203 protein-coding genes, 1 tRNA gene and 3 riboswitches (2 of these 207 only partly in view) are annotated in these 230,686 nt (G+C 66.5%); of the genes, 119 read left to right on the plus strand and 85 right to left on the minus strand.

The window, feature by feature from the left end:
• On the plus strand, positions 1-324 hold the 3' portion of the coding sequence (locus L5G32_RS09225) for a DUF1801 domain-containing protein (RefSeq protein ID WP_237010744.1). It extends 18 nt beyond the left edge of the window; 324 of the gene's 342 nt are visible here — the last part of the coding sequence; its start codon lies off the left edge, out of view; its stop codon occupies positions 322-324.
• A 102-nt stretch (positions 325-426) separates the two neighbouring features.
• Here the strand turns inward: L5G32_RS09225 and epsC are convergent, their stop codons facing one another.
• From epsC to L5G32_RS09255, 6 genes are all read right to left on the minus strand, one after another.
• Positions 427-1,005 (minus strand): serine O-acetyltransferase EpsC, encoded by a 579-nt coding sequence (epsC, locus tag L5G32_RS09230; RefSeq protein ID WP_237010745.1) that lies wholly within the window; start codon positions 1,003-1,005, stop codon positions 427-429.
• The gene (gene cysK, locus L5G32_RS09235; RefSeq protein ID WP_237010746.1) at positions 1,005-1,943 is read right to left on the minus strand and encodes a cysteine synthase A; all 939 of its coding nucleotides are present in this window, start codon (positions 1,941-1,943) and stop codon (positions 1,005-1,007) included. The genes epsC and cysK overlap by 1 nt, the downstream gene beginning before the upstream one ends.
• Positions 1,944-2,363: 420 nt before the next feature.
• On the minus strand, positions 2,364-2,960 hold the full coding sequence (locus tag L5G32_RS09240; protein ID WP_237010747.1) for an energy-coupling factor transporter transmembrane component T family protein: 597 nt from the start codon (positions 2,958-2,960) through the stop codon (positions 2,364-2,366).
• Positions 2,961-3,096: 136 nt separating this feature from the next.
• On the minus strand, positions 3,097-3,783 hold the full coding sequence (locus L5G32_RS09245; RefSeq protein WP_237010748.1) for an energy-coupling factor ABC transporter ATP-binding protein: 687 nt from the start codon (positions 3,781-3,783) through the stop codon (positions 3,097-3,099).
• Positions 3,776-4,387 carry a biotin transporter BioY gene (locus L5G32_RS09250; RefSeq protein WP_237010749.1) on the minus strand — a complete coding sequence of 204 codons (612 nt, stop codon included), beginning with the start codon at positions 4,385-4,387 and terminating at the stop codon, positions 3,776-3,778. Before L5G32_RS09250 ends, L5G32_RS09245 begins: the two co-directional genes overlap by 8 nt.
• Before the next feature lie 87 nt (positions 4,388-4,474).
• Positions 4,475-4,963: a hypothetical protein gene (locus L5G32_RS09255; RefSeq protein WP_237010750.1), complete on the minus strand. Its 489-nt coding sequence runs from the start codon at positions 4,961-4,963 to the stop codon at positions 4,475-4,477.
• Positions 4,964-5,172: 209 nt separating this feature from the next.
• On the opposite strand from L5G32_RS09255, the gene L5G32_RS09260 reads away from it, so the two are divergent.
• Positions 5,173-5,322: a hypothetical protein gene (locus tag L5G32_RS09260; RefSeq protein WP_237010751.1), complete on the plus strand. Its 150-nt coding sequence runs from the start codon at positions 5,173-5,175 to the stop codon at positions 5,320-5,322.
• A gap of 94 nt (positions 5,323-5,416) precedes the next feature.
• On the opposite strand, the gene L5G32_RS09265 is transcribed toward L5G32_RS09260, so the two are convergent.
• Positions 5,417-5,983, minus strand: coding sequence for a hypothetical protein (locus L5G32_RS09265; protein ID WP_237010752.1), 567 nt, complete (start codon positions 5,981-5,983; stop codon positions 5,417-5,419).
• A 193-nt stretch (positions 5,984-6,176) separates the two neighbouring features.
• Here L5G32_RS09265 and L5G32_RS09270 point away from each other — a divergent pair, with 193 nt between their 5' ends.
• The 4 genes from L5G32_RS09270 to L5G32_RS09285 all read left to right on the plus strand — a co-directional run bounded on the left by L5G32_RS09270 (position 6,177) and on the right by L5G32_RS09285 (position 12,065).
• Positions 6,177-7,376, plus strand: coding sequence for a YecA/YgfB family protein (locus L5G32_RS09270; protein ID WP_237010753.1), 1,200 nt, complete (start codon positions 6,177-6,179; stop codon positions 7,374-7,376).
• 146 nt (positions 7,377-7,522) lie between these two features.
• Positions 7,523-8,980 (plus strand): serine/threonine-protein kinase, encoded by a 1,458-nt coding sequence (locus L5G32_RS09275; RefSeq protein WP_237010754.1) that lies wholly within the window; start codon positions 7,523-7,525, stop codon positions 8,978-8,980.
• A gap of 648 nt (positions 8,981-9,628) precedes the next feature.
• Complete coding sequence (locus L5G32_RS09280; RefSeq protein ID WP_237010755.1) at positions 9,629-10,909, plus strand: hypothetical protein; 1,281 nt, start codon at positions 9,629-9,631, stop codon at positions 10,907-10,909.
• 664 nt (positions 10,910-11,573) lie between these two features.
• Positions 11,574-12,065 (plus strand): peptide-methionine (S)-S-oxide reductase, encoded by a 492-nt coding sequence (locus tag L5G32_RS09285; protein ID WP_237010756.1) that lies wholly within the window; start codon positions 11,574-11,576, stop codon positions 12,063-12,065.
• 221 nt (positions 12,066-12,286) lie between these two features.
• Here the strand turns inward: L5G32_RS09285 and L5G32_RS09290 are convergent, their stop codons facing one another.
• A complete protein-coding gene (locus L5G32_RS09290; protein ID WP_237010757.1) occupies positions 12,287-12,589 on the minus strand; it encodes a hypothetical protein in 303 nt (100 codons plus the stop codon).
• 444 nt (positions 12,590-13,033) lie between these two features.
• On the opposite strand from L5G32_RS09290, the gene L5G32_RS09295 reads away from it, so the two are divergent.
• Positions 13,034-13,552 (plus strand): hypothetical protein, encoded by a 519-nt coding sequence (locus tag L5G32_RS09295; RefSeq protein ID WP_237010758.1) that lies wholly within the window; start codon positions 13,034-13,036, stop codon positions 13,550-13,552.
• Positions 13,553-13,798: 246 nt separating this feature from the next.
• Here L5G32_RS09295 and L5G32_RS09300 read toward each other — a convergent pair whose 3' ends face one another.
• Both L5G32_RS09300 and L5G32_RS09305 read right to left on the minus strand, forming a co-directional pair.
• Positions 13,799-14,656: an HNH endonuclease gene (locus tag L5G32_RS09300; RefSeq protein ID WP_237010759.1), complete on the minus strand. Its 858-nt coding sequence runs from the start codon at positions 14,654-14,656 to the stop codon at positions 13,799-13,801.
• Between the two features lie 107 nt (positions 14,657-14,763).
• Positions 14,764-16,635, minus strand: coding sequence for a DNA/RNA helicase domain-containing protein (locus L5G32_RS09305; protein ID WP_372491667.1), 1,872 nt, complete (start codon positions 16,633-16,635; stop codon positions 14,764-14,766).
• A gap of 182 nt (positions 16,636-16,817) precedes the next feature.
• Here L5G32_RS09305 and L5G32_RS09310 point away from each other — a divergent pair, with 182 nt between their 5' ends.
• The 4 genes from L5G32_RS09310 to guaA all read left to right on the plus strand — a co-directional run bounded on the left by L5G32_RS09310 (position 16,818) and on the right by guaA (position 20,106).
• Entirely contained in the window at positions 16,818-17,624 is an 807-nt protein-coding gene (locus L5G32_RS09310; protein ID WP_237010760.1) for a ScoMcrA-related endonuclease, read from the plus strand.
• Between the two features lie 268 nt (positions 17,625-17,892).
• Entirely contained in the window at positions 17,893-18,147 is a 255-nt protein-coding gene (locus tag L5G32_RS09315; RefSeq protein ID WP_372491668.1) for a toxin HicA, read from the plus strand.
• A gap of 33 nt (positions 18,148-18,180) precedes the next feature.
• Positions 18,181-18,468: a type II toxin-antitoxin system HicB family antitoxin gene (locus L5G32_RS09320; RefSeq protein WP_237010762.1), complete on the plus strand. Its 288-nt coding sequence runs from the start codon at positions 18,181-18,183 to the stop codon at positions 18,466-18,468.
• A 57-nt stretch (positions 18,469-18,525) separates the two neighbouring features.
• Positions 18,526-20,106, plus strand: coding sequence for a glutamine-hydrolyzing GMP synthase (gene guaA, locus L5G32_RS09325; RefSeq protein WP_237010763.1), 1,581 nt, complete (start codon positions 18,526-18,528; stop codon positions 20,104-20,106).
• Positions 20,107-20,176: 70 nt separating this feature from the next.
• Here guaA and L5G32_RS09330 read toward each other — a convergent pair whose 3' ends face one another.
• The 7 genes from L5G32_RS09330 to L5G32_RS09360 form a co-directional block, all read right to left on the minus strand.
• Complete coding sequence (locus L5G32_RS09330; protein ID WP_237010764.1) at positions 20,177-20,608, minus strand: hypothetical protein; 432 nt, start codon at positions 20,606-20,608, stop codon at positions 20,177-20,179.
• A gap of 108 nt (positions 20,609-20,716) precedes the next feature.
• A complete protein-coding gene (locus L5G32_RS09335) occupies positions 20,717-21,838 on the minus strand; it encodes a 5-methylcytosine restriction system specificity protein McrC (protein ID WP_237010765.1) in 1,122 nt (373 codons plus the stop codon).
• A gap of 1 nt (position 21,839) precedes the next feature.
• Positions 21,840-23,627, minus strand: a complete 1,788-nt coding sequence (locus L5G32_RS09340) for an McrB family protein (RefSeq protein ID WP_237010766.1) — start codon at positions 23,625-23,627, stop codon at positions 21,840-21,842.
• 248 nt (positions 23,628-23,875) lie between these two features.
• A complete protein-coding gene (locus tag L5G32_RS09345) occupies positions 23,876-24,352 on the minus strand; it encodes a hypothetical protein (RefSeq protein ID WP_237010767.1) in 477 nt (158 codons plus the stop codon).
• A gap of 305 nt (positions 24,353-24,657) precedes the next feature.
• A complete protein-coding gene (locus tag L5G32_RS09350) occupies positions 24,658-25,050 on the minus strand; it encodes a hypothetical protein (RefSeq protein WP_237010768.1) in 393 nt (130 codons plus the stop codon).
• Between the two features lie 323 nt (positions 25,051-25,373).
• Complete coding sequence (locus L5G32_RS09355) at positions 25,374-25,580, minus strand: hypothetical protein (RefSeq protein WP_237010769.1); 207 nt, start codon at positions 25,578-25,580, stop codon at positions 25,374-25,376.
• Positions 25,577-26,836: a PspC domain-containing protein gene (locus L5G32_RS09360; RefSeq protein ID WP_237010770.1), complete on the minus strand. Its 1,260-nt coding sequence runs from the start codon at positions 26,834-26,836 to the stop codon at positions 25,577-25,579. Before L5G32_RS09360 ends, L5G32_RS09355 begins: the two co-directional genes overlap by 4 nt.
• 99 nt (positions 26,837-26,935) lie before the next feature.
• Between L5G32_RS09360 and L5G32_RS09365 the strand changes: the two genes are divergently transcribed.
• From L5G32_RS09365 to L5G32_RS19375, 7 genes are all read left to right on the plus strand, one after another.
• Positions 26,936-28,198: an ATP-binding protein gene (locus tag L5G32_RS09365; protein ID WP_237010771.1), complete on the plus strand. Its 1,263-nt coding sequence runs from the start codon at positions 26,936-26,938 to the stop codon at positions 28,196-28,198.
• Positions 28,195-28,854, plus strand: a complete 660-nt coding sequence (locus L5G32_RS09370; protein ID WP_237010772.1) for a response regulator — start codon at positions 28,195-28,197, stop codon at positions 28,852-28,854. Before L5G32_RS09365 ends, L5G32_RS09370 begins: the two co-directional genes overlap by 4 nt.
• Before the next feature lie 384 nt (positions 28,855-29,238).
• Positions 29,239-30,150: an NAD(P)-dependent oxidoreductase gene (locus tag L5G32_RS09375; RefSeq protein WP_237010935.1), complete on the plus strand. Its 912-nt coding sequence runs from the start codon at positions 29,239-29,241 to the stop codon at positions 30,148-30,150.
• Entirely contained in the window at positions 30,147-31,187 is a 1,041-nt protein-coding gene (vanA, locus tag L5G32_RS09380; RefSeq protein ID WP_237010773.1) for a D-alanine--(R)-lactate ligase, read from the plus strand. Before L5G32_RS09375 ends, vanA begins: the two co-directional genes overlap by 4 nt.
• Complete coding sequence (vanX, locus tag L5G32_RS09385; RefSeq protein ID WP_237010774.1) at positions 31,184-31,792, plus strand: D-Ala-D-Ala dipeptidase VanX; 609 nt, start codon at positions 31,184-31,186, stop codon at positions 31,790-31,792. The genes vanA and vanX overlap by 4 nt, the downstream gene beginning before the upstream one ends.
• Before the next feature lie 58 nt (positions 31,793-31,850).
• Positions 31,851-32,435: a hypothetical protein gene (locus L5G32_RS09390; RefSeq protein WP_237010775.1), complete on the plus strand. Its 585-nt coding sequence runs from the start codon at positions 31,851-31,853 to the stop codon at positions 32,433-32,435.
• Positions 32,384-33,559: a UDP-N-acetylglucosamine--N-acetylmuramyl-(pentapeptide) pyrophosphoryl-undecaprenol N-acetylglucosamine transferase gene (locus tag L5G32_RS19375; protein ID WP_372491679.1), complete on the plus strand. Its 1,176-nt coding sequence runs from the start codon at positions 32,384-32,386 to the stop codon at positions 33,557-33,559. Before L5G32_RS09390 ends, L5G32_RS19375 begins: the two co-directional genes overlap by 52 nt.
• A gap of 28 nt (positions 33,560-33,587) precedes the next feature.
• Here L5G32_RS19375 and L5G32_RS09400 read toward each other — a convergent pair whose 3' ends face one another.
• The 3 genes from L5G32_RS09400 to L5G32_RS09410 all read right to left on the minus strand — a co-directional run bounded on the left by L5G32_RS09400 (position 33,588) and on the right by L5G32_RS09410 (position 36,739).
• Positions 33,588-34,706 carry a sensor histidine kinase gene (locus tag L5G32_RS09400; RefSeq protein WP_308192027.1) on the minus strand — a complete coding sequence of 373 codons (1,119 nt, stop codon included), beginning with the start codon at positions 34,704-34,706 and terminating at the stop codon, positions 33,588-33,590.
• Positions 34,684-35,376, minus strand: coding sequence for a response regulator transcription factor (locus L5G32_RS09405; RefSeq protein ID WP_237010937.1), 693 nt, complete (start codon positions 35,374-35,376; stop codon positions 34,684-34,686). Before L5G32_RS09405 ends, L5G32_RS09400 begins: the two co-directional genes overlap by 23 nt.
• 91 nt (positions 35,377-35,467) lie before the next feature.
• The gene (locus L5G32_RS09410) at positions 35,468-36,739 is read right to left on the minus strand and encodes a serine/threonine-protein kinase (RefSeq protein WP_237010777.1); all 1,272 of its coding nucleotides are present in this window, start codon (positions 36,737-36,739) and stop codon (positions 35,468-35,470) included.
• Positions 36,740-36,809: 70 nt separating this feature from the next.
• On the opposite strand from L5G32_RS09410, the gene L5G32_RS09415 reads away from it, so the two are divergent.
• Positions 36,810-37,715 (plus strand): radical SAM family protein, encoded by a 906-nt coding sequence (locus L5G32_RS09415; protein ID WP_237010778.1) that lies wholly within the window; start codon positions 36,810-36,812, stop codon positions 37,713-37,715.
• Here L5G32_RS09415 and L5G32_RS09420 read toward each other — a convergent pair.
• Positions 37,702-38,190 carry a hypothetical protein gene (locus L5G32_RS09420; RefSeq protein WP_237010779.1) on the minus strand — a complete coding sequence of 163 codons (489 nt, stop codon included), beginning with the start codon at positions 38,188-38,190 and terminating at the stop codon, positions 37,702-37,704. The two genes, L5G32_RS09415 and L5G32_RS09420, sit on opposite strands and share 14 nt — an antisense overlap.
• Positions 38,191-38,383: 193 nt before the next feature.
• Between L5G32_RS09420 and imuA' the strand changes: the two genes are divergently transcribed.
• Positions 38,384-39,064 carry a DnaE2-dependent mutagenesis accessory factor ImuA' gene (gene imuA' / locus L5G32_RS09425; RefSeq protein ID WP_237010780.1) on the plus strand — a complete coding sequence of 227 codons (681 nt, stop codon included), beginning with the start codon at positions 38,384-38,386 and terminating at the stop codon, positions 39,062-39,064.
• Between the two features lie 35 nt (positions 39,065-39,099).
• The gene (locus L5G32_RS09430) at positions 39,100-40,650 is read left to right on the plus strand and encodes a DNA polymerase Y family protein (protein ID WP_237010938.1); all 1,551 of its coding nucleotides are present in this window, start codon (positions 39,100-39,102) and stop codon (positions 40,648-40,650) included.
• Between the two features lie 591 nt (positions 40,651-41,241).
• Here the strand turns inward: L5G32_RS09430 and L5G32_RS09435 are convergent.
• Both L5G32_RS09435 and L5G32_RS09440 read right to left on the minus strand, forming a co-directional pair.
• Positions 41,242-43,164 (minus strand): SDR family oxidoreductase, encoded by a 1,923-nt coding sequence (locus tag L5G32_RS09435; RefSeq protein ID WP_237010781.1) that lies wholly within the window; start codon positions 43,162-43,164, stop codon positions 41,242-41,244.
• A gap of 68 nt (positions 43,165-43,232) precedes the next feature.
• A complete protein-coding gene (locus tag L5G32_RS09440; protein ID WP_237010782.1) occupies positions 43,233-43,976 on the minus strand; it encodes a hypothetical protein in 744 nt (247 codons plus the stop codon).
• Positions 43,977-44,130: 154 nt separating this feature from the next.
• Here L5G32_RS09440 and def point away from each other — a divergent pair, with 154 nt between their 5' ends.
• Both def and L5G32_RS09450 read left to right on the plus strand, forming a co-directional pair.
• Positions 44,131-44,697 (plus strand): peptide deformylase, encoded by a 567-nt coding sequence (def, locus tag L5G32_RS09445; protein WP_237010783.1) that lies wholly within the window; start codon positions 44,131-44,133, stop codon positions 44,695-44,697.
• A 51-nt stretch (positions 44,698-44,748) separates the two neighbouring features.
• Positions 44,749-48,033, plus strand: coding sequence for an error-prone DNA polymerase (locus tag L5G32_RS09450; protein WP_237010784.1), 3,285 nt, complete (start codon positions 44,749-44,751; stop codon positions 48,031-48,033).
• Positions 48,034-48,139: 106 nt separating this feature from the next.
• Here the strand turns inward: L5G32_RS09450 and L5G32_RS09455 are convergent, their stop codons facing one another.
• Positions 48,140-49,261, minus strand: a complete 1,122-nt coding sequence (locus tag L5G32_RS09455) for a citrate/2-methylcitrate synthase (protein ID WP_237010785.1) — start codon at positions 49,259-49,261, stop codon at positions 48,140-48,142.
• A 54-nt stretch (positions 49,262-49,315) separates the two neighbouring features.
• Between L5G32_RS09455 and L5G32_RS09460 the strand changes: the two genes are divergently transcribed.
• A complete protein-coding gene (locus tag L5G32_RS09460) occupies positions 49,316-50,380 on the plus strand; it encodes a citrate synthase (protein WP_237010786.1) in 1,065 nt (354 codons plus the stop codon).
• 144 nt (positions 50,381-50,524) lie between these two features.
• Here the strand turns inward: L5G32_RS09460 and L5G32_RS09465 are convergent, their stop codons facing one another.
• Positions 50,525-50,989: a tRNA (cytidine(34)-2'-O)-methyltransferase gene (locus tag L5G32_RS09465; protein WP_237010787.1), complete on the minus strand. Its 465-nt coding sequence runs from the start codon at positions 50,987-50,989 to the stop codon at positions 50,525-50,527.
• Positions 50,990-51,356: 367 nt separating this feature from the next.
• Here L5G32_RS09465 and L5G32_RS09470 point away from each other — a divergent pair, with 367 nt between their 5' ends.
• From L5G32_RS09470 to L5G32_RS09485, 4 genes are all read left to right on the plus strand, one after another.
• The gene (locus L5G32_RS09470; protein ID WP_237010788.1) at positions 51,357-51,506 is read left to right on the plus strand and encodes a hypothetical protein; all 150 of its coding nucleotides are present in this window, start codon (positions 51,357-51,359) and stop codon (positions 51,504-51,506) included.
• A gap of 37 nt (positions 51,507-51,543) precedes the next feature.
• Entirely contained in the window at positions 51,544-52,407 is an 864-nt protein-coding gene (locus L5G32_RS09475) for a bifunctional methylenetetrahydrofolate dehydrogenase/methenyltetrahydrofolate cyclohydrolase (RefSeq protein WP_237010789.1), read from the plus strand.
• On the plus strand, positions 52,407-52,718 hold the full coding sequence (locus L5G32_RS09480; protein WP_237010790.1) for a DUF3017 domain-containing protein: 312 nt from the start codon (positions 52,407-52,409) through the stop codon (positions 52,716-52,718). Before L5G32_RS09475 ends, L5G32_RS09480 begins: the two co-directional genes overlap by 1 nt.
• Positions 52,719-52,978: 260 nt before the next feature.
• Entirely contained in the window at positions 52,979-53,353 is a 375-nt protein-coding gene (locus tag L5G32_RS09485; RefSeq protein ID WP_237010791.1) for a nuclear transport factor 2 family protein, read from the plus strand.
• A gap of 10 nt (positions 53,354-53,363) precedes the next feature.
• Here the strand turns inward: L5G32_RS09485 and metX are convergent, their stop codons facing one another.
• The 4 genes from metX to L5G32_RS09505 all read right to left on the minus strand — a co-directional run bounded on the left by metX (position 53,364) and on the right by L5G32_RS09505 (position 58,068).
• Entirely contained in the window at positions 53,364-54,518 is a 1,155-nt protein-coding gene (gene metX, locus L5G32_RS09490; protein ID WP_237010792.1) for a homoserine O-acetyltransferase MetX, read from the minus strand.
• Between the two features lie 25 nt (positions 54,519-54,543).
• Complete coding sequence (locus L5G32_RS09495; protein WP_237010793.1) at positions 54,544-55,845, minus strand: bifunctional o-acetylhomoserine/o-acetylserine sulfhydrylase; 1,302 nt, start codon at positions 55,843-55,845, stop codon at positions 54,544-54,546.
• A 63-nt stretch (positions 55,846-55,908) separates the two neighbouring features.
• Positions 55,909-56,029: riboswitch (SAM riboswitch) on the minus strand.
• 186 nt (positions 56,030-56,215) lie between these two features.
• Positions 56,216-56,347, minus strand: a complete 132-nt coding sequence (locus L5G32_RS09500) for a putative transporter small subunit (protein WP_237010794.1) — start codon at positions 56,345-56,347, stop codon at positions 56,216-56,218.
• On the minus strand, positions 56,344-58,068 hold the full coding sequence (locus L5G32_RS09505) for a sodium:solute symporter family protein (RefSeq protein WP_237010795.1): 1,725 nt from the start codon (positions 58,066-58,068) through the stop codon (positions 56,344-56,346). Before L5G32_RS09505 ends, L5G32_RS09500 begins: the two co-directional genes overlap by 4 nt.
• Positions 58,069-58,509: 441 nt before the next feature.
• Here L5G32_RS09505 and L5G32_RS09510 point away from each other — a divergent pair, with 441 nt between their 5' ends.
• From L5G32_RS09510 to L5G32_RS09525, 4 genes are read left to right on the plus strand one after another with little or no spacing between them, the layout of a single operon-like run.
• The gene (locus tag L5G32_RS09510; protein WP_372491669.1) at positions 58,510-59,760 is read left to right on the plus strand and encodes an MFS transporter; all 1,251 of its coding nucleotides are present in this window, start codon (positions 58,510-58,512) and stop codon (positions 59,758-59,760) included.
• An 11-nt stretch (positions 59,761-59,771) separates the two neighbouring features.
• Positions 59,772-60,617: an exodeoxyribonuclease III gene (locus L5G32_RS09515; RefSeq protein WP_237010796.1), complete on the plus strand. Its 846-nt coding sequence runs from the start codon at positions 59,772-59,774 to the stop codon at positions 60,615-60,617.
• A 43-nt stretch (positions 60,618-60,660) separates the two neighbouring features.
• Positions 60,661-61,686, plus strand: a complete 1,026-nt coding sequence (trpS, locus tag L5G32_RS09520) for a tryptophan--tRNA ligase (protein WP_237010797.1) — start codon at positions 60,661-60,663, stop codon at positions 61,684-61,686.
• 52 nt (positions 61,687-61,738) lie between these two features.
• Complete coding sequence (locus tag L5G32_RS09525; RefSeq protein WP_237010798.1) at positions 61,739-62,791, plus strand: YhjD/YihY/BrkB family envelope integrity protein; 1,053 nt, start codon at positions 61,739-61,741, stop codon at positions 62,789-62,791.
• Between the two features lie 15 nt (positions 62,792-62,806).
• On the opposite strand, the gene L5G32_RS09530 is transcribed toward L5G32_RS09525, so the two are convergent.
• From L5G32_RS09530 to sdhC, 5 genes are all read right to left on the minus strand, one after another.
• Positions 62,807-64,048, minus strand: coding sequence for a D-alanyl-D-alanine carboxypeptidase (locus L5G32_RS09530; RefSeq protein ID WP_237010799.1), 1,242 nt, complete (start codon positions 64,046-64,048; stop codon positions 62,807-62,809).
• 196 nt (positions 64,049-64,244) lie between these two features.
• Entirely contained in the window at positions 64,245-65,027 is a 783-nt protein-coding gene (locus L5G32_RS09535) for a succinate dehydrogenase iron-sulfur subunit (protein ID WP_237010800.1), read from the minus strand.
• Entirely contained in the window at positions 65,027-66,781 is a 1,755-nt protein-coding gene (gene sdhA / locus L5G32_RS09540) for a succinate dehydrogenase flavoprotein subunit (protein ID WP_237010940.1), read from the minus strand. The genes L5G32_RS09535 and sdhA overlap by 1 nt, the downstream gene beginning before the upstream one ends.
• Before the next feature lie 18 nt (positions 66,782-66,799).
• Positions 66,800-67,228, minus strand: a complete 429-nt coding sequence (locus L5G32_RS09545; RefSeq protein ID WP_237010801.1) for a succinate dehydrogenase hydrophobic membrane anchor subunit — start codon at positions 67,226-67,228, stop codon at positions 66,800-66,802.
• A gap of 15 nt (positions 67,229-67,243) precedes the next feature.
• On the minus strand, positions 67,244-67,651 hold the full coding sequence (gene sdhC, locus L5G32_RS09550; RefSeq protein ID WP_237010802.1) for a succinate dehydrogenase, cytochrome b556 subunit: 408 nt from the start codon (positions 67,649-67,651) through the stop codon (positions 67,244-67,246).
• Positions 67,652-67,851: 200 nt separating this feature from the next.
• On the opposite strand from sdhC, the gene L5G32_RS09555 reads away from it, so the two are divergent.
• A complete protein-coding gene (locus tag L5G32_RS09555; protein WP_308192028.1) occupies positions 67,852-68,283 on the plus strand; it encodes a cytidine deaminase in 432 nt (143 codons plus the stop codon).
• Complete coding sequence (locus tag L5G32_RS09560) at positions 68,283-69,551, plus strand: thymidine phosphorylase (RefSeq protein ID WP_237010942.1); 1,269 nt, start codon at positions 68,283-68,285, stop codon at positions 69,549-69,551. The genes L5G32_RS09555 and L5G32_RS09560 overlap by 1 nt, the downstream gene beginning before the upstream one ends.
• A 201-nt stretch (positions 69,552-69,752) precedes the next feature.
• Here L5G32_RS09560 and L5G32_RS09565 read toward each other — a convergent pair whose 3' ends face one another.
• Positions 69,753-70,754, minus strand: coding sequence for a glycerophosphodiester phosphodiesterase (locus tag L5G32_RS09565; RefSeq protein ID WP_237010803.1), 1,002 nt, complete (start codon positions 70,752-70,754; stop codon positions 69,753-69,755).
• Positions 70,755-71,053: 299 nt separating this feature from the next.
• Between L5G32_RS09565 and L5G32_RS09570 the strand changes: the two genes are divergently transcribed.
• The gene (locus L5G32_RS09570; RefSeq protein ID WP_237010804.1) at positions 71,054-72,136 is read left to right on the plus strand and encodes an adenosine deaminase; all 1,083 of its coding nucleotides are present in this window, start codon (positions 71,054-71,056) and stop codon (positions 72,134-72,136) included.
• A 67-nt stretch (positions 72,137-72,203) separates the two neighbouring features.
• Here L5G32_RS09570 and L5G32_RS09575 read toward each other — a convergent pair whose 3' ends face one another.
• Complete coding sequence (locus L5G32_RS09575) at positions 72,204-73,469, minus strand: SatS C-terminal domain-containing protein (RefSeq protein WP_237010805.1); 1,266 nt, start codon at positions 73,467-73,469, stop codon at positions 72,204-72,206.
• Between the two features lie 108 nt (positions 73,470-73,577).
• Positions 73,578-73,865 (minus strand): hypothetical protein, encoded by a 288-nt coding sequence (locus L5G32_RS09580; protein WP_237010806.1) that lies wholly within the window; start codon positions 73,863-73,865, stop codon positions 73,578-73,580.
• Between the two features lie 137 nt (positions 73,866-74,002).
• On the opposite strand from L5G32_RS09580, the gene L5G32_RS09585 reads away from it, so the two are divergent.
• The 7 genes from L5G32_RS09585 to L5G32_RS09615 all read left to right on the plus strand — a co-directional run bounded on the left by L5G32_RS09585 (position 74,003) and on the right by L5G32_RS09615 (position 79,791).
• Positions 74,003-74,560, plus strand: a complete 558-nt coding sequence (locus L5G32_RS09585; RefSeq protein ID WP_237010807.1) for a sigma-70 family RNA polymerase sigma factor — start codon at positions 74,003-74,005, stop codon at positions 74,558-74,560.
• Positions 74,561-74,563: 3 nt separating this feature from the next.
• A complete protein-coding gene (locus L5G32_RS09590) occupies positions 74,564-75,271 on the plus strand; it encodes an anti-sigma factor (RefSeq protein WP_237010808.1) in 708 nt (235 codons plus the stop codon).
• A 109-nt stretch (positions 75,272-75,380) separates the two neighbouring features.
• A complete protein-coding gene (locus L5G32_RS09595) occupies positions 75,381-77,129 on the plus strand; it encodes a cytochrome c biogenesis protein DipZ (protein WP_237010809.1) in 1,749 nt (582 codons plus the stop codon).
• 77 nt (positions 77,130-77,206) lie between these two features.
• A complete protein-coding gene (locus tag L5G32_RS09600; protein WP_237010810.1) occupies positions 77,207-77,506 on the plus strand; it encodes a type VII secretion target in 300 nt (99 codons plus the stop codon).
• Entirely contained in the window at positions 77,503-78,444 is a 942-nt protein-coding gene (locus tag L5G32_RS09605; RefSeq protein WP_237010811.1) for a C40 family peptidase, read from the plus strand. Before L5G32_RS09600 ends, L5G32_RS09605 begins: the two co-directional genes overlap by 4 nt.
• A 53-nt stretch (positions 78,445-78,497) precedes the next feature.
• On the plus strand, positions 78,498-79,139 hold the full coding sequence (upp, locus tag L5G32_RS09610) for a uracil phosphoribosyltransferase (RefSeq protein WP_237010812.1): 642 nt from the start codon (positions 78,498-78,500) through the stop codon (positions 79,137-79,139).
• Between the two features lie 4 nt (positions 79,140-79,143).
• Entirely contained in the window at positions 79,144-79,791 is a 648-nt protein-coding gene (locus L5G32_RS09615; RefSeq protein ID WP_237010813.1) for a YoaK family protein, read from the plus strand.
• Here L5G32_RS09615 and L5G32_RS09620 read toward each other — a convergent pair.
• The 3 genes from L5G32_RS09620 to L5G32_RS09630 are packed head-to-tail and all read right to left on the minus strand — an operon-like array spanning position 79,773 to position 82,791.
• Positions 79,773-80,384 (minus strand): hypothetical protein, encoded by a 612-nt coding sequence (locus L5G32_RS09620; RefSeq protein ID WP_237010814.1) that lies wholly within the window; start codon positions 80,382-80,384, stop codon positions 79,773-79,775. The genes L5G32_RS09615 and L5G32_RS09620 overlap by 19 nt on opposite strands.
• Positions 80,381-81,976 carry a phospho-sugar mutase gene (locus tag L5G32_RS09625; protein WP_237010815.1) on the minus strand — a complete coding sequence of 532 codons (1,596 nt, stop codon included), beginning with the start codon at positions 81,974-81,976 and terminating at the stop codon, positions 80,381-80,383. Before L5G32_RS09625 ends, L5G32_RS09620 begins: the two co-directional genes overlap by 4 nt.
• The gene (locus tag L5G32_RS09630) at positions 81,976-82,791 is read right to left on the minus strand and encodes a purine-nucleoside phosphorylase (RefSeq protein ID WP_237010816.1); all 816 of its coding nucleotides are present in this window, start codon (positions 82,789-82,791) and stop codon (positions 81,976-81,978) included. The genes L5G32_RS09625 and L5G32_RS09630 overlap by 1 nt, the downstream gene beginning before the upstream one ends.
• A 29-nt stretch (positions 82,792-82,820) precedes the next feature.
• Between L5G32_RS09630 and L5G32_RS09635 the strand changes: the two genes are divergently transcribed.
• Together L5G32_RS09635 and L5G32_RS09640 are read left to right on the plus strand one after the other, a co-directional pair.
• The gene (locus L5G32_RS09635) at positions 82,821-83,516 is read left to right on the plus strand and encodes an enoyl-CoA hydratase/isomerase family protein (protein WP_237010817.1); all 696 of its coding nucleotides are present in this window, start codon (positions 82,821-82,823) and stop codon (positions 83,514-83,516) included.
• Positions 83,516-84,679: an amidohydrolase gene (locus L5G32_RS09640; protein ID WP_237010818.1), complete on the plus strand. Its 1,164-nt coding sequence runs from the start codon at positions 83,516-83,518 to the stop codon at positions 84,677-84,679. Before L5G32_RS09635 ends, L5G32_RS09640 begins: the two co-directional genes overlap by 1 nt.
• A gap of 33 nt (positions 84,680-84,712) precedes the next feature.
• Here the strand turns inward: L5G32_RS09640 and L5G32_RS09645 are convergent, their stop codons facing one another.
• On the minus strand, positions 84,713-85,201 hold the full coding sequence (locus tag L5G32_RS09645; RefSeq protein WP_237010819.1) for a gamma-glutamylcyclotransferase family protein: 489 nt from the start codon (positions 85,199-85,201) through the stop codon (positions 84,713-84,715).
• A 99-nt stretch (positions 85,202-85,300) separates the two neighbouring features.
• Here L5G32_RS09645 and L5G32_RS09650 point away from each other — a divergent pair, with 99 nt between their 5' ends.
• Together L5G32_RS09650 and L5G32_RS09655 are read left to right on the plus strand one after the other, a co-directional pair.
• Positions 85,301-86,704 carry an NAD(P)H-quinone dehydrogenase gene (locus tag L5G32_RS09650; protein WP_237010820.1) on the plus strand — a complete coding sequence of 468 codons (1,404 nt, stop codon included), beginning with the start codon at positions 85,301-85,303 and terminating at the stop codon, positions 86,702-86,704.
• Positions 86,705-86,713: 9 nt separating this feature from the next.
• Entirely contained in the window at positions 86,714-88,129 is a 1,416-nt protein-coding gene (locus L5G32_RS09655; protein WP_237010821.1) for an MFS transporter, read from the plus strand.
• A gap of 58 nt (positions 88,130-88,187) precedes the next feature.
• Here the strand turns inward: L5G32_RS09655 and L5G32_RS09660 are convergent, their stop codons facing one another.
• From L5G32_RS09660 to glpK, 4 genes are all read right to left on the minus strand, one after another.
• Entirely contained in the window at positions 88,188-89,123 is a 936-nt protein-coding gene (locus L5G32_RS09660) for a type IV toxin-antitoxin system AbiEi family antitoxin domain-containing protein (RefSeq protein WP_237010822.1), read from the minus strand.
• A gap of 132 nt (positions 89,124-89,255) precedes the next feature.
• Complete coding sequence (locus L5G32_RS09665) at positions 89,256-89,741, minus strand: SRPBCC family protein (protein ID WP_237010823.1); 486 nt, start codon at positions 89,739-89,741, stop codon at positions 89,256-89,258.
• A gap of 49 nt (positions 89,742-89,790) precedes the next feature.
• A complete protein-coding gene (locus tag L5G32_RS09670; protein WP_237010824.1) occupies positions 89,791-90,132 on the minus strand; it encodes an ArsR/SmtB family transcription factor in 342 nt (113 codons plus the stop codon).
• Between the two features lie 74 nt (positions 90,133-90,206).
• The gene (gene glpK / locus L5G32_RS09675; protein WP_308192029.1) at positions 90,207-91,715 is read right to left on the minus strand and encodes a glycerol kinase GlpK; all 1,509 of its coding nucleotides are present in this window, start codon (positions 91,713-91,715) and stop codon (positions 90,207-90,209) included.
• Between the two features lie 66 nt (positions 91,716-91,781).
• Between glpK and L5G32_RS09680 the strand changes: the two genes are divergently transcribed.
• The gene (locus L5G32_RS09680; RefSeq protein ID WP_237010825.1) at positions 91,782-93,524 is read left to right on the plus strand and encodes a glycerol-3-phosphate dehydrogenase/oxidase; all 1,743 of its coding nucleotides are present in this window, start codon (positions 91,782-91,784) and stop codon (positions 93,522-93,524) included.
• A 69-nt stretch (positions 93,525-93,593) separates the two neighbouring features.
• On the opposite strand, the gene L5G32_RS09685 is transcribed toward L5G32_RS09680, so the two are convergent.
• On the minus strand, positions 93,594-98,258 hold the full coding sequence (locus L5G32_RS09685; RefSeq protein ID WP_372491670.1) for an ATP-dependent helicase: 4,665 nt from the start codon (positions 98,256-98,258) through the stop codon (positions 93,594-93,596).
• Positions 98,259-98,297: 39 nt separating this feature from the next.
• Positions 98,298-98,418, plus strand: a riboswitch (cobalamin riboswitch).
• Between the two features lie 39 nt (positions 98,419-98,457).
• Between L5G32_RS09685 and L5G32_RS09690 the strand changes: the two genes are divergently transcribed.
• From L5G32_RS09690 to L5G32_RS09705, 4 genes are all read left to right on the plus strand, one after another.
• Positions 98,458-98,685 carry a CbtB domain-containing protein gene (locus tag L5G32_RS09690; protein WP_237010826.1) on the plus strand — a complete coding sequence of 76 codons (228 nt, stop codon included), beginning with the start codon at positions 98,458-98,460 and terminating at the stop codon, positions 98,683-98,685.
• A 24-nt stretch (positions 98,686-98,709) separates the two neighbouring features.
• A complete protein-coding gene (locus L5G32_RS09695; protein ID WP_237010827.1) occupies positions 98,710-99,525 on the plus strand; it encodes a CbtA family protein in 816 nt (271 codons plus the stop codon).
• Between the two features lie 110 nt (positions 99,526-99,635).
• The gene (locus L5G32_RS09700) at positions 99,636-100,049 is read left to right on the plus strand and encodes a histidine phosphatase family protein (protein WP_308192030.1); all 414 of its coding nucleotides are present in this window, start codon (positions 99,636-99,638) and stop codon (positions 100,047-100,049) included.
• Entirely contained in the window at positions 100,036-100,797 is a 762-nt protein-coding gene (locus tag L5G32_RS09705) for an 8-oxoguanine DNA glycosylase OGG fold protein (RefSeq protein ID WP_237010828.1), read from the plus strand. Before L5G32_RS09700 ends, L5G32_RS09705 begins: the two co-directional genes overlap by 14 nt.
• Before the next feature lie 19 nt (positions 100,798-100,816).
• Here L5G32_RS09705 and L5G32_RS09710 read toward each other — a convergent pair whose 3' ends face one another.
• Entirely contained in the window at positions 100,817-102,028 is a 1,212-nt protein-coding gene (locus L5G32_RS09710) for a serine hydrolase domain-containing protein (protein WP_237010829.1), read from the minus strand.
• A 64-nt stretch (positions 102,029-102,092) separates the two neighbouring features.
• Between L5G32_RS09710 and L5G32_RS09715 the strand changes: the two genes are divergently transcribed.
• On the plus strand, positions 102,093-103,316 hold the full coding sequence (locus tag L5G32_RS09715) for an acyl-CoA dehydrogenase family protein (RefSeq protein WP_237010830.1): 1,224 nt from the start codon (positions 102,093-102,095) through the stop codon (positions 103,314-103,316).
• 170 nt (positions 103,317-103,486) lie between these two features.
• On the opposite strand, the gene L5G32_RS09720 is transcribed toward L5G32_RS09715, so the two are convergent.
• Complete coding sequence (locus tag L5G32_RS09720; protein WP_237010831.1) at positions 103,487-105,007, minus strand: flavin-containing monooxygenase; 1,521 nt, start codon at positions 105,005-105,007, stop codon at positions 103,487-103,489.
• 132 nt (positions 105,008-105,139) lie between these two features.
• Between L5G32_RS09720 and L5G32_RS09725 the strand changes: the two genes are divergently transcribed.
• Entirely contained in the window at positions 105,140-106,354 is a 1,215-nt protein-coding gene (locus L5G32_RS09725) for a PucR family transcriptional regulator (RefSeq protein ID WP_237010832.1), read from the plus strand.
• Between the two features lie 51 nt (positions 106,355-106,405).
• Here L5G32_RS09725 and L5G32_RS09730 read toward each other — a convergent pair whose 3' ends face one another.
• Positions 106,406-107,803 carry a short-chain fatty acyl-CoA regulator family protein gene (locus L5G32_RS09730; protein ID WP_237010833.1) on the minus strand — a complete coding sequence of 466 codons (1,398 nt, stop codon included), beginning with the start codon at positions 107,801-107,803 and terminating at the stop codon, positions 106,406-106,408.
• 119 nt (positions 107,804-107,922) lie between these two features.
• Here L5G32_RS09730 and prpD point away from each other — a divergent pair, with 119 nt between their 5' ends.
• From prpD to L5G32_RS09750, 4 genes are read left to right on the plus strand one after another with little or no spacing between them, the layout of a single operon-like run.
• Positions 107,923-109,425, plus strand: coding sequence for a 2-methylcitrate dehydratase PrpD (prpD, locus tag L5G32_RS09735; protein WP_237010834.1), 1,503 nt, complete (start codon positions 107,923-107,925; stop codon positions 109,423-109,425).
• On the plus strand, positions 109,425-110,348 hold the full coding sequence (prpB, locus tag L5G32_RS09740) for a methylisocitrate lyase (protein WP_237010835.1): 924 nt from the start codon (positions 109,425-109,427) through the stop codon (positions 110,346-110,348). Before prpD ends, prpB begins: the two co-directional genes overlap by 1 nt.
• A gap of 3 nt (positions 110,349-110,351) precedes the next feature.
• On the plus strand, positions 110,352-111,476 hold the full coding sequence (locus L5G32_RS09745; RefSeq protein WP_237010836.1) for a bifunctional 2-methylcitrate synthase/citrate synthase: 1,125 nt from the start codon (positions 110,352-110,354) through the stop codon (positions 111,474-111,476).
• A 59-nt stretch (positions 111,477-111,535) separates the two neighbouring features.
• On the plus strand, positions 111,536-114,925 hold the full coding sequence (locus L5G32_RS09750) for a pyruvate carboxylase (protein ID WP_237010837.1): 3,390 nt from the start codon (positions 111,536-111,538) through the stop codon (positions 114,923-114,925).
• A 111-nt stretch (positions 114,926-115,036) separates the two neighbouring features.
• Here the strand turns inward: L5G32_RS09750 and metE are convergent, their stop codons facing one another.
• The 3 genes from metE to L5G32_RS09765 form a co-directional block, all read right to left on the minus strand.
• The gene (gene metE, locus L5G32_RS09755) at positions 115,037-117,316 is read right to left on the minus strand and encodes a 5-methyltetrahydropteroyltriglutamate--homocysteine S-methyltransferase (protein WP_237010838.1); all 2,280 of its coding nucleotides are present in this window, start codon (positions 117,314-117,316) and stop codon (positions 115,037-115,039) included.
• A 134-nt stretch (positions 117,317-117,450) separates the two neighbouring features.
• Positions 117,451-117,667, minus strand: a riboswitch (cobalamin riboswitch).
• A gap of 42 nt (positions 117,668-117,709) precedes the next feature.
• Complete coding sequence (gene putP, locus L5G32_RS09760; protein WP_237010839.1) at positions 117,710-119,248, minus strand: sodium/proline symporter PutP; 1,539 nt, start codon at positions 119,246-119,248, stop codon at positions 117,710-117,712.
• Between the two features lie 228 nt (positions 119,249-119,476).
• Positions 119,477-123,013, minus strand: a complete 3,537-nt coding sequence (locus L5G32_RS09765) for a proline dehydrogenase family protein (protein WP_237010840.1) — start codon at positions 123,011-123,013, stop codon at positions 119,477-119,479.
• Between the two features lie 104 nt (positions 123,014-123,117).
• Between L5G32_RS09765 and L5G32_RS09770 the strand changes: the two genes are divergently transcribed.
• Complete coding sequence (locus L5G32_RS09770; protein ID WP_237010841.1) at positions 123,118-124,734, plus strand: PucR family transcriptional regulator; 1,617 nt, start codon at positions 123,118-123,120, stop codon at positions 124,732-124,734.
• A gap of 378 nt (positions 124,735-125,112) precedes the next feature.
• Positions 125,113-126,030 carry a mechanosensitive ion channel family protein gene (locus L5G32_RS09775; RefSeq protein ID WP_237010842.1) on the plus strand — a complete coding sequence of 306 codons (918 nt, stop codon included), beginning with the start codon at positions 125,113-125,115 and terminating at the stop codon, positions 126,028-126,030.
• Positions 126,031-126,068: 38 nt separating this feature from the next.
• Here the strand turns inward: L5G32_RS09775 and L5G32_RS09780 are convergent, their stop codons facing one another.
• The 6 genes from L5G32_RS09780 to L5G32_RS09805 all read right to left on the minus strand — a co-directional run bounded on the left by L5G32_RS09780 (position 126,069) and on the right by L5G32_RS09805 (position 136,893).
• Positions 126,069-131,519: an ATP-binding protein gene (locus L5G32_RS09780; protein WP_237010843.1), complete on the minus strand. Its 5,451-nt coding sequence runs from the start codon at positions 131,517-131,519 to the stop codon at positions 126,069-126,071.
• A gap of 208 nt (positions 131,520-131,727) precedes the next feature.
• Positions 131,728-132,090: a hypothetical protein gene (locus L5G32_RS09785; protein WP_237010844.1), complete on the minus strand. Its 363-nt coding sequence runs from the start codon at positions 132,088-132,090 to the stop codon at positions 131,728-131,730.
• Between the two features lie 25 nt (positions 132,091-132,115).
• Positions 132,116-133,903, minus strand: coding sequence for an acetyl/propionyl/methylcrotonyl-CoA carboxylase subunit alpha (locus L5G32_RS09790; RefSeq protein WP_237010845.1), 1,788 nt, complete (start codon positions 133,901-133,903; stop codon positions 132,116-132,118).
• A 246-nt stretch (positions 133,904-134,149) separates the two neighbouring features.
• Positions 134,150-135,541 carry a condensation domain-containing protein gene (locus L5G32_RS09795; RefSeq protein ID WP_237010846.1) on the minus strand — a complete coding sequence of 464 codons (1,392 nt, stop codon included), beginning with the start codon at positions 135,539-135,541 and terminating at the stop codon, positions 134,150-134,152.
• Positions 135,542-135,547: 6 nt separating this feature from the next.
• Entirely contained in the window at positions 135,548-135,982 is a 435-nt protein-coding gene (locus tag L5G32_RS09800) for a SufE family protein (protein WP_237010847.1), read from the minus strand.
• 14 nt (positions 135,983-135,996) lie between these two features.
• Positions 135,997-136,893, minus strand: a complete 897-nt coding sequence (locus L5G32_RS09805; RefSeq protein ID WP_237010848.1) for a sulfurtransferase — start codon at positions 136,891-136,893, stop codon at positions 135,997-135,999.
• Positions 136,894-137,012: 119 nt separating this feature from the next.
• Here L5G32_RS09805 and L5G32_RS09810 point away from each other — a divergent pair, with 119 nt between their 5' ends.
• Positions 137,013-137,924: a neutral zinc metallopeptidase gene (locus L5G32_RS09810; protein ID WP_237010849.1), complete on the plus strand. Its 912-nt coding sequence runs from the start codon at positions 137,013-137,015 to the stop codon at positions 137,922-137,924.
• 210 nt (positions 137,925-138,134) lie between these two features.
• Here L5G32_RS09810 and L5G32_RS09815 read toward each other — a convergent pair whose 3' ends face one another.
• From L5G32_RS09815 to L5G32_RS09825, 3 genes are read right to left on the minus strand one after another with little or no spacing between them, the layout of a single operon-like run.
• Positions 138,135-138,803 carry a Maf family protein gene (locus tag L5G32_RS09815; protein WP_237010946.1) on the minus strand — a complete coding sequence of 223 codons (669 nt, stop codon included), beginning with the start codon at positions 138,801-138,803 and terminating at the stop codon, positions 138,135-138,137.
• Positions 138,803-139,033, minus strand: coding sequence for an acyl-CoA carboxylase subunit epsilon (locus L5G32_RS09820; protein ID WP_237010850.1), 231 nt, complete (start codon positions 139,031-139,033; stop codon positions 138,803-138,805). Before L5G32_RS09820 ends, L5G32_RS09815 begins: the two co-directional genes overlap by 1 nt.
• A 14-nt stretch (positions 139,034-139,047) precedes the next feature.
• Positions 139,048-140,673 carry an acyl-CoA carboxylase subunit beta gene (locus tag L5G32_RS09825; RefSeq protein WP_237010851.1) on the minus strand — a complete coding sequence of 542 codons (1,626 nt, stop codon included), beginning with the start codon at positions 140,671-140,673 and terminating at the stop codon, positions 139,048-139,050.
• 113 nt (positions 140,674-140,786) lie between these two features.
• Here L5G32_RS09825 and L5G32_RS09830 point away from each other — a divergent pair, with 113 nt between their 5' ends.
• Positions 140,787-141,596, plus strand: coding sequence for a biotin--[acetyl-CoA-carboxylase] ligase (locus L5G32_RS09830; protein WP_237010852.1), 810 nt, complete (start codon positions 140,787-140,789; stop codon positions 141,594-141,596).
• 8 nt (positions 141,597-141,604) lie between these two features.
• Here L5G32_RS09830 and L5G32_RS09835 read toward each other — a convergent pair whose 3' ends face one another.
• Positions 141,605-142,228, minus strand: a complete 624-nt coding sequence (locus L5G32_RS09835; RefSeq protein WP_237010853.1) for a DUF6069 family protein — start codon at positions 142,226-142,228, stop codon at positions 141,605-141,607.
• A 151-nt stretch (positions 142,229-142,379) separates the two neighbouring features.
• Between L5G32_RS09835 and L5G32_RS09840 the strand changes: the two genes are divergently transcribed.
• Genes L5G32_RS09840 through L5G32_RS09850 form a run of 3 tightly spaced genes read left to right on the plus strand, consistent with a single transcriptional unit; the run spans position 142,380 to position 144,952 of the window.
• On the plus strand, positions 142,380-142,928 hold the full coding sequence (locus L5G32_RS09840; protein ID WP_237010854.1) for a PH domain-containing protein: 549 nt from the start codon (positions 142,380-142,382) through the stop codon (positions 142,926-142,928).
• Complete coding sequence (locus L5G32_RS09845; protein WP_237010855.1) at positions 142,925-143,617, plus strand: response regulator transcription factor; 693 nt, start codon at positions 142,925-142,927, stop codon at positions 143,615-143,617. Before L5G32_RS09840 ends, L5G32_RS09845 begins: the two co-directional genes overlap by 4 nt.
• A 9-nt stretch (positions 143,618-143,626) precedes the next feature.
• Positions 143,627-144,952 (plus strand): HAMP domain-containing sensor histidine kinase, encoded by a 1,326-nt coding sequence (locus tag L5G32_RS09850; protein WP_372491671.1) that lies wholly within the window; start codon positions 143,627-143,629, stop codon positions 144,950-144,952.
• Here L5G32_RS09850 and L5G32_RS09855 read toward each other — a convergent pair.
• The gene (locus tag L5G32_RS09855) at positions 144,924-145,457 is read right to left on the minus strand and encodes a GtrA family protein (RefSeq protein WP_265738895.1); all 534 of its coding nucleotides are present in this window, start codon (positions 145,455-145,457) and stop codon (positions 144,924-144,926) included. The genes L5G32_RS09850 and L5G32_RS09855 overlap by 29 nt on opposite strands.
• Before the next feature lie 209 nt (positions 145,458-145,666).
• Between L5G32_RS09855 and L5G32_RS09860 the strand changes: the two genes are divergently transcribed.
• The gene (locus L5G32_RS09860) at positions 145,667-146,863 is read left to right on the plus strand and encodes a 5-(carboxyamino)imidazole ribonucleotide synthase (protein WP_237010858.1); all 1,197 of its coding nucleotides are present in this window, start codon (positions 145,667-145,669) and stop codon (positions 146,861-146,863) included.
• Positions 146,864-146,888: 25 nt separating this feature from the next.
• A complete protein-coding gene (gene purE, locus L5G32_RS09865; protein ID WP_237010859.1) occupies positions 146,889-147,401 on the plus strand; it encodes a 5-(carboxyamino)imidazole ribonucleotide mutase in 513 nt (170 codons plus the stop codon).
• Between the two features lie 262 nt (positions 147,402-147,663).
• Here the strand turns inward: purE and L5G32_RS09870 are convergent, their stop codons facing one another.
• From L5G32_RS09870 to L5G32_RS09880, 3 genes are read right to left on the minus strand one after another with little or no spacing between them, the layout of a single operon-like run.
• Entirely contained in the window at positions 147,664-148,677 is a 1,014-nt protein-coding gene (locus tag L5G32_RS09870) for a nitronate monooxygenase (protein WP_237010860.1), read from the minus strand.
• An 8-nt stretch (positions 148,678-148,685) separates the two neighbouring features.
• Positions 148,686-149,411 carry a GNAT family N-acetyltransferase gene (locus L5G32_RS09875; protein WP_237010861.1) on the minus strand — a complete coding sequence of 242 codons (726 nt, stop codon included), beginning with the start codon at positions 149,409-149,411 and terminating at the stop codon, positions 148,686-148,688.
• Positions 149,408-150,238, minus strand: coding sequence for a dienelactone hydrolase family protein (locus L5G32_RS09880; protein ID WP_372491672.1), 831 nt, complete (start codon positions 150,236-150,238; stop codon positions 149,408-149,410). The genes L5G32_RS09875 and L5G32_RS09880 overlap by 4 nt, the downstream gene beginning before the upstream one ends.
• Positions 150,239-150,279: 41 nt before the next feature.
• On the opposite strand from L5G32_RS09880, the gene L5G32_RS09885 reads away from it, so the two are divergent.
• On the plus strand, positions 150,280-150,990 hold the full coding sequence (locus L5G32_RS09885) for a TetR/AcrR family transcriptional regulator (RefSeq protein ID WP_237010863.1): 711 nt from the start codon (positions 150,280-150,282) through the stop codon (positions 150,988-150,990).
• Positions 150,991-151,060: 70 nt separating this feature from the next.
• Positions 151,061-152,230: an acyl-CoA dehydrogenase gene (locus tag L5G32_RS09890; RefSeq protein ID WP_237010864.1), complete on the plus strand. Its 1,170-nt coding sequence runs from the start codon at positions 151,061-151,063 to the stop codon at positions 152,228-152,230.
• 18 nt (positions 152,231-152,248) lie between these two features.
• On the opposite strand, the gene L5G32_RS09895 is transcribed toward L5G32_RS09890, so the two are convergent.
• Together L5G32_RS09895 and L5G32_RS09900 are read right to left on the minus strand one after the other, a co-directional pair.
• On the minus strand, positions 152,249-152,956 hold the full coding sequence (locus tag L5G32_RS09895) for a TIGR03089 family protein (protein WP_237010865.1): 708 nt from the start codon (positions 152,954-152,956) through the stop codon (positions 152,249-152,251).
• A 23-nt stretch (positions 152,957-152,979) separates the two neighbouring features.
• Complete coding sequence (locus tag L5G32_RS09900; protein ID WP_237010866.1) at positions 152,980-154,731, minus strand: LCP family protein; 1,752 nt, start codon at positions 154,729-154,731, stop codon at positions 152,980-152,982.
• A 136-nt stretch (positions 154,732-154,867) separates the two neighbouring features.
• On the opposite strand from L5G32_RS09900, the gene rfbD reads away from it, so the two are divergent.
• Genes rfbD through manB form a run of 3 tightly spaced genes read left to right on the plus strand, consistent with a single transcriptional unit; the run spans position 154,868 to position 157,786 of the window.
• Positions 154,868-155,797, plus strand: coding sequence for a dTDP-4-dehydrorhamnose reductase (gene rfbD / locus L5G32_RS09905; protein WP_237010947.1), 930 nt, complete (start codon positions 154,868-154,870; stop codon positions 155,795-155,797).
• 9 nt (positions 155,798-155,806) lie between these two features.
• Complete coding sequence (locus L5G32_RS09910) at positions 155,807-156,688, plus strand: glycosyltransferase family 2 protein (protein ID WP_237010867.1); 882 nt, start codon at positions 155,807-155,809, stop codon at positions 156,686-156,688.
• Positions 156,689-156,697: 9 nt separating this feature from the next.
• Positions 156,698-157,786 (plus strand): mannose-1-phosphate guanylyltransferase, encoded by a 1,089-nt coding sequence (gene manB, locus L5G32_RS09915; RefSeq protein WP_237010868.1) that lies wholly within the window; start codon positions 156,698-156,700, stop codon positions 157,784-157,786.
• Between the two features lie 30 nt (positions 157,787-157,816).
• On the opposite strand, the gene L5G32_RS09920 is transcribed toward manB, so the two are convergent.
• Positions 157,817-158,698 (minus strand): LppP/LprE family lipoprotein, encoded by an 882-nt coding sequence (locus tag L5G32_RS09920; protein ID WP_237010869.1) that lies wholly within the window; start codon positions 158,696-158,698, stop codon positions 157,817-157,819.
• Between the two features lie 141 nt (positions 158,699-158,839).
• Positions 158,840-159,490 (minus strand): O-methyltransferase, encoded by a 651-nt coding sequence (locus L5G32_RS09925; protein ID WP_237010870.1) that lies wholly within the window; start codon positions 159,488-159,490, stop codon positions 158,840-158,842.
• Positions 159,491-159,643: 153 nt separating this feature from the next.
• Here L5G32_RS09925 and sigE point away from each other — a divergent pair, with 153 nt between their 5' ends.
• The 4 genes from sigE (at position 159,644) to tatB (ending at position 162,674) form a co-directional block, all read left to right on the plus strand.
• Positions 159,644-160,360: an RNA polymerase sigma factor SigE gene (sigE, locus tag L5G32_RS09930; protein ID WP_372491674.1), complete on the plus strand. Its 717-nt coding sequence runs from the start codon at positions 159,644-159,646 to the stop codon at positions 160,358-160,360.
• Positions 160,361-160,472: 112 nt separating this feature from the next.
• Positions 160,473-160,790: a zf-HC2 domain-containing protein gene (locus L5G32_RS09935; protein ID WP_237010872.1), complete on the plus strand. Its 318-nt coding sequence runs from the start codon at positions 160,473-160,475 to the stop codon at positions 160,788-160,790.
• A 3-nt stretch (positions 160,791-160,793) separates the two neighbouring features.
• Complete coding sequence (locus L5G32_RS09940; RefSeq protein WP_237010873.1) at positions 160,794-162,209, plus strand: S1C family serine protease; 1,416 nt, start codon at positions 160,794-160,796, stop codon at positions 162,207-162,209.
• Between the two features lie 21 nt (positions 162,210-162,230).
• Complete coding sequence (gene tatB, locus L5G32_RS09945; RefSeq protein WP_237010874.1) at positions 162,231-162,674, plus strand: Sec-independent protein translocase protein TatB; 444 nt, start codon at positions 162,231-162,233, stop codon at positions 162,672-162,674.
• An 88-nt stretch (positions 162,675-162,762) separates the two neighbouring features.
• Here tatB and L5G32_RS19455 read toward each other — a convergent pair whose 3' ends face one another.
• The 6 genes from L5G32_RS19455 to L5G32_RS09970 all read right to left on the minus strand — a co-directional run bounded on the left by L5G32_RS19455 (position 162,763) and on the right by L5G32_RS09970 (position 168,062).
• On the minus strand, positions 162,763-163,383 hold the full coding sequence (locus L5G32_RS19455) for a DUF3558 family protein (RefSeq protein ID WP_372491675.1): 621 nt from the start codon (positions 163,381-163,383) through the stop codon (positions 162,763-162,765).
• Positions 163,380-163,700 (minus strand): hypothetical protein, encoded by a 321-nt coding sequence (locus L5G32_RS09950; RefSeq protein WP_237010875.1) that lies wholly within the window; start codon positions 163,698-163,700, stop codon positions 163,380-163,382. The genes L5G32_RS19455 and L5G32_RS09950 overlap by 4 nt, the downstream gene beginning before the upstream one ends.
• Before the next feature lie 146 nt (positions 163,701-163,846).
• Complete coding sequence (locus L5G32_RS09955) at positions 163,847-164,983, minus strand: Mrp/NBP35 family ATP-binding protein (protein ID WP_237010876.1); 1,137 nt, start codon at positions 164,981-164,983, stop codon at positions 163,847-163,849.
• Positions 164,984-165,064: 81 nt separating this feature from the next.
• Entirely contained in the window at positions 165,065-166,159 is a 1,095-nt protein-coding gene (locus tag L5G32_RS09960; RefSeq protein ID WP_237010877.1) for a lytic transglycosylase domain-containing protein, read from the minus strand.
• 98 nt (positions 166,160-166,257) lie between these two features.
• Entirely contained in the window at positions 166,258-166,785 is a 528-nt protein-coding gene (locus L5G32_RS09965) for a DUF1003 domain-containing protein (protein ID WP_237010878.1), read from the minus strand.
• Positions 166,782-168,062 carry a magnesium transporter MgtE N-terminal domain-containing protein gene (locus tag L5G32_RS09970; RefSeq protein WP_237010879.1) on the minus strand — a complete coding sequence of 427 codons (1,281 nt, stop codon included), beginning with the start codon at positions 168,060-168,062 and terminating at the stop codon, positions 166,782-166,784. The genes L5G32_RS09965 and L5G32_RS09970 overlap by 4 nt, the downstream gene beginning before the upstream one ends.
• A gap of 66 nt (positions 168,063-168,128) precedes the next feature.
• On the opposite strand from L5G32_RS09970, the gene L5G32_RS09975 reads away from it, so the two are divergent.
• The 6 genes from L5G32_RS09975 to L5G32_RS10000 all read left to right on the plus strand — a co-directional run bounded on the left by L5G32_RS09975 (position 168,129) and on the right by L5G32_RS10000 (position 174,310).
• Positions 168,129-168,608: a YflT domain-containing protein gene (locus L5G32_RS09975; RefSeq protein ID WP_237010880.1), complete on the plus strand. Its 480-nt coding sequence runs from the start codon at positions 168,129-168,131 to the stop codon at positions 168,606-168,608.
• Between the two features lie 117 nt (positions 168,609-168,725).
• The gene (locus tag L5G32_RS09980; RefSeq protein WP_237010881.1) at positions 168,726-170,204 is read left to right on the plus strand and encodes an extracellular solute-binding protein; all 1,479 of its coding nucleotides are present in this window, start codon (positions 168,726-168,728) and stop codon (positions 170,202-170,204) included.
• Entirely contained in the window at positions 170,201-171,637 is a 1,437-nt protein-coding gene (locus tag L5G32_RS19380; protein ID WP_308192031.1) for a carbohydrate ABC transporter permease, read from the plus strand. Before L5G32_RS09980 ends, L5G32_RS19380 begins: the two co-directional genes overlap by 4 nt.
• A gap of 7 nt (positions 171,638-171,644) precedes the next feature.
• Positions 171,645-172,475, plus strand: coding sequence for a carbohydrate ABC transporter permease (locus L5G32_RS09990; protein WP_237010882.1), 831 nt, complete (start codon positions 171,645-171,647; stop codon positions 172,473-172,475).
• Positions 172,476-172,478: 3 nt separating this feature from the next.
• The gene (locus L5G32_RS09995) at positions 172,479-173,648 is read left to right on the plus strand and encodes an ABC transporter ATP-binding protein (RefSeq protein WP_237010883.1); all 1,170 of its coding nucleotides are present in this window, start codon (positions 172,479-172,481) and stop codon (positions 173,646-173,648) included.
• Between the two features lie 71 nt (positions 173,649-173,719).
• The gene (locus L5G32_RS10000; protein WP_237010884.1) at positions 173,720-174,310 is read left to right on the plus strand and encodes a suppressor of fused domain protein; all 591 of its coding nucleotides are present in this window, start codon (positions 173,720-173,722) and stop codon (positions 174,308-174,310) included.
• Positions 174,311-174,402: 92 nt separating this feature from the next.
• On the opposite strand, the gene L5G32_RS10005 is transcribed toward L5G32_RS10000, so the two are convergent.
• Complete coding sequence (locus tag L5G32_RS10005) at positions 174,403-175,533, minus strand: magnesium and cobalt transport protein CorA (protein ID WP_237010885.1); 1,131 nt, start codon at positions 175,531-175,533, stop codon at positions 174,403-174,405.
• 116 nt (positions 175,534-175,649) lie between these two features.
• On the opposite strand from L5G32_RS10005, the gene L5G32_RS10010 reads away from it, so the two are divergent.
• Positions 175,650-176,528, plus strand: a complete 879-nt coding sequence (locus tag L5G32_RS10010) for a glycine betaine ABC transporter substrate-binding protein (RefSeq protein WP_237010949.1) — start codon at positions 175,650-175,652, stop codon at positions 176,526-176,528.
• Positions 176,529-176,557: 29 nt separating this feature from the next.
• Here the strand turns inward: L5G32_RS10010 and L5G32_RS10015 are convergent, their stop codons facing one another.
• A complete protein-coding gene (locus tag L5G32_RS10015) occupies positions 176,558-177,391 on the minus strand; it encodes an SDR family NAD(P)-dependent oxidoreductase (RefSeq protein WP_237010886.1) in 834 nt (277 codons plus the stop codon).
• 45 nt (positions 177,392-177,436) lie between these two features.
• The gene (locus L5G32_RS10020) at positions 177,437-178,951 is read right to left on the minus strand and encodes a flavin-containing monooxygenase (RefSeq protein ID WP_237010887.1); all 1,515 of its coding nucleotides are present in this window, start codon (positions 178,949-178,951) and stop codon (positions 177,437-177,439) included.
• Between the two features lie 78 nt (positions 178,952-179,029).
• Between L5G32_RS10020 and L5G32_RS10025 the strand changes: the two genes are divergently transcribed.
• Positions 179,030-179,647 (plus strand): TetR/AcrR family transcriptional regulator, encoded by a 618-nt coding sequence (locus tag L5G32_RS10025; protein WP_237010888.1) that lies wholly within the window; start codon positions 179,030-179,032, stop codon positions 179,645-179,647.
• A gap of 257 nt (positions 179,648-179,904) precedes the next feature.
• Here the strand turns inward: L5G32_RS10025 and L5G32_RS10030 are convergent, their stop codons facing one another.
• From L5G32_RS10030 to L5G32_RS10040, 3 genes are all read right to left on the minus strand, one after another.
• A complete protein-coding gene (locus tag L5G32_RS10030; RefSeq protein WP_237010889.1) occupies positions 179,905-183,693 on the minus strand; it encodes a multifunctional oxoglutarate decarboxylase/oxoglutarate dehydrogenase thiamine pyrophosphate-binding subunit/dihydrolipoyllysine-residue succinyltransferase subunit in 3,789 nt (1,262 codons plus the stop codon).
• A gap of 146 nt (positions 183,694-183,839) precedes the next feature.
• Complete coding sequence (locus L5G32_RS10035; protein ID WP_372491680.1) at positions 183,840-187,643, minus strand: ABC transporter ATP-binding protein; 3,804 nt, start codon at positions 187,641-187,643, stop codon at positions 183,840-183,842.
• Complete coding sequence (locus L5G32_RS10040; RefSeq protein WP_237010890.1) at positions 187,610-188,413, minus strand: hypothetical protein; 804 nt, start codon at positions 188,411-188,413, stop codon at positions 187,610-187,612. The genes L5G32_RS10035 and L5G32_RS10040 overlap by 34 nt, the downstream gene beginning before the upstream one ends.
• Positions 188,414-188,618: 205 nt before the next feature.
• Between L5G32_RS10040 and L5G32_RS10045 the strand changes: the two genes are divergently transcribed.
• The 8 genes from L5G32_RS10045 to L5G32_RS10080 all read left to right on the plus strand — a co-directional run bounded on the left by L5G32_RS10045 (position 188,619) and on the right by L5G32_RS10080 (position 198,086).
• Entirely contained in the window at positions 188,619-190,082 is a 1,464-nt protein-coding gene (locus L5G32_RS10045; protein ID WP_237010891.1) for an MFS transporter, read from the plus strand.
• Positions 190,083-190,209: 127 nt separating this feature from the next.
• A complete protein-coding gene (locus L5G32_RS10050) occupies positions 190,210-191,502 on the plus strand; it encodes a metallophosphoesterase family protein (protein WP_237010892.1) in 1,293 nt (430 codons plus the stop codon).
• Positions 191,499-194,096, plus strand: coding sequence for an AAA family ATPase (locus L5G32_RS10055; protein WP_237010893.1), 2,598 nt, complete (start codon positions 191,499-191,501; stop codon positions 194,094-194,096). Before L5G32_RS10050 ends, L5G32_RS10055 begins: the two co-directional genes overlap by 4 nt.
• A 67-nt stretch (positions 194,097-194,163) precedes the next feature.
• Positions 194,164-194,236: transfer RNA gene (locus L5G32_RS10060), tRNA-Arg, on the plus strand.
• 355 nt (positions 194,237-194,591) lie between these two features.
• Positions 194,592-195,632 carry an NAD(P)/FAD-dependent oxidoreductase gene (locus L5G32_RS10065; protein WP_237010894.1) on the plus strand — a complete coding sequence of 347 codons (1,041 nt, stop codon included), beginning with the start codon at positions 194,592-194,594 and terminating at the stop codon, positions 195,630-195,632.
• Entirely contained in the window at positions 195,629-196,504 is an 876-nt protein-coding gene (locus L5G32_RS10070; protein WP_237010895.1) for an RNA polymerase sigma-70 factor, read from the plus strand. The genes L5G32_RS10065 and L5G32_RS10070 overlap by 4 nt, the downstream gene beginning before the upstream one ends.
• A 34-nt stretch (positions 196,505-196,538) precedes the next feature.
• Positions 196,539-197,369, plus strand: coding sequence for a shikimate 5-dehydrogenase (locus L5G32_RS10075; protein ID WP_237010896.1), 831 nt, complete (start codon positions 196,539-196,541; stop codon positions 197,367-197,369).
• An 18-nt stretch (positions 197,370-197,387) separates the two neighbouring features.
• Positions 197,388-198,086, plus strand: coding sequence for a haloacid dehalogenase type II (locus L5G32_RS10080; protein WP_237010897.1), 699 nt, complete (start codon positions 197,388-197,390; stop codon positions 198,084-198,086).
• A 21-nt stretch (positions 198,087-198,107) separates the two neighbouring features.
• On the opposite strand, the gene L5G32_RS10085 is transcribed toward L5G32_RS10080, so the two are convergent.
• A complete protein-coding gene (locus tag L5G32_RS10085; protein ID WP_237010898.1) occupies positions 198,108-198,962 on the minus strand; it encodes a ribokinase in 855 nt (284 codons plus the stop codon).
• Between the two features lie 65 nt (positions 198,963-199,027).
• Between L5G32_RS10085 and argS the strand changes: the two genes are divergently transcribed.
• The 6 genes from argS (at position 199,028) to rho (ending at position 207,771) form a co-directional block, all read left to right on the plus strand.
• The gene (gene argS, locus L5G32_RS10090) at positions 199,028-200,680 is read left to right on the plus strand and encodes an arginine--tRNA ligase (RefSeq protein WP_237010899.1); all 1,653 of its coding nucleotides are present in this window, start codon (positions 199,028-199,030) and stop codon (positions 200,678-200,680) included.
• Positions 200,677-202,098 (plus strand): diaminopimelate decarboxylase, encoded by a 1,422-nt coding sequence (gene lysA / locus L5G32_RS10095; RefSeq protein ID WP_237010900.1) that lies wholly within the window; start codon positions 200,677-200,679, stop codon positions 202,096-202,098. The genes argS and lysA overlap by 4 nt, the downstream gene beginning before the upstream one ends.
• Positions 202,098-203,408 carry a homoserine dehydrogenase gene (locus L5G32_RS10100; RefSeq protein ID WP_237010901.1) on the plus strand — a complete coding sequence of 437 codons (1,311 nt, stop codon included), beginning with the start codon at positions 202,098-202,100 and terminating at the stop codon, positions 203,406-203,408. Before lysA ends, L5G32_RS10100 begins: the two co-directional genes overlap by 1 nt.
• Positions 203,401-204,486 (plus strand): threonine synthase, encoded by a 1,086-nt coding sequence (gene thrC, locus L5G32_RS10105; protein ID WP_237010902.1) that lies wholly within the window; start codon positions 203,401-203,403, stop codon positions 204,484-204,486. Before L5G32_RS10100 ends, thrC begins: the two co-directional genes overlap by 8 nt.
• 5 nt (positions 204,487-204,491) lie before the next feature.
• The gene (gene thrB, locus L5G32_RS10110; RefSeq protein ID WP_237010903.1) at positions 204,492-205,454 is read left to right on the plus strand and encodes a homoserine kinase; all 963 of its coding nucleotides are present in this window, start codon (positions 204,492-204,494) and stop codon (positions 205,452-205,454) included.
• A gap of 247 nt (positions 205,455-205,701) precedes the next feature.
• Positions 205,702-207,771, plus strand: a complete 2,070-nt coding sequence (gene rho, locus L5G32_RS10115; protein ID WP_443669356.1) for a transcription termination factor Rho — start codon at positions 205,702-205,704, stop codon at positions 207,769-207,771.
• Between the two features lie 117 nt (positions 207,772-207,888).
• Here rho and L5G32_RS10120 read toward each other — a convergent pair whose 3' ends face one another.
• Positions 207,889-209,070 carry a diflavin oxidoreductase gene (locus L5G32_RS10120; RefSeq protein ID WP_237010904.1) on the minus strand — a complete coding sequence of 394 codons (1,182 nt, stop codon included), beginning with the start codon at positions 209,068-209,070 and terminating at the stop codon, positions 207,889-207,891.
• 167 nt (positions 209,071-209,237) lie between these two features.
• On the opposite strand from L5G32_RS10120, the gene rpmE reads away from it, so the two are divergent.
• The 16 genes from rpmE (at position 209,238) to L5G32_RS10200 (ending at position 223,161) form a co-directional block, all read left to right on the plus strand.
• The gene (gene rpmE / locus L5G32_RS10125; RefSeq protein WP_237010905.1) at positions 209,238-209,450 is read left to right on the plus strand and encodes a 50S ribosomal protein L31; all 213 of its coding nucleotides are present in this window, start codon (positions 209,238-209,240) and stop codon (positions 209,448-209,450) included.
• 127 nt (positions 209,451-209,577) lie between these two features.
• Positions 209,578-210,651, plus strand: a complete 1,074-nt coding sequence (gene prfA, locus L5G32_RS10130) for a peptide chain release factor 1 (protein ID WP_237010906.1) — start codon at positions 209,578-209,580, stop codon at positions 210,649-210,651.
• Entirely contained in the window at positions 210,648-211,592 is a 945-nt protein-coding gene (gene prmC, locus L5G32_RS10135) for a peptide chain release factor N(5)-glutamine methyltransferase (RefSeq protein WP_237010907.1), read from the plus strand. Before prfA ends, prmC begins: the two co-directional genes overlap by 4 nt.
• Entirely contained in the window at positions 211,589-212,248 is a 660-nt protein-coding gene (locus L5G32_RS10140) for an L-threonylcarbamoyladenylate synthase (RefSeq protein ID WP_237010908.1), read from the plus strand. The genes prmC and L5G32_RS10140 overlap by 4 nt, the downstream gene beginning before the upstream one ends.
• Positions 212,245-213,468, plus strand: coding sequence for a serine hydroxymethyltransferase (glyA, locus tag L5G32_RS10145; protein WP_237010909.1), 1,224 nt, complete (start codon positions 212,245-212,247; stop codon positions 213,466-213,468). Before L5G32_RS10140 ends, glyA begins: the two co-directional genes overlap by 4 nt.
• Positions 213,465-214,625: a glycosyltransferase family 4 protein gene (locus L5G32_RS10150; RefSeq protein ID WP_237010910.1), complete on the plus strand. Its 1,161-nt coding sequence runs from the start codon at positions 213,465-213,467 to the stop codon at positions 214,623-214,625. Before glyA ends, L5G32_RS10150 begins: the two co-directional genes overlap by 4 nt.
• A 49-nt stretch (positions 214,626-214,674) precedes the next feature.
• Complete coding sequence (locus L5G32_RS10155) at positions 214,675-215,199, plus strand: Cg1360 family ATP-synthase-associated protein (protein ID WP_237010911.1); 525 nt, start codon at positions 214,675-214,677, stop codon at positions 215,197-215,199.
• Between the two features lie 302 nt (positions 215,200-215,501).
• Entirely contained in the window at positions 215,502-216,242 is a 741-nt protein-coding gene (gene atpB / locus L5G32_RS10160; RefSeq protein WP_237010912.1) for a F0F1 ATP synthase subunit A, read from the plus strand.
• 101 nt (positions 216,243-216,343) lie between these two features.
• Positions 216,344-216,589 (plus strand): ATP synthase F0 subunit C, encoded by a 246-nt coding sequence (locus L5G32_RS10165; protein WP_183370826.1) that lies wholly within the window; start codon positions 216,344-216,346, stop codon positions 216,587-216,589.
• Between the two features lie 16 nt (positions 216,590-216,605).
• Entirely contained in the window at positions 216,606-217,169 is a 564-nt protein-coding gene (locus L5G32_RS10170; protein WP_237010913.1) for a F0F1 ATP synthase subunit B, read from the plus strand.
• A 100-nt stretch (positions 217,170-217,269) separates the two neighbouring features.
• Positions 217,270-218,091 (plus strand): F0F1 ATP synthase subunit delta, encoded by an 822-nt coding sequence (locus L5G32_RS10175; RefSeq protein WP_237010914.1) that lies wholly within the window; start codon positions 217,270-217,272, stop codon positions 218,089-218,091.
• Positions 218,092-218,145: 54 nt separating this feature from the next.
• On the plus strand, positions 218,146-219,780 hold the full coding sequence (gene atpA / locus L5G32_RS10180) for a F0F1 ATP synthase subunit alpha (RefSeq protein WP_237010915.1): 1,635 nt from the start codon (positions 218,146-218,148) through the stop codon (positions 219,778-219,780).
• A 2-nt stretch (positions 219,781-219,782) separates the two neighbouring features.
• Positions 219,783-220,739: a F0F1 ATP synthase subunit gamma gene (locus L5G32_RS10185; RefSeq protein WP_237010916.1), complete on the plus strand. Its 957-nt coding sequence runs from the start codon at positions 219,783-219,785 to the stop codon at positions 220,737-220,739.
• A gap of 35 nt (positions 220,740-220,774) precedes the next feature.
• A complete protein-coding gene (gene atpD, locus L5G32_RS10190; protein ID WP_237010917.1) occupies positions 220,775-222,223 on the plus strand; it encodes a F0F1 ATP synthase subunit beta in 1,449 nt (482 codons plus the stop codon).
• 9 nt (positions 222,224-222,232) lie between these two features.
• The gene (locus L5G32_RS10195) at positions 222,233-222,610 is read left to right on the plus strand and encodes a F0F1 ATP synthase subunit epsilon (protein ID WP_237010918.1); all 378 of its coding nucleotides are present in this window, start codon (positions 222,233-222,235) and stop codon (positions 222,608-222,610) included.
• 104 nt (positions 222,611-222,714) lie between these two features.
• Positions 222,715-223,161 (plus strand): DUF2550 domain-containing protein, encoded by a 447-nt coding sequence (locus L5G32_RS10200; RefSeq protein ID WP_237010919.1) that lies wholly within the window; start codon positions 222,715-222,717, stop codon positions 223,159-223,161.
• A gap of 54 nt (positions 223,162-223,215) precedes the next feature.
• On the opposite strand, the gene L5G32_RS10205 is transcribed toward L5G32_RS10200, so the two are convergent.
• The gene (locus tag L5G32_RS10205; RefSeq protein WP_237010920.1) at positions 223,216-223,806 is read right to left on the minus strand and encodes a cob(I)yrinic acid a,c-diamide adenosyltransferase; all 591 of its coding nucleotides are present in this window, start codon (positions 223,804-223,806) and stop codon (positions 223,216-223,218) included.
• 52 nt (positions 223,807-223,858) lie between these two features.
• Between L5G32_RS10205 and murA the strand changes: the two genes are divergently transcribed.
• The 6 genes from murA to L5G32_RS10235 all read left to right on the plus strand — a co-directional run.
• Positions 223,859-225,115 carry a UDP-N-acetylglucosamine 1-carboxyvinyltransferase gene (gene murA, locus L5G32_RS10210; protein ID WP_237010921.1) on the plus strand — a complete coding sequence of 419 codons (1,257 nt, stop codon included), beginning with the start codon at positions 223,859-223,861 and terminating at the stop codon, positions 225,113-225,115.
• 184 nt (positions 225,116-225,299) lie between these two features.
• Entirely contained in the window at positions 225,300-226,571 is a 1,272-nt protein-coding gene (gene mdo, locus L5G32_RS10215; RefSeq protein ID WP_237010922.1) for an NDMA-dependent methanol dehydrogenase, read from the plus strand.
• Positions 226,572-226,660: 89 nt separating this feature from the next.
• The gene (locus tag L5G32_RS10220) at positions 226,661-227,644 is read left to right on the plus strand and encodes a MadB family AAA-type ATPase (protein WP_237010923.1); all 984 of its coding nucleotides are present in this window, start codon (positions 226,661-226,663) and stop codon (positions 227,642-227,644) included.
• Positions 227,645-227,650: 6 nt separating this feature from the next.
• Positions 227,651-229,177 carry a MadC family VWA domain-containing protein gene (madC, locus tag L5G32_RS10225; RefSeq protein WP_237020029.1) on the plus strand — a complete coding sequence of 509 codons (1,527 nt, stop codon included), beginning with the start codon at positions 227,651-227,653 and terminating at the stop codon, positions 229,175-229,177.
• A 40-nt stretch (positions 229,178-229,217) separates the two neighbouring features.
• Positions 229,218-230,399, plus strand: coding sequence for an iron-containing alcohol dehydrogenase (locus L5G32_RS10230; RefSeq protein ID WP_237010925.1), 1,182 nt, complete (start codon positions 229,218-229,220; stop codon positions 230,397-230,399).
• 2 nt (positions 230,400-230,401) lie between these two features.
• A protein-coding gene (locus L5G32_RS10235; protein ID WP_237010926.1) for a MadS family sensor histidine kinase crosses the window boundary here: on the plus strand, positions 230,402-230,686 show its start. Its footprint extends 1,026 nt past the window's final position; only the first 285 of its 1,311 coding nucleotides appear in the window; its start codon is at positions 230,402-230,404; its stop codon lies beyond the right edge, outside the window.

A 230,686-nucleotide genomic window follows, 5' to 3' on the forward strand; every position in this document is an offset into this window, starting at 1 on the left:
TCGGCGCGAGTCGAGCACATTAGAGGACTGATCGTGTCGGCTGAGCCGGAGATGGTCGAAGAGAGCAAGTGGCGTAAGCCGTCGAATCCCGATGGGGTGCCGACGTTCTCGCTCGACGGCCTCGTCTGCACGCTCGAGACCTACAAGGACAAGGTCAAGGTGACGTTCGCCAAGGGCGCGTCACTGCCCGACCCGGCGAAGGTCTTCAACGCGAGTCTCACGGCCCGTACGCGCCGTGCCGTGGACGTGAAGGAGAACGACGTCCTCGACGACGACGCGTTCATGAACTTGATCCGCGCCGCGGTCGCGGTGAACCGGGAGTAGTCGACACAACTCTCACGTATGCGGCCGCTGAGGCCGTGATTCGGCATCGAATGGCTGGATACGTGAGAGTTGTGACGTTGTGACCAGGCCTCGCCGTTGGCCTCAGATATACAGCGCCGGATCCGCGTACGGGTCCGTCGTCGACGCTCCGGGCTTGGACGTGGCGGCCAGTCCGACCGCGACGTGCCCTGGTTCGACGTCGCGCACGACGACGGCATTCGCGCCGACCTTCGCGTCGTCGCCGAGGACGATCGGCCCGAGGACTTTCGCGCCTGCGCCGATGAGGACGCGGTCGCCGACGGTGGGGTGGCGCTTGCCTTTGCTCATGCTGACTCCGCCCAGGGTGGAGCCGTGGAACATGACGACGTCTTCGCCGATCACAGTGGTCTCGCCGATGACGACGCCCATCCCGTGGTCGATGAACATGCGACGGCCGATCTGCGCACCGGGGTGGATCTCGACGCCGGTGAGGAACCGCGAGAACTGCGACAGGAGCCGGGCGGGCAAGCGGAGAACGCCGCCGGCCTCCCACATGCGGTGCGACACCCGGTGCACCCAGAGGGCGTGAACACCGGGGTAGGCGAGCGCGATCTCGATGATCGATCGCGCCGCAGGATCCCGCTCCTGAGCGACCTGCAGGTCTTCACGCAGGTCGCTCAGGAGGCGGGACAGGGCGGACATCAGTCGACCAGGCCTTCGAAGAGCGCGGTGGACAGGTAGCGCTCGCCGAAGTCGGGGAGCACGACGACGATCGTCTTGCCTGCGAACTCGGGGCGCTTGGCCACCTGGACGGCTGCCGACAGTGCTGCACCGGACGAGATGCCGACGAGCAGGCCTTCTTCAGTGGCTGCGCGGCGCGCCCACGTGAGCGACTCGTCGATGTTGATGTCGATGACCTCGTCGTAGACGTCGCGGTCGAGGACGTCGGGCACGAAGTTGGCGCCGAGTCCCTGGATCTTGTGGGGGCCGGGCTTGCCGCCGTTGAGGATCGCCGACTCTTCGGGCTCGACGGCGAAGATCTTCACCTCGGGCTTGCGCTCCTTGAGGACCTGGCCGATGCCGGTGACGGTGCCGCCGGTGCCGATGCCCGCGACGACGGCGTCGACGTTGCCGTCGGTGTCGTTCCAGATCTCTTCGGCGGTGGTCTTGCGGTGGATCTCGGCGTTGGCCGGGTTCGCGAACTGGCGGGCCAGGACGGCGCCGGGGCGCTCGGCGGCGACCTGCTCGGCGGCTTTCACAGCGCCGGCCATGCCGTCGGCGGGGGCGGTCAGGATGAGCTCGGCGCCGAACGCGCGGAGCAGTGCGCGACGCTCCTTGGACATCGACTCGGGCATCGTCAGGACGACGTTGTAGCCGCGGGCTGCGCCGACCATTGCGAGCGCGATGCCGGTGTTGCCGCTGGTGGCCTCGACGACGGTGCCGCCTGCAGGGAGTTCACCGGAGGCTTCGGCGGCGTCGATGATGGCGACACCGATGCGGTCCTTCACCGAGTTGGTGGGGTTGTAGTACTCGAGCTTGGCGAGAACGGTGGCTTCTGCGCCGTCGGTGATCCGGTTGAGGCGGACCAGCGGGGTCCGTCCGATCAGCGCGGTTGCATCGTCGAAAACGTTGGCAGACATGGGAACTCCTATGTTGCTGGAATGTGGTGAAGAGGCCGCGAGACGATTCTCGCGAGAGTTGGGGGAGGGCTCATGAGCGCCGGGCGTGCCGTGCCGACGAGTCGACGCGGCACCGTTGCGGCCGGGCGCTCTATCGACAGTGATCGGTGAGCAGATGAACCGTGTGTGCGAACAGAGCGAGGGACAGGTGACGACTGATGTCCACCACGTCCTCCTCTACATCCTCGGTCCGTCGGCTGATGAAACAGCCGCTGTCTATCTTAATCCCATCGGAGACTCCGCGTTCCCCGCCGCCCCACCCGCTTCTTTTCGCCGGTCGAGCTCTCCGCATGCTGGTCGAGCGGAGTCGAGACCCGAGACCCCTACCGCCACGCTCAACGAGCAAACCCTCGAAGCTATTCCCGCCGAGCGGAGCCGCCGTCAATCCAACCCGCGCGCCGCCAGTGTCTCGGCGAAGCCGTCTGCGGTGTCGAGCGTCGCGAGGATGGCGGGCGCGAACAGCACGCGAGGTCCCGGCCGTAACCCGCGTGCGCGACGCGCCTCGTCGACCTGGTTGAACACTTCGGCGATCAGCGGGATGCTCCGGATGGTCAGCGCGAAGGTCATGGCGATGAGGTCGGTGCGGACGCCGAGTCGGGCGAGCGGGGAGAGCGCTGTGTTGAGTGCGGACAGCATGTCGGCGGTCCGGGTGGTCAGCGTGACGACGGCGGCGAGGCAGACCGATGCCAGCAGGATCGAGCAGACGACGACGGCGTTGCGCCAGTCGGACAGGATCCATTGCAGGACGAACAGTGCGACGAGGATCCACACGACCCCGCGGATCTGCGCCCACACCAGCTTGACCGGCACCCACGCGATCGCGAACGCGACGATCGCCGATCCGACCGCGATCCCTGCCGCCATCGGGGTCCGCACAACGAATGTCATCGTGATGATCGACGCCGCGAGCAACACGAACTTCAGTCCGGCTGGCAGTCGGTGAAGCAGTGAGCTCCCCGGTACGTACACGCCGATCACGAGACTCTGTCCCTATCCAGCAGCCGACGCCCCGCTAGCTGACTGCCCTGTAGCTGGTTGAGTAAGCGGGGGAGCGAAGCGGAGGAGCGCATCGAAACCCCTCGCACGGCACAGCGCTCCACAGCCACTCGAACACTCACGCCATCGCCCGCCGATAGAACTCCAACGCCGCGCTCGGTTCGTCATCGGCGACGACCCGCCCGTCGTCCATGACGAGTACGCGGTCGAAATCGCTCAGGAAATCCAAGTCGTGCGACAGCACGACCAACTGCTCGTCCAACGCGGCGAACGTCTCGCGGAGCATCAGCGAGTTCCGTAGATCCAGCATGGTCGTCGGTTCGTCGGCGACGAGAATCGACGGTCCGAGCACCATCACCGACGCCAACGCGAGTAACTGCTTCTGCCCGCCGGACAGTTGGTGCGCGGGTTGGTCGGCGTGGCCGTCGAGCCCGAACTCCGACAGCACCGACAGCGCCCGCGTCTTCCGCTCGGCCTTGTCTTTGATGGTCCGGGACAGCGACAGTTCGATGTCCTCGGCGACGGTCGGCATGATGATCTGCCGGTCGGGGTCGCTGAAGATGAAACCGACGTCGCGTCGCACGGCGCGCTTGTTCTTGCGGACGTCGAGCCCGTTGACGGTCACCGTCCCGCGGTCGGGGAGGATCAGCCCGTTGATCATGCGGGCCAACGTCGACTTTCCCGATCCGTTGGCTCCGACCACTCCGATGCGTCGTTGGGTCAGGTCCAGCGAGATGCCGTGCAGGACGGCGCGGTCGCCGAAGCTGTGGGCGACGTCGTCGAAGACGATCGACGTCTCAGGCATGTCTGCGGCGGCCGAGGGGAGTGATGAGTCCGGGTCGGCCGCGGTGGACGGGGGCCGCGATGAGTGCGGCGACGACGGCCTTGGCGATGTCGCCGGCGACGAACGGTCCGTTGGTGGCGAGGGCGGCGCCGAGTGACATGTCGGCTTTGATCATCAGGCCGACGGTGCCGCACGCGTACAGCACGGCCATGCCGCCGATGAGGTTGATGACGATGCCGAGCACGATGTTGTACTTGGGCATCATCGTCGCGGTGAGCACGCCGATCACGATGACGGCGGGCAGGAATCCGACGAAGAATCCGGCGGTCGGCGCGTTCAGCGACACGAGTCCGGTGCGCCCGCCCGACAGGATCGGCAGGCCGGCGATCGCCAGCACCATGAAGATGACGACGGCGAGCGTGCCCTTCTTCGGCCCGAGGACCGCACCGGCCAGCATGACGCCCAAGCTCTGCAGCGTGATGGGGACTCCCGCGGACAGGTTGATCGCGGGGGTGAGTCCGAGGACCGCGATGAGCGCCGCGAACACGGCGCCCTGCACGAGGTCGGCGAGCGAGAGCGCCCACGGGCGGGCAGCGGGCGCTGTGCCCTTGGCGAGGTTGGTCACCTGGTCATCGTATTTCGTCGGGAGCGTGGTGTGTCCACCGGGCCTGTACGACGTACAGGGGTGAGGCAGAACAAGCTGACCGAGCGACTACGTCTCGATCGCGGCCGCCACGGCGCGAGCGCGCGTGATGATCGCGTCCACGTCGGCATCGTCGAACGTGTACAGCGGGTCGAGGACTAATGGCGGCAACCCGACCGACGCCGCCGCGTCGCCGAGTGCTCCGCGGATGTAGCCGAGTGCGACCTCCATTGCCCACCCGCGGAGCATGCCTGCGAGTTCAGCATCGGTCGGCGGATGTTGCCGCGTGAAGTCGAAGCGGACCTCTACATCCTGAACGGTCGTGAGTTGGTCGTCGTTCACGTGCGCGGCGACGCGGAGGCTCACGACGTGCATGTCAGGTGTGGCTTCAACGAGGACCCGAGCGGCCAAGCGTGAAGCGTGCCCCACCTCGTCTGATTCGCTCGAGACTTCCACGAGAAAGGGTGCGTCGGAGTTGTCGATGTCGGACCACTTACGGAGGACCGCTCGTTGATGCCATCGCATTGACGTCTGCGACAGCGTGTCTTTCAGCTTCATTGCGCGATGCGGGTCGACGTCTGCCCCCAGACGTCGGTGTCCGAATATGCGGTCTGAACTGATCTGATTGGACTGTCGGACGGTCGATGAACGGTGGAGTCGAACGATACGAAATGGTGGTAGCGGATGCCGGCCGACGCGGCGTAACGACGGATTGTCGATAGCTTGGGGTCGTTCCCAGGCTGTTCGAACTGGCTCACCGCAGTCTTATGTCGTCCCCACGCGGCAGCGAGGTCTGCCTGTGTCAGCCCGGATGCCGCACGATGTGCGACGAGGCCCTCGAGGAATTTGGCATCCTGTGCGGCGAGATGGCTCGCAAGATCCTCTGCGGCATCGAGGTCGGCCTCGTCTACGAGTGACATTGCATCGTCGAAACTGGACATGATGTCGAGCTTAACCTCTACCTACCTTCGGTTGGTAGTCAATTGGTCAGGCGAATGAGGATTCACACATTCAAGGAGACATCCGGCGATGTATTGCGGTGATGTCCGCGTCGTAGGCGGTGATGTAAGCGCTTGCGGAGCGGTCCGCTTCGGCGATGTGGGTGTTCTGGATTGCGGCCCAGTCGTCGGAGGCTGACTGGTCGGGTTTGAACGCGGCGAACGACCAGACGAGCGAGCCAGGCCAGACCCTAGGGGCCGCGAAGTATGCCCGATGGTGCAGTCGCCAGACATCGCAGCCTTGTCTCGGCTGACGTAGTTCGCCGATCGATTGGGTCGTCCGACGCTCGCCGACAGGGAAGGACCATTCGTTTCCTCGTGCAACTCGGTTGTCCGGACCTTCGATGTGGTCGGCGCGGGCCTTTTCTACTAGTCGAAGGAGATCGGCCTTCGCTGAATGGAGTGCGCGGAGTCGGGCCCGGATCTGCGGCTCGGTCAGGGGCGGAGCGTCAGGGTCATCGAGGTACTCCCACATGTCCCGGACATACGACCCGCAAGAATCGACCCACTCGGGTGTCTCATGGTGCTCGGTACTGCCGCCGACCGCGGCGCGCCACGCACTCGTGTCGCCTTCGCTCATTGAACCCTCCTGGCCGAACCAAGTGGTGCGGTTGTCGGTCCGAGTCCGGCTGCGCACGTTTGCTGGATTTGGGGGGACTGTACGTGTCGGTACCGACAAATCCGTCCACACCACCGACTGTCGCGTCGGGTGAAGCCGGGTCCCCGTGCTCCGAGCTCCCACCGTCACCCCATCACCTTGGTACGGTCTCGGAATGTCTGATGAACAGGACGTCGAGTACGAGTCGCGCGGTGCGAATGCACTCTTCGAGGTGGCGCAAGCACCGATCGAGGAGCACGTCGACATGGTGAACGCGGTACTCGCCGAGGACGACACGACATTCGACGATCTGCTCTCGGTGGACGCCTTCACTGTCGTGCTGGAGCAGATGTACTTCCTGGCGAATGTCACGCCGGAGGGCGGCGACGTCGCGATACCCGACTGGAGCGGCGCCGCTGTTCAGGTCCGGTCGGCGGCGAAGGCAGTCAGTCGGGCTGTGCCGCGGACTCGTGTGGTCACGGTGCCGATCGCCGCGTTGGCGACGATTGCGACCGGCGACTTGGACGAGGCGGACAGCCTCCTGCAGGACGCGGTGCGTCGTGATGACTCGATGGTGGCAGTCCGTCCGCTCGCACTGCTTACGGCGGTGCGCGGCGACTACGAAATGGCGCGGTCGTTCCTGGCGGACCTGCCGGACCCGCAGCAGGATCCGCTGTTCATGATGCTGACGTGGGCGACCGCCGAATCGGGTCCGGAGCCGGGCCGCAACGAGCCGTGCTGGTGTGGGTCGGGCCGCAAGTACAAGGTGTGTCACCGCGGTCAGAAGCTGATCTCCCCGTCGCTGAAGAACTGGATTCTGCTCCTTGTAGTTACGGAGTTCCTGGAGCTCACGCCGTTCGCTCTGGTCATCGAGGGCCTCGAATCGATTCGCGAGGACGTCCTCGGCGAGGAGGCGATGGACGGCCTCGATCGCGTCACCGGTGTCGACCTCGCGTTGTTCGAGGGCGGTGGGATAGCCAGGTTCATCAACATGACACATCAGGTCCTTCCGGTCGAGGACGCGCTCCTGTTGGAGGCGTGGCAGGGCTCGGGCAGGTCGGTGTTCGAGGTCGAATCGGTGACCGCGGGCGCAGGCATGTCGGTGCGCGACATCCGGACCGATGAACGGTTCGACGTCCTCGAAGAGAACATCTCGCTCACCGCGCACGTGGGCATGTTCGTGTGCACGCGGGTGGTCTCGGCGGGCGATGTGTACGTCATGCACGGCGGTATCGAAGAAATCGAGCCGAGCAAGCGGGTGGCCGTCATCGACGAGATCGACGGCGACGCCGATCCGTTCGTACTCGTCGACATGCTGAACGAGCCGTACTCGTTGACGGGTGGCCTGGACTTAGATCTCGACGGAAGCCGCTGAGTGGAGTCGTGACGAGGTCACGTCAGGAAATGGAAACGCGGCGTTCAGCAGTGGTGGGCGCTCGTCAGCGAGACGTCGCACGCCGACCGTGTCGTACCTTCAGCCGACGCGCCAGGTGGGCGTGATCGACGTGGCAAACTGACGCGGTGGAGTTCACGGAGATCGCCGGATATCGCGTCATTCGCCAGCTCGGCGCCGGTGGCATGGGACAGGTGTTCCTGGTGGAGCATCCGCGACTGCCGCGCCAGGACGCGTTGAAGCTGCTCGACGCCGGGGTATCGCGCAGCGAGGACTTCAAGGCTCGGTTCCAGCGCGAGGCGGACATGCTCGCGCAGCTCAGCCATCCGAACATCGTCAGCCTGTACGACCGCGGCGAGATCGACGGCCGACTGTGGATCACGATGGAGTACGTCGCGGGCACCGACGCCGCGCAACTCCTCGAAGACCACGGACCGCTCGATCGGGAGCTGGCTCTCAGCCTGGCCAGCGGAGCGGGTGCCGCGCTCGACTACGCGTGGCGCAAACGTCAGGTGACGCATTGCGACGTGAAGCCCGCCAACATTCTGGTCGGAGTCGACGGTGCAGACGATCAGACCCATATCGAGTCGGTGAAGTTGGCCGATTTCGGCATCGCGAAGGCAGCGGGTGAGGCGACGTCTCTGACCTCGACGGGGATGACCGTCGGGACGATGCAATATGTCTCGCCCGAGGCGATCGAGGGGCACGACCTGGATAACCGAGCCGACATCTATTCGCTCGGTTGCACGGCGTTCCACCTCCTCACCGGACGTCCGCCGTATGCGGGGACATCGGTCACCGCGCTCCTGTCGGCTCACCTCAGCCACGAGCCGCCGCGAGTCAGCGACGTGCTGCCGGACATGTCGACGGCCGTCGACGCAGTGTTCGCGACGGTGCTGGCGAAGAACCCCGCTGATCGCTACGGTTCGTGCGGGGAGTTCGTGCAGGCGTTGGGCGACGCTCTCGGCAACCGCGTCGACCCGGCGTTCGCGCAGACAATGACCGCGCCGTCGCAGCGGATGCCCGCGGCGTCTGGCATTCCGCTGGCGATGGACGGGGTGATCGTCGATCCGTCGAAGAAGCGACGTCGGACGACTGCCGCCATAGTGGCCGCGGCTGCCGCTGTTCTCGTCGCAGGCGCGGCGGCCCTTGGCGTACTCGTCGCCACGAGCGATGACGGCGGTCCCGGAACAGACCCCGCGACAGCGGTCGCGGAGTCGACGAGGACGGTGCCGACCTCGACATCGTCGACGCGGACATCGACGCCTGACCCGACGGAGGCGGATGTCGTAGTCCCAGAGACGACGTGGACCCCGGAGGAGACCGTGCCGACCACCACGGTCGAGGTTGTGCCGTACGAGGGCATGCCTTGCGGGCCTGACGAATTCGGAAGTACGTCTGCTGACGGGACCTTGGCGTGCAGTGGCATGGATGGGGCGTGGCGAGACACGACCCATCAGAGTCGGGATGCGGTGCAGTTGGGTACGTCGTGCTCTGAGCCTGGAGCACGTGGCCGGGTGATTGCGTCCGACCAGCTCGCCACGTGCAGTGCAGATTCTTCAGGCGGCTATTCATGGCAGCCATGAATCCTGTGGCGGTCACGGCGCAGTTCACGCTCTGACGATGCCAGTTCTCACCCAACCTGTGTGGCGGAGTACTCGAGTGCGAAGTTGTCGGGGTCGCTGAACGAGATCCATTCGTCGAGTTCGCCTTTCCCGAGGACTCGTACGACCTGCCCGTCGACCCAGTGACGAGGTACGGCGATCGATTCAGGGTGCGGTGGTCGGGCGAACGTCGACGCAACATGCTTCATCCGGCGTTGCTCTGGATAATCGTTGAAGCAGATTGTGCATTCCGGCCGCGCTAAGCGGGCACTGTTTGGTGAATGGGTCAGTAGTCAGATTTAGGCGGAAATACCGGGTGCTCCGCATCGCGAAAGAGGAAGGGTCGGATTCACCGGGCAGGTCGTTCCTCGATCGCATTAGCGGGACGGGCGATTCATGATTCCACCTGCCGTTGACAGAGGTCGGCACAGTCCTGGTTCAGCACAATGGCTTGATTAAGCCAGCCAACACGTGCGTCGCGCTCCTCTCGTAGTTGCTTCAACTTTGCCCAACGGAGAATGTCGTAGCTGACCGTTAGCCTTCTGCTAACGGATGACAGTCCGTCTTTTGATCGCCCCGGTCGTCACGGCGGGGGCTCGACGTCTGGGAGTGAAAATGTGTAGAGCGCAGATGGTTCTTGTGGCCCTGGCGGTTGGGGCGCTCGGGTTATTCGGCCGCAGAGCGTCGGTTCAGCCCCCCGCACCAGTAAGGCAGCCGACCGACGATGCGATTGCCCTGGCCAGCGATGCAAGGCGCCACCTGATTGAGCGTGCTAAGTCGCGACTGATCACTCAACTCGTTTTCCTGCCGTTCTTCGTGGTGTGTATCGGCTTTCTTGCCTGGTTGTTTGGACACCCGGGGCAGAGGGTCTCGCCCGTCACTCCTCAGAGGTGGATGCCGGACGTTCAACGTCAACTCGATGGAGCGATATCGCCTGAAATGTCGCGAAATTGGGCCATCGCGGCCTTGGCTCTGTCGGCGACACTGTGTGTGGCCCTTGCTTCGAGAAGCCATGCGAGCTCGACGATTCTCGGTCAAGCGGCAGCGGGGCTATGGCGTCAGTATGTGGACGGAATGACCCTTCTGCTGTCCTGCTCGACTGCGACCGTCGCTGCAGCGGGATGGCTGAGCGTTTCAGACAGATCAGATATTGGAACGATGACGTTAACCACATTAGCCACGATCGCGATAGTCGGCTTGTCTAGCATGCCCACTGACGACTCAAACCCAGTGTGGCGGTGGGGCCAAATTGCGGGACTTCAAGCGGACAAGGCGAAACTCACAAGCCGGCGGTCAACGCTCGTTGAAAAGGGTGTTCCCACGGTGAGAGCCGGGAGTAGGTTGTCTCTGGTAGGTAACTACTTCTCCCGAACGTTCGTAATCGCTGGCGGCGTGGTGACCGCGACTGCCATTTGCGTGCCGCTGGTGCGGTCTGCCGAGGGGCTGCCGACTATCGATGCTTCTAGCTGGAGTCTGTTCGTGCCTGTGATTCTCGTGCCACTCTATACTGCGTATATGGGATACGGTGCGATCACTTTGTGGTCGACTTACCGTGTGAAGCGTTGGCGATTGTATTTCTGTGGCGGGGTGGCGCTTCCCATGATTTTCTGGGGCTCGGTATCGGTGGGCACTGTCGTTGCGGCGGGTGTCGAGCGCGGGATTGTCTTTGGCGCGTTCTTGGCGTTGTACCTAGTGGGCGTGCCCGCGGTTCTGGCCGTGCTGCTGCGGTTGTCTCGGGCGTCTTTACGCCGGACGAGTTGGATCTACCGCTTTGCGCGCTGGTTAGCCTTGCCGATCTGGTCGCGGGTACATCAGAGGTTGGACCGACGGGATCGGCTGATCGAGGCTGACATTGCGCTTTCGTATGAAGCTCGCTGGCACATCAGCCCAGATGAAATCGGTTTGGCGTAGCCAAGATCGGGGATGCTTTCGAGAGGCTGTGGAGCTGTCATGCTGGGTTGTGTACCTATCCGTGGTCACCAGCTTGAATCGCCCCGGGAGCAACGTCTACGGCAGCAAGGCGTCGGCCCGCGATGTCGCCGGGAATGCCGATCGTGAGGACCGCGTCGAGAGCGAACGGATGTCCTCGCTGAGCGGTGTTGTACGGAGCCCACGCGTCTTGCACCGTCTCCAAGACGTCCGAGCATTTGTGTTGCAACCGCGAGCAGTCGCGGGCGGCCGTTCGCTCTCGAAATTCTCTGTCAGCAACGGATTCACCTTCTGGGGGAGACATCGAAGCGTCTGATCATCCTGTTCGGTGCGACCGGATACACGGATCGCTCGCGATCTCAGATGACGCGGAGATTGCCCTCGTCGGACGCAGCTGCTCGTGTGCTGTCGGAGATCGTGCTGGACGTGCCGGGGTCGGGCTGGGCTTGAATCCCGTGAGGCAGATCTTTGCGACACGAGACAGCACGACGGCCAGCGAACGTGGCCATCGGCGGCCTTGGGAGCAGAAGAGTTGGTCCGCCTCGGCGAGGAGATCAGATTCGCTCGGGTTTGACTGAGTTCTGAAACTGCGGACGTCAGTTGGGCCACGCCGTGATTCTCGGCGCTCCCCGATACCATCGGCCCCATGGATGTCGACGGCAGCAGCGAGGAGATCTATTTCGCGGGCGGCTGCCTCTGGGGAGTCCAAGCGTTCATCGCGACGCTGTCGGGAGTGACTTTCACCGAGGCGGGGCGAGCCAACGGCACTAGCGAGTCAACCGACAGCGAATACGACGGGTATGCCGAGTGTGTGCGCACGCGGTTCGATCCGACTGTGGTGAGCGTCGAGCAGCTGATGGCGTACTTCTTCGAGATCATCGATCCGTACAGCGTGAATAGGCAGGGCCCGGACATCGGTCAGAAGTATCGCACCGGCGTGTACTCCGTCAGCCCGTCCCACCTCGATCAGGCACGAGCGTTCATCGCTGCGCGAGACGACGCAGATCGGGTCGCGGTGGAGGTGGTTCCACTCGCCAATTATGTGCGAAGTGCAGAGGAGCATCAGGATCGGCTCGCGCGTTTTCCCGACGACTCCTGCCACCTCGGCACGGAAGTACTGACTAAGTACATCGGCTGATCCCGGGCAAAGCGAACTAGGACCGCGATAAGAACCTCTTCCCCGTTTGAGCAGGGGACGGCGCTGAACGGATAGCGTCGCACTGACCGACGAGCTAGACGGGCTGGCGAACAGGCCGGGTACGGCGTCGGACGAGGCGGGGGAGCGCGTCGCCTAGTGGTTCGGCGAAACGCGGTTGGGCACGCCCGTTTCGGGGCGTTTCGCCACCATAAATCGGCCACTTAGCCACCGTAGGTAGTTTCGATGACCTGCGTGACTTCCGCCGTGATGACGGCGTCGCTGGAAGCGGTTCTGACAGAGAGACTCTCGTCGATCGTCGCCCGCATGCCCGTCATTGTGAAACGGTCAAGAATGGGCTCTTCGCCGCCCTGAATCTCGTACAGCACTTTGAATGATCGACCCTCCAGCGTTGCGGACATGCCGTCGAAAGTAGGAGAAAGCGAGATCGTCACGAGGCACCCCGCCGAACCGAAGCACTTCTTTTCCTCAGTCAGAACCGAGAGCGTGAAGTCTGAAGCGGTCACGGGCATCGCGTAGGGCGTTGTTTCTGTCGTCTCCGCTGTCGTTGTTTCGTCGGCCTCTGCAGCTGGTTTAGGGTCCGCGACCCTCTGTGACCCGAAACCGTATCCGACAGGCACCTCGCGGAATTGCCTATTTCTCACACTGAAGGATGAGGACCTCGCTCAGACGCTCGGGATGCTTAAGTGTTGGTCGGACGGCTGGGTAGAGCCTGTCGTCGCGACACCAGAGCCGAGGCACATTGCGGCGCAACAGTTGCTCGCTGCCGTGCTACAGACACGCCGTCTGCCGCTCGCTGGCTGGCAGAACCAGTGGGGCACGCTGAACCTCTTCGGGGACGACGGACCCCGGATCGTGGAACACCTCCTCTCGGAGGGTTTTCTCGATCAGGACGGGGGAGCGCCTTCATCGGACTTGAGGCCGAGAAGCACTTCGGCCGGCGGCACTTCATGGAATTGCTGGCGGTCTTTACGGCAGCCCCGGAGTTCACCGTGCTCGCAGGACGGAACGAGGTCGGTAAGATCGACGTCGGGCTACTCACCGACGACGTCGAAGGCCCGCGGGTCCTGCTGCTCGGCGGACGGTCGTGGATGGTGACGCACATCGATTGGAAGCGGCGGCACGCATTCGTAGAGTCGACGGACATTGCGGGTATCGCACGGTGGCAGTCGATCCCCGACGGCGTCTCGTTCGAGATCGCCAGGGGGGCGCGTGATGTGTTGCTTGGCGCCGTTCCCGAAGGTGTGACGTTGACGAAGCGTGCAGCAGAAGCGATTGCGGCGTATCGCGCGCAACGTAGCCCCGATGTGGTTGCTGACGCGCTGGTCGTGCGACGTGATGACAAGGGAGATTGGCACTGGTGGACCTGGGCGGGAGCGAAGGCCAACCGGACCCTTGGCTGCGTGGCTGCCCGAGCTGGTGCCGCCGCGACAACGGATCGGTGCGGAATCGATCCGGCTTCACCGTGACCTGACGCGTGACGAGATTCGGTCGGCGATCAAGGCGGTGTTGGAGAGTGACAGGCGACCCGCGCCGACCGTGGACTCTCGCGCGGTGAAGGGACTCAAATTCTCCGCAGCGCTACCGGTGGAATTGGCGCAGCGGACGTTGGCGGTGCGTGGGATGGATAGGGTGCATGCCGAGGAAGTGTTGGGGGAGAAGCGGTCGTATCGGCTGGATGGGTGACAATGACTACCCGCACGTCCTCGCTGCATTTACTCCGGTTGCGGCCCGCGAGTAGCAGATGAGAACCAAGCGCAGTCATCATGGTGCGCTTTGAGATTGGCTTGTGCTGGCCAGTCCTGACGGGCGGAAGGCAGACTAAGAGCGTGGCTATCGTACTGGTCGTACTCGGTACCCCGCATCGGTTCGCTTACCCGGACCAAAATTTGGGAACTATCTGTTGAGAACTCGAGCGTGATGAGGTGCAGATCGAAAAGTGTATGGAGATCCGACCGCATCAGGATTCCGTTGTTTGTCTGGTGAGAGTGCTCGCCTCGGTACGGCTGAATGTGAGCTGCCTCGAGGATTTCGGTCACCGATGAGCCGGTGATTGCGCATTTGTTTCTGTAGGCGACGAGTAGCTTTTGCCGGAACTGTGGTTGACCCTGCCTTCGGTGGATTAAGGCGGTGACCTTCTTTCGAGTGTCGGGGTAGCCATCTCCATCCCCTCCGGGCGGCAGCGTACTGCCATTGAAGAGGTCCCGTAAGAACTGCTCGCTGCCGCTAGGGACCGACACCTGGCCGTTGCTCGGGAGTTCTCTGACTCCGGTAGCGGCCGCCATCTTGCCCCAGCGGATATCGGTACGGAGATCGTCGCTGACGAGTTCGAACGAGAACCGGCGCTTGTATGGCCGATCGTTCCACGGCGCTTCCGGCATCGTTTCCTCGATCGGCACCGCGTCCTGGGTGACGCGAGTCCATCCGACAAAGCTTTGGCCGCTCTGCCAAAAGAATACGTCGTCACCCGCTCGGATATCCTTTGCGTTCGTGATGTCCCAGAACTCGCGTTCAACCGCGTAATCCCAATGGTCCGGGTAGTCACGGCTGATCGTTACGATCCATGCAGTCACTTGCAGGCATGCCTTTTCCAGGTTCGCTCCGGGTGGAGGCATGTCCTGGGCGGAAGCCTGTCGGGCCGTGCTCGTTTGTCGGTGTTCTATTTAGTTGTGGTCGGGTGTTAGGTAGTACCGTCCACCAGCCGATGCAACGCATCCCGCGTCTCTTCGTCCGTTGAGTACAAGACGGTCCCGACCATGCCGCGCGTGAGCAGCACTTTGTAGACATGGCGGACGAGTCGAGTGAAACGAAGATCGGAGACCTTCGTCGAACTGCGGAAATCGGGGTCACGGTTTGCGCCGCGATCGATGACGAACCAGCCGTCCCTCCATAGGAGGTCGGGGCCGAGTATCACGCCGTTCCAGTCGTACTCGAAGCCTTGAGCCGTGTAGATGCAGCCGACTTGGCCGAAGCCACCGTCCTGTGTTGCCCACAGCGCGGATGGGGGAGCCTCGCCGATGCGTCGGTCTCCCTTGGCGTTCCACGGGCGGGCCCAGTCGCCGATCTCGACGTCGGCGACGAGTTCGCCGTCTCGAGGGTCTGACCATGGCCAGCAGAAGCCGGCGGTCATGCGTGCGGAACAGCCGTCGTCCATCTTCTCCAGGAGGCGCCGTTCGAGGTCCCATGGAGTGTCGGCCACTTCCACGGCGAACTCGGGGATGGGCTTCCACGCGGTCGGCTCCTTCTCGGACAGCCCGAGGAGCCTCTGTACCCAGTCGAGATACTCGGCGCTGCCACCGCAGCGAAACTGAGCGTCGAGTGGAATATGTACGGTCTCGAGACCAAGGGACTTCGCGTACGACGTGATCTGTTCGAGCGAACCCATCTCGCCGGGGCGAACCACCTGGTGCTCGTCTAGAAGGAACACCGGTACGCGGGCAGCCGAGATCAGCTCGTCGACCTGTGGTCGGTCCGTACGCAGTGCCGCCTTGGTGTATCGATCAACCGAGGTCTCGCGGACGCGATGTGCCTCATCCATGATGAGGACGTCCAGATCGTTTGCGTCGGCCGTCATGAACTGGTTGAAGTACTTGAACATCTTCTGCACGCGGGGTGCGCGGTGTCCTGCGACTTTGCGGAGCGTCTGCGTGAAAGACCGGGAACCGGTCGCGTGGAGGACTGTCCTGCCTTGACGGGCGAGTTCTCCGAGCAGTTCCAGCGCGATAACACTCTTCCCGCTGCCGGGGCCTCCGCTGACGATGATGACGCGCTTGGAGTTCGACTTCTTCGCTTGGTCGACCTGATGCATCACCAGATCGACAGCGAGCTGCTGATTGCCGAGCAGGTGGAACTGCGAGCGGTTCTTCACCTCTTCGGCAGCGACCTTGAGTAGTTGGCGAGACGGCGCCGCAGCTGAGTTGAGGAGTAGGTCCGCCGACGCCTTTCCCCGCTTCTCGGCGAGCCGCGATCGCAGGAACTCGTGGAACTTGCCCCGATCCGCGGCTGTGAAGACACGGCCCATCGTCGTGGCGGGCACCGCCTTCAGGTCCTCGACGAGGCTCGGGTCGTTGGCGTTGTGGAGGTAGGCGGCCCCAGCCAGCGCATCCGGCTGATCTTGCAGAACGCGCGCGAAGTCCGCGATGTATTCGCAGTAGCCACGGACCTGCAGGATCGGATTGAGCTTCGGGCCGCCGGGCATGCCGGGAACGTCGACCAGTTCAGCACTGTCCTCGAACGAATACGCGGCGGTCCACTGCTTCAACTCAATGACGACGTACGACGGCTCACCGGTCTTCGGGTGAATGCCTGCCAGGACGACGTCGGCGCGTTTCGAGGTGAGCGGCATGTGGTACTCGATCAACATCTCGACATCGCCGAGTCCGGCCTCGCGTAGGTCGGCGGCTAGCGCGGGGAGACTGCGACGCCAGGAGTTCTGTTCCGACTCTCCGGCACGGTGCCCCGTCGTGAACAACATTTGGCTCAGTAACTGCTCCACCAACGAATCGGGCTGACTCATCCGCGGGTCGGCGGCAGTCGTACGAAGCAGCGTCACTCTCAGTCCCCAAGGCAGCACGAAACGATTCGTGCGGGTGGGGACATGTCATGGTGCGCGAGGCGTAGAAGTCCGTCGGGCCGCAGGTGTCAGGTTAGCGGATAGCGCAGCGAGTGTTGTGGTGTGGCACACGGAGTCTGGAAGTGGCCTATCGGGGCGGTCGCCGGAGCTACTCTTGCTTCGTGGCCCTGACTGACCTGACAGTGGATGCGGTCAACTCGGCCATGGACGAGTTCGATGACGCTGGCGGAGATGCGTTCCTGTCGAGGCACGGGTACCAGCCGGCCAAGCAGTACTTCGTTGTGCGTGACGAACGGCAGTACGATTCGAAAGCGATCGTCGGCGTCGCGCATGGATACCTTCCCGGTCGGCAAGCGTTGAAGGCGTCAGAGTTCAGTGGCGGCGAGAAGACGGTCGTCAGAGTGCTTGAGTCGCTCGGGTTCGAGGTTCGCAGACACGAGGTCGATCGACCGCGCGACGAGTCCGGTTCGCCGGTGAAACACATGCGAGATCATGACGCCCCGGCTCACCCGATTACGGAACCACGCGTCGAGCGGATCCCGGTGGAATCGCAGATCACCGGGACGTTCGTTTACGACGTCGACCGGACGGTTGAGGCTGCGCGAGCCGAGGCGGAACTTCAGTCGAGCCTCCACCGCTACCTGACTTCGATCGGACACGTCGTCTGTCGACATCTCATCCACACACCCGACGGCTACCGCCTCCTGACAGACATCTACGACGAGACGGCCGACGTTCTTGTCGAGGTGAAGAGTGATGTCAGCAGGCAAACGTTGCGGTCAGCGCTCGGACAGATCCTCGACTATCAGCGGTACGTGTCGCCAGCGGCCAGTGCGCTGCTCGTGCCAGAATCGCCGTCTCGGGAAATGCTTGATCTTTTCCGCAGCAACTCGATCGACGTCATCTGGCCTCAGGAAGGCGCGTTCTCTACGGCGTCGATCGCTGGAGGCTTGTTCACGAAGATGTAGGCGAGACGCGATCGCAGCGGCGGTAGATACAGTCGCCGGATCGATCACCTCGGTCGAGTTCACGTTCGTGGCGTTCAACGACGAGCTCGCGGAGGCGTTGGGAACGTACGCGTGACTTGAGACCCAGGTGTGGCCGCTCGCCAGCGCTCAAAAGGTTTACCCGCGGGGAGTCGTCGACCTCCGATTCTTGCCGTAGCGCCTCGCGACTGCAGGTCCGCCCTCGAGTTTGAGGAGCCCTCGCGCATGATGTCAAAAGTGGTACTATTCGATGGTGGGCAAGCACGGCAGGATCGTTCAGGCGATGCGGAACAACCCTGCCGGGATACGGTTCGATGACTTGAAGAAGGTCTGTGACGGACTCTTCGGCGCGCCGCGGAATAGAGGAACGAGTCACTTCGTCTACAGAATGCCGTGGGCAGGCGATCCGCGTGTGCTCATCCAACGAGGAAAGGACGGCAAAGCGAAGGCGTACCAAGTGCGCCAGGTGCTTGCCGCGATCGACAGACTTGAAGGCGGTGAATAGCAAGTGTGGAAGGCAGAACAATATAGCTATCGCGTGGTCTGGTCCGAAGAAGACCAGGAGCACGTCGGGCTCGTCGACGAGTTCCCGAGTTTGTCCTGGTTGGCGGCGAACCAGGTCGAAGCGCTGACAGGAGTCGGCGAGGTCGTTGCCGAAGCGCTCGACGACCTGGGGGACGACGCTCCCATTCCGCTGTCGCAACGCAAGTACTCGGGAAAGTTCCTTGTCCGAACGACGCCTCGTGTGCACCGGCGACTTGCCGAACAAGCCGCACGCACAGGTAAGTCGTTGAACGCCGTCGCGAACGAACTCCTCGACGTGTGATCGACGCTGCTCAACCAGCGTCGATACCACTCCCACGCGACCGATAGACTGCACACCGTGACGAACTCATCCCCGGAGCATCCGCGTCCTGTCCTCGTCGTCGACTTCGGAGCCCAGTACGCCCAGCTCATCGCTCGGCGCGTACGAGAGGCTCGTATCTACTCAGAGGTCGTCGCGCACGATGCGACCCTCGAGGAGATCACCGCGAAGAATCCGGCGGCACTGATCCTGTCGGGTGGCCCGGCGTCGGTGTACGCCGACGGTGCGCCGACCATCGACGAGAAGCTGTTCGACCTGGGAATTCCGATGTTCGGCATCTGCTACGGCTTCCAGAAGATGACCACCGCGCTCGGTGGTGTCGTCGCCAACACCGGTGGACGCGAGTTCGGCCGCACGACGCTGACTGTGTCGGGCGACGGCCGACTCCACCGCGGACTCCCGGATACGCAGCCGGTGTGGATGAGCCACAACGACGCCGTGCAGAGCGCACCCGAAGGATTCGACGTGACCGCGTCGACGCCGGGCGCACCGGTTGCAGCCTTCGAGTGCATCGAGCGTCGGATGGCCGGCGTCCAGTACCACCCCGAGGTGATGCACAGCCCGCACGGCCAGGAAGTGCTCACCCGCTTCCTGTACGACGTCGCGGGCCTGAAGCCGACGTGGACCGCGGCCAACATTGCGGAGGCGTTGATCAACGATGTGCGCGAGCAGGTCGGCGACGGCCTCGCCATCTGTGGACTGTCCGGTGGCGTCGACTCCGCTGTCGCAGGTGCGCTCGTGCAGCAGGCGATCGGGGATCGCCTCACGTGTGTGTTCGTCGACCATGGTCTGCTGCGCGCCGGTGAGCGCGAGCAGGTGCAGAACGACTTCGTCGCGGCTACGGGCGCCCGCCTGGTGACCGTCGATGCTGAGGAGACCTTCCTTGGACACCTCGACGGTGTGTCCGACCCGGAGGAGAAGCGCAAGATCATCGGTCGTGAGTTCATCCGGTCGTTCGAGGGCGCGGTGTCCGAAGTCCTCGGCGGCCAGGCCGCAGAGGGCAAGAAGGTCGACTACCTCGTCCAGGGAACGCTGTACCCGGACGTCGTCGAATCTGGGGGCGGCAGCGGCACCGCGAACATCAAGAGCCACCACAACGTCGGAGGACTGCCCGAAGACCTCGAGTTCAAACTCGTCGAGCCGCTCCGTCTCCTGTTCAAGGACGAGGTGCGCGCCGTGGGACGTGAGCTGGGACTGCCCGAGGAGATGGTCGCCCGCCAGCCGTTCCCGGGGCCGGGCCTGGCCATCCGCATCGTCGGTGAAGTCACCAAGGATCGCCTCGACCTTCTGCGCACCGCCGATCTGATCGCGCGTGAGGAACTCACGGCGGCCGGTCTCGACGGCCAGATCTGGCAGTGCCCGGTGGTGCTGCTCGCGGACGTCCGCAGTGTCGGCGTGCAAGGCGACGGCCGAACGTACGGCCACCCGATCGTGTTGCGGCCGGTGTCGAGCGAGGACGCGATGACCGCCGACTGGACTCGTATTCCCTACGAGGTGCTCGAGACGATCTCGACTCGCATCACCAACGAGGTTCCTGACGTGAACCGCGTCGTGCTCGACGTGACGAGCAAGCCGCCGGGGACGATCGAGTGGGAGTGAGACTTCCGTAGAGCTGTGTTGGGCCCTCGCACTTTGGTGCGGGGGTCTGACTGCACTGCGCCGACCGGCTCTACAGTGTCGAGGACTGATCCGATGGGTACAGGTCGGGCCAGAGGTTGAGGAGTGCATCGACCCTGCGCGCATAGTCATACCTTGTTCGGTATCCAACGGGCGGGCCTGAACCGACTGAGGCGAGAGCCTCTACGACGTCTTGATAGACGATGTCTGTCGATGCAACAGTGCCCAACGTGTAGTAATAGACGCGCGGCGGTGAGTCGGAATGATCAGGGAAGACGTGCAGGATTCGCCCGGGCGGGTAGACCGCTGCATGGGGGCGCGGCTTCTTCGCAGATTGTGCGCACTCGACCAAGATCACGTGGTCTTGCTCATGAAGGCGAATGCCGTCGCCGTCTTCCCAGAACATATCGATGTACTCGTTGCCCATTTCCGCGGCGGGGTGCGCGCTGACCTCGTTTTGATCGGCTAGCTGTTCGGCGATCAACTTCGCCTCCTCGGAGACGTTTCGCGCGCGTGGTCGCACGCCGTGTCAGTATCGCTGAGCAGGACCGCCTCTTTGCTTCGGGGAGCGGCCTTGGCTGATGCATTAAGGTCACAGACGTTTCAGGTCTTCGTGAGGAGTCGGCGTTGCCGAGGGATGCCAGTCGGCAATTGCTTCGAGCAGTGCGGAGCGGACAGAACTCGGGGGAGCAGACAGGTCGACTTGTCTAACACGTAGCGGGAATCCAGCGAGTTCGACATCGAGGTCACGGCCGCGTGATCCGTCGACGAGTGCCCCCAACAGGAGCGCGCGGACAGTTTCCGACGAACCCGCGGCGTAAACGGACGCGTATGCGTGGATCTGTCGAACATAGTCAGGTTTCAAGATTACCTTTCCGTACGTCGTGGTGAAGATCGGCCCAAACTTGCACTCGACGATTGTCTGGTAGCTGTCGGTTCGGATCACGACGTCCGTGTTCAGACGCGGCAGAAACGCGATGTCCTCGGGACTTCCCGTTGCCGGCCATGCTTTGCTCTCGGCTGCGACGGTGCAGCCCTGGCCGCCGACGTGGATACGGTAGAAGCTGCGGACGGCGGCTTCGAAGAGTCTCCGGAGAGCAGCCTCGTTCCGAACGACGGCAGGCAAGGAGACGTTCCCGGGCGCATGCTCCGGCGCACACATCTCCCGCACGAGCCGGCTCAGTCGGATCAACGTTCGATCGACCGAATCGAAGTGCCCGTACTGTTCCCGTGACAAGTCTGTCAGTAAGGGATCTGCTGGCGTGACGCCCGCACGTTCCAGCATCTGGGCGGTAGTCAGGCAGCGACGGCGAACAGTGGTGGAGACAGCCTGGTGCGCGGCGCGGCGCAGAGTGACGAGCATGAACCGGTACCGAGGAAGGTCGAGGGTCTGCTCACTGAATCGACACATCACGCGGCCCGACTCCATCAGCCGGTGACGCGCTGTTCCGAGGTGGTCGATCCGGCCTCGCACTCGCGTGAGCGTGTCCACCCGAGTGCGGTAGTCGACCGCGAGCATCGAGCGAACGCGCGAATCGACCTGACCGGCGAGAGTGTCTGCGAGAGCGTCGAGCAGATCATTGTCCCGCTCGCCGCTCTGCAATGACTCCTTGTCGTCGCCGGTGAGTACGTCAAGAAGGTCCGATGCGTAGAGCAGTAGGAACCAGACGCTGCGGACGTCTATGTGAGTGGATCCTTCACCCGCGGTGAACATCTCAGAGTTCCGTCAGCAGATCGTCAACGACGCTGCTGACGGACTCCGGATCCTCATGCCAGTACTCGCGCAGCTGCGGCTCGACCGACGACCGCACGACGGCGGTGAACCAAGAAGCGAGCTCGGTCGCCTCTAATCCGGGAGTGAAGTATGCGTGGCCGATCCGGAACGAGGGGCCTAAGCGTGGATCCGCCGCAATCCGATCGTTCATCGCCATGATGAGAGTCCCAAGGTCGTCGACGCGTTGGGGGTCGACGCCACGGAATCGCGCGCGTAGACAGGCTCTCCACGCCTCGTTGAACTGCGGTTCGAGCTCGAAGAACGCGAACCGTCGTCGCAGTGCGAAGTCGACGAGGGCAAGTGAGCGGTCGGCAGTGTTCATGGTGCCGATCACATAGAGGTTCTCTGGAAGGAAGAACGCAAGCTCGTTCTCGCGCATATACGTCAGCTCGAGCGCGTCAGCTTCAGTTCGCTTGCTGCGCTCCAACAGCGTGAGCATCTCGCCGAGCGCCTGCGCGGGATTCCCGCGGTTGAACTCCTCGATGACGATCACATGGGGGATGTCAGGATAGTTTCGTGCTCGCTCGGCGTGTTGGAGCAATGGCCCGTCCACGAGTGTGAGTACTCCATCGCCACCGGGCCGCCACCCGCGAACGAAGTCCTCGTACGCAGTCCCGGGGTGGAACTGGACCGCGCGGACGGCGTCATCGACCCGGCTGCCGATGAGTGCATATGCCAGGCGGCGCGCGAGCCATGTCTTTCCAGTGCCCGGAGCGCCCTGCAGGACGATGTTTCGCGTCTCATCCCAGCGCTTGATGATCGCGTGCAGTTCCGCGACATCGTGGAAGGCTCCGTCATTGATGATCGATTCGACGGTATACCCACGATCGACGATCAACTCGGATTCCCTATCCTCGGACGGGAGATCGCTGTCGGTGTCGTCCGGCGTTTCATCCGGTTGCCAGTATGACTTGAGCGGCTTCGTGTAAAACGACGGGGTGTCGCCGGGTTCAAGTGAAAGCCACGAACGGAGCGCCGCCAGGTCGAGATCGTCGTCACCTGACCGTGGGCGTCCTGTGACTTCCGGGAAGAAGGCGTTGACTATGGCTTCCTTGTGCTGGCTTGCGACGATCGACATAAAGTAGTTGGGATGGCCGAGGTAGGTAAGGCATTCGCGCATCGATGGCTCGGAACCTCCCGGCGCAGCCTTAACCATCGAGCGCCACTGGAGAGGTTCTCGAAACGCAGCGTCAATCTCCTCCGTGGTGAAACTCCGGACGTACCGGGCGAATTCAATGGCGACTGACAGTTGCTGGAATCGACGAATTGCGAATGCGACTCCACCGTAGAAGACCGGGTTGTCGAACGCGGCTAGTATCTCGTCAGGAATCTCGTAGTCGATGCCGTGCAGAACGGCGTCGATGTTTGCGATCTTCGTAGCCTTGCGGAACTGCATAGTCGGCAGCATCTGCAGTAGGTAGATCTCCGCAAACAGCACTCGTGCGTCGTCGCTCACCTCAGCCAATTGCTTATCTAGCTTGTCAGAGAACGAGCCACCAGTGACATCTGGTTGATTTACGAAACTCTTGATCAGCGTGGCGATGTTTTCGTCCGTCCACGCGTCGCGATCGGTCAGTACCGATCCGCCGTGCCGCAGGGGGTTCAGCATCATCGCCGCAGCCACGCGCAGAGGCTCTTCACTCGGACGGAAGTCGCATTGCAACGGCTCACGCTCGATCGCCCCGCTCGTAGGCCACAGAACAGAGCCGGGGGTCTGAAAATCAGTCATTCGCGTCCTCAACTGGGAATGGGTGCCGGTGGTAGTCGGAAGGGTATCGGAGGCGAGGTGACGGGGCTCGACCTTGTTCGCCATGCGGGACGCACCGGGGCGATCGACTTGTCCGGCTCGCGGATTAAGCGGTCTGCCGGGGCACTTCGAACGAGAGCGACGACGATGCAGGATTTCGATGCACGCCGCTTTGCTCCGACGTTCACTCAGTCGCGATGGGTCTCCACTTCGACCACCAGAAGGCCGAATCACCACACGTTCAGCACGGTCCGCTCGACGAGGTGCGGGCGGGCGGTGGTGAGCGTGAACTCGACCGGACCTGATCCAGTGCGGGGAGACGCCGACACCAGGTCTTGGGCGACCGGCGGAATGAGGGTGCCGGAGACGCGACCCGCCACCACACCCGACGACCCGCTGCGCAGATTGCGCCAGCGGACGATCGTGTGCACTCGACACGGCATGCCCGCGCGGTCGGAGATGCCGAAGAAGTTGCCGCCCACGCTGACTCGCACGATTCCACGGTTGTTCTTGGGTGGCAGGTTTGGACCGGGGTAGAGGACACGTGCGGATGTGAACTGGGCGAACACTTGACCTGCACACGCTGGACCATATGCGACAGTCGGTGAGCGCAGTTCGGCGTAGCGAGGGGCGTCGGCATGCGCAGGCGCCGCGAGCATGGTGGCCGCTGCGCCAGCGACTACTGCCGCGGCGATCCCGGTTCGCATCCTTAGGTTTGAGCCTCTTGTCATCTTTGCTCCCTGGTCTCAGGTTGTCGATGACTGTCGGTGACGGACGCACCATCAGCCTGATTCCAGCGTAAGCGCGGTGTCGTCGGACGTAGACCGAATTGCGGAGATCGAGGGTCTCGACTTCGCTCGACCAGCGGGGAGTCTCGACTTCGCTCGGCCGGCGAGTGGTCTCGACTCCGCTCGACCAGCGGAGGGGGCTCGGGTTCGCACGGCCAGCGAGGAGTCTCGAGTTGACTCGACCAGCGAGGGGTGGGCGCGCTCGACCAACATGGGTGAGAGTGCTAGTTGCCGCGTTCTCGGATGATGCGGTCGTAGTCGCGCTTACCGGTGATCTTCAGCAGCGGGATGTCGGTGATCTGGTCGAAGGTGAGGACCGCTTCGGGGCGCGAGAGGCGTTCGACGTCGTCCTTCGGCGGTTCGGGGATGATGATGGCGGCGTCGAGGAAGTCCCAACCGTCAATCGAGTCGTGGACCCAGCGTCGTTCGCTCTCCTCGAGTTGATGGTCCTGGGAGATGAACCAGTTTGCGATCAGGCGACGCTGACCGGGGAGCAGCGTCCAGATCTTCTGGCGATCGATCCGCGCGTGCGCCGTCGGACGCATCACGCCGATCCACTCGAGGTCGCCCGCCTGATTGAAGAACTGCCAGAAGCGCCACTTGTCTACGTCCACCATGGTGGGGAGCGTAGTTGGGGGTGGTGACAGTTTTGGGTCGATGCTGGGTTGGTGGGATTTCGATGCGCTCGTTCGCTTCGCTCTCTCGCTTACTCAATCAGCTACGAGGGGAGTGGGGAGAGGTTTCGCGCTGTCGGCGGTGGGCGGGTCTCGACTCCGCTCGACCAACGTGGGGATGAGGTTCGTTGTTTGTGCGGTGGGGGTCTCGACTCCGCTCGACCAACAACAAAACGGGCTCGAGCAACGAGAGAGTGCGGGTCTCGACTTCGCTCGACCAACAGCGAAGGGGCTCGACCAACGACAGGGGGTCGACCGGCGGCGGCCTACCGCCGCCGAATGCCGCTCGCGACCAGACCGACACCGACGACCAGGCCGATGACGAGGATCGTCCAGGGGATGGCGCCGGAGTCGGTGACGTCGGGGCCGCCGGCGAGGCCCCAACCGGCGACCATCAGGGCGAGGACGCCGAGGAGGGCGAGGAACGGATTGCGGCGTCCTTCGGGAGCTTCGGTGCTCTGCTGTTCGGTCATTTGCTCGTCTCCACATTGCCCATCGCGGTGTGCGCGTCGATCGTCAGGGTCGGGGTCTTCGCGTCGGGGTTGACGACGCCGTCGGCGCAGTTCACTTCGCCGACGCCTGCAGTGCAGTTCATTCGGACTCGAAGGTCGTCGGGCAGCAGGATCTTGATCTCGCCGACGCCTTGACGGATGTCGATCGTACGGTCGCGGTCGAGGTCGCCGACGTCGCGGAGATCCAGAGTCGATGAACCGACCGTCAACTGGTATTTGTCGCGCAGATCGCTGGCGGTCGGCGGATGCCACGTCCGGTCGCCGACACCGCCTTGCGGGAAGGCGTTGCCGACTCCGGCGAGACCGGTCGTCGTGATTGCGACCGCCGCAGCGATCACAGCGATCCACGCGAGGCCTGAGCCGCCGCGGCGTCGGACGAATGCCGACACGATCAGTCCGATACCGAGGACCGCAAGAACCAGCGAGGCGATCCTGCCCGGCGTGAACCAGTCGATCCCGGCGGCGTTCGCGGCAGCACCGGCAGCACCCGTGATCACGGCCAGGCCGAGGAAGATCGGCGTCACCGGTGATCGCGGAACACGGGGTGCGGGAGGCTGCGGAGGAACGGTCGGCTCCGGGAGATCCCACGCGAACCTGGCCGTGCCCAACGGATCCCAACTCGGCGGCTCATCGGTCGGACGGTCGACAGGAACTGTCGCAACTCCGTCCGTGGCACCCTCAGCGGGTACCTGCGTCTTGGTCATCGACACGCCCTCGAACACGGGAGCCGGAGTCGCGACGTGTGCTTCGACTAACTGGTCGGCCGACGTTCCGGCAGGCGCCTGCGGAGTCCGCTGATACAGCAGCCACCACCCGGCGGCCATCAGCAGTCCGCCGAGCAATCCGCTCGACCCCCAGAAGTTCTGCGACCCGACGACGGACACCGCGACGACCACGAGGATCGCCAACGGAATCCACCGCGCGTATCCGCCCGGCCCGCGATGGCGCATCCGCCGACTACCGCAACCTTTGGTCCGGCCGTCGGCCGTCGCCTGCGAGGTCCGCTCGTCCTCGGCAGGAAACGCGATGGCTGCCGCGATGTACGCGATGACCCCGCTTCCGCCGAACAGTGCGGCGACCACGAACGCGACCTTCACCAGCGTCGGGTCGACGCGGTAGCGGTCGCCGATACCGACGCACACACCGGCGATGGTGTTGCCAGACCGGCGGCGCACCGGCCGGGTGTTCCACAGGTTCTGGAGAGTCGAAGCGTTCATGCCAATCATCTTGTCGGCTCGGCGCCTGGAGTGAATCGGGCTAAACCCTGAGATGTTCCCTGATGTGCGGACCCGCCTGGTCGTGACACTATCGAATCAATGAGATCAACGACGCGCACCGGGACTGAGCCGCGGCTGCATCGACGCAGCGGCGGCAAGGTGATCGCCGGTGTGTGCGGCGGCGTCGCCGACCATCTCGGCGTCGACGTGTTCCGGGTCCGCGTGGTCTTCGTCGTCCTCGCCGCACTCGCGGGCGCGGGCGTCCTCGCGTACGCGCTCCTCTGGTTCTTCTGCCCGGCGGGCGACGACACGGTGCACGCCGAACCCCGCGAACGACGGCAGGCGTATGGCCTGGTGGTCATCGGCGTCATCGCGCTGGCCGTCAACGGGATGGTCGCGACGAGTGCGCCCGCGCAGTCGATGCTCGCGATCCTGTTCGTCCTCGGCGGTGCGTCGCTCGTCTGGCGCGAAGCCGACGTCACCGGGATCTCGTCGTCCCAGTCCCGCCTGATCACCTGGGTGCGCGTCGTGTTCGGCGCGCTGTTCGTGATCGCAGGTCTCGTCCTCGTGGTCGTCTCGCCGGACACGCCGCTCGCCGGCATGAACCCAATCCTGTTGGCCGTTCTCGTGACTGTGGTCGGCAGCGTCCTGCTGACCGTGCCCGTCTGGATGCGGATGCTGCGGGCTCTCAACGAAGAACGCGCCGCCCGCATCCGCACCGACGAACGCGAAGAGATCGCCTCTCACCTGCACGACTCGGTCCTCCAGACGCTCGCCCTCATCCAGAAGCAGGCCGACCGGCCCGACACCGTCGCCCGACTTGCCCGCAGCCAGGAACGGGAACTGCGGCAGTGGCTGTTCAGCGACAGAGCTCGCCCCAACGAATCGCTCGCCGCCGCGATCAGCGCTGTGGCCGTCGAGGTGGAAGACACGTACGGTCCAGAGGTCGAGACGGTGACCGTCGGCGACGTGACCGTCGACGAACTGCGCGACCCGGCCCGAGCACGGGCATGGGGCGCGCTCGTCGCCGCCGCGCGCGAAGCACTCGTCAACGCGGCGAAACACTCTGGCGCCGACAAGATCGACGTGTACTGCGAAGTGGCCGACAACGAAGTGGAAGTGTTCGTGCGCGACCGCGGCGTCGGCTTCGACCTCGACACCGTCGACCCCGACCGACAGGGCATCACCCGGTCGATCCGCGGCCGCATGGAACGCGCAGGCGGGACGGCCCATGTCACGTCGACGCCGGGACGCGGCACCAACGTCGGCCTCACCCTGCCGCGGACGCCGGAGATCGCCGCCGATCCCGAGAAGTCGCGCCCCGACAAGTCCCACGCTGAGAACGATCAGGAGATCGCATGACCACGTACCGCCTGTTTCTCGTCGACGACCACGGAGTGTTCCGCTCCGGGGTGCGCGCCGAACTCGCAGGCGAGGACGGGCTGGACGTGGTCGGCGACGCGGGGACCGTCAGCGAGGCGATTGCGCAGATCACCCAGACCCGGCCCGACGTCGTACTGCTCGACGTCCACATGCCCGGCGGGGGAGGCGTCGCCGTGCTGCGCGGCGTCACCGACGCCCTCGGATCCGACGCGCCGGTGTTCCTGGCGCTGTCGGTGTCGGACGCGGCCACCGACGTCATCGCCACCATCCGCGCAGGCGCACGCGGCTATGTCACCAAGACCATCGACGGCAGCGAACTGGCCGACGCCGTGCGACGCGTCGCCGAGGGCGACGCCGTGTTCAGCCCGCGACTGGCCGGATTCGTCCTCGACTCGTTCACCGGGAAGTCGGCGGTGCCCGAACCGCATCTGGACCCCGAACTCGACTCGCTCACCAAACGCGAACTCGAAGTGCTCCGGCTGTTGGCCCGCGGATATACGTACCGCGAGATCGCGGAAGAACTCTTCATCTCGGTGAAGACCGTGGAGACGCATGCCTCGAACGTGCTGCGCAAGACCCAGCAGTCGAACCGGAACGCGTTGACCCGGTGGGCGGTTAATCGGCAGTTGGGGTGAGTTATGGTGCGGCTGGGAGGGTTTCGACTCGCAAGCTCGCTCAACCAACTACAAAAGAGGACTCGCTCAACTGACTGCGAAAGAGACCGCTGGCCGCAAAAAAATACGGGCCGCCGGCTGCTGGAAATTGGCACACGTAGGGCACCTCTACAGGTGAAATACCGAGGTTAGCCCCACTGCTCGGGAACATATCGTCGGTATATCGAGAATCGCATACGTCCTGGCAACGTCGCGTTGTCTTGACTAGTCCACATGGTTTCAACCGAACTGAGTCCCACCTCCCGGGCGGACATTGCGAGAGTCCACGACCGACCGTTGGCCACGTCGAGTAATCGGCCTCCTTCAACGGAGATCGCGGCCTTCGGGTGCGGCGACGACGAAGCGATGTTGTTCCGGACGGTTGGCAATCGTCTCGGAGTGTCGCTGACCGTCACTGCCGCGGCCGTCGATGAGACGAATGCCGAACTGGCTCGTGGTAGCCGCTGCATCAGCGTGAGTCATAGAAATCAGATCACCCACTCCATGCTGCATGCACTCAGCGGAGTCGGCGTGGAGTACATCTCCACCAGGAGCGTCGGCTACGACCATATCGACCTCGATTACGCGAGGGCCGTCGGCATCTCCGTCGGCAATGTCGCGTATTCACCGAATGGCGTCGCCGACTACACCGTGATGTTGATGCTGATGGCCGTCCGCCATACGAAGTCCACTATCCGCCGTACCGACTCGCACGATTACCGACTGGGTGTGAACAGGGGCAAGGAACTACGGGACTTGACGGTCGGTGTGGTCGGGACCGGAAGGATCGGGACCGCGGTGGTCGACCGGTTGCGCGGGTTCGGGTGCCGCATTCTCACCCATGACCAACGGGCCGAGTCTTCCGATGCGACTCTCGACGAACTAATAGATCAGAGTGACATCGTCACGCTCCACACCCCGCTCACTGCTGGCACCCATCACTTGCTCGATCACGAGCGTATCGGGCGAATGAAACCGGGATCCTTCGTGGTCAACACAGGTCGAGGGGCGCTGCTCGACACCGAAGCGCTCATCGTCGCGCTAGAAGACGGACGGTTAGCCGGTGCAGCGCTGGACGTCCTCGAAGGCGAGGAAGGAGTCTTCTACTCAGATTCCAGCAGCACGATCGTCGAGAACCATCTACTGGCGCACCTACAGCGCCTGCCGAATGTGTTGATCACTCCACATTCGGCCTATTACACAGACCACGCGCTGAACGACATCGTCGAAAACAGCATCGTCAACTGCCTGAACTTTGAAATCGGGAGAACAGCATGAACAGATTACGAGTCGCCGTCATCTTCGGAGGCGCTTCCGAAGAACATCAGATCTCAGTCAAATCGGCGATAGAGGTCGCGAAGAACCTCGACACCGACAAGTACGAACCGTTCTGGGTCGGCATCACCACCAGCGGAGAATGGAAGCTGTGCGCCGCCCCTGCCCAGGGTTGGGACAATCAGAGCACCCGTGCCGCCGTGTTGTCGCCCGACACCGGCGTCCACGGACTCCTGGTCCAGTCCAACGAGGGCTACGAACGCGTCCGCCTCGATGTGGTCTTGCCCATGCTGCACGGAAAGCACGGCGAGGATGGCGCTATCCAAGGGCTGTTGGAGCTCGCTGGTATCCCATACGTCGGCTGCGGCGTCCAAGGATCGGCAGTCTGTATGGACAAGTCCCTGGCCTACACGGTCGCCAAGCACTCCGGAATCGCCACGCCAGAATTCTCAATCCTCTCCGATGGCGAGGAGGTCGATCCCGGACGGCTTCGTTATCCCGTATTCGTGAAGCCGGCCCGTTCGGGATCGTCGTTCGGCGTCAGCAAGGTCACCGGAGTAGACGAGCTGCCGAGCGCGTTGAGCGAAGCACGCCTGTACGACTCGAAGGTCCTGATCGAGGAGGCGGTGCCCGGTAGCGAGGTCGGCTGCGCAGTCCTTGGAGAGAGGTTCGGCCTGATCACGGGAGAAGTGGACCGGGTCGAAATGTCGCACGGATTCTTTCGCATTCACCAGGAGGATGCGCCCGAGGAGGGGTCAGAGAATGCGACGTTCATCGTTCCGGCCGATATATCGGAGAAATCACGAGACCTCGTCCAGGCGACGGCAAAGACCATCTACCGTGCTCTCGGCTGCAAAGGGATCGCACGCGTCGACATGTTCCTCACCGAGGACGGCGACGTGGTCCTCAACGAAGTCAACACCATGCCTGGCATGACTTCCTACAGCCGTTACCCGCGGATGATGGCCGCCTCAGGGCTGTCGCTGAGCGATGTGATCGACCGACTCATCGCAATGACAATGTATGGGAAGAAGCGATGAATGCGGACTTCGTCTACGTCGACTCCGTCGTGCCGGCCGTTCGGTGGGACGCGAAGTATGCGACCTGGGACAATTTCACCGGAAAACCCGTCGACGGGTACTTCACGAATCGCATAGTAGGCACTCGGGCGTTGTGCACGGCTCTGGAGAAAGCACGTGACAGGGCGGCCTCTTTCGGGTTCGGTTTGCTTCTCTGGGACGGATATCGTCCGCAGCGCGCCGTCGACTGTTTCCTCCGCTGGTCGGCACTACCCGAGGATGGTCGAACAAAACGACGGCATTACCCCAACATCGACCGGACCGAGATGGTCAAACACGGGTACGTTGCCGAGAAATCCGGCCACAGCCGGGGATGTTCGGTCGACTTGACGCTTTACCACCTTGCCACCGATGAGCTCGCCCCGATGGGCGGCGGTCACGATCTGATGGATCCCATTTCGCATCTTCACGCTCCAGGCATCACACGTACCGAGGCCCGAAACCGTGAATACCTCAGTTCCATCATGACCGATTCCGGGTTCGCCCCATACGACTCCGAATGGTGGCACTACACACTAAGAGACGAGCCATATCCCGATGTCCACTTCGACTTCCCTATCATCTGACCCGGGGCTCCATTGTGTTTCGCAATGGGGGCACCTGAGAAACAACGACTCGGTCGTCATGCGCCGTACCGACCCGTCCAAACTGGAAGTCTTTCTGGGCGGCCCTGACCCGTCGAGACGCCACGACTGGGCCGCAGACGGATATCGCTCAAGCGAAGAGTATCTATTCTGGTCCCGAAAAGTCTGCGGTCTGGCATGTCTGCAGTCGCTGCTCCACAGTTGGACAGACATCCGCAGGACGATGGGCGACCTTCTCGCGCAAGCGTACGACTGGGGCTGCTACACAGTGGATTCGTCCGGCACAGTTCACGGGCTCATATACCGGCCATTCATGTCCTGGGTCAGCTCCGAGTTCGGATTCGACTGTGAGTTGGTCGAGCACACGCCGATCCAGAAATCAGGGCGAAGCCTCGAGTCTGGGCAGGTCATGATCGCCTCGGTGTCTCCTGAGATTCGTGACCCAGACACCCCGGCGCCGCAACGTGGCGGGCACCTCGTGCTGGTGTATGCGGTCGACGATGGTGCAGTACGGTTCCACAACCCGTCTGGATACTCGCACAATTCGGACTCAGTATCGCTGTCCGCCAACGTATTCGAGCGCTTTCACGCAGACCGGGGCATCGTGATCGGGGGCGTTTCGTGATCCGAGAAGCTGCCCTCCGCATCGTCGTCGCCGGTGGTCATTCGGCAGGTCATATCGAGCCTGCGATGAACCTCGCCGACGCAGTGCGGAGACTGGCGCCTACGGCTGAGATCACCGCGCTCGGCACCGTCCGCGGACTAGATACCACGCTCATTCCCGCCCGCGGCTACCAGCTCGAACTGATCCCGCCGGTACCTTTCTCGCGCAAACTCGACATAAACCTGTTTCAGACACCGACCAGGCTTCTCGACTCGATCCGAGTCGCCGGCGCGGTACTCGATCAGTCGGGCGCGGAGATCGTCGTCGGTTTCGGCGGCTATGTTGCACTGCCCGCGTATGTGGCCGCCCGGCGACGCCGTTTGCCGATCGTAGTCCACGAGGCGAACGCCCGACCTGGGCTGGCCAACCGGGTAGCAGCTCGGATGACGAGTCATGTTTTTACCGCCACCTCACGTGTCCGCCTGCCCCACGCCATCCCGCTCGGCATCCCGATGCGACCCTCGATCACCGGACTCGACAGACGCGCACTGCGCAGTGCGGCCCGGCGCCGGTTCGGGCTGCGAGGTGATGGGGTCGTCCTACTGGTCACCGGCGGTTCCCAAGGTGCGGGGACGATCAACGCCGCGGTCTCCGGTGCTGTCGCAGCATTACGAGCGGCCGACATACAGGTCCTCCACATCACCGGGTCTCGGCACACCGTCCAGATACCCGCTGGACGGCCGTCCGATCCTCCATATGTAGTAGTCGACTACATGGACGAGATGCGGTACGCCTATGCCGCGGCAGACTTCACCGTCTGCCGCTCCGGAGCGATGACATGCGCGGAACTGTCCGCTGTCGGAATGCCCGCAACGTACGTCCCGCTGCCCCAGCGCGGAGGTGAACAAGCGTTGAACGCCGAGCCGATCGTTGCTGGCGGCGGGGCACTGCTCGTCGATGACAGTGAGTTTGACCCGGCGTGGATTGAGACCAACCTCATCCCGGTGCTCACTAACCCCGAACAGATCGCCGCGATGTCAGCACATGCATCCGCAACGGGCGCACCCGATGCCGACACGGCCCTCGCCCGGTACGTGCTCGCCACAGTCACGCGAGAGAGACGTCATCGTCGGAGGGCCCTGTAGCCAGCGCTCACGGGCCGCGACCCCGTGGCTAGGAGCTTGATCGGGCGGTGGCAGGTAGCCGTACTGTGCTGCACAGCCCGCCATCGGCATGCGGCCTGAGGGAGAGGTCTCCATCGTGGGCTTGGGCGATCCGGTTAGCGATCGCGAGCCCGAGACCGGCACCCACATGGTCGCCGCCGACGCGCTCAGTGCCGCGCTGGAACGGTTCGATGAGCGTGGAGATCACGCTGGGGTCGAGTTCGATGCCGGTGTTCTCGAAAGTGAGCTGTGCGGTGACACAGTCAGTGGCGGTGCCGATGTGGATACGGCCGTCGTCGCACAGATTGTGGACGATCGCGTTGTGTAGAAGGTTCGTCGCCAATTGCAGGAGCAGGGTATGGGACCCGTGACAGGGTGTCGGATTCAAATCTGTCTCTATGGCGACGCCGTGCTTTTCTGCGAGCGGAAGCAACGTCTCGATGGCTTCGTCGGCGATAAGCGCCAGATCGACCTGGTGACGGTCAAAAGTTCTCTGGTCAACACGACTGAGCAAGAGGAGCGCCTCGGTGAGTTCGATAGCTCGAGTGTTGACCATGCGAAGCCGTTGATCGAGCTGACTGTCCTCGCGATCGGGATCGTTCAGCGCGACGTCGAGAAGGGTCTGCGTGATCGCAAGCGGGGTGCGCAGTTCATGGGAGGCGTTGGCCGCGAACCTCTGTTGCTCGGCATCCCGGATCTCGAGCTGCGCGAGCATAGCGTCGAACGCATCAGCGAGCTCCCGGAACTCGTCCTTGCGTCCCTCCATCTCGATTCGAAACGACAGCGACCCGCCTTGGGCCTTCCGTGCGGCATTCGAGATTCGGGTCAGCGGCGCAAGCATCCGCCCGGCAAGAATCCAACCGCCCACAAGACCGAACACCAGGAGGAATCCGATCACAATGATCGCTGCGGGGACGAACACCACTGGGCCGAAATTGCTTGGGTCGAATACTCGACCGAAGTCAGCGAGAGCAGGGAACCGGAACGCTGTAGATCGACCTCTCAGCAGGAACACCCAGACCGCGGCGAGCAGCAATACGCCTGCGAGTACGAGGAAGCTTGCATAGCTGAGTGTGAGCTTGAGGCGGACGCTCAGTCCCGGTGCCCTAGCCACCGCCGTCTCCGGCACTGGGGGCTGCGGCAGCGTCGATACGGTATCCCACGCCCGGCACCGTGGCGATCACCCACGGTTCGCCCAGCCTCCGCCTCAACGCCGATACCGTTATGCGCACGGCATTCGTGAACGGGTCAGCGTTCTCGTCCCATGCCCGCTCTAGTAACTCCTCGGCGCTGATCACCCCGCCTTCAGCCTCTACGAGAACCTCTAGCACCGCGAACTGTTTTCGGGTGAGTGCCACGTACCGCCCACCTCGGTAAACCTCTCGGCGAAACGGATCTAACCGTAGGTCGGCGATCTCACTCACCGGTGGTCGGCTGTGGACGCGCCTTCGGCCGAGCGCACGTAGCCTGAGAACGAGTTCTTTGAGATCGAACGGTTTCGTGAGGTAGTCGTCCGCGCCGAGTTCAAATCCGGACGCCTTGTCGTCGAGTCGATCGGCCGCGGTCAGCATGAGAATCGGCATGCCGCTGCCCGACGCGATTATGTGTCGAGCAACTGTGTCGCCGGATGGCCCCGGGATATCACGATCGAGAACAGCGATGTCGTATGCGTTTACGTCTAACAACTCCAGGGCAGTGTCGCCGTTACCGGCGATATCGGCTGCGATCGCCTCCAGTCTCAGCCCATCGCGGATAGCCTCGGCCATGTAGAGCTCGTCCTCGACAACTAGTACACGCATGATCTGCATGCTACGAGTTCACGTATATCGGCGATGTATTGAAAACTGTAGTCTGCGGTTGAAATCGTGCGATCTGGCAATCGCGAAGTCGCTACACAGTCATCACGATGATGACGGCGATGATCGCCGTCAGCAGGACGAGCAGGGCGAAGATCGCGACGGCGAGGCCGATGTTGCTGCTCTGCTGAGGCGGCTGCTGGTAGTAGGTGGGGTAGGGGTTCGGCCCGGAGCGTGTGGGGTCGTACGCGGGCGATGGCGTGTACGGGTCTCGACTTCGCTCGACCGGCGGTTGGGAGTAGCCGTAGTAGGGGTCTCGACTCCGCTCGACCAGCGACGGGGGCCGCGCGACCATCGAGGGGGAGTACGGGTCGTAACCGGTCCCCGTCGGGGCGACGCGCGTGGGCGGATGCGAGTTCGTCCCCGGGTTCGACGGGATGATGGTCTCGCGGGCAGGCACCGCCCGCTGCGGCTTGGTCGAGATGAGGCCGGTCAGCACCTTTTCTGTGGTGCCGAGCGTTCCCGCCGCGTACTGGACGAGTAGATCACGAGCCTCCGACATCGTCGGTCGGGCGGCGGGAGCCGGCTCGAGTAGGTGCAGCATCACCGGTTCGAGCGCGCCTGCGCGCGTCGGCGGATCGATCTGTGCGTTCGCCGCACGGTGCAGCGTCGCGATGTAGTTGTCGGTGTCGCCGTACGGAGGGCGACCCTCCACCATCGTGTACAGCGTCGCGCCGAGTGAGTACACGTCGGCAGGCTCGCCCGGCTCGTCGCCGCGCGCCACCTCGGGCGCGAAGTACGCGGGCGTGCCGGTGACGATGCCGGTCTGGGTCAGCGAGACGTCGTCCTTGGCGCGCGAGATACCGAAGTCGGTGATCTTCACCAGCCCCACGTTGCGGCCGGTGTTGGCGATCAGGATGTTGGCCGGTTTGATGTCGCGGTGGATGATGCCCGACGCGTGCGCCTCGGCGATCGCGTCGGCCACCTGCGCAGCGATCTGAGCGGCCTCGATCGGCGCGATCGTATGGTTGTCGCGCAGCACGTCGGCCACGCTGTGCGACGGCAGGTACTCCATCACCAGCCACGGATCCTCGCCGTCGAGGGCGACGTCGTGCATGCCGATCGCGTTGCGGTGCGACAGACGGGCGGCGAGTCGGCCCTCGCGCATCGCGCGCTGACGGTTGGTGAGCGACTCCTCGTCGGACATGCCCGCCGTCGACAGGACCTGTTTGACGGCGACGTCACGGTCGAGCAGGGTGTCGCGGGCGAGCCAGACGGCTCCCATGCCGCCACGCCCGATCTGGCGGACCAGGCGATAGCGGCCTGCGACGAGATACGAGGGGGCAGGCGCGGCCGATCCGGTCATGTCGCGAGTGTAAGCCATGCGTACGACGCGACCTTGACGCAGCTATCGCACATGTGTTCGGATAATCGGCATGAGTGGGTTGCCGGGGCTGGTCGCGGACGACCTCGTGCGGACCCTGCGGATCCCCGAGGCCCCACGACTCACGGTGCACGAGATGCTGGCGCCGACCATGCTGCGATCGGTGACCAGCGATCGGCGGCATCCGTATGAGTTCTCGGTGGATCCGATGGTGCGCGACGGTGGTGACGTTCGGGTGATGCTGAACGCGGCCGCCGTCCTGCGAAAAGAGGTACGACGGCGGTCGTGGCACCAGTCGACGGTCGCGATCGGAGCGTCCGGCACCGACCCGTACGGGTTCTTCGAAGACCGATATCGGTTGATGCCCGGCGTCATCTCCACGCTCGCCGAATCACAGACACCGTTCGCGTTGCATACGGGATCCGAGCTCGTCCTGCGCGATCTGTCGCTGCTGCGCGTGGTGCGCCACGCGGTCCCGACCACCGTGATCGTCACGGTGCCGGCGATGGACGTCGACCTGTGTCGGCGGGCGGATCCGCAGGGGTCGTCGCCCGCGAAGCGGATCGAGACCGTTCGAAAGCTCGCCGACGCGGGTCTCGTGCCGCACGTGCAGATCGCGCCGCTGCTGCCGCTGCTGACCGATGCCACGTCACAGTTGGACGACCTACTCGGCGAGCTCGCGGACGCTGGCGCCGATCGGGTGTCGGTGTCGGTGCTACAACTGTCCGACGACGGTTACCTCGAATGGATCGCCGAGGAGCATCCGGCGCTGCTGCGTCGCTACCGGTCGCTGTACGGGCGCGGATCGTTCGTGCCCGCCGACTACGCGGTCAGGCTCCGTGAACGGATGAAGCCGCTCGTGCAGGAACACGGCCTGGTTCGGCCTTCCGGAGATGAGCCCGCCGCGGCTGTGGCGCCGATCGAACCCGTCGAAGACCCGGAGCTCACTCTGTTCTGAGGCGGGACGAGTAAGCGCAGAGCGCTGCCGTCAACAGCATGACCAGCGTGAGTGGAATGAGAATCACCTTGCTGGGGGCGGCGAAGTCGGCGAGGTTCGGTGCGCCGAGCTTGGTCTCGAGGTCGCCGTAGAACCAGTTCGGCCAGATCATCACGGCCACCGGGACGATGGCGCCGATGGTGGTGGCGACGGCGGCGATGACGTTCGCCAGTCGCGACAACGGGGCAGCCGACGGTGCAGGCATCAGTGAGATCAGGGCCGCGAGTATCGCGACGACGCACGCCGCCACGATCAACCAGCCGCGTCCCTCGGGTGCGACGTCGAGGTCGGCGATCGCGGAGTCGCCGATGCCCAATCCGTTCCACGACAGGTCCAGGCCTGCCGACTTCAGGTTCATCCAGGGGAGTGCGGTGAGGGCGATCGCGGTCGCGGCGGAGACGATCGTCGCGAACGGAAACAGGCGGGACGGCTGCATGAGTGCCGACTGTAGTGGAGCGATCTGGCCCGTGGGCTGCAGCGTTGACGATTGTCAGAGGCGAGACCTAGACTATCGAACAATAGTTCGAATGCCGAGGATTGGGGAAACGATGGCTCGGTCAGGGATCGTCAAAGCAGGTCAGCGCGATGTTTCAAGGGAGGTAGACGAGCTTCGGCGGCGGCTCGCAGGTATGTCGGGGGACGCGGTTTCCGAGACGTCGGTGCTTCCCGTTCCGGAGTCGATGACGCCGTTGTTTCCGCGCGGCGGACTCTCTCGGGGGACGGTGGTCGCCTCTGCCGGAGCCACCACGGTGCCGATGGCGATCATCGCCGAGACGACCCGAGCGGGAGCGACGGTCGCCCTCGTCGGACTGCCGCGGTTGAACCTGGCCGCAGCTAAAGACATGGGGGCCGATCTGAGTCGGGTCGCGGTGGTGACTGAGCCCGGCGTCGACCCGCTCGAAGTGGCCGGCGTGCTGCTCGACGGGATCGACCTCGTGGTGCTCGGGCCGGAACTCGGGAACGGACGCATGCGCGGCCCGGTGACGCCGTCTCGCGCGCGGGTGCTGGCGGGGCGGGCTCGCAAGCAGTCGTCGACGCTGCTGGTCCTGGGCGACTGGCCGGGTGCCGCCGTCCGCATCTCCAGTGAGGTGACCGATTACCGGCACGTTCCCGCACGACGCAGCGGGTACGGGCGGATCGGCGGGTTCGGGGTGGACGTGCAGGTGTCCGCGTCCGGTGCGCGGTCGTCGACCGGTCGGTTCGACCTTGTGACACCCGGCATGGGGGAGAAGCAGGACGTCCTGCAGTTGGTGGCTGTCGACGCCCAGGTTCAGGCGCCGGCTCGTCCGAAGCTGGCGGTAGCGAATTGAGTGGGGACGGGCGCGGGGCCCAGTCGCGCCGTGTCATGGCGGTGTGGTGCCCCGACTGGCCTGCGGTCGCGGCGGCGACGGCGGTCGGACTCTCCGCGGTCGACTCGATCGCGGTCCTGGACGCGGGCAAGGTGCAGGCGTGTTCGCGAGCAGCGCGAGCGGTCGGCGTCCGACGCGGCATGCGGAAACGGCAGGCGCAGTCGCTGTGCCCGGACCTGACGGTGGCCGACGCCGACCCGGCACGTGACGGACGCCTGTTCGACCCGGTGGTGACTGCGGTGACCGAAGTGGTCCCGCTGACCGAAGTGCTGCGGCCCGGTCTGCTCGTGGTGACCGCCGACCGTGCCTCGCGCTACTTCGGGGGCGAGGACGCACTCGCCGAGCAGATCGTCGACGCGGTGGCCGCGACCGGTGTGACCGCGTCGGTCGGGACCGCCGACGAACTGTTCACTGCCGTGCTCGCCGCACGGTCCGGGCAGATCGTGCCGCCCGGGACTGACGCCGCCTATCTGGCGACGCGGCCGATCTCCGACCTGACCGTCGAAGCGGCGCTGTCGGTGCCCGAACGCGCCGACCTTGTGGATCTGCTGTGGCGGTTGGGTATTCGGACGCTCGGATCGTTCGCCGAGTTGTCGGCCGCCGACGTCGCCTCCCGATTCACTGCCGACGCGATCAGCGCGCACCGGCTGGCAGCCGGGTTGCCCGGACGACGTCCCAGTCGCGCGCCGATCCCCGTCGCGCTCGAAGTGGAGCACACCTGCGACCCTCCGATCGACCGGATCGACGCCGCCGCATTCCTCGGACGACGCCTCGCTGACGACCTGCATCATCGTCTGACGGCGGCGTCGCTGGCGTGCACCAGGCTGACCGTGCATGCGATCACCGAACGCGGACAACGGCATTCACGGACCTGGCGATGCGCGGAGCCGCTCACCCCGGAGGCGACTGCCGCCCGGGTGCGATGGCAGTTGGAAGGCTGGCTGACCGGCACCGCGGGTGGAGCAGGCGCGCCCGACTCGCCGATCGCCCGTCTACTCCTCGAACCCGTCGAGGTAGTGGACCCCGGCACCCTTCAGTACACGTTCGTCGGGGCCGGGCTGCCCGCAGCCGTCGGCGACGGACTCGGCGACCGTGCACGACGCGCACTGGTCCGCGTGCAAGGTCTGCTCGGCGGAGAATCGGTGCGCGTCCCTGTTCACAGTGGTGGCCGCGGCCCCGCCGAACAGGTCGCGCTGGTGGCGCTCGGCGACGAACTCGTCGCACCGCGCGACCCGGACGCCGCGTGGCCTGACCGGCTGGCTCGGCCGTCTCCCGCTCTGTTGTCGCACACTGATGCCGAAGTCCTCGACGCGCAAGGGCGGCTCGTCTCCGTGACCCCGCGCGGAGCGTTCACCGCCGAACCCACCGATGTGCGGATCGGGCGGAGTCTCCACCGTCTGCGGTGGTGGGCCGGCCCGTGGCCCTTCGGCTCCTCGCCCCAACCTCTCGCAGTCTCCGCGAGAGCCCAAGTGCTGCTCGAGGATTCCCGCGCCCTCCTCCTCTGCTACCGCGAGTCCGCCTGGACCGTGGAGGGCGTGTACGAGTAGGCCCTATTTAGCTGGTCGAGCGAAGTCGAGACCCCGCTGATCGAGCTTCCCGCTGTTGATCGAGCTTTCCCGTTGTTGATCGAGCGGAGTCGAGATCCCTTGCGTACGTAGCGGTGGCGCTCGACCAACGCCAGAACGGCCCGGCAGGGTCTTGAAAACGTTGGCTTCGACGGCGATAATGGAAGGCAGTCCCGTACCGTTCATGACTTAGCGATCTCCACGACACCCTTCGGGGATGTCTCACCTAGGAGATTTGTCTGCTCGGTGCGGGACACCTTTCTATTCTGTGGATGGCGAGTCGTTCCCCTACTGACCGATCTTCCCCCCACGTTGATCGAGCGGAGTCGAGATCCCCTGCGCACGTTGCGGTCTCGACTCCGCTCGACCAGCGGGAGTCTCGACAGCGGGGGTCTCGACTCCGCTCGACCGGCAGGGGTCTCGACTTCGCTCGACCAGCAGAAATGTGCTCGACCAGCGAGGGTCTCGACTTCGCTCGACCAGCGGAAAGGCGCTCGACCAGCGGGGTCTCGACTTCGCTCGACCAACAGAAAGGCGCTCGACCAGCGGGGAGGCTCGACCGGCGAGCGGGCGCTAGTTCTTCTGTCCGAGGGCGGCGCTCGACTCGCCGACCATGAGGAACTCCTGGTGCATGATGCGGGTGGTCAGGCGGGGGAGGAGGTTGTGGCCTGCGTCGACGAGATCGCCGAGGAAGGTGTTGGCGCGCTTCGGGCGGTCGACGATGGCGTGAAGGACGCGGGTCGCAGCTTTGTCGACACTCCAGACGCCGTGCTGGGACTCGTAGGCGTCGGTCGGAGCGATCATCCGAGTCCGCGTCAACGGGAGTCGGACAGTGCTGAAGGTGATGTGGTCCGACAGCGTCTCCGCCGCCGTCGCTGCGCTGAACGCTTCGAGTGCTGCTTTCGACGCGCTGTACGCGCCGAACCGCGGACCGCGACTCTGAACCGCGATCGACGACACGTTCACCACATGGCCTGTCTGGCGCGCGACCATGTGCGGCAGCAGCGCGAGCGTCATGTAGACCGCCCCGAAATAGTTGACGGCCATCGTCCGCTGATAGTCGTGCGAACGGTTCACCGAGTTCAACGTCGACCGGCGGATCGAGCGGCCGGCATTGTTGACCAGCACGTCGACGTAGCCGTGTTCGGCGATGATCGACTTGACGACCGTCTGCACCGCAGCCTCATCGGTGATGTCGGCCTGATACGCGTAGGCGCGGCCCAAGGGGAAGCCGTCTTCCGGAGTGTCGGCCTCCAGTTCGGCGACGGCCTCCGCGAGTCGGTCGACGTCGCGGGCCACCAGGAAGACGTTCCCGCCGCGCATGACGCACATGCTGGCCGTCGCCCGGCCGATGCCTGCTGAGGAGCCGGTGATCAGGATGTTCTTGCCGACCAGCGGGCCGCGTGCATCCGCGCGACGGAACCGCGCCGGATCGAGATGGTCGTACCAGTAGCGCCACAGGCGCGGGCCGTAGTCGTTCAGGTCGGGCAGTTCGACGCCGAGGCCACGCAGTGTCGTCACGGACTCGTCGCTGCGGAAGTCGACGGGCAACGAGACGAGGTCGGCCATCACCGGCGGAATGCCCATTTGACCGACCACCAGATCGCGTGCGGCGCGCAGTGGGCCCCGGGAGCCGGCGGCGAGGAACGGTCGGACCAGTGCGTTCGGCACCACGTCGAAACCGCGCGGCGCGTCGAACGCCGGAGCCAGCGCGTTCACCATGTCGGTGATGGTGTGCGGCGTCGGGTCGGCCAGGTGGAACACCAGACCGGAGTCGGCGGGTCGGTGGTCGACGAGTGCGACGATCGCGTCGGCGACGTAGTCGACCGGCACCAGTTCGATCCGTCCGAGGTCGGGCATCGGCACCTTCATGAACGACGGCAGCTTGCCGAGCGACGCGAGTTGCCCGAAGAAGTAGTAGGGGCCGTCGATCTTGTCCATCTCGCCGGTCCGCGAATCGCCGACCACTGCGGTCGGACGGTAGACGCGCCACCTCAGGTCAGGGGTGTCGCGGACGACCTTCTCGGCCTCGAACTTGGTCCGGTGATACGGGGTCGGGAAACACTGTCCCTTGTCGAAATCGGCTTCGGTGAAGGCACCGTCGTAGTCGCCAGCCACCGCGATCGACGAGATGTGGTGCAGCATGGCGTCGAGGTCGACGGCCAGAGCAGCGACCCGGCGCGTGCCCTCGACGTTCGCCGCCTCCTGCGACGCGGCGTCGGCCGCCATGTCGTAGATCGCGGCGAGGTGGATGACGTGGTCGATGTCGCCGAGATCGCTGAGGTCACGGATGTCGAGTCCGTCGACCGTGAGATCGCCCGGCACGGTGACCACGCGGTCGCCGCCGGGGATCGTTTCGAGCAGGCGTGCGAAGGACGGCACCGAGCCGGGCCGCACCAGGGTGGTGATGCGAGCGTCGGCGTCTGCGTCGAGCAGTCGCTGAAGGACGCGACGGCCGATGAAGCCGCTCGCCCCTGTCACGAGATATCCGGTCACTGAAACAGGTTCTCACATTTGTCTCGTGTGTGGATGGACGGAAGCGTCGGGCGAGGCGGTCGGAGAAGTCAGGGGCGACGTCGAAGAACGTCGTGAACTCGACTCTGCTCCATCGCCCAGTCTCGAAGGTCGAAACTGATGCTGTTGAGAAGTGGCATCAATACACGGTCGTGGACATGCTCGATGTCGACGTAGAGCAGTGAATCCATATGCGAAACACGATTTCTCAGACGTCGGAGGTCGCGGACCTTGTTACCGGTGTTGAACCCTCGGGGGTCGTTTTTCATGTTGGGAAACCCAGCGTGCAGCGACTCTCGCCAGAGTCTGCGGCGAGCCGCGAGGTTGTCCTGGTCTTGAACGGGTCTGCCCTGAGGGTCGAGCCGGTCGGATCGGAACCTTTCGGGGAGAAGTTGGCCCCAGGTGCCGAACATGATGTGCGCGACGAGGTCATCGTGGTTGATCGTCACACCGTGTCGGGGGTGATGAACCGGACGTGTCTTGCGTGACTCGTCTGCAGCCTTGTACAGATTGCGGCGTGTTGTATTGAACGCGTCCATGAGGTCGGGAAGTTCGTCGAGCTTCTCAATCCACTTGGTGGTTCCGGCTATGTCGTTTGCGTAGCTACGAAGCTTGGTGTCGATGGCGTGGCGAATCGAGACTTCCGCAATTCCGAGGAGTGCACTGAGCGATGACGCTACGTCGACGTTCCACACGTAGAGATTGAGAACCTCGGTGTCGTCCGAGCAGTGTCGGCGGTAATGAGCGAGCCGTGCGTCATGCAGATGCGCGAGCACCTTCGAGGGGTCGGTCATAGTGAATTAATCTGGCATAAATACCAAGCTGTGGTAGCGTTCTTGTCAGATGCAGCTTCGGCTGTTCTTGAAGAAGCCTCGACCTCTGTGGTCGGGGCTTCCTTGTTTGTGTGATCCCTTGACGTCCGACCTGCCGCGGTGAAGCGTGAAGGCCATGCCTGTCGCTGAACTACTACGTCTCGGAACTGCCCGCACGATCGTCCGGTGGGGCGACCCCGTCCTTCATCGGCGGGCCAGGCCGGTGACCGACTTCGGCGACGCGTTCCAACAGCTTCTGGCCGACATGTTCGCGACCAACCAGGCCGCGTCGGGCGCGGGTCTTGCGGCGCAGCAAATCGGCGTCGACCTGGCCGCCTTCATCTACGACTGCACCGACGAGACCGGGCGACGCCGCACCGGCGTCGTCTGCAATCCCGAGTGCGAGCTGCCCGAGGGGGACGAGCGGCGCCTCGTCTCGTACGACGAAGGATGTCTGTCGCTACCCGGCGCGTTCGTCGACGTCGACCGCCCGGATGTCGCGACGTGCCGCGGATTCGACCAGTACGGCGACCCGGTCACGCTGACCGGAGGCGGCACCTTCGGTCGATGCCTGCAGCACGAGACCGACCACCTGAACGGGATGGTCTTCGGCGACCGGTTGTCGTCGCGCAAACGCAAGCAGTTGTACCGACGGTTCGAGGAGACGGCCGCCGAGTACCCGGTGGGGTGGCCTGCGGAGTAGCCGCCGACTCCGACTGTTCCGATACTCGAACGTACGTTCTATACTTGTGGGATGGGTTGGAGTAACGGTCCGCCGACCTGGTCGGAGATGGAGAGAGTGCTCTCGGGGCGGGCCCCGGGGGCGGACGACCGACGCGGCGAGACGTTTCCGCCCACGTTCAACGGGTCGGTTCCCGGCGACGGCGGGGACTCGCCCGCGTGGTCGCGCAAGCGCGGCGAATACGTGGCCGCCGACATCGCGCACGGGACGTCGACCGTCGACTACGCGGAACTGCACGCGCACAGTGCGTACAGCTTTCTCGACGGCGCGTCGATGCCCGAGGCCATGGTCGAGGAGGCGCAGCGGCTCGGGCTGACAGCGCTGTCGTTGACCGATCACGACGGCTTCTACGGAGTCGTCCGCTTCGCCGAAGCCGCCCGCGAATTCGGCATGCCGACCGTGTTCGGCGCCGAACTGTCGCTGCAGCGTGACGCGCCGCGTGCCGGAGCCGTCGATCCGCCCGGCGACCACCTGCTGATCCTCGCGCGCGGCGACGAAGGCTATCGCCGACTGTCGCGGGTCATCGCCGACGCGCACATGACCGGCGGCGAGAAAGGGCTCTTGCGATACGACGCCGACGCGATCACCGCCGCGGCCTCGGGCGGGCACTGGCAGATCCTCACCGGCTGCCGCAAAGGCTCAGTGCGCCGTGGACTCGCACGCGCCGGACGCGTCGGCGCACGCGACGCGCTCGGCGACCTCGTCGAGCGGTGCGGAGCGTCGAACGTGGCAGTCGAACTGACGGCGACGGGCGTCTCCGACGACGACGAACGCAACGCGATCCTGGCCGACCTGGCCACTGAGATGAGACTGTCGACGGTCGCGACGACGGGCGCCCACTTCGCCGGGCCGTCGAACCGCAAGCTCGCGACCGCGGTGGCCGCCGTCCGCGCGCGCACCGACATCACGACCATCGACGGTTGGCTGCCCGGCGTCGGCGGAGCGCATCTGCGCAGCGGAGACGAGATGGCCAGGCTGCTGCCCGCGCACCTCGACGCCATCGACAACGCCGTCCAGTTGGCCGCCGACTGCGCGTTCTCCCTCGGGCTGATTGCGCCGAACCTGCCGCCGTTCGACGTCCCCGACGGCCACACCGAAGCCAGTTGGCTGCGACATCTCACCGAGAAGGGGGCGGTGCGCCGCTACGGGACGCGAGCCGAACGACCCGACGCGTACCGGCAGCTCGACCACGAACTCGCGATCATCGAGACGCTCACGTTCCCCGGGTATTTCCTCGTCGTCCACGACATCGTCTCGTTCTGCAAGAACAACGACATCCTGTGCCAGGGGCGGGGGAGTTCGGCGAACTCCGCGGTCTGCTTCGCACTCGGCATCACCAACGTCGACCCGGTCGGCAACCACCTCCTGTTCGAGCGGTTCCTCTCGCCCGAGCGCGACGGCCCGCCCGACATTGACGTCGACATCGAATCCGACCGCCGCGAAGAGGTGATCCAGTACGTGTACTCACGGCACGGTCGCTCGCACAGCGCCCAGGTCGCCAACGTCATCACCTATCGGGGCCGCTCCGCCGTCCGCGACATGGCGCGCGCTCTCGGATACGCGCCTGGCCAGCAGGACGCGTGGAGCAAGATCCCCGACTCCGCACCCGACGACGTCCGCGATCTCGCATCGCAGATCTCCTCCATGCCAAGACATCTCGGGATCCATTCCGGGGGAATGGTGATCTGCGACCGACCGATCGCCGACGTGTGTCCCACCGAGTGGGCGCGCATGCCGGGCCGCAGCGTCCTGCAGTGGGACAAGGACGACTGCGCCGCCGTCGGCCTCGTCAAATTCGACCTCCTCGGCCTCGGCATGCTGTCGGCATTGCACTACGCGATCGACCTCGTCCGCGAGCACAAGGGGATCGACGTCGACCTCGCGACGCTCGACCTGACCGAGGAAGCCGTCTACGACATGCTGTGCCGCGCGGACTCGGTCGGTGTGTTCCAGGTGGAGTCGCGCGCCCAGATGGCGACACTGCCGCGGTTGAAGCCGCGGAATTTCTACGACCTCGTCGTCGAAGTCGCACTCATCAGACCGGGACCGATCCAGGGCGGATCGGTGCACCCGTACATCCGCCGCCGCGACGGCAAAGAACCGGTGACCGTCGACCATCCGTCGATGCACAAGTCGCTCGACCGGACGCTCGGCATCCCGCTGTTCCAGGAGCAGATGATGCAGGTGGCGGTCGACGTCGCCGGCTTCGATGCCTCCGAAGCCGACCAGTTGCGGCGCGCGATGGGATCCAAACGGTCGCCGGAGCGGATGGAACGGCTGCGCAGACGCTTCTACGACGGGATGCGCCAGACGCACGGGATCGAGGGGGCGGTGGCCGACCGCATCTACGAGAAGATGGCCGCGTTCGCCAATTTCGGTTTCCCCGAAAGTCATTCGCAGAGTTTCGCGTCGATCGTCTTCTACTCGTCGTGGTTCAAGCTGCACCATCCGGCGGTCTTCTGCGCGGCACTGCTGCGCGCGCAGCCGATGGGCTTCTACTCGCCGCAGAGCCTCGTCGCCGATGCGCGACGGCACTGCGTCCAAGTGCATCGGCCGGACGTGAACCTCTCGAGGCGGTACGCGTGGCTGGAGAACGACGGACTCGACGTGCGGATTGGGTTGGCGGCGGTCCGCGGACTGTCGGACGACGCCGCGCAGCGCATCGTCGACGCGCGAGAGTCGGGTCAGTTCACGTCGGTCGCCGACCTGTCGCGTCGGACAGAACTGACGGTGCCGCAGTTGGAGTCGTTGGCGACGGCCGGCGCCTTCGAATGCTTCGGGCTGGATCGTCGTGCTGCGCTGTGGGAGGCGGGTGCCGCCGCCGGGCTGCGAGACGACCAACTCGACGTGACCTCACCGCGCGACGCACCGACACTGCCCGGCATGTCGGAGGTGGAATTGACTGCGGTGGACGCGATCTCGACCGGGATATCGCCGCGCGCCTACCCGACGCAGTACTTGCGGCCTCGCCTGAACGCGATGGGAGTGATACCCGCCGACGGGTTGCTCGCCGTCCCCGACGGCACCCGTGTACTGGTCGGGGGAGCGGTCACGCACCGGCAACGACCGGCCACGGCGTCCGGCGTGACGTTCGTGAACCTCGAAGACGAGACCGGGATGGTCAATGTGGTGTGTTCGGTAGGCCTCTGGTCTCGGTACCGGACGCTCGCCCAGACTTCGTCCGCCCTCCTGATCCGCGGCAAGGTGCAGAACGCCGAAGGCGCGGTGACCGTCGTCGCCGACCGACTGAGCAAGCTCGATCTGAAAGTCGGGTCGCGGTCGCGGGATTGGTGTTGAGGTCTCGACCGGCAAAAGGGTCTCGACTCCGCTCGACCGGCGTGAGGGGTCTCGACTTCGCTCGACCAGCAGAAATAGGATCGACCAGCGGAAATGAGAGTCGAGATCACACGCGCCGCGGTTCGGGGCCGACATAGCGGGCGACGGGCCGGATGATCTTGCCTTCGGCGGCCTGCTCGAGGATGTTGGCCGTCCAGCCGACGACGCGGGCGACGCCGAAGGTAGGCGTGAACATCTCGGGCGGCAGCCCGACCTCGTGCATCAGGACGCCGGCATAGAACTCGACGTTCGCGTACAGCTTTCGACCGGGCTTCAGTTCATTGATCGCCGCCTCGATCTCGGTTTCGACGGACGTAGCCTGCCGGACCAGCGAAGTCCGGTACCGCCGCTGGACAACGGATTTGAGAAGCTCGGCACGCGGATCGTGAGTCCGGTACACGGCGTGACCGAATCCCATGATGATCTCGCCGCGCTCGATCCGGCCGCGGACCCAGTCGCGGGTGTTCGACGGGTCGCCGATCTCCTCCAGCGCGGCGAGCGCCCTGCTCGGAGCCCCGCCGTGCAACGGGCCGAGGAACGCGCCGAGCGCGCCGAGAACTGAGGACGTCATGTCCGACCCGGTGGAGGCAACCACGCGCCCCGCGAACGTCGACGCGTTGAAGCCATGGTCGATCGTCGTGATCAGGTACGTGCGCAGGGAGTCGGCCGACTCGGGGTTCGCTGCCCCAGTCGCCATCCGCAGATAGTCGGAGACGTGATCGGCGTCGGGGTCTGCGTCGAGCACGTCCTTGCCCTGTGAGAGTCGTTGTGCGGCAGCGAGAATCGTGGGGACGACGGCGGCCACCCGCAGCGCGGCGTTGATGCGCTCGGTCTCGTCCATGTCGAACAGCGGCCGATCGCCGACACCGATCGCGGCCAGCGCGACGCGTAGCGCGGCGAGCGGTTCGACGCCCGGAGTCACTACCTGACGCAACAGGTCGACGGTCGCGCCGTCGATCGTGCGTAGCGGCCCAACCCGGCGCGCGAACGCCGCCGACTGCTCCGGCGACGGGAGAGCGCCGAACACCATCAGATGCCAGACGTCCTCGAACGTCGACGAGCGCGCAAGGTCGGTCGCGTCGTACTCGCGGTAGTGGTAGAAGCCCTCCTCGCCTCGGACGTCGCCGATCTCGGTGTCGGTGACGATGACGTTCTTCAAGCCGCGGGGAACGCTGATCGGTGTGCTCATGACTCGATCATCACGCTGTTGATCAATGTCCGCAATGTTGATTGAATCAACCGCGTGGACCAGTGGATCACCACGTCGGAGGCTGCTGCGCGGCTCGGCGTCAAGCGCGGAACGCTGTACTCGTATGTGAGTCGCGGCGTTCTGGAGTCCAAGCGACAGCCGGGACAGTCCGAGTCGTTGTTCAACCGCACTCAGATCGATTCCCTCGCCGACGCGAAACACGACGGGCGACGCGCAGGCGACCGCTTGCTGCGCTTCCGTGCGGTGTCGACGCAGGTGTCGTCGATCCGCGATGGACGGCTCTACCTGCGAGGACGCGACATCTCGGTGGTGTGCGCCGAGATGGACTTCGCGGCCGCCGCACGATTCGTGCTCGACGTGGACGAGCCGCTCCGGGCGCCGACCGTTGAGAACTCGCCGATCGCGGCCGTCGACGTGGAACGACGGATCCCGCTCACCGTCGCGGTGATCGCCGCGCACGATCCGCTCCGCTCCGACCGCACGGATACGTCTTCTCGCGTCCTCGGCTTGGTTCCCGTTCTCGCAGCGGCAGTCCCGGAGATCGACTTCGCGCACCCCTGGGTGGACTTACTGGCGACGACGTTGATCGACAACGGACTCGCCGCGTCGACGACAGCCGCACGAGTCGCGGCGTCGGCGCGCGCCGGTGTCTTCGACGCTCTGCTCGCCGGCTACGCGGCGCTGTCCGGGCCGTTGCACGGCGGGGCGCCCGCTGCGGCGTACGAGTTGGTCAGTGCAGTCGTCGACGGGACGCCCGTCGACCGGGCCTTGGCCGACGCCGTGGTCGAGGGCAGGCTGCCGGGGTTCGGGCACGTCATTTATCGCGGACCGGATCCGCGGGCGAAGATCGTGTTCGACCGCATTCGCCGCGATGTGCCTGATTCAGCTGTGCTCGCCGCTGCCGACCAGATCGTTGCCCGTGCAGGCCGAGCAGTGAACGTTGATCTCGCGAGCGCCGTGATCGCGCGCGAACTGGGCCTCGGTCCGCGAGCAGGTGAAGTCCTGTTCCAATACGGCAGGACGATCGGGATGGCGGCGCACGCGGTCGAGGAGTACGGGGAAGCGCCGCTGCGGTGGCGGGGGAGCAGTGGCGGGTAGGGGTCTCGACCCTTCGACTCGCTCAACTGGATGCGCTGTGGTCGCTGGCATTGACGTGTGGGACTGGGTCTCGACTCCGCTCGACCGGCGGGGGTCTCGACTTCGCTCGACCGGCGGTGGGGGGATCGACCAGCGGTAAAGAAGTTACACTGCGCCGTCGAACCCGTGCTGACGCCACGCTTCGTAGAGGGCGACGCTGGTCGCGTTCGCGAGATTCATCGAGCGGCGGTCGGCGAGCATCGGGATCCGCAGTTGCTCGGTGATGTGCACGTCATTGAGAACGTCGTCGGGCAGTCCGGTGGGCTCCGGGCCGAACAGCAGGACGTCGCCCGCTTGATACTCGACGTCGGTGTGGAAGCGAGTCGCGTGCGAGCTGAAGGCGAACACCCGCTCAGGCTTGAGCCGATCCCACGCGGTCTGCAGGTCCGGATGAACGGTCACGTTCGCCATCTCGTGATAGTCGAGCCCCGCGCGCTTGACCTGCGTGTCGGACATCGAGAAACCGAGCGGCTCGATCAGGTGCAGTTCGCAGCCGGTGTTGGCCGCGATCCGAATCGCATTGCCGGTGTTGGGCGGGATGCAGGGCGCGTAGTACATGATCCGGAACACGGACAGAGTCTATGCCCCAGCCGAATCCCTTGACATACACCGAACATTCGTGCGAGACTCGTATGTCCGCAACAAACAGCGTCGATCATCTCACGATCCGCGAGCACCGTTGCGAATCTCCTGAGGAACTCTGGGTCTGGGATCGCGCGCCGTTACAAAGCGCAGCGACCAACGAGAGCCTCAATGAAGTCTCGACTTCGCTCGACCGACGGAATAACCCGCTCGATCAGCGAAGATGCTTCGCCGACACGGCGAAGACACTCCGCGCAAGCGGAGATACGGGCGAATTCGGAGCCCAAGACCCACGACTTGCACAGCAGTGACGCGCCGCGTCGCTGCCGACTACCCATGCCGAGGAGGCATACACATGTTTACGAACAACACGATCAACACTGACACGACCGATCTCGATCCGAACCAGACCGTCTGGTTCCAGATCGACGACGCCACCGGCTTCTACGTGACCGTCGAGGAGTTCCTCGCCGTCGCACGTTCGCAGCAGTTGGTGGCCGCCTGATCGGTCGTTCCACCGACGCGTGGAACAATGGAACACCGTGACGGCGATTCGACTGGACGGCAAGCTCACCCGAGACGAGATCTTCACTGACCTGAAGGCGCGCGTGGACGTACTCCGCGCGGCAGGCATCACCCCCGGACTGGGGACGGTGCTGGTCGGAGAGGATCCCGGCTCGCAGAGCTACGTGAAGGGCAAGCACTCCGACTGCGCGAAAGTCGGCATCGCATCGATCCGCAAGGATCTGCCTGCCGACATCACGCAGGAACAACTCGACGCGACGATCGACGAACTCAACGCCGATCCGACGTGCACCGGGTACATCGTCCAGCTGCCCCTCCCGAAGCACCTCGACGAGAACGCGGCCCTCGAACGGATCGCACCGGAGAAGGACGCCGACGGCCTGCATCCCATCAACCTGGGGCGTCTCGTCCTGGGCAAGGAGTCGACGCTCCCGTGCACACCGCGCGGCGTCATCCACCTCCTGCGTCGCTACGACATCCCGCTCGACGGCGCACACGTGACCGTCATCGGCCGCGGCGTCACCATCGGCCGCCCCATCGGGCTGCTGCTGACCCGTCGCAGCGAGAACGCGACCGTCACCCTGTGCCACACCGGCACTCGTGACCTCGCCGCCGAGATCCGCCGCGCCGACATCGTCGTCGCGGCGGCCGGCGTCGCACACCTCGTGACCGCCGACATGGCCAAGCCCGGCGCAGCCGTCATCGACGTCGGCGTCTCCCGCACCGACGAAGGACTCAAGGGCGACGTCGCCCCCGAGGTCTGGGACGTCGCCGGAGCCGTCTCGCCCAACCCGGGCGGCGTCGGACCGTTGACCCGCGCCTTCCTGCTCGCGAACGTCGTCGAGCGGGCCGAACAGCAATTGGCCGCCGCGAGCTCCTGATGACAGACGACCGCGTCGACGAGCTCCGGCGAGCACGCCGGATCCACGGCTACATCGTGAACATCCCGTTCTACGTGGTGCTCGCGCTGGTAGCCGTGGCCGCTGTGCTCGTCCTCCTGGACCGTTGGCGCCGCGGCGCCTTCGTGTTCGGGTCGGCGCTGCTGGTCGCCGGCACCATCCGCGCACTGCTGCCGACCCCTCGCGTCGGGTTGCTGCAGATTCGGAGTCGGCCGTTCGACGTTGCGACCATGGCTGTTCTGGGCGCATCCGTGCTCTGGCTTGCGACGTCGATCGACTCGCTGGGGTCCTGAGGGGGTCTCGACTCCGCTCGACCGGCGGAGGAAGGGCTCGAGCGGCGTGTGGGGTCTCGACTTCGCTCGACCGGCGGAGGAAGGGCTCGAGCGGCGTGTGGGGGTCTCGACTTCGCTCGACCAACGGAGGAGGGCTCGACCGGCGTGTGGGGGTCTCGACTCCGCTCGACCGGCGGAGGGAGGGGCTCGACTCCGCTCGACCGGCGGAGGAAGAGCTCGACCAGCGGCAGCGCGCCGCGAGAAGTGTGCGACGGTGGAGTATGCACGAAAACATCGAGACGGACCTGTATCGCCGGTGGATCGACGACATCTGGAACGGTCCGAACGACCGCGCGAAGCTCGCGGAGATCGCGGAGGAGTTCGTTGACGAGGAGTTCGTCGGGCACTGGCCGACGACGGACGTGATCGGTCCGGGGAAGCTCGCGGCGCTGGTCGCCGCGGTGAAGGCGACGCACACCGAGCTCACGTACTCGCTCGAAGTGGAGCCGTTCGGCGGCGATGGATTCGTCGCGGCGCGATGGATCAGCCATGGAGCGTTGCGCGCAGGGGAGACGGACTACTCGTCCGGGAACGACATCCTGCGCATCGAAGACGGGCGACTCGTCGAATGCTGGGTCGCCTCACCCGGCATCTGACTCGGCGGAGTCAGCGACGCTGCGCCCGCGCCAACGCGATGGTCTCGCGCAGCAACTCGCTGATCGGTTCCTTCTCGGTGAGGAAGCCGTCGTGGCCCGCGTCGGACTCGATCACGCGGAGGTCACCGATCGTGCCGGCGAGCTCGTCGGCGATCTGCTGTTGCTGGTAGATCGGGTACAGCCGGTCCGAGTCGATGCCGCCGACGACCGACGGGACGGTGCAGCCGTTCAACGCGGCCTTCCAGCCACCGCGGCCGCGTCCGACGTCGTGGTTGTTCAGCACGTCCGACAACACGACGTAGCTGCCCGGATCGAACCGGGTCTTCAACTTCTCCGACTGGTACTCCAGGTAGCTGGCGATCGCGTAGCGGCCGCCGTTGAGCGGATCCTCGTCGCCCTGCGGCCGGTTCTCGAACCGATCGTCGAGCTCGCGTCCGCTGCGGTACGACAGGTGGGCGATTCGCCGGGCGACGCCCATCCCGGTCATCGGCGCGCGGCCCGTGCCGTAGTAGTCGCCGTCCTGCCAGTCTGCGTCGCCTTTGATGGCGGCGATCTGGGTGGTCTGGGTGCCGATCTGGTCGCCCGACGCGTGTGCGCCGACGGCGAGAATCAGTGCGGCGTCGAACTTCTCGGGGTGGGAGACGATCCACTCCAGTGCGCGTGCGCCGCCCATCGATCCGCCTGCGGCAGCGGCGAATCGGGTGATACCGATCTGGTCGAACGCGATCTGCTCGGAGCGGACCAGGTCGCGGACGGTCAGCATGGGGAAGCGTGAACCCCACGGTCGGCCGTCCGGCGCGATCGATCCGGGACCGGTGGAGCCGTAGCATCCGCCGATCGAGTTCGGTGCGAGGACGCACCACTCGTCGGTGTCGACGGCGGCGCCGCGTCCCACGAGTCCGTCCCACCAGCCGGTCATCGAGAACCGGTCGTCGGCGGGGCCGGTGACGTGCGAGTTGCCCGTCAGCGCATGCAGCGCGAGCACGATGTTGTCGCGCGCAGCGTTGGGACGACCCCACTTCTGAAAGGAGACCGTGACGTCGGCGAGGACCGCCCCCGAGTCGAGGGCGAGATCGCCGATGCGCACGACGACGTCTGACCCGTCTGGGCGGTCAGCCCAGTCCGGGTCGAACGTCGTGGCGGCCGGGTCGGCACTCACCGACACCGGACGCCCCCTTGGCGTGCTCGAATCACTTGGCGGCCTTGAAGCCTTCGGTCAGATCGGCGAGGATGTCGTCGATTCCCTCGATGCCGACGGCCAGACGGACCAGGCCCGGGGTGACGCCTGCGGCGAGCAGTTCGTCGCCCGCCAGCTGGCTGTGCGTGGTCGACGCCGGGTGGATCACCAGCGAACGCACGTCACCGATGTTGGCGACGTGGCTGTGCAGCGAGAGTCCGTTGACGAACTTCTTGCCCGCCTCGACACCACCCTCGATCTCGAAACCGATGATCGCACCCTGGCCCTTGGGCAGGAGCTCCTGGCCGCGCTTGTAGTACGGCGACGACTCGAGGCCCGCGTACGATACCGACGTGACCTGATCGTGCGCTTCGAGGAACGCCGCGACCTTCTGGGCGTTCGCGACGTGACGCTCCACGCGCAGGCTCAACGTCTCGATGCCCTGCGCCAGCAGGAACGCGTTGAACGGCGAGATCGCCGAACCGGTGTCGCGCAGCAGCTGGACGCGCGCCTTGAGCGCGTACGCCGGGGCGCCGAGGTCGGCGAAGACCACTCCGTTGTAGCTCGGGTCCGGAGTGGTGAAACCGGGGAACAGGTCCTTGCCGTCACGCTGGACGCGCCAGTCGAAGGTGCCGCCGTCGATCAGGACGCCGCCGATGGAGGTGCCGTGGCCGCCGATGTACTTGGTGGCCGAGTGCACGACGACGTCGGCTCCGTGCTTGAGCGGGTTCAGCAGGTACGGGGTGGCGACGGTGTTGTCGACGATCAGCGGGAGGCCTGCGTCGTGCGCGACCTTCGACAGCCCTGCGACGTCGAGGATCTGGTTGTGCGGGTTCGCGATGGTCTCACCGAACAGGGCGCGCGTGTTCGGCTTGATCGCGGCCTTCCACGACTCGAGATCGTCGGGATCGTCGACGAACGACACCTCGACGCCGAACTTGGGCAGCGTGTAGTGGAACAGGTTGAACGTGCCGCCGTAGATACGGGGGCTGGACACGACGTGCCCGCCGGCCTCGACGATGTTCTGGATCGCGTAGGTCGTTGCGGCCTGACCGGACGACACGAGGAGTGCTGCGACGCCGCCCTCGAGAGCGGCAAGACGCTGCTCGACGGCGTCCTGCGTGGGGTTCATGATGCGCGTGTAGATGTTGCCCGGCTCGGCGAGCGAGAACAGGTTCGCGGCGTGATCGGTGTTGTTGAACACGTACGACGTGGTCTGGTAGATCGGCAGAGCACGAGCGTTGGTGGTCTCGTCGACGACCTGCCCGGCATGTACCTGCGTGGTCTCGAAACTCCAGTTCGCGGCGTCAGACATGGGACGTCATCACTTTCTGTGGTCGGCAGGGCCGTGGCCCGCTTGTTCTGGGTCCGACCTTCGGACCCGCGCTTGCGGCTTCGAAGCTGTTCTCCGGCGCCGCCAGGTCATCACCCGGAGCACCCCACCGCGGTTGGAGGGTTGCCGGTCAGCAAGCCGGGGCTCATCGCTGACACTCATGACCTATCAATGACAATATCGCACCGATATTCGGACATGAGAGTGCCCGACCACCTGGAGGTTAAACCCTTCCGCTGGGGTGTGGGCGTGTGTTATTGAGCTGCGCGAAAAAGGGCGCAGACGACGATGCGCCGCCCACCGAACGGCGGGCGGCGCATCATGGCTCAGAGGCACACATCAGACGATCACATCAGACGATGGAGCGTCCCTCCTTGCGGGCCTCGCGCCACTCCTTGATGAAGGCGCGGACGATCACGGTGAGAGTGCTCAGCGTGATGAGCGGCCAGATCAGCACATAGACAGTCATCCAGAATGCGTTCATTTGCCTTCGTCCTCTCGGTTCGCGGCGACGGAGTCATTCTCCAGTTGATCCAATTCGGCGTCGAGATCCTCGCCCCGAGCCTCTTCACTGCGCTCGTCGAAGTCGCCGGTGCGTACCGCGATCACGTCGAAGTCGAAGCGCGGGCCCTTGTTGAGCATCGTCAAACCGGCGCACACCAAAGTGCTGACCGCGTACGCGACCAGCGAACCCGACAGGACCGCGTACTGGTGCAGGAACCCGATGGCGAACGGAGCGGCGGCGACGATGGAGACGAAGCCGATGACGAACGCGGGCTTCTTGCCGAAGAACCCGAACGCCATCAGGCCGAGCACGACGCCGACGCCGATGGTCGACAGCACGTCGAAGAAGATGCCGACCCAGCCGTCCATCGAGATCCACGAGAAGCGGACCGGGAGGAAGAACGCGAGCGCGACGACCACCGCGACGCTGAACGACATGTTCGTGACGCGGTTCCAGTAGAACGACGCGATCACCGGGAACACCAGGGCGCCCCAGAGAGCACCGACGAACACCAGCAGATCGAGGATGTTCAGGTTGCTTCCCGCGAACACAAGGGCGGCGCAGGTCGCCACGATCATCGTTATTCGGCCGATCAGCACCATCGTCGCCGGGTTGGCCTTCTTCTTACCTGCGATGTTCTGGCCGTAGATGTCGGCCATGACGATCGACGCGAGGGCCGTCATGTCGGCGTCCGCGGTAGAGGCCAGCGAGCCGATGATCATGATGAAGAACAGGCACAGCAGGATCGCGGGCAGGTACGTGGCGGCCATCTGCGGGATCAGGTTGTTGACGTCGCCGTCCATCGGCTCGAGACCCGAGTAGAGCGCGAGCACACCGAGCATGCCGATGCCGATGATCGCCGAACCGTAGCCGAAGGTCGCGGTGATGAACGTCTTCTTGATCAAGTCTTCCCGAACCGCGAACAGACGCTGCGCGATCGTCTGGTTGCCGATCGCGTAGGCGAGGACGGCCGCGATGTACGGGGCGCCCTGGTTGTAGAAGGCATCCGAGGAGAAGAAGTTGCCCTGCGCCTCGGTCAGATTGCCTGCACCCGTCGTGAACAGATCAGGACCGCCCGCGGCGAAGAACACCACCGGAATGATGATGACCACCGCGCCGAGCATGAACACGACCTGCACGAAGTCGGTCAGCACCGAGGCGCGGAAACCGGACCAGAGCGTGTACAGCAGCACGCCGCCGCCGATCGCGATGATGCCCTGGGTGAACGAGAACGGCGACAGCATGGCGACCAGCGCGCCGCCCGCGATCAAGTTGGACGTCAGGCTGATCAGGCTGCCGAGGATGTTCGATCCGGCGAGCAGGAGCTGGCTGGACCGGCCGTGCCGCGCGAACATCACCTCGGCGATGGTGTGGGCGTTCGGTGCGACCTTTCGGATACGGCGACCGAACGGGTAGATGAGCAGGATCATCAGCGCGCCCCACAACCCGTAGTGGATCGGGCCGGAGATGCCGTAGGTGTAGCCGGACGTCGCGGAGGCGTACATCGACGACGCCCAGATCCACGTGGCGGTCATCGACGCGGACGAGATGCCGAATCCGATCTTGCCGCCGCCGGTCATGTAGCCGTCGGCGTTCTCCTTGCGACGGCTGATGCGCATCGCGATGTAGAGGCTGGACCCGAAGAACGCCACGTAGAGCAGCAGGACAATCGGGCCCGAGAGAGTTATCGAGTCTGTCATTGAGGAATCACTTTCACATCGGGCGACGCTGATGCGTCGCCGCCTCGTGGTCGGCGGGATTCACCCTGTGTCAGACGTCCGGCGGCTCCACCTGTCCGGGCGCGGTCGCGAACCGTGCTGCGGGGGCGGGAAACCTGACAAGGAAGCCGGTGACGTTGCGGGCCGTCGGCACGACGGTCCTTTCTCTCGAGCGGAGCCACATTTCGTGACATGGACAGAAGTGTCTTGTACCTAAACTGCGCGGAACATGCGAGTTGCCGCGGTGCGGGAAAAGGTGTGAAGAACCTGTGTACGCACAGGTGGGACGCGGTTCCCGTACCAGTGGGTAACGTGCGGCATCTCACGTTTTCGACGATCTGGGCGACCGGTGTCCGACATCACGGGCCGGAGCGGAATGCATCGCCGCATCGGCTGCGTTGTGACACTGTGCGTGAAACGTCTGTGACCCTCGAAACGGCCCCGGCCACCCCGACTCGCTCCGGCGACTCGGGGCATTCTCCACGTCGGCTGGCGCTCATCGTGATCGTCCTCGCGCTCGGCGGATTCGGCATCGGCACCACCGAATTCGTGGCCATGGGGTTGCTGCCGAACATCGCGGGCGACCTCGGAATCGACGAGCCGACAGCCGGACACCTCATCTCGGCGTATGCGATCGGCGTCGTGATCGGTGCGCCGGTCATCGCCGTGGCCGCATCCCGGATGTCCCGGCGGTCGCTGCTGATCTGGCTGATGGTCGCGTTCACAGCAGGCAACGCGCTGAGTCTGGTGGCGCAGTCGTACGGAATGTTGATGGTCGCGCGAGTGATCGCCGGCCTCCCGCACGGCGCCTACTTCGGTGTCGCCGCACTCGTCGCCGCACACCTCGCGGGACCGGGACGCCGCGCGCAGGCCGTCGGACAGGTGATGCTCGGACTGTCGGTGGCCAACGTCCTCGGTGTGCCTGCGGCGACGTGGCTCGGTCAGCACTTCGGGTGGCGTAGCGCCATCGCGATGGTCGTCGTGATCGGAGTCGTCACCGTCGCCGCGCTGTGGAAGGTGATGCCGAGTCTGAACGACATGGCGACTACGGATCCGCGGACCGAGCTCGGCGGCCTCAAGAGCAGACAGATCTGGCTGACGTTGGTGGTCGGCATGATCGGCTTCGGCGGCTTCTTCGCGTTCTACACCTATCTCAACACCGCGCTGACGACCCTCGGCGGACTCGCCGAGTGGACCGTCCCGATCGCGCTCGCACTGTTCGGGCTCGGCATGGTGACCGGCAACATCGTCGGCGGACGACTCGCCGACCGGCTCGGCGAACGCGCCATCGTGATCGGCATGACCGTTGCGGCCGTCGCCCTCGGACTGTTCGCACTCGTCGTCAGCACCGGCTGGCCTGCGATCATCGTCGCCTTCCTCGTCGGATCCTCGGGGTCGATAGCGCTCCCCGGACTGCAGATCCGGCTGATGGACGTGGCGCACGACGCGCAGACCATCGCCGCAGCCCTCAACCATTCCGCGTTGAACGTCGCGAACGCGATCGGCGCCGCGGCAGGCGGTCTCGTCATCTCACTGGGCTGGGGCTACCGTGCGCCGTCGCTCATCGGCGCAGTGTTCGCGCTCAGTGGCGCGGCGATCCTCAGCGTGGCCGTCCTGGTGGACCGGCGCGGTGCGGCCGCCGGCAGTGGCACTGCTGTCGGCACCACCGGCTAGGGTCGGGGACCGTGACTGCCTCCCCGCTGACCATCGCGACCGTCAACGTCAACGGCATCCGCGCCGCCGTCAAGACGCGCAACGAGAACAACCACGGAATGCTGCCCTGGCTCAACGAGTACTCAGCGGACGTCGTGCTGCTGCAGGAAGTCCGGGCGTCCGAAGCGATCGCCCGCAAGGCGCTCGCTCCCGCGCTCGACGACGGATGGCATCTGGCGATGACCGAGTCGACTGTGAAAGGCCGCGCGGGCGTCGGCGTCTTGTCGCGCAGGGAGCCCACTGCCGTCCGAATCGGGTTCGGCAGCAACGAGTTCGACGGACTCGGCCGGTACATCGAAGCGGACTTCCAGTTCGGTGGGGACACCGTGACCGCGGCGAGTCTCTACCTTCCGTCCGGAGCCTCCCTCACCGACGATCCGAAGGACGTCGAGAAGTACGAGGAGAAGGTGCGCTTCCTCGACGAATTCGGGCCGTACCTCGACGGGCTGCTCGCATCTGGTCGGCAGATCGTCGTCGCAGGCGACTGGAACATCGCCCACACCGAACGCGACATCAAGAACTGGACGGGCAACCGCAAGAACTCCGGTTTCCTTCCACACGAACGCGAATGGGTCGGCGCCCGACTCGACTCGGGGTGGGTCGACGTCGCCCGCGAGCATCACGGCGACGTCGACGGCCCGTACGCGTGGTGGTCGTGGCGCGGCAAGGCGTTCGACAACGACTCCGGGTGGCGCATCGACTACCACTTGGCATCGCCTGCGCTGGCCGGCCGCCTGCAGCGCACCTGGGTCGACCGCGCGGACGCGTACGACCGTCGTTGGTCCGACCACGCGCCCGTGAGTGCCGAGTTCGCCTGACCGGGGCGAAAACTCGGTTGAGCCGATCTGAAACAATCGGTCTATGACCACTCCTTCAGCGACTCCGCGCCGCCGCGTCCTCTCCGGCATCCAGCCGACGAGTGATTCGTTCCACCTCGGCAACTACCTGGGCGCAGTGAAGCAGTGGGTCGAGCTGCAGGAGGACTTCGACGCCTTCTACTTCATCCCCGACATGCACGCGATCACCGTGCCGTTCGATCCGGAGCAGTTGCGGGACCGGACGCGGCGGAGCATCGCGCAGCTGCTCGCCGTCGGCGTCGACCCGAAGCGGGCGACGATCTACGCGCAGTCGCAGGTCCCCGAGATCGCGCAGCTGACCTGGGTTCTCACCTGCATCACCGGATTCGGCGAGGCCGGCCGGATGACTCAGTTCAAAGACAAGTCGGCCAAGGCGGGGCAGGACGCGGCAGGCGTCGGCCTGTTCACCTATCCGATCCTGATGGCGGCCGACATCCTCGCGTTCCAGGTGGACGCGGTGCCCGTCGGCGAGGATCAGCGTCAGCACCTCGAACTCACGCGCGACCTCGCGCAGCGCTTCAACAAGCGCTTCGGCAAGGCGCTCACCGTCCCCAAAGCGCACATCGTCGAAGAGTTCGCGAAGATCTACGACCTGCAGAACCCGACGGCCAAGATGAGCAAGTCGGCCGAGACCGACGCGGGCGTGATCAACCTGCTCGACGATCCGAAGCGTTCGGCCAAGAAGATCCGGTCGGCCGTCACCGACAACGACCGGGTGATCGCGTTCGACCGGGAGAACAAGCCGGGTGTGTCGAACCTGCTGACGATCCAATCGGCGTTGACGCGCCGCAGTATCGACGAGATCGTCCAATCCTATGACGGCAGAGGTTACGGTGACCTGAAGGTCGAGACGGCCGAGATCCTCACCGACTTCGTGTCGCCGCTGAGAGGCGCGGTCGAGGAGATCCTCGCCGACAAGACCTACCTGGACACGATCATGGCGGACGGCGCCGCTCGCGCCCGCGAGGTCGCGGCCACGACGCTCGCCGACGTGTACGAGAAGGTAGGGTTCGTCGCGCCGAAGGGCTGACCCGACCTGCGAGTGACGACTGCCCGCGAAAGACGACGACCCGAGGAACCGCGTGAACCGGATCAAAGCCTTCTTCGCCGGACTACCGGCACTGTTCGAGCAACTCAAAGTGCGTTGGCCGTGGTTGGGGCGGCTGCTCGGCATGCAAGAGCACTACAACGCGCGTCGCGGCAACATGTATGCGGCCGCCATCAGCTTCATCGGCATGCTCTCGCTGGTGCCGATCCTCATGGTGTCGTTCGCCATCGCGGGCTTCGTGCTCGCGAGCCGGCCCGAACTGATCCAGGAGATCACCGACGCGGTGATCGAGAACGTGCCAGGCGAACTCGGCACACAGCTCAACGACATCATCGACTCCGCGATCGACTCCCGCCGCGCCGTCGGCGTCGTCGGTCTCTTGAGCGCCGCGCTCACCGGACTCGGCTGGATGGGCCTCACCCGCAACGGGCTCAGCGACATGTGGGGCGGACGACGCAAGCGCAATGCGGTGGTCGGCAAACTCGTCGACCTCGGGATGTTCGTCGGACTCGGTCTGCTGTTCGCGGCGACGATCGGCCTGACCGTGGCGACCACCGGGCCGATCGGACAGTGGGTGCTCGAACTCCTCCACATCGACGACACCATGTGGGGTGAGGCGCTGCTGCGCTTGGCGTCGATCGTCGCGTCCATCTGTGCGACGTGGTTCCTGTTCTCGATCGTCCTGTCGCAGATGCCCGTGCAGAAGGTCCCGGTGCGGGTCGTGGCGTCGGCGGCGCTGGCCGTCGCGATCATCTTCGAGATCCTCAAGTCGCTCGGCGCGATCTACCTCAAGTCGGTGCTCAGCAGCCCGGCCGCCGCGGCGTTCGGACCCATCCTGGGTGTCATGGTGTTCGCCTACCTGGCCTCACGCATCGTCCTGTACGCGGCGGCGTGGAGTGCGTCCAACCCGAAGAACGCGGAGTACCTGATCACCGACGAGGTGGAGTTCGGCGACGATCCCGAGCCCGAGCCCGTCTACCTGGCTCCGGTGTACGAGGGGTCGCAGAAGCGGGCCGCAGGCGGTCTGGCGGCCGCGGCCGGGATCGGCGCAGCCGTCGGTGCAGTTCTGTCGTGGCGACGCAATTGATCTGACCCGCGCGAGCTAGCCGCGCCGTCGCCTCCGGCGCAGGAGCACGCCGGCCGCTCCGAGCGCGACGACGGCGAACCCGACGAGCGCCCAGGCCGCCCAGTGCGGCGCGGCGTCGTCCTGGTGGTCAGCGGCGTGCGTGTCCGTGTGGTCGGACGACTCCGGGTCGACGAGCGTCCCGACGGACGTGCCCGCAGGCGCGGCGAACCCGTAGTCGAGAATGCGGACCGCTTGGTCCGAGTACAGGTTGTCGAGTTGGTTGACGCCGTACATCTGGACGACGACGAGGGTCCGCCCGTCACGTTCGACGGCGCCGACGAACGTCTTGAGAGCGTCGTCCGTGTAACCGGTCTTGCCGCCGAGCATGCCGGGATAGCCGTCGCGCAGAAGCGAATTGCTGGTGCCCATCGTGTACCCGGGGTGCGGTTTGTCGCCCGGAACGTCCGCCAACGGTGGGAAGCCGGGGAACTCGTAGGTCGGCAGGGAGATCATGTGCCGGAACGTGTCGTCGCTCATCGCGTGACGGAAGATCAGCGCCTCGTCGTAGGGCGACGTCGACATGCCCGCGGCGTCGAGACCCGACGGACTGGCCGCCCGGGTGTCCTTCGCGCCGAGCGCTGCGGCCTTCGCGTTCATCTTCGCGAGCGTCTCGTCGTAGCCGCCGAGTTCGCGGGCGATGGCGTTGGCGCAGTCGTTGCCCGACACCATGACGAGACCCGTCAGCAGGTCGCGCACCGTGTACGTGCCGCCCGGCCCGATGCCGCAGGAGTCGCCCTCGGTCTGGTAGTCCTCGACGGTTCCGGTGACCGTCTTCTCGAGGTCCAACTCGTCGAGGGCCGTCGCCGCGAGGAGCACCTTGATGGTCGACGCCGGGCGGTACCGTCCGTGCGGATCCTTGGCGGCGATCACGTCGCCGCTGTCGAGGTCGGCGATGAGCCAGCCCGCACTCGTCAGGTTCGCGGGCAGCGGTCCGGCTGCCGGGTCGGCGACGATGTCGCACCCGGCCAACGCCTCGCCGCCGACCGCGGGCGTTGGGACCGCCAGGGGAGTGGGGGTCGTGGCGCCCGGCGCGACGGCCTCGGACGTGTCGACCGCAGGCGGCGTGTGCTCCTTGTGCGGACAGCCCGCCGTGTCCGCGTGCGGTGCGGGCACGAACCCCGGGTCGGCGTGTGCGACGCCGCCCGGCAGCGCCAGCGCGACGGCGACCAACCCCGCGGTGAGCACGGTCGCGACTTTTCGGGCATATGAACTGGACATCGCGTACGAGGCTACCCCGCCGGGTTTCGACACGGCTCGTCGCTTGCGCTCCTCACCGGCTCAACCAGCTGCGGGGGTCGAGTCCTTTCCGCCGGTCGAGCGGAGTCGAGACCCCTACCGCCGGTCGAGACCCAGACGAGAGAGCCCCGACCGAACGGTCGGGGCTCTCTCGGGGCTGCAGAGAAAGGTCTGCGGTTTAGCGCGAGAACATCAGGGCGCGCTTGACTTCCTGGATCGCCTGCGTCACCTGGATGCCGCGAGGGCATGCGTCGGTGCAGTTGAACGTGGTGCGGCAACGCCACACACCGTCGACGTCGTTGAGGATGTCCAGTCGCTCGGCGGCTGCCTCGTCACGGCTGTCGAAGATGAAGCGGTGCGCGTTCACGATCGCGGCCGGACCGAAGTACGAGCCCTCGTTCCAGAACACCGGGCAGCTCGTCGTGCAGCAAGCACAGAGGATGCACTTGGTGGTGTCGTCGAAGCGGGCGCGGTCGGCCTGGCTCTGCAGACGCTCGGCGGTCGGCTCGTTGCCCGAGGTGATCAGGAACGGCTTGATCGCGCGGTACGCGTCGAAGAACGGCTCCATGTCGACGACCAGGTCCTTCTCCACGGGGAGGCCCTTGATCGGCTCGATGGAGATCGTGATCTCCTTCGATCCGTCCTTCGGCAGGAAGTCCTTCATGAGGAGCTTGCAGGCGAGGCGGTTGACGCCGTTGACTCGCATTGCGTCTGAGCCGCACACGCCGTGGGCGCAGCTGCGGCGGAAGGTCAGCGAGCCGTCCAGGTAGCCCTTCACGTAGAGGAGCAGGTTGAGCAGACGGTCGGTCGGCAACGCCGGGACGCGGAAGCTCTCGAAGCCCTGCGCGTCGGGATCTTCCGGGTTGAACCGGTAGATCTTCAGCGTGACCATGGTCGCCTCGTCGGGGACCGCGGGCAGCGGCGGCTCGCTGGTCGCTGGATTCTCCAAAGTGGCAGTCATCAGTACTTACGCTCCATCGGCTCGTAGCGGGTCTGGACGACGGGCTTGTAGTCGAGCTCGATGTCCGTGAGCAGACCCTTACCCTTCTTGTACGCCATGGTATGCACCATGAAGTTCTCGTCGTCGCGCTTCGGGAAGTCCTCGCGGGCGTGACCGCCGCGCGACTCCTTGCGGTTGATCGCACCGGCGACGGTCACCTCGGCCAGCTCGAGCAGGAACCCGAGCTCGACGGCCTCGAGGAGGTCGGTGTTGAACCGAACGCCCTTGTCGTGGACGCGGATGTGGTTGTACCGCTCCTTGAGTGCGCGCACATCGGTCAGCGCCCGGTTCAACGTCTCGTCGGTGCGGAACACCGACGCGTTGTTGTCCATGGTCTGCTGCAGTTCGGTGCGGATGTCGGCGACGCGCTCGTTGCCGTGCTCGGAGAGCAGGCCTGCGAGCCATTCGTCGACCATCGCGGTCGGCGTCTCCTCCAACTGGGTGAACGACGCGGTGGACGCGTACTCCGCGGCGGCGATGCCCGCGCGGCGACCGAACACGTTGATGTCGAGCAGCGAGTTGGTGCCGAGACGGTTGGCGCCGTGCACCGAGACGCAGGCGCACTCGCCCGCGGCGAACAGCCCGTGGACGACCTGCTCGTTGTTGCCGAGCACCTGGCCGTTGATGTTGGTCGGAATGCCGCCCATCACGTAGTGGCAGGTCGGGTACACCGGGACGAGCTCGGTGACCGGGTCGACGCCCAAGTAGGTGCGCGCGAACTCGGTGATGTCGGGGAGCTTCTCGTTGAGAACGTCCTCGCCGAGGTGACGCACGTCGATGTAGACGTAGTCCTTGTTCGGGCCGGCGCCGCGACCTTCGAGGACCTCCAGGACCATCGAGCGGGCGACGATGTCACGCGGCGCGAGGTCCTTGATGGTGGGGGCGTAGCGCTCCATGAAGCGCTCGCCGTCGGCGTTGCGGAGGATGCCGCCCTCGCCTCGGACCGCCTCGGAGATCAGGATGCCCAGGCCGGCGAGGCCGGTCGGGTGGAACTGGTGGAACTCCATGTCCTCGAGGGGGAGTCCCTTGCGGAAGACGATGCCCATGCCGTCACCGGTGAGGGTGTGGGCGTTGGACGTCGTCTTGTACATGCGACCCGAGCCGCCGGTGGCGAAGACGATCGACTTCGCATGGAAGACGTGGATCTCGCCGGTGGCCAACTCGTAGGCGACGACGCCGTTGGCGACGGGCTCGCCGTTCTCGTCGGTCGTCATGTTGACGTCGAGTGCGTAGAACTCGTTGTAGAACTCGACGTCGTGCTTGACGCAGTTCTGGTACAGCGTCTGAAGGATCATGTGGCCGGTGCGGTCGGCGGCGTAGCAGGCGCGGCGGACCGGAGCCTTGCCGTGATCGCGGGTGTGGCCACCGAAACGACGCTGGTCGATCCGGCCCTCAGGCGTGCGGTTGAAGGGGAGACCCATCTTCTCCAGGTCGAGCACCGCGTCGATGGCCTCTTTGGCCATGATCTCGGCGGCGTCCTGGTCGACGATGTAGTCGCCGCCCTTGACCGTGTCGAAGGTGTGCCACTCCCAGTTGTCTTCTTCGACGTTGGCCAGCGCGGCGCACATGCCGCCCTGAGCCGCGCCGGTGTGGCTGCGAGTCGGGTAGAGCTTGGTCAGCACTGCGGTGCGGGCGCGGGGCGCGGCCTCGATGGCCGCACGCATTCCTGCGCCACCCGCGCCGACGATGACGACGTCATAGCGATGTTCCTGCATGGTGTTTCTCAAAACTCCTTAGCTGCGGCCGAAGGTGAGGATCGCGTAGGTGCCCAACACGAGGATCAAGATCATCGAGAGGCCGAGCAGCACGTTGAGCCAGAAGCGGGTGCTGTCCTTGCGTGAATAGTCGGCGATGATTGTGCGGACACCGTTGGCGCCGTGGATCTCGGCGAGCCAGAGCATGAAGAGGTCCCAGACCTGCCAGAACGGCTGCTTCCAGCGATCGGCGACGAAGCTGGCGTCGATGCGGTGCACACCGTCGTCGACCATCAGCATGATGAACATGTGGCCGAAGGTCAGGATGATCAGGGCGATGCCCGAGAAGCGCATGAACATCCACGCGTACTTCTCGAAGTTGCCGCCCTTGCGGGGGCGGGGGCTGCGGGGGTTGTCCAGGCTGGCCGGACGGTCGTACTCGGTACCGAGTGTCTTGACTTCAGTCATTGTTTTCTCCCGGTCCTAGAACGCGTGGGTGAACAGGAGCTGCAGCAGGCGAGCGGCAGCAGCGATGAACACGATGGCGAAGACGGTCAGGATCGTCCAGAGCATCTGGCGCTGGTACTTCGCGCCCTTGCCCCAGAAGTCGACCAGGATGACGCGCACGCCGTTCAGTGCGTGGTAGAGCACGCAGAAGACGAGACCGATCTCCATGAGGCCGATGAGCGGCGTCTTATAGGTCTCGATGATCTCCGTGTACGTGTTCTCGTTGACCGAGATGACGGCCGTGTCGAGGACGTGCACGAAGAGGAAGAAGAAAATGGAGACGCCGGTGATGCGGTGCAGCACCCACGACCACATTCCTGGGTCACCTCGATAGAGAGATCGTTTGCGCACCGGTGCAGGTGCGACCTCGGTGGGGGTGCTCATCGCGAAACTACGCCTCCAAAGTCGTTGTCAGTTGCAGGTGTCTCGGGGCGGTCGCGGGGCGACGCAGCGGGACCCATCGCACCTGACTTTAAACCTATGCTGAGGCCTATCGTGAATTGCCCGAACAATGTGATCAGGGTCCTTAAAAATCATTAGGTATGCCTTACCTTTTGTATTCGACGGTTCGGTGAGAGGGAAATGTGACGCACATCGAGTTCGATGTTCTTCGGAATGCGGCGACAACCGCAATGACCAGGGCGTATGCCCCGTACTCTCGCTTTCCGGTCGGCGTAGCCGCTATCACCGCGGAAGGTGAATTGATCACCGCAGCCAATGTGGAGAATGTCTCATATGGTCTAGGTCTCTGTGCGGAAGTGGCTTTGGTCTCAGTCGGTGTTTCCCAAGGTTCTCTTGAAGGACTCGGAGGAGACAGTCGTAAGCGGCTCGTCGGCGTCTCTGTGTGCGACGGCGACGGGCGCACGCTGACTCCGTGTGGACGGTGCCGACAGGTGCTGCTCGAGTTCGGCGGACCCGAGCTGCTCGTCGACGGCGTGGACGGCCCGCGTCCGCTCGGCGACCTGCTGCCCGACGCGTTCGGTCCGGCCGACCTCGATCGGGTGCGGGGGCAGTGATGGACCCGATCGCGGTGATCGCGACCAAACGCGACGGCGGCGAACTGTCCACGGACCAGATCCGAGAGGTGATCGCGGCGTACACGGCGGGCGACGTCGCACCCGAGCAGATGTCGTCGCTGCTGATGGCGATCGTGCTCAACGGGATGGGGAGACGCGAGATCGCCGACTGGACGGCGGCGATGGTCGACTCCGGCGTCCGGCTGGACCTCTCCGGACTGCGTACCGTCGACAAGCACTCGACCGGCGGCGTCGGCGACAAGATCACGCTGCCGCTGACGCCGTTGGTCGCGTCCTACGGGCTGGCCGTGCCGCAGTTGTCGGGCCGGGGCCTCGGCCACACCGGTGGGACGCTCGACAAGCTCGAGTCGATTCCGGGATGGCGCGCCGACCTGACCGTCGACGAGATGCGGGCCCAACTGCGGGAGGTCGGAGCCGTCGTGTGCGCCGCCACCGCCGACCTCGCGCCGGCCGACCGCAAGCTGTACGCGCTGCGCGACGTGACCGGGACGGTCGCGTCGATCCCGCTGATCGCGGCCAGCATCATGAGCAAGAAGATCGCCGAGGGCACCGGTGCGCTGGTCCTCGACGTCAAAGTCGGATCCGGTGCGTTCATGAAAAACCGCGACGACGCCGACAAGTTGGCGCGCGCCATGGTCGAGTTGGGTTCGGACGCAGGCGTCGACACGAGAGCGTTGCTCACCGACATGTCGTCGCCCCTCGGGCGGACGGCTGGGAACGCCGTCGAGGTCGCCGAATCGTTGGAGGTCCTCGCCGGTGCCGGGCCGTCGGACGTGGTGGAACTGACGCTCGCGTTGGCCCGCGAGATGCTCGACGCCGGCGGTCTCGGCGACGTCGATCCGGCCGAGAACCTGCGCAACGGTCGTGCGATGGACACCTGGCGCGCGATGATCACCGGTCAGGGCGGCGACTCCGATGCTCCGCTGCCTGCTCCTCGGCACACGCATGTGATCGCTGCGGAGGCCGACGGTCGGCTGGCCGAACTCGATGCTCTGGCTGTCGGCGAGGCTGCGTGGCTCCTCGGCGCCGGTCGCTCACGTCCGGGGGACTCCGTCTCCTATGCTGCTGGCGTCACCTGGCACGTCGGTGTCGGTGACGAGATCCGGTCGGGCGACCCGCTGTTCACGCTGTCGTTCGACGACGAGTCCCGCCTCGATCGTGCAGTCTCGCGGTTGGCCGACGCTGCCGTGATCGCCGACTCCGCGCCGAGTCCCGGCTCGCGGTTGCTCGGTCGCGTGACCCGCTGATCGCGTCCGTTTTCATCGTTGATCGAGCCCGCTTTCCCCGTTGATCGAGCCGCTTTCCCGTTGATCGAGCGGAGTCGAGATCCGCTGTGCGCCAGTTGTCTCGACTTCGCTCGACCAGCGTGTGGGTGCGCCGTGTGGGAATGTTTCCGTCGCGTTGAGGGCTGGTTCCCGTTGATCGAGCGGAGTCGAGATCGGGTTCGATCAGCGCTGCCGGTACGACTTCGGGAGCGGGATGCCTTCGGCCTTGAACACTGACCGCAGGCGCGTCGGGTAGTCGGTGATGAGGCCGTCGACGCCGTACGACAACTGCTTGCGCATGTCGGACTTCTCGTTCACCGTCCACGGGATGACGCGGAGGCCGGCAGCGTGGGCGCGGTCGACGAGCTTGCTGTCGGACAGTTTGAACGCGGGCGAGAGGATGTCGAAGCCTGCCGACTTGGCGGCGGCGACGACGTCACCGCCGGAGCGCTCGAAGCTCGCGGGTCCGAGCCACGCGGACTTCGGCTTCCACGTGGTGTCGTCGTAGAGGGCGACGAGCGGGATGTTCGGCGCCTGCGCGTGAACCAACGGGAGGCTGCGCCAGTCGAAGCTCTGGATCTCGACCTGGTTCGTCAGGTGCGCCTTGCGGACCTCGCGGAGGATCGACGAGACGAAGACGGCTGGCTTCGCGCTCCGCGCGCGGTCTTCGGCTTCGATCTTGGTCTCGATGTTGAAGCGGACGCGGTTGTTCTTGTACTTCGCCGCCAAGTCGAACACTTGGGGGAGCGTCGCGATGCGGTTGCCGAGGACTGGCTTCGCCTCGGGGAAGTCGGCCAGGCGCTTATCGCAGATCAGCGTCTGGATCTGTCGGTGAGTCAGATCGTGGACGTCTTTGCCGACATACGGGAACTGGCGGTCGCCGGGGAACGCGGGCAGGGTGTCGCTGCACTTGTCGGCCTGGATCTCCGGGTCGTGCCAGAGCATCGGCACCGAGTCCTTCGTCATCACGACGTCGAGTTCGAGCGTGGTGACCCCGAGCTCCAACGACCGCGCGAAGCCGTACAGCGACTCCTCGGTGTGCTCGCCGCGCCCACCGCGGTGCGACTGAAGCTCCACACTCTTGTTCTCGGAGGGCGCTGCATGGACAGGGCCGGCGACGGCGGTTCCGGCGGCGATCGCCGCGGTCACAGCGGCGACGGCGAAGCGGGTGAGACGTGAGGTCATGGCGGTGACGGTAGCGGCGGAAATGGAATTCTCGGCGACGCCTGCGTGGCGGCGGGTTGACCGGGTGGTGTCATCCGTTCGTGGTGGGGCCAAGCCCCCCGCTGATCGAGTTGCCTCCCCGTTGATCGAGCCCCGCCCTCGTTGATCGAGCCCCGCCCTCGTTGATCGAGCGGAGTCGAGATCCGTTGTGCGAGGGCCTCGACTCCGCTCGACCAGCGAAGCTGTCTCAACAGACTCCGCTCGACCAGCATGGGACCGCTCGACCAGCGGATGCGGGCGCGGGCAGATACGGTCGAGCCATGATCACCGTCGAAGAATGCCGGTTGGCGCCCAAGGTACTTCTGCACGACCATCTCGACGGGGGCCTGCGGCCGTCGACGATCCTCGAGATCGCGAGGGAGACCGGATACGACAAGCTGCCGGCGGACGACGCCGTCGAACTGGCCGACTGGTTTCGGACCGCGGCCGACAGCGGGTCACTGGAGAAATACCTGGAGACCTTCGCTCATACGGTCGGGGTTATGCAGACGGCGGCCGCGCTCGAGCGGGTCGCGCGCGAATGCGTCGAGGACCTCGCCGCCGACGGCGTCGTGTACGCCGAGATCCGGTTCGCGCCCGAACAGCACCTGGAAGGCGGGTTGACGCTCGACGAGGTCGTCGAAGCAGTCCTCGCCGGATTCGAGGCGGGGCGGGAGGCCGCGCGCGCAGACGGCCAGGGCATCGTCGTCGGCTGCCTGGTCACCGCGATGCGGCACGCGGCGCGGTCACGCGAGATCGCCGAACTAGCGGTCCGCTTCCGCGACCGCGGAGTGGTCGGGTTCGACATCGCAGGAGCCGAGGCCGGCAACCCGCCGAGCCGTCACCTGGCCGCCTTCGACTACCTGCGCGCCGAGTGCGCGCACTTCACGATCCACGCAGGTGAAGCGTTCGGGCTGCCGTCCATCCACGAGGCGATCGCGTTCTGCGGCACCGACCGGCTCGGGCACGGCGTCCGCGTCACCGACGACATCGATCTGAGCGACGGTCTCGACGGCGCGATCCTCGGACGAGTCGCGAACTATGTGCGCGACAAGCGGATTCCCCTCGAACTGTGCCCGAGCAGCAACGTGCAGACCGGGGCAGTCGCATCGATCGCCGACCACCCCTTCGACAAGCTGGCGCGGCTCCGCTTCCGCGTCACCGTCAACACCGACAACCGCTTGATGAGCGACACCACCATGAGCCGTGAGTTCATGGTGCTGCACAAGCAGTTCGGTTACGGCTGGGCCGACTTCGAACGCTTCACCGTCAACGCGATGAAATCGGCGTTCATCCCGTTCGGGGAGCGACTGACACTGATCGACGACGTCATCAAACCTGGCTTCCGAGTGTTGATGGGGTAGAAATCAAAACGTTTGCGCTCGAAGGTGTCCTGAGGACACCTTCGAGCGCAAACGTTGAGAGAAATCTCTATCCGCGTTTGGTGAGTCGGTCCTCGAAGTCGTGGACCAGTGCGCGCCACTCCTCGGCTTCGTTGTCGTACGGGCCGGACGGGGCCAGACGCTTGGGATCCGGGTTGATCGCGTAGTCGGCGAACCAGCCGAGCGGGGTGGTCGACGCCAGCGTCTCGTTGACCGTCTCGATGTCCGCGTAGTCGGCGGCGTCGGTCAGCAACTCCACGGCCAGGTCCATCTGGCGCGATTCGACGCGGCGCGGGCCGTCGAGGATGTCCTCGTCGATGCCCTGCAGCGCGTACACGTTCTCCGGCAACACCTGGTACTCGATCTCGGCGGTCTCGGCCGCGCTCCGCACGTCCGCGAAGGTCGAGAGCTCGGCGAGGTCGTGGTCGGAGTTGCTCGCCAGGAAGCGGGTCAGCGCACGCTCGGAGCCGAAACCGAAGATCTGGCCCTTCGCGCCGAGGAACAGCGGGTCGTCGCCGAGGTAGCAGCGCAGCGTCAGGAATTCGCCTGCATCCGTGTAGATGCGGATCGGGTCGATGCCGACAGCGGCCCAGAAGTCGTCTTCCTCGACTTCGTCCTCGTCGTCCTCATCCGAGTCCTCGTCTTCGTCGTCGACGCCCTCGTCGCCGTCCAACTCGTCGATGTCCTCGTCGGGCTCGTCCTCGTCCTCGGCCGATGCGGCCGCAGCGAGTTCGACGTCGGCTGCCTCGACGGCGCTCGAGTCGACCTTCGGCTTGGACACGACGTCGTCGAGTGCGTCGATCACGTCGTCCCAGTGCTTGGCGATGATGCGGCCGATACGAACCCACTGGTCGATGCCGTCGCGGCCGGAGAAGTTGTTGGTCCCGACTGCCACCGCACCGAGAATCGGGTTGCCGGTGAAGAACTTGACGATCGGAGTCAGGTCGCAGACCTCGCCGATTATCCGCACGATCTCGAGAGCGTCCTCGAGTTCGGCGACCACCTCGGGCTTCGGGTCCTCAGCGGCCAGCTCGGGCACACCGATCAGGTCGTACGAGTGACGGTCGTCGGGGACGAGTTCATCGGCCTGAAGCTTCCTGATGGTGTCCCACGCGGGGTGATCGGCGAGGTCGTTGTCGTCATCAGCGCGCACGAAGGCGGCGAGCTCCGCAACGGAGTCGAGAACGTACAGATCCTCGTCGAGCCCAAGGAAGGCCTCCCACTCGTCGTCGCCCTCGCGCCAGCGCGGGGCCCATAGAGTGAACAGGTTTCCTTCGGTGAGTCCGAGTTCAATGGGGACAATGTCTCCGGCCATGCCCACAGAGCGTAGTCATGTTCGGTTGATCCTGCTCACCGCCCCCGCCTCTACGGCGCCGACGATCCGTGGATCGGGAGCAGAGGCGGGGGACCGGAGCAGCCGAAATCAGTTCTCCATACCGTCTTCCGGTGACATCGGCGCAGGTGACATCGGGTCGGACGGGGACATGGAGTCGGACGGTGTCATCGAGTCGGACGGGGACATGGAATCGGGTGCCATCGTGTCGGACGGCGCCATCATCTCGCTCGTCGGACTCATCTCGCCGGACGCAGGCGCGTCGTTGTCGTCGCCGTCGCCGCACGCGGTGAGAAACGCGAGCGCCGCGGCCGCCGCCAGCAACCCGCCTGCCACTGGGCGACGTGCCTTGGACAGAACCGGACTCGTATTCGACATGGTGTGACCTCTCCTCGGGTGACGGCGCGCGGACCGCGCCATCTAACCTGTGGTTCGGAGCCGGACCGGCGACGGATGGGTGGAGATCTCGCACCGATCCGTAGACGGCGCGGCATCGAATCAAGGATGTGAGATCTGTGGACGAGACCGACACCCGCGCGGCACCCGACGAACTGCTCGAACGGGTCGCGGCGGGCGACAAAGCGTCGTACGCCGAACTGTTCGACCTGCTCGCGCCACGCTGCCTGGCCCTCGCGCGCCGCGTCGTGGTGAGCCGGCCGCTGGCCGAGGAAGTAGTGCAGGACGCGTGGCTGCAGGTGTGGCGGACGGCGTCGACCTTCGACCGTTCACGCGGTTCCGCGACGACGTGGGTGACGACGCTGGTTCATCGCCGCGCGGTCGACACCGTCCGTCACGACTCGGCTGCCGCTCGCCGAGACCTGGCATATGAGGCGCGCAGACCGACCGGATACGACACTGTCAGCGAGTCGGCCGTCGACCGCGACGAGGCCCGCCGCGTCCGCCGCTGCTTGGACGGACTGACGACCAAACAGCGCGAGGCTATCGACCTCGCCTACTTCGGGGGTCGCACGTATGGGGAGGTCGCGGGCGATCTCGCGGTGAACCCGGCGACGGTGAAGACGAGGATCCGCGACGGCCTGCAACGGCTCCGCACCTGCATGGGAGGTCTGTGAGAAATGGCATCGAAATCTGACGACCATCCCGTCGACCTGCTCGGCGCTCTCGCGGTTGACGCTGTGGACGACGTCGAACGACGACGTCTGATGCGTCACGTCGACCGATGTGCGCAATGCCGCGCCGAACTGGACGCGCTGACCGAGACCGCAGCGTCGTTGTCGGTCGAGGAGGAGGCCGTCGACGACGACCTGCGCAGTCGGGTCCTGGCTGCGGTCGACGACGAGCCGCAGCGACGGAGATGGTCGCCCGCAGCATTCGCCGCCGTCGTGGTCGCCGCCGCGGTGGCCGTCGTCGTCAGCGTGTCCGTCGTCGTCTGGGCGAACCACCGGGACGACGCGCAACCCGCCATCGCGCAGCCCTCGACCTCGCAGGACGACACCATGAACCAGGTGCTCGCGGCCCCGGACATGCGTAAGGCGACCGGTGAGGTCGGCGACGGATCGGTCGCCGCGATGTACTCACCGTCCATGCGGGCGACGGTCGTGTCCGTAGACGGACTGCCCGGCGTCGATCCGAACATGGGCTACCAGGTGTGGATCACGGTGGACGATCAGGTCAAGAGCGCCGGAGTGGTGCGGGCAGGCGACAAGTCGTCGGTGATGATGACCGAGATGGGCACGCCGGTGGACGTCGGGTTGTCGGTGGAGCCGATGGACGGCTCGCCGGAGCCGACGTCGTCGATGGTGGTGTCGTTCCCCGTCGACTGAATCGCCCCGTCGACTGAGGCGGATGCGCGACCCATCCGCGGGCCGCGCCGCGTCGAACTCCAGATGTAGGGGCTCACACGATGTGGGTCCGCGAAACGGAGGAGACGTCGTGCTGTCGGTGATTCTGGTCGGGCTGGCCGGTGGACTGGTGACGGGTGTGTCGCCGTGTGTGCTGCCGATGTTGCCCATCGTGTTCGTGACGGGCGGATCGGGACGCACCGTGACAGCGGGTGCACCAGAAGGGGATCCGAGCGCGGCGGGCACGACGACCCTCGCGCCGCCGAAGGCTCCGCCGAGGAGTCGTCTGCGCACGCCGCTCATCATCGCGGGCATCGTGACCAGCTTCAGCGTGATCTCGCTGTTCGGGACACTGCTCCTGAGCGCGCTCGGCCTGCCCGACTCGTTTCTGCGGTGGACGGGCATCGTGTTGTTGGTGGCGATCGGCGTCGGACTCGTCGTTCCGCCGATCGCGCACGCGCTGGAGCGACCGTTCGCGCGGATCCCGGCATGGACCAAGCCGTCGGAGAAGGGCGGACCGTACCTGCTCGGCATCGGATTGGGCACGCTGTACGTGCCATGCGCGGGACCCGTCCTCGCCGCGATCGCAGTGGCCGGCGCGACAGGCCAGATCGGTTGGCGCACCGTGGTTCTGACGATTGCCTTCGCCGTCGGTGCGGCCCTGCCGCTCGCGGTGTTCGCGGCGGCGGGCGAGCGGTTGGGCCGTCGGCTCGCCGCCTACCGGAGTCGGCAGCGCACGTTCCGGACCATCGGCGGCGTCGTGTTGATCGCGCTGGCCGTGGCACTCGCTTTCGACGCGCCCGCGCGCCTGCAGGCCGCGCTGCCCGGATACACGGCGGCCGCCGATCGTGCGCTGTCGCAGTCGGACGCCGTGGACACCGCATTGGGGCGCGACACCGGTGGCGCCGGGGCGTGCATCGGGGAGGGCTCCGGTCTCGCCGACTGTGGCACCTCACCGGGATTCGACGGCGGCGGCACGTGGTTCAACACCGCCGACGGTGCGCCGCTGACCCGGGCCGACCTCGCGAACAAGGTGGTCCTCGTCGACTTCTGGACGTACTCGTGCATCAACTGTCTGCGCGACGGTCCACACGTGCGCCGCTGGTACGACGCGTACCGCGACGCAGGCCTTGTGGTGGTCGGCGTGCACACCCCTGAGTTCGCGTTCGAGAAGGACGGCGGCAACGTCGCGGCGGCGATCGGCGACGAGCACATCGACTACCCGGTGGTGCAGGACAACGACTATGCGATCTGGAACGCCTTCGCCAACCGGTACTGGCCGGCGAAGTACCTGATCGACGGGCGCGGTGAGATCCGCGCAGCCAGCTTCGGCGAAGGACGGTACGACGAGGTGGAGGCCGACATCCGGACTCTCCTCAAGGACGCGAACCCGAACGTGACGCTGCCTGCTCCGGTCGACACCAAGGACGACGCCGTGCCGACCGGTGCGCAGTCGCCGGAGATGTACCTGTCACCGGGCCGGTCCGCGGCGTCGTACGCGGGATCGGACGCGCTCGAGGTCGGCACCGGTGACTTCACCTTCGGCGACTCGCAGCCCGCCGACACGTTCAGCCTGTCGGGCCGATTCGAGGTGACCGACGAGTCGGTGATCGCACGCTCGGGCGCGCGGGTTCGCTTGGTGAGCACCGCCGACGATGTGAACGCCGTGCTCGCCGGGTCGGGTCGTGTCGTGGTCCACCAGGACGGGCGCCCCGATCGCAGTGTCGACGTGTCGGGCGTTCCGCGCCTGTACCGGCTGGCCGACGGCGGCGACCGCGACCGCACGCTGACGTTCGACGTCCCCGACGGCGTCGCCGTCTACACGTTCACGTTCGGCTGAGGAACGGCCCGAGTCGTTTCGCCGCGACACGCCGACGCCGATGGAACCGGACGCTCGTCTGCTGCGTCTGACTGAGTATGAAGACAGTCACAGTTGAACCAACAGCGGTCGGTCAGGCGACGGGCACCCAGCAGCGGGCCGCCGACCAGGTGGCGACGCAGGCGAACGCCGAACGCATCGACACGGGGACGCTCGCCGCGACCTTCGGTCTGATCGGAGCGGGATTCCTGTCCGCACTCGCCGAGGTCGGCGCGCAACGCACCCGCACGCTCGACACGTTGCGCACCGCGCATTCGACGACGTCGTCGAAGACCGCCGACGCCTCGCGCGCCTACTGCGACTGCGATGAGGCCGGAGCTCGGGCGGTGGCGGTATGAGCGCCGCGCTGCTGATCGCACCGCTCAAGATGCTCGTGTCGGTGCTGGGGACCGGTGTGCTTCCGCCCGGTGCGACGACGGCTCTCGGGCAGGCGCAGACGACGCTCGGCGCGGCGGCAGACGAGTCGACGCGCACGGTCGCCGCAGTGGACGCCGGATGGCACGGCGCCGGGGGACAGGCCGCATCGTCGACGGCGAAGACGCTCGCGTCCGCCGATTCCGCGGTCGGTCAGGCCGGAGTCGACGTCGCGACCACCATCGAGTCGGCGGCGGGACACGTGCGGACCGCGAACACCGCGCTCAACGCTCTCGTCGACTCGTTCGTGTCCGCGGCGTCGGCGGTGCCCGCGATCGCGACGCCCGCCGGTCTGGCGACTCTGGTCCCGCTGGCGCTCGACCACATCGCACGCGGAGTGCAGGTGGTCCAGACCGCGCAGACCGAGCTCGAAGCCGACACGGTTGCGCTCGGCAGGCACAACGCGCCCGCCGACGTGACGGGTGTCTCGGGGACCGGAGCGCAGTCGGCCGCTGTCGGTGGGGAGGGCACCAAGATCGTGCTGCCCGACGGATCGACGGTGTACGCGCCGAACGAGCGAGCGGCGACCGCCGTCCGCGCCGCGCTCAGCGTCCAGGGCACCCCGTACGTGTGGGGCGGGACGAGCACCGACGGCTTCGACTGCAGCGGATTGACGCAGTGGGCGTATCAGCAGGCTGGCGTCGACCTCCCGCGTCTCGCACAGGATCAGGACACCGCCGGGTACGCGGTGTCCCAGTCGGACTTGATGCCGGGCGATCTCGCCGTCTGGTCCGGACATGTCGCGATGTATGCCGGGAACGGCCAATACGTGGAGACGGGTGGCGACCCGGTCGGCATCACCCCGCTGTACACGAACAACGCCGGACAGTCGTTCGAGGGCTTCTACCGGCCGCACACCTGAGCCCGCACGTGACCCCTGCGCCCCCGTTCGGCTCGCGGCTTACACTTCTCCCCATGACGACCGCCTCCACTTTCGACGTCCGCGTCGTCGACCATCCGGTGACGCGAACCTGGCTGACCATCCTGCGGGACGAACGGACCGACAACTCGGCGTTCCGCAGCGCGCTCTCGCGGCTCTCCTCGATGCTCGTCTACGAGGCCCTGCGCGACGTGCGCGTCGACGAGATCGACGTGAGGACTCCCGTCGGTGTCGCTCCGGGTGCGCGGCTCACGGCGCAGCCGGTGTTCGTGCCAGTGCTGCGCGCGGGCCTCGGCATGCTCGACGCTGCACTCGACGTGGTGCCCGACGCACGCATCGGCTTCGTCGGCGTCGCCCGCGACGAGGAGACCGCGCTGCCGTTCGAATACCTCGCGTCGCTGCCCGAAGACCTGTCCCAGCAGTCGGTCTACGTCCTCGACCCGATGCTCGCGACCGGCGGGTCGCTGATCCACACCCTCGACCTGCTCGCCGCGCGTGGCGCTCGCGACATGACCGCGGTGTGCGTCGTCGGAGCTCCCGAGGGGCTCGCGGCTCTCGAGGCCAGCGACCATCGGCTGCGGGTGGTGATCGGCGCCGTCGACGACGGCCTCGACGACGCGTCGTTCATCGTTCCCGGGCTCGGCGACGCGGGCGACCGGCAGTTCGGGCCCCGCTAACCGAATGCAAAACGTACGGCGCCGCGAGTGGATGCTCGCGATAGTTCTCGCCGCGATCGCGGGCGGACTCGACGCGATCGGCTTCCTCGATCTCGGTGGATACTTCGTGTCGTTCATGAGCGGCAACACCACTCGGATGTCGGCGGAGGTCGTCGACGTCGGGTGGGGCGTCGCCTGGCACGCCGTCGGGCTCGTCGGCCTGTTCTTCATCGGAGCCGTCGCCGGATCGATGCTCGCGCAGTATCGCGACGGGCGGGTCACCGTGCTCGCCGCATCGACTCTGCTCGTCGCGCTCGCCGCCGCACTCGGCATGTGGTCCGCGGCGCCGTTTCCGCCGATCCTCATCGTGGCGGTCGCGATGGGCGTCATGAACGCGACCTTCCTGCGCGACGGCGAGGTGGCGATCGGCGTCACCTACATGACCGGAACCCTGGTGAAGGCTGCGCAACGGCTCGGAATGGCTTTGCTCGGCGGACCGCGGTGGCTGTGGATCCGCTACCTCAGCCTCTGGGCGGCGTTGGCCGCGGGTTCACTGCTCGGCGCGTGGGGTTACTCCGCGTGGGGCGACGGAGCACTGTGGCCGGTGGTCACGGTGATGGCGGTGTCGACCGTCGTCGTCTGGCGTATGCGCAGTCAGTCGACCCACGCCTGAATCATGGTCTCGACGTGCGGGGTCCCGTCGGGTTCGGTGATGAGCAGCGACGACGTGCTGACCTGGTAGGTGGTGCCGCCGTTGACGGCCGTGAACACGTCTCCCGACCGGCTGGGGTAGCCGATCTCGACGGATCCGCCGTCGGCGGCCCCCTTGTAGTAGTTGCGACCCTCTTGCGAGCCGACCTGGCAGATGACGACCTGGGACCGGTCGGTGTAGCCGATGAAGACCGCAGCGTCGTCGGCGTTGCACTGTGCCGACGATCCGACGAAGCCCTGCCAGGTGGCGCCGGACACCGACGGCGATGAATGCGCCGTTGTCGGTGCGGGTGCGGCGGTCTGCTGCGGTGTGGTGGGAGCCTGCGACGGCGGCTGGGTGACGGTGACCGTCGACTGCGAGGGCCGATCCTGATTGGTCTCGGACTGACTCGCGGGAGCAGCGGTGTCGGTCTCGTCGGACTGCGAGTTCGCGTAGACGAATGCGCCTGCGACACCGCCGATCAGCACGAGGACGCCGACGACGATGGCGACGAGCACGGCAGGCGACGCGAACGGCGAGCGTTTCGGGCCGTGCGGCGGCATCGGGTAGGTCATCGGTTGGGGTCCTCCCTGAGTTCGACGGTCGCGACGTCGTCCAGCGCTCGCTGGAGTTCCCCCGACGCGTCGGCGCGTATGCGCTCAACACTAGTGCCCGGGTAGGGCCTCGTCATTTGTCCGTAGATCTTCACTTTGGGTTCGGTCCCGCTCGGCCGCACGAAGACCCGAAGTGTCTGCGCCACCCCGCCGGTCGAGCCCCCTCCGCCGGTCGAGCGAAGTCGAGACCCCTCTCCGCCGGTCGAGCGAAGTCGAGACCCCACCAACTCCACCCCGTCGGTCCGCGGCCCGTCGCCGCGGACCGCATAGTCGTCGACGGTCACGTCGAACCCGACGAGGACCTTCGGCGGGTTGGTGCGCAACGTCGCCATGAACGACGCGATCTGGGCCGGGTCGTCGAACCGGAGGGAGCGTTGCGCGGTGACGTAGACGCCGCGGCGCTGTGCGAGCCGGTCGAGGGCGGCAGCCAATCCGCCGCGGACCGCCCAGTCCTGTGCGATCCGCGCGCAGGCAACGGCCGCGCTGATGCCGTCCTTGTCGCGGACTGCGTCGGGGTCGACGCAGTGGCCGATGGCTTCTTCGTAGGCGTAGACGAGCGGTTCACCTGCTCGGACAAGCCATTTGAACCCGGTGAGGGTGCGGCGGGCGTCGGCGCCGCGGGCCAGCGCGTCGTCGTGCATCAGGGTCCCGGAGACGATCGAGCTCGCGACGACGGGAGCGGGTCCGCCGCGCTGGAGTGCCTCGTCGAGGATCGCGGCACCGAGGAGCGCACCGGTCTCGTCGCCGGTCAGCATCCGCCAGCCCGCACCGTCGCGGACGCCGACGGCACAGCGGTCGGCGTCCGGATCGAGGGCGATCGCCAGGTCGGCGTCCACCCGTGCGGCGGTCTCCAGGAGGAGGTCAGCGGCTCCCGGCTCCTCGGGATTGGGGAACGCGACGGTGGGGAAGTCGGGGTCGGGCGCGAACTGTGCGGGCACCGGATGAACGTCGTCGAAGCCCGCCTGCCGCAGCGCGTCGACGACGAGGGCTCCGCCGACGCCGTGCATCGCGGTCACTGCGATGCGGATGTCCGGGCCGTCGGTCGCCGGGAACCGGACGCGGAGCCTCGCGAGGTAATCGTCGCGGACGCGGCGGGCGCGGTCGTCTGGCTCGACGGTCGTGCGCGGAACGTCGTCGCCGACGGTGCGGATCGCCTGCTCGATCTCGCGGTCGGCGGGCTCGACGAGCTGGGCTCCGCCGTCGAGGTACACCTTGTAGCCGTTGTCGGCCGGCGGGTTGTGCGAGGCCGTCACCATGACGCCTGCGACTGCTCCGAGCGCCCGGCACGCGAACGCGACGAGCGGCGTCGGCCCCGGATCGGGGAGCGCGACGACGTCGAACCCGCTGGCGGCCAACACTTCTCGGGTGACTGCAGCGAAGTCTTCGGAGCCGTGGCGCGCATCGCGTCCGACGACGACGGTCCCGCCCGCGTGGTCGTTCGCGGTGAGCCAGGCAGCGAGACCCGCCGTCGCGCGTGTCACGGTGGCGACGTTCATCCCGTCCGGACCGTCCTGGACGGGGCCGCGCAGGCCTGCGGTGCCGAACGCGAGCATCAGGAGCGACTGCCGATCTCGCGGACCACCGACGCGAGGAGTCGGCCCATCCGGGCGGCCGAATCGCGTCCGACGGCGAGGACTTCGGCGTGGTCGAGCGCCTCCCCGGTGATGCCTGCGGCGAGGTTGGTGACGAGGGACAGGCCGAGCACGTCCAGGCCCGCGGCACGCGCGGCGATCGTCTCGTGGACCGTCGACATGCCGACGAGGTCGGCGCCCATGGTGGCCAGCATCGCGATCTCGGCAGGCGTCTCGTACTGGGGTCCGGGCAGTCCGGCGTAGACGCCTTCGGCCAAGCTGGGGTCGATGCGTCGCGCGGCGTCGCGCAGGGCAGGCGAGTACGCGTCGACCATGTTGACGAAATGCGCGCCTGCCAGCGGCGACCGTCCGGTCAGATTGATCTGGTCGGCGATGAGGACGGGCTCGCCGACAGCCATGCCGGGCCGGATCCCGCCTGCTGCGTTGGTCACCACGACGGTGTGTGCGCCGGTCGCGGCCGCGGTCCGGATCGGGTGCACGACGCGCGCCAGATCGTGGCCCTCGTAGGCGTGGATGCGGCCGAGCATCACCAGCACCCGCACCCCGTCGACGTCGATCGACGCGATGGTGCCCGCGTGCCCCTGCGCGGACGGCGGGGTGAACCCGGGCACGTCGAGCATGCTGACCTCGGCGGACGGCGTGCCGATCGCGGCAGCGGCAGGCGCCCAACCCGATCCGAGTACGACGGCCACATCGTGACGGGGGCAAGCGGTCTCGGTGGCGACGGTGTCGGCGGCCGCGACTGCGGCGGCTTCGGGGTCGAGGGTCGGATCCATGGGTCAACCCTAAGATAAGGTTTTCAGCTATGCCGTACTTGAACGTGACCGACGACGCTGCCGAGCTCTACCTGGGGGCGCAGGGCTCCGAACTGGACGAGGCGAACCCGGAGAACCGTTTCCAGCTGGAGTGGATCGAACAGGTCACCGCGCTCGTCGACGAGGCGATCGCCGCCCGCAAGCCGCTGATCGTGTCGGCGACCGGCAAGTTCTTCACCAACGGCCTCGACACCGATTTCGTGTTCGCCAACGGCGACAAGCTGCCGTCGTACCTGGACACCGTGCACCAGCTGTACGTGAAGTTCCTGACCGTCCCCGCGCCGGTGATCGTGGCGATCAACGGTCACGCGTTCGGTGCGGGCGCGATGCTGGCGCTGTGCGCTGATTACCGCATCATGCGGTCGGACCGGGGCTTCTTCTCGCTCCCCGAAGCCGCGCTGAACATGCCGTTCACCCGCGGCATGGCGGCACTCGTGCGGACCCGGACGCCCGATGCGACCGCGACCGAGGCGATGCTGACGAGCCGTCGGTACGGCGGCGACGACGCGGTGTCCGCGGGAATCGCCGAAGAGGCGGTCGCGGCGGACGCACTCCTGGAGCGCGCGCGTGAGGTGGCCCGCGAGCGCACCCCGCTGGTCGGCGACAACCAGGCGACGATCAAGCGCGGGCTGCGTCTGCCGCTGTTGGAGGATCTGAACACGCCGACCCCGGCGACCCTCCTCTGATGCTTCCCGTCATCTCCGACTGGCTCGACGCCAACCTCGACCGCGCGATCGGGTGGCGCCGGGAACTCCACGCGTCGCCGGAGCTGTCGATGCAGGAGACGAAGACGACGGCGACCGTCGTCCGCATCCTCACCGAGGCGGGCCTGTCACCGCGCGTGCTTCCCAAAGGCACGGGGGTGGTCTGCGACCTCGGGCCGACCGACAAGCCCCGTATCGGACTGCGCGCCGACCTCGACGGCCTACCCGTGCCCGAGCAGACCGGGTTGCCGTTCGCGTCTCGTAACGAGGGCGTCTCGCACTCGTGCGGGCACGACGCGCATTCGGCGATCCTGCTGGGCGTCGGAACGCTGCTCGCCGAGATCGATCGCGGCGCCGGCCTGCCCTTCGGCGTCCGGCTGCTGTTCCAGGCTGCGGAAGAAGTGATGCCCGGCGGTGCGCTCGACGCCATCGACGCGGGTGTCGCCGACGGACTCAGCCGCATCTTCGCGCTCCACTGCGAGCCGCACATCCAGGTGGGCTCCGTCGGGCTGCGGGCCGGTCCGTTGACGTCGGCCGCGGACCGCGTCGAGGTGCACCTGCACGGGCCGGGCGGACACAGTTCGCGGCCGCACCTGACCAACGATCTGGTGTACGCGATGGGCGCGATCGTCACCGGTGTGGCCGGCGTCCTGTCGCGGCGCGTCGACCCCCGTTCGGGCACCGTCGTCACCTGGGGTGCGGTGCACGCGGGCAACGCGCCGAACGCGATCCCGCAGGAAGGTCGTATGCGGGGAACGGTCCGTACCGGAGACCGCGACACCTGGCAACTTCTGGAACCGTTGGTGCGCAGCGTGATCGGCGAGATCGCCGCACCGCTCGGCGTCGCGTGTGACATCACTTACTTCCGCGGTGTGCCGCCCGTGGTGAACGACGCCGACAGCGTCGCGCTGATGCGACGCAGTGTTGAGGCGCTCGGTCCCGGCGCGGACGTCGACACCCCGCAGTCGGCGGGCGGCGAGGACTTCGCCTGGTATCTCGAACGTGTCCCCGGTGCGATGGCGCGCCTGGGCGTGTGGAGTGGAACCGGTCCGATGTGCGATCTGCACCAGCCGAACTTCGACATCGACGAGCGCGCCATCGGAATCGGGATCGCCGTCATGGCCGGGGTCGCGCTCGGTGTCTGAGCCTCGGTTTTCGGGAGGCGGCGCTTTCCGGAGTCAGTCGTCGTCGAGCGGCGCGTCGGGTCCTGGTCCGACGTTGCGCGCCTCGTGCAGACGGAGTCGTTCGACGTAATCGGCTGGGGCACCGGCGATCTCGGCGGCGTCGGCCATGACTCCGAGGTATCGGGCCGACGGTAGTCCGCCCTCGTAGCCGTCGATCACATACAGCCAGGCGAGAACCGGGCCGTCTGTGGTGTCGACGCGGGCCCGCACCTTGCGGTGAACGCCGAGTTCGGTGCCCTCCCACTGGTCGAGGTTCTTCTCGTCCTCGGCGGGGACGTCGTAGAGGACCACGAAGACGCAGGCGTCGCGGTCGTCACGGTCTTCGGTGACGGTCGCGAGGGAGCCCTCCCACCCGATGTCGTCGCCCGCGAAGGTCAGTCGCCAGCCCTTGAGCCAACCGGTCGATGACATGGGGGAGTGCGGCGCCCGCTGCAGCATCTGCGCGGGATCCATGTTCGAGGCGTAGGCGGCGTAGATCGGCACGGGGCCAAGCCTATGCGCTCGCGCGATGCGATGCAGCCGTGACCCGGCTAAGTTTGTATGGCCAGCCCCGTCGAGAGTCAGTCATAGGAGAGTGTCACAGTGTCCAGAATCGTGATCATCGGCGGAGGCCCTGCGGGCTACGAGGCGGCTCTGGCGGGAGCGGCATACGGCGCCGACATCACGATGATCGACTCGGACGGCCCGGGCGGTGCGTGCGTGCTCTGGGACTGTGTGCCGTCGAAGACGTTCATCGCGTCCACCGGTATCCGCACCGACGTGCGACGTGCCCGCGATCTCGGCGTCCACGTGCAGGTCGACGCGTCGGCGATCGACCTCCCGCGCATCCATCAGCGGGTGAAGGATCTCGCGTTCGCCCAGTCGGCCGACATCCGCGCCCGCCTGACCAGCGAAGGCGTCAAGATCGTCGCAGGCCGCGCCTACCTCGCGAAGACGCAGCCCGGAGTCGGAGCGCACACCGTCGTCGCCACGCTGCCCGACGGCTCCGAAGAGCGGTACGACGCCGACGTGGTCCTCATCTCGACCGGTGCGTCGCCGCGCGTGCTGCCGACCGCGGTGCCCGACGGCGAACGCATCCTCAACTGGCGTCAGCTGTACGACCTCGAAGTACTGCCCGACCACCTGATCATCGTCGGCTCCGGTGTGACCGGCGCCGAGTTCGCGCACGCCTACACCGAGCTGGGCGTCGACGTGACCCTCGTGTCGAGCCGCGATCGCGTGCTGCCGCACGAGGACGAGGACGCGGCTCTCGTCCTGGAGGACGTGTTCTCCGAGCGCGGTGTGACGCTCATCAAGCACGCCCGCGCCGATCGGGTGACGCGCGACGCCGATTCGGCGACCGTCCACCTCGCCGACGGCAAGGAGGTGACCGGATCGCATGTGCTGATGACGGTCGGCTCGGTGCCGAACACCGACGGCGTGAACCTGGAGGAGGCCGGCGTCGACGTCGATCGCAACGGCTACATCACCGTCGACAGGGTGAGCCGCACGTCGGTGCCGGGCGTGTACGCCGCGGGTGACTGCACCGGCCTGCTCCCGCTGGCCTCGGTCGCCGCCATGCAGGGACGCATCGCGATGTATCACTCGCTCGGCGAAGGCGTCAGCCCGCTGCGACTCAAGACGGTCGCATCGGCCATCTTCACGCGGCCCGAGATCGCGAACGTCGGGGTGTCGCAGAAGGCGATCGACGCGGGCGAGTACCCGGCGCGCACCGTCATGCTTCCGCTCAAGACCAATCCGCGCGCCAAGATGAGCGGTCTGCGCCGCGGCTTCATCAAGATCTTCTGCCGCCCCGCGACGGGTGTGGTGATCGGCGGCGTCGTCGTCGCGCCGAATGCGTCCGAACTGATCCTGCCGATCGCACTCGCGGTCGAGAACAAGCTGCAGGTGTCCGAGGTCGCGAACACGTTCTCGGTGTACCCGTCGCTGTCCGGGTCGGTCGCCGAGGCGGCGCGCCAGCTCGTCCGACACGACGACCTGGACTGACGGCCGACCTTGGCTTCTTCCTGGTCCGAACTCGCCGCACGTGAGCACCGGGCGTCGGTCGTCGTGCTCGCAGGCGGCGTCGCCCTGTATGCGATCAACGTCTATCTGACGACGAGTCTGCTGCCGAACGCCGTCGCCGACATCGGCGGCGAAGAGCTCTATTCGTGGACGATGACGGTGTTCCTCGTCGCATCGGTCATCTCGTCGATGCTGGTCAGCTTGGTGCTGTCCCGATTCGGTGCGCGGTGGGCGTACGTCGCCGGGTTCGCGGGCTTCGCAGCGGGCACCGTGATCGCGGGCCTCTCGCCGACGATGGTCGTGATGCTCATCGGGCGCGGCGTTCAGGGGCTCGCGGGCGGTCTGCTCGTCGGCCTCGGTTTCGCGGTGGTGCGCACCGTGCTGCCCGCACGTCTGTGGCAGCGGTCGATCGCGCTGATGTCGGCGATGTGGGGTGTCGGGAACGTGATCGGGCCGATCGTCGGCGGCTTCTTCGCGCAGATCGGCGCCTGGCGTGGCGCGTTTGCACTGCTCGCCGTGATCGCCGTCGGTCTCATCGCCCTCACCTTCCGAGCGCTGCCCGCCGGGTCGGGGGAGGCGTCGGCGGACGGCGTCCCGTGGGGTTCGCTCGTGCTGTTGACGGGCGCGGCCGCCGCGGTGTCGATCGCCTCGATCGTCGACGGCGCAGCCACCGTGATCCTCCTGGTGGTCGCACTGGCCGCGGGCGCGGTGTTCGTCCTGTACGAACGCGGCGCGTCGAACCGAGTGCTGCCGGAGATGACCTACCGCGGCCGGTCGCCGCTGCGCTGGATCTACCTCGGCATCATCGTCCTCGCAATGGTGTCGACGATCGAGATGTTCATCCCGCTGTTCGGTCAGCGGATCGGCGGCCTCGGCCCGTTGGCCGCCGGGCTCCTCGGCGCCGCGATCTCGTGGGGGTGGACTGTCGGGACGCTGTCGAGCAGCGGCGCGGAGAGCGAGAAGATGCGTCGCGTCGTCCGGGTCGCGGGCCCGCTGATACTGGGCGCCGGACTGGCCGCCTACGGGCTCCTGCAGGTGGACGATCCGTCGGTCTGGGTGATCGTCGGCTGGTATGCGACGCTGCTGTTCGCCGGAACCGGGATCGGCATGGCGATCTCACACTGGTTCACCGCCGGGATGCGCGTGAGCACCGACGACGCCGAGGCCGCGCAGGCTTCCGCGGGCCTCAACACCAGCCAGCTGATCGCCAACGCATTCGGCTCCGCCATCGCTGGCGTCCTCGTCTCGTTGGGCGGACCCGACGTCGTCGGCTCGGCTCGCGTCCTGACCTTCGGCTTCGCCGCTCTGGCCCTGGTCGGCGTGCTCGTCGCCTTCCGCGAGTTCGCCGCCGCGAAGTCCTGGCAGCTCGGCGCCGGCGCGCCTCGAGAGCGCGACGTCGAGCTCTAACCCTCTCGTTGGTGCCTAACCCTCTCGTTGGTGTCAGTGGGTGACATCGATGGGAGGGTTAGTGGCATTTCGGGCAGCTTTTGAACTGCCCCTGCCACCCGCGGTCGTGAAGGGCCTTCGCCAACTTGCGCGCGGTGACGCACGGTCGGCCGAACACTTGTCCCGTGCCGAGGCGGAGCGTGAGTCGGCCAGCGGAGATGGCCGCATCCAGATCTCGTTCAAGGTCACGGTCGCGGGCCTGGGCGGAGTCGTGGAATCGCCACCCGTCGAGTTCGACGATGAGGTCGTGGTCCGGGTAGTCGAGATCGCGCAAGCCCTTTCGTCCGACGGTCGTCGGTGCCTGCCGGATCGGCTTGGGAAGGCCGTGGGGTCGTTCGACGTCGGTGAGGTACCCGTACTCGAGAACCGAGCACGTGCCGTCGCGGATGTCGATCAAGACGTCGTGCAAGAACGTGCGCCACCGAATCCTGGACCGTTCGGCCAGGGCGTGGAGTAGTCGGTCCGCCGTAGTGATGCGCGCATTCACGGCACTCGTCAGCGCGTCGATCGCGTCGGTCTGGGTGGCGGCGGCCGACGCCACGTCGAGAACGGCTTCGACTACCCGTAGACGTGGCGGTCCCAAATTCCACAGGACGGACGTGCCGAGATCGGCCCGACGATGTGCCACCACCCCGCGCCGCCTCTTCACAGTCCGGTTCTCGTCGATGACGATATGAATAACCGAGCCGGGATCAGGCAGCGCCGAGGTGTGCCCGAGCGCCGCCGGATACGCGTCGAGCACCGCCGCCCATGCGCGCTGTCGCCAGGTCATTTCGCCGGTGTGATCGACGTATATCCCCGGGTAGACCACGGCCCACTCACGTCGTCGGATCAGCCGTCGGATGTCGTTGGGGTCCAGGCCGTGTTCGAGTGCCTGCCGGCGCGCGATGACTCCGTCCTGCGCAGCGAGCAGGCTCGCGACAGCGACCAACGACCCCTCATGTACCCCCGTCATAGCGACAGCATGACGAGCCGCGTGGCCAAGGAAAAGGCCATCTCAGCATCTGTGGATAACTCTCGTGCCACTAACCCTCCCATTGGTGTCACCCACTGACACCAACGAGAGGGTTAGGCACCAAACGAGCGTTCAGGCGGCGAGGAGCTCGTCGATCTGGTTGATCGCGCTCGACGAGCCTTCGACGACGCCCATGTCGAGGACCTGCTGGAGTGCGTCCGCGCTGCTGAACGTCGCGGTGTACACGGCGCGGGTGCCGCCGTCGGCCGCGGAGAACGCGTAGTGGTTCTCGCCGACAGGCATCGAGTCGTCCGGGTTGAGGTCGGCGTCGGCGAAGCCGTCGCGGAAGGTGAACGAGGACGGGGGGTCGACGGCGAGGAACTCCCACCATCCGCCGAACTTGTCGCCTTCGGGCGAGGTCATGTAGTACGTGGCGCGGCCGCCCGGTGTGAAATCGTGCTCGACGAACGTCGCCGGGTACGTCGGCGGTCCCCAGATCTTCTCCAACTGGCGGGGATCGGCGTAGATCTCCCACACGCGCTCGACCGGTGCGGCGAATTGAGCGGTGATCGTCAGAGTGAGGTTGTCGGTATCGGTGGTGACGTCGATGACAGGCATGGTGTGCTCCTAAGGCGTGGGATGCCCCGGGGTCGGGACACGAAGGGTTTCAGGGGTTCTCGGTCTTCTCGACGGCGAGTAGCTCGTCGATCGCGGCGATTCGGCCGCGCCAGATCTGTTCGATGTCGGCCAGCATCGAGGACACCGAACGCACAGCCGCCACGTCGCCGGTCGCCAACTGTTGGCGTCCGTCCCGTCGCTTGGTCAGGAGTCCTGCCTTCTCGAGGACCGCGACGTGCTTCTGTACCGCGGCGAAGCTCATGTCGTACTTCTCCGCCAGCGCGCTGACCGAATGCTCGCCCGCCAGGACACGGCGCAGGATGTCGCGTCGAGTCCGGTCAGCGAGCGCGTGGAACAGGGCGTCCGCTCTGTCCTCATCGATCTCGGCCATGAACTAAATATACAACTAAATGGTTGTATGTCAAGGGGTGGCTTTGCGTTGCGTCGCGGTCTGTCGCGCTCGCGCTACGCCAGACCGAAGCTGTGTTCCACGGCCTGATTCCAGCCGGCGAACAGCTCATCTCGCTGGTCGTCGGGCATCGTCGGCTCCCAGCGGCCGCCTTCGGACCAGTTGGCGCGGATGTCGTCGGTGGACTCCCAGTAGCCGACGGCGAGACCGGCCGCATACGCCGCGCCGAGAGCAGTCGTCTCGTTGACGACGGGACGGACCACGGGGACGTCGAGGATGTCCGACTGGAACTGCATCAGCAGTTCGTTGACGACCATCCCGCCGTCGACCTTCAAGGTGCTCAGCGTGACGCCGGAGTCTGCCTGCATCGCCTCGATCACCTCGCGTGTCTGATAGGCGCTGGCCTCCAGCACCGCGCGGGCGATGTGGTTTCGGTTCGCGAAACGAGTGAGGCCGACGATGACGCCGCGGGCGTCCGCGCGCCACCTCGGCGCGAACAGGCCGGAGAATGCGGGAACGAAGTAGACGCCGCCGTTGTCGTCGGCCTTGCGCGCCAACTCCTCGACCTGCGCGGCACTCGAGATGAGCCCGAGGTTGTCACGCAGCCATTGCACGAGCGAGCCGGTCACCGCGATCGACCCCTCGAGCGCGTAGCGGGCGTCGTCGTCGCCGATTCGATAACAGACCGTCGTCAACAATCCGTGGTCGGAGTAGACGGGTTCGGTACCGGTGTTGAGCAGCAGGAAGTTGCCGGTTCCGTAGGTGTTCTTCGCCTCGCCCGGATCCAGGCAGGCCTGCCCGAACATCGCAGCCTGCTGATCGCCGAGGATCCCGGCCAACGGCACGCCGGGGAGCGCGCCTGCCGAGCGCAGCGGCGCGATGACGCCCGAACTGCTTCGGATCTCCGGGAGCATCGACATCGGCACGCCCATCTCGGCGCAGATCTGCTCGTCCCACTCCAGCGTGCGCAGATCCATCAGCATGGTGCGGGACGCGTTCGTCACATCGGTGACGTGCAGGCCGCCGTCGACGCCGCCGGTCATGTGCCAGGCCAGCCAGCAGTCCATGGTGCCGAACGCGAGCTCGCCGCGTTCGGCACGCTCACGGGCGCCGTCGACGTTGTCGAGGATCCACCGGATCTTGGGACCCGCGAAGTACGCGGCCAGGGGGAGTCCGGTGCGGGTGCGATAGCGGTCGACGCCCTCGTCGCCTGCGAGCTCCTTACACAGGGCGTCGGTCCGCGTGTCCTGCCAGACGATCGCGTTGTGGACCGGCTCGCCGGTGGCCCGATCCCAGACGACCGTCGTCTCGCGCTGATTGGTGATGCCGCACGCGACGATGTCGCCGGGCAGGAGTTCGACCGCAGCCATCGTCGCCGCCGCGACGCGCCGAGTGTTTCGCCAGATCTCCACCGGGTCGTGCTCGACCCAGCCCGCGCGGGGAAAGATCTGCTCGTGCTCCAACTGCTCCGATGCGACCACTCGACCCGATTTGTCGAACACCATGGCTCGCGTGGACGTGGTGCCCTGATCGATTGCGACGACGTACTTTCCGCGTGAACTCACGGCCACAGTGTGTCATGTCACATCGCGACTGCGGGGCCCTACCTGCGTCGTAGTAGGCTCGCGCGCATGGAGACCGAGTTCAATCCGGACCGCCCTGCCGACCTCACCCCCGCATACCGAGACGAGGCGTGGCGGCGGCTCGGCAGCGAGCAGTTCGACATCGTCGTCATCGGCGGCGGCGTGGTGGGAGTCGGTGCAGCGCTCGACGCGGCGACCCGCGGACTGCGTGTCGCGCTCGTCGAAGCCCGCGACATCGCGTCGGGGACGTCGAGCCGGTCGTCCAAGATGTTCCACGGCGGGCTTCGGTACCTCGAACAGCTCGAGTTCGGGTTGGTCCGGGAAGCGCTCCGCGAACGCGAACTGTCGCTGCGGCTCCTCGCGCCGCACCTGGTGAAACCGCTGCCCTTCCTCTACCCGTTGACGCGACGGGTCTGGGAGCGCCCGTACGTCGCCGCAGGCCTGTTCCTCTACGACCGGATGGGCGGAGCCAAATCCGTTCCGGGCCAACGGCACGTCTCCCGGTCGGGGGCACTGCGCGTGGCGCCCGGGCTCAAACGCAAGGCGCTGATCGGCGGCATCCGCTACTACGACACCGTCGTCGACGACGCTCGACACAGCTTGACGTTGGCGCGTACCGCGTCGAACTACGGCGCGGTGATCCGCACTTCGACCCAGGCCGTCGGCTTCCTCACCGAAGCGGATCGGATCAAGGGCGTCAAGGTCCGCGACAGCGAGACCGGCGCGACCACCGAGATCGCCGCGCACTGCGTGATCAACGCGGGCGGCGTGTGGACCGACGAGGTCCAGGCGCTCTCCAAGCAGCGCGGCCACTTCAAGGTCCGCGCATCCAAAGGCGTCCACATCGTGGTTCCGCGCGACCGGATCGTCAGCGAGAGCGCGATCATCCTGCGGACCACGGATTCAGTCCTGTTCGTCATCCCGTGGGAGACCCATTGGATCATCGGCACCACCGACACCGACTGGAACCTCGACCTCGCGCATCCGGCGGCGACGCGCAAGGACATCGACTACATTCTGGACCGCGTCAACGCCGAACTGGTCACCGAACTGACGCACGACGACATCGAAGGCGTCTACGCCGGACTCCGTCCACTGCTCGCCGGTGAGGACGAAGGCACGTCGACGTTGTCGCGCGAGCACGCCGTCGCCGTCGTCGCGCCCGGCCTCGTGTCGATCGCGGGCGGCAAGTACACGACGTACCGGGTGATGGGCGCCGACGCCGTCGACGCCTGCGTCGACTTCTTGCCGTCGCGGGTCGCGTCGTCGATCACCGAACGGGTGCCGCTCGTCGGCGCCGACGGCTACTTCGCTCTCGTGAACCAGTGCGAGCACCTGGGGCAACGATTCGATCTGCACCCGTACCGGATCCGCCGCCTGCTCAACCGGTACGGATCGACGTTCGACGACGTGCTGAACTACGCGGACGAGGACGAGTCGCTGCTGCGGCCGCTTGCTGCCGCACCTCAGTATCTGCGCGCCGAGATCGTCTACGCCGTCGCTGTCGAAGGCGCGCTGCACCTGGAAGACGTCCTGGCCCGACGCACCCGAATCGCGATCGAGTACAGCCATCGCGGCGTCGACTGTGCAGGCGAAGTCGCCGAACTCATGGCCCCGGTCCTCGGGTGGGACGAGGCGCAGACCGATCAGGAGGTCGCCACGTACACCGCTCGCGTCAACGCGGAGATCGCGTCGCAGCGTCAGCCCGACGACGCGTCCGCCGATGCCCTGCGCGCGGCGGCACCCGAGGCCCGCGAAGAGATCCTCGAACCGGTTCCCGTTCCGGACTGAGTCCGCCGACGACTTCGGCACTTTGTTTCGGCCCTACGCCGAAACAAAGTGCCGAAGTCGTGGGAGTTGTCAGCCCATCCGCGGGTCGTAGTTCATTCGCAGCCCGCGCGGGGTTGAGGAGAACCCGGCGGCGCTCAATTCGCGGCCGAACGGCGTCGACAGCACCGCCCGACCGTCGACCTGGTCGACGTGGATGCGCGGCACGCGCCCCATGCGCACCGCTGCGACCACCTCGGCGGCGGCCGCCGCGAGAACGTCGACGTCGTCGGTGAAGGTCAGCACCGTCTTGCCGCCTCGTTCGATGAACACCGCGAGGTCGCCCGCGACGACGACGACTGCGCCGGCCTTGCGGCCGGGTCGGTGCCCGGACTCCGCTTGCGACGGCCAGGCGAACGCCGCACCGTACGGGTTCGCCGGGTCGGTCGAGGCCAGAAGGACGGCTTCGGTGCGTTGCTCGCGCGGCACGTCGACTTCGTCGCGCAGGCGGTCGACGGTGTGCCCGGCCGCGAACTGCGCGCCGCCCAGCCCGTCGACGTAGTAGCCGCGCCGCACCTGCCCACTGTCTTCGAAGACGGTGAGCGCCTTGTAGATCCGGGAGAAGCCGCCGTCGATCTCGCTGACGGTCACGGCGCCCTTGGTGACGACGCCGAACCGTTCGAGCAGGATGTCGCACGTGGCCGCAGCCTGCGTCGTCGCGTCGATGTGCTGACGCCGCAGCGTCGACCACCGCCCGCCGAGCAGCGGCGGAACGCTGGCCGAGCCGTCGACCCCAGCGAGATAGCGCGAGGAGAGGCGAGCCGTGCGCAGGCGAGGGGCGCGGCCTCGCGATGCGTGCGACGGCGTCGACGGGCGGGACCGTGTCGGGTTCAACGCCGCGCGCACCACCGAGAACGAGTCGTTCGTGATCCGGCCGGACCACACCAGCTCCCACAGTGCGGTCTGCATCGACGCGTCGTCGGTCGCCGCGGCATCGCGCAGTTCCGGTGCGCGCAGCCCGTGACCGCCGTCGAGCGCGGCGAGGAGCCGTTCGTGGACGGCCGACAGTTCGACGTCGTCCGCATCGCGGAGGGTCAGCGGTGCGGCGTCGCTCAAGTGCAGGGCGATCCACCCGTCCGCGCGACCGATCGCACCATGCCCGGACCAGGTGACCTCACCGGACGACAGCAGTTCGTCGAGCATCGACGGCCGGTAGTCGCGCACCCGCGTCGGCAGGACGAGCGTCTCCCATGCCGACGCCGGGATCGGGTGTCCGGCAAGCTGTTCGACGACCTCGGCCACGCCCGACACCCCGGTGAGACGGGACCGGTCGACGACGTGCTGGCGGTCCAGAAGGAACCGGGAGAACGCCTGGGGCGACACGGGTTCGACCTCCGCCCGGCCGGCCGCGAGCGAGCCGCGCCGCAACTGCCCGAGGACCTCGCTGTGGCACCACTGGGTCTGCTCCCGATCCTGGTGGGGGACGAACTCGCCCTCGAGCACCATGTGCCGGCCGGCGAGCGAGTCGAGAGCACCGGCCACCACGGCCGGAGCCATCCCCAGGGAGTCGGCGGCCTCGGTGACGGTGAACGGTCCGTGCGTCCGCGCGAAGCGATGCACCAGGTCGCCGACCGGATCGGCGACGGCGACCAGGAAGTCGGTCGGGACTCCGAGGGGGACGGGGACGCCGAGTCCGTCGCGGAGTCGGGCCGCATCCTGAACCGCGGCGACTAGGTCCCGCCCCCGATGACGCACCGCGATGGCGCGGCCCGACGCCACGAGTTCGTCGAGCGCCGCGGCCGCGTCGACGTCGTCACGGCAGCGGGCCGACACTTCGTCGACGGTGAGTGGACCGAGCCACCTCAGCAGGTCGTCGACGTCCTCGGTGTCGCGCGCACGCCGCTCGGGCGCCAGCCGCTGTAGCCGACCGACGACCGTCGCGATCACTTCGGGGTCGAGTAGTTCACGCAGGTCGACGCGCCCGAGCAGTTGAGCGAGGAGCGCGGTGTCGAGCGAGAGTGCGGTGGCACGACGCTCCGCCAACGGCGCGTCGTCGTCGTAGATGAACGCACCGACGTAGCCCAACAGCATCGATGCCGCGAACGGCGACGGCGACGCCGTCTCGACCTCGGCCACCCGGACCTTGCGAGACCGGATACGGGTCAGCAGGTCGACTAGGGCGGGCAGGTCGTACACGTCGGCCAGGCATTCGCGGACGGTCTCGAGGATGATCGGGAAATCCGGGAACTGGGCGGCCACCGCGAGCAATTGCGCGCTGCGTTGGCGCTGCTGCCAGAGTGGCGCCCGCTTGCCGGGGTCTCGCCGGGGCAGCAGGAGTGCACGAGCGGCGCACTCGCGGAACCGCGACGCGAACATCGAGGTGTCGGCCAGCGCGCGCGTCACCTGCTCTTCGACGTGATCGGGGTCGATGTCGAAGACCTCGGCGCCCGGCGGGGAGTCGTCGGTGTCGGGGAGGCGGACGATGATCCCGTCGTCAGCGGCCGTCGTCGCGCCGTCGATCCCGAGGCGTGCCGCCAGCTGTGCCGCGATGGCCGACGCCCACGGCGCGTGGACGCGCAGCCCGTACGGTGAGTGCAGGACGAGGCGCCAGTCGCCGAGCTCGTCCCGGAACCGTTCGACGACCAACGTGCGATCGGTCGGGAGCGTGCCGGTGGCCTCGCGCTGCTCGTGCAGAAGCGACGACAGATTGTTGCGGGCGCGCTGACCCAGACCCAGCCGGTCGGCCTGCTTCGCGAGCTTGTCGTCGTCGGCGATCGATCCGACGAACTTGCCGATCGCCGCACCGAGCTCGGCTGGTCGGCCCTGCGAGTCGCCGATCCAGAACGGGAGCCGACCAGGCATGCCGAAGGCGGGCGTCACCAGCACTCGGTCGTGCGTGATCTCCTCGATGCGCCAACTCGACGCCCCCAACGCGAAGACGTCGCCGACCCGCGACTCGTAGACCATCTCCTCGTCGAGCTCGCCGACCCGCCGCAGCTGCCCGCTCGCATCGCTCCCGGCGCCCGCTAAGAACACCCCGAACAGCCCACGATCGGGAATGGTTCCGCCCGACGTGACGGCCAGCCGCAGTGTGCCGCGTCGCGCGGTGAGGACACCCGCGACGCGGTCGTAGTCGACGCGCGGGCGGAGCTCGGCGAACTCGTCCGACGGATAACGGCCCGAGATCAGGTCGAGGACGCCGTCGAAGACGTCGCGGGTCAGATCCGCGTAGGGCATCGACCGGGTGACCGTCGCATACCAGTCGTCGACGTCCACATCGTGTGCCGCTGTCTCGGCGATCGTCTGCTGCGCGAGGATGTCGAGCGGATTGGCGGGGACGGCGATGGACTCGATCTCGCCGCGGCCCATTCGATCGACGGTCACCGTCGAATGGATGAGGTCGGTGCGGTGCTTCGGGTACAGGACGCCGCGGCTGATCTCGCCGACCTGATGTCCGGCACGGCCGATTCGTTGCAGCCCGGACGCGACCGACGGCGGCGACTCCACTTGCACCACCAGGTCGACGGCGCCCATGTCGATGCCCAGTTCGAGTGAACTCGTCGCCACGACGCACCGCAGCCGACCCGACTTGAGATCGTCCTCGATCGCGGCACGCTGATCCTTGCTCACCGACCCGTGATGAGCACGCGCCAGAACAGGCCCGCTCGCTCCGCTCCCGGCGCCCGTGTCATTGGGCCCGCTCGCTCCGCTCCCGGCACCCGATCCAATCCCGGACCCCGACACGTACGACGGCATCCCGCCCGGCACCGCGGAATTGGTCCTGGCCGGATCGCTCGGCTCGCCGACGCGGGCGACGGCGATCTCGTTGAGCCGGGCCGTCAACCGCTCGGCGAGACGGCGTGAGTTCACGAAGACGATCGTCGATCGGTTCGCCTCGATCTCGTCGACGATCGACTCCTCGATGAACGGCCACAACGAGCCCGCGGTCGGGGAGAACGCGTCGTCGAGTTCCTCGGCGCCGACAGGAGGCGACGGGAGGTTCGCCATGTCGTCGACGGGCACCTCCACACGCAGGTCGAAGGTCTTCGCTGCCCGCGGTTTGACGACAGTGCACGGCTGCGACCCCGACAGGAACCGCGCGACCCGCTCCTCGGGGCGGACCGTCGCCGACAGGCCGATGCGTTGCGCGCGGTGGGGCAGCAGTTCGTCGAGTCGTTCGAGCGACAGTGCGAGATGTGTGCCGCGCTTGGTCGATGCGACGGCGTGCACCTCGTCGACGATCACCGTGTGCACACTCGTCAACGTCGAGCGCGCCGACGACGTCAACATTAGATAGAGCGACTCGGGGGTGGTGATCAGGATGTCGGGCGGTTTCCGCTGCAGGGCCCGGCGGTCGGTGGCTGGAGTGTCGCCCGACCGCACACCCACGGTGACCGACGGCGGCGGAGCATCGAGTTCGGCTGCGGCGTGGGCGATCCCGGTCAGCGGTGCGGCGAGGTTGCGTTCGACGTCGACACCGAGCGCCTTCAGCGGCGAGATGTACAAGACGCTGACACCCGACCGCTCCGATTCAGAGTCGCGGGTCAGCGCGTCGATCGCCCACAGGAACGCGGCGAGGGTCTTGCCGGAGCCGGTCGGCGCGATGACCAGGGTGTCGTCGCCCTTCGCGATCGAGTCCCACGCACCCGACTGCACCGGCGTCGGGCGTGCGAAGGCCCCGGTGAACCAGCGCCGAGTGGCTGGCTGCATCCGATCCAGGGCGGAGTCGATTCGGGCCACACCACCATTGAATCGCATGCCTGCGACAATCCGCGCGAGCGCCGACTGTGAGCAGGGGTATGGTTCTCCCATCCCGGTGCGGGGAATTCGGTGAGAATCCGGAGCGGTCGCGCCACTGTGAGTTCCCACCCTGCGGGGTGGGACGAGCCAGATCACCGGCCGGGTGTACCGCCGCTACGAACCGGACGCTCGATCCGGAGGACAGGATGGACTGGACATGACAGTCACCACGATCTCGCCCAAGGACGCGACACGCGCACTCGCCGTGCCCGACGTCTCGGCCGCCACCACCGCACTGGTGCTGACGGCGACCGTGCTGGTCGCCGCATTGGCCTATTACTTCCTCGGTTACGACCAAGGCGCCGTCTCGATCTTCGGCGACGACACGCACGTGCACGAGTTCATTCACGACTCGCGGCACTTCCTCGGCTTCCCCTGCCACTAGAACAGGTAGAGGAGACAATCGAACATGGAACGCACATTCATCGGCGCAGGCCTGCTCTCGGGTCTGATCGCCGGACTCATCGCATACGTCTTCGCCCGCATCTTCGTCGAGCCGCAGGTCGCTGAGGCCATCGACTACGAAGGCGTCCGGTCACACGCGGAAGCGGAGTTGACCGGCGAACACGCGCACGAGCACGAACTGTTCACGAGATCCGTGCAGGAGAACATCGGAGCCAGTGTCGGCACTGTCGTCTTCGCACTCGCGATCGGCGCACTGTTCGCCGTCGTGTTCACCGTGGCGTGGGCCTACGTCGGACGACGTCGGCCGACGACCGACCCGCGCGCGCTGGCCGCCGCACTGTCGGGGATCGCCTTCGTCGCGGTCATCGGCGTGCCGTTCTTCGTGTACCCGCCGAATCCGCCCGCCGTGGGTGAGGAGGACACGATCGGCTCGCGGTCGGGTTCGTTCCTGACGATCACGCTCGTCTCGATCGCCCTCGCAGTCGTCGGCGTCCTGCTCGCGACGGCGCTGTCGGCGCGCATCGGCGCGTGGTGGGCAGGGGTCGTCGGCGCAGTCGTCTACCTGATCGGAGCCACCGTCACGGCGGCGTTGCTGCCCGATTTCGCCGAGGTCCCGGGGCCGGTCATGGACGGCGACACGATCGTCGCCCCGGGCTTTCCGGGGCAGGTGATCGCCGACTTCCGCGTCTACGCGATCGCCGACCAGGTGCTGTTGTGGACGGTGCTGACCGTCGTGTTCATCGGGTTGCTCGGCGTCATGATGCGTCGCACGCGGTCGGTCGAAGCGGGAGTCGGATCGGTCGAACGGATCTCGGCCTGAGCGTCACCGTCGTCGTCGCGGGCCGGACTGCACCCAACCGTGCAGTCCGGTTCGGCGGCGAACACGGCGAACTGGATCGGCGAGGTCGACTCGACGTCGCAGGTCTCACGTTGCCCGACGCCGTCGGCTTTCGCGTTGGGCCGGAGACCTCGGTCGCGCAGACCGCCGAGATCCTCGGCGTGGCGAGCGACCCCGATCCGTCGTTGTCCACTCTCGACGTGGGACGGTGGCGCGGACTGTCGCCCGAAGCGGTCGCGGCCGACCTGCCGCTCTGGTTCGGCGACCCGGACGCTCGTCCGCACGGCGGCGAGACGGTCCGTGAGTTCGTCGCGCGAATCGACGCCGCGATCGCCGAAGCGGCCGACGGCGACGTGCTGATCGTCGCTTCGCCCGTGGCGCAGGCCCTGCTGTGCGAGAGCGCCGAGCGGTACTTCACCGTCGACGTGCGCCCGGCGTCGGTGCTGACCGTGCGACACCGGAATTGTCGTACCCGGGTGCCACGATGCAGGTATGAATCGGGGTGACGAGACGCTGGTGGTGCCGAAGGACTGCGTCCTCTGGTGTCACCACCAGCCGTACGCGGAAACGGTCCTGGACGACTACGCCGAGGTGGACCTGGACAAGTGGAACGTCCGGTTGGCCGCACTTCGGATCCCGGCACGGGTGTTCGCGGTGGACGCCGACGGTCGGCAGATCGACTCGGGGATCGGCCACATCCGGCGCGGCGACCTCGACGCGTCCAGCACCACACTCGACCTCGGGTCCGAGCCCGCGCTGAACCGGTTGTACCTGTGCGACGCGTGGCTGCGGTCGCATCGGGACCGCGGCGGGTTCCGGCGATTCCTGGACGTGCGCGACCCGCACGACCGCTACCACCCGTTCGACATGATCGCCCGGGCCCTCGACTCGTGCGAGGCCGAACCCGCCTTGGTGCAGACCGGTGCGTTCCGCTCGTGGTCAGGGTGGCCGGTGGCTCCGGGAGTCGGGAACTCGCTGATGTCGTTGTACAGCTGGGCGGTTCACGGAGCCGAACGCGATCGGCCGCAACTGCTCGACAAGTACACCGCGGCGAGCATGATCCGGTACGGCTGGATGGAGGACGGGGGAGCCTCGCAGTACTCGGTCAAGACGTATGCCCGATACTCCGGGCTCATCGAGCGCTGGGCCGGGCAGGCGGGCACGAAACCCGAGATAGTCGAACTCTGGCTCAACCGCGACTGGCACCGGCGACTCGGTCGGCACGATCGACAGGAGGCGCTGCTCCTGTGGTGAACCTGGTGCAGAGCGTCCGTCAGTGTCGCGGGAAGGCCGCGGCGATCGTGTCGATGAGCGCGCGGTAACGGCCGCCGACGTCGCCCAGCGGTTTGCCGCTGCTGACGATCGCGACAGCGAGGTCGCGCTGCGGGTCCGCCCACATCGCTGTCTGGGTGAGTCCGGTGTGTCCGAACGCATCTGGCGCACGACGGCCGAACGGTCCGAAGTAGTGGGAGCCGAGCATGACTCCGGTGCCCCACCGCAGCGGCATGCCCGCGGTCGCGACATCGGGCCGCAGCACACGGCGTTGCCTGCGAGCCGCAGTTATGGTCTCGGCGGATACGATGCGCGCGCCGTTGCGTTCGCCGTCGCGCAGCAGCATCTCGGCGAGCACCGACAGTTCGGCCGCGTTCGACACACCACTCGACGAGGGGACTGTGCTGGTCAAGAACTCGGCGGTGTTCGAGTCGTCGACGATTCCGGTGAGAGTCCGCCCCGTCGCGAGTCGGAACGCGGCGTCGACTGCGAGCCCGACCCGCGGCCCGGTCACATGGCTGGGGGCGACGAGTGCGGCGTCGTGCGGCGCGACGCCGATGTTGGTCCACCGCAGACCGAGCGGCCCGGTGATCTCGTCGGCGATGTACTCGCGCATGGGGCGCTCGGCGGCGGCTTCGACGATCTCGCGGACGATCGGACCCCACGTGAGCGCGTGATAGAAGTGCATCAGTCCGGGACGATGGACCGCAGGCATCCGGCGCAGGGCCTCGCGGACGAACTCCCGGTCGTCGGCGCGCGACCGGTCGGCGGTCCCGCCGAGCGCGAACGGAATCCCGGCACGGTGCGTCATCACGTGATCGACGGTCGTCGTCGTCTTGCCTCGCGCGCCGTATCCGGGAACCAGGTCGGCGACCCGGTCGGACCACCGGAGACGGCCCTGTTCGACGAGTCGCCAGACGGCGACCGCGGCGATCAACTTGGACGCCGAGTACAGGCAGAACGGCGTCGACGGGGTGACCGGTTCCAGCAGGCTGCGACCGTGCCCGATGGCGCGGTCGACCACGACGGCGCCGCGATGGCGCACACAGATCTGGATCGCAGGCTGCAGTCCGCCCGCGTACCAGTGCTCGGCCGCAGCCCAGATCGGTGCTGTCTCAGGCCGATTCGGCCACTCGTCGCCCACTCGGGTCAGGGCCGACATGTCCTGTGCAGTAAGTGAATCAGGGTGGTGGACGAGGCCGGGGTTAGGCATGCTCGCTGCTCGGGCGCTAGTGTCGTGATCAAGATAGAACACGTTTCAATTCCTTGGAGGTCGCATGTTCGAGTGGTCCGACGAAGACCTGATGGTGCGTGACGCCATCCGCGGTTTCATCGAGAAGGAGGTGAAGCCGCATGTCGACGAACTCGAGACCGGTCAACTCCCGCCGTACGACATCATCCGCAAGATGTTGACGACTTTCGGTATGGACACGATGAACACCGAAAGTCTGGAAGCCGAACTCGCGGCGGAGGAAGCCGGCGAGGAGCGCGCGCCGGGCGGCGGGTCCTCGACCCTCGCGAACTCGATGTTCCTCATCCTCAATATGGAGATGGCCGGCGTCAGCCTCGGAACGATCGCTTCCATGGGTGTGTCGCTGGGGCTGACCGCGTCGACGATCCGTAGTCGCGGCACGCTCGCCCAGAAGCGTCGGTGGCTGCCGGACCTGGTCACCATGCGCACCGTCGGCGCCTGGGCGATCACCGAGCCGGACAGCGGCTCGGACGCTCTCGGCGGGATGAAGACCTCGGTCCGCCGGGACGGCGACGACTATATTCTCAAGGGCAACAAGACGTTCATCACCAACGGTCCGCACGCCGACACGATCGTGGTGTTCGCCAAGCTCGACGAGGGCGACGGCACCCCGATCCGTGACCGGAAGGTGCTGACCTTCGTGCTCGACGGTGACATGCCGGGTCTGACGCGCGGCAAGGCGTTCAAGAAGATGGGCATGATGAGTTCGCCGACCGGCGAACTGTTCTTCGACAGCGTCCGGCTGACTCCCGACCGTCTCCTCGGGGAGACCGAGGACACCGGCAAGGACAAGCGGGGCGGCGACAGTGCGAAGTCGGGCTTCACCGCCGAACGCATCGGCATCGCCGCACTCTCGCTCGGCATCATCAACGAAGCCCAGCGGTTGTCCATCGACTACGCGAAGAGTCGCACGCTGTGGGGGCAGGAGATCGGCAAGTTCCAGCTGATCCAGCTCAAGCTCGCCGAGATGGAGATCGCTCGACTCAACGTGCAGAACATGCTGTTCGTCGCGATGGAGGCGTCGAAGGCGGGCAAGCCGCCGACCCTCGCGCAGGCGTCGGCGATGAAGCTGTACTCGGCGCGGGCGGCGACCGAGGTCGCGATGGAGGCGGTCCAGCTCTTCGGCGGGAACGGCTACATGGCCGAGTACACGGTGGAGCGGCTGGCTCGCGACGCGAAGTCGTTGATGATCTACGCCGGATCGAACGAGATCCAGGTGACGCACGTCGCGAAGGGGCTGCTCGCCTGAGCGGCTGACCGATCGACGAGTGGGGGGGGGGGGGGGGGGGGGGGGGGGGCCCCCCCCCCCGGGGGGGTGGGGGGGGGGGGGGGCCCCCCCGGCCCGCCGGCCGGCCCGCGGGGGGGGGCGGCGGGGGCGCCCCCCCCCCCCCCCCACTCGTCGTTTCGGTCTCGGGGGTGTCAGACCGCCGATGCAGTCTCAGCGGGCACAGCGGCACGACGGTAGTCGAGGTACTCGTCGACGATGTCGCCCTTGCGGAGTTGTTTGACGTCGGCAGACACCGCCATCGTCATGGTCCACGGCGCCTGCGTCCCCTGCTTCGGCAGTCGGTCCAGGGCGCGCTGCACATAGCCTGCGGCGAAGTCGAGGAGCGGACGGGTCGGCATCGCCGGGTCGGCGACGGCACGCACGGACGTGTGCTCGGTCGCGTCCATGTAGGTCAGCATGCGGCAGAAGTATTCGCAGAGCAGCCCGATCTTCAACGTCCACGACGAGTTCGTGTAGCCGATCGCCATCGCGAAGTTGGGGATGCCCGACAACATCATGCCGCGGTAGGCGACGGTGCTCGAGAGGTCGACGGTCTGGCCGTCGACCTTGATGTCCATGCCGCCGAAGAGCTGCAGGTTGAGGCCGGTCGCCGTGACGATGATGTCGGCGTCGAGTTCGGTGCCGTCCTCGAGGAGGATGCCGTTCTCGGTGAACGTCGTGATGTGGCCGGTCTCGATCGACGCGGTGCCCTTGCGGATGGCCTTGAACAGGTCGCCGTCGGGTACGACGCAGAGCCGCTGATCCCACGGGTTGTACGGCGGGTTGAAGTGGGTGTCGACGTCGAAGTCCTTCGGCAGCTGCGCCGCGTTGGTCGCCCGGATGATCTTGCGGGCGGGCTTCGGGTACCGCTGGCAGAGGTTGAAGACGATCTTCTGCTGCAGAATGTTCTTCTGTCGACTCAGGGCGTAACCGCGTTCGGCGCCGAGGACCTTCTTCATCGCGTTGGAGACCACGTCCTCGCGGGGGAGCGGGATCACGTAGGTGGGGGTGCGCTGCAGCATGGTGACGTGCTCGGTCTTGTCGGCCATCGACGGGACGAGGGTCACCGCCGTCGCGCCGGAGCCGATGACGACGACCTTCTTGCCCGCGTAGTCGAGGTCCTCGGGCCAGTGCTGCGGGTGCACCACCTGGCCGGTGAACTTCTCGATGCCGGGGAACTCGGGGGTGAAGCCCTCGGCGTAGTTGTAATAGCCGGTGCCCGAGAAGATCCAGCGCGCGGTGATCACGAAGTCGTCGCCGGCCTCCGAATCCTCGTCCGTGTCGTTGCGGTGGACGGTGACGTTCCACAGTTGCTCGGCCTCGGACCAGTCGATGGAGGTGGCGCGGCGGTTGTAGACGATGACGTCGTCGAGGCTGTCCTCGGTGATCGCCTCGTGCAGGTAGTCGAGGATGCGCGGAGCATCGGCGATAGCCTGCGGGTCGCGCCAGGGCTTGAACTCGTAGCCGAAGGTGTTCAGGTCCGAGTCCGACCGGATGCCGGGGTACTTGAACAGATTCCACGTGCCGCCCGCGACGTCGCGGGACTCGAGGATCGCGAAGCTCTTCGACGGATGCTCGGTGCGCAAGTAGTGGCCCGCGCCGATTCCGGAGATGCCCGCGCCGAGCACGAGGACGTCGAGTGGGCCCTCGGTGAGGATGGCGTCAGTAGTCATGGTCTGTCCGTTCTTGTCGAGATTCTTCGGCGGGAGCGAGATCGTTGTGTATCAATGATCGTTGTAACAGTGGGGTCTGTGCAAGTGTGGAACAGACCAGATTTCGACACTTTTCGGTGCATAATGCACCAGGTGAACCAGTTGCCTGTGGATACTCCGGTCAGCCCCGCCGTCGCCGAGCTGATTCGAGCCGGCGTACGTGCCGTGATCGACGCGCCGCCCGAATGGATCGACGAGCTCAACGCGGCGGCCATCAGCGGGGCCGGGATGCAACCTGTCGCAGGCGACTCGCCGCTCCTCGAGGTCGCTCTGCGGATCAACGCCGGAAACCTGTCGCATTGGGCAGCGGTCAACATGATCGAGCCGGGTGTGCGGGTGCCCGTCGCGATCACCGAGGAGGCGCGTGCCTACATTCGAGATCTCGCCCGCCGCGGATTCGACTCGGGTTCGCTTGACTCGTTCCGGACGGCGCAGAACGTCGCCTGGCGACTCTGGATGCAGATCTGCTTCGGCCTCACCGACGATCCGGCACTGCTGCGGGAACTGCTCGAGGTCACGTCGACGTCGATCGCCCAGTTCATCGACGACACCGTCCGTGAGCTCGCGGAGCTGATCGACACGGCGCGCGCCGAGCTCGCCGCGGGCACACATGCTCAGCGCCGCGCCGCGGTCGCGCTGGTGCTCGAGGGTGCACCGATCGCCAAGGATCGGGCCGAGCGTCAGTTGCGCTATCGGCTCGACGGGCCGCATACGGCGCTGGTGCTGATCGGCGATCCGAGCACGCCGCCGGAGGAGCTCGAGGCGACGTGCGAGTCGATCATGGACGCGAGCGGCGTGACTCGGCGGCTCGTCGTGGTCTCAGGAGCGTCGGAGCTGTGGGTGTGGCTGCCGACGGCCGACGTCGTCACCGGCGACGTCGAGGCGACGCATCCCGGGGTCCGCGTGGCGATCGGTTCGGCGGCCGACGGCCGGGACGGGTTCCGCACGAGTCACTTTCAGGCGCTCACCGTCCGACGGTTGTTGCGGCGCTCGCGGTCGTCGAGACGGGTCGCACGATACGAGCAGGCCCGACTGGTCGCGTTGCTCGGCGACGACCAGTCGGCTGCCGACGAATTCGTCGCGACGACGCTCGGCGAGTTGAGGACCGCCGAGGAGCAGGTTCTCGTGTGCGTCCGCGAGTGGTTCGCTGCCGGATGCCGCGTCAGCGAGACGGCGGCCGCCTTGTTCACACACCGCAATACGGTCCTGCGTCGCCTGGCACGTGCCGAGTCCCTGCTCCCGACCCCGTTGCGCGAGAACGCAGTTCACATCGCCGTCGCGCTGGAACTGCTCGACTGGGCTGCGTGAGGCGTCGCTGTTCCAGTCGATCGAGCGAGTCGAAGCCGCATCGACCAGGCTTTACGCGGGCCGGTAGGGGACCGAGTCGCTGACGAGTTCGTCGATCGCGATGCCGTGTCCGAGCATCGGGAACGCACGCTGCGAACACGCAGGGCGGTCGCAGACCTTGCACCCGGCGCCTATCGGGACGACCGTGCGCGGATCTGAGAGGTTGATTCCCGTCGTATAGACGAGTTCGTCGGCGTGCGCGAGATCGCAGCCCAGCCCGATCGCGAACTCGCCGGTCGTCGACAGGTGGCTCCCCGCCGCGATGTCTGTGGTGCGCGCGAGCCAGAAGTACTTGCGGCCGTCGGGCATCTCGGAGACCTGTGTGTGAATGCGTCCTGGCATCGAGAACGCGTCGTGTACCACCCAGAGTGGGCAGTTGCCGCCGACGCGCGAAAAGTGGAACGCCGTCGCGGACTGTCTCTTGGAGATGTTCCCGGCGCGATCGACCCGGACAAAAATGAAGGGGATCCCGCGATCGCCGGGACGCTGCAGCGTCGACAGTCGGTGACAGACCGTCTCGAAACCGACTTCGAACCGTCGTGCCAGCAGACCCACGTCGTAGCGCAATTCGCGTGCCGTGGACGCGAACAGGCCATAGGGGAGGACGAGTGCACCAGCGAAGTAGTTCGCCAACCCGACCCGTAAGACTGCTCGAGACGTTTCGGCGACCGTTGAGGCGGCGATCAGAGCGTCGATCTGTTCGGCGTGCGACAGCAGCGCCAACTGGGTAGCCAGTTGGAATGCGCGCTGGCCGGCGGTGAGGCGTCGCGCCAGCGTGACGGTTGCCGACTCCGGATCGAATCGCCGTTTCGCCGTCGACGGATCCGTCGACGAGCCGATCGTGACCCGGATCCCGTAGACGTCGTCGAGGTGCTGCGCCAACTGCAGATCGAGGCCGCCGACCGTGAACCCAGCATCGATGAACAGATGCTCGGCAGCGGTGTCGAGTTCGGTGATGTGGTTCCGGCGGTCGTAAAAATAGTCCCGGACCTGTTCGAATGGAGTCATCGGGACATCGGGAGGTGCAGTGTCGGCGGACCGCTGGTCCTCGAGCGCGGTCGTCGCCGCAGTGAGCCTGCGATTCAGGTTCACCAGTGTCCGCCCGACCGATGGCATGCGGGAGACGAGTTCCGTGATCTCCGCGCGGTCGGCCGATTCGCCGTGTGACAGGAGAGCGTCCGCGACATCGGCCGACAGCCGCGCGTCTCCCGAGTCGGCGAAGAAGTCGGCGGGCAGGTCGAACGCGGACGTGAGATTCAGCAGGACGGACACCGTGATGGGGCGGTGGTCGTTCTCCAACTGATTCACATACGTCGTCGACAGGTCGACGCGCCGAGCGAGGGCCGCTTGACTGATGCCGAGATCGGCGCGCAGTCGGCGTAGTCGCGCGCCGACATAGGTCTTCGCCATGCGTGTGACAATACCGCACTCAGCATACGCAACATACGCAGAATGCGCCGATCTCATCCGCATAAATACGCATCTGCCAGGTCTTTCATTGGTAATTATGTTTTGCGTACGGTGCAACTATGATCAACCACGAAGTACACACACGTCGCAGCGCAGACGAGTTCCCCATCGAGGAGCACCTCGCGTACAAGATCGCTCAGGTCGCCGTCGATCCGGTCGAGGTACCCGCAGACACGGCGGAGATGATCGTCAACCGGATCGTCGACAACGCCGCCGTGAGCGCGGCGTCCGTCGCTCGCCGTCCAGTGACGAGCGCCCGTCGCCAAGCGCAGGCGCGGCCCCTGGAGAACGGCTCCACCGTGTTCGGAATCGACGGTCGGTACGCGCCGGAGTGGGCCGCGTGGGCCAACGGTGTCGCCGTACGTGAACTCGACTTCCACGACACGTTCCTCGCCGCCGAGTACTCGCATCCCGGGGACAACATCCCGCCGCTCGTCGCCGTCGCGCAACGGACCGGTGCGAGCGGCGCAGATCTGATCCGCGGGCTGGCCACCGCATACGAGATCCAGATCGATTTGGTTCGAGGAATGTGCCTGCACGAGCACAAGATCGATCACGTCGCACACCTCGGACCGTCGGTCGCGGCGGGTATCGGCACCATGCTGGGCCTCGACGTCGACACCGTCTACCAGGCGGTCGGGCAGGCGCTCCACCTGACGACCGCGACGCGGCAGTCGCGCAAGGGCCTCATCTCCAGTTGGAAGGCGTACGCGCCGGCACACGCGGGCAAGATCGCCGTCGAAGCCGTCGACCGTGCGATGTGCGGCGAAGGCGCCCCGGCTCCCATCTGGGAGGGCGAGGACGGCGTGATCGCTTGGCTGCTCGGCGGCCCTGATGCGCGCTATACGATTCCGCTTCCCGGCCCAGGCGAGGCCAAGCGCGCGATCGGAGACAGCTACACCAAGGAGCACTCGGCCGAATATCAGAGCCAGGCGCCGATTGATCTGGCCCGACGGATGCGCGACCGCATCGGGGACCTCGACCAGATCGCGTCGATCGTCCTGCACACCAGCCATCACACGCATTATGTGATCGGCACCGGATCGAACGACCCGCAGAAGTTCGATCCCACCGCCAGCCGTGAGACGCTCGACCACTCGGTGATGTACATCTTCGCGGTCGCACTGCAGGATGGCGACTGGGATCACGAGCGCTCGTACGCGCCCGAACGGGCCGCCCGGGCCGACACCGTCGAACTGTGGAACAAGATCTCGACCGTCGAAGATCCCGAATGGACGCGCCGCTACCACTCGGCCGATCCGAACGAGAAGGCGTTCGGTGCGAGAGCCGTCGTCACCCTCAAGAGCGGCGAGGTCATCGAGGACGAACTCGCGGTTGCGGACGCCCATCCGCTCGGCGCCCGACCGTTCGCCCGGGACCAGTACCTCGGGAAGTTCGCTCGCATGGCAGACGGAGTCGTCGACCCCACCGAGCAGGCTCGGTTCACGGCTACCGCCACCGGACTGTACGGACTCGGCTCCGACGACCTCGGCGGCCTCAACGTCCGGGTGCTCGACGAGGTACTCGCCTCCGCACCCGAGACGGGCGAGGGCATCCTCTGATGACGGGGCAGACGTCCGGCCTGTTCAGTTCGGTTGTGAGCGACGCGGACAAGCGCGCGGCGCTGCGCGCCGGACTGACGTCCGGCGATCTGCAGCGGTGGCCGGGAGCGTTTAGTCCGCTTGTCGCGAAGGTCGTCGCCGACGCCGGCTTCGAAGGCGTGTACGTCTCCGGTGCCGCCCTGGCCGCGGATCTCGGCTTGCCCGACATCGGGCTGACGACCCTCACTGAGGTCGCCGCGCGCAGTGGATCGATCGCCCGGGCGACCGACCTCCCGACGCTCGTAGACGCCGACACCGGGTTCGGCGAGCCGATGAGCGCTGCCCGCACCATCACAACGCTCGAAGACGCTGGGTTGGCGGGCTGCCATTTGGAAGACCAGGTGAACCCGAAACGGTGCGGCCACCTCGAGGGCAAGGATGTGGTTCCGACCGAGGACATGGTGCGGCGCATCGCCGCAGCCGTCGGTGCGCGACGCGACCCGAACTTCATCGTCTGCGCGCGCACCGACGCCCGCGGTGTTGAGGGTTTCGACGCCGCCGTCGACCGAGCGAAGGCCTACGTCGACGCGGGCGCCGACCTCATCTTCACCGAGGCGCTCGCCGACGAGAAGGAGTTCGAGACCTTCCGCAAGGCCGTCGACACCCCACTGCTCGCCAACATGACCGAGTTCGGAAAGTCGGACCTGCTCACCACCGATCAACTGCGCAACCTCGGATTCAACGTTGTGATCTATCCGGTCACCACGCTCCGGCTGGCGATGGGCGCCGTCGAATCCGGGCTAGCCGCCATCGCGGAGACCGGAACGCAGGCGGGCCAGCTCGACGCCATGCAGCACCGGGCCCGCCTCTATGAGTTCCTTCGCTACTCCGATTACAACGCCTTCGACCAGAACCTGTTCACGTACACCCGATCTGGGAAGTGACCCATGACCACAGAAACCACCCCCACCGTCTACAAAGGGCTCGCCGGGGTCGTCGTCGATACGACAGCCGTCTCCAAAGTGGTGCCCGAGACCAACTCGCTGACCTACCGGGGCTACGCCGTGCAGGACCTGGCCGCGAACTGCTCGTTCGAGCAGGTCGCCTACCTGCTCTGGTACTGCGAACTCCCGACCGACTCCCAGCTGGCACAGTTCACGCAGCGTGAGCGGGCCAGTAGACGGCTCGATCGATCGGCTCGGTCGGTGCTCGCTCGGACGCCGGACACCTGCCATCCGATGGATGTCGTCCGCACGATGATCAGCTATCTCGGGACCGAAGATCCCGACGAAGACGCCGCCGATCCGGCGACGCTGATGGCCAAGGCTCAGCGGATGTTCGCCATCCTCCCGACGATCGTCGCAGCTGACCTGCGGCGGCGTCGTGGGCTCGATCCGATCGAGCCGCATCACGGACTCGGCTACGCCGAGAACTTCCTGACGATGTGCTTCGGCGAGACCCCGGACCCGGTGATCGTCCGCGCATTCGAGAAATCCATGGTCTTGTACGCCGAACACAGTTTCAACGCGTCGACGTTCTCGGCCCGCGTCGTCACGTCGACTGGATCGGATATGTACAGCGCCGTCACCGCGGGCATCGGCGCGCTGAAGGGGTCGCTGCACGGTGGAGCGAACGAGGCCGTCATGTACGACATGATCGACATCGACACTCCCGACCGCGCTCGCCCGTGGCTGACGACCAAGCTCGACGCGAAGGACAAGGTGATGGGCTTCGGCCACCGCGTCTACAAGAACGGCGACTCGCGCGTTCCCACCATGTACGACGCGCTGGTCGAGGTGTCCGAGTATCTCGGGAACGACAAGTGGCTGCGAATCTACCGCGAACTCGAAGACGAGATGACCTCGCGTACGGGAATCCTGCCTAACCTCGACTTCCCGACCGGCCCCGCATACCACCTGATGGGCTTCGACATCGGGGCGTTCACGCCGATCTTCGTGATGAGCCGGATCACCGGGTGGACGGCTCACATCATGGAACAGGCCGCGTCCAACGCACTGATCCGTCCGCTGTCGGCCTATAACGGGCCGCAGCAGCGCAGCGTCCCGGCCTGACGCGAATCTCTCTCGCAGCCCGACTGGGGTCAACCCCACTGAAAGGACCGAACGACACCATGTTCGCCAAAGTACTGGTCGCGAACCGAGGTGAGATCGCAGTGCGAGCCTTCCGGGCCGCCTACGAACTTGGGGCGGCCACCGTTGCGGTCTATCCGGAGGAAGACCGCAACTGCATCCACCGCGGAAAGGCCGACGAGTCGTATCGGATCGGCGAGACGGGCCGTCCCGTGCAGGCCTACCTCGACGTGGAGGAGGTTATGCGCGTGGCGCGTGAGTGCGGTGCCGACGCGGTCTATCCCGGATACGGCTTCATCTCCGAGAACCCGGAACTCGCTGCAGCCTGCGCTCGAGACGGCATCACGTTCGTGGGCCCGAGCGCGCATGTACTCGACCTCACGGGTGACAAACAGCAGGCGGTGACCGCGGCGCACGCGGCGGGCCTGCCCGTCCTCACCGGTTCGCAGCCGTCGTCGGACGTCGCCGACCTGCTGTCGGCAGCGGCGGACATGGTGTTCCCCGTGTTCGTGAAAGCGGTCGCCGGTGGAGGCGGGCGTGGGATGCGGCGGGTCGCCGACATCGCGGACCTGCCGGAGGCGATCGGTGCGGCGTCTCGTGAAGCGGCGTCGGCATTCGGCAATCCGACGGTCTTCCTGGAGCAGGCCGTCGTCAATCCTCGTCACATCGAAGTGCAGATTCTCGCTGACACCGAGGGAAACGTCGTTCACCTCTTCGAGCGTGATTGCAGCCTCCAACGGAGACATCAGAAGGTCGTCGAGATCGCGCCTGCGCCCGACCTCGATCCCGCGCTCCGTGAGAAGATCTGCGCCGACGCCGTCGCCTTCGCGAAGCAGATCGACTACAGCTGCGCCGGCACCGTTGAGTTCCTGGTCGACGAGCGTGGACAGCACTTCTTCATCGAGATGAACCCGCGCATTCAGGTGGAGCACACAGTCACGGAGGAGATCACCGACGTCGACCTCGTGGCCGCACAGCTGCGAGTCGCCGCCGGAGAATCGCTCACTGACCTCGGACTGAGTCAGGAATCCATCGTGATCCGCGGTGCCGCATTGCAGTGCCGGATCACCACTGAGGACCCGGCCGACGGTTTCCGGCCCGCGACCGGACGCGTCACCTCGTATCGCGCGCCGGGTGGAGCCGGTGTCCGACTGGACGGGGCCGCCGCACTCGGCAGCGAGATAACCGGTCACTTCGACTCGATGCTCGTCAAACTGACCTGTCGTGGATCAGATTTCGCGACCGCGGTCCGCCGTGAGCGCCGTGCGCTCGCCGAGTTCCGGATACGCGGCGTCACCACGAACATAGGGTTCCTCCAGTCGGTTCTCGACGATCCGGACTTCCGTGCCGGCCGGATCACGACGTCGTTCATCGAGGACCGGCCGGACCTGGTCACTGCTCGTCCGTCCGACGACAAGGGCACCAAGCTACTGTCGTATCTGGCCGACGTGACGGTCCACCAGCCGTACGGTCCGTTGCCGACGCCGGTGGACCCCCATACCAAGCTGCCGGTACTGACCCGAGAAGAGTTGCGGAGCCCTCGGGACGGTTCACGACAACGTCTGTCAGAACTCGGACCGGAGGGATTCGCCGGTGCCCTCCGTGACCAGCGACCGCTCGCGGTCACCGACACGACCTTCCGCGATGCACACCAGTCGTTGCTGGCGACACGGGTGCGGACGAGCGGACTCTCGGTCGCCGCGCCCTACGTCGCGGCCACGACGCCCGAACTGCTCTCGATCGAGTGCTGGGGTGGTGCGACCTACGACGTCGCTTTGCGGTTCCTCAAAGAAGACCCGTGGGATCGCCTGGCGCGGTTGCGAGCAGCCGTCCCGAACATCTGTCTACAGATGCTATTGCGAGGGAAGAACACCGTCGGGTACACGCCGTATCCGACGGAGGTGACTGCCGCGTTCGTTCGGGAGGCCGCCGACACCGGAATCGACATCTTCCGGATCTTCGACGCGCTCAACAGCGTGGACGCGATGCGTCCGGCGATCGACGCGGTGCGGGAGACCGCGACGACCGTCGCCGAAGTCGCGATGAGCTACACCGGTGACCTGTCGAGTCCGGGCGAGAACGTATACACCCTCGACTACTACCTGCGTCTTGCGGAACAGATCGTCGACGCAGGCGCACATGTGCTCGCGATCAAAGACATGGCCGGCCTGCTCCGCCCGGCAGCAGCTCGAACCCTGGTGTCGGCGCTCCGCGAGAATTTCGACCTGCCGATACACGTGCACACCCACGACACTCCGGGCGGTCAACTCGCGACGTATCTCGCGGCGTGGGAGGCGGGTGCGGACGCAGTGGATGGCGCCAGCGCAGCGCTCGCGGGCACAACGAGCCAGCCGTCGCTGTCGGCGATCGTCGCTGCCGCCGAGAACACCCCGCACGATACCGGGATCTCGTTGAATGCGGTGTGCGCGATGGAACCGTATTGGGAGGCGGTCCGGCGCGAGTACGCGCCGTTCGAATCGGGAATCCCGGCGCCGACTGGGCGGGTCTACCGGCACGAGATACCGGGCGGCCAATTGTCGAATCTTCGCCAGCAGGCGATCTCGATCGGGGTCGGCAATCGTTTCGAAGCGGTCGAGAACGCATATGCCGCCGCGAACGAACTACTTCTGCGTCCGGTCAAGGTGACACCGTCGTCGAAGGTGGTCGGAGATCTGGCGATCGCGTTCGTTGCGCAAGGGGCGAGCGCAGAGCAGTTCGCGGCTGACCCGTCGGCGTACGACATCCCGGACTCGGTGATCGGCTTTCTGAACGGTGAGCTCGGCGAGCCGGCCGCAGGCCGGCCGGAGCCGTTGCGGACGTCGGTCCTGGCTGGACGGGCTCGGCGCAGCCCGGACCCTGAACTGACTGCCGACGATCTCGAATCGTTGACGACTCCGGGGCCGATCCGTCGGGACGTGCTCAATCGTCTGCTGTTTCCCGAGCCGACTGCCGACTATCACAGTCATCTCGAGACGTTCGGCGACACCTCTCGGCTGCCCGCACATCAGTTCTTCTACGGTCTCCAACCGGGATTCGAGCACCGAGTGAAGCTGCGTCCCGGGGTCGAGTTGTTGATCTCGCTCGAGGCGGTCAGCGAACCCGATGAGACGGGCCTGCGGACGGTCTTGATGACAGTCAACGGACAGTTGAGGTCGGTCTCGGTCCGTGACCGGGGGGTGGACCCGGCAGTCGCCGCAGTGGAGAAGGCCGACCACAACGACCCCAAGCAGATCGCCGCACCGTTCGCAGGCGTCGCAACGGTGACGGTCGGGGTCGGCGAGGCGATCGCGGAGGGCGGAACCGTCGCGACGATCGAGGCCATGAAGATGGAGGCATCCATCACGAGCGCGGTTGCGGGCACGGTGTCTCGTGTGGTGCCCGCCGGCGCGACGGAGGTGGCGTCCGGCGACCTGTTGGTAGAGCTGGCGTGAGAGCCGTCGCCGCAGCCTGAGATATCGCTGTACAACATCAATGCGTCTTAGCAGCTTGGGCCCAGGCTGCTAAGACGCATTGAGTGTGTGACGACCGAACTGAGGGTGCGGCTAGCGCACAGCGTGCGCGGCGGCGACCATATTGGTCAGCGCCTCGGTGACCTCACCGGTGGTGCGGGTCTTGAGCCCGCAGTCGGGATTGACCCACAGGCGGTCGGCCGGAACCGCGGCGAGGGCCTCGCGCAGCGACGCGGTGACCTCGTCGGCCGCGGGCACGCGCGGCGAATGGATGTCGTAGACGCCCGGACCGACCTGGTTGGCGAACCCGATACCGTTGAGGTCGGCGAGGACCTCCATGTGCGAGCGGGCCGCCTCGATCGACGTCACATCGGCGTCGAGGTCGGCAATGGCACCGATGACCTCGCCGAACTCCGAATAGCACAGATGCGTATGTATCTGAGTGGCGTCGCCGACGCCCGCTGTCGACAACCGGAACGCGGTGACGGCCCAGTCGAGGTAGGCGGCACGGTCGGCGGCACGCAGCGGCAGGAGTTCACGCAACGCGGGTTCGTCGACCTGGATGATCGCCGCACCCGACTGCTCCAGGTCGACGGTCTCGTCACGAATCGCGAGAGCGACCTGCTTTGCAGTGTCGGCGAGCGGCTGGTCGTCGCGGACGAACGACCATGCGAGGATGGTGACCGGCCCCGTGAGCATGCCCTTGACCGGCTTGGACGCCAACGACTGCGCGTAAGCAAACCAGTCGACAGTCATCGGCGCGGGACGGACGACGTCACCGAACAGAATCGGCGGACGGACACACCGCGAACCGTACGACTGGACCCAGCCGTTCACGGTCGCGAAGAACCCGTCGAGCTGTTCGGCGAAGTACTGGACCATGTCGTTTCGCTCGGGTTCACCGTGCACCAGGACGTCGAGACCGACCTGCTCCTGGAGCGCGATGACATCGGCGATCTCCGCCTGCATGTGGTGGGTGTACTCGGCGGCGTCGATCGTCCCGGTGCGCAGTGCCTGACGGGCCTTGCGGATGTCCGTAGTCTGGGGGTACGAACCGATCGTCGTGGTGGCCAGGGTCGGCAGGTTCAACGCCGCGTCCTGCACGGTGCGCCGTGCCGCCGAGTCCGAACGGGTCCAGTCTGCAGATGTGAGCGCAGTCAGGCGAGCGCGGACCGCGTCGACGTGCAGCCTCGGGTCGTCCGCTCGGCTCGCGAGTGCAGTGGCTGCAGCATCGAACACGTCGGCCTGGTCGGCGCGACCGTTCGCGAACGCGCGCGCCAGCGCGACGACCTCGGCGTGCTTCTCGCTCGCGAACGCGAGCCAGCCGCGGAGGGTATTGTCCAGGCCGTCCTCGCCAGCCAGCGTATAGGGGACGTGCAGCGTGGAGCACGACGTCGACACCACGAGCGACCCGACCGATCCGCGCAGCGATTCTAGGACGCCGAGCGCAGCGTCGAGATCGGTCCGCCACACGTTGCGACCGTCGACGACACCGGCGACGACTATCTTGCCGCCGAGCCCGGCAGACCTCACGCTCTCGACGCCGCCTGCGACGAGGTCCACGCCGACGGCCTCCACACCGGTGCGGCCGAGCGCCCCGAGCGACTCTCGCGCGTCACCGAAGTAAGTCTGGACCAGGATCGACGGTCGCGAACGGGCCTCAGACAGCGTCGAGTAGACGCTCTCGGCGAGAGCCGGGAGGTTCTCGACGGTGTCGGTCACCAGAATCGGCTCGTCGATCTGCACCCACTGGGCACCAGCCTCGGCGAGACGCCCGAGAAGATCGACGTACAGCGGGACGACCTCGTCGAGTCGCGTCAACGGAGCCGCGGCGTTATCGACGGCCTTCGACAGGGCGAGGAACGTGATCGGCCCGACCACCACCGGTCGCCCGTCGACCCCGTCGGCAGTTGCCTCGGCGAGTTCGGTCAGAACTCTGGTCGCGTCGAGCGTGAACGCGGTGTCGGGGCCGATCTCCGGGACGATGTAGTGGTAATTTGTGTCGAACCACTTGGTCATCTCGAGTGGCGTCACGTCGTCGGAGCCGCGTGCGGCCGCGAAGTAGCGGTCGAGGGGGTCGCTGATCGCCTCGACGCGCTGCGGTAGCGCTCCGAGCATCACCGCGGTGTCGAGCACCTGGTCGTAGTAAGAGAACGTGTTGACCGGAACAGAGTCGATGCCGGTGCCGGTCAGGCCACGCCTGCTCGTCGCTCGTAGGTCGACGGCGACAGCTTCGAGGGCCGCGCGATCCGAACGCCCGGCCCAATAGGCTTCGACGGCTCGTTTGAGTTCTCTATTCGCACCGATGCGGGCGGTGCCCGGAACGGTCGCAGTGAACGGTTGGGCAGTGTGTGTCGTCGTGTCGACGGACATGTGTGCTTCTTCTCCTGCAAACAGTGTTGACGACCGTCGCCCGACAGCAAATGGGTTCCGACCCGGGTGCGAGCACGCTCGAACCCGTGACGGAGTCATCGCCTGATCCACGAGGCGGACAGCCACCGAGCGCGGCGCACCCGGTACGTCAGGCAGGTCTTCGGGCTTGTCGGCGTGCGCTACGCGCTCCTACTGGTCGTCGCTTCCCAGACCCGATTGATCGGATCCAGTGCATGTGACGGCGGTCGTTCCGACATACCGCTGCGGGTCAGCTCCGGATTCACACCGGATTCCCTCTTCTCGACGCCCGAGCGAACAACCGCCGGGCGAACCTGTCGCGAACCCCAGTCTAACGGCGGCGCAGCGCTTTTCACATTCGCGAGACTGCGTGCGTCAAACCCTGGCGTCGACGGCCGATTCGGCCTTGCCGCCCGATTTGGCCAGCGCTTTCGCGGCGTCGAACTCGGCGTCGATCTCCGCGTTGGGACGGTACGTGAACAGGCTGACGACGATCGCGACGACGAAGCTCGCGACGACGCCCGGCACGATCTCGTACATGTCGTCGCTCAACCACGACTGGCCCCACGCGTAGGCGACGACCGCGCCCGTCACGATCCCGGCGAGGGCGCCCCACGTGGTGAGTCGGCGCCAGTACAGGGACAGCACGATGGCCGGACCGAAAGCGGCGCCGAAGCCCGCCCACGCGAAGGCCACGAGGTCCAGGATGCTGTTCGACGGCGAGATCGCGAGCACCGCGGCGATCACCGCGATCGCGAGGACGCCGAGTCGGCCGAGTCGGACGTAGGTGATGTCGCTGAGTTCGCGTCGTCCGGTCTTGGCCGCGACCAGTTTGTACAGGTCCTCGATCAGCGCCGACGAGCAGACGATCAGCTGGGACGAGATGGTCGACATGATCGCGGCGAGCACCGCGGCCAGGACCAGACCCGCGATGAACGGGTGGAACAGGATCTGCGACAACGCGAGGAAGACGGTCTCGGCGTCGTCGGGAGCATCGGTCGGGTGCACGGCGAAGTACGCGATGCCGACCAGAGCGGTGCCGACGGCGCCGAGCGCGCACGCGAACATCCACGCGATGCCGATGCGGCGGGCGGTGCCTGCGTCCGCGGGGGAGCGCAGCGCCATGAAACGCACGATGATGTGCGGCTGCCCGAAGTAGCCGAGACCCCAGGCCGCCGACGAGATGATCGCGATGACCGAACTGCCTGCGAAGAAGCTCAGGTCGTCTGGGTCGACCGAGCGGACACCGTCGATGGTCGCGCCGACGCCGCCCAGGTCGATGATGCCGATGATCGGCACCGCCAACAGTGCGATCACGACCAGAACGCCTTGGGCGACGTCGGTCAACGACGCGCCGAGGAAGCCGCCGAACAGGGTGTACAGCATCGTCACGCCCGCGACGATCAGCATGCCGACGGTGTAGTCGACGCCGAACGCGCTGTCGAAGAACTTGCCGGAGGCGACCATGCCACTCGACACGTAGAACGTGAAGAACACCAGGATGATGACGCCGCACGTGATCCGGAGGATGCGGGACGTGTCGCGCAGACGTGTCTCGAAGAAGCTCGGGATGGTAATCGCGTCGCCTGCGACCTCGGTGTAGGCGCGCAGCCGGGGCGCGGTGAGCTTCCAGTTGGCCCACGCGCCGACCAGGAGACCGATCATGATCCAGGCCTCAGACAGGCCCGACAGGTACATCGCACCGGGCAGCCCCATCAGCAGCCATCCCGACATGTCCGACGCGCCTGCGCTCAACGCGGCGATCCACGGCTTGAGACCGCGGTCGGCGAGCATGTACCCGTCGAGGTTGTTCTTGGTCTTTCGGTAGGCGTAGAAGCCGATGCCGAGCATCGCCACGAAGTACAGGACGACGGCGAAGATCCGGAACGCTTCGCCGTCTGGCGCTACTGACATCGGGACTCCCTCTTATGTTCGTCGGAGACGCGGCTGCCGATCGACTGGTTCGTCAGGTCATCCGCCGTGAACGGCGGTACGACTTTGAACAGTATGTGATCCGCATCTCGTCGTCCGGCAAATTCTGCCGTCCCACAGTCGGACCCGGGATGTGGGTCCGAACGAATCGAGGCCACAGTATTCGTGCGAACGCACGAAGCGTCGGGCAGGGGAGTCGGTCCGGCGCCGTCAGTTCTGCATCGTCAGTTCTGCGGCGAGCCGGTGGAACGGTCGGTTCGGATTCCCGAAGCGGTGCAACGTCATCGAGACGGCCTGTTCGGTGAGCCAGTAGCGCAGTTCCACGCGGCCCGACGACGTCACGGCGTCGTCGAGGAGGACGACGTCGGCTCGCGCGGCGATCGCGTCCACGACGGTGTCGGACGCGGAGCCGACGAGCCGAACCCGCGGAGCGGTGATCGCGGGGATCGACGCGGCGAACTCGGCGTCGGACGCCGACGCCGCCGAGATGCCGAGCGCCGTGGCCGACCGTACGGTCTCGATCGTCGCCGGGCTCGCGTCGGGTGCGACGCTGACCTGCACGCGGGCTCCTGAGCGGGCTGCGGCGGCGAGCAGTCGAGCGGTGGGGGCGGCGCCCGCGTCGTGGGACACGCGCAGAACGACGTCGGCGCGGCGGTACCGGAAGACGTCGGCCTCCGAACTCAGTCCGGTCTCGTCGCGGCCCGCCCCGAACTCGGCGGCCCAGGCGCGGTCGTCGTCGGCGAGGGCCCGCGACAGCCAGGCGCGCTCGGCGTCGGTGAGCGTGGACGCGGCCGATCGCGCGAACGCGGCGATGGCCGGTGTGCGCGGCGGCTCGGGCGTCGCCGACGACGAGACGTCCGTGGGCGCGTCGGTCCACGTACCCAACAGCATCAGGTAGTTCGGGCCGCCGGCCTTGGAGCCCAGCCCCACAGACGAACGCTTCCAGCCGCCGAACGACTGGCGGCGGACGATGGCCCCGGTGATCCCGCGGTTCACGTAGAGGTTGCCCGCTTCGACGCGGCCGAGCCATGCCCTGGCCTCGTCGGGGTCGAGCGAGTGCAGGCCGGCAGTGAGCCCGAAGTCCGTGGCGTTCTGCAGGGCCAGCGCCTCGTCGAGATCGTCGGCGCGCATCAGCCCGAGGACCGGTCCGAAGCACTCGGTGAGGTGAAAGAACGACCCCGGCGCGACGCCGTCCTTGATGCCCGGCGACCAGAGCCGCCCGGTGTCGTCGAGCGCGCGGGGCTTCAACAGCCACGACTCGCCCGGCTCCAACGTGGTGAGCGCGCGAATCAACTTGTCGCTCGGCGCTTCGGTCAGCGGCCCGACAGTCGCCGACAGATCGGTCGGCCATCCGACGACCATCGACGACGCGGCGTCGACGAGTTGCCTGCGGAATCGTTCGGACGAGTAGACGCTGCCGACGAGGATGCCGAGTGAGGCGGCCGAACACTTCTGGCCTGCATGGCCGAACGCGCTGTGGACGAGGTCGGCGATCGCCAGGTCGCGGTCTGCGGACGGGGTGATGACCATCGCGTTCTTGCCGGAGGTCTCGGCGTTGACCTTCAGTTCCCTGTTCCACGACTGGAAGAGGGCTGCGGTGTCGGAGGCTCCCGTCAGAATGACGTGGTCGACGTTCGGGTGACTGATGAGGGCCCGACCGGCGGCGCCTTCGTCGGGGAACACTCCCTGGCACACGTCGCGGGGGACGCCCGCGTCCCACAGGGCCTGGAGCACCGCCGTCGAGCATCGAGGCGTGGGCGCTGCCGGTTTGTGGATGACGGCCGCTCCGACTGCGAGTGCGGCGAACGTCCCGCCCGCGGGGATGGCAATGGGGAAGTTCCACGGCGGCGTCACGACGATCACCCGGTCCGGCGTGAAGGCGGCGCCGTCGACGCGGTCGAGTTCGAGCGCCTGATGTGCGTAGTAGCGGGCGAAGTCGATGGCCTCGGAGATCTCGGGGTCCGACTGCGCGACTGACTTGCCTGCCTCGGCTGCGGCGATCGACACGAGGTGTCCTCGGCGGCGTGCCAAGAGGCCGGCAGCGCGGTACAGGACGGCGGCGCGGTCGGCTGCGGGGCGGGCCGACCACTCGACGGCGGCGGCGCGAGCGCGTTCGACGAGGCCGTCGATCGCGGACGCGGCGACCACGGGCGGGACGCTCTGCGCGTCGAGCCATCCGGGTGCGGCGCTGCGGACGATCGCCGCACGCGCCCACGCCTGGTTCGCGGGCAGAGCCGGATCGGTGTCGGGCTCGTTCGTGAACGGCGGGAGTTCGCCGGACAGCGGCGTCGGCTCGGCCGTCTCCTCGGCGGCGCGGTTCTGGCGGTGATTCGGCGGTGGGGGAGTCTCACCGTGCTCGTCGAGCGTCCGCCGCAGGCCGTCGACCGCAGCGCCGAACCTGTCCTCCTCCCGACGGTGGACGTCGCTGCCCGGCGCGAGATCGAAGATGCCCGACATGAAGTTCTCCGACGCCGCGTTCTCCTCCAGGCGCCGGACCAGGTACGAGATCGCGACGTCGAACTCCGCGGGTTTCACCGTCGGCACGTACAGCAGCAGGCGGCCGACGTCGGCGCTCACGACTTCGGCCTGTTCGGTTGCCATGCCCTGCAGCATCTCGAACTCCACCCGGTCGGCGACGCCGCGCGAGTCGGCGACCAGGTGAGCGAAGGCGATATCGAACAGGTTGTGGCCCGCGACGCCGAGGCGGAGTCCGGCCATCCGGTCGCGCGTGCACACCCAGTGCAGGACACGTTTGTAGTTGGCGTCCGTTGCGGCCTTCGATGTGCACGTCGCCTTCGGCCAGCCCGCGACCTCGGCGTGGACGGACTCCATCGCCAGGTTCGCGCCCTTGACCAGCCGAACCTTGATGCCTGCGCCGCCCGTCGCGACCCGCTCGGCTCCGAAAGCGGCGAGGCGCTGCATGGCGCCGAGCGCATCGGGCAGGTAGGCCTGCAGGACGATCCCCGCCTCGTAGTGATGCAGGTCGGGCATCGACAGGAGTCGGGTGAACACCGCAATCGTCAACTCGAGGTCGCGGTACTCCTCCATGTCGAGGTTGATGAACTTGCTGCCTGCGGGGGCGGCCGCGGCTTCGCGATACATCGGGACCAGGCGCTCCACGACGTAGTCGACGGTCTCGTCGAACGCCCACATGGAGATCTGCGACGCGATCGACGACACCTTGATCGAGACGTAGTCGACGTCGTCGCGGCGAAGCAGTGCGCGTGCGTCTGCGAGATGGTTGTCGGCCTCGCCGTCGCCGAGGACGGCTTCGCCGAGCGGGTTGACGTTCAGTCGGTGTTCGCCCGCGCGCAGAGTCTTCACCGCTTTCGCGAACGGCTTCTCGCGTGCGTCGACGATCATGTGTCCGACCATCGCGCGCATCCGCGCGCGAGCCACCGGGATCACCAGCCTCGGGAACCGCCTCGAGAGAACTGCACCGGAACGGAGTTGGAGGCGGTCGAGTGCGCTCAACGAGTCCGGTGCGTCGGCGACGATCTCGGCGAGCGCGGTTCCCGCGGCCGCGGTGTCCTCGGTGCCGATCACCCGGTCGACGAAACCGACGGTGAAGTCGAGTCCCTTCGGGTCGGAGAGGACGGCGGCCAGACGTCGTGCGGAGGCGTGCGGACGGGCGGAGTGCGCACCGGCGTCGGTGAGCCACCGGGTCACCTGCAGGCGGGTGCGATCGGCGAGATCAGCGAGGTCGCTCTCGACCGTGTGGTGCTGGGAGTCGTGCGCAGTGGTCATGTCTGTCAGTACAGCCCGCAGAGATGGCGGCGGCCTCGTGCATTCACACAAGAGTTTCGGTGAATAGTTGTCGGATTGTCTGAACCTGCTGACAGAATGCGGATATGGCGGAGACCGAGGTGATGTCGTTGAGGGAGGTTGTCGACTCACTCGACACCGCGGTCGACTGGGCGGTGCTCGGCGAGGCCGCCGACGTCCGGGTCGCGGACGTGTCGATGATCGACGCAGACGACATCGCGGCACGTGCGGACACGACGACCGACCTCGTGATTCTCGTCGGCGTGGACGCGGACGGCGTGCGCGAATGGCTGGCGACCAGGTCCGGTGACGGGCCGCGAGCGATCCTGACCAAGGCCTTCGTCGGACCGGCCCAGGCCGAGCCGGTCGTCGACGAGTCGGGCGTCGCGGTGGTCGGCGTGCACGCTCGAGCACGATGGGACCGGATCGTGGGGATAGTGCAGGCCGACCTGCACCGCGGACGCGAATCGGTGGCGCAGGACGGCGGTCCGGACGCGCCGGTCGACGTCGACCTCGTCGGACTGGTCGCACTGGTGGCGCGGGGCACCGGCGGACTCGTGTCGATCGAGGACGCGACGAGCGCGCGGGTGCTCGCGTACTCGCCGTCGAACGGCGAGGCCGACGATCTGCGCGTACAGACGATCCTCGGCCGGGAGGGGCCGCCGACGTACCTTGCGCTGCTTCGCAAGTGGGGTGTGTTCGACGCGATTCGCCGTGGCGGCGAAGTGGTGGACGTACCCGCCGACGACGACCACGCGATGCGCCGCCGGTTGGTGATCGGTGTGCACAGCGGTACGGGCCGACACCTCGGCTCCATCTGGGTGCAGGAAGGGGCCACCGGACTCGCTGCCGACTCGGCCGACGTGCTCACCGGCGCCGCGTCGGTCGCCTCGCGGATTCTGACGCGGGCGATACAGGCGCCGTCGGCCGAAGCACAACTGCTGCAACGACTCTTCGGCGAACACGGCGGGGTCGACGCGTCGTCGGCCGGCGCCTACCTCGGATGGGCGGTCGATGAACGCGCGGCGGTGATCGGCGTGGCCTCGGAAGGCGGAGCAGCGGCGCGATCGGCCATCGGAGCAGTGGGCGGAGCGCTGCGTCTGCACGCGAGCGCGTATGCGGCGTCGGCGCTGACGACGGTGATCGACGACCGTGCGTACATCGTGCTGCCCGCGGCCGACGTCGCGCCGGTGACCCGGTGGGTCGGAACGCTGGTGGCCCGGTTCGACGGCGATCCGGCTCTCGACGGCGCGCGACTGCACGCCACTGTCGTCTTTCCCGTCGACGGTCTCGCCGAGGTCTCCCGAGCGCGCAGCGAGGTGGACCGCGTCTTCGCGGCGACCGGCTCGGGTCGGGTCGATCGCGTGACGACCCTGGCGAAAGCACGCACCGCCGTACTGATGGGCGAGATCCTCGACGCGGTCGCAGGCCGCGCCGACCTCGTCGACCCGCGTGTCACGGCGATGGTCGAGTACGACACCGACCGCGCCGCGCACCTGGAGGAAAGCGTGCGCGCCTACCTCGACGCCCACGGCAACGTCCGCGACGCGGCCAACCGAATCGGCGTCCACCCGAACACGCTGCGCTATCGCATCGATCGCGCCCGGCAGGTGTCGGGCCTGAACCTGGACGATCCCGCCGAGCGGCTGCTCACCTCGCTGCAACTCGCGATGCTGGATCGCCGCCGGTCTACCGCCGGTTGAGCGCGGTTTCGACGCGGCTCAACCGGCTACGGGGTGGTCTTTGTGTGGTTGGTTGAGCGAGCGGAGCGAGTCGAAACCCCAGGCGTGTTCGTGTGAGGGTTTTGACGCGGCTCAACCAGCTACGGGGGCGAGTCTTTGTGGTTGGTTGAGCGAGCGGAGCGAGTCGAAGCCCCTGGTGTGCTCCTGTGAGGGGTTTCGGCGCGGCTCAACCAACTACAGACAGATCGAGGTTGTGTGGCTGGTTGAGCCCCACGTGCCACGGGGGCGGTGTATGAACAATCATATTTGCGGCATCCGTGCAGGGTATGGTGCCGCACGAGATCCGAGGACCCTTGAGGGGGCAGCAGAACGGGCCGGGACATCCGTACGGTCGAGGTCATGAGTACTCAATCACTCGCATTCGAATGGACGGAGACCAACCGAGAGTGGCTGATCGAGACCCCGATCAGGATCGCGTGCTTCATCGTCGCCGCAGTGGTGATCCGGTGGCTGTTGTTCCGCCTCATCGACCGGGTGACCCGGCCGCGGGTCGGCCGCGAGGACGGCGGGCCGCGTCTGATCAAGGGCCTGCGTGAGCGGTCGGCCGCCCGAACGCCCAAGGCTAACGCCCGTCGGACACAACGCGCCAAGACGATAGGTTCGGTCCTCAAATCGACAGTGTCGGTCGTGATCCTCGTGTGGCTGGTGCTGACCGTCCTGGCTGAACTCGACGTCAACATCGCGCCGTTCATCGCATCGGCCGGGATCATCGGACTGGCGATCGGTTTCGGCGCCCAGCACCTGGTGGCCGACATCGTGTCCGGCGTCTTCATGATGATGGAAGACCAGTACGGCGTCGGCGACATCGCCGACTTCGGCGAAGTGATCGGCGAGATCGAATCCGTCGGACTGCGCATCACCACCGTCCGCGACGTGGACGGCACTCTCTGGTACATCCGCAACGGCGAGATCGAACGGGTCGGCAACATGAGTCAGGACTTCGCCGTCGCCCGCCTCGAGGTGCCCGTTGCGGTCGACGCCGACCTGGACCGGGCGCAAGAGGTCGCCCTGCGCGCTGCTCAGCGCGGCGCCCGCGACTCCGAGATCGCCGCCGAAGTCCTCGGCGAACCGGAGATGCTCGGCGTCCAGGAGGTCACGTCGTCGCACGCGATGCTGCGGATGACGGTCACGACCAAACCCGGCGCGCAGTGGGGCGTGCAACGCCATCTGCGCAACCGGGTCCTCGGCGACTTCGACCGCGAGTCGATCAAGATGCCGATGCAGTCGTGGGGCGAGGCGCTCGCCGGGCCGCGGTAGGGGTCTCGACTCCGCTCGACCGGCGAGCGGGGTCGGGGTTACCGGGTGATCGCCGCGATGATCTGCGGACGGAGGTCGGCGGCCGCGATGACGGCGTCGACGGAACCGACGCGGACAGCGCGGTGGATGTCGTGGACGCCGTCGAACTCGGCTGCCATCGCCGAGATCTTCTCCGCGCGCACCGAGGTGCGCAGTTCGTCGAGTTCGGCGGTCAGCGAAGCGCGCTCGGGGCCGGACACGTCGGAGGCCCGCTCGGCGAGCTTCTGCACGCGCGGGTCCTTCTCTGTGCGCATACCGACTTCGCCTGCGAAGACGACGGCCGCCGCGGGAGCCCCGCCGAGAACCGAGGCGAACGAGCCGTCGATCGCCAACACCGTCATATTCGGGTTCAGTGCCTTCGAGAACACCACGAACGCACCGCCGTGGTAGCGGGAGATGACGCAGAAGACGATCGGACCGTCGAAGTTGATGATCGCTCGACCGATCTCGGCGCCGTACTCCAACTGCAGCTTGCGCAGTGACTCCGGCGATCCGTCGAAGCCGGACAGGTTTGCCAACACGACTACCGGGCGGTTCCCACTGGCGGCGTTGATCGCGCGAGCCGCCTTCTTCGACGACTGCGGGAACAACGTGCCCGCGCTGAAGGTGTCCGGGCCGTCGGTCGGCAGGAAGCCGCGGCGATTGATCGGCGTCGACTCGATGCCGATCAGGGTGACCGCGTTGCCACCGACGTGCGTGTCCTGGACGACGACGGTGTCGGCGTCGCCCATGCCGGCCCAGCGCTCGAGAGCGGGCAGATCCTGGTCGACCACGGCACGCATCACCGAACGGATGTCGAACGGCTTCTTCCGGTCCGGGTTGGCCGTCGCCGAGAAGATCTCGCCGACCGTCGCGAACTCGCTGCCCTCCGCGTCGTGCGGGAAGTCGGAGATGTCGCGGTCGATGGGGTCCGACGAGACGGCCACGCGCGGAGCGTCCTCACCGGGCACGACGTAGCTGTGCTCGTAGTGGCTCATCACGATGCCGATCGCCGACGTCAGGTCGGGCGCCCAGTACTGCGCCTCGCCGTTCGGTCCCATCACACGGTCGTAGCCGCCGATGCCGTAGTTGTCCTCGGCCGACACGCCGCCGGAGAAATCCAGTGCCTGCTTGCCGGTCAACACCATCGACGAGTCCGGGGTCATCACGAGGATGCCCCGCGTGTGCATCAGCATCGTCGCTTCGGCGTTCCAGTACGCCTGTCCGCCGACGTTGATGCCGCTGACGACGATGTTGATCTCGCCGCCGTCCTGCGTGAACTCGACGATGCGCTTGAGCGTCGCGGCCACCCAGTCGAGGTTCTCGGTGCCGGAGTCCATGCGGACCGCGGCGCCGGACGACAACGCGTACCACTCGACCGGAAGCCTCAACTCCTCGGCGAGATCGAGGGCCGCGGTGTAGCGGCGGCACTCCGGCTCGGTCAACGCGCCGAGCGCCTTCGTCGGATCACCGAGCATGACGACGCGCTGCACGCCCTCCGGGTACTTCTGGGTCGGGGTGTTCACGACACCGACGACGACGGCCGCGGTGTTGGCGCCCTTGGGACGGTCGACGGGGCGCAGGGCGTCGTCGACGAGGTCGTACTCGGTGAAGTCACCGAGCTTGTCCACCAACTCGTACGGGTAGACGGTGCCGCGGCTGGCAGCCTTCAACACCTTCTGGCGGTATTCGTCGAACGGCTCGACCGGGTCGTCTTTCGGCTCGCCGACCACGACCGACGGGGCGCCTGCCGAATCGAACGTGATCCGCACGGCGACCTTCGACAACGCGCGAGTCTTCTTATCGCGCTGGCGACCGATCAGCAGGACCTCTTCGAGTCCCGCTCCGTCGACCGACGCCGTCTCGATGGTGTGCTGGACGATCCGGCGCAGCGCATTGTTCGACACGTCAATCGACGGCCAGATGTACATGACGATGCGGTTGGTGTTGAACCGCTTGTTCGACGGACGCTCGGTCTGTGCACGGCGGATCGCGTCGACACACGTGGCGAACGTGGTCTCGGCAGTCGGCAGCGTCAACAGTTCGCCGTCGTCGGCGACCGCTGTCAGGTCACGGATCTGGGCGAAGGCGATGAGCCGGTCGTCTGCCGGGTTGGTCGTGGCGACCGCCCGGAACAAGTACACCTCCTCGTCGTCGGACGACGACAGTCGCGTCAGATCGAACTTGCGCAGTCGTTCCATCTGCATGCGGCGCGCGATATGCGGGTGCAGGCCGCGGATCAACCGGTCTTCGGTCAACCCGGTCGCCGACTGGCGGAACGTGAAGTGGTGATGCATCGTGTCGTCGCCGCGACCGGCGACGGTCGCGGTGATCCGGTGCACCGACTCGGGGAGCGTGCCCGCGCTGATCACGTCGTACAGCGCCGCTGCACGCTCGTCGAACGATGCGGGCTGACGCTCCCACCGCAGGTAGATGTCGGCGTCCAGCGACGGGGTGTCCGCGGCCAGCTCGACGAGGCCTTTCAGTGCGTCGGCCAGATCGTCGAAGCTCGCGGCGACCGACACCAGCGTCGACCCGTCGCGTTCGGCGACGACGAACGTGCATCCACCGGTCCGATGCGACGCGATCTTCGAGACGCCCTTGTTGCCGTAGTAGCGGCGGGTCAGGACTTCGAGCATGACGGCGTCGTCGAGGTCGTCGTTCTCGAGGCGTTCGCTCAGGATCGACACGAGCGGCTCGGTGCTGCGGACCATGTCGGCGATGCGCTGGGCGCGGTCGGCGGCCTTCGGGTCGGCGTCCAGGGCCGCGAGATGCTCACGCACCCGGGTGTAGACGGCGTCGCGGGTGCGGCGCAGACGCGGCTGGCCGTACCAGGCGTGCAGGACCCCGCGCGCAAGATCGGCGACAACAGGAAGGCGGCCCTGGGTCGCGGCGACGAGACGTTCGAGCGAACGGCCGGTCGCCTCGCTGTCGGCGTGGTCGGGGGCGGGCTCGCTCAGCCAGCAGCGCAGGACCGAGGTGATCACCGGGATCGTCGCGGCCTGACGTCCCAACGCCAGGAAGATCCGGAAGACGGCCTCTTCCAGGTCGGGAGTGCGTTCGAGTTCGTCGACTCCGTAGTGCTGCAACGCGTACGACAGCTTCTTCTGGAAACGGTCGGGAACGCCTGCGACGTCGACGTCGAGGCTCTGCAGATACGTGTGGAAGTGCTCGCGGGCGCTGTGCACGCGGGCGTCGCTGACGGACTCGTCGGACGGTCGCTGTTCGGACAGCGCGGAGATGTCGCCGAACACGGTGACCAGTTCGGTCTCGGCTTCGTGCGGCGCGAACCCGTTCGCGACGGCGTCGTCGCGGGCCGCGAGGTAATCGTCGAGGAGGCGACCGTTGTCGGCGGGGTCGCCGTCGAAGCCGAGCAGCAGACCGCGCAGGTCTTCGAGGCCGCGAGCGAACAGTTCGTCGGTGCCGACGGGATCCGGAGTGTCCGGCAGATCGAGGGCCGCGGCGGCGGACGTCGTCTCGGCGCCTTCGGCGTCGTCTTCGATCGGTTCCAGACGGAGCAGAGCGACACCGGTCTCCACCTGCGCGCCGACCGAGACCGCGCACTCTTTGAGGCGCGCCTTGAACGGCGCCCGCAGGACGGTCTCCATCTTCATGGACTCCAGGACGAGCACGGGATCGCCGGCCTCGACCTCGGCTCCGACCTCGAGCGGGGTCGCGATCACGAGAGCCGGAGCCGGTGCGCGGACCACGCCGCCTTCGTCGCGGCTGACGCGGTGGGTGACGCCGTCGACGTCCACCAGGTGGATCGGCCCGAACGTGTCGGTCAGCAGTCGGTAGCGGACGCCGTTGATCCGGACCTGACCGGCGTGCGTGTCGAAGCGTTCGAGGTCGACGTCGGCGGTCCGGGAGTCCTCGCCCGCCTCCACGACGACGCGGAAACGGTGCGCGCCGACGCGGGCGACGCGCACCCGGTAGGTGACACCGCGGAGTTTGAAGTCCAGCGGGCGGCCGCTCTCGTGGTGCACCTGCGGGCGTCCACCCGACGCGGTGACGAACAGGCGGGTCCGCTCGGCGAACTCCTCCTCCTCGTACGCGTCGATCGCGGCGGCGGCGAGCGCGACCGTCGAATGCTGATGGGAGACGAGACGGCCTTCGTCGCGGACGCGGTCGATCCATCCGGTGTCGGCGGAGCCGTCGATGACCTCGGGCTGATTCAACAGTTCGAGGACGAAGCTCTTATTGGTCGCGCCGCCTTCGATGACGACGCCGGTGCGGCTCATCGCGCGGCGCAGACGGCCGAGCGCCTCATTGCGGTCGCGACCGTAGGCGATGACCTTCGCGATCATCGAGTCGAAGTCGGCGGGGATCGTGTCGCCTTCGCTGACGCCGGTGTCGACGCGGATACCGGGGCCGGTCGGCAGGCTCAGGCGGGCGATGCGTCCGGGGGCGGGGGAGAAGTCGCGGTCGGGGTCTTCGGCGTTGAGGCGGGCTTCGATGGCGTGTCCGCGCTCGACGGGCTTCTCGCCCTCCAACGTGTTGCCGGACGCGACGTGCAGCTGTGCACGGACCAGGTCGAAGCTGTTGGTGAGCTCGGTGATCGGGTGTTCCACCTGCAGGCGGGTGTTGACCTCGAGGAAGGCGAACAGCTTCTCGCCCGGGTGGTAGAGGAACTCGACGGTGGCGGCTCCGCGGTAGCCGACCGCGTTCGCGAGGCGCTCGGCAGAGGTCTTGACCTCGTCGGCCTGCTCGTCGGTGAGCACCGGCGACGCCGACTCCTCGATGACCTTCTGGTTGCGGCGCTGCACCGAGCAGTCGCGGACGCCGAGAGCCCATGCGGTGCCCTGCCCGTCGGCGATCACCTGGACCTCGACGTGGCGGGCTCCGGTGACGAGACGTTCCAGGAAGACGACGCCGCTGCCGAAGGCGCGCTCGGCCTCCTCGCGGGTGCGCTGGTACGCGTCGACGAGTTCGCTGTCGTCGGACACCTTGCGGATGCCGCGGCCTCCGCCGCCCGCGGTCGCCTTCAACATCAGCGGGTAGCCGATGTGCGCCGCGGCCGCCTTGGCCTCTTCGACGTCGTTGACCGGTCCGCGGCTCCACGGCGCCACCGGGACTCCGACTTCTTCGGCGATCAGCTTGGCGCCGATCTTGTCGCCCAGCTTGCGCATCGCCTCGGCGGACGGGCCGATGAACGTGACGCCGATGCGGTCGCACAGTTCGGCGAACGCCGGATCTTCGGCGACGAAGCCCCAGCCGACCCACGCCGCGTCGGCGCCCGACTCGACCAGTGCGCGTTCGAGGACCGCCATGTCGATGTAGGGGCGCGCAGACGCCGGACCGAGGTCGTACGCGATGTCCGCTTCGCGGACGTAGGTGGAGGTGCGGTCCACATCGGTGTGCAGGGCGACCACCTCGACCGACTCACCGGTCTCGGCACTGAGGTCTCGAACGGCATTGATGAGGCGCATGCCGGCCTCGCCTCGGTTCACGATCGCGATGCGCTTGAACACGCAGAGCTCCTTGCTGTGGGGGAAAGTCGGGTCGGGCTGACGGGTAGGTCGTGTGCTCGGCAGGAGCGACGCGACACAGTGCCGTGGACGATTGTCGCAAGTTCGGTGTGCTGACGGCCACCCTTTCGGGTGTGACAAGAAACCCTTACTTGCTGGTAGCAGGCGATATCGGGGCCCGCAGCACTGTTACGCGCGAGTAGGGGTGCGGCTACGGGCGAGTATCGGACAGGGCGCCGGTCGTCAGGCCGAGCGCGCCCTCGGCGAAACGAGCCACCGGGCCGGACGCGTCGTCGAGTGCGTCGGCGTGTCCGTCACGGGCGACGCCGACCAGGTCGGCGGTGTCGTCGCCGGTCGGGACGACGCCGATCAGGGCGACGGTCTCGCCGGTCGTCGGGACGCACACGGCCCAGACGAACCGAGACTCGTCGGCCCACCCGTCGTTCGCGGCACGTACGTAGTCGGCGGGATCGGCGATGTCGAACAGCGCAAGCGCCCCGACGTCAGAGAGCCGGTCGTCGTCTCGCAGTGCGCGGAGATACCACGCCCCTGCGAAGACTTCGACCGGCTCCATGAACGTCAGTGCTGCTCGGCGATCGTCACTTGATCTCGAAGAGGACCGTGCCCTGGGTGACCGGGGCGCCTGCCTCGATCGACAGACCGGTGACGACACCGTCCTTGTGGGCGGTCACCGGGTTCTCCATCTTCATGGCCTCGAGCACGACGACCAGGTCGCCGGTTTCGACGGTGTCGCCCTCGGCGACGGCGACCTTGACGACGGTGCCCTGCATCGGCGCGGCCACGGCGTCGCCGGAGGCCGCCTTGCCGCCGCCCTTGGTGCGGGTACGGGCCTTCGGCTTCTTGCGGATGGCGCCGTTCGCGGAGCCACCGCCGCTCAGGTTCAGGTCACCGGGCAGCGAGACCTCGACGCGGCGTCCACCGACCTCGACGACGACCTTCTGACGCGGCTCGGCGTCGTCCTCGATCGGCTCGGCGCCCGCGTAGGGCTCGATCGTGTTGTCCCAGTCGGTCTCGATCCACTTCGTGTAGACGTCGAACTTCTCGCCGTCACCGATGAAGGCGGGGTTGGAGACGATGTGGCGGTGGAACGGGAGGACCGTGGCCAGACCTTCGACCTGGAACTCGGCGAGTGCGCGACGCGAACGCTCGAGCGCCTGCTGGCGGTTCTCGCCGGTGACGATCAGCTTGGCGAGCATCGAGTCGAACTGGCCGCCGATGACGTCGCCCTCGCGAACGCCTGAGTCGACGCGCACGCCCGGGCCGGTCGGCTCGCGGTAGGTGCTGATCGGACCGGGGGCGGGCAGGAAGCCGCGGCCTGCGTCCTCGCCGTTGATGCGGAACTCGAAGGAGTGCCCGCGCGGGGTCGGATCCTCGGTGATCGTCAGTTCCTTGCCCTCGGCGATACGGAACTGCTGGCGGACCAGGTCGATGCCCGCGGTCTCCTCGGTGACCGGGTGCTCCACCTGCAGGCGCGTGTTGACTTCGAGGAACGAGACGGTGTCGCCCTGGACCAGGTATTCGACGGTGCCCGCGCCATAGTAGCCGGCCTCCCGGCAGATCGCCTTGGCCGAGTCGTGGATGCGCGAGCGCTGATCGTCGGTCAGGAACGGCGCGGGGGCCTCCTCGACGAGCTTCTGGAAACGGCGCTGCAGCGAGCAGTCGCGAGTGCCTGCGACGACGACGTTGCCGTGCTGGTCGGCGATGACCTGTGCTTCGACGTGACGCGCCTGGTCGAGGTACTGCTCGACGAAGCACTCGCCGCGACCGAAAGCGGCGACGGCCTCGCGGGTCGCCGACTCGAACAGCTCGGGGATCTCCTCGACGGTCTGCGCGACCTTCATGCCGCGACCGCCGCCGCCGAACGCGGCCTTGATGGCGACCGGGACGCCGTAGGTCTTGGCGAACTCGACGACCTCGTCGGCTCCGCCGACCGGATCCTTGGTTCCGGCAGCCATCGGGGCCTTGGCGCGCTCGGCGATGTGGCGAGCAGTCACCTTGTCACCGAGATCGCGGATGCTCTCCGGCGACGGACCGATCCACGTGAGACCCGCGTCGATGACGGCCTGCGCGAACTCGGAGTTCTCCGAGAGGAAGCCGTAGCCCGGGTGGATGGCGTCGGCGCCCGACTGGGCTGCCGCGTCGAGCACCTTGTCGAACACGAGGTACGACTCGGCGGACGTCTGGCCGCCGAGAGCGAAGGCTTCGTCGGCGAGCCTGACGAACAGTGCGTCAGCGTCGGGCTCGGCGTATACCGCGACGCTGGCGATGCCTGCGTCCTTCGCGGCGCGGATCACGCGAACCGCGATCTCGCCGCGGTTGGCGATAAGAACCTTCTTGATGGTCGTCTGTGTGATCGAACTTGACACTGGCTCTCCTGGGGCGGGCCCACGCGTGGGCGTTCGTCGTAGCGGGCAGTGACGTCCGGGGGACGAACAGTCCGATACGGACCGCTCGTCGACGGGCGTCGGGGCTTGCGCGTCGCTCGCGGAGGTATCCACGTGTGGCGCTCACCGGGGTGCTCCGAATCTCGGGGCATCACGATTTCCGGGATTCAGCGTATAGCACCGAGCGATTGCTCGGTTGAGGCCGTCCTTGGAATTCGAGAACTGGTTCTACCGTGTCCCAGCTGTACTCGCCAGTAGCTGTGCGAAGTCGTCCAAGAACGGCAGGACCGGACCCGGCTGCTCCGCCGGGAACCGGGAGTGCATCCGCAGACCAGACGGTGTGCGGTTGAGCCAGACGTAGACCTCGTCGCCCGAATACGAATGACTGCGCAGAACCCGAGCCCAGCCGGCGTCCGCGTCTTCTGCGGTCGGCGTGCCGCGCGTGTCCATGTACGAGACGACGAACCGCGGAGCGGGCGGCGGACCGAGCAGTTCGGCCACTCGCAGGAACGGCAACGACGCGCCGTGCTTGCCGTCCTGCAGGCCCTGCGCAGCACGCCGGGTGGCCGTCGGCATGTCGGGCGAGTCCGAGACGTCGACGGCGACCGGGGAGAGGCCGACGAACCAGCCGAGCGCATGCAGCCACGCCCGATCGTTGCGCGTGTGCCGAGGCATCACTACGGCGAACTCCTGATCGGGAGCCGCCCGGTGGTAGGCGATCGCCATCGCGGCCAGTAGGCCGGCGACCAGGTTTCCGCCGGACTCTGCCGACACGGTCTCGAGCGCACGAGTCTGCGCGTCGTCGAGCAGTCGCAGGGTTCGTGAGTCCTGGGGCGGGTGCTCGATGTCGAACGGCTCCTCCGGCGACGAGTCGACGGGAGTCAACGGAGCGAAATGCGGGACGGTTCCGTGGGTCGTCAGAAACGCGCGCCACGTCTGCACGGCCGGATGCGATCGGTCGGCCGCGTCGGCGCGGCCACGCTCGGCGTCGCTGAACTCGATGTAGCTGTTCGTGCGCGGCAGCGAGTGCGGACGGTCGTGTCGCGCCGCGTGGTACAGCTCAGTCAGCTCGTACTGGGCCGTCACGAGCGAATAGCCGTCGACCAACGAATGGTCTGCTGCGAACAGGATCGTGAACGAGTCCGCCCGGGCGACGGTCGAGAACCGATAGGCGGGCCAGTGCAGGGGAGCGGTCGCTCGGTCGAACGAGCCGGCCACCTGTTCCAGCAGCAACGGCGTCTCGGTGTACCAGCCGATCCGACTCATCGTCAGATGCACTGTTCCGGCAGGCGTGCTGTACCGCTCCGTGCGATCGTGTTTGAGGACGACGTGGGTGCGCAGGACCTCGTGGCGATCGATCCACGCCAGCATCGCGGCCCGCACCGAAGGCACCGACATCGGCTCGTCGAAGTCGATGGCCAGACCGAGCCACGACTCGCGTCCGCCTTCGCGTTGGGTTCGTGCTCGATACTCGAAGGCGGCGCGAAGATGCTGCTCATGGTTGTGCGAGGTCTGCCGGTCGTCGCGCCGCCAGCTACCGAGGCCGCCCTCGACGGTCGGAATCCACTCGACGAGACCGCCGGGCTCCACCTGGTCGTCGAGGATCTGCAGAAAGTCCATCCGAGACTACGAACTCGCCCCGCTCGTCTGCTCGGCGACCTGCCGCTTGATCCGACCAAGCATTCCGGCCATGCCGTTCAGACGCAGGGGGCTGATCACCGCCGCCAGGCCGAGATCGTGATGGAAGTCCGCGGGAACGCCGACGATCTCCTGGGCGGACGCGCCGTCCAGCCCCTGGTGCAGGATCGATGCGAAACCGCGTGTCGTCGGAGCCTCCGGAGGTGCACTGAAGAACAGTGCGACGGCAGACGGGTCGGACGCGTCCACCGACAGGAAGATCGGCGACTGGCACTCCGGGACGGGCTCCATCGCTTCTTCATGCATGGACTCGGGGATGGCCGGGAGTTCGTTCGCGAACTCCAGCAGCATCGTGACCTTGTCGGAGTCGCCGAGCGCCGAGAAGTCGTCGACGATCTCGGCCAGGGCTGAGGGCAGAGCCATCGCAGCGGCCCCCGTCAGCGCGCGGCGGGAGCCGAACCCGGCTCCTCGCCCTGCGCGATCGGCACCCGGACGCGGTTGCCCCACTCGGTCCACGAGCCGTCGTAGTTGCGGACGTTCGGGAAGCCAAGCAGGTGTGTCAGCACGAACCACGTGTGGCTCGAGCGCTCGCCGATCCGGCAGTAGGCGATCGTCGGCGTCTTCGGGTCGAACGCTCCGTAGATCTCCTCGAGTTCCGGACGGGTCCGGAACCGGCTGTCGGGCGCCGCGGCCTTGGCCCACGGGATAGACACGGCGGTCGGGATGTGGCCGCCGCGCAGTGCGCCTTCCTCGGGGTAGTCGGGCATGTGGGTGCGTTCGCCCGTGTACTCCTGCGGTGAACGCACGTCGATCAGCGGCGTGGTCCCCAACGACGTCAGAACGTCGTCGGCGAACGCGCGGATCGATGCATCGTTCCGCTCGACCACCGGGTAATCGGTGGCCGGGTACTCCGGAACGTCGAACGAGGTGTCGCGCTGCTCGTCCATCCATGCGTCGCGGCCGCCGTCGAGCAGACGGACGTCCTCGTGGCCGAACAGGGTGAACACCCAGAGGGCGTAGGCGGCCCACCAGTTGTTCTTGTCGCCGTAGATCACGACGGTGTCGTCGCGGGAGATGCCCTTGTCGCTCATCAACTTCGCGAACTGTTCGCCGTCGATGTAGTCGCGCGTCACCGGATCGTTCAGGTGGAGATGCCAGTCGACCTTCTGCGAGGTCGGGATGTGCCCGATGTCGTAGAGCAGGACGTCTTCGTCCGACTCCACGATCTTGAGTCCCGGAGCGCCCAGATGCGCCGACAGCCACTCGGTGCTGACGAGTCGTTCCGGGTGTGCGAACGCGGCGAAAGCTGGGTTCGAATCGAATTCCACTGGCATTAGCGAGGTCTCCCGAGTTCTGGTGCGAGGCGGCCGAAGCCGACTTTCATGTCCAGCATACGGTTGCCCGAATGACTGTGTCGGGACGGTGCGCCCCCGTGTCCTGTTAGCGTCACTTCATGCGAAAGCGTTCTGATCGCCGAAACTGCGCGAAACGTGTCATGTCGGCGCTCGTCGGCGTCGTTGCGACGTCCCTCGTCGTGACCGGATGCGTGGCGACACAGGACGGCAGTCCCACCCGCACGCCGCCCGAGCCGCCGCTGCACTGCACGAGCACCGAGTGCCCCGAACTCTCCGTCTTCGCGGAGAAGCAGGTCGCCGACAGCGGTGTCACATCGCAGAACGCGTCCGAACGAGTGCCCGCGTACCTGACCGAGGTCCTCGACGACCTGGACCGCACCTGGCAGGACTGGTTCGCCGCGCTCAACATCGAGAACATCACGCCCGGCCGAGCGCTCATCGAGCCCGGCGAGACGTTCGCATCCAAGTGCCTCGAGAGCAGCGACGATGTTCTCACGAGCGATTTCCCGAACGCCATGTACTGCACTCTCGACAACGAGCCGGACGGGCAGGGCGTCGAGCGGGAAGGCTCCATCGTGCTCCCGGTCCAGACGTTCGCCGACATCTGGGACGGCAAGCTCTTCGGCAGCGACGGCATCATGCTTGGCGACTTCACCGCCGCGACGATCGTCGCCCACGAGTACGGGCACAACGTCATGTACCGGCTCGCCGAGGCCTACGGCATGAGTAAGTCGCAGTATCCGAGCGGCGACAACCCCGAACTCCTCGCCGACTGTTTCGCAGGCAACTGGGCCGGAACCGTCTTCGCGCGCAAGGATCTCTCCATCAAGGAGATCGCCCAGGCCGCCGTCCTCATCTTCAGCATCGGTGATCCGCTGCCCGACCAGGGGCACGGTACCTCGATCGAACGTATTCAGGCTCTGACCCGCGGCTTCACCGACAAACTGACCTCCGGCGGCCAGCCCGTCACGTGCCTGAAAACCTACTGGCCCGCGGCTCTCGGGTCCTAGGCGGAGTCGAGAACTCTATCCCGCGCGAGTGGTACGCCTACGGGCCCTGACCGGGCTATAGCGACGCCTAGGTGCTGAGCGGTACCACCGGCGCTCCGGAGCCGGATGCGACCGCGAAGGTCGACAGACCTACACCGCTCAGGGCGAGCAGCGGCCTATAGAGGAGTGCCGGGTCTGAGCGGTGTCGGTTGGCGAGGTCGAGGTCGGCGACTACTGCCAGAGGTCGGTGACGTCGACGCCGACCTGCGACAGCAACTGTCTCGTCAGCGGGAGGCTGATGCCGATGACGCTCGAGGGATCTCCCGTGATTCCATCGAGGAGCCACCCGCCGAGACCGTCCAAGGTGAACGCGCCGGCGACCTTGAGCGGTTCGCCAGTTGCGACGTATCGCGCGATCTGATCGTCGGAGACGTCCGAGAAGTGGATCTGTGTGGACTTGTGGTCGGCGACGACCGTCTCGACGGCTCCGTCGCGAAGGCGGGTCACGCAGTGGCCGGTCATCAGATCGCCGGTGTTGCCGCGCATCCGCGCCCACTGGGCGACGGCGACGTCGGAAGAGTGCGGCTTTCCCGAGAGTTCGCCGGCGAGCAGCAGCATCGAGTCACAGGTGAGGACCACGCCGTCGGCGCGGGCCGCGTCGAACGCCGGGTCGCCGCCAGTGAGGATCGTCGACACGATCGCCTCGCCTTTCGCGCTGGCCAGGCGAGTGACCACGTCGGAAGGCGACGCGTCGCCCATCTCGGCGATGATCGCGTCCTCGTCGAGGTCGGCGACGAGGACCTGCGGATCGAGTCCCGCATCGCGCAGCACGCGCAGACGTGCAGGCGATGCGGAACCCAAGACGATGGTCGAGCCGCGAACTACCGGGGTCGAACCCATCAACCGCGGTTCGGGAACGACGACGGCATTCCCCACGTGGACCGGTGCATGTCGGTCGGAAGGCCCCAGTCATTGCGTGTGACGGGACCGGTGTCGCCGCCGTCGCCGCCCGCCGACGCGAGGACGCTCACCAGCACGGCGACGTCCTCGGCGGACGGATTGCCCGACACGACGGTCAGGAACGGCTTTGCGGGAGCATCCGCGTCTTCGGGAGCTTTGTCGTCGGCCACGTTCGTCTCCTCGCTCACAGCGGGATGTTCCCGTGCTTGCGCGGCGGCAACTGCACGAGCTTGCGCTCGAGCAGACGCAGAGCATTGGCGATCTGACCGCGGGTATGGCTCGGCGGGATGACCGCGTCCACGTAACCGCGCTCGGCGGCCACATACGGGTTGACGAGGGTGTCCTCGTACTCCTGCTGCAGCTCCAGGCGCAGTGCGTCGACGTCCTCGCCGTTCGCCTCCGCGTCCTTCAACTTGCCGCGGTACACGAAGCCGACGGCGCCCGAAGCGCCCATGACGGCGATCTGCGCGGTCGGCCACGCCAGGTTGACGTCGGCGCCCATGTGCTTGGAGCCCATGACGTCGTACGCCCCGCCGTACGCCTTGCGGGTGATGACGGTGATCTTGCCGACCGTCGCCTCGCCGTACGCGTACAGCAGCTTGGCTCCGCGACGGATGATGCCGTTGTACTCCTGGTCGGTACCCGGCAGGAAGCCCGGGACGTCGACCAAGGTGATGATCGGGACGTTGAACGCGTCGCAGGTGCGGACGAACCGAGCGGCCTTCTCGGAGGCGTCGATGTCCAGGCAGCCGGCGAACTGGGTCGGCTGATTCGCGACGATGCCGACGCTGCGACCTTCGACGCGGCCGAAGCCGATGACGATGTTCATCGCGCGCTCGGCCTGGACTTCGAGGAACTCGTCGTCGTCGAGGATGCGGCGGATGACCTCGTGCATGTCGTACGGCTGGTTCGGGGAGTCCGGGATCAGCGTGTCGAGTTCGAGGTCCTCGCCGGTGAGGTTGTCCTCGATGCTGCCCGACGCGACGTCCGCGGGCAGACGCGGTGCGTCGGCGCGGTTGTTGCTCGGCAGGTAGCCGAGAAGTTCCTTGACGTAGTCGAGAGCGTCGTCCTCGTCCTGAGCGACGTAGTGAGCCACACCGGACTTGGTCATGTGCGTGGTGGCGCCGCCCAGATCCTCCATGGTGACGTCCTCGCCGGTGACCGTCTTGATGACGTCGGGGCCGGTGACGAACATCTGACTGGTCTGGTCGACCATCACGGTGAAGTCGGTGAGCGCGGGGGAGTAGACGTGGCCGCCCGCCGCGGCACCCATGATCAGCGAGATCTGCGGGATCACACCGGACGACTTCACGTTGCGGTGGAAGATCTCGCCGTACAGGCCGAGGGAGACGACTCCCTCCTGGATGCGGGCGCCTGCGCCCTCGTTGATGCCGACGAGCGGACGGCCCGTCTTGAGCGCCAGGTCCATGACCTTGACGATCTTCTCGCCGTAGACCTCGCCGAGGCTGCCGCCGAAGACTGTCACGTCCTGGCTGAACACGCAGATCTCGCGGCCGTCGACGGTGCCGTAACCGACGACGACGCCGTCGCCGACGGGACGCCGGTCGGCGAGACCGAAGTTGGTGCTGCGGTGGCGGGCCAGCGCGTCGAGTTCGACGAACGAGCCGTCGTCGAGTAGTTGGGTGATGCGCTCACGGGCGGTCAACTTGCCCTTTGCATGAACCTTCTCGACTGCGGCCTCGCCGACCGGGTGTTCGGCGTCGGCGAGACGATTCCGCAGGTCGGCAAGTTTGCCGGCCGTCGTGTGGATGTCGGGTGCAGCGCCTTCGTCGCGCGAAGCTGTCGTCATGAACATCGACTTTAACGAGAGTGGTGTGACTCCCGTCAACCGGATCGAATGTGAGAAGATCCTCACATTCGCTTATGCAGGTTGTTTCATATCCCGTCTAGAGTGGTCTGACCATGACCGAATCCGCCCTTCCCGACGCTGCGCGCCTGCGCGAACTCATCGCCGGAACCCGCTGGCACAGTGTCGAAGTGGTCGCGGAGACCGGTTCGACTAACGCCGACCTGATCGCGCGAGCCGACGACTCGGAGCTGGCGGGAACCGTGCGGATCGCCGGGTTCCAGTCGGCTGGCCGAGGGCGACACGCCCGAGTATGGAAGACGCCGCACGGGCAGCTCGCGATGTCGGCGGCTGTCCTGGTCCGACCGTCGGACGCCGAACGGGTCGGCTGGCTGTCGTTGCTGACGGGCCTCGCGGTCCGCGATGCACTGTCGTCGGTGGCCGGTGTCGAGGCGGAGCTGAAATGGCCCAACGACGTGCTGGCGCCGGCGATCGACGGCGAACCGGGCGGCAAGCTGTCCGGGATCCTGTCGGAGTTCCGGCCGCTGCCCGACGGCGGCGGGATCGCGGTGATCGGGACCGGCGTGAACGTCGACCTCGACCCCGCGAGCGTGGAGAATGCGAGTGCGGCATCGGTCCGGGGCCTCGCCGGGCGCGACGTCGAGGGAACCGACGTGGCCGCTGCTTATCTGCGCGCGTTGTCCGATCGCCTCGCCGACTGGCCGAACGGTGTCGACAGACTCGTCGCCGACTACCGGGCCTCGAGTGCCACGCTCGGCAAGCGAGTCCGTCTGATCCTCCCGGGAGACGTCGAGGTGATCGGCGACGCCGTCGACGTCGACGATCAGGGGCGCGTCGTCGTGAACGGTCCGAACGGGCCGGTCGTCGCGTCGGCGGGCGACGTCACGCACCTGCGCCCGCTGTAGAGGCCTGCCTACCGGTGTTCTTTGCGGCGGCTCGCGCTGCCCATCGTCGGGATGAGCGTCAAGACCGGTAGTCCGATGATCAGATGCACCACCGCAGTGCCGATCCCGGTGGAGATCTCGGCCGACAGTGCGAGCGGAATGACGACGCTCGCAGCGATCAGGAGTCCGACGACCCAGCGGTAGAACTGGCTGGGCGCAGGCGTGCCGATCTGGAGGAGATACCAGAGCGCGCCGCCGAGGAGGGCGACGACGAATCCGACCAGCGCGAACCACAGTTCGTCTTGTGCCAGCGGATTCCAGACCCCGAGCTTGCCCGAGTCGTTGACCTTCTGGGTGACGGTCCGGATGATCCAGCCGACCAGCCACGCGGCGAGGCCGGTGACGACACCGGTCATCAGGACGCCGCCGCAGAACATGACGGGGTCGATATCGGGCCCCCGCCGTGGCGTCCGCTTGGGAGCGGCGGCCTGCGGCTGGTAGCCCTGCTGCTCGTAGCCCTGCTGCGGGTACTGCTGTTGGGCGTACTGCTGTTCGGTGTAGCCGTACTCGTAATCGTTGGCCTGACTGTAGGCCTGGGTCGGCGGATTCTGCTTCGCCTGGTAGCGCGGGTCGCGCGGATCGTAGTTCGTCATCTCTCGCAAGCACCTTCGCAGTTGCACGGTCTCGTACTCGCAGGCAGACAGCTGGGGCCCAGAGCACCTCGTGTGTCGAGTGTAACGACCGTGCGCCCGGGACACGCCGACACCTGAACCTCGGACGTGTGACGCACTACGCTGGGGCGTCATGGGATATCCGCGCGACAATCTCGCACCGGGGGAGCAGGTCGTCATCCACCGCCACCCGCACTGGAAGAGCCTCGTCGCTCCGGTGCTGCTGTTCTGGGCGGTGACCGCAATCGCCGGTGTGGCGCTCGGTTACATCCGCACCAGCGACTCGTTGTCGAGCGGCGCATCGATGTGGTTGACGATCGTGGTGATCGTGGTGTGGCTCGTCGCGTCGACCTACTGGCTCGTGCGTCCGTTGCTGTCGTGGCGGACCACGCACTTCGTGGTCACCGATCGTCGCGTCATGTACCGCAACGGCATCGTCACTCGCTCGGGCATCGGCATCCCGATGCGACGCATCACGTCCGTGGAGTTCCGGCACGGTCTGATCGACCGCGTGCTGCGCACGGGAACGCTGGTCATCGAGTCCGCGTCCGACGAGCCGCTCTCGTTCCACGACATCCCGGACGTCGAAGCCGTGCACGCCCAGCTGTATCAGGAGCTGCTCGACGAAGACGACGGCGATGACTACGGATGGGACGATCACGGACGGGGGCGTCGCCGATGACCGGAGCCCGCCCGATCCTCCTGGCGGAGGACGACGCCGCGATCGCCGAGCCCCTCGCTCGGGCACTGACCCGTGAGGGCCACGAGTGCGTGATCGCCGCGACCGGCCCCGAAGCGCTCGAGGAAGTCTTGTCCGGCGACTTCGGTCTGCTGATCCTGGATCTCGGGCTGCCCGGCATCGACGGATTGGAGGTCTGCCGTCGGGTCCGCGCGCAGATGCCGGAGATGGCGGTCCTGATGTTGACGGCCCGCACCGACGAAGTCGACTTCGTCGTCGGCCTGGACGCAGGCGCCGACGACTATGTGGGCAAACCGTTCCGCCTCGCCGAACTCCTCGCCCGGGTGCGGGCGCTGATGCGTCGCAGCAGCAACGTCGGCGACGACGAGGTGCTGCTCGACTACGGCGACATCCAGCTCGACGCACGCGCGCGCAGGGTGATCGTCCGCGGCGAGGAGCTGACCCTGGCTAACCGTGAGTTCGATCTGCTGCAGTTCCTGATGGAACGGCCGGGACAGGCGCTCGCCCGTGACGAGATCATGACGCAGGTGTGGGGCTCGGTGGATCTGCGGTCGTCGAAGACTCTCGACATGCACGTGTCGTGGATCCGTCGAAAGATCGGCGACGACCAGGCGAACAGGCCGAAGCACATCGTCACCGTTCGCGGTGTCGGCTTCCGGTTCGACCCGTAGAGGACTGGCGTGCGCCGTCGAATACTGAAGATGATGATCGTCACCGTCGCGCTGATGGGGCTGCTCCTCGGCGTCCCGTTGACGATCCTCTCGGTGCAGGCGATGTCGCGCGAGGCGCGTCAGACGCTGGCGGTGAGCCTCAAACGCATCTCCGAGTACGTGCTGTCGGAGGAGGCGGGCGGGAACAACGTTCCGATCGAGGACCTCGACCTCGACCAGTTCCGGCTCCTGGTTCCGCCGCGCGGACGTCTCAGCCTCGATGTCGACGTCGACCGTCCAGACGGAACCGTTGCGCCGATCCACCGTGCCATCGGAGCGCAGCAGGACGACGAGACGATCGCGGAGTCGGTGAGCCTGGGGCCGCAGGCGAAGATGACTTTGGAGATCCCGCAGGAGGAGGTGCGTCCCCAGCAGTTATTGGCGATCGGCGTGTTGTTCATGGTTCTCGCCGGGTCGATCGGCGGCGGCGCGATCGTCGCGGTCGTGACGGCGCGTCGGCTGTCCGAGCCGCTGACCGCTCTCGCCGGACGCGCCGGAGCGATGGCACGCGGCGACTTCTCGTCCGAGTGGCCGTCGTACGGGATCGACGAGCTCGATCGTGTCGCGGAGGCGTTGTCGGACGCGAACCGGGAGATCGCATTGCGTCTGGAGCGCGAAGGCGAGATCGTCGGCGACGTGTCGCATCAGTTGCGTAGCCGGCTGACCGCGGTCCATCTGCGGTTGGACGAGTTGACGCTGCACAGCGACCCCGACGTGGTCACCGAAGCCGAGGCCGGGCTCGAGCAGGTTGAGCGGCTCTCGCGTGAACTCGACGAACTGGTCGCCGCCTCACGGGAGGACACGGCGGGGCGCGGCGCGATCGACGCCCGCGATGTCGTGGACACGCTGATCGGCGACTTCGAGCCCGCTTTCCGGGCGAAGGGGCGACGCCTCCGTTCGGAGACGCTCGGCCGGATTCCGATGATCGAGGGCAAGCCTGGCCGTCTCCGGGAGGCGTTGAGCGTGCTGATCGACAACTCGCTGCAGCACGGCGCCGGGACGACGACCGTCCGTCTGGCCAATCTGCCCGCCGCGGAGATGGTGCGCCTGACCGTCGCCGACAGCGGGCCGGGCATCCCGGACGAGATCGCCTCGGACGTGTTCCGCCGTGGATTCTCCGGGGGGAGTCGCAGCGGCATGGGTTTGTCGTTGTCGCGGGCCTTGATCGAAGCCGAGGGGGGCCGGTTGGAACTCATGTCGCGGCGTCCCGTGGTGTTCGCGATCGTGCTACCGGCACGCGGAAGACGGCAGTTCGACGACGCGCAGCTCAGGCGTGCCCGAGTTCCTCATCGGTGAGTTCGTCGGGCTTCGGGTGGACGTCGGTGGAGCCGCCGTCGCCGCCGCGGGGCTCCTCGTCCGGAAACGCGAAACGTCGGAGCGCCCAGAAACGGAAGGCCATGCCGAGGACGTTGCCGATGATGAAGGCGAGCAGGAAGTCGAGGACTGCGAGTTGCAGGCCTGCCAGATTCTCGCGCATACCGAAGACGTTGTTGGCCATCCAGAGGGGAGCCGCGGTCAGCAGGACGGCGAAACCGCTGATCAGGAAGAACAGTAGAGCTTCATGATGTCGTTCTCGTCCGCCGCGGTTCTTGAACGCCCACTCGCGGTTGAGGATGTAGCTGAGGATGGTCGCGACGACACCGGAGATGATCCTGGCGACCACTGGTTTCGGTTCGAGGACCGTGAACACGAGCAGGTAGTAGATCGCCGTGTCGATGACGAATGTGGTGCCGCCGACGATGGCGAATTTGATCAGCTCGTTGTGCTTCATCACGAGCCGGTGAAGAGGCCCGGGCAGCATTGAGACTGCCTTGTCGATTGTCAGCACAACGGTCGAGTGTACGTACTCGGCCCATGTCGTACACATCCGTGGACGTCAATGCGGTGTTTCGTGGCCGACATGACACCATTGACGCCGTGAGTTCGCAACCGCACCGTCCGGAGTCAGGGCGTCCAGTATCGGGCCGTTCCGAATCCGGCCGTACAGAATCCGGCCGTACAGAATCCGGAATGCCGACCGTCACCATGATCGGAGGCGGACAGCTCGCCCGGATGACCCACCAGTACGCGATCGCGTTGGGCCAGTGCCTTCGAGTGCTGGCCGCTGCGCCGACGGATCCTGCGGCGCAGGTCAGCGGCGATGTGGTCTTCGGTTCACACGAGGTTCTCGACGATCTTCGGGAGGCGGCCGAAGGCGCCGTCGCGTTGACGTTCGACCACGAGGGCGTCCCGTTGGAGCATCTGGAAGCGCTCGAGGCGGAGGGGGTCGCGGTACGTCCGCCGTCGAAGGCACTGCGATTCGCGCAGGACAAGCTCGACATGCGGAACCGACTGTCGGAGATCGGTCTGCCGGTGCCCGACTACGCCGACCTGTCGGGGGACGTCGCCCAAGCGCGCGAAGGGCTGATCGCCTTCGGTGACCGCAACGACTGGCATGTCGTGGTCAAAGCGGTCCGCGGCGGTTACGACGGTCGTGGCGTGTGGCTCGTCGACGATCGCGACGAGGCACTCGCCGTGTTCGACGCACAGTCCGGTGGCGACACAGTCTTGATGGCCGAGCAGAAGGTCACGATGCGTCGAGAGCTGTCGGCGATGATCGCGCGGTCGCCGTACGGTCAGGGGGCGGCATGGCCGGTCGTCGAGACCGTCCAGCGAAACGGACAGTGTGCCGTGGTCCTCGCGCCCGCACCCGGGTTGGACGCGGACGTCGCTCAGCAGGCTCAGCAGATGGCGTTGCGGCTGGCCGACGAGCTGGGAGTCGTAGGCGCGATGGCGATGGAATTGTTCGAGACCCTCGACGGTCGCCTCGTCGTCAACGAGTTGGCGATGCGCCCCCACAACAGCGGCCACTGGACGATGGACGGCGCGGTGACCTCGCAGTTCGAGCAGCATCTGCGCGCGGTTCTCGACTATCCGCTCGGCGACACCTCCGCTCGCGCTGACGTGGTCGTCATGGCGAACGTCCTCGGCGCTCCGGAGACACCGGCCATGTCCGTGGACGAGAGACTGCACCACCTGTTCGCGCGGATGCCCGACGCGAAAGTCCACATGTACGGCAAGGGGGAGCGCCCCGACCGCAAGGTGGGGCACGTCAACATCGTCGGACGTCCGGGCGACGAGGTCGAGACCGTACGCGAGCGCGCCGAACGCGCCGCCCATTGGCTGAGCCACGCCGTCTGGACCGACGGCTGGGACCCGCACGCCTGACATGACGATCGTGGAGGATGGACGAATGGCAGAACAGAGGGGACCTCGCGTCGGACTCATCATGGGCAGCGACTCGGACTGGCCGACGATGGAGGCGGCCGCTGAGGCGCTCGCCGAGTTCGGTGTCACGTTCGAGGTCGGCGTCGTCTCGGCGCACCGCACCCCGCAGCGGATGCTCGACTATGCGAAAGGCGCTGCCGGACGCGGCGTCTCGGTGATCATCGCCGGTGCGGGCGGTGCGGCACACCTGCCCGGCATGGTCGCGTCGGCGACGCCGCTGCCGGTGATCGGCGTGCCGGTTCCGCTCAAATATTTGGACGGCATGGACTCGCTCCTCTCGATCGTGCAGATGCCTGCGGGCGTGCCGGTCGCGACGGTGTCGATCGGCGGCGCACGGAACGCTGGTCTGCTCGCGGTCCGGATCCTCGCTGCGAGCGATCCCGCCTTGCAGTCGGCCATGGAGAAGTTCCAGGCGAGTCTGGAGGAGATGGTCTTGGAGAAGGACGAGAAGCTCCGCCGGACCCTCCTCGACGGCTGATTAGGTTTCCGCTGATCGAGCGCGTCCTCACGTTGATCGAGCTGGGGATCTCGACTTCGCTCGATCGGCGGAGTTGATCGAGTCCTCACGTTGATCGAGCGGAGTCCCCACGTTGATCGAGCGGAGTCGAGATCGGTGTTCGCACAGGGGATCTCGACTTCGCTCGATCAACGGAGGGGTGCTCGATCAGCGGAGGGGTGCCCGATCGGCGGCGTGAGTGCTCGATCAGCGGGGTGGCGCTCGATCGGCGGAAGCGGCCCCGTCAGCGGGGAGCGAGACTGCGGACGACGTCGCGTGCCGGAACAGCCTGTGCGGCCCGGAAGCCGGGACCGGACCAGAGGTTGATGACCTGCGGATCGTCGGACGCGGCTTTGCGGATGCCGCCGGTCAGCGTGTTGACCTGGGGGTAGGCTGACGGCGCGTAGTCGGTGTTCGCCCGGATGAAATCGTTCTCGAGGCCGCGGGCGAGGCGTCCCGAGTACGCCCGGGTGGTGACGGTCGTCGTGAACTGCGGGTCGGCGAGCGCATCACGGTGAGCTTGCCGGGTGCCGGCTTCGGGGGTGCGGAGCAGAAGCGTGCCGACCTGTGCGGCGACCGCTCCGGCGTCGAGGATCGCGCGGACGTCGTCGCTGTCGGCGACACCGCCCGCGCCGACCGTCGGCAGACCCGTGGCCGCCACCACCGCGCGAACCAACTCGAGGGTCTCGACTTCCGGGTCGGCGTCGTCGATCGCGAACGTGGCGCGGTGGCCACCCGCCGAGAATCCTTGCGCGCACAACGAATCCACCCCGAGTTCGAGTGCCAGCCTGGCTTCGGCGACGCAGGTGACCGTCGCCGACACGGCGACACCGGCCGCGTGGAAGCGATCGACCACGTCGCGGGAGGGGAGTCCGAATGTGAACGACACGACCGCCGGACGCTGCTCGAGCAGCACCTGTACCTTCGCGTCGAACGAGTCGTCGGTGAACGGCACCGATTCGGGTAGATCGACACCGATCTGCTCGGCGAGCGGCGACAGGCGCTCGCGGTAGGCCGCGAACTTCGCGGGGTCGACGTCGACCCGTTCGGGCACGAACAGGTTGACGCCGAACGGTTCTCCGGTGAGCGCGGCGATCTCGCGGACCGCTGTCGCCAAGGCGTCCGGCGACAGGTACGCGCCGCCGTAGAAGCCGAACCCGCCCGCCTCCGAGACGGACGCAGTCAGTGCCGCCGTCGACACTCCGCCCGCCATCGGCGCGCCGACGATCGGGATCTCGAGACTCTCGAACCGGTACATGTGTGTCCTTACCTGTTGTTCCCGGTGACCCGCAGGATCTCCAGGGGCACTTCGGAATTGAGGGTGAAGCCCAATTTCTCGTACAGTCGGCGCGCCGAGTTGTCCGCCGTCGTGTGCAGGAACGGCGTGTTGCCCTCATCGACGATCACCTGGGCGACAGCGGCCACCAGACGTCGTGCGAGGCCGCGTCCCCGCGCGTCGGGATGGGTGCACACGGCACTGATCTCGGTCCATCCGGGCAACTGCAGTCGTTGACCGGCCATCGCGAGGAGACGGCCGGAGTCGGGGTCGCGGTAGCCGAGGTAGACGCCCATCTCGATGGTCCGGGGCAGGAACGGGCCGGGTTCGGTCAGCTCGATGAGCGCCGTCATCTCCGGGACGTCGGCCACGCCGAGTGGGACCAGCTCCGGGTCGGCGACGGGCTCGACAGCGTCGCCTCGGTACTGCACGAGATCGATCTCGGCGACCACGTCGAACAGGTCCTCGGGCAACGGAGTCCGGCGATCTCGCAACGACGCGGTGTGTCCGATCCCGGCCAACTGCGCGAGGTCGGCGTAGTCCTGATCGGTCATCTCGCGGGGATGGCCGTAGAACACAGACACGTCGGGCTCGAAGGTGACGATGTTGCCGACTGTCCGTGCGAAGCGTGACTGCGGGCCGCGCAGCGCGCTGGTGAACGGGTCGTCGAGCACCCCTATATCGAGCGCCTTCGCGTCGAGTCGGTCTGCCCTCACTGCACGTCCAGCTTCTGGCGGAAGAAGTCGATGATCTGATCGAGTGTCTCGCGGGTCGGCTGGCCGGGTTCGTCGATCAGATGTTCGGTGACGACCGAATGCGGCGGCAGCGCACCATGCGGGTTCGCGACCTCGTCGGGCAGTTCGACGCCGAGGAACGAGTCGCCGAGTTCGCGGCGCAAGAACTCGAAGCGGCCACCGGGCGAGAGCCGGTCGCCTTCGAATCGAGCGCCCAACACCTGGAGCCCCTCGTCGCGGCATCGCGAACGGACGCAGGCGAGGTCGTCAGGGGAGATGTCGATGGTCGAGCGACGGCCGGGCGTGGCAGCGAAGGGCAACGACGGTTGCGACAGGACGGGAGCGAGCATCGCGTCGTCCACCGACATGGCGAGAGCGAAGCCGCCTGTCAGGCACATGCCGATCGCGCCGATACCGGGCCCGCCGCACTCGGAGTGCGCGGTGCGCCCGAGTGCGCGAAGCCAGGTCACCACCGGCGATGTCCTGCCGGTGGCGAAGACGGTGAACTCTCGGCTCACGCACACCTTTCCCAGCGCACGTGCCATCCCGACTCCCGCTCGCGGCAGGTCGGCGAGTCCTGCTGGGTTCGGATCGGCGCCGTCGACGCCGAAGAGTGACGGAACCAGCACGGTGAAGCCTGCTCGTGCGACGCGGCGAGCGAAGTCGGCGACCTTCGGAGTGATGCCGGGGATCTCGGGGATCACGATCACGGCGGGGCCGTCGCCGAGGCGATAGTAGTGGTGAGTGATCGCCTCGTGGGTGAACTCGTGGCGGTCGAATCCGGCGAGGGCGGTAGGAGTTTCCACCACTCCAGCTTGCCTCACCGGCTCGGCGTTGGATACTGGGTGCCATGAGTGAGGGCGTAGTGGCGGGGGAGTCCGACGCGGCGGACTTCCGGATGCAGGTGGTCGCCGAGTCGATCCGGCTGTTCGCCGAGCACGGTTACGAGTCGACGACGGTCGACGCGGTCGCCGCGGCGGCCGGAGTGTCACGGCGCACGTTGTTCCGGCAGTTCCGCTCCAAGGAAGACTTCATCTTCGCCGACCACGAACAACTGTTGGTGCTCGTAGCGGAACAACTGGCGGACGCCGAGGAGTCGGGAGCCGATCCATGGTGGTCGGTCTGCGCCGGAGCCGAACGGGTCTTCGCGCATTTCGCGACTCACCGTGATCTGGCCGCTGGTCGGTATCGCGTGGTGTCGCGGGTGCCTGCGCTGCGTGATCGGGAACTCGTCACCACCTACCGCTACCAGCGGCTCTTCGAGGAGTCGCTGCGCAGGCGGTTGCCCGACGTGCCGCGTGTCCGGCAGGTCGCGTACGCGGCGGCGGTGACCGGTGCGCACAACCACCTGCTCCGTCAGATGGTCCGAGGCGACGAGTCGGCGACCGCGGACGCACTGCGCGCCGAACTGCAACGGATCCACTCGACGATGATCGAGCCGGTCCATCGGGACTCGTCGCCGGGCAACGCGGTGACGGTCGTCATGCACGGCGCGGATCTCAGCGCGGATGATGTCGCCGACATCGTTCGCAAACGATTGACTTGGCACGCAGTGCCATGATGAACTGCAGGCAGTTCCCACCATCTCGGCACTCAGTGACAATCACTGGCGTCAGTTAAAGGAGTAATCCATGGGCAAGTTCGGAAACCCCGATTTCGACCTCTTCCAGCTGCCGGAGGAGCACGAGGCTCTCCGAGAAGCGATCCGCGCACTGAGCGAGAAGGAGATCGCACCGCACGCCAAGGACGTCGACGAGAACGCACGCTTCCCCGAAGAAGCTCGCACAGCCCTCGTCGCCAACGGCTTCAACGCCGTCCATGTCCCCGAGCAGTTCGAGGGCCAGGGTGCCGACTCGCTCGCCGCCTGCATCGTGATCGAAGAGGTCGCACGCGTTGATGTCTCCGCGTCGTTGATCCCGGCCGTCAACAAGCTCGGCACCATGGGCCTGATCCTGTCCGGTTCGGACGAGCTCAAGGCGAAGGTCCTCCCGTCCATCGCCTCCGGCGAGGCGATGGCGTCGTACGCCCTGTCCGAGCGTGAAGCGGGCAGCGACGCAGCAGCGATGAAGACCCGTGCGCGCCGCGACGGCGACTCCTGGGTTCTCAACGGCTCCAAGTGCTGGATCACGAACGGCGGCCAGTCCACCTGGTACACCGTCATGGCCGTCACCGATCCGGAGAAGGGCGCCAGCGGCATCTCGGCGTTCATGGTTCACAAGGACGACCCCGGTTTCACCGTCGGACCGCTCGAGCACAAGCTCGGCATCAAGGGCAGCCCGACCGCCGAGCTGTACTTCGAGGACTGCACGATCCCCGAAGACCGGATCATCGGCGACGAGGGCACGGGCTTCAAGACGGCGCTCGCGACTCTCGACCACACCCGCCCGACCATCGGCGCGCAGGCCGTCGGCGTCGCGCAGGGCGCCCTCGACGCCGCGATCGACTACGTCAAGGATCGCAAGCAGTTCGGCCAGTCCATCAGTAAGTTCCAGGGCGTCGAGTTCATGATCGCCGACATGGCGATGAAGGTCGAAGCGGCTCGCCTCATGGTGTACGCGGCGGCATCGCGTGCCGAGCGCGGCGCAGGCCCCCTCGGCTTCATCTCGTCGGCGTCCAAGTGCATGGCCTCCGACGTCGCGATGGAGGTCACCACTGACGCCGTGCAGTTGTTCGGCGGCGCGGGCTACACCACCGACTTCCCGGTGGAGCGCATGATGCGTGACGCCAAGATCACCCAGATCTACGAAGGCACCAACCAGGTCCAGCGCATGGTCATGGCTCGCTCGCTGCTCCGCGGCTGAGTCGTCACTGCTCGGCTCTCACGGGTTGGGCATTTCGTTCGACCGGAGGGTCAGATCGGCCTTCTCCATCGCGGCGATAGCGTCGACGCGGGCATCGTCCGCGCCGCGGATCCACACCAGCGCGGTGCCCGCGAGGAGCGGCGCCAGGAAGTTGGCTGCGATCGTGTCCGCGGTGTGCCACGGGCGGGTCGAGACGACGCGCTGCCCGGACTCGGTCTCCGACTCGACTCGCGCCAGCGTCGCGGTGGGCACATCGTCGAGTGCGAGGTCGCCCGCGCCTGCAGGGGAGTATCGGTCGCCGTGGGCGCGGACCGACTCGCCGAAGTCGTCGACGCCGATCGGCAGATCCCGGGAACCCATCGCGAACGGGTCGAGCGGGACGACGACGACCGCGTCGGCGTCGTGCTGATCGAGTCGGGCCGCAGCGGTGAACACCACTCGGGCGTCACCGTCGTGATCGCCGACGAGGACGTGCGCTCCCGCCCACCAGGCACCCAGGAGGACGGCCGCACTCTGCCAGTGCTCAGGTAGGTCGACGCGGACGTCGTCACCGGGAACCACACCCACCTCGTCGCGCAGGTAGTTCGCGATCTTGGCGGCCCAGTTGCCGAGGGTCGCCGCCGACAGTTCGGTGCGTTCCCCGGTGCCCTCGTCGTAGAACGTGAACAGCGGACGGGCGGGGTCGGCCACCCGGCCAAGGACTAGAGAAGTCAGCGTGTCGGTCATCTGACCATCGTCGCCGACGCCGATCAGTTGACGCAGACCGGGCCGTCGTTGTCGGCCTTGATGACCTTCGACGACGGAGCCGACGACGCCGACGAGGCGCTCGCAGCGGAACTGCCGTCGTCCGAACCGCCCTGGTCGCCGGTGTTGACGATCGAACCGGCGCCCACGTACGTGTTGGTCAACGCGACCTTGAGGTGGTTCTCCGGCAGCGACGAGTCCTCGCGGATCGTTATGCCGCCACCGAGGTCGCTGACCAGCTGCTTCGCGCCTTCGTTGTCCTTGGAATCGGCGTACACGAGCGAATCGAACTCGTTCATCGGCTTGTTCGAGGTCGCACCGGCTTTGAAGCCGCGGCCGGTCAGCACCCGCGACACATTGCCCGCCAGGCCGTCGACGGTGCCCGCGTTGATCACGTCCACCGTGTACTCGGCACGGGGATTGTCGGACTTCTCCGGCTCCTGGTTGCCGAGCAGTCGGTCGACGAACGTGTGCACGGCTGGCGGGTCGATCGCGAGGACGCTCTGAGTGCCGTCGTCGCTCCACGCCTGATCGTCGGCGATCGGGATGGTGGCGAACTTGATGTTGCCGCCCGTCAGGTCCTTGAGCTGCTCGGCGAAACTGATGATGTCCCACCCGTCGTCGAGCAGCACCGACTTGGAGACGGCGTCCTGGAGTTCGTTGAGCTTGCCGGTGTCGGTGAGCGTCTGCGTCGACAGGATCTTCTGCGCGAGTGAGGCCATGTACACCTGCTGGCGGGTGATGCGGTCGAGGTCGCCGCGCGGCAGTCCGTGGCGCTGTCGGACGAAGCTGAGCGCCTGCGGGCCGTCGAGGGTCTGCGTGCCCTTGCGGAAACGAGCACCCGACAACGGTTCCCGCACGGATCGCTTGAGGCACACTTCGACGCCGCCGACCGCGTCGGTGAGCAGTGCGAAGCCGACGAGCCCGACCTCTGCGTAGTGGTCGACGGTGACGCCGGTCAGATCTCCGACGGTCTTGATGAGCGCCTGCCTGCCGGCCTTGGTGCCTGCCTCTTCCGCCTCGGCCTCCGGGACACCGTTCTCCACGTCGCGGGCGCGGACGGTCTCTCGCGTGGTGCCGTAGGCAGCGTTGATCTTGCTCTTGCCGAGTCCTGGGACCTCGACGTACGTGTCGCGGGGGATCGACACCGCGGTCGCCGCGGACCCGTCGTTCGGAATGCGAACCAACAGGATCGTGTCCGTACTCGTCGAGACCTCGCCGCTCACCCGGAGTCGCTTGAGTTGGTCCTCGGGGAGCGGATTGCCTTTGGCGTCGTTACGCGAGTCGGTTCCCACCAACAGGACGTCGACCGCTCCGTCGTCGCCCCCGCCCAAGGAGAGCCCGCCGAGTTGGGTCGCCGACGACCGGATCGAGTTGAACTCGCTCCACCCGACACCGGTGATCACCAAGACCAGGATCGTGACCAGAGCGACGAGGGTCCGACCGATGTGCTTCGGCGGGACTCCGGCGATGGGCCGGGTGGCCCATACCGACACCGCTTCGCGCAGAGTTCCGGCCTTGGCGGCACCTGCCTTGTCGGTGCCCGCGACGGACTTCGCCGTTTTCGGTGGCCGGCGTTTGCGGGGCTTGGTGTGGATCTCCTCGGACGTTCGACGACGGCGGGTGTCGGTGTCGACCGGTGCAGGTCGACGTCGGCGTGGCGCGTCCCCACGCGGGCGCGGCGCAGCGCCGTCGGTCCTCCCGCGGGTGCCGTTGCGGCGAGGCATGTCCTCGCCGCCTTCACGTCGCTGATCCACGCGTGCGCCGTTCCCTTCACTGCGAGTCGTCGCGCGCCGTCCGACGCGCTCTCCCGCACGAGGATACTGGCGAGTCCGGGACCGATCGGGGAAGCGCGCCCGGGCGTGGGCGACGCCACGTCTCGGGTGAGGCACGATTGTCCGTGTGAACACTCCCTCGACGGTCTATGTGATCGGTGCCACCGGCCAACTCGGATCCGCTCTGCTCGCGTCTCGTGCGGTCCCCGCAGGCGTCCGCGTCGTCGGGTTGGGCTCGTCGGATGTCGACATCACGACGATCGCCTCGGTCCGGTCGGCGCTCGCCGATCTGCACGGCGGAGACGTCGTCATCAACGCCGCGGCGTTCACCGACGTCGACGGGGCCGAGACCTCCCGTGAGGCCGCCTATGCCGTCAACGCGGACGGGCCGGCGAATCTCGCCGCTGCGACGGCAGCGGCGCGAGCACACCTGATCCACGTCTCGACCGACTATGTGTTCGGGCCTGCGGCGTCCGGATCGCGGCCATGGGCCTCACCGCTCGAACCGTCCGATCTGCGCGACGATGCGCAGCCCGACACAGTCTACGGAGCGAGCAAGCTCGCGGGGGAGAGGGCGATGTTCGCCGCCGATCCGAACGGCGTCGTCGTACGCACCGCGTGGGTGTTCACCGGGCGCGCCCCGGTCCGCGACTTCGTGACGACGATGCGCCGACTGGAGGGCGAGCGAGACGAGCTCACCGTGGTCGACGACCAACGCGGCTCGCCGACGTACGCGCCCGACCTGGCAGGCGGGCTGTGGGAACTGGTCGCACGCATGCTCGCGGGTCGTTCACACGGCGGATCGGTCCTGCATGCGACGAATGCGGGCGAAGCCACCTGGTGTGATCTCGCTCGCGCTGTGTTCACCATCCTCGGAGCCGATCCCGAACGGGTGAAACCTTGCAGCACAGAACAATTCCCACGGCCGGCACCACGTCCGCCGTACTCGGTGCTGTCTGCGAAGAGCTGGGAACACGCGGGACTCACGCCGTTGCGTGACTGGCGCGACGCCCTCCGCAACGCGCTCGTCGCACCGACTTCGGGTTAGTCTGTCGCGGTGACTGCTCCTTTCGGCGTAGTGACCGTGACCTATTCGTCCGGTGACTACCTGCACAACTTTCTGCGCACGCTCGGCGATGCGTCGCAGCACGCCCCTCAGGTCGTGATCGCCGACAACGGCTCCACCGACGGCGCGCCCGAGAAGGCAGCCGCCGACTACGAGAACGTGACGCTGGTCCACTCAGGCGGGAACATCGGGTACGGCGCAGCGATGAATCGCGGCGTCGCCGAACTCGATCCCGACCTAGAGTTCGTCGTCATCGCCAATCCCGACGTCGAATGGTCGCCCGGCTCGCTGGACGAACTCCTCGCCGCCGCCCGTCGGTGGCCGCGCGCCGCCAGCCTCGGCCCCCTCGTGACCGAGCTCGACGGCTCGGTGTACCCGTCGGCGCGCGCCGTCCCCGACCTCGTGTCGGGTACCGGGCACGCCGTACTCGGCGCCGTCTGGCCGTCCAACCCGTGGACCAAGGCCTACCGCGACGACGAGCAGGGCCTCACCGAACGACCCGTCGGCTGGCTGTCCGGCTCGTGTCTTCTGGTGCGGCGCAGCGCATTCGACGGGGTCGACGGCTTCGACTCCCGATACTTCATGTTCATGGAGGACGTCGACCTGGGTGACCGGTTCGGTCGCGCCGGATGGCTCAACGTCTATGTGCCGAGCGCCAGTGTCCTGCACGCCAAGAGCCACTCGGTCAGCAAGCACCCCGAGAAGATGATCCCGGCGCACCATGAGAGCGCCTACCGATTCAACGCGGACCGGAACCCCGGCGCGCTCCGAGCACCCGTGCGTCTGGTCTTGCGCGCCGGACTGGCTGTCCGGTCGAAGATCGCTGTCGCAGCAGCCCTGCGTGAGCGACGTCGCGTCAGTCGCGACGTCTGACCTGTATCGATGGAAGGAAACTCCGTGGCACCGTCTGTTCAGGCGCTGATCCTCGTCGGCGGCAAGGGGACCAGGCTCCGTCCGCTGACGCTGTCGGCGCCCAAGCCGATGCTCCCGACTGCGGGACAGCCGTTTCTCACGCATCTGCTGTCGCGGATCCGGGAAGCGGGGATCACCGACGTCGTGCTCGGCACGTCGTTCAAAGCCGAAGTGTTCGAAGAGCACTACGGGGACGGCTCGTCGCTCGGTCTGAACCTGACGTACGTGACTGAGGATCAGCCGCTCGGCACCGGCGGCGGAATCCGGAACGTCTACGACTCGTTGACCGCGGACACCATCCTGGTCTTCAACGGCGATGTCCTCGGCGGCACCGACATCCGGGACGTCGTGACCACCCACCAGGAGTCCGGAGCGGAAGTGACGCTGCACCTGGTCCGGGTCAACGATCCGCGCGCGTTCGGCTGTGTGCCGACCGACGCCGACGGTCGGGTCAGCGCGTTTTTGGAGAAGACGCAGGACCCGCCGACCAATCAGATCAACGCCGGAACGTATGTGTTCAACCGCAGTGTGATCGGCGAGATCCCGACGGGGCGAGCCGTCTCGGTGGAACGCGAGGTGTTCCCGTCGCTCCTCGCTAACGGACGGCACATCCACGCGCACGTCGACGCCGCCTACTGGCGTGACATGGGCACACCCGAAGACTTCGTGCGCGGCAGCGCCGACCTGGTGCGCGGTATCGCGCCGTCGCCGGCGATCGCTCAGCAATGCGGTGAAGCGCTCGTCCTCGACGGCGCTGACGTGGCCCGCGGGGCCGTTCTGATCGGCGGAACCGTCGTCGGTCGCGGCGCCACCGTCGGTGCCGGGGCTCGGCTCGACGGCGCCGTGGTGTTCGACGGCGCGATCGTCGAGGCCGGCGCCGTGGTCGAACGCAGCATCGTCGGATTCGGTGCGCGAGTCGGCGCGGGTGCGCTGGTCCGCGACACGGTCATCGGCGATCGCGCGTCCATCGGCGCGCGCTGCGAACTACTCCGCGGCGCCCGAGTGTGGCCGGGAATCCAGATCCCCGACAGCGGAATTCGCTTCTCGACCGACGTCTGATCCGACCGACGTCTGATCCGACCGGGCCGGCTACCGCGGCATGAACGGTGCAGGCGGCAGTAGCTGGGTCGGCGGGATGAATCCCTCCGGCGGTCGCGGCCTGGTGGACGGTCGGGGCTTCGACGACGGGGCACTCTCCGACGGGGCGGTCTCGGACGACGGTCCCGGCGTCGTTGGCTGTGTCGGGATCGACGGGTACGGGGTCGTCGACTCCTCGGGCGTCTCTGACGTGGGCGGGGCCGCGACGTCGGGTGCCTGCGGCGCCACGGTGTTCGGCGTCGTGTCGGGAATCGGGACCGTCTCCGTGCTCGGTGGGGCGACGAGCGCCCGGTCGGGGATCGTGCGGTCGGCGATCACGTTCTGCCCGGACAGCGTGTACGTGACGTCGACCGGTCCGCCGGTTGGGTTCGCGGTCGAGTCGCCACCGTCGAGCCAGCGGTAGCGGACGACGACCGAGTCGCTCGTCGAGCGGAGAACCGACGTGAAGGCCGTGTACGCCTCGGTGTCGTAGCGGATGAAACCGCCGGCGTCGAAGAACAGGATGCGCTGGGGCGAGCTGCCGGTCCCGCCTTTGAGATCGGCGTTGGCCCACATGAGTTCGGGACAGGAGCCGAGTTCGGCGCGGGTCCCTTCGGAGGCGACGAACCCTTGTCCGCCGTATGCGTCGATGGAGGAGACTGCCCGCACGACGGTCGCTGCTCCGAGGTCCAGGCAGCCGCCCGGACCCGCGGTGACCGGGCGGTCGACGGCCGGGGTCGACGACGTCGGCGATGCAGTGGAGCGATCCCTGCTCGAGGTCGACTGCGGCTGGTCCGCATCGGATGCTCGATCAGCGTGGTCGCTGTCCCGACAGCCCGTCACCGTCACGACGATGCACGTCGCCACGACGGCAGCGGTCGCGAGCTTCCTCATGGTGTCTCCTTGGTCCGTTGTCACCGGGCCCGTCGAGTTCGGCATGTGAGACGTTAGTCTGCGGGTCGTTCGAACGACTGACATCCGGCGGCGCGCCAGAGATCTTACTGGCAGGTCTGACGTCGGCTGTCCAATGGGAGACTAACGGGCCTTCGCCGCCGCCAACAGGCCGTTTCCGACGGGGATCACCGCGGGCAGGAAACGGTCGTCCTCGGCGACGATGGTCGCCGCCTCGCGTGCGGCGAGCGTCCGCGGGTCGGTGGCGTCGCGGTCGGCGATGGTTCCGTCGGCCGAGGCGTTGTTCACCACGAGTAGTCCTCCCGGCCGCAGGATGCGTACCGCTTCGGTGACGAACGCCGGGTACGACATCGGCGGTCCGTCGACGAACACGAGGTCGTACGACTCGTCGGCGAGCCGAGTGAGGACGTCGGTCGGCGCACCGTTGATCAATCGTGTTCGTCCGGGTGCGATCTCTGCATCGGCGAATGTCTCGCGTGCGGCACGGTGATGCTCGGACTCGGGGTCGATCGTGGTCAGAACTCCGGTGGCAGGCATACCCGCCAGCAGCCACAGGCTGCTCACGCCGACGCCGGTCCCGATCTCGACGACGTGCTCGGCGTTCGCCGTCCGCGCGAAGAGCGACAGGAGGGCTCCGGTTGCGGGGCTGACGGCGCGCGCGCCGAGTTCTTCGCCGCGCATCCGTGCTGCGGCCATCGCATCGTCTTCGATGATCGCAGCTTCGGCGTAAGCGGCGAGCTGGTCGGTGGTCTGCGAACCAGTCGTGTCAGTCATGTCAACGAGGGTGCCACAGTGGTGCTGACCTGGACTCGCCCCACGCCGCGCACGACCGATTCCACCTCTGAAGGGGGCGCTGGCTCACATCCTCAGGGAACACACAGCCCGTTCTGTGGGCTCCCACATTCGGGTGCGAGAGGGTCATAGTCAATGGCTTGGAATATCGATCGCAGCGCTGACGTTGCACCGGGGGACAATGCCCGGTCTGTCCGCGATTTCGCGATGAAAGGAACTGGCACCGCACCGATGACCGTCCCTGACACCACCGAATCGGCCTCGCGTGACTCCTTCCGCGGGACTGCGGGCTTCGATGCGACCGGCGACACCACCCTGATGCCGTCGTGGGACGAACTCGTCGCCGAGCACGCCGACCGGGTCTACCGTCTCGCATACCGGCTCTCCGGCAATCAGCACGACGCCGAGGACCTCACGCAGGAGACGTTCATCCGAGTCTTCCGGTCGCTGACGAACTACAAGCCGGGGACTTTCGAGGGGTGGTTGCACCGCATCACCACGAACCTGTTCCTCGACATGGTCCGTCGTCGCGCCAAGATCCGTATGGAGGCCCTCGAGCCCGTCTACGAGAAGATCCCGACCGACACGCCCGATCCGCAGCAGGTGTACGCGGACGCGAATCTCGGCCAAGAACTGCAGGAAGCGCTCGACGCTCTGGGCCCCGAATTCCGCGCCGCTGTGGTCTTGTGCGACATCGAAGGGCTCTCGTACGAGGAGGTCGGCGCGACGTTGGGCGTCAAGATGGGCACCGTTCGGAGTCGCATCCATCGTGGTCGGCAGGGGATTCGCGAGTTCCTCGCGGCCCGCGGGCACACCGACAGCCGCTCGGTCGCCGTCGCCAGTGAGGGCTGATCGCGTAAGCTGGGCCCGACCGATCGCGTTGGGCCGCCGTAGCGGCCGCCGAGTGGAAGGGGCGCCGCCAGTGGGTCTGGGACACCGTTCGTCCGGTCGCCGTTGGGCGCCGGTGAGTTCGTCGATCGTTCCTAATCCCGGGTACGCCGCGCGCCAAGAGTTCGCCCCCACCGAGCATCTCGCTGTGGAAGCCGTCGTCGCCTACGTCGACAACGAGTTGTCGCCGATGGCGACGACGCGCGCCGACGCACACCTGTCGTTGTGCGGGAGGTGTTCCGACGAGGTCGTCAATCAAGCCCGCGCGCGCTCGCTGCTTCGCGACGGTGCGCCGATGAGCGCGCCGCCGTCGTTGCTCGGCGAGCTCAGCAAGATCCCCACGCAGGAGATCGACATGCGCGGCACGAACCGATCGAATCGCCGGGGCCGCTGACTCGTGACTGATCGAACCCCCACGTCGCGGGACGAAGCTGTCTTCGGACGGCCGGAAGGCGTCACCGGATCGTTTGCGGACACACCGACGTCGAATCGCCCGGAGCCGACGATCGCGGCGCCGGATCCCGTCTTGAATGAAGCGTTCAGTCGTCCCGACGGCGAGTCAGAGACGTTGCAGCGCGATCCGTTCGCAGTGCCTGCTGACGATGAGTCGCAGACTCCCGAGGATCCGTGGCGGAGCCCGGAGTCCGGGGTCGCGTTGGCTGCACCTGCGCTCCACGAACCGAGTGCGCCGACTCCGGTGGATCCGGGGCCGAAGCTGGGTGTCCGGGACCTCGTGTCCGGCAATCGCGTCCACTGGTGGGCGTTGGCGTCGTTGGCGATGGTCGCGATCCTCATCGGCGTCTTCGGTGGCCTCGTCGGTCGGTGGACCGCGGAGGTCGCCACCCCGTTGAACTCCGACTCGGTGCACTTGAGCGACTCGGGCTCGGACTCCGGCGACGACGGGGACGAGACCACGGTCACGAAGGTCGCCAATGCGATGGAGAAGGCCGTCGTCATGATCGATGTGCGCACGTCGGGCGGCGGAGCGACCGGTTCGGGTTTCGTCCTCGACAAGCGCGGCTACATCGCTACGAACAATCACGTCGTATCGATGGCGGCGTCCGACCGTGAAGCGAAGCTCGAAGTGGTCTTCTTCGACCGGACTCGTGTCTCGGCGCGGCTGGTCGGCCGCGACCCGAAGACCGACCTCGCCGTCATCAAGGTCGACGATGTGCAGAATCTGACGGTCTCGACGTTGGGCGATTCGTCGAAGGTGAAGATCGGCGAGGACGTCGTCGCGTTCGGTTCGCCGTTGGGACTGTCCAAGACCGTGACGACGGGGATCGTGAGCTCGGTCGACCGTCCGGTGCCGTTGCGCCCCGACGCGGAGTCGGACACGGACGCGGTCATCAACGCGATCCAGACGGACGCGGCGATCAATCCCGGTAACTCGGGCGGTCCGCTCGTGGACTCGAAGGCGCACGTGATCGGCGTGAACACGGCGGCGAAGACGTCGAACGGCGGCTCGATCGGCTTGGGCTTCGCCATTCCGATCAACGAGGCCGTCCCGATCTTCGACTCGCTCATCAAGGACGGCCAGGTGAACCACCCGACGATCGGTATCACCGCGGCGACCGTCCGAAATGAAAAGGTGCTCGGCGCGCAGGTACGCGACGTCGCGGAGGGCAGTGCTGCGGCTCGTGCGGGACTGCGCGAGGGCGATGTGGTGACGAAGTACAACGGTCGCGAGATCGAGGGCTCTGACGAGTTGACGGTTGCGGTCCGTACGTCGAAGATCGATGAAGCGGTGAAGTTCACCTACTGGCGTGAAGGCCGGACCTTCGACGGTTCGATCACGCCGGTCAGCGACTAGACGGATCGAGCGGGTTCACGGATGTTCAGCAGTATCGGCTGGGGCGAGATCGTGGTGCTGCTCGCTGCGGGCCTGATCATTCTCGGACCGGAGCGTCTGCCCGGCGCTGTGTCGTGGACGTTCAAGTCGATCCGGAAGGCCCGCGACTACGCGACCGGCGCCTCCGGGCAGCTGCGCGACGAGATGGGCACCGACTTCGAGCAGTTCCGCGAGCCGATCCAGCAGATCAACGAGCTTCGGCAGATGAGCCCGCGCAGCGTCGTCACGAAACACCTCCTGGGCGGTGACTCCTCGTCGGTAGACAACCTCGGCCGCACCGTGCGCGACACTCTCGACATCCAGGGGACGTCTAAGCCGTCCCGCCCGACTCCCGCCGTCGCCGAACCCTCTGCTCCGACTCCTCCGCCCGCAAAACCCGATCTCTCGAAGCGTTCCCACGACTACACAGACTGGGACGCGACATAATCTCGGCATCTACCCGCCAGTAACCTCAGCTCCGAGCCTTGTGACCACATACTGGTCACAAGGCTCGGAGCTAACGTTACCGAGCAGTTCAGACCGGCATTTTCCCAATCGTGGCCCGCGTGAAAGCAAGAGCGCGGTCGCAGATTTCGTTGATTGGTGGCTGACTCTGCCCGTAATGAGTGACCATCGTGATGACAGACGCGCCCCTGGACTGCACATACGTGTCGCATTGGTCGCCGGTCGTATAGATGTGGACACCCACCTGTCGGCCAGCGATGCCGACGTCTGGGAGCCATTCGTTGGTGCCGCCTGACCTGCGGGTCTTCGCGAAGTCGAGACCGGGGGAGTTGCCGACGAACTGGCTCAGGTTCCAATGATCTTGGTAGTTGCCGTTGGCGTACTTCCAGTCGCATCCGCGCAGGGTCTGCCCGTCTGTTCCCGCAGCATCACTGGCCGTCGTCGGGTTGATGCCGAGGCTTGTGAGCTGTGTCCGTTGGAGGGCAGTGCAAGGCTCGTAGGTTGTGCCGTTGTTGGCTGGGCCCCACCGGCGAGAGTGCTTAGTCTCAAAAGGTAAAGCTGTGCCTGCGTCGTCTACTTGTCGGATCGACGGGCTAGGGGCGCCCGCAGCCCCTTCCTGTGCCCCATCGTTCATACATCCGGCAAGGAGGCAGATGGCAGCAGCGGCAATTGGTAAGCCACTGGATCTCAATTGGGTACTCCATCGGGCTGCAGCTCATCCGTGTTATCGGCATCTGCGCGTGTTAGAGCGTGACATGCGGCGCTTGCACCCGAACTCAATTCAATGGCGGCTAGCGATTGAGTATTGAGGCTACGAGCACCCGTCTCAATGAGGTATTGCAGCTCCTCGTACAGGGCAGCCCCTTCGACGCAGCCGATACCGAAGTAGTTCGTTGAGACCACCTTTCGAAGCGCCACACTCAACTCCTCCAACTCAATCCCAGCGACGCGAGCGGCGGCGATCCGGGCGTACCAGGCGGCGGTCTCGGAGACTACGTCGTTGCTCATGCGACTCCCTGGGGCTGGGTTGGGCTCCTATTCAGTTAGACGCACCGTAGCGCTGTTCGGTTCCATCGACTCGCCGAAAACGAAGATGTCGGCGATACGGCTCATTTCTGAGCGGTATCGCCGACGTCTTGGTCGTCAGTCTGGGGTCAGTCGTGACGGGTGGTGTCGATGCCGAGGCTCATGCCTGCGAGGCCGCGGCGGCGGACGGCGAGCTTGTCGGCGATGGCGCGCAGGGCAGAGCCGGAGGCGGAGTCCGGGCGGGACAGGACGACGGGCGTTCCGGCGTCGCCGCCTTCACGAAGCTCTTGTTCGAGCGGCACCTGGCCGAGGAGTTCGACTGGTGCGCCGACGGCCTTCGTGAGCCGTTCGGCGACGAGTTGTCCGCCGCCGGAGCCGAACGGCTCCATGCGCGAACCGTCGGGCAGTTCCATCCACGACATGTTCTCGACCACGCCGAGGATCTTCTGTCGTGTCTGCAACGCGATCGCGCCCGCACGCTCGGCGACCTCGGCCGCCGCCTGCTGCGGGGTGGTGACGACGAGGATCTCGGCACCCGGGATCAACTGGGCGATCGAGATGGCGACGTCGCCGGTCCCCGGGGGAAGGTCGAGGAGGAGGACGTCCAGGTCGCCCCAGTACACGTCGGCCAGGAACTGCTGCAGGGCGCGGTGCAGCATGGGGCCACGCCAGGTGACCGGGGTGTTGCCGTCGGTGAACTGGCCGATCGAGATGAACCGCACGCCGTGGTTCTGCGGCGGCATGATCATCGACTCGACCTGGGTCGGCTTCGCGTCGCTGCCGAGCATGCGGGGGACGCTGTGACCGTAGATGTCGGCGTCGAGCACACCGACCGACAGTCCGCGTTCGGCGAGCGCAGTCGCGATGTTGACGGTGACGCTCGACTTTCCGACACCGCCCTTGCCTGAGGCGATCGCGTACACGCGGGTCATGTTGCCGGGCTTGGCGAACGGGATCTCCGGTTCCGCACGGTCGCCGCGCAGCTTCTTGCGGAGCTCGGTGCGCTGCTCGTCGTCCATCACATCGAGTTCGACGCGGACTGCGCCGACTCCGGGGACGTCGGACACCGCAGTGGAAACGCGCTGCGAGATCTCGGTCTGCATGGGACAACTGGATATCGTCAGGAAGATTCCGACGTCGACCGCTCCGTCGTCGGCGATCGCTACCGATTTCACCATGCCCAGATCGGTGATCGGTTTGCCGATCTCGGGATCGGCGACCTTGCTGAGCGCTGAACGTACGTCGGCTTCGGTAGGAGTACTCACGTGACCCACTCTAGTCAGCGGTTTGTGGCCTTTGTGATCGGCCTCGCTTGTCCAGCCGAATAGTGCGCGGTGGTCGTGAACTCAGGGCGCCGGGAAGACCGGCGGAGGCGGCAGACAGATCGGTCCGAGGCACTGCGGCTTCGGTTTCGGCTTAGGCTTTGTGCTCGACGACGGGGGCGTGGACGGCTTCGTCGACGGCTTGTCGCGCTTGGATGACGTAGACGGCTTGTCGCGATCCTTGTCGCGGTCCTTCTTCTTGTCCGTCTTCTTCTCGTCGTCCTTCGGCGGTGTCGACATCTCCGGGATCGGCGACGTCGGCATGACGCCTGCAGCGTAAGCAGCAGCCCAGCCGAGGACGTTGTTGGCGTATGCGACGGAATGGTTGTAGCGCATCACCGCGGCGACCTTGTTGGACGACGACATTATGTCGCTGACGCCGGAGCAGAGGTAACGTCCCGCGGAGTAGGTGGCGTCGAATACGTTGTCCGGGTTGGACTTCCCGTCGCCGTTCGCGTCCGATCCCCAGCTCTTCCAGGTGCTCGGAATGAACTGCATCGGGCCCATCGCACGGTCGTGGCCATGGTCGCCGTCGAGGTCGCCGCCGTCGGAGTCGGTGATGACTTCGTTCCCGGCGAGCGATCCGTCGAGGACCGGACCACGGATGTCGGTGAGGGTGTTGCCGTAGCGGTCGACGTTGCCGTCGCCTGCGTGGCCGGACTCGATGCGGCCGATGCCCGCCAGCAGGAACCACGGAAGCTTGCACTGCGGCGACTCGGCCGCGACGCGGGTGGCGGCGAGTTTGTACGCCTTCAACATGATTCCCGGGATGCCGAGTGGGCCGGACGGCAGGTTCGCAGCGATCCTGAACTGGGCAGCGGAGTCCGGGTCGCCGCCTTCGGCGTCTTCACCGGACGACGGGGGAGCGAAGCCCAACAGTTCGCCGCTCTCGGACGGAACCACCTGTGTCACGTCGTTGACGGCGACGACCTCGGCTTCGGTGGACGTCAACAACGACGGACCGATGTTGACCGGGCCCTGCGCGGACGTCAGCGACGTCGTGCCTGCAGACATACCGCCCAACAGCACAGCACCCACGGCGACCGTGCCTACCCCCACGGCGACGCCACGTCGTGGCGAGTGCGCCTGTCTCGGGCTGTGCCGAAAACTCATCCCCATGTTTCGCGAACTCCAGTCGAGCGTCATTCGCGCGGCGTGTGGTCGACCTATGTCGTCTTCCACCCCCGCGGCTGGCTGTGAGCAAGCATACAGGTCGCTCAATCGTGTTTCATACCCGATTCGTCCGATGGGTCTTCATGGGGGTCTTCGCTCAGCTTCGCGGCGACCCGTTCGGCGATCTCGTCGACGGCGTCTTCGAGCTCGCGACGGAGATAGTCGCGGGTCACGGTGTCGCCGACCGCGATTCGGACAGCAGCGAGTTCGCGCGCGAGGAACTCGGTGTCGTCCTTCGTCTGGGCGGCCCGACGACGGTCCTCGTCGAGCGAGATCCGGTCGCGGTTCTCCTGACGGTTCTGGGCCAGCAGGATCAACGGCGCCGCATAGGCCGCCTGGGTCGAGAATGCGAGGTTGAGCAGGATGAACGGGTACGGATCCCATTCGAACGCGAACACGCCGATGTTCAGGAAGATCCAGACGATGACGATGATCGTCTGGATCGCGAGATAGCGGCCGGTGCCGAGGAAGCGAGCGACGCGTTCGCTGTAGACGCCGACGACGTCGGAGTCGAGGTTGAACTGGAGCCGGCGCCGGCTGTCGGCCGGGGTGTCGAGGTGGCGGGGGCTCATCGGACCTGCCCTTCCGGCTCGTTCTCGCGCCAGTCGCGTGGCAGCAGCGCGTCCAACAGGTCATCGACCTGGACGGCGCCCAGCAGGTGGGCGGCGTCGTCGACGACCGGTGCGCACACGAGGTTGTACGTGGCGAAGAAGCGGGTCATCGTCTCCAACGAGTCGTCTGGGTGCAGCCGCGGCATCTCGGCGTCGAGGATGCCGCCGACGAGGTCAGCGGGCGGTTCGCGGAGGAGTCGTTGGATGTGGACTGCCCCGAGGAACTTTCCGGTCGGTGTGTTCGTCGGCGGTCGGACGACGAACACCATGCTGGCGCCGGCCGAATTGATGTCTGGGTCGCGGATGCGGGCCAGCGCCTCGGAGACGTTGGCGTTCGCAGTGAGGATCAACGGCTCGGGCGTCATCACACCGCCCGCGGTGTCCGGCGAGTGCAGCAGCAGTCGGCGGACCGACTCGGACTCTTCGGGATCCATGCGAGCCAGGAGGGCTTCGGCTTCGGAGGTGGGGAGTTCGGCGACGAGGTCGGCGACGTCGTCGGGGTCCATCGCCTCGAGCACATCGCCTGCGCGCTCTGGTTTCAGGCTGGCGAGCACGTCGCTCTGATCGTCGGTAGGCAGTTCCTGCAGAATGTCTGCGAGGCGCTCGTTGTCGAGGGCCGCGGCGATCTCGTTGCGTCGTTTGTCGGGGAGTTCGCGCAAGGCATTCGCGACGTCGGCCGGCCGCATCGTCTCGAACTGGGCGAGCGCGCGTTCGACGCCCTGCCCGATCCGAGCGAGCTCGAGGCGATTCATGCCGACGATGTGTCGCCAGTCGACGACCATCGTCTCGCCGCGCCTGCGCAGGCCTTTGCGCGTCGGGCGGAGGGCAACCCGGCTGACCACCCAGTCCCGGGTCCGGTTCCGTTCGATCCCGATGTCGACCACCGTGAGATCCGCACCGTGCAGTTCCGGGTAGTCGGGGTCGTCGGTGCGGACCATACTGTCGAGGACCTGGCCGATCGCGAGCGCCTCATTGGGGCGCAAACTGAGTTTGCGGAGATTCACGTGTCCGGTGGTGAGAGTGACGGCGTCGGGTTCGATGCTCGTGACCCGGAGCATCGGAACGAAGATGCGTCGTCGGGTCGTCAACTCGACGGCGAGGCCGAGAGCGCGCGGTTGCTGGCCGGGCAGGTGCATCGAGATGACGACGTCGCGTACACGGCCGATCGACTCACCGTCCGGACCGAGGACTGCAAGGCCGACTAGTCTGGCCACATAGACCTTCTGGGCAGGCGTCATACATATAAGCGTAAGAGACGCAGCGTAGAAGTTGAGTGCACGGACGTTTGTGACAGGAGTGAAGCCATGACGAACCCGATGCGACAGACGCCGGGACTGCCGACACCGCCGAAGGGTTGGCCGGTCGGTTCGTACGACACCTACGCACAGGCGCAGCGTGCCGTCGACCACCTCTCGGACAACCACTTCCACGTCGAGAACCTGACGATCGTCGGCGTGGACCTGATGCAGGTGGAGCGGGTTCTCGGACGACTCACCTGGGGCAAGGTGATCGGCGGAGGCATCGTGTCGGGGGCGTGGCTCGGACTGTTCCTCGGCGCGCTGATCAGCTTCTTCTCATCGGACAACCCGTGGGTGCCGATCGTGTACGGCGTGATCGCGGGCATGGTGTTCGGTCTGATCTCCGCCGCGATCCCGTACGCGGCGAGTCGCGGGCAGCGCGACTTCACGTCGTCGATGCAGTTGGTGGCGGGCCGCTACGACGTGTTGTGCGATCCGAAGACGGCCGAGCAGGCGCGCGACATGCTGGCCAGACTCGCCATCTGAGAAAGTGCGGGTCAGGACACGTACGCATGGGATGTGCGATGTGTCACTCGCGGGTGCGATACCCTACTCGCACATCGGCTTTCATAGCCGATTCTCAGGGTAGGAGGCTTGGCGGGAATGCGACCAGAGGAATCCTCCGGCGACGGGATGGGTGCTAGTCCACCGCGTCGGCGCCGGCTGTGGACGAAGTTGGCGATCGCGGGTGTCGCGGCAGCGGTCGCTGCACCGATGCTCAATGCGTGCGGTTCGGACTACGATGCGGGCGTCATCAACATGTACGCGGCGGCCGACGGCTTCGACTACATCAGCGAAGTGGCGCAGCGGTGCAGCGACGACTCGAACGGCGAGTACAGCATCGCGATGAACATGCTGCCGAAGGAAGCCGACATGCAGCGCCTCCAGTTGGCGCGACGTCTCGCGGGTAACGACGCAGGTCTCGACTTGATGGCGATGGACGTCGTCTGGACTGCGGAGTTCGCCGACGCCGGGTGGGTGGTACGCGTCCCGGACGATCTCGCCGAGAAGACCAAGCAGACCAATCTCGCGGGTCCGTTGGAGACCGCGGAATGGAAGCGCGAGGACGACGCAGAGAAGAGCCTGTACGCGATTCCGTTGTGGGCCAACTCCCAGATGCTCTGGTACCGCCCGGACCTGATGAGAGACACCATCGACACCACGAAGGCTCCGACCACGTGGCAGGGCATGCTCGACGACGCCGCGAAGATCAGGGACGCAGGCGGGCCAGCGGCGATTCTGTTGCAGGCCAAGCAGTACGAGGGTCTGATGGTGTGGTTCAACTCGCTCCTGCAGTCGGCGGGTGGCGAGATACTCGACCCGGACGATCCGACCAAGGTCACGCTGACCGACACACCGGAGCATCGAGCGGCGACCGTCGAAGCCTTGACGGTGATGCGCAGGGTCGCGACGGCGCCCGGCGCCGACCCGTCGATCTCCAACTCCGACGAGGGCACGGCACGCACCGACATGGAGGCCGGCAAGGGCGCCTTCGAGATCAACTGGCCGTTCGTGTTCGCAGGCATCAAGGAGAACGGTGCCGCGGGCGAAGCCAAGATCATGGGCGACTCGCTGACACAGTTCAAGGAGATCGTCGACGCGACGGCCGACGACCCGACCGATCCGCGGATCGCGAAGGTCAACGACGCGACGCGTAAGAAGTTCAATTTCGCCGCGTACCCTGGCATCGCCGGTGCGGGGACGGCCAAGTCGACCCCCGGTGGCTTCAACGTCGGCGTCGCGGCGACGTCGAAGCAGCAGGAGTTGTCGTTCAGGGCGGCGTCGTGCCTCACCGATGCCCAAGCGCAGAAGGTGTACGCGGTGCGCGGCGGAACCCCGCCGACCATCGAGTCGCTCTACGACGACGCCGAGTTCCAACTCGCGTACCCGATGTACGAGATCGTCCGGCGTCAGCTCGACGAGGGCGCGGCTCCGCGTCCGGCCACACCGCGCTACCAGGACATGTCGACGGCGATCACCGCGACGCTCAGTCCGGTCGGTCAGTGGGATCCGGAGAGTAAGGCCGACGAACTCGCCCGCGTCGCGCAGGGCGCTATCGACGGGGAGGGGATCGTCCCGTGACCAGTGACGACAACAACGACGAGACGACCAAGGGACAGCCGACCAACTCCGGTGGCCTGACGCCGCACGGGGAGGGGCCGGACATGAAGCCGGGTCGCCACGCGCTACCCGAGGACCGTGGCCCCGAGCGGTCGGTGGAACAGACCGGGCCCATTCCGACTGTCCACTCGGACGTGTGGGTGGCCCCCGGCAGTGAGCCGACGCGTCCGACGCCGACAGAGCATCAGTCACGGACCGTCGTCCCGCAGAAGCACGAGCGGCAGGCCGAACCGGCTCAGGCAGGACCCAACCAGTCCGAACGCGCGCAGTCCGAACCCGCGCAGGCAGATTCGCCGGCCGCCGAACCGGCAGCACCACTGGCCGCCGCCGCAGCGGGTGCGCCGCGCAATCCGGCGCAGGAACGTCGACCGGCTCCGGCTCAGCCCGGGTCGTCGATGGCGATGTCGGACATCCTCGAGGCCGATCGACAGCCCGAGACCGCGGCGCAGACGAAGGGCGCGACGGCGATGGGTGCACAGAGCAAGGGCGCACAGAACAAGGGAGCACAGGCGAAGAGCGGCCGCCGATCGTCGGAGCGTCGTCTTGCACTGCTCCTCGCGGGCCCCGCCGCGCTCGTGATGCTCATCGTCACCGGATACCCGATCATCTACTCGTTCTGGTTGTCGCTGACCAACGAGAATCTCCGTGAGCCGGGCTCGGGTGAATTCGTCGGACTCAGCAACTACGGCACGGTCCTCGGCAGCGGCTACTGGTGGACGGCCTTGTGGGTGACGCTGTACATCACAGTGATCTCGGTGATCATCGAGCTCGTCATCGGCATGGCGATAGCGCTGGTCATGCACCGCGCGATGTTCGGCAGGGGACTGGTGCGCACCGTGGTGCTGATCCCGTACGGCATCGTGACCGTTGCCGCCGCGATCTCGTGGAAGTACGCGTGGACGCCGGACACCGGATACCTCGTCGACCTTCTGCCCGACGGGTCGACACCGTTGACCAGCCAGATGCCTGCGCTGGCGGTGATCATCCTCGCCGAGGTGTGGAAGACGACGCCGTTCATGGCGTTGCTGCTGCTCGCCGGTCTGGCGCTGGTGCCAGACGACCTGCTCAAGGCCGCGCAGATGGACGGTGCGGGTGCGTGGACCCGCCTGTTCAAGGTGATCCTGCCGCTGATGAAGCCGGCGATCCTCGTCGCGCTGTTGTTCCGCACGCTCGACGCCTTCCGCGTGTTCGACAACATCTACGTTCTGACCTCGGGCAACCACGACACCGGATCGGTGTCGATGCTCGGGTACAACAACCTGTTCAAAGCGTTCAACCTGGGCACGGGGTCGGCGATCAGCGTCTTGATCTTCCTGTGCGTCGCGGTGATCGCGATCGTGTTCATCAAAGGATTCGGCGCCTCGGCGCCCGGTTCCGACGACGAGGGGAGGTAGCGGGAGAATGAATGCTCTCAATCGTCGCCGCGCCGGATGGCTGATCGCGAACACCTTGGTGGTGCTCTACGCGATCATTCCGCTGTGGTGGATCGTCAGCCTGTCGTTCAAGAGTCCGGGCACCGTCACCGACGGCAACTTCATCCCGAACTCGTGGACGCTGGAGAACTACCGCAGCATCTTCGACACCGGATTCTTCACCTCCGGCCTCATCAACTCGATCGGCATCGGCCTCATCGCCACGGTCATCGCGGTGGCACTCGGCACGATGGCCGCCTACGCCATCGCGCGGCTGGAGTTCCCCGGCAAGAAACTACTCGTGGGCGCTGCTCTGCTGATCGCGATGTTCCCGCAGATCTCATTGGTGACCCCGCTGTTCAACATCGAACGCAGCATCGGCCTGTTCGACACCTGGCCGGGCCTGATCATTCCGTACGTGGCGTTCGCGCTGCCGTTGGCGATCTACATCCAGTCGGCGTTCTTCCGCGAGATTCCGTGGGAACTCGAGAAGGCCGCGCAGATGGACGGCGCGTCGCCCGGTCAGGCGTTCCGCCGCGTGATCCTGCCGCTCGCCGCACCCGGTGTGGTGACCGCTGCGATCCTCGTGTTCGTGTTCGCCTGGAACGATCTGCTCCTGGCTCTGTCGTTGACGTCGACCGAACGAGCGCAGACGGCTCCGGTCGCGATCGCCAACTTCACCGGTGTCAGTCAGTTCGAGGAACCGACCGGCGCCATCGCGGCAGCAGCCGTCGTCATCACCATTCCGATCATCATCTTCGTGCTCTTCTTCCAACGCCGTATCGTGGCCGGGCTCACCTCCGGCGCCGTGAAGGGATAACCCATGGCCGACATCGTTCTGGACAACATCTCCAAGCAGTACCCGGACGGCTCGACGGCCGTGCACGGCATCGACCTGCAGATCGCCGACGGCGAGTTCATCATCCTGGTGGGCCCGTCGGGCTGCGGTAAGTCGACGACGCTCAACATGATCGCCGGACTCGAGGACATCACCGGCGGTGAGTTGCGTATCGGCGGCACCCGGGTCAACGAGACCGCTCCGAAGGACCGCGACATCGCGATGGTCTTCCAGAGTTACGCGCTGTACCCGCATATGACGGTGCGCGAGAACATCGCGTTCCCGCTCACCCTCGCGAAGACACCCAAGGACGAGGTCACGGCGAAGGTCGACGAGGCGGCACGCATCCTCGACCTCGGCGAGCACCTCGACCGCAAGCCCGCCAACCTGTCGGGCGGTCAGCGGCAGCGAGTCGCGATGGGCCGTGCGATCGTCCGCTCGCCCAAGGCATTCCTGATGGACGAGCCGTTGTCGAACCTGGATGCGAAACTGCGCGTGCAGATGCGCACCGAGATCGCGAGCCTGCAGGCCCGGCTCGGCACGACCACCGTGTACGTCACGCACGACCAGACCGAGGCGATGACCCTCGGCGACCGCGTCGTCGTCATGCGGGCAGGCCACGTCCAGCAGGTCGGATCGCCGCAGGACCTCTACGACAATCCGGTCAATCTTTTCGTCGCGGGCTTCATCGGATCGCCGTCGATGAACTTCATTCCGGGGCGCCTGGCCGGGACCGGCGTCGACACTCCGATCGGGCACATCGAATTCGGGGACCACGCCGACGTCGCCGGCCGTGCACAGAAGGCGGGAAGCAACGGCGAAGTGCTGTTGGGCATCCGACCAGAGCACCTCGTCGACTCGGCGCTCACGCACCCGGCCGAACTCGAGGAGTTCCTGACGTTCGACGTCGACGTCGACCTCGTCGAATCGATGGGGTCGGACAAGTACGTGTACTTCGGTCTGAGCGCACCGGACACGACGAGCAAGGTCCTCGATCAACTCGCCGAGGATCTCGGTTCGACGACGGCAGGCGGCCAGAAGGTCGCCCGTCTGACTCCGTACACGGATGTCCGCCGCGGTGGGAAGCTGACTCTCGCGTTGAACACGAAGCGCTTGCACGTGTTCGACACGGCGAGCGGAGTGTCCCTCCGCTGACGGCTGACCGCGGACGGCGGTCGGTCTGCGCCGATACGTCTGGCTCGACAGCTCCGTGATTGACTGGTCGAGTGAGTTCAACGTCGGGATCGATCGCCGATCGGGTGGTCAAGCATGTGTCGGGTGTCGTCGGGTCCGAACCCCAACGGGCGTCGGTGACGTTCCTCGGTCTGGAGCCGGTCGAGGTGCTTCGCTTCGTCAACGGGGACGAACTCGTGTTCGCTACCGTCGGCTGCGCCCGGCACCCGATGCACGATCCCAACGACTTCGCGCCCGACCCGGACCGTGGACCCCGCGCTGAAGCAGTGGTCCGCATGCGTGCGGTGTCGCCGCTCGCCGGCCTGCACAAGTCGCTGGCGACGCTCGCCGCCGCGCCAGCTGTGGAAGGTCTCATCCTCGCCGAGGACTCGCTCATCGACCTGCAGGAACCATTGTGGGCCGGCGCGATCTGCTCGGCGTTCCTGCTGACCGCTGACACCGAGATCGCCGATCTGCCGCTCGACGAGCCAGCCGAACCGGTCCGCTTTCTGCGAGCCGTCCCGATCACGGCGAACGAAGCGGCGTGGGTCCGGCTGAAAGGCGCCGACGCCCTGCGCGAGGCGTGGACCGAGGCCGGCGTCGACATCGCCGATCCGACGCGGTCGGCTGTCACGCCGAGCTGAGGTTGGGGGTCTCGACTCCGCTCGACCAGCGGAGCTGTCTCGCAGACTCCGCTCGACCGGCAGTACAGGGCTCGACTGGCGGAGGGAAGCTCCTACAACCAGTGGTTGCGGCGGAGGGTGCGCCAGAGGGCGGAGCAGATGCAGACCATGATGAGGAGCAGGACCGGGTAGCTGTAGGTCCAGTGAAGCTCGGGCATGTGGTCGAAGTTCATGCCGTAGATGCCGGCGATCGCGGTGGGCACAGCGGCGATCGCGGCCCACGACGAGATCTTGCGCATGTCGGTGTTCTGCTGGATCGACACTTTCGTCGCGGCGGCGTTGAGCAGTGTCGTCAGGCGCTCGTCGTACTCGGCGATCAGATCGGTCGCGTGCGTGAGATGGTCCGCGACGTCGCGGAAGTGCCTGCGGATCTCCTTGCTGTTCGCCGAAACCGTCTGACTCTCGAACCGGACTGGCGCGGCGTCGAGCGTCGACTTGTTGCCAGAGAGCCGAGCAAGCGGCAGGCCGAGCGGGTCGACGGCGCGCTGTAGTTCGAGGACTTCGCGTTTGAACAGGTAGACGACGTCGATGTCGACGTCGTTGTGCTTCGCCGAGAAGACACGCTCCTCGATCTCGTCGACGTCGGACTCCATGTCGGAGACCACCGCGAGGTAACTGTCGACGACGCGGTCGGCGACGGCGTGGACGACGGCGGCGGGGCCGAGGCGCAGTTGGTCGGTCCGGTGCTCGAGCCGCTGCCGGACTCCGGCCAGGTGTGTGTGGTCGCCGTGGCGGACCGTGATGACGAAGTCGCTGCCTGCGAGGATCATGATCTCGCCCGTCTCGACGATGTCGTTGGCCACTTCGAGGGATTCGTGATCGATGTAGCTGATGGTCCGCAGGACGAGGAAGATCATGTCGTCGTACGTCTCGAGTTTCGGTCGCTGATGAGCGTGCACCGCGTCTTCGACCATCAACGGGTGCAGTCCGAACGCTTCGGCGACGTCGTTCATCTGCCGCTCGTCGGGGTGATGCAGGCCGAGCCAGACGAAACCTTCACCGGACTGCCGGACCTGGTGCAGGGCCTGCCGGAAGTCACTCGAATCGCGCTGTCGGACTCCGTCGACGTAGACACCGCAGTCGACGACGGCACGCGCGGCAGGCACGGGAGGCGTTCGCGGAGCGGCCGGGAGTCGACCCGATCCACGGTTTCCCGGCTGCAGCCTGTGCGGAATGGAGGGCATTGTCATGATGCTACCGGTGGTACTGCTGCTACCGGTGGTGGTATTGGGCCGATGATCACGTCCGGACACACACGTTCGGCGTCGCGTCGACCGGCGTCGACTACCGTTGCATCGTGATGGGCATTCAGCAACGAGGCACAGTGGAGCGAATCACGGCGATCGTCGGGGCGGTGGTCGTCGCCGTCTCATTGGCCGCGTGCGGCGGCGACGACGATCCGGTGCTGACCGTCGGACACGACGGGTCGGTCGAGTCGCGGACTGCTGCCGCGGTCTACGCGGGTGCGCTGGCGCGCACCGGTCTTCAGGTCGAGACGGTCGCCGACTCGGCGTCGCAAGCCGAACTGCTCGACCAGGTCGCGTCCGGAGGCTTGGGCCTGTATCCGGCGTTCACCGGCGATCTGCTCGTCCAGTTGACGCCTGCGCCCAAGGCCGTGACCGCGCCGGACGTGCTCGCCGACGTCAACCGGTCGCTGCCGCAGCAGGTATCGATCGGCGACCCGGCGCTCGTGTCGGATCGGTGGCAGATCCTCGCGCAGCAGACGGCGATCGAGGCATCGGGCGCCGAGACGCTCGCAGACTGCGGGCGACTGCAGGGAGAAGAGAAGCCGTTGCTCGTGACGAGGACTCCGCCGCCGTCGGTACTCGGCGCCGTCGCCGTATGCGAGCACGGTCCGGTGCAGACGGTCGCCACCGCGGAGGAGGCCGCGTCACGTGTGCGCAGCGGCGACGCACTCGGCCTGACCACGGCGCTCGACTCCGCGTCGGTCGACGACCTGACCGGAGTGCAGACGCTCAAGTCCGACGGCGCGCCGATCGCTCAACAGCTGGTCCCCGTCTTTGCGAGCGGACCGATGGCAAAGCCTCAGCTCAAAGCGCTCAGCAGGGTCGCCGGTGAACTGACGACAGCGGACCTCGCGCAGATGATGCGCAAGGTCCGCGACGGCTCCGATCCGCGTGCCGTCGCTCGACAGTGGCTGTCGACGAACGGCGTCTGATCGCGGCCGGAACTACCTGAGTTCCAGCACTACTTGACGAACTTCTTCATCGCCCAGCCGGTGATGTTGGCACTGATGCCCTGGTACTTCGACGCGACGAGCCGAACCGACAGATCGAGGATCTTCGCGTCGGCTCCGACGAGGACGCGGGCATGCTCGCGTTCGACGGCTTTGATGATGATCTCGGCGGCCTTCTCGGACGTCGTGTTCGCCAGATACTTGTCGAACAGCGCCGCGGTGGCCTTCGGGTCGTGGTCGCCCGAGGTGGTCGCGTTGCGGGCGATGGCAGTCTTGATGCCGCCCGGATGCACACAGGTCACTTTGACCGGATGCCCCGCGATGATCATCTCCTGGTTGAGCGCTTCGGTGAAGCCGCGGACCGCGAACTTCGCCGAGTTGTAGGCGGCCTGACCGGGCTCGGCGAGGATGCCGAACAGCGACGATGTGTTGACGATGTGGCCGTCGCCGGACGCGATGATGTACGGCAGGAACGCCTTGGTCCCGTTGACCACACCCCAGTAGTCGACGTCCATCACACGCTCGATGTCCTTGAACTCCGTGTGCTCCACTTCGCCGTGGTGAGCGATGCCCGCGTTGTTGAAGATCGCATTGACGGTGCCGTAATGCGCGGCGACGGAGTCGGCGTACTCGAGGAACGCCTCGCGCTCGGCGACATTCAAGATCTGCGAATGAACCTGCGCCCCAGTTTCTTTCACCAGGCGCTCAGTCTCGGCGAGCCCGTCGGGGTTCATGTCCGAGATCGCGAGCTTCGCGCCGCGCCTGCCGAGTTGGACGGCGAGGTCGCGGCCCATGCCCGAACCGGCGCCGGTGATGACGATGACTTTGTTACGAAAGTCTTTCACTGTTTGTCCTCGTTCTTGGTCGGTCGTAGATGCAGTGCGAACAGATCAGGCGCCGGTGGCCGAAGCCAGATCGGTCGACTCGACGCGAGGCGTCACGTCGTACGCCGCCATGTCGAACTCGCGGGTGTTGTTCCGGAACGTGAACGTGAAGCCCGGCCACAGCGAGGTGATCTTGCCGTTCACGTCTTTGTACCAGGAGGCGCAGCCGCCGGTTTCCCACACGCTGTTGCGCAGTGTGTGCTGCACCTTGTCGTTGTAGCGGTCCTGCGCTTCGCGCTTCACCTCGGTGCGGCCGATCCCGGCGTCGCGCGTCTTGCGGACGTAGTCGACGAGGTAGTTGAGCTGGGACTCGATCATGTACACCATCGAGGTGTGGCCGAGGCCGGTCGACGGTCCGACGAGCATCATCATATTCGGAAATCCGTGCACGAACGAGCCTTTGTACGCCTGCATGCCGTCGGACGACCAGACCTGCGCCAGGCTCTTGCCGCCGACGCCGTGAATGCTCTCGAATGCGGGGGAGTCCGTCACATGGAATCCGGTGGCGACGACGATCACGTCGACGTCGCGTGCGGTGCCGTCCGCAGTGACGACGCCGGTCTCGGTGACCTCGGCGATCGGGGCGGTCACCAGGTCGACGTTCGAACGGTCGAGGGTCGGGTACCAGTCGCTCGACTTCAGGATGCGCTTGCAGCCGACGGCGAACGTCGGGGTCACCGCTTTGCGGAGTCGAGGATCGCGGATGCCGCGGAAGATGTTGCCGCGGCAGATCGCCTCGACCGGCTTGAGAGCCTTCGGCGCGAACGTCATTCCGGCGGCGACGGCCTCGTTGGCGGTGTAGATGGTGCCGCGGATCAGGTTCTGCAGTCCGGGCACGTTCTTGAAGGCCCAGTTCTCGGCCGCGAAGTACGGGCGCTCGTTTCGGGGAATGATCCACGGTGCGGTGCGCTGGTACACGTCGAGGTGGCCTGCGACCTTTCCGAGCTGGGGCACCACCTGAATTGCCGACGCGCCGGTGCCGATGACGGCGACACGCTTGCCCGCGAAGTCGTAGTCGGTGTCCCACCGCGCGGTGTGGACGATGGTTCCGCCGAAGCCGTCGATGCCCTTGATGTCGGGGAGGTTCGGCTCGCACAGCGGGCCGATGCCCGCGACGATGGACCGAGCGCGGATCGTCACGGGTGCGCCGTCGCGCTCGGCGCGGACCGTCCAGCGAGCTTCGTCGTCGTCCCAGTCGGCGCCGACGACGTCGGTGCGGAACCAGGTCCGCTCGCCGATGCGGTGCTCGTCGGCGACCGCGTTGATGTAGCGGTGGATCTCCGGCTGGTGGGAGTACGAGCGGCTCCAGTCGGGGTTCTGCGCGAACGAGAACGAGTACAGGTGCGATGGGACGTCGCATGCGGCGCCCGGGTACACGTTGTCGCGCCACGTTCCGCCGAAGTCGTTGCCGCGATCGAGGACGAGGTAGTCGTCTTCGCCTGCCTGGGCGAGCTTGATGGCCGCGCCCAGCCCCGAGAACCCGGCTCCGATGATCGCGATCTCTACATCATGCGTTGTCATGGTCTCCACGATAAGACCTTGTTGAATGCGAGTCAATAGCCAATTGAACCCGAGTCAATAGTGACTTACTGTGGAGACATGACAGCTTCGAGAACGCGTATGAGCCCGGATGCCCGGCGCCGCCAGCTCATCGACCTCGGCATCGCTATGGCGGGGGAGCGCCCCCTGGAGACGATCACGATCGAGGCCGTGGCCGAGGCCGCAGGCGTGTCGAAGGGGCTGATTTTCCACTACTTCGAGTCGAAGGCCGACTTTCACCTGCAGGTGGTCCGCGAACAGGCTCAAGGGATGATCGATCGGACCGCGCCCCGTGAGGACGTCACCGACGTGCTGGAAGTCCTGCGCTCGTCGGTCAGCGCGTACGTCGACTATGTGTCGCACAAGGGCAATGCCTTCATCGGCGTCATCCGGGGAGCGGCCAGCGCCGATCCAGACATCCGCGGCGTCGCCGACCGAACGCGCGCAGTGATGTCCGAACGCATCCTCGAACGGATCCCCGAGATGGGGATCGAACGATCGCCCTCGACCGAGTTGGCCGTCGCGGGTTGGATGGCCTTCGTCGAGGAGACTCTCGTCCGGTGGCTCGCCGACCCCGTCACGACGCGCGAGGAGTTGATCGAGATCCTCGTCGGTGCACTGCCGTTGCTGTCGCAGCTGGTCGGCGACACCGTAGGAACTATCGAGCAACTGCATTGACTGTTGAAAAGCAGGATTGACTGTAGAAGAGCAGGAACGAGAGCTCTGCGGAACTACCCACAATCGATGTCGTCTGTTCAGCGGAAACTGTCGATTCCGCGCTGAATGCCCGGATATCTCAGTTGGACCATCGAAAACGGTCAATGGGTAAGCGAGTCGTGCTGAACTCTCCATTTGTGGAGCGGGTCGCAGGCCTGGAAACGACGAGCCCGAACCCTCCGTAAGGAGAGTTCGGGCTCTTGTGTTCGTCGTTCGGTCTACTCGAAGGCAGTGTCGACGATCTCGGCCTGCTCGACGGCGTGCACCTTGCTCATGCCCGACGACGGCGCCGACATCGGGCGACGCGAGATGCGACGTAGACCCTGCAGCGCGGGGACCAACTCCGGGAGCCACAGGCCGAGGAACGGCCACGGCCCCTGGTTGGCGGGCTCTTCCTGGACCCACGCGAAGTCCGTCGCGTTCGGGTACTGCTCGAGCGTCCGCGCCAGCCGGCGGTGCGGCACCGGGTACAGCTGCTCGACGCGGACCACCGCGACGTCGTTGCGTCCGTCCTTCTCCTGGCGCGCTGCCAGCTCGTAGTAGAGCTTGCCGCTGACCAGCAGGACTCGCTTCACCGCGGAGCGGTCGCTGCCGTCCTTCTGGAATCGCGGGTCGTCGATCACCGACTGGAACTTGCCGTCGGTGAAGTCCTCGATCGGCGAGACCGCGGCCTTGTTGCGCAGCATCGACTTCGGCGTGAACACGATCAGCGGGCGGCTGATGCCGTCGTGGACGTGGCGACGCAGAAGGTGGAAGTAGCTCGCAGGCGTCGACGGCAGCGCGACCGTCATCGAACCCTCGGCGCACAACTGCAGGAAGCGCTCGATGCGTCCCGACGTGTGGTCCGGACCCTGACCTTCGTGACCGTGCGGCAGCAGGAGGACGACGTCGCTGCGCTGTCCCCACTTGGCCTCGCCCGAGCTGATGAACTCATCGATGATCGACTGGGCACCGTTGACGAAGTCGCCGAACTGCGCCTCCCACAGGACGAGGGCGTCCGGGTTGGCGACGGCGTAGCCGTACTCGAAGCCGAGGACCGCGTACTCCGACAGCGGCGAGTCGTACGCGAGGAAACGGCCGGTCACATCGTCGCCGAGGTGGTTCAGCGGCGTGTACTCGGAGCCGTTGTCCCGGTCGATGAGGACCGAGTGGCGCTGGGTGAACGTTCCGCGGCGTGAGTCCTGTCCGGACAGTCGGACGGTGGTGCCCTCCTGGACGAGCGAACCGAACGCCATCAGTTCGGCGAACGACCAGTCGACAGCGCCGTTGGTCGTCATCTCGTTGCGTCGCTTGATGACCGGCTTGACGCGCGGGTGCGGGGTGAAGCCGTCCGGCAGATTCACGAACGAGTCGCCGATCGCCTTCAGCCGCTCCGGCGGCACCGCGGTGACGAGCTTGGTGCGGAGGGTCTGCTCGCCCTCCACCGACGGCGACGCCTCGGGCGTGAAGCGGTTGAGCTCCTTGACCTCGACGAACACGCGCTCCAGCTGACCCTGGTAGTCGCGAAGTGCGTCCTCGGCCTCCTTGGTGGAGATGTCGCCACGACCGATCAGTGCTTCGGTGTAGCTCTTGCGGACGCTCCGGATGTTCTCGATCACGTCGTACATCGCGGGCTGCGTCATCGACGGGTCGTCGCCCTCGTTGTGCCCGCGGCGGCGGTAGCAGACGAGGTCGATGACGACGTCGCGATTGAACGCCTCGCGATAGTCGACGGCGAGCTTGGCGGCCCACACGCACGCTTCCGGGTCGTCGCCGTTGACGTGCAGGACCGGCGCGCCGATCATCTTGGCGACGTCCGTGCAGTACTGCGTCGACCGCGAGTACTCGGGGGCGGTGGTGAAGCCGACCTGGTTGTTGACGACGATGTGCACGGTGCCGCCGGTGCGGTAGCCGTTCAGCATCGACATGTTGAGGGTCTCGGCGACGACGCCCTGGCCCGCGAACGCCGCGTCGCCGTGGAGCATCAGCGGTAGGATCTTGAACTGCTGCGACTCGTCGAGCATGTCCTGCTTGGCGCGGACGATGCCCTCGAGTACCGGGTCCACGGCTTCGAGGTGACTCGGGTTAGCGGTCAGCGAGACGTTGATCTCGTTGTCGCCGAACATCTGGTAGTAGGTGCCTTCGGCGCCCAAGTGGTACTTGACGTCGCCCGACCCGTGGGTCTGCGCCTGGCCGAGGTTGCCCTCGAACTCGGTGAAGATCTTCGAGTACGGCTTGCCGACGATGTTCGCGAGGACGTTGAGGCGACCGCGGTGCGGCATGCCGATGACGACTTCCTGCACGTTGTGGTCGGCGGAGCGGTCGATGACGGAGTCCATCATCGGGATCACAGTCTCGGCGCCCTCCAGGGAGAAACGCTTCTGTCCGACGTACTTGGTCGCGAGGAACGTCTCGAAGGCCTCGGCGGCGTTGAGCTTGCTCAGGATGTACTTCTGCTCGGCCACCGGCGGCTTGACGTGCTTGATCTCGACACGTTCCTGCAGCCAGCGCTGCTGCTCCGGGTCGAGGATGTGCGTGTACTCGACGCCGACGTGTCGGCAGTACGCATCGCGCAGCACGGACAGGACGTCGCGCAGCTTCATCTTGTCCTGGCCGTGGAAGCCGCCGACTGTGAACGTGCGGTCCAGATCCCAGAGGGTCAGGTTGTAATTGAGCACGTCCAGATCGGGGTGGGCGGCTCGAGCGCCCGGATCCATCGACAGCGGATCGGTGTCGGCCATCATGTGGCCGCGAGCGCGGTAAGCGGCGATCAGCTCGAGGACCCGGGTGTTCTTGTCGACCAGACCTGCGGGGATGTCCCGGCGCCACCGGACCGGCTCGTACGGCACATGCATCGACGTGAAGATCTCGTCGTAGAACGCGTCGTCGATGAGCAGGTTGTGAATGGTGCGCAGGAAGTCGCCCGACTCGGCGCCCTGAATGACGCGGTGGTCATAGGTCGAGGTGAGGGTCATCAGCTTGCCGATGCCCATCTCCGCGAGCTGCTGTTCGCTCGCCCCCTGGAACTCGGCGGGGTACTCCATCGCGCCTGCGCCGATGATGGCGCCCTGTGCGGGCATCAGGCGGGGGACGGAGTGGACGGTGCCGATGGTGCCGGGGTTGGTCAGCGAGATCGTGACGCCTGCGAAGTCGGCTGCGCCGAGCTTGCCTTCGCGTGCTCGGCGGACGATGTCTTCATATGCGGCGACGAAGCCGGCGAAATCGAGAGTCTCGCAGTTCTTGATGGCGGCGACGACGAGCGTGCGTTCGCCCTTCTTGCCCTTCAGGTCGATCGCCAGGCCGAGGTTGGTGTGCGCGGGCGTGATCACGTTCGGCTTGCCGTCGATGACGCCGAAGTGGCGGTTCATGTTCGGGAACGCCTTGATCGCCTGGACGATCGCGTAGCCGAGGATGTGCGTGAAGCTGAGCTTCCCGCCGCGCGTACGGGCGAGGTGATTGTTGACGACGATGCGGTTGTCGATCATCGCCTTCGCGGGGATCGCGCGGACACTCGTCGCGGTCGGGATCTCCAACGACGACGTCATGTTGCGGACGATTGCTGCGGCGGGACCGCGGAGAACCTTCGACTCGTCCTCGGCCGGCGCGTTCTGCGCCTTCGTGGCAGAGGTCGACCGACTGGTGCCCGATGCGGCCTTGGTCGCCGGAGCTTCCGGGGTCGCGGTGGTCCGCGGTGCGGCCGGAGTGCGTGCGGGCTCGGCGTCGAGAGTCACGGCCTGCTTCGGCGCGACGACCGGCGTGCCGGGAGCTGCGGGCGTGGCCTTCGTGGTCTGTGCGGCCTGAGTGCCTTGTCCCGCTGAGGAGGCGGGCGCAGGCTTGGCGGCAGGAGACGTCGCGGGGGGCGTGGTTGCGGGCGAAGCGGGCGCGCTTCCGTTGGGCGGACTGTAGTTCTTCAGTACCTCATGCCAGCTCGGATCCACAGAGGAGGGATCGGTCTTGAACCGCTGGTACATCTCTTCGACCAGCCATTCGTTCTGTCCGTAATCGGACTCAGAAATCGAACTGCTCACAGCGTTGTCTCGCCTCAATTCACCAAGTGCTTTTTCGTTTCGCCCGGCCGACGGAATGCGACTTGTGGTCTCGAACGTCAGCCAATTAACCAGACTACGCGGGTGCGGCGATCGTCGCCGCGTTCAGGTGAGGATGGAGGCCCAGGTCACTCTCGTGTGGTGGAGATCATAGGTTCAGCGGGCTCGGCGTCGGGCGGTATGCCCGCATCCCAGAGTCGCCGATACGGCCCGTCGGCGTCGTAGAGGCTCGCATGATCGCCGTACTCGACGACCCGTCCGCCGTCGATGACGGCGATCGCGTCGGCACGCGCCGCCGTACCGAGTCGGTGCGCGACGATGACGCTGGTGCGCCGCCGTGACAACGCGTCGCCCGCCGCCAGAACTTGGGCCTCCGTCGCCTGATCGAGGGTCGCGGTGGCCTCGTCGAGGAGGATCAAGTCCGGTTCGACGAGTTCGGCGCGTGCCAACGCGATGAGTTGGCGTTGCCCCGACGAGAGGCTCCGTCCGCGTTCGGAGACCGGATGGGCCATGCCGCCGGGGAGCGAGGCGATCATCGCCGCGGCCCCGACGCGGCGCGCGGCGTCAGCGATCTGCTCCCGGTTCGCGTCCGGGCGTCCGAAGGCGATGTTGTCGGCGACGTCGCCTGCGAACAGATGCGGCTCCTGAGGTACCACGCCCAGCCGTGACCGATAACGCGCGATGCCGATGTCGCGGAGGTCGACGCCGTCCATCCGCACGTGACCCGAGGTCGGGTCGTAGAAGCGGGCGAGGAGTTTGACCACGGTCGACTTGCCCGCGCCGGTCGCGCCGACGAGCGCCAGCGAGCCGCCCGGAGGCACCTGCAGGTCGACATCGCTGAGCGCGGCGCGGTCGGCTCCGGTGTATCGGAAGCCGACGCCGTCGAGCGACACGGCGCCGTCGAAATCGGCGGAACCGGTGGCCGTCGCGTCGGGATTGTCGACGATCGACGTCGGCGTGGTGAGGAGGTCGCCGATGCGGCGGAGTCCGACGGCAGCCTGCTGGTAGGCGTCGAAGACGGTCGTCAGCTGCTGTACCGGACCGAACAGCATCGCGAGGTAGAGCACGAACGCGACGAGCGTTCCCGGCTGCAGAGTTCCGGAGGCGATCTGTTGTGCGCCGACGCCGACGGCGACGGCGGTCGCGAGATCGGCGCAGAACTGAATGAACGGGAAATACGTGGCGACGGCTCGCTGGGACGTCATCCGGGCGCGGTACCACGCCTGCGAGCGTTCACCGAAGGCGGCGACCGCAACCGGGATGTGACGGTATCCGCGGGTAGTCGACAGACCGGCGATGTTCTCTTGGAAGTCGGCGTTCACCGCGGAGACGAGTTCGCGGGTGCGCGTGTACGCGGCGGACGAGACCCGGCGGAACCAGACGGTCGCGACGATGAGGACCGGGAAGATGGGCAGCACGGCGAGCGCGATCGCCCAGTCGGTGAAAATCAGGGCGACGAGCACGCCGACGAGAGTGAGCAGCGAGACGACGGCCGAGGACAGGCCGGTCTGCAAGAACCCAGAGAGAGCATCGACGTCGGTGGTCATCCGCGTCATGATGCGGCCCGACAGCTCTCGTTCGTAGTAGTCGAGGCCGAGCCGTTGCAGGTGCGCATAGCTCCGGATGCGCAGGGAGAACAAGACACGCTCGCCCGCGCGTGCCGCGACGATCGTATTGACTCGCCCGGCGATCCACGCCACGGCGACCAAGGCGACGCCGACGCCGGTCGCGGTGATCACGACTCCTGTCGTGTCGGCGTCCAGAACATGGCGGGCGATGGACGGAAACGCCAGTCCGACGAGGGTGTCGACGGCGATCGTGCCGATCAGCAGGATCAGCAGTGCGCGGACGGGCCGCAGGATCTGCAGGAGTCCGAAAGTGGAGCGCTCGGCGCGGGCCGCGGCGTCGTCGGTGTCGGGCTTCTCGTCCGCGGGAGGAAGCGCTGCGACGGCGGCCTCGATCTCGGGCGTGGCGGCCATCGCGCCGAGTGCCCCGGCCATCGGGCCGCCGCCGGTGCGTCTGCCAACGGCTGCGGCGGCCGGTTCGGTCGTCGACACCCCGGTGACTGTCGTCCTGCCTGCGACGGTCTCCGTCCCGCTGCGAGAGGGCCACAGGTCGTCGACCGAGAGATCGAGCGGCTGGTCGACGTCACGACGTGGCGAGTCCGTCGGCTCCGACGACGTCATCAAGCGATTGAACTCGACGCTGCGCGCAGTGAGTTCGGCGACGGTGCCGATGTCGGAGACACGTCCGTCCTGCAGCACGGCGACGCGGTCGGCGATCGCCAACGTCGAGGATCGGTGCGCGAGGACGAGCATCGTGGCTCCGTCGTCTCGCAGACGTCGCAGGATGCGCGACTCGGTGACGGCGTCGACGGCGGACGTCGCGTCGTCGAGAACGAGGACACGGGCGTCTGCGTGGAGGGCGCGGGCCAGTGCGACGCGTTGGCGCTGGCCGCCGGAGAGTGCGAGGCCGCGTTCGCCGACCGTGGTGTCGTACCCGTGGTCGAGGGATGCGGCGAAGTCGGCGGCGGCCGCGTGCGCGGCCGCTTCGACCGCTCGACGGTCCACATCGCGTTCCGGTACCGAGCCGAGCGCGATGTTCGCGGCGACGGTGTCCGAGTAGAGGAACGGCTCGTCGTCCACTACGGCCAGTGCTTCGGCCAGGGCGTCGGGGTGCAGATCGCCGACGTCGGCTCGGCCGGCGTCGCCGGTGATCGTCACCGACCCGGACGACGGACGATAGACGCCCGCGACGAGGTGGGCGAGCGTCGACTTTCCCGAACCGGGACCGCCGATGACCGCGACGCATTCGCCGGGAGCGACAGACAGGTCGAGTCCGTCGAGGACCGGGGTGTCGTCGTAGGCGAAGTGGACGTCGTCGAACTCGATGCCGAGCCGCCCCTCGGGCGCGGTCTCGTCGGACTCGTACGCCGGGTCACGGGGATGGGCGATGACGTCGTAGACGCGGGTCACCGACGCCTTGGCCAACTGTGCGTTGACGACGAGGTTCGTCATGACACGCGCGAGACCGGTCATGGTCGCGAGGTAGGTGGAGAACGCGAGGAAGGTGCCAGCGGTGATGGTGCCGCGCAGGGTCAGCCAGCCGCCGAGACCGATGACCACCACCATGCCCAGTTGGGGGATCGACGTCATCGTCGGCGTGAAGAACGCGCTGATTCGTGCCGTCCGGAGTTTCATCCCGTACAGCCGGGAACTCAATGCCGCCAGGCGGTCGGTGACTCGTTCCTCCTGCCCGAAGCCCTTCACGACGCGGACACCGGTGACGGTCTCCTCGACGTGGCCTGCGACGTCGGCAGCGGCCTGCTGGGCCGACCACGTCGCAGCGAACAGTCGCCGCCTGCTCGCGTACACGAGCAGCACGAGGAGCGGGACGACGGCGACGGCGACGAGGGTCAGAAGCGGCGAGAGCCACGCCATCACCACGAACGCGAGGACTGCCTGCACGGCGCCGCCGAGCGCCAGCGGGGCCATCGCCAGCAGCCCCTGCACGATCTGCAGGTCGGAGATGGACCGCGACACGATCTGGCCGGTCCGGATCTCGTCGCGCGACCGGCCGTCGAGGTGAAGCAGAGTGTCGAGGATCTCGCGACGGAGCCGATCCTGCACCGAGACGGCGAGCGCACCCGCCGACATCCGTCGCCCGAACTGGCACGCGTAGCGGACCACGGCCGCGACGACGAGCGCGACCACGATCACCGTGAGGGTGACGTCGGGGGCCGTCGGCTCGCCCGTCGCGAGGTCGACGGCGGCACGGACCAGCAGCGGCGCGACGAGGTCGATCGCCACGGCGCCGAGCGTGGTCACGATCGTCGCGACCGCCACCGGCCTGCGGACGAAGCACTGTGCGAGGAGGCTGGCGATCCAGCCTCGGCGGTTCAGTTGGTCCCTTCGATCGGCGCGATTCCCGATCCTTCCACGGTGCCGTCGACAGTGCCGCCGACGAGTGTCAGCCACCGAGCGGGCGGCGCACCGAACGCACGGCGTGCGTTGTGGATCACCCTGGAGCCCAAGGCGCGGTTGCCGACGCCGCCGAGCACCGCGCCGATGCCGCCGGGCAGCACTTTGCCGAACATCACCGGCGCCTTCCCGAGCGTGAACCTCTTCACGAACCGGTTGGTGAGCGCCTTGTTGACGGTCGCCAGGTTGGCCTTGGGGATACCGGGCACGCTGAGTTGGGACATGGCGTTCTTGTCGCCCTTGCCGAGCGACCTGCCGACGATGCCGACGCCTTCCTCGCCGAGCGCGACAGCCAGGACGAGGGCGCGGCGGCGATCACGCTCAGTGGGAGCGATGCCGTGCACGTCGGCGATCGCGAGAGCCAGCAATGCGGACGCCTCGACGAAGAACAGGGTCTCCGCCGACACGGCGCCGATTGCGGCGACGGTGCCGACACCGGGCACGGCCGCAGTGGCTCCGACCGCGCCGCCGGACGCGGTGACCGTGGTGAGGTACTGGTTCTCGAGGCGGCGGATGATTCGCTCTGGCGACTCGTCGGGGTGCCGCTGGCGGATCTTCGCGACGTAGCGGGCCACGGCAGGCTGCTGCAGGCGCTGCGCCTTGTCGACGACAGTCGAGACGATCACTCCGGGGGAGCGATCCGACAGTTCGGCCGCGGTGTCCGCGGGCAGGCTGGTGGTGCGAGCGTCCAACTGGGGGGACTTCTTCTTAGATCCGAACACAGTGTCTCCGTTCTCTCCGAGCGATGCGAACAGCATCGGCGGCTCGCGGGAACCACCTGACTGCAACCGATGGCGTCCACCATTATTCCCGGCCGCAAAGCATCGGTCGACCAGCGACTTCGAGTGGTGAGCGACACATCGAGAATGGTCGTAGGGCGGTGCTACGGTTCACGTCGTTCAATTTCCGCAGGCAGGAGCGCCGGGTATGTCAGTTACAGGTGGATCGACGTTCAAGCCGGTCACCGACCGCCCATGGCCTGCGCTGTTCGCGCTGTGCGTCGGGTTCTTCATGATCCTCGTCGACATGACGATCGTCGCGGTCGCCCAGCCCCAGATCAAGGCCGCGCTCGACGCCAGCGTCACGGGCATCGTCTGGGTGACGAGCGCCTACCTGCTGACATATGCGGTGCCCTTGCTGATCACCGGCCGTCTCGGCGACAAGATCGGCCCGAAGAAGGTGTACCAGGCCGGTCTCGTGGTGTTCACCGTCGCGAGCCTGTGGTGCGGACTCTCCGGCTCGATCGGCGAGCTGATCGCTGCGCGCGGTCTGCAAGGACTCGGCGCCGCACTCATCACGCCGCAGACGATGGCGTTGATCACTCGGATCTTCCCGCCGGAACGCCGTGGCGCGGCCATGGGCGTGTGGGGTACCGTCGCCGGCGTCGCGACCGCCGTCGGACCGCTCCTCGGTGGAATCCTGACCGACTCCTTCGGCTGGGAATGGATCTTCTTCGTCAATCTGCCCATCGGCGTCGTCGGCCTGTTCCTCGCGCAGATCCTGGTGCCCACGGTCGAGACCCACGAGCACAAGTTCGACTGGGTCGGCGTCGCGCTCTCGGCTGTCGGCCTGACCGCTGTCGTGTTCGGCATCCAGGAGGGCGAGAGCTACGACTGGGCAGCGTGGATCTGGGCGCTGGTCCTCGGCGGCGTCGTGCTCCTGGGGCTGTTCGTGCTCTGGCAGGCGAGGATGCGCGGCGAGCCGCTAGTCCCGCTCAGCCTGTTCCGAAACCGCAACTTCACGTTGAGCAACGTCGGTATCGCGACGATGGGCTTCGCCGTGTCGGGTTCGATGATCCCGATCATGTTCTATCTTCAGCTCGTCGGCGGCATGTCACCGACTCGATCTGCGCTGGTGATGGTGCCGATGGCCGTGCTGACCGGTGTCTTCGCGCCACTCGTCGGCCGGGTCCTCGACCGTGTGCATCCCAGCACGATCGTCGCGTCGGGTCTGCTCGGATACGCGGTCGCCATGTGGTGGCTCGGTTTCATCATGGACCCGGCGACGCCGGTGTGGCTGCTGCTGTTGCCGACCGTCCTGATGGGCGTCTCCAGCGCAGGCATCTGGGCTCCGTTGGCCGCGACCGCCACTCGTGACCTGCCGTGGCACCAGGCAGGCGCAGGCGCAGGCGTCTACAACACGACGCGCGTCGTCGGTTCGGTGATCGGCGCGTCGGCGATCGGCGCACTCATGACCTCCCGTCTCGCCGCGAATCTGCCCGGAATCGATTTCGACGACAGTCAGAGTCGGACGGTGGGACAGCTTCCGGAGGTAGTCCGTCACGGATTCGCCGACTCGATGGGGCAGGCGATCTACCTCGGAGCCGTCCTGCTGTTCATCGGCTTCGTCAGTGCCCTGTTCCTGAAGCGTCCTTCGCACCAAGGCGGATAGTCTGCGCGTCGCTGGTCGAGACGTCCGCCCGCGTGCCGGAGACCGGGATTGTCGTACCCGGCTCGTACTATCGGTACGAGTTCGAAAAGGGCAGTTCGATTCCATCCGGGAGTGAAGGGAGGTCGCGATGACTGAGCCGTTGTTCGAGGCGGAGCCACTATCGCTGTTCGACCTGCCGTCCGCCCCGGAGGCGCCCGAACGTCCTGTGCTGGTCGAGCCCGACCGTGCTCCGACCGAGTCTCCGGTCACTGACCCGGAAGTCACGTTCCTGCACACCGCCGACTGGCAGCTCGGCATGACCCGTCGGTTCCTGACGGGCGAGGCGCAGCACACGTACGCCGCGGCTCGCGATGCCGCGGTCGTGCGGATCGGTGAAGTCGCCGCCGAGTCGGGAGCTGAGTTCGTGGTGGTGTGCGGAGACGTCTTTGACGATCCGCGCGTCTCCACCCGGATCATCCGCCGGACGCTCGACGCGTTGGCCGACTACCCGGTGCCGGTCTATCTGCTGCCGGGGAACCACGACCCGCTCGATGCCACGAGCGTCTACCGGTCCGCGGCGTTCGTCGATGCGTGTCCGGACAACGTCCACGTCCTGGACAAGCCCGGCGTGCTTCGAGTGCGCGACGGGATCAGCATCGTCGCCGCTCCGTGGCATTCCAAGCACCCGACGTCCGACCTGATCGCCGATCAACTCGCCGCACTGCCGCCGTCCGACGACATTCGAATCGTCGTCGGTCACGGCGGTATGGATTCCCTCAGCCCGAACCCTGATCCGTCGATCGTGCGCAGCGCGGGGCTCGACGCGGCGACCGCCGACCACCTCGTCGACTACGTGGCGCTCGGCGACCGGCACTCGGTGACTTCGGTCGGCGAATCGGGCCGAGTCTGGTATTCCGGTGCTCCGGAAGTGACCGCGTTCGACAACGTCGAGTCCGAGCCCGGCCACGTGCTGGAAGTGACGCTGCGTCGTGGTTCTCAGGCATCGGTGGACGTCCGCAGACACACAGTGGGGCAGTGGTCGTTCCACACCCTCACTCAGGACATGAACGACGCTGCCGACGTGGAGCGCCTGCGCACGACCCTGGACGCGTTGGCAGACAAGCCGCGCACCGTCGTGCAACTCGCGCTGATCGGCACGGTGACGGTGTCGGAGAACGTCGACCTCGACAGATTGTTGGACGAGGCATCCGATCGGTTCGCTGCCGTCAAACTCTGGGAGCGCAAGCACGATCTGACCGTCGTCTCCGACGCGGCAGACCTCGACAGGCTAGAACTGCAGGGATACGCGGCGCAGGCTGCGGAAGAACTGCAGGAGCGAGCGTCGATCGAGTCCGGGGCCGACGACGTCAACGATGACGCGGCGGCCGCTCGGTCGGCTCTGTCGTTGCTCTACCGACTCGCCGGAAGTGCGTCCCGATGAGGTTGCACCGGTTACGCGTCGCGGATTTCCGTGGAATCGTCGAGCGCGAGGTGATGTTCGCCGACAGTGGCGTTACCGTCATCGAAGGCGAGAACGAGGCGGGCAAGTCGTCGATGGTCGAAGCGCTCGATCTTCTCCTGACGACTCGAGCGAACAGTTCGAAGTCGCAGGTTCGCGCAGTCCAGCCTTCCGGGCGGGACGTCGGCAGTGAAGTGTTCGCCGAGATCAGTTGTGGCGCCTATCGTTTCGAGTACTTCAAACGCTTCAACAAGTCGCCGGAGACAGCACTGACGATCGTCGAACCTGCGCCGGAGCAATTGACTGGCAGGCCCGCGCACGAGCGGGTCGAACAGATCCTGGGAGCGTCGCTCGACAACACGTTGTATCGGGCGCTGCGTCTACTACAGTCGTCCGACCCCGAGTTGGGCGATCTGACGGACAGTTCAGCGTTGTCACGCGCGCTGGACCGGGCCGCGGGCGAAGTCGACGATGAGGGTGCCGACACCCCGGAGTCGCAGGACCTCGTGGCCGCCGTGGCCAAGGAGTATTCGCGGTACTTCACCGCCGCGCAAGGACGTCCGAGTGGCGAATTGCTCCAGGCGCGGAACGTGGCAGAGAAGGCAGCGGCTGCAGTCGCCGAACGTGAACGTCTGCTCGAGTCGGTGCAGGAGGCCGCAGACCGCCTTCCGGACGTGACTCGCGGCATCGAGGACGCGATGAACGAGGAGTCGCAGCAGCGAATCGAGGTGTCGACACTCGCCGCACAGGTGTCGCAAGCCGATGCCGTGGGCGAGCGACTGGCCACCGCGAAGGCTGTCGTCGCCCGCTATGAGGCTGGGGTCCAGGCAGCCCGGTCCGCGGTGCGCGAGCGGACTGATCTGCGAAACCGGCTGGGGCAGTCGGAATCGGAGATCGCGACGACGAGTACCGCGGTCCAGACCGCACGGGAAGCGGCGGCCGTTGCAGGCGAGCAGGCAACGGTGATGGCCGAACGGGTCGTCGTCGCGCAGCGAGACTTGGACGATGTCCGAACTCGGATCGAGTCGGCGGAGGCCGCGGAACGCGTCGCGGCGGACCGGCGTCGTCTCACCGAGATGGACGTCGCGATCGCCGAGGTGGAGCGCTTGAGCGGCGAGGTCAAGGCTGCGCGGCGCGCCGCCGAAGGGGTCCGTGCGACTCCCGAAGATGCCGCGCGTGCCGTCGAGCTCGATCGCGAGATCGCTGCTGCGACAGCGCGTCTGGAGTCGGGTTCGGCGACAGTCGTGGTGACTCCGCTCGCCGACGGCGTGCGGATCGGCGGTGTCGCGGCCGACGACGAACAGACGCTGACGGTCACCGCGGCGACAACGATCGAGGCGCCGTCGGTGCGTGTCGAAGTGACCCCGGGCGCGGATATGCAAGCACTCGCCGACGACCTTGCACGGCTCACGTCGCTCGGCGAGGAGGTCGTTGCACGATGCGGCGTTGAGAACCTCGCTGACGTCGCCGGCGCGGCCGCCAAGCGGACCGAGTCGCTTCGGGTGGCTGCCGAAGCCGAGCGTCGTCTGCAGCGTGAACTGTCTGGGCGTGCCGCCGACGGACTGACGACAGCCCGTGCTCAGCTCGCCACACGGATCCCGGCGGGCGATCCGCCATCCGGTTCGGGCGACGACGACCTCGTCGCGCTGCGCACCAGCGAGCGTGAGCTGTCGGAAGCTGTCGGCCAGGCCCAGCGTGAGCGCGATGCGCAGGTCCACCGTGAGCAGGGCGAGCGGAACCGGGCACAGGCGTGGGAGACATCGGGGGAGAACGCCCGGCTAGCAGCGACCGCACTGCGACAGCAGATCGCGGCCGCCGAGCAAGAAGCATCCGACGACGAGCTCGCCGCAGCTGTCACCTCGGCCGACGACCAGTTGACGCAGGCGAAGTCGGCGGAGGCCAAGACGGCCGCCGAGGCCGCACGTGTCGATGCTGCGGGTGTGCGAGCCAAGTACGACGAAGCCGAGGCTGCACTCGATCGCACGCGTGCGCGGCTGGCTCAGCAGCGCAAGTTGCAGGCGGAGCTGTCCACTCGGATCGAGGTGTGCCGCAACGACGGGCGACTCGACGAACTGTCGGACGCCGTCGCTGAGAATGAGGCCGCCCAGGCCGCGCTCGTCCGAGTCAGCGAACGGGCGGAGGGCGCTCGCGTCCTGCACGAGACGTTGCAGCGCAAGCGATCCGACTCCCGAGCTCGCTACATCGATCCGTTCGCACGGCGCCTGGAGGAACTCGCTGCACCGGTGTTCGGCGACGGCGTGCGATTCTCGGTCGGCGACGACTTCCGGATCGCGTCGCGAACTCTGGACGGTGTCACCGTGGACGTCACCGCGCTGTCCGGGGGTGCTCGCGAACAACTCGGACTCCTCGCGCGGCTCGCGTGCGCGTCGCTCGTCGACGAAGCCGACGGCGTGCCGGTGATCCTCGACGACGCGCTCGGCTACACCGACCCGAAGCGACTCGCCTCGATGTCGACGGTGATCGGCTCTGCCGGGCCCAGTTCCCAGATCATCGTCCTGACCTGCACTCCAGATCGGTATCGGGGCGTGGACGACGCGACTCTCATCGCCGTCTGAGTCGTGCTCCGCGCCCCGGCGTTAGGAACACGAACTGTGGTGCGCTAATGTAGCTTTCGCTTGACCCGCCCCCCTAGCTCAGGGGATAGAGCGTCTGCCTCCGGAGCAGAAGGTCGTAGGTTCGAATCCTACGGGGGGCACAGTCTGACCAGCGGTTTCACCGCATTCACCCGGTTTCGTGCCCAATACGTGCCACAGAGTTCTTCGCTCCGCTGCTCGTCGATCCCGTTCTGTTGGTCGAGCGGAGTCGAGACCTGCCGAAATCAGTACGCTCAGCGACTCTTGCGGACTATTAGGCCCCGGAGTCCCCGGTGCGTTAGGATTTCGGGACCGCCCGTACGACTCGCGGGGCGGGGGCTCGACTCCGCTCGACCAGCAGCTATGGGCCCGACCAGCAGATATGGCTCGACCAGCAGGGGAGCAGCGGAATGTCACAACGCTGACGCGAGCGGTGTCCTATGAGTGCAAGGATGAACTCGGGTCAGGAGGACACCAATGAAGATCGTGGTTGCAGGAGCTGGTTACGCCGGGACAGTCGCGGCGAATCGCTTGGCGCGCAAGGTCGCCGATGCGCAGATAACCGTCGTGAATCCGAGTGCAGAGTTCGTCGAACGCGTCCGGCTGCACGAACTGATCGCAGGCAGCGGAACCGCGACGAAGCCCCTCCGAGACGTCCTCGACGATCGGATCGAGCTGCGGATCACGGCGATCGAGAAGGTCGGTGACGGTGTGCTGACGCTGTCGAATGGGGAGTCACTCGAGTACGACAAGCTCGTCTACGCCGTCGGCAGCTCGAACGACGCGCCGGAGGGCGCCTACGCTGTCGGCGGCCTGGAGACGGCGCGCGCTGCCAAGGCGAAACTCGCCGACCTCACTCCCGGCTCGACGGTGACCGTCGTCGGCGGGGGACTCACCGGCCTCGAAGCAGCGTCCGAGGTCGCGACTGAACGCCCCGACCTGACAGTGCGGATCGTCGGCGACGAGTTCGGTGCTTCGCTCAGCAGCAGTGCCCGCGAACGCGTCCTCGACGTGTTGCGTGATCTGGGGGTCGACATCGTCACCGGCATGTGGACGCCCGACGAATCCACCGATCTGACGCTGTGGGCGGTCGCGGGACAGGCCGACACTCTCGCCGCGCGGAGCGGACTCGCGACCGATTCGGCGGGGCGGGTGGCCGTGGATGCCTGCCTGCGCAGCACCAGCAACCCGAACGTGTACGCGATCGGCGACAGTGCCTCCGTACCCGGCGCCCGACTGAGCTGCCAGGCGGCCCTTCCACAGGGCGCCGCCGCCGCGGACAACATCGCGCGCGATCTCGCAGGGGAGGCAGAGCAGCCGTTCTCGATGTCGTTCGTCGGACAGAACGTGTCGCTCGGTCGCAAGAACGCCGTCATCCAGAGCGCGCACCGCAATGACGTCCCCACCCGGATCTGGTTCGGTGGCAGGCCCGGCGCCTACCTCAAGGAAGCCGTCTGCCGTGGTGCCCTCTGGTCGGCGCGCACCGGAAACGCGCTGTGGGTTCGTGGCCCGAAATGATCGCCGAGCACGACGACGAGTTCGTCGCACACCGGGCGCTTCTCTTCTCGATCGCCTACGAGATCCTCGGATCGGTCGCCGACGCCGAGGACGCAGTGTCCGAGTGCTGGATACGGTGGCACGACGTCGACCATGAGAACGTCGACAATCCTCGTGCGTACCTTGCGCGGATCGTCACCAGGCAGGCCTTGAACGCGGCGCGGTCGGCCGGTCGACGACGCGAGGAGTACGTCGGACCGTGGCTGCCCGAGCCACTCGAGGCCCGAGGTGCGGACGCGGGCCTGGACCACGTGCTGACCGGCGAAGCCGTCACGACCGCGATGCTGCTGGTGTTGGAGTCGCTCACGCCCACCGAACGAGCGGTGTTCGTGCTGCGCGAGGTCTTCGACTTCGACTACAGCGAGATCGCTGCGGCCGTCGACAAGACCGAACCCGCCGTACGGCAGGTGGCGCATCGGGCGCGAAACCATGTGCGGGCCAGGCGTTCTGCAGCCGTAGCCGAGCCAACCCAAGCACAGTCGGTAGCTGAGCGGTTCATGGCGAGCGCTATGACGGGCGATGTCCAGGGACTCATGGATGTGCTCTCTCCCGGCGTCGTGTTCATCGGCGACGGCGGCGGCGTCGTGTCGGCGGCCCGCAGGCCCATCGAGGGCGTCGACCACGTGGCGCGCATCGTGACTGGACTCCTCGCGAAGGTAGCCCAACTCGGAGAGTTGGAAATGCGTGCGACCGTCGTCAACGCGATGCCCGCGATCATCGTGTCCATCGACAGCGTCGTCGACACCGTCACATGCATCCAAGTGAGCGGTGAACACGTCACCGCGGTGTACTCGATCCGGAACCCGGAGAAGCTGACGCGCTTCCGTGTGTGAACACCGCTCGCCGAGCGCACCTACCCTGGACTCCATGACCGCACCACATGCGCGCACCCTCGACCGGGACACCGTTCTCTGCGTCTCACTGGCCGCGAGACCGTCGAACATCGGCACCCGATTTCACAACTACCTCTACAACGAGCTCGGATTGAACTACGTCTACAAGGCGTTCGCGCCCGCCGATCTCGCCGCCGCGGTGCAGGGGATCCGCGGTCTCCCCATTCGAGGAGCAGCCGTGTCGATGCCGTACAAGGAATCGGTGCTCGACCTCGTCGACGTCGTGGAGGCCTCGGCGGCGGCGACCGACTCGGTCAACACGATCGTCAACGACGACGGTGTGCTCCGGGCGTACAACACCGACTATCAGGCGGTCGCCGACCTCCTTGCCGGGGCGTCATTCGACAGGGGAGCGTCCGTTGCAGTCGCGGGAAGCGGTGGGATGGCGAAAGCTGTCGTCGCGGCCCTGCGGGACACCGGATTCACCGACGTCACCGTCGTGGCTCGCAATGTGGAGACCGGGCGGGCACTCGCCGACAGGTACGGGTTCGCGCACGCCACCGATCTCGGCGACGCTCGGCCTGCCTTTCTGGTCAACGCGGCGCCGGTCGGTATGGACGGCGGACCCGCCGAGCACGACCTTCCGTTCGCGCAGGGCGTCGTCGACGCCGCGACGGGATGTCTCGACGTCGTCGCGATGCCGCCGACGACGCCGCTGGTCGAATCGATGCGAGCGCGAGGTGCCGAAGTGATCAGCGGCGATGCCGTGATCGCGGGCCAGGCCGCCGCACAGTTCGCGCTCTACACGGGAGTCACCCCTACACCTGAACAAGTGCGGAAGGCATCTGAGTACTCGCGAGGGTGAGCGTGTAGGAGTTCTTCTATGACAACCGGTTCCCTGAAGGTCCTCGCCTTCGACACGTTCGGCACGGTGACCGACTGGCACACCGGTGTCAGCGGAGTGCTGACGAACGTCTTCCCCGGTCTGGATCCGTCCGAACTCGCCCGCGAGTGGCGGCGGCGCTACCAGCCGGTGATGGCCGAGGTCGAAGGAGGCAGCCGCCCGTGGACACTGCTCGACGATCTGCAACGAGAGACGCTCACTGACGTGCTGGCGCAAGTGCACGGGATCGTCGCGACCGACGCGCAGCTCGACGAAGCGGTGCACGCATGGCATGTCATTCCGGCATGGCCCGACGTGTCGGAGGGGCTGCATCGACTCAAGCGCAAGTACACGATCTGCGCCCTGAGTAACGGGAACGTCGCCCTGCTCAACGAGATGGCGAAGGCGTCTGATCTGCCGTGGGACGTCATCGGCGGCTCCGACCTGTGGCGCCACTACAAGCCGGCACGTGAGACGTACCTCGGGCTCGTCGACCTGCTGCAGGTTCGGCCCGACGAAGCGATGATGGTCGCCACCCACTCCACCGATCTCGAGGCGGCTCGCGGCTTCGGCCTGCAGACCGCGTATGTGGAACGGCCCGACGAATGGGGCCCGGATACGAAGACCGCAGAGCCCAGCGAACTCAATGCGTTCAACGTGGGCGGCATCGACGAACTGGCGACAGCGTTGGGGTGCTGAGCGAGGGTCTTGCGCCACCGACTACGAACGGTTGAGCAGCGCGTCGATCCGGCCGCCCGTCGGTGCGGACGCTGCTCCGGCGACCGTGGTCGCGAGGGCTCCCGAGGCGTTCGCCCGTGCGAGACGGTCCGCAGGGGACAAGTGCCACGACGCGGCGAGAGCACCGGTGAACGCGTCGCCCGCGCCGGTCGTATCGACGACGTCGACGCCAAGCCCGTCGACACGGACTTCGCCGTGCGGTCCACGCATTCGCGCGCCGTCGGCGCCTAGCGTGGTGACGATCGTCGGTATATGGACCCGATGCGACGCCAGTTCGTCGGCCTCCGACTGATTGACCACCGCGACGTCGACCAACGACCACAGTTCGGCCGGGAGGACGCGGACCGGCGACGGATTCAACATCACTGTCGTGCCGGCGCGTTGTGCGGTGCGAGCGGCGTCGAGGACCACGGGGATCGGGATCTCCAGTTGGAGTAGCAGGACGTCGGCGTCGGCGATTGCTTGCCGGTCGTCGTCGGCGAGCGACAGGGCGGCGTTCGCTCCCGGGATCACCACGATCGTGTTCTCGCCGCCGCCGTCGACGGTGATCACCGCAGTGCCGGTCGGACCAGGAACCGTCGACACCTTGAGGTGGACGTCGCTCAACGAGGAGAGGACGCGGTCGGCGGCGGGGTCGTCGCCGACCGCCCCGATGAACGTCGTCGACGCTCCCGCGCGCGCCGCCGCCCGAGCCTGGTTGGCGCCTTTGCCGCCCTGACCGTAGGAGACTGCGGTACCCGAGACGGTCTCGCCGGGTTCGGGGAACCGCTCGCAGGAGGCGACCACGTCCGAGTTGATGGAGCCGACGACGGTGACGGAGGTCGTGGGGAGGGTCATGGGGAGACTGTAGGCGGCGAGTCCGGGGGCTCGGGAGATGTGATCGCCCGATAGGATGGGTACCCGTGACTCCCACCGAACTCGCCAGTCTGCTGCGCGCTGCCACGCAGAAGGTCTTTCAAGCCCATGACCTGGACGTCGACCTCATTCCTGAGACGGTGGTCGTCGAGCGTCCGCGTAGTCCCGAACACGGCGACTACGCCACCAACATCGCCCTGCAACTCGGCAAGAAGACCGGGGTCAACCCGCGCGAACTGGCGACGTGGCTCGCCGACGAGTTCGCTGCAGACTCCGGATTCGAGTCGGCGGAGGTCGCAGGCCCCGGCTTCGTCAATCTGCGACTGGCCGCGGCTGCGCAGAACCAGACCGTCGCAACCGTCATCGCCGAGCGCGAGGCATACGGCCGCGGGGACGAACTGAATGCCCTGAACGTCAACCTCGAATTCGTGTCGGCTAACCCGACCGGCCCCATCCACCTCGGTGGAACCCGTTGGGCCGCAGTCGGAGACGCGCTCGGCCGAGTCCTGGCGGCCCGCGGCGCGACCGTCACCCGCGAGTACTACTTCAACGACCACGGTGAGCAGATCAACCGGTTCGCGCGGTCGCTGCTCGCCGCAGCTCTCGATCAGCCCGCCCCCGAGGACGGCTATGCGGGCGAGTACATCAAGGAGATCGCCGAGACGGTCGTCGGCACAAATCCCGGCGTGCTCGACCTCGCCGAAGACGACCGGCTCGAGACGTTCCGCGCCGACGGCGTCGAGCTGATGTTCGCGCACATCAAGCGGACGCTCGCCGAGTTCGGCACCGTGTTCGACGTCTACACGCACGAGAACTCGATGTTCGATCGCGGTCTCGTCGACGAGTCCATCGCTCAACTCAAAGCCAGCGACAACCTGTACGAGGCCGACGGCGCCTGGTGGCTGCGGTCCACCAACTACGGCGACGACAAAGACCGTGTGGTCCTCAAGAGCGACGGGAACGCCGCGTACATCGCGGGCGACATCGCCTACCTCAAAGACAAGCACGATCGTGGCGCCAACCACCTGATCTACATGCTGGGCGCCGACCACCACGGCTACGTCGTCCGTCTCAAGGCAGCGGCCGCCGCGCTCGGCTACGACGCCGACTCGGTCGAAGTCCTCATCGGCCAGATGGTGAACCTGGTCAAGGACGGCAAGCCGGTCCGGATGAGCAAGCGTGCAGGAACCGTGATCACGCTCGACGACCTCGTCGAAGCCGTCGGAGTGGACGCCGCGCGCTACGCGTTGATCCGGTCGTCGATCGACGTCAACATCGACATCGACCTCGATCTTCTGCGCAAGCAGTCGTCCGACAACCCGGTGTACTACGTCCAGTACGCGCACGCTCGGCTGTCGGCGCTTGCGCGTAGTGCCGCCGACCTGGGACTCGCGCCGTCCACCGAGCATCTCGAACTGCTCGACGACGAGTCCGAGGGCGATCTGATCCGCACGATCGGCGACTACACGGAGATCGTCGCGAGTGCCGCGAACCTCCGTGAGCCGCACCGCGTGAGCCGGTATCTGGAGGCGCTTGCCGGCGCCTATCACCGCTTCTACTCGCGGTGCCGCGTCCTGCCGCAAGGCGACGACGACCCGTCCGACGTCCACGCAGCGCGGCTCGCGTTGTGCGAGGCGACCCGTCAAGTGCTGGCCAACGGTCTCGACCTGGTCGGCGTGAGCGCACCGGAGCGTATGTGATGGCACACCCCGCAGGTCCGCGCCACGCGGACATCCTCGCCGCTCCGCACCTCGCGGAGCGACCCAATTCGCCCGCTGAGCTCGCCGAGATCCCGGCGAACGTCTATCCGCGGGGCGCCGGTCGTACGGACGACGGCACTGTCACGATCGGCGGGATCGCCGTCGACGAGCTCGCCGACACGTACGGCACTCCGCTGTTCGTGTACGACGAAGCCGACTTCCGCTCGCGCTGCGCCGACATGCAGGCCGCGTTCGGTCCGCATGGCCGCGTGCACTACGCCTCGAAGGCGTTCCTGTCGCTCGAGGTGGCGCGCTGGGTGCAGAGCGAAGGTCTCTCGCTGGACGTCTGCACCGGCGGTGAACTCGCCATCGCGTTGCGCGCGGGATTCCCGGCTGAGCGGATCGCGATGCACGGCAACAACAAGAGCGAGGCCGAGCTCGACTTCGCGCTCGAGTCGGAGATCGGCCACGTCGTCGTCGACTCGATGATCGAGATCGAGCGCCTCAACCGTCTGGCCGGTGCGCGCGGCGTGGTCGCCGACGTCCTGATCCGCGTGACGCCTGGCGTCGAAGCGCACACCCACGAGTTCATCTCGACCGCGCACGAGGACCAGAAGTTCGGGTTCGCGCTGGTGGGTGGCAAGGCCATGGACGCGATTCGCGCGGTCTTCGGCTCCGACAACCTGCGCCTCGTCGGTCTGCACAGCCACATCGGTTCGCAGATCTTCGAGATCGACGGCTTCGAACTAGCCGCGCACCGGGTCCTCGGTCTGCTCGCAGACGTCGTCGCCGAGTTCGGTGTCGAGAAGACCAAGCAGATCGAGGTCCTCGACCTCGGCGGCGGACTCGGCATCTCCTATGTCCCGTCCGAGGATCCGCCGCTGGTGGCCGACCTCGCCGCGTCGCTCGTCGACATCGTGCGTCGCGAGTCCGACCGGCTGGGTCTGCCGATGCCGTTGATCGCCGTCGAACCAGGCCGCGCGATCGCCGGTCCGGCGGGCGTCACCGTCTACCGAGTCGGCACCATCAAGGACGTTCAGCTCGACGGTGCGGCGACCCGTCGCTACGTGTCCGTCGACGGCGGCATGAGCGACAACATCCGCACCGTCCTGTACGACGCCGAATACGATGTGCGGCTTGCCAGCAGAGTGTCGGACGCGCAGGCTGTCGTATGTCGAGTGGTGGGAAAGCACTGCGAGTCCGGCGACATCGTCGTCCGGGACTGCTGGCTTCCGGCCGACCTGACGCCGGGCGACCTGCTGGTGGTGGGCGCGACCGGTGCATACTGCTATTCGATGTCGAGCCGGTACAACATGGCGCCGCGCCCCGCGGTCGCCGCCGTGCACGACGGCGCATCGCGGCTCATGCTGCGGCGCGAGACCGTGGAAGATTTCTTGAGCTTGGAGGTCCAGCCCTGATGGCCGCAACGTCACGTCGCCCGATCGGTGTCGCCGTCCTCGGGATGGGGAACGTCGGAACCGAGGTCGTACGGAACCTCAACGACAAGGCCGCTGATCTCGAGGCGCGCGTAGGCGCGCCCGTTCAGCTGCGCGGCGTCGCCGTCCGCGATCTGGCGCGTCCCCGCGGGGCCGTCGACTCGGCTGTCCTCACCGATGACGCAGAGTCGCTCGTGACTCGCGACGACATCGACGTGGTCGTGGAACTGATCGGCGGAATCGAGCCGCCGCGCAGCCTGATCCGCGCAGCACTGCAGGCCGGGAAGTCGGTGATCACCGCCAACAAGGCGTTGATGGCCGTGCACTCGGGCGAACTCTCCGAGGCTGCCGCAGCCAGCAATGTCGACCTCTACTTCGAGGCTGCCGTCGCCGGAGCGATCCCGGTGATCCGGCCCCTCACGCAGTCGCTGGCAGGCGATTCGGTGAACCGGGTGGCCGGCATCGTCAACGGCACCACCAACTACATCCTCTCGGAGATGGACGAGACCGGGGCCGCTTACGAGGACGTCCTCGCCGAAGCCGTGCGCCTGGGCTACGCCGAAGCCGATCCGACCGCCGACGTCGAAGGCCATGACGCAGCGGCGAAGGCCGCGATCCTCGCATCGATCGCCTTCCACTCGCGGGTCACGGCGAACGACGTCTACTGTGAGGGCATCAGCGCGATCACCTCCGACGACCTCATCGCAGCGAAGAAGTTCGACTGCACGGTGAAGCTGCTGTCGATCTGTGAGCGCATCGAGGCCGACGGCGTCGAGAAGATTTCAGCACGCGTCTACCCGGCCCTCATTCCGTTCGAGCACCCGCTCGCCACCGTCAACGGCGCATTCAACGCCGTTGTCGTGGAAGCCGAGGACGCCGGCCGTCTGATGTTCTACGGGCAGGGCGCAGGAGGCGCGCCGACCGCGTCCGCAGTCCTCGGTGATCTCGTCATGGCGGCCCGTAATCGCGTCAACGGTGGTCGCGGCCCGTTGGAATCGACGTACGCGTCGTTGCCCGTCGCGCCGATCGACGACGTCCAGACCCGGTACTACGTGTCGATGAACGTCGCCGACAAGGCGGGCGTCCTCGAACAAGTCGCCGCCGAGTTCGCCAAACGCTCGGTGTCCATCGCCGCCGTCCGGCAGGAGGGCGCGGGGGAGTCCGCGCGCCTGATCGTCGTCACCCATCGCGCCTCCGACAAAGACCAGTCGGAGACCGTCGCCGCTATTGAGAAGATGGACTCCGTCATCAAGGTGTCCAGCGTGCTCCGACTGGAGGGAACCAATGACTGACTCCGCTTACCAGCCCGTCCACCAGGGCTGGCCCGGACTGATCGAGGCCTACCGCGATCGTCTGCCCGTGGGCGACGACTGGAAGGTCGTCACCCTCCACGAGGGGGCGACGCCCCTCATCGCGGCCCCGGTGCTCTCGGAGATCACCGGCTGCGACGTGTACCTGAAGGTCGAGGGCCTCAACCCGACGGGTTCGTTCAAGGACCGCGGTATGACGATGGCCGTCACCAATGCCGTCAACAACGGCAAGAAGGCCGTGCTGTGCGCGTCGACCGGAAACACGTCGGCGTCGGCAGCGGCGTACGCGACCCGGGCAGGCATGACCTGCGCCGTCCTCATCCCGGAGGGCAAGATCGCGATGGGCAAACTCGCCCAGGCCGTCATGCACGGTGCGCAGATCATCCAGGTGCAGGGCAACTTCGACGACTGCCTCGAGTTGGCTCGCAAGGTGACGGCCGAGTTCACCGAGATCGAACTCGTGAACTCGGTGAACCCGGCCCGCATCGAAGGCCAGAAGACGGCGTCGTTCGAGATCGTCGACGTGCTCGGGAAGGCCCCCGACGTCCACGCACTGCCCGTCGGCAACGCAGGCAACATCACTGCGTACTGGAAGGGCTACCGCGAGTACCACGCCGACGGCATCATCTCGACGCTGCCACGCATGCTCGGCGTGCAGGCCGCAGGAGCTGCGCCCCTGGTCAACGGGGCTCCGGTGTCGGATCCCGAGACTGTCGCCACCGCGATCCGCATCGGTTCGCCTGCGAGTTGGAACCAGGCGGTCGCAGCCAAAGACGAGTCGAACGGCCAGTTCCGCGCGGCGACCGATGAGAAGATCCTCGAGGCGTACCGTCTCGTCGCGGGCCGCGAAGGCGTGTTCGTCGAACCGGCCTCCGCTGCCAGCGTCGCAGGCCTGCTCGCCGCGCACGAAGACGGATGGATCGAAGCGGGTTCGACCGTCGTGTGCACGGTGACCGGCAACGGACTCAAGGACCCGGACACCGCTCTGCTGGAGATGGTCGAGGTCGACGCGATCCCGGTCGACCCGGTGGCGGTTGCGCGCGCGCTGGGCGTCAGCTGACGAGTATGGGGAACGCTGTGAGTGCTGCTTCGACAATCGGGGCTCCGAACGCCGAGATCGTCCTCTCCGAGGGGACGACCGTTCGGGTTCGCGTTCCGGCGTCGAGCGCGAACCTCGGTCCAGGCTTCGACTGCCTCGGGCTGGCCTTGGGGATGTACGACGAAGTCGAGGTGACGGTCACGTCCGCCGACGTCGTCGTCGCCGTCGAAGGCGAAGCGGCGGGCGACGTCCCGACTGACGAACGACACCTGGTGGCGCGCGCGGTGATCCGTGGACTCGAGTTCGCGGGCGTCGCTGCGCCCGGCATCGCCCTGCGCTGCGTCAACACGATTCCACATTCGCGCGGCCTCGGATCGTCGGCGGCCGCCGTGGTCGGCGGTCTCGCCGCCGCATCGGCGCTGCTCATCGCAGACGGTCGCCGCAGCGGGCTCACCGCGAGCGAATTGGTCCAGCTGTCCAGTGAGTTCGAAGGGCACCCGGACAATGCGGCGGCGTCGGTCCTCGGGTCCGGCGTGGTCACGTGGACGCGCGCAGACGGCGAGTTCTTCGCGCGGAAGCTCCACGTGCACGCCGATATCCGGGCCACTTCGTTCATCCCGCAGACCCGTTCGTCGACGGCTCTCACACGAGGGCTTCTGCCCGATGCCGTGCCGCGCGCAGACGCGGTGTTCAACCTCAGCCGCGCGGCGCTGGGGATCGTCGCGCTGACGAGTGATCCCACCTGTCTGTTCGACGCGACGACCGACCGACTGCACCAGCCGTACCGAGCCGAGGTGATGCCGGCGACGAACGGCCTGATGGACGCGCTGCGGGAGCGTGGGCATGCCGCGACCGTCTCAGGTGCGGGTCCATCGGTTCTGGTCTTGGGCACCGTCGAGCTCGGCGACGACGAGGCGAGGCTGGCAGGCGAGTTCGGATTCGAGATGGTGTCGCTGCCGATCGCGGCCGGCGTGGAAGTGGTCGGTTAGTCGACGGGAGCATTCGGCTGGGGCATTTCGACTGGGGGCATTCGCCCCTTCCGTGCCTGACGCTGTACCCGGTGGTACGCTGGAATAGCTCCGCCGTGAAGGCCACGATCTAGTGCCTTTATTCTCCCGGCCGCTAAGGACTTCTTCCGACATCGGTCGCCTTCGGCGAAGTGATGAGATGACATGCTCCCCGCTCGCTCATGAGTGGACGCCCCGGCCTCTGGTGTCGGGGAACGAAAGGAATTCCGTGACCGAAACGGACCTGCAGACCCCCAAGCGTGCTCGGACCGGGTTGTCGGCGATGCTGCTCCCCGAACTCCGCGCGCTCGCGGGTGGGCTGGGTATCAAGGGCACGTCGGGCATGCGCAAAGGCGATCTGATCGACGTGATCAGGGCTCACCAGCAGGGTGGGGGACCCCAGAGCGCTCCGGCGGCCAAGCGAAAAGCAGCACCGGCTAAAGGTGTGGGGGATGCGCGGGCCGACACGGCCAACGCGACTGAGCAGAACTCCTCGCCCGCAGAAGCCCCGGCTGTGAAGGGCGGCCCGGCGAACGCCGAACCCCAGAAGACCGAACCCCAGAGAACCGAATCCCAGGACACCGCGCCTCAGGCCGATGCACCGAAGTCACGCGACGCGCACGCCGCAGACAAGCCGGCCGCAGATAAGTCCGCTGCAGACAAGTCCGCCGCAGACACCGGCGGGGACCAGCAGCGCGCGAACCGTGACCGCAATCGGAACCGCAATCGCGGCGACCGGGACCGCGGTCAGAACTCGGGCGGTCAGAACTCAGGCGGTCAGAACTCGAACAGCGATAACGACGGCAACGAGAACGCCACCAAGCAGAGTCACGGCGAAGCCAAGCAGGCCGATCGCGGCGACAAGAACAACGGTGACAAGAACAACGCCGGCAAGAACAACGGCGAGAAGAACAACCCCGAGAAGAACAACGGGGACAAGTCCCAGGGCGACCGAAATCAGCGCCAGGGCAATCAGAACCAGGGCGGCCAGAACCAGGGCGGGCGCAACAACCAGAACAACAATGACGACGACGACATGGACGGCAACGGTCGTCGCCGGGGACGTCGCTTCCGCGAGCGTCGTCGTGGACGTGACCGCGGCCCCGACGGCGGCGGCGAGCCGCAGGTCAACGAGGGCGACACGATCGTCCCCGTCGCGGGCATCCTCGACGTCCTCGACAACTACGCGTTCGTCCGCACGTCGGGCTACCTGGCCGGGTCGAACGACGTCTACGTGTCCATGAACCTGGTCCGGCGCAACGGATTGCGTCGCGGCGACGCGATCACCGGCGCCGTGAAGGTTCCGCGTGAAGGCGAAGGCCAAGGCGGTCAAGGCAACCAGCGACAGAAGTTCAACCCGCTGGTCCGCTTGGACACGGTGAACGGCTCCGACGTCGAGGCCGCGCGTAAACGCCCGGACTTCAACAAGCTGACGCCGCTCTACCCCAACCAGCGTCTGCGTCTGGAGACGACTCCGGACCGCCTGTCGACGCGCGTGATCGACCTGATCATGCCGATCGGCAAGGGACAGCGTGCCCTCATCGTCTCGCCGCCGAAGGCCGGTAAGACCACGATCCTGCAGGACATCGCCAACGCGATCTCCACCAACAATCCGGAATGTCACCTCATGGTGGTGCTCGTCGACGAGCGTCCGGAAGAGGTCACCGACATGCAGCGGTCGGTGAAGGGCGAGGTCATCGCGTCGACGTTCGACCGTCCGCCGTCAGATCACACCAGCGTCGCCGAACTCGCCATCGAGCGGGCCAAGCGACTGGTGGAGAGCGGCCAGGACGTCGTCGTCCTTCTCGACTCGATCACCCGCCTGGGGCGTGCGTACAACAACGCATCGCCTGCATCGGGCCGCATCCTGTCTGGTGGTGTCGACTCGACGGCTCTGTACCCGCCGAAGCGCTTCCTCGGTGCAGCCCGCAACATCGAGAACGGCGGCTCGCTGACCATCATCGCGTCGGCACTGGTGGAGACCGGTTCGACCGGTGACACCGTGATCTTCGAAGAGTTCAAGGGCACCGGCAACGCCGAGCTCAAGCTCGACCGCAAGATCTCCGAACGACGCGTCTTCCCGGCCGTCGACCTCAACCTGTCGAGCACCCGTAAGGACGAGCTGCTGCTGTCGCCCGACGAGTTCGCGATCGTGCACAAGCTGCGCCGCCTGCTCTCGGGCCTCGACTCGCAGGCCGCGATCGACCTGCTGATCTCGCAGCTCAAGAAGTCGGGCAGCAACGTCGAGTTCCTGATGCAGGTGAGCAAGAACGCTCCCGGCGTCATGAAGGAGAACTAGCCGTCACTGCTGGTCGGGCGGGGATCTCGACTCCGCTCGACCAGCATTTTGGGCTCGACCAGCTTTGGGATCTCGACTCCGCTTGATCAGCGGTGGGGCTCGACCAGAGCTCGTCCGTCAGTAGACGTCGCGGAGGTATCGGCCCTCGTTGCGGAGACGATCCAGCTCGGCGCGCGCGGTGTCTTCGTCGACGTCGCCGTACTGGACGATGATCGACGCCAGCGCGTCCTCCACGTCGCCTGCCATGCGATCGGCGTCGCCGCAGACGTAGACCACGGCTCCGTCACGCAGCCAGGTGTAGAGCTCCTCGCCGTGGCCGCCCATCAGGTGGCTCACGTACTCCTTGTGCTCCTGCTCGCGGGAGAACGCGACGTCGAGGCGGTCGAGGCTGCCGTTGGCGTGCAGGTCGAGCAACTCGTCGCGGTAGAGGAAATCGTGGTCGCGGTTGCGCGCTCCGTGGAACAGCCAGTTCCGGCCGGAGCCCTCGCCGCCCGCACGTTCGTGGACGAAAGCGCGGAACGGTGCGACGCCGGTGCCCGGGCCGATCATGATGATGTCGGTGTCGGGCTCGGGGAGGCGGAACGACTTGTTCGGCGTCACGTAGATGCCGACGGTGTCGCCCGGGGCGACCCGGTCGGCGAGATACGCCGACGCCGCGCCGTGCCGATCCCGTCCATCGCCCCACTCGTCGGTGGCGAAATACCGAACCGTGGCAGGCGTGAGGTGCAGAGTGCCGCCATGGACGGTCGGCGACGACGAGATCGAATACGTGCGCGCGGTGAGAGGCTTCAACTCAGCGAGAAAGGCCTCCGGCGTCGGATGCCATTCGTCGTCGAGGTTGAGCAGGTCGAGGACGTCGCGTCCGCGGGCCCAGGCGTCGAGCGCGGCGCGCTCACCCGCCAGCATCGTGCGGACCTCGGCGTTGCCCCGAGCGTTGGCGAGGTGGTCGAGCAGATACGGGGAGACTGAGGTGATCTCGAAGCCGTGCGTCAATGCTTGGAGGAGGGTCCGGTCGCCTTTGCGATCGGTGATGACGGTGTCGCCGGGCACCCCGAGGCGATCGATGATCGCGCCGACGAGTGCCGGTTCGTTGGCCGGCGTCACGTTCACCGCATCGCCTGGCAAGTACTCCAGACCCGATCCGTCGATGTCCAGGACGAGGTGTCGGACTTCCTTGGTGCTCTCGGGCGCGGTCAGAAGCGAGTTCTCGATGACGGTCGCCGGAAACGGGTTGCGTCGTGACCACCGGGGACGCTTCGCTGCGCGGGCCGGCTTGTCGATCCAGGTGCCTTCGGTCATGACTTCTAGGTTAGGCCCGCCAAACCTGGACTGCGAAACCTGGCCACCGCTGCGCGGATTCGCCCCGAGAGCACCAGGTATGGAATAATCGATCGGTCAGTCCGGTTCCGGTTCACACCGCAGCATTTCGCCCGGTGACCCGGCGACCACTTTTGAAAGGGACGAAAATGAAGCAGGGTATCCACCCCGATTACGAGGTGACTGTCGTCAACTGCGGTTGCGGCAACGAGTTCACCACCCGCAGCACCGCAAAGGGCGGCCACATCACGGTGGAAGTCTGCTCGCAGTGCCACCCGTTCTACACCGGCAAGCAGAAGATCCTCGACACCGGTGGTCGTGTGGCTCGCTTCGAGAAGCGTTACGGCAAGCGCGCCAAGTAGCTCGCCTTCGACGCCCGGCTCGAGATCGTTCGCGATCTCAGGTCGGGCGTCGTTCGTTTTTCCTACCGGTAGAAGCATGACGGCACCAGACTCCAGACGGGGAGTGCCAGATAGGGAGTGACCGACGGTGACCACGCACGGACCGTCCGCGATCGACGACATCCTCGCCGAGCACGCAGGACTCGAGCAGCAACTGTCCGATCCCTCCCTGCACGACGATCCGGCGGAAGCCCGCCGCGTCGGCAAACGATTCGCCGAACTGGCGCCCGTGATGGCCGCTCACACCAAGCTCACCGCGGTGCGCGACGACCTCACCGCAGCGCGTGAACTCGCCGAAGTCGAACCTGAGTTCGCCGAAGAGATTCCCGCGTTGGAGGCCAGCGAGGCCGAGCTGGACGCACTGCTGACCGACCTGCTGGCCCCGCGAGACCCGCACGACTCCGATGACGTGGTTCTGGAGGTCAAGTCCGGAGCCGGAGGCGAGGAGTCGGCGTTGTTCGCGTCCGACCTCGTCCGCATGTACCTCAAGTTCTGCGAACGTCAGGGCTGGAAGACGACGGTTCTCGGCGTCACCGAGTCCGACCTCGGCGGCTACAAAGAAGCGACGCTCGCGATCAAAGCTCGCGAGTCCGTGCGCGACGGCGTTTGGTCCAAGCTCAAGTTCGAGGGCGGCGTCCACCGCGTCCAGCGGGTGCCCGTCACCGAGTCGCAGGGGCGCATCCACACTTCTGCGGCCGGTGTCCTCGTGTATCCGGAGCCCGACGAGGTGGAGCAGATCCACATCGACGAATCGGATCTGCGCGTCGACGTCTACCGAAGCTCCGGCAAGGGCGGACAGGGTGTCAACACGACCGACTCCGCGGTCCGTCTGACGCACCTGCCGACTGGCATCGTCGTGACCTGCCAGAACGAGCGGTCCCAGTTGCAGAACAAGGCGCGCGCCATGCAGGTCCTGGCGGCCCGACTCCAGGCTGCGGCCGAGGAGGAAGCCGCTGCCGAAGCCGCGGCAGGCCGCGCGGCGCAGATCCGCACCGTCGACCGCTCCGAGCGGATCCGTACGTACAACTGGCCGGAGAACCGGATCACCGACCACCGCATCGGCTACAAGGCGAACAATCTCGATGCCGTGCTGAACGGCGAGATGGATGCCTTGATCGGCGCCCTCGTCGACGCCGACAAGCAGGCACGACTTCAGCAGTGAGGACCGCCGACACGCTGCGGCGCGACGGCGCTCGGACCCTTCAGGCCGCCGGGGTCGAATCGGCGGGCCACGATGCGGCAGAACTCCTCGCACACGTGCTCGATGTCGAACCAGGACGTCTCCTGCTCGTCGACGAGGTGAGCGACGCCGATACCGCGCGCTTCAACACAGCACTGGATCGCCGTGCTGCCCGGGAACCGTTGCAGCACATCACTGGTCGGGCCTGGTTCGACGGGATCGAACTCGCCGTCGGGCCCGGCGTGTTCGTGCCGCGTCCGGAGTCGGAGCTGATCGCGGAATGGGTGTCCAGTCTTCGGGTCTCGACTCCGCTCGACCAGCGGTTGGGAACTCCGCTCGACCAGCGGTTGGGAACTCCGCAGGGAGCGCCGCTTCGCGTCGCCGATCTCTGCTCGGGGAGCGGGGCGCTCGCGCTCGCGATCGCGCGGCGCCTTCCCGATGCTGAGGTCACGGCCGTGGAGATCTCGGACACCGCGGTGGAGTACTTGCGACGCAACGCGGCAGGCACCGACGTGACCGTGCTTGCGGGCGATGTGACCGACCTCGCGGCGATGGCTCAGGCACTGGGGACATGCGACGTGATCGTCGCCAATCCGCCGTACGTCCCGGCCGCGTCGCCGGTGTCGGCGGAAGTGCGCCACGACCCCGCCGAAGCCGTCTTCTCCGGGGACACCGGGATGGACGTGATCGCCGCGATGATCCCGATCGTCGCCGATGCGCTCGCGCCCGGCGGACACTTCGCTGTGGAGCACGACGACGAGACCTCGGCGGCCGTGGTCGACGCATTGACGGCAGACGGGCGGTTTCACACCGTCGTCGCGCACACCGATCTCGCCGACCGACCTAGATTCGTGACGGCGGTCCGATCCGGCGGCAACGTCGGAGCCGCCGACCACTCCGACCGTGCAAGGATGGAACCGTGAGTGTCGTCTTCGATTGCAGTGATCCCGCCGCCCGTTCTGCAGGCCGTAACGCCGCCGTCGGCGCGGCCCGCGGGGGACGTCTCGTCGTGCTCCCGACGGACACCGTGTACGGCATCGGCTGCGATGCGTTCGACAGCGAAGCGGTCTCGTCATTGTTGGAAGCCAAGGGGCGTGGCCGCGACATGCCGGTGCCGGTCGTCGTCGGTTCGTGGCACACCATCGACGGTCTCGTCCGGTCGGTGTCGGTGCAGGCTCGCGAACTGACGCAGGCGTTCTGGCCGGGAGGCTTGAGCATCGTCGTCGAACAGGCCCCGTCGTTGGCGTGGGACCTCGGCGACGCTGCGGGCACCGTGATGCTGCGGATGCCGCTGCATCCGGTCGCCATCGAGGTCTTGCGCGAGGTGGGGCCGATGGCGTTGTCGAGCGCGAACGTCTCCGGCCGACCGCCTGCGACCAGTGTCGCGCAGGCTCAGGAGCAGTTGGGCGATCGTGTGTCGGTCTACCTCGACGGCGGACCTGCGGCGAAGGCCGTGCCGTCGACGATCGTCGACCTGTCCGGAGAGGTCCCGCGCATCCTCCGTGAAGGCGCGATCACCGCCGCCGAGATCGGTGAGGTCCTCGACATGGACCCTACGGAACTGGTGGCGCAGCAGTGACGGGGCCGCTCGACGCGGTCGATCCGCAGATCAGCGCGTTGATCGCGCGGGAGTCGCGACGTCGTGAACAGACTCTGCAACTTCTGGCGGCCGAGACGATTGCCTCGCCCGCAGTCCGTGCAGCCGTCGGCTCACCGCTGGCGGACAAGTACGCCGAAGGGTATCCGGGACACCGGTACCACGGTGGCTCCGAAGTGGTCGACGAGGTGGAGCGACTCGCCGTGCAGCGGGCGCATACCCTGTTCGGCGCGGACTATGTGAACGTGCAGCCGTTGTCGTGGGGTCTCGCCAACTTCGCCGTGTACGCGGCGTTCGCCCAACCGGGCGACCAAGTGCTGTCCTTGAGTCTGCGACACGGCGGGCACCAGTCCCACGGATCTCGCGCCAACTGGTCCGGTCGGTGGTTCAGCGTCGTCAACTACGAGGTGCGCCGGGACACCGAGCGGATCGACTACGACCGCGTGCGCGATCTGGCGTTGATCCATCGTCCGCGAATTCTGGTCGCAGGCGGGACCTCGTATGCGCGAAGCTGGGACTTCGCCGCGATGCGGACGATCGCCGACGAGGCAGGGTGCGTCCTGTGGGTCGACGGCGCCCACTTGATCGGCCTGGCCGCAGGCGGCGTCCTCGAGTCGCCGGTCCCGTACGCCGACGTCGTGTCGGTCGCGACCAACAAGGTGATGCGCGGACCGCGCGGCGGGCTGCTGTTGGCGCGCGCCGAGCACGCCGAGTCCCTCGGCCGAGCCGTGTATCCGTTCCTGCAGGGTGCGCCCGCGATGCACTCGATCGCTGCCAAGGCCGTCGCCTTCGCCGAGTCGACGACCGACGAATACCACCAGTACACACGGAACGTCGCCGACACCGCGACGGCGTTGGCCTCGGGTTTCGCCGACGCAGGCCTGCACGTCGTCGGCGGCGGCACCGACACTCACATCGGAATCGTCGACGTCAGCCCGCTCGGGGTGACCGGCCGCGAAGCCGCCCGACGACTGGCCTCGGCGGGGATCGTCGTCGACAAGGCGATCACCCCGTTCGATCCGGCCCCCGTGTCCGAGGGGTCCGCGATCCGCTTCGGCACGGCAGCCGCGACCGCAGGCGGCGTCATGCCGTCGAGTGCGCCGCACATCGTCGATCTGATGGTGCAAGCGATGACGACCACCGACGAACGACGCCACGCCGGGATCGCCGAGTCCGTCGCGCGACTGGGAGGAGCCGAGTGATCCCACTCGCTCTCGATGTCGGTGATGGGGGAGCAGGTGTTCCCCTTCGCGAGTTGGCGCTCGTCGGTCTGACGGCAGCCGGGGTGACCTACCTCATCACCTCCCTCGTGCGCGTGTTCGCCGTCAAAGCCGGCGCCGTCGCCATCCCGCGTGAACGCGACGTCCACGTGATCCCGACGCCGCGACTCGGTGGCGTCGGCATGTACATCGGTGTGGTGTGCGCGGTCGGGCTCGCCGCGCAGCTTCCGGCATTGAACCGTGGCTTCGCCTACACGAACGACATGCTCGCCGTGCTGACGGCCGGACTCGTCATCGTCCTGGTCGGCATCATCGATGACCGGTGGGGACTCGACGCCCTCACTAAGTTCGTCGGACAGCTGACCGCGGCAGGCGTCCTGGTGATCATGGGTCTGTCTTGGTACCTGCTGTACGTTCCGTTCGGCGACATCGGGACCGTCGTTCTCGATCCACTGCAGTCCGGCCTGCTGACCGTGGCGATCACGGTGACCACGATCAACGCGATGAACTTCGTCGACGGCCTCGACGGTCTCGCCGCTGGCCTCGGCCTGATCGCGGCCGCAGCGATCTGCCTGTTCTCCCTCGGTCTGCTCGCCGACCAGGGCGGCGACGTCAGCTACTACCCGCCCGCATTGATCACGGCAGCACTCGCCGGAGCCTGCCTGGGCTTCCTGCCCCACAACTTCTCGCCTGCCCGCATCTTCATGGGCGACTCGGGCGCGATGCTCATCGGCCTGATGCTCGCGGCAGCGTCGACGAGTGCCTCGGGTCGGGTGGCTCGGAGCGCGTACGGCCCGGCCGACATGTTCACGTTGCTCTCGCCGCTGATCTTGGTGGCCGCCGTGATGTTCATCCCGATGCTCGACATGATCATGGCCGTCATCCGCCGGACCCGCGCCGGCGTCGGCTTCTACACGCCGGACAAGATGCACCTGCATCACCGACTCCTGGAGATCGGCCACACCCAGCGTCGCGTCGCGATGGTCATCTACCTCTGGGTCGGACTCCTGGCGTTCGCGGTGGCCTCGTCGACGCTGGTGTCGCCGGCCATCGTGATGCCGATCTTCTGTGCAGGCGTCGTCGTCGCCCTCATCGCGACCTTCGCGCCGCGCCTACGACGGCGGTTCGTCTCGCGGTAGTCGGGGCTGCAGTTCGCTCGAAGGGACTATTCCTCGCTAGCCTTGTCGCGTGTCTACGAACGATGAGAACGCCGACGGTACTGAACCGTCGGACAGTGCCGAAGCGGGAGGGGCTGACCAGCCCGACGCGCCCGAACGTCAGGTCGAGTGGGAAGATCCCGCCGCACCGCTGTGGAACGGCCTCAAGTACGGCGTCCGCGGGTTCGGCATCCTGCTCGTGGTCGGCCTGTTGGTGTGGTGGCCGTACAAGGGACTGCCGGGACTGTGGGGCGTTCTTGTAGGAGCGGGGATGGGCGGCGCCTTCGTGCTTATCACCGTCGTCGCGATCCTGTTCACGTCGAAGGGGTCGCCATCGGTCGTGATGGGCGCCCTGATGGGGTCGTACCTGGTGAAGGTCGTTGCGCTCATCGCCGTGACCGCACTGATCAAGGACATGGACTTCTACAACAAGGCGGCACTGGTCACGATGCTGCTGGGTGCGATCGTCCTCGTGCTGGGCGGCGAACTGCTCGGCGTGATGAAGACGCGCCAGGTCTACGTTGATCCCGAGCAGACAACCGACCGCAAGTTGTGACGATGCTCACTCAGGTCGGCCTGACCAGCTACTACAGCCGATAGTAGCTACGAGCCGGGCGCAATACCCGTAACCCTGATTCGCTGGTCGTGCCAGAATCTTGCTACTCTGCTGCACGCAGGCTGATTCGGCTGACCTGCGCCCATGGGTGATGTCCCCATAGGTGATGTCGCCGAATGCCAAATGACAGTAGGACCCCCCGCAGATCGTGAGATCGGTGGGCCCGAGAACGGGAGAGAACGCTGAGCGCCACCCTCGCAGCCGAATTCCACGCGCCGACATTGTGGGACTTCTATCCCGTGATGCTCTTCGGTGGAGAGCAGCCCAACCCAGCGTGGTGGGGCATGGATCGACTCATGCTCATCCGACTGGTCGTCGCGTTCCTGGTCGCTGCAGGCTTCTTCATCGCCATGCGCAGCCCGAAGATCGTCCCGACCGGAGCGCAGAACGTCGCCGAGAGCTTCCTCGACTGGGTGCGCATCAACATCGCCGAAGAAATCCTCGGCAAGGAGAACGGCCGCAAGTTCCTCGCGATCATCGCCTCGATCTTCTTCGCCACGATCTTCCTCAACCTGACGTCGATCATCCCGTTCTTGAACGTCTCATCCAACGCGCGCATCGGCATGCCGCTGGTGATGGCCGCCGTCGCTTACATCACCTACTGCTGGGTCGGCATCGCCAAGTACGGCTTCTTCGGCTTCATCAAGTCGTCGATCGTCCTCCCCGGAGTGCCGTTGCCCGTGCACTTCCTGCTGGTTCCGATCGAGTTCGTCTCGACCTTCATTCTCCGGCCGTTCACGCTGACCGTCCGTCTCATGGCCAACATGCTGTCCGGACACATCATGCTGGTGCTCTTCTTCTCCGCGACCCAGTTCTTCGTCGTCGAGAAGAGTGGCCTCTGGTCCTTCGCGGGTATCGGCGGCCTCATCGCGGGTGTCGGCTTCACCTTCTTCGAGTTGCTGGTGATCGGCTTGCAGGCGTACATCTTTGCGCTGCTGACCGCCGTCTACATCGATCAGTCGCTCCACGCTGACTCGCACTGACAACTGAACACGACCTCGGGCCCGGAGACATGACCGGAACCGACACGAACTGACTCACTCGCCCGACCGGGCGGGGAGCCACCAAGAAAGGGAATCGCAAGATGAGCATCATCGCCCAGACTCTCGCCGCAGACTCCGAGATCACCGGTAAGGGCTTCGGCGCGATCGGCTACGGCCTCGCAGCCATCGGCCCCGGCATCGGCGTCGGCATCGTGGCCGGTAAGGCCATCGAGGGCATCGCCCGCCAGCCCGAGCTCGCCGGCCAGATCCGCACCACCATGTTCCTGGGTATCGCACTCTCCGAGGCACTGGCGCTGATCGGTATCGTCGCCGGCTTCATCTTCTGATAGCGAGACGACACCAATGATCAACGAACTGATTCTGGCAGCACCCTCGCCGGAGGAAGGTGGCGATCACCAGCCACCGAATCCGCTGCTGCCGCAGTGGTACGACATCACTTGGTCGCTGGTCGCCTTCGCAGTCGTTCTGTTCGTCTTCTGGAAGTTCGTCATTCCGAAGTACAAGCAGGTCCTCGCCGAGCGTCGCGAGACCATCGAGGGCGGCATCGAGCGCGCGGAGGCCGCACAGGCCGAAGCCGCGGAGTCGCTGAAGGCCTACCGTGAGCAGCTTGCAGGTGCTCGCGAAGAGGCAGCCGGAATCCGCGAGGAAGCCCGCACGCAGGGCACCCAGATCATCGCGGACATGAAGGCTCAGGCGACCACCGAGAGCGACCGGATCATCGCCAACGGAAACACCCAGCTCGACGCTCAGCGTCAGCAGGTCGTCTCCGAACTGCGCGGTGACCTCGGCAAGATGTCCGTCGACCTGGCCGAGAAGCTGGTCGGTACGTCACTCTCGGACGACGCCAAGCAGGCGGGAACCGTCGACCGGTTCCTCGCCGAGCTCGACGCCGAGACCGCCAAGTAATCCAGGGCAGCAGGAATGATGGTGTGGGACGGCGAGCGGGCGGAACTGCCCCCTCGCACCCACTGCCTGACGACTCCGCCGGAAGAAGGAATGCACAAAGATGTACGCAGCGTCTAGCCGTGAAGCCCTCGAGGGGGCTCGCATCGAGCTGGAGACCGCCCTGCGCGGTTCGTCCGCGCCGAGCACCGATGCGGTGACCGTTGGCGATGAACTGCTCTCGGTGGCCGCCACCGTGAATGACAATCGCCCGCTGCGCATCGCGCTCGCCGACACGGCCACCGCTGCGGACTCGCGTGCGAAGGTCGCCGAGACCGTGCTTTCCGGCAAGGTCTCGGACACCACTCGTAGCGTCGTCGCCTCGGTGGCAGCGCGCGCCTGGTCGAGCGAGGCCGACCTCGTGAACGGTCTGCAGTCCCTCGGGTGCGAGGCACTGCTGTTCGCGGCAAAGGAATCCGGCCGCATCGACACGGTGGAGGAGGAGCTGTTCCGCCTCTCCCGCGTCGTCAAGGGAGACGGAGCGCTCGAACAGGCGCTCTCCGACCGCACCCGCAGCGCCGCCGATCGCTTCGGCCTGCTGCGCAAGCTGATCGACGGCAAGGTCACGGACGTCACGAGCAAGCTCGCGGAGTTCGCGGTCAGCCGTACCGATGAGGCCCCCGGAGACTCGATCGACGAGCTCTCGCAGCTCGCCGCGGCGAGCAACGGACGTAAGGTCGCATTTGTGACCAGCGCCGGTGAACTCTCCGCTGATCAGCGCACCGCGCTGGCGGCGAAGCTGGCCACCATCTACGCCGCGCCGGTCACCCTGCACGTCGACATCGATCCGGCACTCCTCGGAGGCGTCGTCGTCCGCGTGGGCGACGAGCGCATCGACGGGAGTCTGTCCGGCAAGATCGCAACGCTGCGCCGCGGCTTGCGGTGACCAAGTAACACCCGATTCCCAAAGACCACTTAGATAGCCAGGAAGAGCAGGAACATGGCGGAGTTGACCATCTCCTCCGATGAAATTCGGAGCGCGATCGCAAGTTACACCCAGGAAGTGGACGGCAAGGCCACCCGCGAAGAGGTCGGCACGGTCGCCGACACCGGTGACGGCATCGCCCACGTGTCCGGCCTGCCCGGCGCGATGGCCAACGAACTCCTCGAGTTCGAGGGCGGCATCCGCGGTGTGGCACTGAACCTCGACTTGGACGAGGTCGGCGCCGTCATCCTCGGCGACTCGGAGCACATCGAAGAAGGCCAGGAAGTCAAGCGCACCGGCAACGTCCTGTCGGTCCCGGTCGGCGACAACTTCCTCGGCCGCGTCATCGACCCGCTCGGCGCACCGATCGACGGCCTCGGCGCCATCGAGGCCGAGGCCGACCGCGTCCTCGAACTCCAGGCAGCCAGCGTCCTCGAGCGTCAGCCCGTCGAAGAGTCGCTCGCCACCGGCATCAAGGCCGTCGACGCGATGACCGCGATCGGTCGCGGACAGCGCCAGCTGATCATCGGCGACCGCAAGACCGGTAAGACCGCGGTCTGCATCGACGCCATCCTGAACCAGAAAGACAACTGGGCGACCGGCGACCCGGAGAAGCAGGTTCGCTGCATCTACGTCGCCGTCGGCCAGAAGGGCTCGACCATCGCAGGCGTCAAGACGGCGCTCGAAGAGGCCGGCGCGATGGAGTACACGACGATCGTCGCCGCTCCCGCATCCGACTCGGCAGGCTACAAGTGGCTCGCACCGTACGCAGGCTCCGCCCTCGGCCAGCACTGGATGTACCAGGGCAAGCACGTTCTCATCGTGTTCGACGATCTCTCGAAGCAGGCCGAGGCCTACCGCGCCATCTCGCTGCTGCTGCGTCGCCCGCCGGGCCGCGAGGCATACCCGGGCGACGTCTTCTACTTGCACTCGCGCCTCCTGGAGCGTTGCGCCAAGCTGTCCGACGAACTCGGCGCAGGCTCGATGACCGGTCTGCCGATCATCGAGACGAAGGCCAACGACGTGTCGGCGTTCATCCCGACCAACGTCATCTCGATCACCGACGGCCAGGTCTTCCTCGAGTCGGACCTCTTCAACAAGGGTGTCCGCCCGGCCATCAACGTCGGTATCTCCGTCTCGCGTGTCGGTGGCGCCGCCCAGACCAAGGGTCTGAAGGACGTCTCCGGTTCGCTGCGTCTGGAGCTCGCCCAGTTCCGTGAGCTCGAAGCCTTCTCGGCTTTCGCCTCCGACCTGGACGCGGCATCGAAGGCACAGCTCGAGCGCGGCGCCCGCTGGGTCGAGCTGCTCAAGCAGGACCAGTACAGCCCGGTCGCCGTCGAAGACCAGATCGTGTCGCTCTACCTCTGCGGTGAGGGCTACATGGACTCGGTCCCGGTCGCAGACATCCGTCGCTTCGAGTCCGAACTGCTCGCCGATCTGCACCACACGGCTTCGGGCGTGTACGGCAACATCGCGGGCGGCAAGAAGCTGACGGCCGACGACAAGGACGCTCTCGCAACCGCGACGAACAACTTCAAGGCAGGGTTCATCGCGGCCGACGGCTCACGAGTCGTCGAGGCCGAGGCTGATCCGCTGGCCGCTGAAGACGTCGAGTCCGAGACGATCCGAGTTACGAAGAAGACGAAGTAACCATGGCCACTATTCGGGAGCTGCGCTCGCGGATCAGGTCGATCCAGTCGACCAAGAAGATCACCAAGGCGCAGGAACTGATCGCGACGTCGCGAATCACCAAGGCGCAGGCACGAGTGGCAGCCGCTCGTCCCTACTCCGAGGAGATCACACGGGTCGTCACCACTCTGGCGAGCGCGAGCTCGTCGCTCGACAGCCCGCTGCTGACCGCCCGCGAGAACGCGAAGCGGGCGGCCGTGCTGGTCGTCACGAGTGACAGCGGCCAGTGCGGTGGCTACAACTCGAACGTCCTCAAGGAGACCGAAGAGCTCCTTTCGCTGCTCCGCAGCGAGGGCAAGGAGCCGGTCGTGTACGTGATGGGCCGCAAGGGCATCGGGTACTACACGTTCCGTGAGCGTCCGATCGCCGCGAGCTGGTCGGGCTTCTCGCAGCAGCCTGCGTTCGCCGACAGCGCGGAGGCAGTCCGCCACCTGGTTGACGCGTTCCTCGCCGGTTCGGGCGAGCAGTGCCCGCTGCCGGGTGAGGACGCGGGACAGGTCGAGGGCTTCGACGAGCTGCACATCGTGTACACGCGTTTCGTGTCGATGCTCACCCAGAAGCCGGTCGTCCGCCGCATGGCGCCGATCGACATCGAGTTCGAGATGGAACATCTCGACATGGGCGACGACATCCTGACCGACGGCGCAGACAAGGTCAGCGCCGAGGTCGAGTTCGAGCCGGAGGCCGACGAACTGTTGGACGCACTGCTTCCCAAGTACGTCGCGTCTCGCATCTTCGCCGCACTGCTCGACTCGGCAGCGTCGGAGAGCGCCGCCCGTCGTACCGCGATGAAGGCGGCCACGGACAACGCGAACGAGCTCGAGAAGACATTGTCGCGACAGGCCAACGCAGCGCGACAGGCTCAGATCACCCAGGAAATCAGCGAAATCGTCGGCGGCGTCGAGGCGCTGGCGAACTGATCGCGACAAGACAACCGAGGAAAGTGAAGTAACCAATGACTGCAGCAGTCACCGACTCGTCCGCGGGCGCCGCTTCGGCGACCGCGGGTCGTGTCGCCCGGGTGATCGGCCCCGTGGTCGACGTTGAGTTCCCCCGCGGCGCCATCCCCAACCTGTACAACGCTCTGCACGCCGAGGTCACCCTCGCGGCAGTCGCCAAGACGCTGACGCTCGAGGTCGCACAGCACCTCGGCGACAACGTGGTGCGCACCGTCTCGATGCAGCCGACCGACGGCCTGGTTCGCGGCGCGGCAGTCGTCGACACGGGCAACCCGATCTCGGTCCCCGTCGGCGACGTCGTCAAGGGCCACGTCTTCAACGCTCTGGGCGACTGCCTGGACGCGCCGGGCACCGGCCGCGACGGCGAGCAGTGGGGCATCCACCGCAAGCCGCCAGCCTTCGACCAGCTCGAGGGCAAGACCGAGATCCTCGAGACCGGTATCAAGGTCATCGACCTTCTGACCCCGTACGTCAAGGGCGGCAAGATCGGCCTGTTCGGCGGTGCCGGTGTCGGCAAGACCGTTCTGATCCAGGAGATGATCACCCGTATCGCTCGCGAGTTCTCCGGCACCTCGGTGTTCGCGGGCGTCGGTGAGCGTACCCGTGAGGGCACCGACCTCCACCTCGAGATGGAGGAGATGGGCGTTCTGCAGGACACCGCGTTGGTGTTCGGCCAGATGGACGAGCCGCCCGGGACGCGTATGCGTGTCGCGCTCTCGGCCCTGACGATGGCCGAGTACTTCCGCGACGTTCAGCACCAGGACGTCCTGTTGTTCATCGACAACATCTTCCGCTTCACCCAGGCAGGTTCCGAGGTCTCGACCCTTCTCGGTCGTATGCCGTCGGCCGTCGGCTACCAGCCGACCCTGGCGGACGAGATGGGTGAGCTCCAGGAGCGCATCACGTCGACCAAGGGCCGCTCGATCACCTCGCTGCAGGCGATCTACGTCCCCGCCGACGACTACACCGACCCCGCGCCTGCGACCACGTTCGCCCACTTGGACGCGACCACCGAGCTCTCGCGCCCGATCTCGCAGCTGGGCATCTACCCGGCCGTGGATCCGCTGACCTCCACGTCGCGCATTCTCGAGGCGTCGATCGTCGGCGACGAGCACTTCCGCGTCGCCAACGAGGTCAAGCAGATCCTGCAGAAGTACAAGGAACTGCAGGACATCATCGCGATCCTCGGTATGGACGAGCTGTCCGAAGAGGACAAGGTCACCGTGCAGCGTGCACGTCGCCTGCAGAAGTTCCTCGGCCAGAACTTCCTCGTCGCCGAGAAGTTCACCGGTCAGGTCGGTTCGGTCGTCTCGCTCAAGGACACCATCGAGGCGTTCGACCGCGTCTGCAAGGGCGAGTTCGATCACCTGCCGGAGCAGGCGTTCAACAGCTGCGGTGGACTCGACGACGTCGAGGCCGCTGCCAAGAAGATCGCCGGAAAGTAGTCTCCGCACATGGCTGACAACACTTTCCGCCTCGATGTGGTGGCACCCGACGCCGCGCTCTACTCCGGAGACGCGACGCTCGTGGTGGCACAGACCACGGTCGGTCAGATCGGCATCATGGCCAACCACGAGCCGATGCTTGGCGAGCTCGCCCCGGGCGGCTGTGTGGTTCTGACCGCTGAGGACGGCGCCCGCAAGGCGATGGCCGTGCAGGGTGGTTTCCTGTCGGTCACCGCCGACACGGTGACTGTCCTCGCCGAGTCCGCACAGTTCTCCGAGGACATCGACGTGGCCGCCGAGCAAGCAGTTCTCGAATCGGCGACCGAAGGCAGCGAGGATTTCCTCCGTGCGAAATCGCGCATGCGCGCCGTCGAAGCCGTGAGCTGACTCGGACGTTAGAAGTAGAGATGTGAACGAGCGAACAGCCGTCCTGCACTGTGCAGGGCGGCTGTTCGCGTACTTTCGAGAGTGACGGTGAGGAGGTCGACCCGATGCCTATCTGGGCCTGGTGTCTGAGTGCTGTGGTGCTTGTCGGGTTGATCGCTGCCGGATTGCTGGTCTATCGGCTTCGTCTGGTGCGTCTTGCCGGGACGCCGGTGCTGCTGCGCCCCCTGCCCGCCGACGCCGACGAGGGGTGGCGACACGGGTCGATCCACTACACCGACGACGCGATCCTGTACTTCCGGTTGTCGTCGTTCAAGCTCGGTCCGTCGGTGAGCCTGTCTCGCCGCCGAATCGAAGTGTCGGGCCGTCGTAGGCCGTTCGGCACGGAGTCGGAGATCATGGACTCCGAGATGGTGGTCGCCGAGATCACCATCGGACGGCGAGGGCAGGAACCGGCTTACGAACTGGCGATGGCGCCTGCAGCGATGACCGCCTTCCAGTCGTGGCTGGAGGCCCGTGCCCCGCGCCGTGCGCGTCGTAGGCCTGCAGCATAAATCGACTACCCGTTGGTCGAGCCGACTACCCGTTGGTCGAGCGGAGTCGAGACCTCAGCGCTTTCGATCTCCGCCCGGTACCCACTTCACGTCCGAGACGCCCGCGCGCACGTTCGCGACGCGGCCGAGGATGAACAGCAGGTCCGATAGTCGGTTGAGATACTTCGCCGGCAGGACGCTGGTGTCCTCAGGATGCGCCTCGATCGCCGCCCAGGCGGCCCGCTCGGCGCGGCGCACGACGACGCGCGCCTGATGGAGATGGGCCGACAGGGGAGTGCCGCCCGGGAGGATGAACGAGTCGAGCGGCTGGAGCTCTTCGCCGAACTGATCGCACCATTTCTCGAGGGCATCGATGTACGCCGCTTCGATCCGCAGCGGGGGGTATGCGGGCTCGTCGACGACGGGCGTCGAGAGGTCGGCTCCTGCATCGAAGAGATCGTTCTGGACAGTTGTCAGCACTGCCGCGATGTCGTCGGGGACGTCCCCGGCGACGGTGAGTGCCAGACCCACGACAGTGTTGGCCTCGTCGCAGTCGGCGTACGCGACGACGCGCAGGTCGTTCTTCGCGACGCGCGAGAAGTCGGAGAGCCCGGTACTGCCGTCGTCGCCGGTCCGTGTGTAGATACGTGTCAGGTGTACAGCCATACTCAGTAACCTACGTCAGGGAAACCAAGTGTCAGGCCGATACACTGTGTCGGTGAGTGATCGTTACGTGGTGTCCGGTGGGGCACGTCTGGTCGGCGAAGTGTTTGTCGGCGGAGCAAAGAACAGCGTTCTCAAGTTAATGGCTGCGTCGCTGCTCGCCGAGGGGCGCACGGTGCTGACCAACGCACCGGAGATCGCCGACGTGCCGCTGATGGCTGACGTGCTGCGTGGTCTCGGCGCCACCGTCGACATCTCCGGTGACACGGTGACCATTGATTCCCCGGCCGAGCCCGACTATCACGCGGACTTCGATGCGGTGAAGCAGTTCCGCGCGTCGGTGTGCGTGCTCGGTCCGCTGATGGCTCGTCGACATCGCGCGGTGGTCGCGCTGCCGGGTGGCGACGCGATCGGTTCGCGCCCTCTCGACATGCACCAGGCCGGCCTTCGCTCCCTCGGAGCCAAAAGCACTATCGAGCACGGATGCGTCGTGGCCGAGGCGGAGGTCCTGCGGGGCGCCGAAGTGGTGCTCGACTTCCCGTCGGTTGGCGCGACGGAGAACATCCTGATGGCTGCGGTCCTCGCTGAGGGCGTGACCACGATCGAGAACGCCGCCCGCGAGCCCGAGATCGTCGATCTCTGTGTGATGCTGTCCGAGATGGGGGCGCGGATCGACGGCGCAGGCACTCCGATTCTCACGGTGGTCGGCGTCGACTCGCTGGCACCGACGACACATCATGTCGTCGGCGACCGGATCGTCGCAGGTACGTGGGCCGTCGCCGCGGCGATGACCCGCGGCGACATCACGGTGCGCGGTATCGAGCCAGAGCATCTTCGGTTGGTCTTGAAGAAGCTAGAGGGGGCGGGCGCACACGTGGACCGGTTCGACGACGGGTTCCGCGTGATCCAGGAGGCACGGCCCGTCGCGGTGAACACGGCGACGCTTCCGTTCCCGGGATACCCGACAGATCTGCAGCCGATGGCCATCGGTCTGGCGACCGTGTGTGAGGGACTGTCGATGGTCACCGAGAACGTGTTCGAGGCGCGATTCCGATTCGTCGAGGAACTGGTTCGGCTCGGCGCCGATGCCCGTACCGACGGTCACCACGCAGTGATCCGCGGCGTAGAGAAGTTGTCGAGTGCTCCGGTGTGGTCGTCTGACATCCGCGCCGGCGTCGGACTGGTCCTCGCCGGGCTCGTCGCCGACGGCGACACCGAGGTCCACGACATCGAGCACATCGACCGCGGGTACCCGGACTTCGAGAATCAGCTCCGCAGTCTCGGCGGCACCATCGTTCGCGTCCGTGACTGACTGACTGACGCATGGTGTCGGCGTAGCGAGGCGGCGAACCCGCGGTACCTGTCCGTTCGGACAGGTACCGTCCTGGTCTCCCGGGTCGACTCCTTGCGCTGCAGGTCAGTAGGCCTTGTCGGGTAGGTGACGCAGAGCACAGGCTGTGAAGGACCCACACGGCAACCTCACAGGAGTCACCATCATGGCCATCGAGCTGAATCAGATCTGGGAGTTCCCGATCAAGGAGTTCCATCCCTTCCCGAAGGCGAAGCTGGGTGTCGGCGCGCACGACATGCTCGGCGTGGAAGCCAAGGAACTCGGCATGACCCGAGTCCTGTTGATGACGACCGGTCTTCGCGGATCGGGCATTATCGAAGAGCTGACCGGGAAGATCGAATATCAGGGCGTGGACGTGGTCCTGTTCGACGAGGTCCAGTCCAATCCCAAGGACTTCAACGCGATGGACGCCGCCGCGCGTTACCAGTCCGAGAAGTGCGACGGCATTATCTCGGTCGGCGGCGGTTCGAGTCACGACGCAGCCAAGGGCGCGCGCATGGTGATCGCGCACGACGGTCGCAACATCAACGAGTTCGAGGGCTTCTCCAAGGCCACCAACAAGGAGAACCCGAAGCACATCGCGGTGTCGACCACCGCGGGCACGGGCTCGGAGACGTCGTGGGCGTATGTCATCACCGATACATCCGACATGGACAACCCGCACAAGTGGGTGGCCTTCGACGACTCCTGCCTCGTGGACCTCGCAATGGACGACCCTTTGCTCTACTACTCGTGCCCCGAGCACTTCACTGCGTTCTGCGGATTCGACGTCCTCGCGCACGCCAGCGAGCCGTTCGTCTCGCGACTGGACTTCGAGCCGTCTCTCGGCAATGCGAAATACTCGATCGAGCTCATTCGTGACAACCTGCGGACCGCTGTCTACGATCCGAAGAACCTCGCCGCGCGGTCGGGCATGATGCATGCGCAGTACATCGCCGCGCAGGCGTTCAACTCGGGCGGGCTCGGCATGATCCACTCCATGTCGCACGCATTCAGCGCGTTCTACGACAGCCACCACGGACTGAACAACGCCATCGCGTTGCCGCGTGTGTGGGAGTACAACCTGCCCGCGCGCTACGAGCGGTACGCCGAGATCGCCGCCCTGCTCGGCGTCGACACCCGGAACATGACGACGGTCCAGGCCGCCGACGCTGCGGTGGAAGAGGCCATCCGCCTGTCCAAGGACCTGGGTATCCCGGAGAATTTCGGGCAGCTGACGACGTCGACGTACGAGAAGAACCGGATGAACACCGGCAAGTACGAGGGTCGCGGCGACGGAGTCGACACCTCAGACGCACAGGTCCGTGCGATCGCCGAGCACATGATGGGCGACTGGTGCACTCCTGCCAACCCGCGTGAATCGACCGTCGAGTCGTTGATCCCGATGGTCCGGCACGCCTTCACCGGCTCGTACTGACCGCACGCCGCCGATCGCCGAGCCCTCCGGGCCGTCGATCGGCGGCGTCCCGTCCGCTACACCTTCTTCCGGACCTGAGTGAGGCATTCATGAGTGACCCGAATTTCGAGACTTCCGCCGACCTGGCGAGAGCCCTGGAGTCAGAGGGCTATCTGATCGACGACGATCTGGCGACGGTCGTCCACTTGGCGACCATCTTGGATCGTCCGCTGCTACTCGAGGGGTCGGCAGGTGTCGGGAAGACCGAGTTGGCGAAGGCGTTGGCCGCCGCATCGGGACGGGAACTGATCCGGCTGCAGTGCTACGAAGGGCTCGACGACTCCCGTGCGTTGTACGAGTGGGACTACGCTCGCCAACTGCTGCACGTGCAGATGCTCCGCGATCGGATCGGAACCGAACTCGCCGAGTACGACACGCTCGCGGCGGCGTCGACCGCCCTCGCGGAGACCGAGGTCGGCGTCTACACCGAGGGTTTCCTCGTTCCACGCCCGCTGCTGGCCGCGATCGTCTCGCCCGAGCCGACGGTGCTCCTGGTGGATGAGATCGATCGGACCGACGAGGCGATGGAAGCTGTGATGCTCGAGGTGCTCGCCGAGAGGCAGGTCACGGTGCCCGAACTCGGCACGTTCGCGGCGCGCTCGTCGCCGTGGGTGATCCTGACGTCCAATGACACGCGAGAGCTGTCAGCCGCGTTGAAGCGGCGTTGCCTGCATTTCCAGGTGGAGTACCCGTCAGCCGAGCGCGAGTGTCGGATCGTCGCAGTGCGTGCCCCGGACGTGGAGGAGTCGGTGATCGCCGACGTCGTCGATCTGGCACGTAGGCTGCGTGAGCTGCCGCTGCGTAAGAGCCCGTCGATCGCAGAGGTCATCGATGCCTCGCGGGCCGCGTCGCTCCTGTCTCCGGCGGACCCTGCGCTGATGTCACTCCTCGTGAAGTTCGGGACCGACCTCGACCATGTCCGCCGGGCGTTCGCCACGCCTTCGATGTCGGCCGAACCGGAGCACCAGCGGGGATCGACCACGGGGCGGGCATTCGGCGCGGGCCGTGCACACAGCGCCGTCGCGCGGAGCTGAGTCGGCGTGCTGGGCGAGAACGATGTGGGCGTCCGCCTTCTTGACACTGTGGCCGTGCACTTCGGCAGGGCTCTGCGAACGATCGGGCTGGGGTGTTCGCCAGCAGAGGTGATCGAGATCAGGCGTGTGCTCGCTCTGGTCGGAGGCGGCGATCTCGGTCGACTGCGAACCGCGTTGCGGAGCGTCAGTGTCAAATACGAGTACGAGCGGGGCGGCTTCGAGACGGTCTTCGACGCGTTCTTCATCGGTGATGAAGCGGTGGACGACGGACCCGCCGATCTACCGCACGTTCGGGGGCTGGCCGGCGAGCTTCCTGACGAACTGGATTGGGACGACGAATTCGAGGGCGCAGCCCGGATGATCGGCGCGGACGAACACACGGCCGAGATCGGCGACTTGATGGTCGACGACCCGGAAGCCCGCGAGCGGAACGCCGAGAGCGCTCATCGTGAGGAGAACGACTTCTCGGTCTCGTCCGGAGCCGAGGAACTCCAGGTCGACACCGACTCGTCGAGGGTGTCCGGCGGCGTCACCTACACGATCGAGATCGACAATGCCGACGCTGCGCAGGTCGGCGAGCTGACCGGCACGGCTGCGCGCGTCGCGGGCTCGGAGTTGAGTCTGGTCGACGCGGCGGACCTCCTCTCAGTGCTCGACTCCACGGACGGACGCAGTGCCTACGGAGTCGACGGCATGGAAGATCTCGACGATGCGCGTCGCCAACAGGTCCAGCGCGCGCTCGAGGACTTCATGTCCGCGCTGACCGAACGTCTGGCCGAGAATGTTCTCGCTGACGGCGAGCTGACCGGACCGTCACACGTCCATCGCGATCAGGCCGACATCGATCGTGCGTGCCACCGGTTGGTTCAGCGGATGCGAGGTGCGCCTCGACCGGTGTCGCGGCTGACCGACGGTGGTCGGCTCGACGTCCGTTCCACTATGCGTGCGGCCGCGCACACAGACGGCGTCCCGGCCGAACTGTGGAAGAGGGTCCGCGTTCCGGGGCAGGTGCGACTGCTTGTCCTCGTCGACGTCTCGCTGTCAGTGCGTCCGGTGGCTGGGTTCATCCTCCGACTCGCGCAGACGCTGCACCGACAAGGCAGCCGTTGCGAGGTGATCGCATTCGTCGACCGTGCGGTCCGCGTAACGCCTGAGTTGCGGGTATCCGAGCCAGACACCGCATTGGCGGAGGTTCTCGCCGCCGATGGGCTGGACCTGTCGGCGACCAGCGACTACGGACGGGTCTGGCAGACGACGCTCGACGACTACGGCGACCTAATCACCCGACGGACCAGCGTTCTCGTCGTCGGTGACGGTCGCAGCAATGCCTTCGATCCACGCGTCGATCTCTTCGAGACGATGGCGCGTCGAGCCCATCGCGTCGCGTGGCTGACCCCGGAACCGTCGCGGTACTGGACGCAGACGGGGTGTTCGCTCGCAGAGTATGGCGAACACTGCTCTGGGGTCGTCAGCGCGCGCGACGCCGCCGAGATGATGGACAAGTGCGACGAACTCGGTTCGGCGCTGCGGTGAGCCGGTACCGTCTGTCGCAGAACGAGGAAGTGGAGGGCCGGTGACCGATCCGGGTACAGATCGTGCGCGCGCGGCGACGAGCGTTGCGAAGTTCCACACGCCGGAGATCGTGCTCGGTCGCGGCTCGTTCCCAGAGGCGGCGATCACTGTGGCGGGGCTCGGCGTTCGTCGGTCACTCATCGTCTCCGACCGCACCATCGAACAGACACCGTGGTACGGGCGACTGTTCGCGGACCTGCAGCGACAGGGCTTGCAACCGGCGTCGTATCTCGACGTGTCGCCGAATCCGCGTTCGTATGAGGTGGCCGCTGGTTTCGCGGCCTACCAAGCTCACGCGGCGGACGGTCTGGTGGCGCTCGGCGGAGGTTCGGTCATCGACGCCGCGAAAGGAGTCGCCGTCCTCGCTTCCAACGGAGGGCTCATCCTCGAGTACGAGGGGATCGACCGCGTGCATCGTCCCCTTCCGCCGCTGGTGGCCGTACCGACGACGGCGGGCAGCGGCGCCGACGTCTCCCAGTTCTGCATTGTCAACGACCCCGATCGGCGCACCAAGGTGACGATCATCGGTCGGACGTTGGTCCCGAACGTGACTGTCATCGATCCGACGTTGCTCACGACGGTCTCGTCGCGCGTAACGGCTCAGACGGGCATGGACACCCTGACTCACTGCATCGAGGCATACGTGTCCCTCGCGCACGGACGGCTGACTGACTCGCTAGCGATCGAGTCGCTGACGGGCGTCTGGACAAACCTGGAACGACTCGTGGACGACCCCGCCGACGCCGTCGCAGGCGAGGAGATGGCACTCGCGTCGCTGCGAGCTGGCATGGCGTTCACCAACGCGATCCTGGGTGCGACACACGCGATGAGCCACCCGGTCGGTGGGCACTGCGACGCGCCGCACGGCACGATCAACTCCGTTCTTCTGCCGTATGTGATCCGCTACAACGCACTCGTGTGCGCCGATGACTTCGTCCGCCTCGCGGACGCCGTCGGACTCTCGACCTCGGGTGACCCGCGGACGGTCGCCGACCGTCTGGCGGACGCCGTCACGACGCTCGCAGCACGGGTGGGGATGCCCGCGACGCTCTCGCCGCTGGGCGTGCGGAGCGACGATCTCGAACTGTTGACTTCTCACGCATTGGCCGACTCATGCATGATCACGAATCCGCGCCGTCCGGACGATTCCGGAATCGTCGACCTGTATCGGCAGGCGCTGTAGTCGTGGAACCTGATCCTGATCTGGCCTCGCTCGTCGGACTCCGCACGGTCAAAGCGGGCCATTACGCGCAGTACCGCGGTTCCGAAGCACGGGTAGGTCGGGTGATGCTCGCGTTGGACGGCATCTCCAAGGCCCTGGTGCAGACCGCCGCGGGACCAGAGGCACTGGTCGTCGCAGTCGTCGAGACAGTCCGCGACCACCTCGGGGCCGCATGGGTGCTGTTCGCCCTCGCCGACGGTCAACTCGTCGGCACCGGACCGCGGCATCTCATCGCGGGTCCAGACGGA

Source organism: Gordonia zhenghanii (assembly GCF_021738965.1).
Taxonomy (GTDB): domain Bacteria; phylum Actinomycetota; class Actinomycetes; order Mycobacteriales; family Mycobacteriaceae; genus Gordonia; species Gordonia zhenghanii.

What these genes read in the sequence shown, in the direction of transcription:
- vanA (WP_237010773.1), top strand. Translation starts at nt 30,147, where the DNA reads ATGAACAGATTACGAGTCGCCGTCATCTTCGGAGGCGCTTCCGAAGAA.
- L5G32_RS09285 (WP_237010756.1), top strand. Translation starts at nt 11,574, where the DNA reads ATGGATGTCGACGGCAGCAGCGAGGAGATCTATTTCGCGGGCGGCTGC.
- atpD (WP_237010917.1), top strand. Translation starts at nt 220,775, where the DNA reads ATGACTGCAGCAGTCACCGACTCGTCCGCGGGCGCCGCTTCGGCGACC.
- L5G32_RS09730 (WP_237010833.1), bottom strand. Translation starts at nt 107,803, where the DNA reads ATGGCGAAGACCTATGTCGGCGCGCGACTACGCCGACTGCGCGCCGAT.
- L5G32_RS09355 (WP_237010769.1), bottom strand. Translation starts at nt 25,580, where the DNA reads ATGACCGAACAGCAGAGCACCGAAGCTCCCGAAGGACGCCGCAATCCG.
- L5G32_RS09245 (WP_237010748.1), bottom strand. Translation starts at nt 3,783, where the DNA reads ATGCCTGAGACGTCGATCGTCTTCGACGACGTCGCCCACAGCTTCGGC.
- L5G32_RS09255 (WP_237010750.1), bottom strand. Translation starts at nt 4,963, where the DNA reads ATGAAGCTGAAAGACACGCTGTCGCAGACGTCAATGCGATGGCATCAA.
- L5G32_RS09420 (WP_237010779.1), bottom strand. Translation starts at nt 38,190, where the DNA reads ATGCAGCCGTCCCGCCTGTTTCCGTTCGCGACGATCGTCTCCGCCGCG.
- L5G32_RS09805 (WP_237010848.1), bottom strand. Translation starts at nt 136,893, where the DNA reads ATGCCAGTGGAATTCGATTCGAACCCAGCTTTCGCCGCGTTCGCACAC.
- L5G32_RS09270 (WP_237010753.1), top strand. Translation starts at nt 6,177, where the DNA reads ATGTCTGATGAACAGGACGTCGAGTACGAGTCGCGCGGTGCGAATGCA.
- L5G32_RS09980 (WP_237010881.1), top strand. Translation starts at nt 168,726, where the DNA reads ATGCGACCAGAGGAATCCTCCGGCGACGGGATGGGTGCTAGTCCACCG.
- thrB (WP_237010903.1), top strand. Translation starts at nt 204,492, where the DNA reads ATGGGGAACGCTGTGAGTGCTGCTTCGACAATCGGGGCTCCGAACGCC.
- L5G32_RS10055 (WP_237010893.1), top strand. Translation starts at nt 191,499, where the DNA reads ATGAGGTTGCACCGGTTACGCGTCGCGGATTTCCGTGGAATCGTCGAG.
- L5G32_RS09575 (WP_237010805.1), bottom strand. Translation starts at nt 73,469, where the DNA reads ATGGCCGGAGACATTGTCCCCATTGAACTCGGACTCACCGAAGGAAAC.
- L5G32_RS10185 (WP_237010916.1), top strand. Translation starts at nt 219,783, where the DNA reads ATGGCCACTATTCGGGAGCTGCGCTCGCGGATCAGGTCGATCCAGTCG.
- L5G32_RS09590 (WP_237010808.1), top strand. Translation starts at nt 74,564, where the DNA reads ATGGCATCGAAATCTGACGACCATCCCGTCGACCTGCTCGGCGCTCTC.
- L5G32_RS09470 (WP_237010788.1), top strand. Translation starts at nt 51,357, where the DNA reads ATGTTTACGAACAACACGATCAACACTGACACGACCGATCTCGATCCG.
- L5G32_RS10120 (WP_237010904.1), bottom strand. Translation starts at nt 209,070, where the DNA reads ATGACCGAAGGCACCTGGATCGACAAGCCGGCCCGCGCAGCGAAGCGT.
- L5G32_RS09785 (WP_237010844.1), bottom strand. Translation starts at nt 132,090, where the DNA reads ATGGAGCCGGTCGAAGTCTTCGCAGGGGCGTGGTATCTCCGCGCACTG.
- L5G32_RS09750 (WP_237010837.1), top strand. Translation starts at nt 111,536, where the DNA reads ATGTTCGCCAAAGTACTGGTCGCGAACCGAGGTGAGATCGCAGTGCGA.
- L5G32_RS09560 (WP_237010942.1), top strand. Translation starts at nt 68,283, where the DNA reads ATGGACCCGATCGCGGTGATCGCGACCAAACGCGACGGCGGCGAACTG.
- L5G32_RS10100 (WP_237010901.1), top strand. Translation starts at nt 202,098, where the DNA reads ATGGCCGCAACGTCACGTCGCCCGATCGGTGTCGCCGTCCTCGGGATG.
- L5G32_RS09440 (WP_237010782.1), bottom strand. Translation starts at nt 43,976, where the DNA reads ATGACCGACCCCTCGAAGGTGCTCGCGCATCTGCATGACGCACGGCTC.
- L5G32_RS09405 (WP_237010937.1), bottom strand. Translation starts at nt 35,376, where the DNA reads ATGCGTGTACTAGTTGTCGAGGACGAGCTCTACATGGCCGAGGCTATC.
- L5G32_RS10050 (WP_237010892.1), top strand. Translation starts at nt 190,210, where the DNA reads ATGACTGAGCCGTTGTTCGAGGCGGAGCCACTATCGCTGTTCGACCTG.
- prpD (WP_237010834.1), top strand. Translation starts at nt 107,923, where the DNA reads ATGATCAACCACGAAGTACACACACGTCGCAGCGCAGACGAGTTCCCC.
- L5G32_RS09855 (WP_265738895.1), bottom strand. Translation starts at nt 145,457, where the DNA reads ATGCTGCCCGGGCCTCTTCACCGGCTCGTGATGAAGCACAACGAGCTG.
- L5G32_RS09535 (WP_237010800.1), bottom strand. Translation starts at nt 65,027, where the DNA reads ATGACTGCCACTTTGGAGAATCCAGCGACCAGCGAGCCGCCGCTGCCC.
- L5G32_RS09605 (WP_237010811.1), top strand. Translation starts at nt 77,503, where the DNA reads ATGAGCGCCGCGCTGCTGATCGCACCGCTCAAGATGCTCGTGTCGGTG.
- L5G32_RS09280 (WP_237010755.1), top strand. Translation starts at nt 9,629, where the DNA reads ATGGTTCTTGTGGCCCTGGCGGTTGGGGCGCTCGGGTTATTCGGCCGC.
- thrC (WP_237010902.1), top strand. Translation starts at nt 203,401, where the DNA reads ATGACTGACTCCGCTTACCAGCCCGTCCACCAGGGCTGGCCCGGACTG.
- L5G32_RS09975 (WP_237010880.1), top strand. Translation starts at nt 168,129, where the DNA reads ATGACGAACCCGATGCGACAGACGCCGGGACTGCCGACACCGCCGAAG.
- L5G32_RS10045 (WP_237010891.1), top strand. Translation starts at nt 188,619, where the DNA reads ATGTCAGTTACAGGTGGATCGACGTTCAAGCCGGTCACCGACCGCCCA.
- L5G32_RS09765 (WP_237010840.1), bottom strand. Translation starts at nt 123,013, where the DNA reads ATGACCACTGCGCACGACTCCCAGCACCACACGGTCGAGAGCGACCTC.
- L5G32_RS09705 (WP_237010828.1), top strand. Translation starts at nt 100,036, where the DNA reads ATGAATCGGGGTGACGAGACGCTGGTGGTGCCGAAGGACTGCGTCCTC.
- L5G32_RS10080 (WP_237010897.1), top strand. Translation starts at nt 197,388, where the DNA reads ATGACAACCGGTTCCCTGAAGGTCCTCGCCTTCGACACGTTCGGCACG.
- L5G32_RS10020 (WP_237010887.1), bottom strand. Translation starts at nt 178,951, where the DNA reads ATGACAACGCATGATGTAGAGATCGCGATCATCGGAGCCGGGTTCTCG.
- L5G32_RS10075 (WP_237010896.1), top strand. Translation starts at nt 196,539, where the DNA reads ATGACCGCACCACATGCGCGCACCCTCGACCGGGACACCGTTCTCTGC.
- atpB (WP_237010912.1), top strand. Translation starts at nt 215,502, where the DNA reads ATGCTCTTCGGTGGAGAGCAGCCCAACCCAGCGTGGTGGGGCATGGAT.
- prpB (WP_237010835.1), top strand. Translation starts at nt 109,425, where the DNA reads ATGACGGGGCAGACGTCCGGCCTGTTCAGTTCGGTTGTGAGCGACGCG.
- L5G32_RS09745 (WP_237010836.1), top strand. Translation starts at nt 110,352, where the DNA reads ATGACCACAGAAACCACCCCCACCGTCTACAAAGGGCTCGCCGGGGTC.
- L5G32_RS09480 (WP_237010790.1), top strand. Translation starts at nt 52,407, where the DNA reads ATGACAGACGACCGCGTCGACGAGCTCCGGCGAGCACGCCGGATCCAC.
- L5G32_RS09335 (WP_237010765.1), bottom strand. Translation starts at nt 21,838, where the DNA reads ATGTTCACCGCGGGTGAAGGATCCACTCACATAGACGTCCGCAGCGTC.
- L5G32_RS09950 (WP_237010875.1), bottom strand. Translation starts at nt 163,700, where the DNA reads ATGAGCAACGACGTAGTCTCCGAGACCGCCGCCTGGTACGCCCGGATC.
- L5G32_RS09775 (WP_237010842.1), top strand. Translation starts at nt 125,113, where the DNA reads ATGAGTACTCAATCACTCGCATTCGAATGGACGGAGACCAACCGAGAG.
- L5G32_RS09580 (WP_237010806.1), bottom strand. Translation starts at nt 73,865, where the DNA reads ATGTCGAATACGAGTCCGGTTCTGTCCAAGGCACGTCGCCCAGTGGCA.
- L5G32_RS09360 (WP_237010770.1), bottom strand. Translation starts at nt 26,836, where the DNA reads ATGAACGCTTCGACTCTCCAGAACCTGTGGAACACCCGGCCGGTGCGC.
- L5G32_RS09295 (WP_237010758.1), top strand. Translation starts at nt 13,034, where the DNA reads ATGGAATTGCTGGCGGTCTTTACGGCAGCCCCGGAGTTCACCGTGCTC.
- L5G32_RS09660 (WP_237010822.1), bottom strand. Translation starts at nt 89,123, where the DNA reads ATGACGGGGGTACATGAGGGGTCGTTGGTCGCTGTCGCGAGCCTGCTC.
- L5G32_RS10220 (WP_237010923.1), top strand. Translation starts at nt 226,661, where the DNA reads ATGAGTGACCCGAATTTCGAGACTTCCGCCGACCTGGCGAGAGCCCTG.
- L5G32_RS09640 (WP_237010818.1), top strand. Translation starts at nt 83,516, where the DNA reads ATGCTTCCCGTCATCTCCGACTGGCTCGACGCCAACCTCGACCGCGCG.
- L5G32_RS09500 (WP_237010794.1), bottom strand. Translation starts at nt 56,347, where the DNA reads ATGAACGCATTCTGGATGACTGTCTATGTGCTGATCTGGCCGCTCATC.
- L5G32_RS09990 (WP_237010882.1), top strand. Translation starts at nt 171,645, where the DNA reads ATGAATGCTCTCAATCGTCGCCGCGCCGGATGGCTGATCGCGAACACC.
- purE (WP_237010859.1), top strand. Translation starts at nt 146,889, where the DNA reads ATGGCAGAACAGAGGGGACCTCGCGTCGGACTCATCATGGGCAGCGAC.
- L5G32_RS09350 (WP_237010768.1), bottom strand. Translation starts at nt 25,050, where the DNA reads ATGGTGGACGTAGACAAGTGGCGCTTCTGGCAGTTCTTCAATCAGGCG.
- epsC (WP_237010745.1), bottom strand. Translation starts at nt 1,005, where the DNA reads ATGTCCGCCCTGTCCCGCCTCCTGAGCGACCTGCGTGAAGACCTGCAG.
- L5G32_RS09690 (WP_237010826.1), top strand. Translation starts at nt 98,458, where the DNA reads ATGACAGTCACCACGATCTCGCCCAAGGACGCGACACGCGCACTCGCC.
- L5G32_RS09635 (WP_237010817.1), top strand. Translation starts at nt 82,821, where the DNA reads ATGCCGTACTTGAACGTGACCGACGACGCTGCCGAGCTCTACCTGGGG.
- L5G32_RS10085 (WP_237010898.1), bottom strand. Translation starts at nt 198,962, where the DNA reads ATGACCCTCCCCACGACCTCCGTCACCGTCGTCGGCTCCATCAACTCG.
- L5G32_RS09375 (WP_237010935.1), top strand. Translation starts at nt 29,239, where the DNA reads ATGTTGTTCCGGACGGTTGGCAATCGTCTCGGAGTGTCGCTGACCGTC.
- L5G32_RS09800 (WP_237010847.1), bottom strand. Translation starts at nt 135,982, where the DNA reads ATGGCTCTGCCCTCAGCCCTGGCCGAGATCGTCGACGACTTCTCGGCG.
- L5G32_RS10200 (WP_237010919.1), top strand. Translation starts at nt 222,715, where the DNA reads ATGCCTATCTGGGCCTGGTGTCTGAGTGCTGTGGTGCTTGTCGGGTTG.
- trpS (WP_237010797.1), top strand. Translation starts at nt 60,661, where the DNA reads ATGACCACTCCTTCAGCGACTCCGCGCCGCCGCGTCCTCTCCGGCATC.
- L5G32_RS09720 (WP_237010831.1), bottom strand. Translation starts at nt 105,007, where the DNA reads ATGACTACTGACGCCATCCTCACCGAGGGCCCACTCGACGTCCTCGTG.
- L5G32_RS09530 (WP_237010799.1), bottom strand. Translation starts at nt 64,048, where the DNA reads ATGTCCAGTTCATATGCCCGAAAAGTCGCGACCGTGCTCACCGCGGGG.
- atpA (WP_237010915.1), top strand. Translation starts at nt 218,146, where the DNA reads ATGGCGGAGTTGACCATCTCCTCCGATGAAATTCGGAGCGCGATCGCA.
- L5G32_RS09570 (WP_237010804.1), top strand. Translation starts at nt 71,054, where the DNA reads ATGATCACCGTCGAAGAATGCCGGTTGGCGCCCAAGGTACTTCTGCAC.
- manB (WP_237010868.1), top strand. Translation starts at nt 156,698, where the DNA reads ATGGAAGGAAACTCCGTGGCACCGTCTGTTCAGGCGCTGATCCTCGTC.
- L5G32_RS09315 (WP_372491668.1), top strand. Translation starts at nt 17,893, where the DNA reads ATGGTGGGCAAGCACGGCAGGATCGTTCAGGCGATGCGGAACAACCCT.
- L5G32_RS10195 (WP_237010918.1), top strand. Translation starts at nt 222,233, where the DNA reads ATGGCTGACAACACTTTCCGCCTCGATGTGGTGGCACCCGACGCCGCG.
- imuA' (WP_237010780.1), top strand. Translation starts at nt 38,384, where the DNA reads ATGTCGGGGGACGCGGTTTCCGAGACGTCGGTGCTTCCCGTTCCGGAG.
- L5G32_RS09895 (WP_237010865.1), bottom strand. Translation starts at nt 152,956, where the DNA reads ATGACCGACACGCTGACTTCTCTAGTCCTTGGCCGGGTGGCCGACCCC.
- L5G32_RS09685 (WP_372491670.1), bottom strand. Translation starts at nt 98,258, where the DNA reads ATGCGATTCAATGGTGGTGTGGCCCGAATCGACTCCGCCCTGGATCGG.
- L5G32_RS09265 (WP_237010752.1), bottom strand. Translation starts at nt 5,983, where the DNA reads ATGAGCGAAGGCGACACGAGTGCGTGGCGCGCCGCGGTCGGCGGCAGT.
- L5G32_RS09495 (WP_237010793.1), bottom strand. Translation starts at nt 55,845, where the DNA reads ATGTCTGACGCCGCGAACTGGAGTTTCGAGACCACGCAGGTACATGCC.
- L5G32_RS10170 (WP_237010913.1), top strand. Translation starts at nt 216,606, where the DNA reads ATGATCAACGAACTGATTCTGGCAGCACCCTCGCCGGAGGAAGGTGGC.
- L5G32_RS10175 (WP_237010914.1), top strand. Translation starts at nt 217,270, where the DNA reads ATGTACGCAGCGTCTAGCCGTGAAGCCCTCGAGGGGGCTCGCATCGAG.
- L5G32_RS09840 (WP_237010854.1), top strand. Translation starts at nt 142,380, where the DNA reads ATGGGATATCCGCGCGACAATCTCGCACCGGGGGAGCAGGTCGTCATC.
- L5G32_RS10205 (WP_237010920.1), bottom strand. Translation starts at nt 223,806, where the DNA reads ATGGCTGTACACCTGACACGTATCTACACACGGACCGGCGACGACGGC.
- L5G32_RS09770 (WP_237010841.1), top strand. Translation starts at nt 123,118, where the DNA reads ATGGCGGAGACCGAGGTGATGTCGTTGAGGGAGGTTGTCGACTCACTC.
- L5G32_RS10025 (WP_237010888.1), top strand. Translation starts at nt 179,030, where the DNA reads ATGACAGCTTCGAGAACGCGTATGAGCCCGGATGCCCGGCGCCGCCAG.
- L5G32_RS09695 (WP_237010827.1), top strand. Translation starts at nt 98,710, where the DNA reads ATGGAACGCACATTCATCGGCGCAGGCCTGCTCTCGGGTCTGATCGCC.
- L5G32_RS10005 (WP_237010885.1), bottom strand. Translation starts at nt 175,533, where the DNA reads ATGCCCTCCATTCCGCACAGGCTGCAGCCGGGAAACCGTGGATCGGGT.
- L5G32_RS09625 (WP_237010815.1), bottom strand. Translation starts at nt 81,976, where the DNA reads ATGCTCGCGTTCGGCACCGCAGGCCTGCGCGGCCCCGTCCAGGACGGT.
- L5G32_RS09600 (WP_237010810.1), top strand. Translation starts at nt 77,207, where the DNA reads ATGAAGACAGTCACAGTTGAACCAACAGCGGTCGGTCAGGCGACGGGC.
- L5G32_RS09860 (WP_237010858.1), top strand. Translation starts at nt 145,667, where the DNA reads ATGCCGACCGTCACCATGATCGGAGGCGGACAGCTCGCCCGGATGACC.
- L5G32_RS09505 (WP_237010795.1), bottom strand. Translation starts at nt 58,068, where the DNA reads ATGACAGACTCGATAACTCTCTCGGGCCCGATTGTCCTGCTGCTCTAC.
- L5G32_RS09340 (WP_237010766.1), bottom strand. Translation starts at nt 23,627, where the DNA reads ATGACTGATTTTCAGACCCCCGGCTCTGTTCTGTGGCCTACGAGCGGG.
- L5G32_RS09455 (WP_237010785.1), bottom strand. Translation starts at nt 49,261, where the DNA reads ATGAGCACACCGATCAGCGTTCCCCGCGGCTTGAAGAACGTCATCGTC.
- L5G32_RS09680 (WP_237010825.1), top strand. Translation starts at nt 91,782, where the DNA reads ATGGAGACCGAGTTCAATCCGGACCGCCCTGCCGACCTCACCCCCGCA.
- L5G32_RS10065 (WP_237010894.1), top strand. Translation starts at nt 194,592, where the DNA reads ATGAAGATCGTGGTTGCAGGAGCTGGTTACGCCGGGACAGTCGCGGCG.
- L5G32_RS09260 (WP_237010751.1), top strand. Translation starts at nt 5,173, where the DNA reads ATGTCGTCCCCACGCGGCAGCGAGGTCTGCCTGTGTCAGCCCGGATGC.
- metE (WP_237010838.1), bottom strand. Translation starts at nt 117,316, where the DNA reads ATGTCCGTCGACACGACGACACACACTGCCCAACCGTTCACTGCGACC.
- sdhA (WP_237010940.1), bottom strand. Translation starts at nt 66,781, where the DNA reads ATGCAGGAACATCGCTATGACGTCGTCATCGTCGGCGCGGGTGGCGCA.
- L5G32_RS09370 (WP_237010772.1), top strand. Translation starts at nt 28,195, where the DNA reads ATGACCACGTACCGCCTGTTTCTCGTCGACGACCACGGAGTGTTCCGC.
- L5G32_RS09995 (WP_237010883.1), top strand. Translation starts at nt 172,479, where the DNA reads ATGGCCGACATCGTTCTGGACAACATCTCCAAGCAGTACCCGGACGGC.
- putP (WP_237010839.1), bottom strand. Translation starts at nt 119,248, where the DNA reads ATGTCAGTAGCGCCAGACGGCGAAGCGTTCCGGATCTTCGCCGTCGTC.
- L5G32_RS09450 (WP_237010784.1), top strand. Translation starts at nt 44,749, where the DNA reads ATGGGTTGGAGTAACGGTCCGCCGACCTGGTCGGAGATGGAGAGAGTG.
- L5G32_RS09795 (WP_237010846.1), bottom strand. Translation starts at nt 135,541, where the DNA reads ATGGACTTTCTGCAGATCCTCGACGACCAGGTGGAGCCCGGCGGTCTC.
- L5G32_RS09835 (WP_237010853.1), bottom strand. Translation starts at nt 142,228, where the DNA reads ATGACGAACTACGATCCGCGCGACCCGCGCTACCAGGCGAAGCAGAAT.
- L5G32_RS09630 (WP_237010816.1), bottom strand. Translation starts at nt 82,791, where the DNA reads ATGGATCCGACCCTCGACCCCGAAGCCGCCGCAGTCGCGGCCGCCGAC.
- L5G32_RS09430 (WP_237010938.1), top strand. Translation starts at nt 39,100, where the DNA reads ATGGCGGTGTGGTGCCCCGACTGGCCTGCGGTCGCGGCGGCGACGGCG.
- L5G32_RS09920 (WP_237010869.1), bottom strand. Translation starts at nt 158,698, where the DNA reads ATGAGGAAGCTCGCGACCGCTGCCGTCGTGGCGACGTGCATCGTCGTG.
- L5G32_RS09670 (WP_237010824.1), bottom strand. Translation starts at nt 90,132, where the DNA reads ATGGCCGAGATCGATGAGGACAGAGCGGACGCCCTGTTCCACGCGCTC.
- L5G32_RS09410 (WP_237010777.1), bottom strand. Translation starts at nt 36,739, where the DNA reads ATGACCGGATCGGCCGCGCCTGCCCCCTCGTATCTCGTCGCAGGCCGC.
- L5G32_RS09965 (WP_237010878.1), bottom strand. Translation starts at nt 166,785, where the DNA reads ATGAGCCCCCGCCACCTCGACACCCCGGCCGACAGCCGGCGCCGGCTC.
- rpmE (WP_237010905.1), top strand. Translation starts at nt 209,238, where the DNA reads ATGAAGCAGGGTATCCACCCCGATTACGAGGTGACTGTCGTCAACTGC.
- L5G32_RS09710 (WP_237010829.1), bottom strand. Translation starts at nt 102,028, where the DNA reads ATGCCTAACCCCGGCCTCGTCCACCACCCTGATTCACTTACTGCACAG.
- L5G32_RS09845 (WP_237010855.1), top strand. Translation starts at nt 142,925, where the DNA reads ATGACCGGAGCCCGCCCGATCCTCCTGGCGGAGGACGACGCCGCGATC.
- mdo (WP_237010922.1), top strand. Translation starts at nt 225,300, where the DNA reads ATGGCCATCGAGCTGAATCAGATCTGGGAGTTCCCGATCAAGGAGTTC.
- L5G32_RS09365 (WP_237010771.1), top strand. Translation starts at nt 26,936, where the DNA reads ATGAGATCAACGACGCGCACCGGGACTGAGCCGCGGCTGCATCGACGC.
- L5G32_RS09960 (WP_237010877.1), bottom strand. Translation starts at nt 166,159, where the DNA reads ATGGGGATGAGTTTTCGGCACAGCCCGAGACAGGCGCACTCGCCACGA.
- L5G32_RS09970 (WP_237010879.1), bottom strand. Translation starts at nt 168,062, where the DNA reads ATGACGCCTGCCCAGAAGGTCTATGTGGCCAGACTAGTCGGCCTTGCA.
- L5G32_RS09485 (WP_237010791.1), top strand. Translation starts at nt 52,979, where the DNA reads ATGCACGAAAACATCGAGACGGACCTGTATCGCCGGTGGATCGACGAC.
- upp (WP_237010812.1), top strand. Translation starts at nt 78,498, where the DNA reads ATGACGACCGCCTCCACTTTCGACGTCCGCGTCGTCGACCATCCGGTG.
- L5G32_RS09615 (WP_237010813.1), top strand. Translation starts at nt 79,144, where the DNA reads ATGCAAAACGTACGGCGCCGCGAGTGGATGCTCGCGATAGTTCTCGCC.
- L5G32_RS09885 (WP_237010863.1), top strand. Translation starts at nt 150,280, where the DNA reads ATGAGTGAGGGCGTAGTGGCGGGGGAGTCCGACGCGGCGGACTTCCGG.
- L5G32_RS10165 (WP_183370826.1), top strand. Translation starts at nt 216,344, where the DNA reads ATGAGCATCATCGCCCAGACTCTCGCCGCAGACTCCGAGATCACCGGT.
- L5G32_RS09415 (WP_237010778.1), top strand. Translation starts at nt 36,810, where the DNA reads ATGAGTGGGTTGCCGGGGCTGGTCGCGGACGACCTCGTGCGGACCCTG.
- sigE (WP_372491674.1), top strand. Translation starts at nt 159,644, where the DNA reads ATGGCTTGGAATATCGATCGCAGCGCTGACGTTGCACCGGGGGACAAT.
- L5G32_RS09870 (WP_237010860.1), bottom strand. Translation starts at nt 148,677, where the DNA reads ATGTACCGGTTCGAGAGTCTCGAGATCCCGATCGTCGGCGCGCCGATG.
- L5G32_RS09925 (WP_237010870.1), bottom strand. Translation starts at nt 159,490, where the DNA reads ATGACTGACACGACTGGTTCGCAGACCACCGACCAGCTCGCCGCTTAC.
- L5G32_RS10010 (WP_237010949.1), top strand. Translation starts at nt 175,650, where the DNA reads ATGGGCATTCAGCAACGAGGCACAGTGGAGCGAATCACGGCGATCGTC.
- tatB (WP_237010874.1), top strand. Translation starts at nt 162,231, where the DNA reads ATGTTCAGCAGTATCGGCTGGGGCGAGATCGTGGTGCTGCTCGCTGCG.
- sdhC (WP_237010802.1), bottom strand. Translation starts at nt 67,651, where the DNA reads ATGAGCACCCCCACCGAGGTCGCACCTGCACCGGTGCGCAAACGATCT.
- vanX (WP_237010774.1), top strand. Translation starts at nt 31,184, where the DNA reads ATGAATGCGGACTTCGTCTACGTCGACTCCGTCGTGCCGGCCGTTCGG.
- L5G32_RS09890 (WP_237010864.1), top strand. Translation starts at nt 151,061, where the DNA reads ATGGGCAAGTTCGGAAACCCCGATTTCGACCTCTTCCAGCTGCCGGAG.
- L5G32_RS09815 (WP_237010946.1), bottom strand. Translation starts at nt 138,803, where the DNA reads ATGGGTTCGACCCCGGTAGTTCGCGGCTCGACCATCGTCTTGGGTTCC.
- cysK (WP_237010746.1), bottom strand. Translation starts at nt 1,943, where the DNA reads ATGTCTGCCAACGTTTTCGACGATGCAACCGCGCTGATCGGACGGACC.
- L5G32_RS09620 (WP_237010814.1), bottom strand. Translation starts at nt 80,384, where the DNA reads ATGACCTACCCGATGCCGCCGCACGGCCCGAAACGCTCGCCGTTCGCG.
- L5G32_RS09715 (WP_237010830.1), top strand. Translation starts at nt 102,093, where the DNA reads ATGTTCGAGTGGTCCGACGAAGACCTGATGGTGCGTGACGCCATCCGC.
- L5G32_RS09345 (WP_237010767.1), bottom strand. Translation starts at nt 24,352, where the DNA reads ATGCGAACCGGGATCGCCGCGGCAGTAGTCGCTGGCGCAGCGGCCACC.
- L5G32_RS09565 (WP_237010803.1), bottom strand. Translation starts at nt 70,754, where the DNA reads ATGACCTCACGTCTCACCCGCTTCGCCGTCGCCGCTGTGACCGCGGCG.
- L5G32_RS09545 (WP_237010801.1), bottom strand. Translation starts at nt 67,228, where the DNA reads ATGACTGAAGTCAAGACACTCGGTACCGAGTACGACCGTCCGGCCAGC.
- L5G32_RS09810 (WP_237010849.1), top strand. Translation starts at nt 137,013, where the DNA reads ATGCGAAAGCGTTCTGATCGCCGAAACTGCGCGAAACGTGTCATGTCG.
- def (WP_237010783.1), top strand. Translation starts at nt 44,131, where the DNA reads ATGCCTGTCGCTGAACTACTACGTCTCGGAACTGCCCGCACGATCGTC.
- L5G32_RS09390 (WP_237010775.1), top strand. Translation starts at nt 31,851, where the DNA reads ATGCGCCGTACCGACCCGTCCAAACTGGAAGTCTTTCTGGGCGGCCCT.
- L5G32_RS09665 (WP_237010823.1), bottom strand. Translation starts at nt 89,741, where the DNA reads ATGCCTGTCATCGACGTCACCACCGATACCGACAACCTCACTCTGACG.
- L5G32_RS09825 (WP_237010851.1), bottom strand. Translation starts at nt 140,673, where the DNA reads ATGACGACAGCTTCGCGCGACGAAGGCGCTGCACCCGACATCCACACG.
- L5G32_RS09830 (WP_237010852.1), top strand. Translation starts at nt 140,787, where the DNA reads ATGACCGAATCCGCCCTTCCCGACGCTGCGCGCCTGCGCGAACTCATC.
- L5G32_RS10070 (WP_237010895.1), top strand. Translation starts at nt 195,629, where the DNA reads ATGATCGCCGAGCACGACGACGAGTTCGTCGCACACCGGGCGCTTCTC.